Below are 230686 nucleotides of genomic sequence, written 5' to 3' on the forward strand. Positions count from 1 at the left end.
ACCCGGTTGGTGCCTTTGGTGGCGATCAGGGCGGTGCGGTATTTATACGGGGCATGGGCGTCAGTCGTCCTGGTAGTGAAATCAAGACCTACATAGACGGCATTCCCTTTTATATGGGTGTGTGGAATCATCCTTTGCTGGACTTGCTACCTGTGAACGGCATGCAATCCATCAGCGTTTACAAGAGCCCTCAACCACAAGTCAACGGCAACAACTTTGCATCAGTCAACTTGCAAACCAAACGCGCCACCGACAATGGTATTCATGGCAATGCACGTTTGTCGGTCGGTTCATTTGGCACTGTCATAGAACAGGCAGATTTGACCGGGCGTCAGGGTAGTCTTGAATATAGCCTGGCACAAGGCTACGCCAAATCGAATGGTCACAGGAACAATGCCGATGGAGAGCTCAAGAACTTGATGGGGTGGGTTAATGTTCAAATTGACCAGAACTGGACAGCCAATGCCAGTTTCATTTTAGTGGACAACAAAGCCCGTGATCCGGGCGACAACCGCAGTGCACTTCCAGTCAAGGCACCAGAATACAATACCAAAGCCAGTATGATCACAGCAGGCGTGACGCATCAGCACGGTGACTGGCGCGGTGAGTTCCGTGTATATCGTGATAGTGGCGAAGGTAACTGGTTATCGCAGGCGGGTTTGGACGGTGACACGCTGACCAATTTTTTCATGAGTGGCTTGCGTTGGAAAGAACAGTTTTCGGCATGGACTGGCGGCACGGTAATAGCAGGGATTGATCACGACCGTATCGGCGGTGATTTGCAATTTAATCGCCTTGCTCCCGCTCCCAAGGCCAGCTATGTTGCACCCACATTTAAAATTACTTCGCCTTACATAGCCTTTAATCAGGAATTCAAGCTTAGCAACGAATGGAGTTTGCTGCCATCGGCTGGTGTGCGCTATTACCAGCATAGTGAATTTGCTTCCAAATCGTCCCCCCATGCTGGCTTGTCATTGATATCTGACAAAGTCACTTTCTTTGCAAATTTATCACGAGGCATTAATTATCCAGGTCTGGAAACGACGGTTCTCTCATCCTTGATTGCGCCGCTGGGTTTTAGTTGGAAAAAATTGTCAGCAGAAGAATTGGATCATGTTGAGGTCGGTATGAAATTTTCACCTGGCAAAGATACGCAAATCGACATCAGCCTGTTTAGCGACAAAGTCAAAAACCGCTACATCTTTGGCTTCCCGCCGGATGTGCCACCGCCACCGCAATTTATCAATCTAGGTTCCTACACCAATAAGGGAGCGGAAGTCGCCGTGCGTCAAGCGATGTCTTCACAATGGAGCATCTTTGCTGGGCTAAGCTTCATCGATTCCAGCATCGACAATCTGCCTTACACACCAAAACAGGCATTGACTCTTGGCTTGAATGGTCAGCTTGATGCTTTCCGCATCGCTCTTGATGCCCAATATCAATCTGAAGTGTGGGCATTGAACCGGGCGCGTACGGCTGGCGCATTGAATACAGAGAAAGTTAGCGGTTTTAGCGTTGTGAATGCCCGCGTAGCCTACCCACTGCCATTTCTTGGGAAAAAAGGAGAGGTATTTGTTGCGGTCGAAAATCTGTTGAATCGTAGCTATGCCTACCGTCCAGGCTACCCCATGCCTGGAAGAAATGGCCAACTCGGCATTTCCGCCAGTTTTTAGATGAGATACGCGTATTTTGTAGTGCTTACACGAACAAGACAGTTAGTTTACTTTATCAGAAACAGAATGACATCAAAATCTCAATTTTCACTCGTGCTTAAACCGATTGCCACGCTGCTTGCCAGCATGTTTTCAGTAGCAGCTTTCGCGCAAGGGGTCGCCACAGAACAGCATTTGCAAACGGTGTCTATCGATGGCGTGCGTCAACCACTGGCAGCGAATTTACCATCTACTACTGCGAGTCTGACAGCGGCAGAGTTACGTCAGCAGCAAAATATCTTTAACCCTGAAGATGTATTACGCAATATGCCCAATACCACGATACGTAAACGGTATAGCGGTGATCGCAATGCACTCATCGGTGGTCGCAGTTTTGGTACCACCCAGGCACCACGTGGACTGGTGCTGATGGATGGCTACCTGATTTCCAATTTCCTGGGGCGATTTGATGCGCCACGCTGGAATATGATTGCGCCGGAAGAAATTGAACGGGTAGATCTTTTATACGGCCCTTACTCAGCCATTTTTCCCGGCAATTCCATAGGCACGACGGTTATTGTCAGCACCAGAAAGCCAAAACAGTTTGAGGGGGCTGCGCGCCTGGCGGTGCAGTCTGAAAAATTTGATGCCTACGGCTTGAGTGAAACCTATACCAATACCCAGGCATCTGCACAAATTGCGGACAAACTAACGAATGGCCTCTGGTATCGGCTTATGCTCAATCGCCAGGATTCTACCGGTCACCCCATGCAGTATTACACGGTGAATGCGAATAATGCCGGCGTATTCTCGGCACCAACTGGAAGCAAACCTATAATTAATGTGACGGGTGTTGAATATGATGTCGCCCCCACCGGACAAAGGCGAGCGGTATTTGGTGCCAACGCTGGTGCTATCGATCACACCGTGCAAACGACGGGCAAGCTTGCTTTCGGCTATGATTTTTCTCCAAACCTGAGCGCGGAAGGCATGCTGGCCTGGTGGAAGAATGATAGTGACAACCGTAACAATAGCTTCTTGCGCGATGCCAATGGGCAAACCATTTGGTCAGGTCGCGTCAGCAATAACGGCAATGTGTTTGATATACCTGCATCTGCCTTTGCTCCTTTTCATCGCCAGGAAAGCCATGTGCAGGCAGGCTTGACTGTCAAGACACGTAATCGCTCAGGCTGGAATATGTCTATGGTGGCGAGCCAATATCGCATCATTGAAGACCTGCAGCGCACTGCAAATAATCCCGAACCAGTTGCCGCAAATGGTGGTGCGGGATCATCTACCTTGCGTGACGGTACCGGATTCAGAACGCTGGAATTGCAATCTACTTATAGTCCGACACAAGGTGACTGGACAGGTGGTGCGCATTACCTGACTTTTGGCCTGCATGCCAATGACTATCACCTCGCACAAAGCACGCAAACGCTAAGCGCAGACTGGCGCCGTGGTAGTGGCGATGAAAGCCAGTTCGTTGGTGGTGACACACGACTGTTTGCTGTCTATGCTCAAGACGCCTGGCGTTTCGCTCAGGACTGGAAAGCCACAATAGGCACTCGATGGGAATCGTGGAAAGCTTACAATGGTAGTCAGCGATTTATTCCCGGTGCTTCAAAAGCATATCCTGAACGCAGCGTCACTGCCATGTCACCCAAACTGGCAATAACTTGGGAAGCGGCAGATGATATCACTGCACGACTTTCTGCTGGCAGAGGCACACGCTTTGCTACGGTTGCTGAGTTGTTTCAGGGCGCGCAATCCGGTAGCAGTATCGTCTTGAATGATCCGAATTTGCGACCAGAAAAATCCGACGCCATTGAGCTGATGCTGGAAAAGCGCTACCGCAATGCCAGCCTGCGTGTCTCCTTGTTTCAGGACAGCATACGCGATACCATCTGGAGTCAGACCAATACGGCAGTTTTCCCCAGCATCACCAATGTGCAGAATGTAGGGCTGGTGCGGACGCGTGGCATTGAACTGGCTGGCGACATTGATAATCTGCTCGTCGACGGCCTGAACCTGGATGGCAGCCTGGCCTTGAATGATTCCAAGATCATTGAGAACAACAATTTTATTGCTTCGGTAGGTAAGACCTGGGTACGCATACCCCGCATCCGTGGGTCAGTCACACTGAGTTACGCACCAGGCAATAGTTGGAGTGTGGCTGGTAGTTATCGTTACGCTGGCCGTCAGTATAATGACATGCTGAACCTGGATATCAAGCCGGATACCTATGGTGGATTGTCGCGCGTCAGGCAGCTTGATTTGCGAGTCTTGTTCAAACCTGTTAAAGGGCTGGAGCTGGCGGCAGGGATAGATAATGTCATGGATTACCGAGCTTTTCAGTCTCACCCATTGCCAGGGCGAAACTTGTTTGCTGAAGTGCGCTATCAATACTAAATACCATTGCCAATATCTACCAATGGTGGGACATCTGATCCTGCCATTATCTTAAAAAACTGGAGTGAGAAGATGAGTGATAGTGACATTCAGCACAGCAATTCAAGTGCCTTGTTGCACAGGGTCTTTTGGCGTTTGCATTTCTGGTCTGGCTTGCTGACAGCACCTATCCTGCTTTTTGCCGCACTGACAGGCATACTGTATATTTTTACACCGCAGATCGAAGCCTGGAAACATGCAGAGCTCGACAAGGTGGCGCAAATTTTGCCAGCATTGTCGCTTGATCAGCAAGTCGAGGCGGCAGCAAACTCTTTCCCTGAAAAGCGGATCAAGTCCATCGTGCCAGCTTATGCCGAAGGTGATACGACGCAGGTGATTTTTGGTGGAAAAAAACCAGTCAGCACTGATGCTGGCAAGACTACTGGACATGAAGAGCATCAGGGGCATCCAATGCCTCAAGCTGTCAAAGTACAAAGCAATGATCATGACGCCAGCGCTGAAAACCTGATTGTCTATGTGGATCCAGGTACGGCGAAAGTGCAGGGCAGCATTGCTGAATCTGGGCGTTTTCGCAACTGGGCACGCAAACTGCATTCCAATATGCTGCAAAATGATGGTTGGCGCTGGATTATCGAACTGGGTGCCAGCTGGATGTTGATGATGATGATCACTGGAATCTATTTATGGTGGCCACGTGGCAAGGCTAGCTGGCGTAGTGTCTTGCGCTATACCGGCAGCAATAGCCGCGCCAACTGGCGTTACCTGCACAGTATTTTGAGTATCGTTCTGGGTGTGTTCACGCTGACTATTTTGCTGACAGGTTTGACCTGGTCAAAATATGCAGGCGAGAATTTCCGGGCTGTGCAAAGTGCCACTGCACAGAATACGCCAAGAGCACCGAAAGACTTGAAGTCGAATAATTCAGTTGATGGCAAAGCTGCCTTGAGCATGGAGTCGGTATATCAGCAAGCAAGAAAACAAGCGCCTGACATACAAATGCAAATGACACCACCCGCATCTGACAGTGGGGTATGGCGTATCGATAATCATGACCGCAGCCAGCCTGATAAACGCTTTCAACTGGTAATGGATATCTATAGTGGTAAAACCCTGTTCCAGTCTGGCTGGCAGCAAATGCCGGTATTGTCACGCGCTACTGCGATAGGTATTCCGTTTCATCGCGGCGAATTTGGCTGGTGGAACCAGACGCTGCTCGTCCTGGTAGGATTGAGTGTTATTTTTTCTGTGGTGTCAGGCTATGTCATGTGGCTGCAACGACGCAAAACCGGATCATTGTCAGCGCCAAAACTGGAGCGCAAACATGTCCGTGAAATTCCCTGGTGGATGGGTTTGCTCATGCTGGCGTTGGGCATAGCCCTGCCAGTGTTGGGGTTTAGCCTATTGCTCTTGTTGCTGTTAGAAGCCACTTTTTGGTATGGGAAAAGAACACCTGTCTAAGACAGGGATGGCTACAGCTTGTTGCTCTGGCCTTAAATGCAGCAGGGCTGCGGGCGATAGTTACGACTTTGCTTGCAATACATGCACTTTTGCATGTCCCAGATTGTGATAGATCTTGCGCTTGCGTACGATGGGCCACCAGTCGTACAGGAATATTTGCATGGGCCGCCACATTGCTACCCAACCGCCGATGAGCAGACTTTCCTTGAGCATTCTGAGAAAGGTATTGCTCGCATATGCAGCGAGAAGATCCGCACCAAACAAGCACAAGGCCAGAAAGCCGATTCCTATCAGCAGGCTGGTGCGCCCCTCAAGCAATAGCAGCCGTAAACTGCGTTTTGCCAGCATGGATTTATAGTGGAAGTAATTGCGAATGGCCTCCGAGACCAAAGGGGAAGGATCGACCGGGGGAAGTTTGTCGATATGAACAATGATGGAAAAGTGACTTTCCTGTGAGAATTCGAGTGCCCAGTTTTCCAGGAAATCAACAGCATCCCTGTCAAGATCGCGATGATGGAATGGCGTTGGATCCATAGAGTTGAACAACGCAGACAGTTCGCTGATTCTTAACTCGATTTGATGGACAGTGGGAGCTGCTTTCTTCATTCATATCCTGTTATTGTGCAAGAGTTGTGCGGCAAATAATCTCTTGACGGCTTTCGCTATTTGCCTTTTCTGCGTATCAACAAGCAGTGCCGTCACCTTTGTCAGGGGGGATATGGCACCGCCAAATTTTTAGTAACTGTAGTGCATTTTCAGGCATTCTGTGAAACTACCGGAAAACCAGCACTGGCACTGTGCTGTGTGTAATCACCTTCTGTGTTTCGCTTCCCATCAAAAAACCTTTCAATCCTCGCCTACCATGCGAGGCCATGGCAATCAAGTCACAATTTTTTTCTTTTGCTTGCTTAACAATGACGTCGAAAGGATGATCGCCTGTCAGATAGGATGTTTCGCAACTAACATTGTATTCTTTTGCGATATCCTTAATTTCGTTCAGGTAATGTTGCGCGTGCAATAAGCAGTCCCTTTCGAATTGCGCCTTGGTGTCTTCCAGCATCTCAGTATGATAAGTGACGATATGAAACTCTGGAATTACATGTATGCCAGTGAGTGATGCCCCTGTTTCTTTGGCAAACAAAACGCATTTGCGTATGGCATCCCGTGATGCTTCCGATCCGTCGGTCGGAAAAAGTATATGCTTAAACATGAAAACCTCCTCAATTGAAATACGTTGAGAAACAAGTGTCATCAAAATAGGGCAATTGACTCTCTTGGTGAGCAAGGCATTCCTGGTGTCTGCATGTCAGTCTGATGACCTGGACCTGGGATGAACAAAGTCCTTCTTTCAATATATGCCGGGATTGTTTTTTTGCAATACTCAGGGTTTGATCCAAGTCAATCCCGATATGCTTTTACTCCTTTTGCCTTTTTCGCACATGCGTTCTAGCATCAGTGGTGCGATGAAATGGGTGGCAGATCAAGTTGGCGAGCCTGTTAAGCAAGCGCATGACCTTCAGTAGCGATGGACAGTATCCGCCGCCTGTTCCAAATTTTTCCTGTTTGAACTCCCCAATTTCGCATTCTGTCGCATAGTGATTGTGATAAGTGTTGCTGCTTGGCAGAATCTCTAAAAAGTAACAAGGGAACCAGCTTATCAATAAGGTACATTAACAGTTTCATTGGTATTAATGCATTTCTTGAATATTGTTTTATTGATAAAAACCATGAGGAAATGAAAGTAGCAAGAGTGTTTATCTTGACGCTGATCTGGGGGCGGACTATATTACTGACTCAAAAGTAAGTTAATTGAGTTGTTATTATTATGTTATGCCATTTTAAGCCAAAGTGGGAGCGCCGCAAGGATGCCCGTCCGCAAGAATTGCTTGCTGCTGCCCTCGATTTATTTGTGGAGCGCGGTTTCGCTGCGACCCGTCTGGATGACGTCGCGAGAGCGGCTGGCGTCTCCAAGGGAACCTTGTACCTGTATTTTTGCAGTAAGGAAGAGTTATTCAAGGCAGTGGTGAGGGAAAGTATAGTCCCCCTGATAGGCGAAGCCGAAGGTGTGATTGATCAGTTTGAAGGTAATAGTGAAGAACTGTTCCGCCTGATCATGACAACCTGGTGGGGCAGTATCGGTAATACCAAGCTATCAGGCTTGCCCAAGCTGATGATGGCGGAAGCGGGAAATTTCCCTGAGCTGGCCAAGTTTTATCAGGAAGAGGTCATCAACCGGGGTGAAAACCTGGTCATGACCATGTTGAAGCGGGGCATGGCACGCGGTGAGATACGCAGTGTGGATGTGGAGATCGACTCCAGGATACTGATTGCCCCCATGATCATGATGATGATCTGGAAGCATTCTCAAGGCGTTTGCAATATTGAACCTGAGAAGCTTGATACTTATCTTGAACACTATATCGAGCTGGCTTTACATAGCTTGTTGTTGAAAAAATAGTTTGTGCTTGTTTATAGCATGCGCTGCTTGACCCTTACCTTGTGTCAGGCTTTAAAGTCAGGGTTTCTTACGACCTGGATAGTTTATTTACCATCTTTACCCAGGCCCATGAAACCATTACTTTTTGGAAAACAAGCATGTTAAAGCGCAAGACTTTCTGGATCATTGCCGTTCTGCTGCTATTGGCGGCAGTAGTGGTGCTGATGAAGCGTATATCTGAGGCAAGTCTCAATAAGATGCCTGTCGCTACAGGCGTGCAATCCGCGCCTGCAGTGTTGGAGTTCTTACCTGCCGATATCGTAGAGGTTAGCAACACTGAAGTGAGAAAACTCCTGGCTTTGTCAGGCGCTTTGCGCGCGATCAATCAAGCTGCTGTCAAAGCCCGGGTAGCGGGTGACGTTACTGAAGTATTGGTGCGGGAAGGCGAAGCCGTGCAGGCTGGCCAAGTCTTGCTGAAAATGGATAGCAGTGATTACCTGGCCAGGCAGGAACAAGCCAAAGGTGCCTTGGCGGCAGCGCGAGGACAGCTTGATATCGCCCGCCTTGCACGCGATAACAACATAGCATTACTGGAAAAAAATTTTATTTCCAAAAATGCCTATGACAATACTAACAGCCAATATGCCATCGCCCTGGCCAATGTTGATAGTGTCAAAGGCGCGTTGAATGTTGCGCAAAAAGCGCTGGCAGACACCGTCATACGCGCCCCCATCTCAGGCATGATCAGCAACCGCATGGTGCAGCCCGGCGAAAAGATTTCCCCAGATAACCGTTTGCTGGATGTCGTTGATTTGCGTATGCTGGAAATGGAAGCGCCAGTACCAACACAGGATATTGCCAGCATCAAAATTGGCCAGGCTGTGCAACTAAAAATAGAAGGCGTGCCAGCGGCAGTCGATGGCAAGGTAGTGCGTATCAACCCGGCAACAACAGCGGGTTCACGCTCCATCATGACCTATGTGCAGGTCGCCAATCCTGATACCGTTTTACGTGCAGGCATGTTTGGTGAAGCGCAACTGGTCGTCGATAAAAAAGCTGAAGTGTTGACCGTGCCGGAGACGGCCATACAGTATGAAGGCGAACAGGCTTTCGTGTATGCGATAGAAAATAATGTCTTGCAACAAAAGCCGGTCAAGCTGGGCCTGCGTGGTGAAAGCCAGGGCAAGCCTGTGGTGGAGGTGCTGTCTGGTTTGGCACCGCAAGCAAGGATAGTCAAGGCCAATCTGGGTCGCCTGCGTGCAGGTGTGTCTGTGAAGCTGATTACAACGACAGGCAAGGTGTAATCATGTGGTTCACACGTATCAGCATAGGCAATCCGGTGCTGGCGACCATGATGATGGTGGCCTTTGTGGTGCTGGGTTTGTTCTCATACAAGCGTTTGCGGGTTGACCAGTTCCCCGATATTACATTCCCGGTGGTGGTGATCCAGACTGATTATCCTGGTGCGGCACCTGAGACCATAGAGTCAGACATCACCCGCAAGGTTGAAGAAACCGTCAATACCATCAACGGTATCAGCGCTTTGACTTCACGTTCTTATGAAGGTACTTCTGTCGTTATCCTTGAATTTGACCTGACCGTTGATCCGGCTCAGGCAGCGCAAGATGTACGTGAAAAAGTGGCACTGATCAAGGCTGGCTTTCGCAAGGAAGTCAAAGAGCCACGGGTGACGCGATATGATCCATCCGACAAGCCCATCTTCTCGGTTTCAGTGACGAATGACGACAAGATCAAGAAACGTGATTTCCGTGAGTTGACCACCATAGGTGATCAACTGGTGAAGAAGCGTCTGGAAAATGTACGTGGTGTTGGTTCGGTTACTCTGGTTGGTGGTGTCAAGCGTGAGATCAAAATTTACCTGAAACCGGGTGAAATGGAATCACTGGGTCTGGGTGTCGATCAGGTCATCAATGCCCTGCGCAATGAAAACCAGGAGCTGCCTACCGGTGCCATCCGCGCACTCGATAATGAAAAAGTCGTACAAATACAGGGACGCATCAAGAACCCGCAAGACTTTGCCCGCATCATCGTGGCCCGCCGTGGTGGTCAGCCGGTATTGCTGTCACAAGTTGCCAGCGTGGTAGATGGTCAGGAAGAGCAAGAGAGCCTGGCACTGTATAACGGCCAGCGCACAGTGGCACTGGATATTTTGAAGGCGCAGGGGCAGAACACGATTGAAGTTGCGAATGGCCTGACCGATGCACTGAAGGCGCTGGAACCTCAATTGCTGGTGCAATTCCCTGGCGTTAAAGTACAAGTCATCAAGGATGGTTCTCGCCAGATACGCGTTGGTGTTGAGAATGTGCGCCGCACTCTGATAGAGGGTGCAGCACTGACTATCCTGATTGTTTTTCTGTTCCTGAACTCGTGGCGCTCTACCGTCATTACTGGCCTGACTTTACCTGTTGCATTGATAGGCACTTTCCTTTTCATGGATATGTTTGGCTTCACCATCAACATGATCACCCTGATGGCTTTGTCGCTGTGCGTGGGCTTGCTGATTGATGATGCGATTGTGGTGCGTGAAAATATCGTACGTCATGCTGGCATGAAGGTGAATGGCAAGTTCAAGGATCACCAAACAGCAGCAATGGAAGGTACGGCAGAAATAGGCCTGGCGGTACTGGCGACGACCTTCTCCATCGTGGCGGTGTTCTTGCCTGTCGGTTTCATGGGCGGCATTATCGGCCGCTTCTTCCATCAGTTTGGTATTACCGTCACCGCCGCCGTATTGATTTCCATGTTTGTGTCTTTCACGCTCGACCCGATGTTGTCATCGATCTGGCCTGATCCGGATGCCCATGGACATTCTACTGTAGATGAAAACGGCAAATCCATTCGCAAAGGCTGGTATGCAAATAGCATAGGCCGCGTGCTGGAACAGTTTGAACGTGGCGTGCAATGGTTTTCGCGTGGCTACCAGGTGATGTTGCGCTGGTCACTCAAACACCGCATTAAGACTTTGCTGATTGCTGCATTGACTTTTTTTCTGGGTCTGGCAATTCCGGGCACAGGCTTGATAGGTTCAGAATTTGTACCGCAGGCTGATTATTCCGAAACTGGCGTCAACTATTACACGCCAGTGGGTTCTTCATTGGAATTGACAGAGACCAAGGTGCATCAGGTCGAAGCCGTGGTCAAGGAGTTCCCGGAAGTGCTGGATACCTATAGCACGGTGAATACTGGCTCGGCACAGGGCAAGAATTATGTGACGACCTTTATCCGTCTGGTACCGCGCAAGGACAGGGCGAGAACCACCAGCCAGATGTCAGTACCGCTGCGTACTCGTTTGAGCCAGATTGCCGGCATCACAGTCACGCACATCGGTGCACTGGATGGCGTAGGTGGTGACAACAAGAATCTGCGCTTCAGTCTGCAAGGCAGTGATCTGGGTGAACTGGCGAAATTGTCGGAACACGTGCAAGAACAATTGCGCGCTATTCCTGGCCTGGTGGATCTGGATTCCAGTCTGAAGGCGCAAAAACCGACGATCTCGGTGCAACCGCGCCGTGATATCGCTGCTGACCTGGGTGTAGGCGTCGCCCAGATAGGCGGTGCCTTGCGGCCTTTGCTGGCTGGTGAAATTGCCACGACCTGGCGTGCACCGGATGATGAAAATTATGATGTCACAGTGCGCCTGTCACCGAATGACAGGAATAATGCTGATGATTTGTCGCGTCTGATGCTGAGCAGCACGCAAACCAATGCAGACGGCTCACCAAAAATGGTACCTTTGCGCCAGGTGGCAGACATCAAGCCGTCGACAGGTGCCAACCAGATCAACCGCCGTGATCTGAACCGCGAAGTGGAATTGTCTGCCAATGTGGTGGGACGTTCTGCCGGTGAAGTCAGTGCTGAAGTCAAAAAAGTGCTGGATGGCATGCAATGGCAACCTGGCTATCGCTATAAGATGGGCGGCGCTACCAAGAACATGACGGAGTCCTTTGGTTATGCATTGTCTGCACTGGCTTTGGCAGTGATTTTCATTTATATGATTTTGGCGTCGCAGTTTGCCAGCTTCCTGCAACCGATAGCCATCATGTCAGCCTTGCCCATGACTTTGATCGGTGTTTTCCTGGCATTGTTGTTCTTCCGATCCACGTTGAACATGTTTTCCATCATTGGTTTCATCATGTTGATGGGTTTAGTTACCAAAAATGCGATTTTGCTGGTAGATTTTGCTAATCAGGCAAGAAAAGAAGGCATGAACCGCATGGAAGCCTTGCTGGAAGCGGCCCATGTACGCTTGCGCCCCATCCTGATGACCACGCTGGCGATGGTATTTGGCATGGTGCCACTGGCATTTGCCCTCTCTGAGGGTTCTGAGCAGCGCGCACCCATGGGGCAGGCCGTGATAGGCGGGATTATCACTTCTTCATTGCTGACTTTGGTCGTTGTTCCTGTGATTTATACCTATCTGGATGATTTGGGGCTGTGGATTACGCAAAAATGGCGCGGTAATCGTCAAACAGCCCAAGCGCTTTGATAAAATGCCGTTTCCACCAATTTTGCAATCGAGTATAGAAATGAATATCGAAAAAGCACGCTTCAACATGATAGAGCAACAAATCCGCCCCTGGAATGTGTTGAACCAGGAAGTGCTGGATATGCTGATTGTGGTCAAACGCGAAGATTACTTCCCGGCAGAACAAAAAAGCCTGGCATTTTTTGATACTGAATTGCCTTTGCCGGACGGTAGCAAAGCCATGACACCCAAGCTGGAAGCCCGCATTTTGCAGGAACTGGCTGTGAAGAAGCAGGAGAGTGTTCTGCTGGTTGGTGCAGGCACAGGTTACCTGGCTGCCATGCTTGCTTATCGTGCACGTCACGTGACCGTACTTGAATCGTCCAAAGTCTTGCATGAACTGGCGACCAATAATCTGCACCGCAATCATGTCAGCAATGTTGATGTGGTTCTGGCCGATGCCTTCAGCGATAAAAATACGGGTAGCTATGATGCCATCGTCATCGCTGGTGGTCTGGAGCAATTGCCAGAACACTTTCAGCAGCAATTAAACGTCGGCGGTCGTTTGCTGGCTTTCGTAGGACAACAGCCGGCATTGACCGCGCAATTATTCACGCGTACTTCTGCAACTGCAGTAAGCAAGCAAAATTTGTTTGAAACTGTGGTGGAGGCCGCAGCAGGTGCCAAGCCAGTTTCGCATTTCAGCCTGTAATCCTGAAAAGAAAACAGAGGACATGGCATGGAAAATATTACTGCAACAGAATTGGCGCAATGGTTAAACGATAGTAGTAAAAAAGCCCCGGTTTTACTCGATGTACGGGAACCTTGGGAGTATGAAACTTGTCATATCCCCGGTGTGCAATTGATGCCCTTGCAGACAGTGCCAGTTCGCTTTCACGAACTGGAACCGGACGACGTGATTGTCTGTATTTGCCATCACGGCGGGCGCAGTATGCAGGTAGCAAATTTTTTAGAGCGTCAGGGCTATACCCAAACAATTAATCTGACTGGTGGTGTGCATGCATGGGCACAACAAGTCGATACGGGTATGCCCACTTATTAATTTACTTTTTTTCGGAGCCTTACATGCGTAATCCTATTCTTGCCACACTGCTGGCCTCGGCTTTCTTGACGATGAATGCAAATGCAACTGATTTGCTGCAAATATACAAGGATGCTTTGGCAAATGATGCGCAGTATGCAAGTGCCCGCGCCAGCCTGACCGCAGGTCAGGAAAAACCTGTGCAAGGCCGCGCAGCATTATTGCCAGGTATCGCTCTGAGAGGCAGTGGCACAAAATCAAATACAGAAGTGGAAAGTGATCAGATTGCTGGCTCCCGCACTCTCAAAGGCGTCGGCAATACCTGGACGCTGGCCTTGTCCCAACCCTTGTTCAACTGGGGAAACTGGCAGCAATATGAACAGAGTAAATTATCTTTGCTGGTCAGTGATGCGCAGTTTGCACAAGCCAGACAGGATTTGATCGTTCGTGTTGCCCAAGCCTATTTTGACGTATTGGCAGCACAAGATACGCTGGAAACTTTGCGTGCGCAAAAGAGTGCTATTTCTGAGCAACTAGCCTCTGCCAAACGCAATTTCGAAGTGGGCACATCCACCATCACCGACACGCACGAAGCGCAGGCACGTTATGACCTGGTGACAGCACAAGAATTTGCTGGTCAAAGTGATTTACAAGTCAAGCGAGCAGCCTTGCAGCAAATCATCGCCAAAGAAGCTGGTGAACTGGCACCGTTACGTGCAGGCGTGAAATTGAATGCACCCCAACCAGCCCTGATTGATGACTGGGTATCGTCGGCAGAAAAACAAAATTTTGGTGTGGTTGCTTCTCAAGTAGCAGTAGAAATTGCCAAACGCGAGATACAAAAAAGCCGTGCCGGGCATTTTCCAACTGTTGATCTGGTTGCCAGCACTGGCCGGTCCTCTAATGCGGGTGCAGGCAATCCGGCTGGCACAGGTGTTTCCAGGCCAACAACCATAGGCTTGCAATGGAATGTCCCGATTTTTTCCGGCTTTTCTGTTGATAGCCGCGTCAGAGAATCGATAGCACTCGAAGACAAGGCACGCAGTGATTATGAAAATGCCCGTCGTACTGCTGCACAGGGTGCGCGTCAGGCATTCGTAGGCGTGAATTCTGGCCTTGCGCAAGTGAAAGCTTATGAAGCCGCCGAAATTTCCAGCCAGTCGGCATTGGAATCAAACAAGCTTGGTTACCAGGTTGGTGTGCGTATCAACATCGATGTCCTTAATGCACAGCAACAGTTGTATACCACTCGCCAGACCCTGGCGAAGGCACGTTATGACACTATCCTGAATGGCCTGCGTCTGAAGTCAGCGTCTGGTAATTTGAAAGAAGAAGACCTGGCCGAGGTGAATTCTTTATTGCAACACTAAGAATTTGCAACTTGCAACTTGCAAATAAAAAGCTCGCATAATGCGAGCTTTTTATTTTGTGTGCGGCTTGCTTTCAGCAGGATGAAACGCCGATATTCCTAAAGCAGATAAAGACCTATACTCAACGCCATCAGCATGGCGATTAACACTACAGCACCAATCTTGTGTTGCAGGTGATCTGTTTTTTCAAAGGCAGACCATAGCCCATTCACTGCCAATCGATGACGTTTGAACACCAGATAGACACAGTAAGCATTTGCCAGTATCGCCAGTAAGCCAAAGCCGACTTTGATGTGCAAGAGCATGCCTGGCTGTGCCTGATGCCACAGCATGCCACCAGTCATCAAGACCAGCATGAATGCCGGGATTTCAATGTAGAGATCAACCCGTTTGTGCAAGTTGCTGAGTAAGAGTTCCTGGGTGCGTCCCTGTCCCAGCAAGGCGCGTTCAAACAAGGCTTCTGTCAAGACGCAACCCAGCCACAGACCTACAAACACCAGATGCAAAGCTAATAAGATAGATTTCATTTTATGATCAGGAAATGGACATGACGCCAGATCTAAAGTGATGGAGGTTGAAACGCATAGCGAAACAAATATATTTTACTCTCATGCTTCAGCAGGTTTTCCTATTTCCCTGTAGCTGGCAACTTGCTCTGTCAGCCATTGCCTGGTCAGATGCAGATTGTCACGCTCCCAGGGTTGGAAGCCGGGTTTGAAATAAGCCAGGTAATGTGGCAGCGAAAACCACAGCAAGCCTCGTGGACGCAGGCAGTATTTGAGCGCCTGCCACCAGGTCCTGGGTTTGAATAATTGACCATCGCGATACAGGCAATGTGAGGTTTGTACGAAAGTATCAAAGCTGAACAACATGCTCACATACAAGAACCAGGCTATACGCCGCAGATAGCCGCCACCTATTGCATGATAGGCGTCAAAGGCAACAGACTTGTGTTCGGTCTCTTCTATGGAATGCCAGGTCCACAGGGTTTTCAGCGGTTCTTCTGCATCACCTATCCAGCATGGTTCACTCAAAGCGCCATCGGCAAAAATAGCTGTGAAATGTTCATAGGCGATTGTGACAGCGAGATTGCTTTTAACGCTCAGCCTGGCAGCACTGCGTATGCGCCATTTGACGAAAGGCTCAATGAAATAGCTCAAGCCTTGCGTATTCAGATGCTGGTTGTATTTTGCGTGGATATGGCGATGGCTTGCTTCCTGGCCTATAAAACCCCTGATTTCTTCTTTCAATTGCTCGTCTTTGAGCAAGGGCACGGCTGCCTTGACGCTATCGATGAAATATTGTTCACCCAGCGGGAAGCTGAATGACTGTGCGTTGAACAAGTGTGTGCGGAAAGCATCTCCACCCAGCCAATGACGTGAAAAACCCTGGGACAGGTCGATTAATAATTGCCGTATTTGCAAGGGCTGGCGTGTATGGTTTTTCTCTTCATTGGTATTCATCATGTTTCTCATCGCTGTGATGAAAAACAGTCTAAACAATTAGCCTGGTTTTTACTTGTACCTAAGCGACAAATTTGTACCGACCCGTCAATCTATCATTAAAAAAAGCTTGTTGAAGTCTTCTTCTGACATCAGATAAATCCAGTAAGCAGGATCACGGCTACTGATTTTTTGCCTGAGTTGTGCTGGTGGTATGCCTGCCAGTTCTACATATTCCCTGTGCATGTGGGCCTGATCATAGTAACCGGTATCCTGGGCGATCTTGGTCAGATCTCCCCAGACGACATCTGGCTTGATGATGTGGGGAAGGGAAAAACCGAACCTGACTATGCGTCTCACATCGCGCAGGGTGACCCCAAAATTTTCACGTACCCGGCGTTCCAGTTGCCTTTGCCCTATGCCAAAATATTCAGATAATTCTAGCAAGGGAAAGAAGATTTTTTTGTGGGCTGCCAGAAATGCAGCACCCATACTGCTCCTGGGCCTGTGATCCAGTACATCCAGCAAAAATTCTTGAAACAGCGCTACGATGGCACTGACGTCCTGTAATTCATCCAGTGCTTGCAAAAAGGCCTCAACACGTTCGGCAGCCACCAGCTCATGGAAGGGCAGGATATTACCTGCAATGCTGGCAACATTGATGCCCATAGCTTGTTGCAACATGCCAGGACGAAAACATACTGACAATGCCAGAGACTTGGTCTCATAGCGAACGTGAGTAGGCTCCATCACCGGGCCGCGTAGAAAGAAGCGGTCGGCGACTATCTCAGTTTGATCTGCTTGTATCACTACGCCGCCGCCATGTGCGAACAGCATGATGGCAGGGCTCAGAGCGGCAGGCAAAAATGCTTCGCAAGCATCCAGTTCCACCACCAAGACATGCATGATCAATGGTGATAACTTTGGATGGGAGGAGAAAATCTGATATTGGATAGGTGTGTGCAAGGTATGGCTGAGGCGGATAGGATAGCAGGGGGCCGGGCGTTACTTTACTCAAAGCTGGCTGCAAACTGGTGTCAGTATCAAGCCAGACAGCAGTATTACATTTTATAAACTAACTGCAAATAGAAACTGCGTTTCGCCAGTGGTATGTCGTTCGGAATACTGCCTGGTGCCAGACTGGGTTCACGCGCATCGGCATTCATGAGATTGCGTATGCTGCCGGAAACCTCCCATGCACCCGCATTGGTGCGCAGACTGAGATCGATAGTCTTGTAGTCTGCCACAGGTGGGCGCAGATCGCCAACAGTGCGTTTGCGTCCTGCTACCCAGTTGAATTGAGGGCTTAACATCCAGTCTTGTACAAACAGCCAGTCAGCACGGGCAAACAGATGGTGGTGTGGGGCATAACCTGCATCCTGGTTGGTGGTTTGGTCAATATTGCGCTGGTAGCTGTAATTGCCGTTCAAGCGCAGTTGGCGACTGGCTTGCCAGTTTAGCTCGATTTCCATACCCTGACCTTCCTGACTATTGGTATTCGCATACGAGCTACCTGTACCTCTGATGACATTGGGGACGGTACGTATCAGGTTTTTCATTCTGAACTGGAAAATATTGAATTTCGCGAGCAAGTCGTTGCGCACTTGCCAGACCAGGGCTGCTTCCAGGGTCTTGATACTTTCAGGCTGTATCGAAGGATTGCCGCGCTGGGCCGGGTTATTGATGCTATACAGCTCGGCAAACGATGGCGCACGGAAAGCCTGGCCATACATGAGTTTGGCTGTCAGGTTATAGGCGGCATCCCACACTAGTGCCAGGCGGGGATTGGTGGTACTGCCTACATCAGAATAGCGGTCATGCCTGAGCCCTGCAGTCAGGTTCCAGTCTGGAGCGAACTGCCATTCATCCTGAATATACACATAGTCAATCTTGCGGCTGTGGGGTTCCAGAAATGCCAGTGCGCCGGTATAGGTTTGCACGGCCCCTGCAGGCTGCGGCAGGCCTGCAGGCGTGACCTGGAAGTTCTTGAACTCAAAGGTGTCGTACATGTACAAGTCATCATGCCCAAGGCCGATACGCAATTGATGTCCAGGCCAGCCAGAATACACTGCAAAGGCAGAAGCGCGGATTTGCCTTTCCGATGTATTGGGCGAGCCTATGATTCCCTGGGGGAAATTGCCAGTCGGAAAAGTAACACCAGGCGGATACAACACCAGTGGCGCAGGAAGGCGTTGCAAGTATTTTGCATAACTGAGATTGAACCCCAGGCCCCAGTCGCGCAAAAAATGGCTGTCACTCCATGATAAATCCGATGTCAGACGCTGGCTCTGCAGTTTGCCTACCAGGTCCAGTGCAGAGGAGACCCCGGTCCCCGTACCCACGTTATCGCGCAGTAGGTAACTGCTGCGCCACCGCCATTTTTCGTAGCTCAGATCAAGATGGGCATCCACAGCTTCATGACCGTTATTCATGGGGCCGGGCGCCAGGCTGGCGCGGGTGCCAAATACACGATCCAGGCCAGTTTGGGCATCTGCACTGATGATATCGGCATTTCCTGAGGTTTTGCCCGCACGTAAATAAGCGGCAACATCCACGCCGGCTATTTTACCGCCATGCTGCATCCAGACATCGCACGTAGAAAATGAGCCAGCATTGACACCGAGTTCTGTGCCCATTATTTCAGTTGAGTTTTTGGTGATGATATTGATCACGCCACTATAGGCGTCGGCACCATACAGGGCAGAGCCAGGCCCGCGTATCACTTCTATCCGTGAGATGTGCTGCAAGGGATAGCTGCCCCACAGTCGCGATCTGTTACCAGTCAGTAGTACCGTCATCGGTACACCATTTTGCAGTACCAGAATTTGTGAGTTCAATTCATTGATGATGCCACGCATCACATAGGCTGAAAAATGGTTAGCACCGATTTTCTCTACATGCATGCCAGCCACGCTTTCCAGGACCTGGTCAAGATCAGTTGCTCCCATGGCGCGAATGTCGGCAGCCGTGATGACGCTGGTGACGGCTGGCGCCAGTCGCAAGGGTTTCTGGCTGCCGGTGGCAATACTGACAGTCAGTTTGTCGCCATAAACGGCTTTCAGATCATCTTCTTCATCGAAATCTGCCCTGGCCTGCGTTGCCAGTGAAAACGACAAGAGCATTGCTGTCAGTAGGGCCTTGTGTTGCGGAAAATGCATCTCTCTTTCCTCTATCAGGGACTTGCCGATCTGCCTGTCAGGTAGTAAGTCAACTCGCTCAATTGGATATTGCCAGCTTTCCACGTTCTGGTACAGGCAATGTGGCGAGAGTGTTGCAATTGAGCTTTGCTGATCGTGCCCGCCTAGTTCTTTCGACCTAGTTGCGCTAGTGCCTATGCATGAGCTTTTGTATCGGACCGAAGAATGGGCGGAAGCAGGGGGAGTGCGTAAGCTGAGAGCATATTCAAAAAGAGTTTGCCGGGCATGTTCTGCCCACATGATATGGAGAAGCACAATGAGTCATTTTCTGGATAGATTGAAATTCATGTCCAAGGTGAAATCCACCTACTCCGACGGGCATTGCGCGGTTGTTGATGAAGACCGCAAATGGGAGGACGGTTACCGCAGTCGCTGGCAACATGACAAGATCGTACGCTCCACCCATGGTGTGAATTGCACTGGTTCGTGTTCCTGGAAGGTGTATGTCAAGAACGGCCTGATTACCTGGGAAACCCAGCAAACTGATTATCCCCGTACCCGCCCTGATTTGCCTAACCATGAACCTCGTGGCTGCCCGCGCGGGGCATCGTATAGCTGGTATGTGTATTCTGCCCAGCGTGTCAAATATCCCATGATACGTGGCCGTCTGATGGAAATGTGGCAAGAAGCGCGCAAGACCATGGGGCCTATAGCGGCATGGGAATCCATCAGCCAGAATCCGGAAAAAGCTCGGCGCTATAAATCAGTACGTGGTCTTGGTGGCTTTGTCCGCGCTGACTGGGATACCGCACAAGAAATCATTGCGGCAGCAAATGCCTTTACTGTCAAAAAATTTGGCCCTGACCGTGTCGTCGGTTTCTCGCCCATCCCTGCCATGTCCATGGTGTCATATGCGGCAGGTTCACGCTACCTGAGCCTGATCGGTGGTGTTTGCCTGTCATTCTATGACTGGTATTGTGATTTGCCACCAGCCAGCCCGCAAATCTGGGGTGAGCAGACTGACGTACCTGAATCCGCCGACTGGTATAACTCGACTTATCTGATGGTATGGGGTTCAAACGTGCCACAAACCCGTACGCCAGATGCCCATTTTTATACTGAGGTGCGGTACAAGGGAACAAAAACCGTTGCCGTTTCCAGTGACTTTGGCGAGATGGTCAAGTTCGGCGATATCTGGATGGCGCCCAAGCAGGGCACGGATGCTGCACTGGCCATGGCCATGGGCCACGTGATCCTGAAAGAATTCCACCTTGGTAACAAGTCCGCTTATTTCCGCAACTACGTCAAGCAATACACCGACTTGCCCATGCTGGTGCGCCTGGTAGAACGCAATGGCGGCATCGTGCCTGATCACATGCTGCGCGCTTCTGAATTGCCAGACAATTTGCATGAAGCCAATAATCCGGAATGGAAGACCTTGGCGATTGATGAAAGTACCGGCGAGATCGTCGCTCCGAATGGTTCCATTGGTTATCGCTGGGGCGAAGGCAAGTTTGATGAAGGTGCCAAAGTCGGCCGCTGGAATCTGGAAGCCAAGGATGGCAATACGGGCCGCGCAATAGATCCTTTGTTGAGTCTGGTAGGCCAGCAAGATGAAGTGGTCAGTGTCGCGTTCAATTATTTCGGTGGCGTTGATGCCAACGACATGATTTCCCGTAACGTCCCTGCCAAAAGAGTGCAACTGGCCGATGGCAGCACAGTGCTGGTAGCGACCGTCTATGACCTGACTATGGCCAACTATGGTGTCGATCAAGGGCTGGGCGGTGCCGTTGCCCATTCTTATGACGACGATATTCCTTATACCCCGGCATGGCAGGAAAAACATACCAGCGTCAAACGTGATCTGGTGATACAGGTAGCCCGCGAATTCGCACAGAATGCCCACGATACCGAAGGCAAGAGCATGGTGATCGTCGGTGCCGCGCTGAACCACTGGTATCACAACGATATGATCTATCGCGGCATCATCAATATGCTCATGATGTGTGGTTGCGTAGGCAAATCGGGTGGTGGCTGGGCCCATTACGTCGGCCAGGAAAAACTGCGTCCGCAATTTGGCTGGGCTCCGCTAGCCTTTGCCAGTGACTGGACCCGTCCGCCACGCCAAATGAATGGCACCAGTTTCTTCTATGCGCACACCAGTCAGTGGCGTCATGAAAAACTGCATGTCGATGAAATCTTGTCGCCAACAGCAGACAAGTCCAAGGTCAGCCACATGAGCATGATAGACATGAATGCCAAGTCTGAACGCATGGGCTGGTTGCCGTCTGCGCCACAGTTGGAAACCAATCCGCTGGATGTTTGTGACGCCGCTGCTGCTGCCGGACTGGAACCGCAAGAATATTTGAAGAACAGCCTGAAGTCAGGTGCCATCAATATGAGTTGTGATGATCCGGACAATCCCAAGAACTTCCCGCGCAATATGTTTGTCTGGCGCTCGAATATCCTGGGTAGTTCAGGCAAGGGCCATGAATACTTCCTCAAGTATTTGCTGGGTACACAAAACGCCTTGTTCGATGATCCTGATGAAGCGGTGAAACCCAGTGAAGTCAAATTCCGTGAAAAAGCGGCAGAGGGCAAGCTTGATTTACTGACCGTGCTGGATTTTCGCATGAGCACGACCTGCCTGTATGGCGACATCGTGTTGCCAACTGCAACCTGGTATGAAAAAGATGACTTGAATACTTCTGACATGCATCCATTCATTCATCCCTTGAGTGAAGCCGTACAACCTTTGTGGGAAAGCCGCACCGACTGGGAAATCTATAAAGGTATCGCCAAGAAATTCACCGAAATTGGTGGTGATTATCTGGGTACTCGCAAGGACATTGTATTGCAACCGCTGATGCATGATACGCCAGGAGAACTGGGCCAGGCCTTTGAACCCAAGGACTGGAAAAAAGGTGAGTGCGATCTTATCCCGGGAAAGACTGCGCCAAATTTCGTCGTGGTTGAACGCAACTACAAAGACATCTACAAAAAGTTTACTTCTATCGGCCCCTTGCTGGACAAGCTGGGGAATGGCGGCAAGGGCATCAACTGGAATACCGAGCATGAAGTGCATGAAATCGGCGGTATAACCAAAGTGGTGACTGAAGAAGGTGTCAGCAAAGGCAGGCCACGTCTGGAAACTGCCATTGATGCCTGCGAAATGATACTGACCTTTGCCCCGGAAACCAATGGCCATGTCTCGGTCAAGGCCTGGGAAGCACTGGGCAAGATCACAGGCCGTGATCATACCCACCTGGCAGTCGGGCGTGAACATGACAAGATACGTTTCCGCGATGTACAGGCACAGCCACGCAAGATTATTTCTGCGCCCACCTGGTCCGGCCTGGAATCGGAAGAAGTCAGCTACAACGCCGGTTACACCAATGTGCATGAACTGATCCCATGGCGCACACTGACCGGTCGCCAGCAGTTTTATCAGGACCACCGCTGGATGCTGGATTTTGGTGAAAGCATGTGCGTGTACAAGCCAGCAATCGACACCAAGACGGTAGCGCCGATGCTGAACAAGTCACCCAATGGTGAGAAAGAGATCGTCCTCAATTTCATCACACCGCATCAGAAGTGGGGCATACATTCGACTTACTCAGACAATCTGCGCATGCTGACTTTGAGCCGTGGTGGCCCGCATGTCTGGGTATCGGAAATTGAAGCGAAAGAGGCTGGACTGGTCGATAACGACTGGGTAGAAGTTTTCAATAGCAATGGCACTTTGACTGCCCGTGTCGTCGTCAGCCAGCGTGTGCCCAAGGGCATGTGCCTGATGTATCACGCACAGGAAAAAATTGTGAATACCCCAGGTGCAGAATTAAGTGGCAAGCGCGGTGGCATCCATAACTCAGTGACGAGAGCGGTATTGAAACCTACCCACATGATAGGTGGCTATGCACAACTGGCGTATGGCTTTAATTATTACGGTACGGTAGGTAGTAACCGGGATGAATTTGTGGTGCTCAGAAAAATGAAAAAAGTCGATTGGCTGGAAGGCAAGCTGGAAGAAGGAGCCGCATCATGAGAATACGCGCACAAGTAGGCATGGTGCTCAACCTTGATAAATGCATAGGTTGCCATACCTGTTCAGTGACTTGCAAAAACGTCTGGACCAGTCGCGACGGGGTGGAATATGCCTGGTTCAATAATGTGGAAACCAAGCCGGGCATAGGTTATCCCAAGGAATGGGAAAACCAGAAGAAATGGCAAGGTGGCTGGAACCGGACGCAGGGTGGCAAGCTGGAGCCAAAACAGGGTGGCAAGTTGCGTATCCTGGCGAATATTTTCGCCAATCCCAATCTGCCATCGATTGATGATTATTACGAGCCTTTCACCTTCGACTATGAGCGCCTGCAAAATGCGCCATTGTCCGAGACGCCACCAACTGCCCGTCCAATTTCTGTCATCACTGGCAAGAAAATGGAGAAGATAGTCTGGGGGCCGAATTGGGAAGATGATCTGGGTGGCGAATTCAGTTCGCGTAGCCGTGATGCCTTGTTTGAAGGTGTGCAAAAGGAGATGTACAGCACATTTGAAAGCACCTTCATGATGTATTTGCCACGCTTGTGCGAACATTGCCTGAACCCGGCCTGTGTTGCATCGTGCCCATCCGGTTCCATCTACAAGCGTGAAGATGATGGCATCGTCCTGGTTGACCAGGACAAATGCCGGGGCTGGCGCATGTGTATCTCTGGTTGCCCTTACAAAAAGATTTACTATAACTGGAGTTCGGGCAAGGCTGAAAAATGCACTTTCTGCTACCCTCGCATAGAAGCCGGGCAACCCACGGTTTGTTCAGAAACTTGTGTAGGCCGTATCCGTTACCTCGGCGTCTTGCTGTATGACGCAGACAAGATAGAAGCGGCTGCATCCGTGCCAGATGAAAAGGATTTATACGAAGCCCAACTGGGTTGCTTCCTCGACCCGCATGATCCTGCAATCATTGCTGAAGCGCGCAAGCACGGCATACCTGAAAGCTGGATCACGGCTGCGCAAAAATCGCCAGTCTACAAAATGGCGATGGAGTGGAAGATTGCATTCCCTCTGCATCCTGAATACCGCACTTTGCCCATGGTCTGGTATGTACCACCACTGTCGCCTATACAAAAAGCAGCAGAAGCTGGCCACATGGGCATGAACGGCATTATTCCTGATGTGAAGTCACTGCGCATACCTGTCCGTTACCTGGCCAATTTACTGACTGCCGGCAAGGAAGAACCGGTGCTCAAGGCACTCGACCGCATGCTAGCCATGCGTGCCTACAAGCGTTCTGAAGTCGTGCATGGACAACTCGATCATGCAGTCTTGCAGCAAGTTGGCTTGACGGCAGAACAGGTGGAAGACATGTATCAAACCATGGCGATTGCCAATTATGAAGATCGCTTCGTGATTCCTTCTTCACACAAGGAAATGGTGGAAGACAGTTTCAATGACAAAGGTAGTTGCGGCTTCACCTTCGGCAATGGTTGCTCAGGTGGTACATCGGATACTTCCCTGTTTGGCAAGAAGCCACAAGGCAGTGTGATCTTTGTCGACATGCCAAAATCGCGCAAAAAAATGTCGACGACAGAATAAGCCAGACCGATGACACAGAAAGGAAATCGTATGCAAATCTATCGCATCTTGTCTGCCTTGCTCAGTTATCCGCAAGCCGAACTGATCGCTGCTATACCCGAAATCAAACTGATACTGGCAGACATGCCCGAGTTTGACGAGCCACTGCAAGCACTCCTGGATGAATTGCAAGGCAAGCCGCTCATCAGGCTGCAAGAAAATTATGTCGCCAGCTTTGACCGCACGCCTTCCCAGGCCCTGCATCTGTTTGAACATATTCACGGCGAAAGCCGTGACCGTGGTCAGGCCATGGTCGATCTGATTGAAGAATACCGCCGCTATGGTTTTGAACCAGAAGCCAGTGAATTGCCAGACTATGTACCGCTGTTCCTGGAATTCCTGAGTCTGACCGATGAAGAAACCGCTGGCAAATTATTGGGTGATGCCATTCATGTCATCGCCGCCATAGGCATGCGCCTGCAGCGCAATGACAGTCCTTATGCCAATGCCTTTCTCTTGTTGACATTGCTGACCGACGTTGTGCCGCAAGAGCAGGGTGAACCACCGGTACGCGATATGGACGATGCCATGGAAACCTTTGGGCCAGGTGCAGATGGCGTGGAACCCCTGTTACGACCGCAGATGGGTAGCAGCCAGGTCGTCAATTTTTATCCGCGCCAGGGTAATTCCGGCGCAGCCAATGCCACTCCCAGACAATCATCAGTGAGCTGATCATGACTTATCTACATCAATTTATTTATGGGATCTATCCCTACATAGCGCTGGCCATTTTCCTGCTTGGCAGCCTGGTGCGTTTTGAGCGCGAGCAATATACCTGGAAGAGCGATTCTTCACAGATGCTGCATGCAGGCAATCTGCGTCTGGGGAATATCCTGTTCCATATCGGTGTACTGGGTTTGTTCTTTGGTCATCTGGTCGGTTTGCTGACACCGGTTTTTGTCTGGGACAGCCTGGGTATCAGTCATGGTTTCAAACAAATGATCGCCATGGTCGCTGGCGGCGTGTTTGGTAGTCTGTGCCTGGTCGGTTTGCTGATTTTGATGCACCGCCGTCTGAGTGATCCACGCATTGCGGCGGTGACACGTACTGGTGACAAGGTTTTGCTGGTCTGGATTTTTATTACCCTGGTCCTGGGTTTGTCCACCATTGTTGAGTCTGCCAGTCACAGGGATGGTCACATGATGGTCTTGTTGATGACCTGGGCACAGCATATCGTGACTTTCCGTGGTGATGCTGCTGAATTCATCGTGACCGCACCCTGGTTGTTCAAGGCCCATTTATTCATGGGTTTGAGCCTGTTCGTACTGTTTCCATTTACCCGCCTTGTACATGTCTGGAGTGGCTTTGCTGCCGTGGGATATCTGGGCAGGGCCTGGCAATTGGTGCGTTCTCGTTAAGCGCGCAGTGAATATCAACATCTTGAAGAATGAGTGGGGAGAAAATCATGCCTGTCATCGTCAATGGCTATGAATTAAATGATACTGAGATGGAAAGCGAATTACCTGGGCACCAGGATGCGCCAGATCCTGTAAAAAGTGCCATGACGGCATTGGTCTTGCGCCGTGTTTTGCTGGATGAGGCCAAAGCCCAGGGTTTGCAGGGAGAAGATGAATTCATTATCGACCATTTGCTGGAAAAAGAAGTACTGGTTCCTTTTCCCGAGCGTGCAGAATGTTTGCGCCAGTATCAAACTCATCCTGATCGCTTTACCGTTGGTGAACTGGTGGAAGCCAGCCATATCCTGTTTCAAGTCACCAATGCCGTCGACCTGGACGCCCTGCGTTTGCATGCTCAAAGCGTGCTGGATGAATTGCTGGAACGTCCAGAACGTTTTGCCGAGCTGGCTCGCGCCAATTCGAATTGTCCTTCGGCAGAAGTGGGTGGCAATCTGGGGCAACTGAGCCGCAGGACGACCGTGGCCGAATTTGAGAAAGCCATCTTTGCTGCCAGCCCGGGCTGCATCATTCCTCGTCTGATAGAAACACGTTTTGGCTTGCACATCATTCAATTGGGCCGCAAGGCTGAGGGTAAACTGTTGGCATTTGATGAGGTGCAAACCCGAATTGCGACTGCCATGCATGCTGCCAGTCATCAGCATGCGCTGCGCCAGTATCTGCAATTGCTGGTTGGACGCGCCAGTATTTCCGGTATAGAACTGCAGGGGGCAGATAGTCCCCTGCTGCAATGAGATCGCATTAAAAGGAAAGATGATGTCTCAGGCAATGAAGAAAATGGTCGCTCAACACAAGCACTTGAGCCAGCTTGGCAAACGGGGTGACAATGGCGCGCAGGTGTGTTGCCACTGACATCCAGTATTCTTGCGGTTGTGCTGTTTTTCAAGGCAAGCTAAAGCCAGGCGCAACTACATTTTATAAATCAGTTGCAGATAGATGGACCTGGGGGCCATCGGCAAGTCATTCGGTATGGCCAAACCAGGTGCAATGCTGGGTTCGCGTATGTCGGCGTTAAAGAGATTCCTGACGGTGGCTGTCCATTCCCATTTGCCGCGTTCACGCTGTGAGCGCAGGCTCACATCAACACTGGTGTAATCTGCAATCGCCGGACGGGAATCACCAGCGGCGCGGCGACGGTCTGCCACCCAGTTCACTTGTGGGCTGAGGGACCAGCCTGGAATGATTTGCCAGTCTGCCCTGGTATACAAATGATGGTGTGGTGCATAGCCTGCATCAGCGCGTGTACTTTCATCGACCGAGTGTTGATAAGAATAATTGGCCAGGATCTTCAAATCCTTTTTTACATCCCATTGTAATTCGGCTTCCAGCCCGCGACCATTTTGATTGCCGGTATTGAAGTAAGTGGAACCTGTGCCAGGCGTGGGATTGGCGACCGCCCGGATAATATCCTGCATGTCATAGCGGAAGATATTCAGGTTCAGCAAGACATCCTTATTGGCTTGCCAGGACAGGGCTAGCTCAGTCGTGGCAATGCGCTCAGGCTTCAGATTGGGATTGCCGTTGGCAACAGGGTTGAGGCCGTAAGACTCATTGAAAGCTGGTGCACGGAAGGCGCGACCATATAAAAATTTCGCTGTCAGGTCATACCTAGCATCCCACACCAATGCCAGGCGCGGATTGGTAGTGCCACCAAAGTCCGAATAATGATCGTGGCGCAGGCCTGCCGTCATGGTCCAGTCCTTGGCCAGGTTCCACTCGTCTTGCAGATACAGGTAATTATTCTTTCTGCGGGTAGGCAGGATATGAGGTTGTATCTGGCTATAGTCCATGACAGGCCCGCTGGGGATCGGGATGCCAGCCGGGCTAAGCAAGAAATTCTTGATGGTCTGGGTGCGGTAGAGATTGACATCATCATGCCCAAGTCCCACACGCCACTGATGATCAGCCCATCCTGAGTAGCTGGCAAAGGCCGACAGGCGGAATTGTCTTTCCCAGCGCGAAGGGCCGCCTATCATGCCGTTGGGGAAAGTCCCGGTTGGTAATCTTGTCCCTGGTGGCAAGAGTTGCAGGCTGCTTTTTTCCGTATAGTATAAGAAGCTCAGAGTACTCCCAAGTGTCCAGTCTTTTGCGAAAGCCGCATCTATCCAGGACAGGTCACTGGTCAATCTTTCTGTCGTGGCACCACCACCAAAGTCGAGTGCCGACGATACTCCGGCCCCGGTTTGCAATTCTGTTCGGCTTAGCAGACTGGAACGCCAGTGCCAGTTGCCTGTGCTGAGGTCCAGATTGGCATCAACTGGATTAAAGCCTGTATGCACACTGCCAGGAGCCAGGCTGGCATTAGTAGAAAACAGCTTGTCATTTCTGGACTGTGCATCAGCAGTCAACACTTCTTTTTGACCATCGGTGGCACCAGCACGAAGATAAGCGGCAATCTTGAAGGGACCCCACTTCCCGCCATGCAATACCCAGGCATCACGGGTGCGGAAAGAGCCCACACCTGCACTCAAAAAAATGCCAGGAATTTCATCTGCCGTTTTGGTGATGATATTGATGACACCGGAAAAGGCATCTGCACCATACAATGCGGAGCCAGGGCCACGTATGACTTCAATTCTAGAAATATTTTCTACCGAAATACCATGCCACAGCATTTGGCCCTTGTCGCCAGTATATGAAGTGGTCATGGGGATGCCATTCTGCAATACCAGCATATGTGGATTGGTCACCCCGCCGCCGCCTATGCCGCGCATGATATACGCAGGGAAATAGACAATTGCGGCACGGCTTACATGCATGCCAGCGATGGTTTCAAGTACCTGATCAATGTCGGTAAAACCCTGGGCTCGTATATCTTCAGCAGTGATCACAGATGCTACCGCCGGAGCCCGTCGCAGGCTTTGTGCCTTGCCGGTGGCAATACTGATCATGGATTTATCGCCATATACCAGCGCCAGGTCTTCTTCTTCATTGACATCTGCTGCAATGGCTGAGCTACTTAGCAAAGTTAATACAGAACTCATGGCCAGCAAGAGACGGAATGGGGATGGGAATGGCATGGTTTCTTGTGTTTTTGGCTCCAACTAAAGGAGTGTATATATTCTGATTGAGGTTAGCTTAATCCAGTCGTGGCAGACTATCAAGGTAAGTGCTACCGATTTGAGGAAATGAAACTGATTTACAACGACTGTAAAATATAGCGGAAAAGCAAATAGCCAGTGCTATCATATATTTCCATATTTGCCCTTTTTTCATGGTTTAAGAAATGATGCTTATCACCATCGTTGTCGCAGCTAGCTTGTTGATGCTGGCGGGGGTTTACAGTTTGTTCAATAGCTTGTTTTTGTCTCGAACCGGCCATTGTCCAAAAAACTGGAACAGACTCTGTTTGGGTAGCTTGTTGGCAGGACTGGTGCTGGGCCTGGCTTCCTGGCTGGGCACATTCTGGATGCTCTTACCCTTTCCTAATATCGCTGGTGAGGGTTGGTTCGCCGGGTTTCCCTATATGGCAGTGTATATCGATGCCACTGGCTATCACTACCAATTCAGTTTTACACGAGCCAGTGTGATCGCCAATGCCGTGTTCTGGTTTTTGTTGCCCATGGCTGGCCTGCATGTGTATGGCCGGCACTGGCGTCGTCAACAGCAAAAGGCCGCTTGAGATTTCACTTTATCTTGGATGGTTCTTGCCTATACTGATGACACCAGTCAAACAGGGAGTCACAAGTGAAAAAACAAATTTTCCCGTTTTCCATGGTGGATGTTTTTGCCAGACAAACGCTGGCCGGCAACGGCCTGAGTATTTTTGTGCTTGAGCAAACCCTGTCCACCTATATGATGCAGGCGATGACCCGAGAAATGCGCCAGTTTGAGAGCATCTTTTTACAAAAACTGGAAACTCAGGGTAAGTGGCGTGCCCATATCTTCACGATGGAAGAAGAATTGGGTTTCGCCGGCCACCCCATTATTGGTGCCGCCGCCAGTTTGCATCAGGGTTTTCATCCTGAAGCTGAAACTGCAGAGTTCGAGTTTGTTTTGAATGAACGTAGTGTTTTTGCCCGCAGCAGACAAGAACATGGCAATTTTTTTGCCGAGATGAATCAGGGCAAAGCCAGTTTCAATGAACCCTTGTCGAGTACCAGTACAGAAACATTTTTGAAAGCGCTAAACCTGCATGCGCATGATCAGGTAACGGACTTGCCTTTGCAAGTAGTGTCGACGGGCCTGCCTTATCTGATCGTGCCAATACAGCAACACCTGGACAAGGCTCGTATCTGCCATGAAAAATTTGAAACCTTGCTGGCGGGCGTGGGGGCAAAATTTGTCTACGTGCTTGATGTTAACCGCCGTGAAGGGCGCACCTGGGACAATGACGGCAGAGTTGAGGACATCGCCACCGGTAGTGCCGTCGGGCCGGCTGCGGCCTATCTGGTCAGGCACCGGCGCGCGCAGGCTGGTGATGCACAGATTTTTGCCCAGGGAGCATATGTACACCGCCCCAGCGAATTGCATGTGTGCGTGAATGCAGATGATGAAACTATTTTAGTGCATGGGCAGGTTTGCCTGGTGGCCAAGGGCGAGCTTTACGTTTGACTGCAGGTCTGATTTTTCGTCCGCCATGGGAGTTGTCTTTTTGCCAGTGCAGGCATATCCCCCAAAAGAACTAGTCGTTCATGGCTTTGCGGCGAATTGTGTTGTGCCCTGTCTGCCACCACAATGCAGATATGGAAAATCCTGTCTACCTCAGCCATCCCGGTGCTCTGGCAAGCACAAGCAGCTCGGCGGTACCGCCACTGGTGGATCGTTTTGGTCGGCGCGTGAGCTATTTGCGCCTGTCAGTAACAGATAAATGCGACTTGCGTTGCACTTATTGCATGCCCAAAGGTTTTTCAGGTTTTGCAGAACCAGAAAGCTGGTTGCGCTTCGATGAAATACAAAGGGTGGTGGCAGCTTTTGCCCGCATGGGCACGGCGCGCTTGCGCCTGACTGGCGGTGAACCCTTGTTGCGCAAGAATTTGCCCGAGCTGGTGCGGCAACTGGCACCGCTGCCTGGCTTGCAGGATATTTCCCTTTCCACCAATGCGACACAATTGCATAAACATGCCAGGCAATTGTATGCAGCGGGTGTCCGGCGTATCAATGTCAGCCTGGACAGCCTGGACAAAGCCTGTATGGAAAAAATAACCGGACGTGATAGTCTGGCCCATATCATGGCAGGACTGCAGGCTGGTAAGCAGGCAGGTTTTCATCCCATCAAATTGAACATGGTACTCATGCGTGGCGTGAACGACCATGAAGTCATGCGCATGGCCGAGTTTTGCTTTAAAGAAGGCTTCATCCTGCGTTTAATCGAAGCCATGCCCATGGGGGAAACCGGGCGCAATTCCCAATATATGGAAGTACAGGCACTGCGTGAACAATTGGTGGACAAGTTTGGCCTGGTGCCGCTGGCTGAAGAACTGGGGGGCGGCCCGGCACGTTACTGGGGCTTGCCAGATGGCAGCGGCAGCATAGGTTTTATTTCGCCGATCAGCCAGCATTTTTGCGCAAGCTGTAATCGTGTGCGCCTGTCAGTCGATGGCACTCTGTATATGTGCCTGGGACAAGATGAAAAACTGGCATTGCGGCCGCATTTGCGTGCCGGTATCGATGACGCCGGGCTGGATGCCTTGATACGTCAGGCAATAGAACTCAAGCCTGAACGCCATGAGTTTGCAACCCAGCCACATAAGATAATCCGTTTCATGTCGCAAACGGGGGGCTGAGAGTGGTGGTAATAACAGGAATGGGCTAGTCATATGGAAGTTAGAAACATCCACCAATTCATAGAAGGTTTTCAGCGTTTTCAGAGCAAGTATTTTGCTGGTACTGAACCCTTGTATGAAAGACTGAACCACGGGCAAGACCCCAGCACCTTGTTGATAGGCTGTTGTGATTCCCGGGTAGATCCAGCCTTGCTGCTTGACTGCGACCCTGGTGACATTTTCGTGATCAGAAATGTCGCCAACCTGGTGCCACCCTGCAATGAACTGGGGCACCAGCAAGGCGTCAGCGCGGCCATACAATTTGCCGTGGAAGCCTTGAATATCAAGCGCATCATTGTCATGGGCCATGAAAAATGTGGTGGCATACGCGCCCTGATGCAGGGGTATACACCCAGTCGCAAAATTGATTTCATAGGCCGCTGGATGAAAATAGTAGAACCGGTCAAGCAACAGGTGCTCAGTCAACTTGCCCATTGCAGTGCTGCCGAGCAAAATCGTGCCTGTGAAATGGGAGCGATACTGATGTCACTCAATAATCTGCGCAGTTTTCCCTGGATTTCAGAACGGGAGGCAAGGGGGGAGATAGCCTTGCATGGCTGGTATTTTGATATGAGTCAGGGCGCCTTGCTGGCTTATTCTGAACGCTCGGATGGCTTTCTTCCCATGGTATGTCCCCTGGGTATTGCGCATGCTGAGATGACGCATACAGACAAATAAGGCTTACACTATGGTTTTCGCTTCACTGTTCAGGCATCCATGAACACCTCATTTCCTTTGCCACTCAGAAAACGGATGACTTTTCGCATCCTGCTGACCACCATCATAGGCCTGAGTCTGACTCTGATGGCAATTGCCTATACCTTGTTGCTGTCCTGGCAACTGGAAGGCGGGGCGGCTGCCATCAATGAGGCTGGCAGCTTGCGCATGCGTTCTTACCGCCTGGCGCTGGTGCTGGAGCATGCGACACAAAATAGTGAAATACAAAATGAATTGAAGCAGTTTGACGCAACTTTATCGGACCTGCAGAACGGTGATGCGAAACGCCCCCTGTTCTTGCCTGCAACACCGGAAATTGCAACGCAGATGGCAAAGGTCCAGCGTAGCTGGCTGACACTGATACAGCAGGATGCAAAGGCTGCCTTGCTGACCAGTGACCCTGCCATGCGCCAGGCTGCAGTCACGCAATATCGACTTGACTTGCCCCCTTTTGTGAATGATATCAATCTCCTTGTATCCATGGTGGAAGTGGAGTTGGCGGGCAAGACTACCTGGTTACGTCTGTGCCAAACCGTGCTGATCTTCATGTCGCTGGCAGCCAGCGTTGCCATGCTCTATCTTTTGTACCTCTGGATCATTGGTCCGGTGACCCGCATGCAGGCAGGCATTGCCAGGATGAGTGAAGACGATCTCGGTGTGCGGCTGCCGATAGAAAACGCAGATGAATTTGGTGCGCTGGCAGCAGCTTTTAACACCATGGCAGATCATGTGCAAAGCGCCCACAAAATGCTGGAGCAGCGCGTGCAGGATAAAACCCATAAATTGCAGGCACAAAATCACGAGGTCAGTACCTTGTATGAAGTTGCTGCCTTTTTGGCCGGGCCGCATGCCATAGAAGAATTGTGTCGGGGGTTTTTACACAGGATCATGCAGCGCATACGAGCTGAAGGTGGCACAGTCAGGATACTCGACAAGAGTAATGGCAATGTGCATATTACTGTGCATGAAGGCATCTCAGAAAAGATGATTGAAGAAGAGCATTGCATCAAAAAAGATGATTGCCTGTGCGGTGCTGCCATTACGCAGGGGGTAGTCCTGGTCAGGGATTTCCGTCAATTGAATCAATTCAAACATTATCGTTGCCAGGATGAAGGATTCTTTTCCATTGCAGTGTTCCAGATCGTCGCACTTCAGCAAGTCATAGGCAGTTTTTCACTGCATTTTGATAAAGAGCGTTGTATCACTGGTGAAGAAAGACGTTTGCTGGAAACACTTGGGCAAAACCTGGGTGTCGCCATTGAAAACCAGAGGTTGATCGCCCATGAAAAAGAGTTTGCCGTTTCGCAGGAGAGAAATTTACTTGCGCAAGGTTTGCATGACAGTATCGCCCAGGGTTTGAATTTTCTTAATTTGCAAGTGCAGATGCTGGAGGATTCCATCCGGCGCAATGATAGCCAGGAAATTGCCGACATCGTTCCCTTGCTTCGTGCTGGCATAGAAGAAAGTTATGAAGACGTGCGCGAGCTTTTGCTGAATTTTCGTAGTCGCATGCAGGTTAATAATCTTGAATCAGAAGTCCGCAATGTCCTGGCAAAATTTGAGCGCCAGAGTGGCGTCTCTGGTACGGTAGAGGTCTTGGGTAGCGGAGCACCACTGGCACCTGAACAGCAACTGCAGGTCTTGTTCATCCTGCAGGAGGCCTTGTCCAATATACGCAAGCATGCCCATGCCAGCGCGGTGCATGTAAAGATAGATAATCAACGCGACTTTGAACTGGTCGTGGCGGATAATGGCAGAGGTTTTTCCGTAGCCGATGCCAGTCAGAGATCGGAAGATCATATAGGCTTGCGGATCATGCAGGAAAGAGCGCAACGCCTGTCCGCCCAATTTTCCATACAAAGCACACCCGGAAAGGGCACCACATTATCCCTGAGTTTGCACCATCAGGAAAGACTGGTAGCATGAATCACAGAGACGAATAGATGACTATAAAAATATTGCTGGTTGATGACCACACCTTGTTCCGCAGTGGGATTAAGTTACTGCTGCAGCGCAATCCCGAATTTGAAATCGTTGGTGAAGCTGCCGATGGGCTGGAAGGCATTAAACGCGCCAAGCAACTGCTGCCGGATGTGGTCTTGATGGATTTGAATATGCCAGGCTTGTCTGGCCTCGAAGCCATGCAATTGATCGTCGAAGACCTGCCGCAAATAGCCGTCCTCATGCTGACTGTTTCTGAAGAAGCTGAAGACCTGAGTACGGCACTGAAGAGTGGTGCACGTGGCTATTTGTTGAAAAACATAGAAGCAGACTATCTGACCCAGGCCATCAAACGTGCCGCAGCAGGAGAGCCAGTGATTGCCGAAGCCATGACAGCCAAGCTGGTCATGCAGTTTCGAGCTGGGAATCATGCTGTAAGTACCCCGGAAAAAGAAAAGCTCACGCCTCGTGAAAGGGAAACCATGGTCTGCCTGGCACGCGGTGAAAGCAATAAGGAGATCGCCCGCAATCTCGACGTGGCTGAAAGCACAGTAAAAATTCATGTGCAGAATATCTTGAAGAAATTGAACCTGAGCAGCCGTGTGCAAATCGCCGTGTATGCAGTTGAGCATGGTCTGGATAAATAAATCCCTTCTCCGTTTGCCTGCCTGAATTAGTCCTGTTGACGTATGGCTTAGGCGGGCTTCTGCTTCTACACTTGATCTCTGTCAGTCTGGCGGAGAACTAAGATGAGCAAGATCAATTTGGGCAATTTACTGGCGAATCAAAGCTTGTTTCGCCATATTTCAACATTCGAACTGGAATCACTGCAAAGAGAAGTTTGCAAACTTGAGCTAGGCAAAGGCCTCAGCCTGTTTCGCAAAGGTGATCATGCTGATGCCAGTTTTATCCTGGTATATGGCCTGGTCAAGCTGGGCATACCCTCCTCACACGGTAGCGACAAGGTGCTGGAACTGATACGTCCCGGACAAAGCCTGGGCGAAGCCATGCTGTTTCTGGATGAGCCATATCCCTTCTATGCCGAAGCACTGGAAAACAGTCTCTTGCTGAAAATACCCAAGATGGCACTGTTACGCCTGCTGGATAGTTCACCCGTGATTGCCCGGCAAATGATGGCAGGCCTGTCTTACCGCTTGCTGGGTTTCATTCGCAATGTAGAACGTTATTCCCTGCAGAACGCCACGCAACGCGTGATTGATTATTTGTTGCAGACTTCGGCAATGCAAAGCACGAATGATGTCAGGCTGGAGTTGAAAAAGAATCTGGTTGCCTCGCTATTGAATCTGACCCCCGAAACTTTATCGCGGGTCTTGCATCAATTGATGGATGAGAAAATGATCAGGGTATGCGGCTCTACCATACATATTATCGCCCCGACAGATACCCTTAAATCTTATCAGGGTAATGCAGCGCTTTCCTGAATAATTGACGCAGGACAAAGACGCTGGTGATGAATCTCGCTAGCATCGGTTTTTCTGCATACGAAGTAATTGGCCCTGGCCTTATGAAAACTTGTGAACTGGTCGCTCCTGCCGGTAGTCTGCTTGCCTTGAAGGCAGCGGTGGACAAAGGAGCCAATGCCATCTATCTGGGCTTGCGCAATGCCACCAATGCGCGCAATTTTGGTGGCCTGAATTTTTCTGACTATGATATACGCCAGGGTGTCGCCTACGCCCATGCGCGTGGTAGGCAAGTCTTGTTTGCCATTAATACCTTTCCACAAGCCAGGGTTGCGGCTGAGTGGCGGGCAGCCATCGATACCGCAGTACAAATGCAGGCAGATGCCGTGATCCTGGCTGACCCTGGCCTGATGGCGTATGCACGGGACAGGCACCCAGATTTGCGCCTGCATTTGTCAGTACAGGGCTCGGCCACCACCGTGGATGCAATAGAGCTGATGCGTGAGCAATTCAACATCAAACGTGCAGTCTTGCCACGCGTGCTGACCTTGCTGGAGATAGAAAAGATCATTCAGCAAACCTCGGTGGAGATCGAAGTGTTTGGTTTTGGCAGTCTGTGTGTGATGGCAGAAGGGCGTTGTTTGCTGTCGAGTTATGTCACTGCAGATTCGCCGAATAACAAGGGCGTCTGTTCACCTGCCCATGCAGTCAAATGGGAAGAGCGTGATCAGGTCTTGTATGCCAGATTGAATGGTAGCCTGATAGACCGTTACGCAGCAGACGAAGCCGCAGCTTATCCGACACTGTGCAAGGGGCGTTTCCAGGTGGAGGGAAAAACCGACTATGCGCTGGAAGAACCAACCAGCTTGAATACGCTGGCATTATTGCCCAAACTCCTGAAGATGAGGGTGGCGGCAATCAAGATAGAAGGGCGCCAGCGTAGCCCCAGTTATGTGTCGCAAGTGGTGGCGACCTTGAGGGCGGCACTTGATGCTGCCAGCATCAATCCCGAACGGTATTCGCCAAGGCCAGACTGGCAAACTACGCTGGCCAAACATGCTGAAGGCGCCCAGGTGACACAAGGGGCCTTTGAAAGGCCTTGGAAGTAATCATGCAGACATTACAAATTTCTTTGGCACCGCTGGCCTATTACTGGTCTAAAGAAGCGACTTTGCGTTTCTATGTCGATGCCATGCAGTGGCCGGTCGATATTGTCTATCTGGGAGAAGTCATTTGCTCACGCCGTCATCAAATGAAGCTGGAAGACTGGCTGGCACTGGCAGCCGAATTGCGCGCGGCAGGCAAGGAGGTGGTCTTGTCCAGCCTGACTTTGATCGACAATGATGCCGACAGGCGCAATTTGCATAAACTGGTCGAGCGCGCTATGGCCGCAGGTTTCATGATCGAAGCCAATGACTTTAGTGCTGTACGTGCCGTGCAGATGGCGGCGGCCGGGCAGGATCATGGTTTTGTCGCCGGACCACATTTGAATATCTATCATGAAGGCACTCTGGCCTGGCTGGCAACGCTGGGTGCGCGCCGCTTTGTGCCGCCGATAGAAATGTCTGGTACTGATCTGGCTGCCTTGCAGCAGCAAAGGCCTGCACATGTAGCAACCGAAGTACAAGTCTGGGGCAGGCTGGCGCTGGCATATTCGGCGCGCTGTTTTACCGCGCGTCATCACCATCTACGCAAGGATACCTGCGAATTCCGTTGTGAAATGTACCCAGATGGACTGGCATTGTCCACCCGGGAAGACCAGGAATTTTTGACCATTAATGGCATACAGACACAAAGTGCCACTTGCCTGGATCTGGGCGCGCAATTGCCTGAACTGGCGGCCATGCAGGTGGATGTACTGCGTCTGCAGCCGCAATCGCAGGGTATGGAAGCGGTAGTGCAGGCTTTTCACCTGGCACGACAGGTCAGGGGTATAGCCAAAGTCGATGCTGCCTGTTTGCCTGCACATGCGCAACGCAGCAACGGTTACTGGCTGGCCCGGCCTGGCATGCAATGGCAAGAAGCTTGAAATGAATGGAACTCCACATGCAAATAACTAATTTCCGCTTCCCATCAACATGCGCAAAAATTGGCGGCCTGTTACCAGGGCCGCTAGCCAGCGCCCCTTTAATGCTGATGCTGGAATTTGCGCGCAGGCGCGAGTACCTGGTCGCGCCAGAATCCCTGTATGGAAAATCTTTCACCATGTTGATAGAAGACCTGGGCTTGAAACTATGCTTTAGCTGCCAGCAAGGCAGGTTCAGGGCTGCCAGCAATGGCAGTGTCAGTGATGTGACGCTATCAGCATCCGCACTGGACTTTATTCAACTGGCCTCTGGCATGGAAGATGCGGACACTCTGTTTTTTCGCCGCCGCCTGAAAATGGAAGGCGACACTGAACTTGGTATCGCCGTCAAATACTGGATAGACGCCAGCGAAAAACCAGCCTGGCTGGCGGGATTTGCACGACACATCAATACAGGCTGATTAATGTGGTCTGATGCATCTGGCAACAGATGGATTGCAACACGTTCTAAAAAAACAGGAGTTGAGTATGAAACGTCTTGCCCTCGCGCCCCACCGATTGTATTTTTTTCTTGGCGCGCTTGCCGTGGCTTTGCTATTTTCTTGGTGGTGGTGGCAAGTGCAGGCACAGCAAATGCAAACCATCGCTTTGCACGCACTGGTGATGCCCCTGGGTGTATTCCCCTTATTCATACTGGGTTTTACATTTACTGCCGGGCCACGCTGGCTGGGGCTGGATGTGCCAGACCACTATTTCCTTTTGCATGGTGTGACTTACTTCATGGGCGTGGCACTGGTGCTGCTGGCCTCGGCTCTGGGTTGGCACCCCTTGCGTTCATCCGGCTTTGCTTTCATGTTGAGTGCCTGGCTGGCGGTCACCTGGCGCTGGGCTGCACTGGTGCGCATGAGCAAGGTGGACGACAAGATACATCCCATCGCCTTGCTATTTGCCATGACGGGTGGCGCGCTGGCCCTGGTTGCCAGTTTGCTGTGGAGCCTGGGTATGCAAGAGACCTGGCAGGTCGGGCGTGAACTGGCATTTTTTGGATTTTTATTGCCAGTATTTTTAACGGTATGCCATCGCATGCTGCCTTTCTTTACCAGCAATGTCTTGCAAGACTATGTGGTCTGGCGCCCATATCGGCTGCTGTACGTGTGGTTGGGTGGTTCAGCTTTGCTGGCCCTGACTGCATGCCTGAATCTGTTACTCGTACAAGCCGTCGTGGCTGGTCTGATGAGCCTGAGTTTTGCCTATACATCCTGGCGTTGGGGTTTGTTGCGCAGTTTGCAAAATCGCTTGCTGGCCATGCTGCACTTGTCTTTCGCCTGGTTGACGGTGGTGTTTGCCTTGCAGGCAGCGACGGCACTGGGCGCGCCCATAGGTTCGGCGGCGGTTCATGCTTTGGGCCTGGGGTTTATGGGCACCATGCTGGTGGGCTTTGTCAGTCGCGTCACCTTTGGCCATAGTGGCCGCGCTTTACAGGCGAATAATCTGTTGTGGGGGCTCTACCTGGGTTTGCATATTGCCGCTTTGCTCAGGGTGATGGCCAGCCTGTTTGTCATTCCACAGATACTCCAGCTGTCTTCCAGTATCTGGCTGGCATTGTTGCTTATCTGGACTGCGCAAATGTTACCGGCCTATCTGCGGGCCAGGGCAGACGGTAAGGCTGGATGAGGGAAAACCCCGGATGCAATTTGCATGTTCGATACTTTATTGGATTTTTTGAAAGCGATTCTTTAAGCCATCACTCTGCTGACAGCCCCTGCACTTGACGGACTGTTTCAGCCCTGTCCCTGCTGCAATACCCACATGCTCGCTCTTGCGAGCATTTTTTTCGTCTCAATCTCTTATTGTTTTGTAAGTAGTTCAATTACATAAAGTAGTCTAACTACATTAAGTTTTTGTTCTCTTGTGGGGCGTTCGCAACACATTCTGGTGCATTCCAGGCGGTTCGCTATAGTGGTCTTATATGGTGCGTGCATTTTCTTTGTAGTTTTTTGTAGTCTTCGTTTGACATGGAATCTAGTTTTAGTACAAAATTCATTTCGGAACGTTGGGTTCTGATTGTCAGGCTAGTGTTGGGGTGTGCGGTCTGACAGCTCGAAGAGTGCAGGTCAAATAATAGTGTGAGGGGACATTACATGAAACAAGCTACGCAAAAGCGTCGGCAGGGCGACGCTCTGCACCGTTTTTCTTTTAAGTTAAGCCCGGTTGCGGCTGGATGTGCGGTGTTGATATTTGGTATGACTGACATCGCCATGGCACAACAGGCAGCAGAGAATACCGTGGTCGTGACAGGCATACGCAAGGGTATAGAAGAAGCCATCTCGATCAAGAAAAATTCCAATTCCATCGTCGAGGCAATCTCTGCTGAAGACATCGGCAAATTGCCCGATGCTAGCGTGGCAGAATCAATCGCAAGGTTGCCAGGTGTCACGGCACAGCGCAGTCGCTCATCCGGCAAGGCCGCAGATGTCAGCGTGCGTGGCTTGTCCCCCAGTTTCAATGGCTCCTTACTGAATGGTCGTGAACAGGCTTCTACGGGTAATGCCCGCAGCCCTGAGTTCGACCTTTTTCCGGCTGAGCTGATGGGTTCTGTGTTGATCTACAAGACACCAGATGCAGCGCTGGTTGGTCAGGGGCTGGCAGCAACGATCGATCTGAATACGCTCAAGCCTCTTGATTTTGGTAAACGTGTACTTGCAGCCAGTTATCGCAAGCAACGCACTGGCGTAAAATCAGGCTCCGAAGAGGGCTCAGGCGACCGTGCATCTTTCTCTTATGTAGACCAGTTTGCCAACCGTACTATCGGTATTTCCCTTGGTTTGACCAAGTTCAAGGAAGATGGCGGCGGCCAGCAAAAATTTGATTCCTGGGGCGGCTGGACACCAGATGTAGATTACAACGGTGCTATGGTCAAGGCGCCGGGTGGCTTCAAGGCAGATACTGAAACCAGTAAAAGCAATCGCGATGGTGCATCGCTGACTTTGCAATACAAACCAAATAAAAACTTCAAGTCAGCAGTCGATGTCTTCTATTCTGCTGGTACCAACAGTCTCAAGAAAACGGGCCTGGAAGGTGCCGTTGCCGGTTCCGCCGGTGGTTACGACCCCAATGGCGTGTTGACTAACGCAACCATCGTCAATGGCGTCGCTACTTCGGGCACCTTCAGCAACTACAAGGGTGTCGTGCGCAATCACAAGGAAAGCGCCGATGACAAGCTGACATCCCTGGGCTGGAATAATGAATTGAAGCTCGATGAGTGGACTGCGATAGCTGATCTGTCTTATTCGAAAGCCATCAAACATAGCAAGCGCTATGAAACCACGGCGGGTCAGCCTGGTGATGCAGCTTCATTGGGTTCTATCTCATACACTGGGTTTAACGGCGGCAATTTCTCTGATGTCAAATATACGACCAGCCTGAATTATGCTGATCGTGCAGTTGCCAAACTGACTGACGTTGATGGCTGGGGCGGTGGTCCTAACTCTCCTCAGGCGGGTTATGTTGCGCTTCCTGATATCAATGACAAGGTCAGTAGCATACGTTTGATTGCCAAGCGCGATGTGAATTTTGGTCCTGTCGTGGCAGCACAATTCGGCTTTAATTACACAGACCGTGAAAAATCTCGTACTGGTCAGGAAGGTCGCCTGGTCGTCAAGGGTGGCGGTGGTTATGCTGCAGCAACCATGCCTGGTAGTGCCACCTCGATAGCTGGCACAGTTGGTTTGCCAGTCGCCTCATTTGATCCCGATGGTTCTTTGGGTCCGATTTATGAACTGGCACGCTGGGTAGATGCGTCTGTGCTGGCCAAGGACTGGGCTGTGAATGAAAAAGTCACAACAGCTTATGCCATGGGTGATCTGGATGGACAATTGCTGGGGCTGAATTATCGCGGTAATTTTGGCGGTCAATTCATTCATACCAATCAGCGCTCTACTGGTAATCAGGTTGACCTGGCCAAGTGCACAGGTATTACGGTAGAAAGCTGTCCATTTACCACAGTCTCTGGTGGTAAGACTTATTCTGATTTTTTGCCTAGCCTGAATGTTTCTTTTAGCCTGGGTAAAGAGCAGTTCTTGCGGGTTGGCATGGCAAAAGTCTTGTCGCGTGCAAACATGGATGATCTGCGCGCCAGCCAGGAATTCGGCGTAAAAACCAGCGGTCCTTTCCCTATTCTTGGTGGTAGTGGCGGCAATCCAGAACTGAAACCTTTCAGTGCCAAGGCTTTCGATCTGTCATACGAGAAATATTTCGGCAAGAAGGGCTATTTCAGTGTTGCCGGTTTCTATAAGCAACTTGATACCTATATCTACCGTGCGCCGCGTACTTTTGACTTTAAACCTTTCGTCAGTGCGACGACACCTTTGCCAGCGAGTGGTCCGTACAAGGGTTCTACAATAGGTTTGCTGACCACGCCACAAAACGGTAATGGTGGCAATATCCACGGCTTTGAAGTTGCCCTGAATATTCCTTTCTCACTGATCACGCCTGTGCTGGATGGTTTTGGTGTCATGGTGAATCACTCGGATACATCGAGCCAGATTACCTTGCCCGCATTTGGCTTCGGTACATCCAATGTCAGTGCGGAAACCATACCTTTGCCAGGCTTGTCCAAGCGCGTCAGCAACTTGCGTTTGTACTATGAAAAGAATGGCTTCCAGGTGGCAATTGCCGGACGCAAGCGTTCGGACTTCCTGGGTCAGATCAGCGACTTCCAGGATAATCAACAACTGACTTTCATCAAGGGTGAAACCATCGTTGACCTGCAATTGTCGTATGAATTCCAGACGGGTTACCTGAAAGGTTTGTCGATACTGGCACAAGCGAATAACTGGAATAATGCACCATTCCAGCAATACAACACTGATCCTAGCGTCGTTACTGATAAGATCGTTTATGGCAGGACTTATCTGTTCGGCGTGAACTACAAGTTCTAAGCAAGCACATAAAAAACCCCTGTCGGTCTTTGACCCACAGGGGTTTTTTTTTTATGGAGGGGACACAATGCAAAATACAACTATAAAAAACATCGTTATCGTCGGTGGTGGTACGGCAGGCTGGATGACCGCAACAGCACTGGCTACCGTATTGGAAGGGCAGTATGAGATACGTGTGGTGGAGTCGGATGAAATTGGTATTGTTGGTGTAGGTGAGGCCACCATACCGATGATACAAAGATTCAATCAGGTTGTCGGTATCGATGAAAATGAATTCCTGCGCGAGACCCAGGGTACGTTCAAGCTGGCTATAGAATTCGTCAACTGGGGTAAGCAGGGTGATCGTTACATGCATGGCTTTGGCACGATAGGCCAGGATTTTGGCAGCCTGCGCTTTGACCAGTACTGGCAGCACATGCGCAAGCTCGGCAAGGCTGATAATCTGGCTGCCTATTCAATTACCCGCATGATGGGCAAAGCCAATAAATTCATGCCAGCGCGGCAGGATATGCCCAACTCACCCTTGCACCAGATTGCCCACGCCTATCATTTCGATGCCAGTCTGTATGCGCGTTACCTGCGCAAGATAGCAGAGTCGCGCGGTGCTATGCGTACAGAGGGCAAAATCGTTTCAGTCAGCCAGCGCGAGGCGGACGGCTTTGTCGATGCCATCATTCTGGAAAATGGTGACCGCATAGAGGGTGATTTATTCATCGATTGCTCAGGCTTTCGTGGTTTGCTGATAGAGCAGACCTTGCACACTGGTTATGAAGACTGGTCGCACTGGCTGCCTTGTGACAGGGCGCAAGCCGTGCCTTGTGAATCTGCACCAGAACTGCTGCCATATACCCGTGCCACTGCCCACCGTGCAGGCTGGCAGTGGCGTATTCCCCTGCAACATCGCATAGGCAATGGTCATGTGTATTGCAGCCAGTATGTCAGTGATGATGAGGCGGCGTCGGTATTATTATCAAATCTCGATGGCAAGCCGCTGGCTGATCCACGCGTCATCAAGTTCAAGACCGGCATGCGCAATAAAACCTGGAACAAGAATGTGGTGGCGATAGGTTTGTCCAGCGGTTTTCTCGAGCCACTGGAATCAACCAGTATCCACCTCATACAATCGGCCATTGCACGGCTGATCGACTTCTTCCCTGACCAGAGTTTCAATGCTGTCGATATCGCAGAATACAATCGCCAGTCGCGCTTTGAATATGAGCGCATCCGCGACTTTGTGATACTGCATTACAAGCTCAATCAGCGCGATGATTCTGATTTCTGGAAAGCCTGTGCAGCCATGCCAGTGCCAGACAGCCTGCAACATAAAATCGATTTATTCCGCGCCAGTGGCCGCTTGCTGCGCGTCGACAATGAATTGTTTACCGAGGTGGCCTGGTTGCAGGTTTTTGAGGGACAAAATTTAATTCCTGAACGCCTTCATCCTCTGGTAAATTTGCAGACCGGAGCGGACACCATGGAATATCTCGATGGTGTGCGTGAGGTAGTGCAGAAATGCGTGGCCATCATGCCAGGACATGCTGCCTATATTGCCCAGCATTGCAAGGCCAGAAGCTGAGTCAATAATGAGTGGGGGGAGGTGCCACTGTCAGGTTCCAGCAGCAGTGGCGCATAAAAAATAAACTCAAAAGAATATAAATTATGCATACTGGTATGAGCACTACCGAGATTTTCCTGATCGCGATGTTTGTGATTTTTACGCTGCCTTACCTGATCTGGCGGGTAGGTAAAACTGACTATTATGCACCACTGGTAGTAGTGCAAATTATCACTGGTATTTTGCTGGGGCCTGGTGTCCTGGGTGCGATTTATCCTGACTACTACAAATTTGTCTTTAATCCCCAGGTGATACAGTCATTGAATGGCATCGCGTGGTGGGCCGTCATGATTTTTGTCATGATTGCCGGAATAGAACTGGACTTGAAGAAGGCCTGGGAATATCGCCGCGAAAGCACCATTACCGCTGGCCTGGCTTTAGGTATGCCTTTGCTGTTTGGTTGCGTAGCTGGTATGGGTCTGCTGAGTATGGATGGCTGGATGGGAGCCAAGGCCCTGAGCTGGCAATTTGTGCTTGGCGTGGGGATGGCTTGCGCCGTCACTGCCTTGCCCATCCTGATCCTGTTGATGGAAAAACTCGATATCCTGCGCCAACCCATAGGCCAGCGCATATTGCGTTACGCCAGTCTTGACGACATTGCCATCTGGGGTGTGCTGGCCGTGATCTTGCTGGACTGGACCAGAATGGGGCGCCAAGTCGGCTTTTTAGTGGTGTTTGCGGTTGCCACGGTCTTGTTCCGTAAACTCATGGTCTGGCTGGAAGAGCGTGACCGCTGGTATGTGGGCCTGATCTGGCTGGCAGCCTGTGCCTTCGCGGCTGACTGGGCTGGCCTGCATTATATGGTGGGCGCTTTCCTGGCAGGTGCTGTCATGGATGCCCACTGGTTCAACCAGGAAAAAATGGATCTCATGCGCCACCATGTTCTGCTGGCCATCATGCCAGTGTTTTTCCTGAGCACGGGTTTGCGTACCAACTGGGCCGTGGGCGGCGCTGCGGTATTCATTGTTGCTGCCGTACTGCTGGTCGCGTCTGTCTCAGGCAAGCTGATAGGCATACAGGTGGCTGGCAAGATACTCAAATGGGAAAAAGGCGAGGCATCCATCATAGGCTGGCTATTGCAAACCAAGGCGCTGATCATGATTATCTTCGTCAATATCCTGCTGGATAAAAGCATCATCACCAGTGAAACCTTTACCGCGATGTTGCTGATGGCTGTTGCCAGCACCATGCTGACTGTGCCTGTGGTGTATCCGAAATTACAAAAAATGAAGGAGTTGATCTTCAGGAGTAAATAAGATTTCGTGTGTTTGCGTCTAAAGATTGGAATGCCCTCTACTTTATGGAAAGTGGTGGGCATTTTGTTTTTGGTTTGTATGCGTGCAAAGGTCTGGATAATTGCTAAAATTTATATGAAATAAAGGGTAGTATTGCTACAGTTATTTATTGTTCAAGTAGATTTCCTCTGTTAAATTTCATTTAAAAATCTGATTGTAAATTTCTGTAGTCGCCACAAAAAATTATGTAGTTTGATTACATTTTGCTGTGGTAGTATTTCAAAATTCGGGCATTCTTAGTATGGTGACTTCGTTGGGAAGTTGTTTTCTGCCGATAAGTAGTACCGCAACAAGTAGTTCATAATAAATTTGGGGACAAAACACCATGCAAGTATCTGCATACAAACCACGTCTGTCGTTCTGGCAGTTGTGGAATATGAGTTTCGGTTTCTTTGGCATACAGTTTGGCTTTGCGCTGCAAAACACCAATACCAGCCGCATCTTTTCTACCCTGGGTGCTAACCCGGATGAGCTGGCCCTGTTCTGGCTGGCGGCACCCATCACTGGATTGCTGGTGCAACCCGTCATTGGCTACCTGAGTGACAATACCTGGCACCCTTTCTGGGGGCGTCGTCGTCCTTTCTTTTTCATCGGTGCGGTACTGGCATCGATTGCCATGTTCCTCATGCCAAATTCCAGCGTCTTGTGGATGGCGATAGCGGTGTTGTGGATGATGGACAGCGCCATCAATATTTCCATGGAACCTTTCCGCGCCTTTGTCGGCGACAAGCTTGATGTCTCGCAACAAACTGCTGGCTTTGCCATGCAGACCTTCTTTATTGGTTGTGGTGGCGTGATTGCCTCATTGTTACCGACGATATTTACCGATTACCTGGGTGTCAGCAATGTGCCTGTGAATGGCGCTATTCCCGACACTGTGCGTTATTCCTTTTATTTTGGCGGCGCCATATTTGCCTTGTCTGTCATGTGGACAGTCTTCACCAGCAAGGAAATACCTCCGGAGGACCTGGAAAAATTCAAACTGGAACGTAAAAATAACCAGGGCATAGGCAAGGCCGTATCAGAGATTCTTGGCGGCTTCACCAAAATGCCTAAAACCATGGTGCAACTGGCGCTGGTGCAATTCTTTACCTGGGTCGCCTTGTTTGCCATGTGGGTCTATACCACGCCTTCGATTGCACAAACGGTCTTTCATAGCAGCGATGCACAGTCCGCAGCTTTTCAGGAAGGTGGTAACTGGGTAGGCATCATGTTCGCGGTGTATGGTGGCGTCTCTGCATTGGCTGCTTTCTTGTTGCCCGTGCTGGCGAAGGTGACTAGCCGTAAATTTGTGCACATGCTCTGCCTGGTCATAGGTGGTGTCAGCCTCATGAGTATCTTCCTGATTTCATCGAAGCAAATGCTGCTCTTGCCCATGGTGGGCGTGGGCATAGCATGGGCCAGTGTACTGACCATGCCTTACGCAATTCTGGCAGGGGCTTTGCCAGCGAACCGCATGGGTTATTACATGGGCCTGTTCAATTTCTTTGTGGTGATACCGCAGATCATTGCCGGTGTCGTGCTCGGTGCGATATTGAAGCATTTCTTTGATAATCAGTCCGTCAAGGTGTTGATGCTGGGTGGGGCTTGCATGATACTGGCTGGCTTGTTGACTTTGCTGGTCAAGGATGAAGCTGTCGAAGTTGCATCTGGCATGGACAAGACAGCAGCTAATGCTGCCGCAGTTTAATCCTCGATTTCGACGGAGTTTTCTCATGCAAGCAAAAGCAATCAGACTGGGGCTGGCAGCATTGCTGGCTACGTCCTGCGTTTCCATGTCGCTGGCTGCACCCAAGCTAAAAACAACCCAGCCATTTTTATGGGAAAACGCCACTGTCTATTTTTTACTGACAGACCGCTTTCATAACGCCAACCATAAAAACGATCTTGCCTATGGCCGCAAAAATGATGCCGCAGCTTTGCGCGGCTATGCTGGCGGTGACCTGGCTGGCATTACGGCGAAGATCAAGTCTGGTTATTTCAAAGACCTTGGTGTCGATGTCATCTGGTTGACGCCGCCGGTCGAGCAAATCCATGCGGGTACGGACGAAGGCACGGGCAAGTCCTATGGCTTTCATGGATACTGGGCCAAGGACTTTACACGTATCGATGCCAATCTGGGCACAGAAGCTGACATGCGGGAGTTTGTCGATACCGCGCATGCACATGGCATGCGTGTCTTGCTGGACGTGGTCATGAACCATTTGGGGCCAGTGACGGAACAAGACCTGGTCTGGCCAGATGAATGGGTCAGAACATCGCCCACCTGTACTTATAAGGATACTGAAACCACCGTCAGTTGCACCCTGGTCAAAAACCTGCCGGACATACGTACAGACAGCAAAGCCGCAGTCAGCTTGCCGCCACTGCTGGTAGAAAAGTGGAAGGCAGAAGGGCGTTACGACAAGGAAATCAAAGAGCTGGATGATTTTTTTCAGCGCACAGGCTTGCCACGTGCTCCACGCTACTACCTCATGAAATGGCATGTGGACTGGGTGAAAAAATACGGTGTCGATGGCTTCCGCGCCGATACCGCCAAACATACAGAGCCAGAAATCTGGAAAGAGTTGCATGGCCTTGCCAGTACCGCTTATGAATACTGGAAGCAGGCCAACCCCAAAAAGAAACTGGGCAAGCAGGCTTTCTTCATGACTGGTGAAGTGTATAACTATGCACTCGCTCACGGTCAGGGCTTTGACATGGGGGGCGACCAGACGGTCAATTTTTACCAGAACGGTTTTGACAGTCTCATTAATTTTGGTTTCAAGTCAGATGCCAACAAGACTTATGAAGCCTTGTTCAGTGATTATGCTACGCGTTTGCATGGGCCTTTGGCTGGATATTCCGTGCTCAATTACATCAGCTCGCACGATGACGGCGGGCCATTTGATCTCTTGCGCCAAAAACCATTTGAATCTGCCAATAAACTTTTGCTGAGTCCCGGTGCGGCGCAAATTTATTATGGCGATGAAACTGCACGTTTACTGAATGTAGCAGGTGCACAAGGCGATGCGACCTTGCGTTCTTTCATGAACTGGGACGAACTCGCAAAAAATATCAGCCGTGATGGCTACCGCATTGCTGATGTCCGCCAGCACTGGAGTCGCCTGGGTTTGTTCCGGCATGACCATCCTGCCATAGGCGCAGGCCTGCATGAAAAACTGGCGGACCAACCTTATACTTTCAAGCGTACGTATGACAAGAACGGTATCAGCGATAAAGTAGTGATTGCACTGGATATCCCGGCGAATAGCGATCCTGCCATCAGCGTCGCAGGTGTTTTTGCCGACGGACAAAAATTGCGTGACTATTACTCTGGAAAGATAGCCACAGTCGTCAATGGCAAGGTGCAATTCAATAGCGGCTTGAGCACGATACTGATTGCGCCTTAGCACGCTCTGACAAAAAATTAATTAGAGACACATGAAAAAAACATCCATAGTCAAACTGAATATCTTTGCTGCTGCAATCCTGTCATTGACGACTATGTCAATGCCGACTACCGCGCATGCACAAAATTCTGCGCGCACTATTGTGTCAGTAGCCCAGCAGGCCGATTATCTGGAAATCAAGACCAATGATGGTCGCTATATCCTGAAGCCGTACAGCGACAAGATCTTGGAAACCAGTTTTATTCCTGTTGCTGAAAAATTCAACCAAGCTTCGCATGCTGTCGTCCTGTCACCTGCGCGCGTCAAGACGAGTTTCAAAGAGACGGCTAGCAGCATGCTATACCTTGCCGGTGACATCACTGTCAGCATCAGCAAATCACCGTTTCAAATTGCCTATGCCTACAAGGGCAAGCCTTTGCTGTCAGAAAAAAATGGTTATAGCAAGACCAGGGATGCAGACGTGCTGGATTTTAATCTGGATGCAGATGAAGCTTTGTATGGTGGCGGTGCCCGTGCACTGGGTATGAACCGTCGTGGCAATCGCCTGCCTTTGTATAACAAGGCACACTATGGCTATGAAGAGCGTTCAGAGCAAATGAACTTTGCCATGCCGCTGGTATTTTCATCGAAGATGTATGGCCTGCATTTTGATAATGCGGCAATAGGCCAGCTTGATCTCGACAGCAAGAGAAACAATGTGCTGGCTTATGAAACCATCAGCGGGCGCAAAACTTACCAGGTCATCGCAGGTGACAGCTGGGCCGACATCGTCAGCAATTACACCAGCCTGACCGGACGCCAGCCTTTGCCACCGCGCTGGACTTTTGGTAATTTCGCCAGTCGATTTGGTTATCACAATGAAGCAGAAGCGCGCAGCATACTCGATAAATTTCGCGCTGAAAAAATTCCTGTCGATGCCATCATCTTTGACCTCTATTGGTTTGGCAAGGATATCAAGGGCACCATGGGTAATCTGGAGTTTGATAAAGACAGCTTCCCCAATCCCAAGGGCATGATTGCTGACTTTGCACAGCAAGGTATCAAGACTATCCTGATCACAGAGCCTTTTATTTTGACGACTTCAAAAAAATGGCAAGAGGCAGTCGATAAGAATATTCTGGCGACCGACAAACAGGGAAAACCGTTTACCTATGATTTTTATTTTGGGAACACTAGCCTCATCGATATCTTCAATCCACCAGCGCAAGACTGGTTCTGGAGTATTTATAAAGACTTGAAAAACATGGGCGTTGCCGGCTGGTGGGGTGATCTGGGGGAGCCGGAAGTCCATCCACCTGCCTTGCAACACAAGACCGGTAGTGCCAATGAATTGCATAATATCTATGGTCATCAATGGGCCAGGCTGATTGCTGATGGCTACAAGAAGGATTATCCCAATCAGCGACCTTTCATCCTCATGCGCTCTGGTTATTCAGGTTCACAAAGGCTGGGCATGATACCGTGGTCGGGTGATGTCAATCGCACCTGGGGGGGATTGCGCTCGCAACCTGAGATAGCCTTGCAGATGGGCATGCAGGGCATGGCCTATATGCATTCTGACCTGGGCGGTTTTGCCGGTGCCAATCTGGATGATGAGTTGTATGCACGCTGGTTGCAGTATGGCGTGTTCCAGCCTGTCTTCCGCCCGCATGCGCAAGAGGAAGTGGCTTCTGAACCGGTCTTGCGTGAAGCCAAGACCAGGGCCCTGGCCAAGGCAGCGATAGAGCTGCGTTACCGCATGCTGCCGTATAACTATACCCTGGCATTTGAGAATAACCAGCGTGGCCTGCCTTTCATGCGCCCGCTGTTTTATGCAGAACCACAAAATCAGAAATTGCAAACTGTGGCTGACACTTATTTGTGGGGTGATAGTTTTCTCGTTCATCCTGTCATGAAAGCAGGAGAAAAAGAAGCCAGTGTGTATTTCCCGGCAGGTAGTACCTGGTTTGATTTTTACACTGGTCAGCAACATCAGGGTGGTACGACTGACACAGTAAGTGTGGAGCAAGACCATATCCCGGTGTTTGTGCGTGCTGGCGCTTTTGTCCCTATGAGCCCACTGGTCCAGAATACCCGCGACTATTCAACAAAAAAAATGGAACTGCATTACTACCATGATGCTGCTATCAAGAAATCAGCGGGCAAGCTGTATGACGATGATGGCGAGACTGCGAATGCCTATGAGAAGGGGGCTTATACCCTCATGCATTTCAGCAGCCAGGCAAATGCCACGGCATTGAAAATCAGTCTGCGAACAGAAACTGGCAAGAGTGCTGAGGCGGTGGACAGGGATATCGCATTGCATATTCATCATATTCCCAGCAAGCCAGTATCAGTAAGCCTGCAGGGGAAAGCAATCGCTTTTAACTGGGATGAGTCCAAAAAGCAGCTGCATATTGATGTGCACTGGCTGAAAAACAGCAAGGCAGAGCTATCAATAAAGTTAGGTAAATGATATTGTCATGCCCGTTTAGAGCTTGATGCAGACTGCTTGCTACGGCAACCACTGATTTTGGACATGATTTTCAGGGTGTTTGTGGTAAATTGCGGGATTGTATTCTCTGTAAGACAATAGGCAGCAAACCGTATATATGAAGACAGCATGACGACAGAACACGCACTGGTAGAACATGGTAACGCGGCAGGCTTTTCCAGCGGCCCGCGCTTGTTGGCGGATATAGGCGCAACCCATGCGCGCTTTACACTTGAGTCTTCACCGGGTGTGTTTGAATCCGTCAAGGTCTTGAAGTGTGATGAATACACCGACATCATCGCCCTGCTGCGCGCTTATCTGTCTACTGTGCCTGCCAGCAAAGTCCATCATGCGGCGTTTGCACTCGCCAATCCTATCGACGGTGACCAGGTCAGGATGACCAATCGCGACTGGGCATTTTCCATCGAAGATGTACGTCGTGAATTTGGTCTCTACACGCTGCTCATCGTCAATGACTTTACTGCTCTGGCCATGTCCTTGCCGGGTTTGCAGGCCAAAGACCTGATGCAGGTGGGTGGTGGTACACCAGTGCCCAAATCCGTTATCGGTGTATTGGGGCCTGGTACGGGTCTGGGTGTGTCTGGCCTGATCCCTACCTCTGATGGCTTTGTCACTCTTGGCAGTGAAGGCGGTCATGTCAATTTTGCGCCTGTGGATGAGCGTGAATATGCCATCCTGCAATTCGCCTGGAAAGAATGGCCGCATGTCTCTACCGAGCGTCTGATTTCTGGCCCCGGTATGGAGTTGATTTACCGCGCCCTGGCCGATAGAAATAACAAGAAAGTCAAAGCCCTGCCAGCGCAAGACATCATGCGTGGCGCACTGAAAACTGAAGCTGAGGCTGACGCACTATGCCTGGAAACCCTGGAATGCTTTTGCGGCATGCTGGGCAGTTTCAGTGCCAACCTGGCTGTGACTCTGGGTGCTTTTGGTGGTATCTATATAGGCGGTGGCATTGTTCCGTTGATGGGCGATTATTTCGCCACTTCAGCCTTCCGCACACGCTTTGAAGCCAAGGGGCGTTTCACCAGTTATCTGGCACAGATTCCCACCTTTGTGATTACGACACCCAACCCGGCGTTTTATGGTGTGTCGGCAATTTTGTCTGAACACTTGCGAGGCCGTAGTGGCGACAGCTCACTGATGGACCGCATACAGCAAATCCAGGCAGAGCTGACACCGGCAGAGCGCCGTGTCGCTACCCTGGTGCTGGAAAACCCGCGCACGGTATTGAATGAAGCCATTGCAGAAATTGCCCGCCTGGCTGATGTCAGCCAGCCTACTGTCATCCGTTTTTGCCGTTCTCTGGGCTTTCTCGGTTTGGCTGACTTCAAACTCAAGTTTGCCAGCAGCCTGACCGGCACCATTCCTGTACGCCACAGCCAGGTACGCATGAGCGACAGCACGCATGACCTGAGTGCCAAGGTCATCGATAATACTGTGTCAGCTATCCTGAATTTCCGTGACCAGCTGGATGTGCGCTCGCTCGACCAGGCTATTGCGCTGTTACGCAAGGCGAACAAGGTTGAGTTTTATGCCATGGGCAATTCACGTGCCGTGGCACTGGATGGCCAGCATAAATTCTTCCGCTTCCGCATTCCTACAGCGTCCTATGGTGATGCGCATTTGTTTTCCATGGCAGCAGAATTGCTGAATCCGGGTGATGTTGTTATCGTCGTATCCAACTCCGGCAAATTGCCAGAATTGCTGAAAGCGGTTGATGCTGCCCGCCTGGCCGGGGCAGATGTGATCGCGATTACGCCTAACCAGTCACCATTGGCCAAAAAGGCGACGGTTTGTCTGGCAGTGAATCATACAGAAGACAATGCTACCTTCCTTTCCATGATTTCACGCATCCTGCAATTATTGCTGATCGATATTATCGCAGTAGGTTTGTCAGTCGATGCGCCTGACACCGACGGGGCTGGTACTGACATCAAGCGCAAGGAATTATCGCGTTTCAGTAATTTGCTGATTTCGCATCTGGATAGTTGATTGTGTTTTGTAGCCTGTTTAGAATTAGTAGCGAGAGTGCGTTAGTTGCCTTATGGTAATATTCGAGGTAACTTAAGCGCAGTGCAAAAAGCGGAAGGTAATTTATACACGAGCCTTTTGAGCGGTACATGAGCCCCGATCACGGAATCGCAGTAAGATTTTGACAGGTACTTTGCGGCAACAGCTATGGCAGCCTCGCTGCATGTTAACGCATTCTGGATCTTTGTTGCGAATAGCTTCCAGCTCAGGACATTCTGCATGTAATTGCTCCAGCTAGGCTTTGGCTATGCCAAGCGCAGGATAACTGGGTTTGACATACAGAACATGGAAACGAACCTGGTCAGTTAGAATGCTGCAATCCAGCGTACGTACATGCTGTTGATCTAGAAATGCTGGTAGCAGGACTTGCTTGCATATGTGCTGTACCGCTTCAAGGTTTCGCAGTTAGTAAGCTCTGTGATGATGTAACAGCCCCCACACACAAATAATGGAGACGCAAGCCCAGTAAGACTATGAAAAAGCAGCGCGTAAACTGATCAATGCCATCAAGGCGTAAATGTTTGCAATGAATGCAATTGCCTTGATCCCTCAGCCTTCTTGTTACAATGCAGGTCTGTTTTCATATTCACGTTCAGCTTCCATGCCCGTCACCACATCCATAGCTAATGCCTTCAAGAACTTTAGGGATAAATTTAGCGCCAGTCCTGTAGCAGAGTCAGCGCGCCCCGTATTTGCGAATTTGAATATCGATGCGGAATTAACCCTGGCCCTGTTTGAAGTATTGACGGCAGAAGAAATCAAGCTGAGATGGCATGACAATTACCTTGCCCTGGAAGATGGCTTGTTGCTGGCAGTGGAAAGGGTGGAAACGGTCACGCTCGCTGAAGATAAATTCCGCACTTGCACACGCATCTATGCCTGCCATGCTGGCTACTTCCCGCAAGGATTAAGTGAGTACCAGCATGCCATGGGGGCGACTGAATCAGAAGCCATACTTGAGGGTTTGCGTACCTGGGCAAAGATGGATTTATTGGTGCTGCTGGATGCTACCCGCGAGCAGCCGCTGAATTGCACAGTCATAGAAATGAACACCAGCGCAGAGACGGAAGAGGGCAAGAGTTTTCGCCAGGTGATACTTGGTCCGGTCGCCCATCTGGCCAGCCTGCCAGCACCCAAGAAAAAAGAAGAGCATCCATTTTGCCCCTGCTGCTTGTTCACAGAAAGCATGCCTGCATTTCATGATCTGTTGCAGACCAGCGATTTCATCGGCATACGACTGTTTGCATCGCGCGACAATGAGGGCAAGCTGGCTGCTGATTGTCGCGTCAATGGCGAAGATTTCTTGCCTGCAGTTGAACACCTGAAGCAGTATGCAGAAAAATGGCCACAGCGTGGGCTGGAATTCCGCAAGCAATATGTGGTCATCAGGACTGGCAAGCATAGTGTCAATCAGGCGCAGCCTTGATCTGGTTTCGTTTGCTGAAATGTTGAATGTGATACATTTGAAATTACCATTCGCGATACGTCGCCAATTTATTATCAATGAGTGAGGAATATTATGTACCGTAGCTACTTCAAGGGACAATGGAGTGAAGGCAATACGCCACTGTTTGGTGCCATGGATAATGCTGTCTGGCTGGGTTCCTCAGTGTTTGATGGTGCGCGCTCCATTCGCGGCCTGACACCGGATCTGCGTTTGCATCTGGCCCGCGTCATACAGTCGGCTCAGCGTCTGGGTTTGCAATGCCCTTACAATGTCGATGAGCTGGAAGCGCTGTGCCGCGAAGGCATAGCACTGTTCCCAGCAGATGCTGAACTGTATATACGCCCGCTGGTGTTTGGCACTGATGGTTTGCTGATCCCTGAGCCATCAACTACTGGTTTTGCGTTGACTTTATTTGATGCGCCCATGCCAGCATTTACCGGCTTCTCTGCCTGCCTGTCCAGCCTGCGTCGTCCCGATCCTTCCATGGCACCTACCGATGCCAAGGCGTCGTGCTTGTATCCAAATTCCACCAGGGCTCTGCGCGAAGCCAAAGAACGTGGTTTCGACAATGGTGTGGTTTGTGATATGCACGGCAATGTGGCTGAATTTGCCACGGCCAATCTCTTCTTTGTGACGGCAGATGATGAAATCGTCACGCCTATGGCAAACGGCAGTTTCTTGTCGGGCATCACCAGGGCGCGCGTGATCGGTTTGCTCAAGGATGATGGTAAACAAGTTTCCGAGCGCACTGTAAAACCGGAAGAATTATTGGCGGCCAAAGAGATTTTCAATACAGGCAATTTTGCCAAGGTAACGCCTTGCACCAGATACGAAAGCCGCGAATTGCCTATAGGTGTGGTAGCGACACGCGCCCGTGATTTGTATTTGCAATTCATGCAAAATACCTGATTCAGACTGACAATAAATTGATGCTGAAGCGCATACATCATGCTGCAATTATTTGCTCTGATTATCGGACATCGAAGGATTTCTATACCCGGATTCTGGGCTTGAGCGTTATTGCAGAAACCTATAGAGCAGAAAGAGTTTCCTACAAGCTCGATCTGGCCTTGCCAGATGGTTCGCAAATAGAATTATTTTCATTTCCTGATGCGCCGCCAAGGGTATCTCGACCTGAAGCCCAAGGTTTGCGTCATCTGGCATTTGAAGTTGATGATGTGTCCGCTTGCAAAACCATACTGGAAGCCCAGGGGCTAGAGGTGGAGGATATCAGGATGGATGAATTGACTGGGCAACACTTTGTCTTTTTTGCTGACCCTGATGGCTTGCCATTGGAATTGTATGAGGCAATGCGCTAATAAATTCGGATAATTTGAATCAATAAAAAGGCCAGGGAAAGATACGTCCCTGGCCTTTTTATTCATGATGAAATGATCTTGCTTATTTCAAGAACTGTTCATTGCCAACCATACCAATCTTGGTGACATTGAGGCGCTGTGCTGCCGCCATCACTGCTGCTACAGATTTGTAAGGTACGACAGCCACAGGGCGCAGATGTATTTCTGGCTGATCAGGCTGTGCTGCAGCTGCTGCCAGTTTAACATCCAGCTCAGCTGGGTTAACTGCCACACCATTCCAAGAAACAGTGCCATCGAAGTCCACATCGATATTCACTACCACTGGTTCATTTTTTGGCGGATTCGACGGCCCCTGTGGCATATTCAGATTCACTGCATGATTCTGAATAGGAATCGTGATAATCAACATGATGATCAACACCAGCATGACGTCAATCAAAGGCGTCATGTTCATTTCTATCATTACTTCTGGATCAGCAGACGCGCTGCCGGAACCTATTTGCATACCCATAATGATTCCTTTACTTAGTTCCGCGCTGGCGGTTCAATAACGAAGCCGACCTTGGCGATACCTGCACGCTGGGCTGTCAAAATGCTCTTGCCGACAAACTCATAACGGGCATTCTGGTCTCCACGGATATGCAACTCCGGTTGCGGGACCTTGACTGCTTCTACCTTGAGTCGTTCAAACAGGGCATCTGTGCTGCCGAGCGGCTTGGTACTGCCGTTCCAGTACAGATCACCATCCTTGTTGATCGACAAGGTGATGTTTTCCGGTTTGGTTTTGTAAATCTGGTTGTGCTCTGCCGGCAGCTTGAGCTTGATCGTGTCTGTAATCACCGGGGTGGTGATCAGGAAGATGATCAGCAAAACCAGCATGACGTCTACCAGCGGGGTGGTGTTGATGGTGCTGTTGACTTCGTCTTCGCCATCACCATCATTGCCAATTGCCATTGCCATAATGTGTTCTCTTTCAGATTTCACGAAGACCCTTTAGACCACTCAACACAGAGGCAAAGAGACACAGAGGAAGGCGGAAAGGACCTTGTTCGCCATCGCTTGCAAGTCACCTCCCGGATTTTCTCTGTGGTTTTTCTCTGTGTCTCTGTGCCTCTGTGGTTAAGGGTCTTCGGGTTTTAATCAGTTATTGCCAATTACTTCTTGGCAGCTGTCTTGCCCATGTTGCCGGACAGAACTACAGAATGCAGGTCAGCGGAAAAAGCACGGACTTCTTCCATGGCGCTCTTGTTGCGGCGTACCAGGAAGTTGTAACCCAGAACGGCAGGAACAGCCACAGCCAGACCAATCGCGGTCATGATCAGCGCTTCACCAACAGGGCCCGCTACTTTGTCGATCGATGCCTGACCGGACATACCGATGGCTGTCAGCGCATGGTAGATACCCCATACTGTACCGAACAGACCTACGAACGGTGCTGTGGAACCAACTGTTGCCAGGAATGCCAGGCCGTCTTGCAGGCGGCTTTGGACTTTTTCCACAGCGCGCTGGATGGACATGGATACCCAGGTGTTCAAATCGATTTGTTCCAGCAAAGCACCTTCATGGTGTTCTGTGGCTTTGATGCCAGAGTCAGCGATGAAGCGGAATGGGCTGCCTTCTTTCAGGGAAGCGGCACCGGCTTGTACGGAGGCTGCTTTCCAGAACTTGGTACGGGCATCTGTTGCCTGGCCGGACAGTTTGACCTGGTCGATGATTTTGGTGATGAGGATGTACCAGCTACCCATGGACATGATGACCATGATGATGAGTGTGCCTTTGGCAACGAAGTCACCTGTTTTCCAGAGGGCGTCGAGGCCGTATGGATTTTCTATCACTTCTTTGGCTGCTGCTGGGGCAACTGCGGGAGCGCCAGCATCGGCGGGGGCAGCTGGAGCGGCGGCAGCTTCAGCAGCAGGAGCGGCTGGAGCAGGGGCGGCAGCAGAAGCTGGACCTTGAGCGGAGGCAGGAGCGACGGCAACGGCGGCTGTCAAAGCCAGGAGTGTTGCAGCCAGGAATGCGGAGAAACGGGTTTTCATTGAGGTGCTTCCTTTTAACAAAATAAGGTTGGTATTGCTTACTGCTGTTTTATTTACTGCTGTTTTAAGATTTAATTTTTTCATTAAACTTGTTTTGTGCCGCCAAGTAGCCTGCGCAGGTTTCGACTACTCTAACTTCCAAACATACTGGACTTTAGTCCATGTCTGTTGTGGTTTGCCATCCACGGTACCTGGTTTGTTTTTGCAGGAACCTGACATCAATTGGGACTTCACCGCATTGTCGAGACCTCGGAAGCCACTGGATTTGTCGATCTTGACATCGGCTACCGAGCCATCTGCACCGATCAGTACTGATAATTGCACGGTACCAGTTTCTTCGTTACGCAGTGACGCACGCGGATATTCCGGTTTGCAACCACCCACATTGAAGTCGATCACGCCTGGTACAGTCACTGGACCTGTAGGCTTGGCTTCTGCTACAGGAGCAGGAGGTGCCTGGGTCTTGGCGAATGTCGGATTCTCTGGCTTGACATTCGATACGGCGGCGATCGTCGGCTGCTGTTGTACCGGCTGTTGTACCTGGACTTCCGGTGGCGGAATGAACGGTGGCGGTGGGGCCAGCAGCTTTGGTGGCGGCGGTGGCGGTGTATCTGGCGGCGGTGGTGGTGGCTTCACCTCTTCCACCAGCTTGACTTCTGCTGGCTTGATCACCACTTCCATGGCCTTGCGAGCCAATCCTGATACCAGTGCATATACCACCAGTAAGTGAAATGCGATTACCAGCCCTATACCTATAAACTTCTTCCCCGGCTCTTGCTGGCGATTTGAAAAATCCATTCCGGCTGTCTCCTCGATCTTAGAATATGAAGGCGATAATAATAACCGCTGTTGATGAAAAATTTACGATTCTGAGCTGAAAACTTTTCATATTTTTTGTAGCAAACATATGTGTTCCTTCTCAAAATAAATTGAAGTGCCTAGTTTGTAGGCAGGTATTGCCCATAAGGACATATTTTTTTTCGATTTGATGACTCAAAATTCTTCCATGGCAGTCAATGTAGTAATCGAAACAATAAGCAAAAATTGAACCATGTTTTATGTATCTGCCTGGCCTTTAACTCACCTACAGATTTGCCCTAAAACAGGTCATCATTGCCCGGTTTTTACTCATGCCCAACAAAAACCACAGCACTCAGGGCTGGAATGGTGAATCTGCCGCTATTGCTGTCATATTTCGCCTCTTTGGCGACGCGCTGATCCGCTGCTCCAGAGGCTCTGTGCACGGGATGGAGTACATACGGCGTCTGGCCTGGTTTGATGCGATCCAGAATTTGGGTTTGCTGACTGGCATTGATGAAATACATGATGGATGAAAAGTTTGCACCGGGCATTTGCTTGCCATCCAAATGCGCCACAATCAGCAAGGGATTTTGTGTTGAACCTGTATTGTAAAAGTGCAGGCGCTGCGCGATTTCGTCCAAAGTGGACATTCTGAACAAGCTGGAGCTGGACCTGATTTTCAATAAATCACGGAACTGGTCACGACTGAACTTAATATCCTGCTTTGTGGGTTTGATGTTTGGATTGTTTAGTGCGGTTTTGATATAAGGATAGAACTGTGCATTATCTTTTTCTGGTGGCAAGCCAGTGCCAAAGTAATTGTCGCTATAGCTCCAGTCAAGGCGGTTGAACCAGTCTCCAGAATTGAAACTATTGCCATCCATGGATTTGGAGCGGAGGATGTCAACGCCTGCATGGTAATAGGCTACTCCCTGGCTGAACGCAGTTGTTGCCAGTGCCAATGCCTGAATTCGGGCGCGATCAGCACTGCTGGTTTCAGCAGGAAGGCGATAGGCATTGATATCGAATAGAGTTTGGTTGTCGTGATTCTCTACATAATTGACGACTTCACCAGGCTGGCTGACATAGCCTGCGGCTTGGCCGGCATAATCGATTTCTTGCAGTTGCTTGCTTTGGTCGTCAAAGCCTTGCATGCGGAATTGTCGCAATGAACCTGCCAGGCCTACTCTAAGCATGTCTGCCGCACGTAACAGATCTTGTTTGGGGCGGGCTTTATCTGCTAATGCATTTGGCATGTGGATGAGGCCATTGAGATAACCCTGGTTTTTGACTATGCCAGCACCTGCATCGCCATGGCCGCCACCACGTATAGCATCACGGGCGCGGTCGCTAAAACTTCCTATACCGCTGCCATTGAGTGATAATTGTGAAGCCTGGACAAAGCGCTTACCATCGGCGATCTCTCCAAAATTCCAGCCTTCACCCAGGAACTGAATCTGGCGACCGGTTTCTTGCAAAAGTCTGGCTTGCATTTCTTCCATTATCTGTCTGGGCTGATGCCCCATCAGGTCAAAGCGGAAAGAATCAATTTTGTATTGCTTTGTCCACAAGAGTACCGAGTCACTCATCAGCTTGGCCATCATGCTGTTTTCTGTGGCCGTGTTGTCACAACAGGTGGAGCGTTCTATCTGCCCCAACTGGTTCAGTCGCTGATAATAGCCAGGGACAATACGGTCCAGCACCGAGTACTGAGTTTGCCCTGCCCCAGCGGTGTGGTTGTAAACCACATCCATGCCCACGCGCAGGCCTGCATTCTGCAAAGCCATGACCATTTTTCTGAATTCGATGATGCGTTTGGCACCATCGCTGGCATCGGTGGCATAACTACCCTCGGGCGCGTTGTAGTGATAGGGCTCATAGCCCCAGTTATAGCAATCCTTGTCGGCATACTGCGTCGCCAGTTTTTGTTGTTCTGCACTATCTGCTTTGCCTTTGATGGCGGGAGTCTCGCACTTGGCTTCAGATACGGTAGCAAAGTCAAAGACGGGCAGCAAATGAATGTCCGTCATGCCAGCCGCGCTCAGTGCTTGCAAATGCTTCATGCCCTTAGTGCCCGCTTCGGTAAAAGCAAGGTATTTGCCACGCCAGGCCGGCTTTACCGTGGTGTCATTAATGGAAAAGTCACGCACATGCAATTCATAGACTTGCATGTCAGTCTGATTTTTCACTTTAGGATTCAGTTTTTGCGCATCCCATCCGCTAGGTTTTAACTTGCTTGACGACAGATCTGCAATATAACTGCGCATTGAGTCAGTGGTCAGACTGATGGAGTAAGGATCTGTGACGCGATTGCGCACCAGGCCCTGGCCAGGAATATATACATCGACGAGGTAAGTGTAATACTTGTTCGACAAATCAGACTTATCGCTGGTGTGCCATGTCCCTGTGCTCTCATCAAATTGCATAGCCAGGATTGCATTGGACTTGGCCTTGCCATCCGGATACAGGCAAACTGAGATTCGCTGTGCCGTGGGTGCCCACACCCTGAATTGCGTCTGAGCTGTTTTGGTAGCCGCTGCTTTGCCGAGATTCGCGCCATAATCATTCAGGCTGCTGGCTGCCTTATACAAATCGTCCAGCGCACCAGCTACTTGCAGGCTGGTGTAATCAATAATCTGACCGTCTTCGTCTTCTGTGGCGATCATGACTTGTGCTTGCTGCAATGACCGTAATTGTTTCAAGCCGCTATTTGCAAGTTCATATGCTTTGTCAGATCCAGTGTAGGCAAAGCGTTTTGCAATACTGCTGTCCGCAGGTATGTTTGACTCGGTCAGCATAATGGCTTCGTCAAAGCCCAGTGGTTTGCTACCTTTACTGAGTTTGAGCTGCCCGGTTCTGGATGTATAGAGTTTGACCTTGCTTCCAGTTGCCATGCCTGGCCAGCGTATCAACTTACTTGATAGCCAATAAGCGCGAGCTTCTTTCGTCACCATCGCTGATGCAGTCAATGTTGTCTCGAATTGCCCCGCATTGCATGCTGCAATGGTGGTGGCCGACTCATCGCTGGCATTTGCCTGCATGGCATAAGTCATCAGGGCGCACACAAGCAAAAAGCCGCCACTGCTACTTGCATGTGTAATAGCTTGTTTGAAAAGCAAAACAGTCTCCTGAGTAAAACAAGTAGTCAAGCTTTGATTTTAAGTAATTTACACTCAAAAAAGTAGTGTGACTACATAAAAACAAACATGCTTTCAGCCAGTTTTACCGGTTTAATTGTGGCTTAAGCCAACATTTTTTTTAATTTTAACCCAATAATCGCAAATTTGTTAGACATGAACCATTGATATATGTAGTATTGCTACATAAATTCTGATTGCGACTTGTTTCTTGTGTCAGTCAGATTCAGGCGCAAAAAATATGAATGGTGAGATGTTGAGCAATAATCCAAGAAAATCATGCAATGCAGGCCCGCGTTTGCTGGCAGATATAGGCGGCACCAATGCGCGTTTCGCATTGGAAACGCATAGCCACGAATTTACTGCCATTGCCGTGTTGCCATGTAATGCTTATCCCGACCTGCAATCTGCCATTACAGCCTACTTATCCAGCCCTGAAGTGTTAGTGGTTTGTCAGTCGCCGGTCAAAAATGCCGCAATTGCCATAGCCAATCCGGTGGATGGCGATGTGGTACGTATGACCAATCATCATTGGACTTTTTCCATAGAAGCCTTGCGTCTGGCAGCGGGCTTTGACAATCTGGTGGTCGTCAATGATTTCACCGCATTGGCGATGGCTTTACCGCATCTGGCTGCACACGAGCGCGTGCAAATTGGTAGTGGCCAGCCGCAAGCCAATCGTGCCATAGGTTTGATTGGTCCCGGTACTGGTCTGGGTGTATCCGGCATCATCCCCGCAGGCGCTCATTGGGTGCCTTTATCCAGTGAAGGCGGGCATGTCAGTTTTTCTCCCAGCAATGAAATTGAAATTGAAATCCTGCGTCAAGTCTGGAAAGAATACCCCCACGTGTCTGCTGAACGGCTGATCTCAGGCATGGGTCTGGAACTGATGTATCGTATCCTGGCGCAAATGGACAAGCATGCAGATACGACAGAAATGAATGCTGCCGATATTACACGCCGTGCGCTGGATGGAAGTTGCAACGTCTGCACCCGTACTGTGGATTATTTTTGCGCCATGCTGGGCACGATTGCCGGTAATTTGGCTGTGACCCTTGGTGCGACAGGTGGTGTATATATAGGTGGCGGTATCGTGCCTCGCCTGGGTGAGTTTTTTGCGCAATCAAATTTTCGCCAGCGCTTTGAAGCGAAGGGGCGCTTTGCTGATTATCTGGCACAAATACCGACTTACCTGATTACGGCGGAGTATCCTGCGTTTTTGGGCGTCTCTGCGATATTGAATGAACGCCTGTCCTTATCGGACATTGTGGCATGAACTTTGAAAAGACCTTTCACCACAGAGGCACAGAGACACAGAGGTCGCACTGAGAAGGAATTTTATTTAGTCAGCACAAATAAATACTTCTTCTTTACGTTTTACATGAGTGCTCTCTTTGATCTTCTCTGTGTCTCTGTGCCTCTGTGCCTCTGTGTTGAGAGGTCTTGAGTTACTGGTTAAAAAGAAATTACATATACATGAATAAATCTTTGGAAGTGCAAGCAAACGACTGGTGGCGTGATGCCGTGATCTACCAGGTTTATCCGCGCAGTTTTTCCGACAGCAATGGCGACGGCATAGGTGATTTGCCTGGCATTACTGCCAAACTGGATTACATCGCCAGCCTGGGAGTGGACGTTGTCTGGATTTCGCCTTTCTTCACATCGCCGATGAAAGACTTTGGCTATGATGTGGCCGACTATTGTGATGTCGATCCCATTTTTGGCACACTGGCTGACTTTGATGACTTGCTCAAGCGCGCGCATGACCTGGGTTTGAAGATCATGATAGACCAGGTCTTGTCGCATTGCGCTGAAGTGCATCCCTGGTTTGTTGAAAGCCGCAAGAGCCGAGACAATCCCAAGGCAGACTGGTATGTTTGGGCCAATCCCAAGGCTGATGGTTCACCACCCAATAACTGGTTATCTGTATTTGGTGGCTCTGCCTGGCAATGGGATGCGCGCCGCCGTCAATACTATATGCATAATTTCCTGGTCAGCCAGCCGGACCTGAATTTTCATCATCCTGAAGTACAGCAGGCGCATCTCGACAATATGCGATTCTGGCTGCAGCGTGGTGTGGATGGCTTCCGTCTCGATGCCTGTAATTTCCATTTTCATGACCAGGCTTTGACTGATAATCCACCCAGCCAGGTGCGAGACAATAAAACCGTACAGGACAATAATCCTTACGGCATGCAGGCACATATCCATGACAAGACCCAGCCAGAGAATCTGGCCTTTCTGGAAAAAATCCGCAGTCTCTTGAACGAATTTGGAGCGATTGCCATAGGTGAAGTGGGTGCCGATGATTCCTTGGCTGTCATGGCAGACTACACGGCGGATGGCAATAAACTGCAAATGGCTTACAGCTTCAATTTGCTGACGGCGACTTATTCTGCCGCCTACATACGCCAGCAAGTGGAAGAATACGAGGCCCGCGTCAAAGGCGGCTGGGTATCCTGGTCAGTCGGCAATCATGATTCGGTACGTGTCATGACACGCTGGGGCGGGACGGCGGCGACGCCAGAATTTGCCAAGATGTTGCTGGCCATGCAAATGGCCTTGAAAGGTACACCTTGCCTGTACCAGGGGGACGAGCTGGCCCTGACAGAAGCTGACATTGCCTACGAAGATATACAAGACCCCTATGGCATTACCTTCTGGCCAGAATTCAAGGGCCGTGACGGTTGTCGCACACCCATGCCCTGGCAAGCAGATCAGCCAAATGCTGGTTTCAGTACTGGTAAACCCTGGCTGCCAGTTCCTGTAGAACACGCAGAAAATGCTGTGTCGATACAAGATCACGAACCGAATTCTGTGTTGAATTTCGCCCGCCATATCCTGGCGTGGCGTAAGAAATACCCGCAACTTAGCAGAGGCGAAATTAGTTTCTTTGATGCTCCTGAACCAGTATTGGCAATACGCCGCGACCTGGCTGGCAGCACGAGCTTGCTTGCGGCATTCAATCTGGGGAACCAGCCAGTCAGTTTCAACTGGCCTGAGACACAGGGGGCAAAAGAATTGCCAGTGGCAGGATTAGCTGGGCAAAGCCATGGCGAAACTGTGGAACTGCCAGCCTATGGTGGCTGGTTTGCGGAAGTCACACAGTAATAAAAAAAATGTAATTACTACATAGAATTGCGCTTGACAGGGCTGTGCGAATTTCGTACAGCCCTTTTTTTGTGCGGATGACTTTGTTTCAATCCAGAGGTAGCCAGTCTGCGATCTGCTGGAAAATCTCCAGGACTTGATTATCTGGTGAATAATGGCTCAGTGGCTGTTGAAACGCGAAGGCCAGGCTGACTTCATCATCACGCGGTATGCCAAAAGGAATCATGCGTTCGCCATACGAGTTTGCCAGGGCTGCGGCGATATCCCTATTGAGTTTGTTGTCAGGTTCTAGCTGGTTCAAGACCAGGACACAATTATCCAGTGTCGTATGCGTTTCCATATTGCTTAGCCAGGATTCCATGGCAGGGATGGTGGCATAGGAGCTGGCGTCAGCGAGTGCAACCATGATGACCAGATCAGCGCACGCCAGGGCCTGGCGCAAATAGAGAGAAGGGCCAGGTGGCGTATCGATGAGCAAGATGCCTTCTTCCGGTAGACCCAGTTGCAGTATGCGTTTTTCTATCCAGTCAGGATGGGCGCTCAGGCATGCTTCAAAAGCCTTGCGCTGTTTTTCACTGACTTCACCATACGGCAGATTGATGACATTGTAGGGAGTGGGGAAAGCCAGTTCACCCCAGTCGCCCTCTACGTCCGTCTGGCATGCGACACCTTCTTCCAATGCAATGCCCAGGCCAAAATGCATGTGCAGGCTATTTTGCGGGTCGAGGTTCAGTACGGCGATGCTATCTGGTTCAGCATCCTGGGCAAGAACAGCGGCCAGATTCGCGGTCACGCTGGTTTTACCCACGCCACCTTTCATTGAAACAACTGCGATAATTTTCATCTTTTGAGTGCTTGCACCGTCAATCGGCTGTCGCCGGGCTGGGCTGGGGGCTTTTGCTCACCTTTTGCCAGGCGTTGAAAAACGGCATGGAGAGAGTCGCTAGCGGCTACTTGAGCGCTGCTGTGTGCTGCATTCATATGCTGTGTCGATGTGGCCAGATGACGTAGCTGGCTGGCAATCTGATGTGCTTTTTCAGTAGCCATGCTGGGAGCGGCTGACCATTTTTGCAAGCTGCTTTGTGGCTGGAAATGCCAGCGTGCTTCTTTTTCTGCGGCGGACAGAGGGGCAGGACGCCCGGCCTGTTGAGGGGCGATCGATTGCAAAATAGGCCAGTATTCTTGCGATGCGCTGGCGTCGTCCTGATGTTTCATTATTACTTCCTAACTCCTTTAATAAGCTGGGTACTGGCGTCAACATAGCGTCAATTTTGGAATGCCAATTTATTTTATCAATCATTCAGGACGCAAGATAGGAATAATTTAAAGCTCGTGGCCTGGAATTCATTTGATCACACTGGCTGGCAGGCGGCAAAGCCTCACATCGCTGATGGTAAATCCCGTAGTTTCACCTGGCCATATCTTCAGGCCTGTATAAGCTTTACTACCTGCCGGCAGGGCTATTTTCAAGGTGTGCGGATTGCCGTCAGGATTGATGGTCAGGCTCCATTTGCGGGCGCTGAGTTCGCCTTTCATGGCTTCCAGGTTCAGGGTTTGACCAGCCTTGCTACTGATATTGGCTTGCAAATAATCCTGCGCTTCTGTGGCCTGGTTGAATTCCAGAGCGACAGTATCCGCGACTGATGTCCTGGAAAATTGTGCACGCTGGGTTTCGCGGGCACTTGGGCTAAGGAATTTGACACTGGCCGCACCAGAGCGGCATTGTGTTTGTGCCATGACAGAGACACGCTGCAACCATTCCTGGTTGTCGCTGCGGTAGCGCGCTTCACGATACAGGAAGGCGGGCGGGGCGCGCATATCCCTTTCCGGCATTTCCCAAATCAGGAATTTGGGTGGTGTATTTTGAAAAGCATCATCCCGCAGATAGCTTTCCATACCTACCCAGGCGCCCTGGTCGGCACCAACAGCAATCGCTAGGACATCTTTTTGCAAAGTATATTTCAAGAACTCGGGGAAGCGTGTCCACGGTTTTGAATAGCTGCTGCCTACCAGGCTGATCATGGGCAGGGCTGCATCTCCCAGCAAGTTGCTGCCCGTGGCAGTTTTGGTGATCTCGGCATCCAGCACATATTCTGGCGCATAGGTGGGTGCACCTTTGGGAAGTTGCATGACCAAGTCACGCGAGACAGTGGCGATGGCTTGTTCAGACCAGCGCATGGTGTATTTTTCTACTGGTATCTGGCGTAGCTGGGCTTTCATGCTGGCATCCGCTTCCATACTGCTGGCTACGGTTTCCGCCGCAAGCAGTGCTCCTGTCGGCGTCCAGTGGCTATCGAGGCGAAAGTAAAGATGTTTATCAGGGTGATTCTTTGCACCCTGCAAAAAACTGCTATTCAAGTCGACGACTTTCACCCCGGCAGAACTCAGGGCCTGTGCCATGCGCTGATAATTTCCTGCCATATAGGGATTGAGCTTGTATTGTTCAGTCACATGGGCCTGATAGATGCGTGCCTTCAGCGGCACCATCGCCACTACCAATGTTATGCCATTGTCCTGCAATGCTTTACTGAAGGATTTAATTAACTCCACAGAGGTATTGGTGGCTGCCAGGTCGGCACTATTTGCCCATTCATGGCGATAAAACAGCCAGTCGTTTTTTCCCGCGATGGCGGCGGCTTCTTCGGCATGGGCAGGTATGATGCCCAGGAAAATTGCTGAAGTTGCCAGGGATGCCAATTTTGCCAGAGCGCGGCCAGGCAGACGTAAAGTTGTATGGAATATGATGTTGCTCCTTGGTCGTGCAGGCTGAATGTCAAATAATCAACTGCATTGGTTGTATTGGGTGTCGCTGCTCATTTGGCGGCGCGCGATTCCAGAGTATTTTTTGTAAGTCGTGCTTGCAGTGCAGAATTGGCATCCATAGTTAACAGCAAACTGTAATTGTCGCCACGCTCCAGCACAAGTGCGGCGCGTGCCTGCTGCAAAGCTGGGCTGCTACATTCACCCATGCCAGCAGGCTGGTTGGCTGATGGGCATGTCAGTAATTCCACTTTGATGGGATTGACGGCCAGGCTATGGCTGCTGGATGGCGCAAGCGCACGAAATACATTGGTCTTGCCGTCGGCCGTACTGATATTGACTGGCCCCAGTTTATCGGCCAGGTGATAAACCGTGAGCCTGGCTTTCATCCGGTTCAAGTCAGCCTTGTCGTCAAATACAATGGGATTAACTTGCTTTTGCATGTCGACAAATGCAAGCGTCACTACTTGAGCTGCACCTACTTCAAGACGGCTAGCCGTGATTTTTTTTGAGGCCTGATGTGCATGCAATTGAATTTCATGCGGACCGGAGCGCAAGATCAGATAATCGCCAAACTGCCCTTGCTTCAAGCCGGATTGACGCATTTTCCCATCCACCAGCACATCGATCTTTTCATTGGGGTTGAGATGGACGATGCGGACGTAGGCGGCGTCAGCAGGTGGTTCTGGCTCGTATAGAACCCCGGTCGACTGCGCCGCCGAGGTACCAGGCATTACCAAACTCAGAAAAAAAACAAACATGGCAAGCAGCGGCAATCTGGCCGCAGACAAGCGGGCAATTCGACATCTGGCCTGCAGACCTGTATAAGTGGGCAAATGCACTATGAACTTTTCCTGGGTATTGAAATCACATCGACGCCTTGCCAGGCGGCACGGGGAACTCACATGAACTTCGCTTGCATAAAAATTAATTAACAAAAATTCATTTATTTCAAGCCTTAGTTGAAAATGTCACATGTTAAAATCATTGGGTAGTGACAATCCCACTCATATTGACTAATTGCTTGAGCAAAATGTTTTGCTATTTAAACAAAGGCGTCCGCTATTATGCATGAGACCCCCGTCCTTGCCAACGCCAGACTATGTATCCCTGGCCTCCCCAGCCTGACAGATCAGATGCTGAGCGGTGGCTTGTATGCGCTAATTGCAGAAATGCCTCCGGCCCGCGTTCCTGTGCTTGCCAGCAGCTTGCAATATGCATCGAGCAAGCAGCAAAATTGTACCGTCATATTACCTTCGCATCCTGAGGCATTTCTTGAGCGTATTGATGCACTGGGTGTCTACGATACCAGCAAGGCATTGGAGAGTGGCAAGCTGCAGATCTTTTTGCGCCAGGATAATTTTGCAAAAAACATGTTCCGTTTCGGCGCTGAACGCTTCGCCAAAGAACTCGATTATTTTGGTATCCCGGATGACAGCTACCTGATCTTTGATCAGGCAGATGAATTATTCAGCCTGCACGATTTATCCCTGGCGATGGAGCAGGTCGAAGCCCTGCGTCTTTGGTTCGGCAAGCACAGAGTGACAGCTTTGCTGGTTTTTTCACGCTTGAGTGGCAATAGTGCCGAGACTTTGCAAGCCATGATGGACCAACTCTCAGGCATAGTTCGGATCAGTAGTGGCCGCCCGGGGCTGGAACTGACTTTCGATTACTGGCAGTCGCCAGAAGGTACCATCGCCGCACGTCAGTATCCCTTGCTGACGCTTGACAATGGCATGTACAAAATTGGCGCACGTGCGGCTGAAGAAATGGCCGAACAGTTGGCTGAAATGCAGCAGCATGGTCCGGAAAAATTCTTTTACATGGATGAAGACCTTGCCAGCCTTGCCAATGAATTGCCAGGCAACTGGCAACTGGTGAGCAGCTTGATAGGCATGATGCATGCCACCCGTGGTTTGCAGGCGGCAACTGTGGTGCTCAGCTTCCAGCGCGACACGGGCTTGCGTGAACTTGCCGAGACCGTCCATACACTGCGCATGAGCCTGGGAAAAAAAGCCCATATCGTGATACGTGAAAAGCAGGCTTCGCTACGCTATCAGAATGAAGCACTATTGCTACGTCTGGGCGTCAACCTTGTGATACATCGCGACATTCCGGAAAATCGCTTGCCCTTGTTGCTGGAGTCACTCAAAGGGCAAAGCTTCGACCGCAATGTGGATATCGATTTTGAAGTTGCCCTGGCCAGTGTCATCCCTTCTGGCTTGCGTGGCTATTTGTTGCCACCGTGTTTTGCCAGGGAAGCAGGCATTATCATGGAGCGCGGCACCGCCCTGAACATCCCTTGTGTGCTGGTGATTGGTGAACTGGTCGAGGGCACCAGCTTCCCTGATATCCTGGCCCGCATCAGCATCTCCCGCCCTGGCGATCTTTTATCCAGCGATGGCAAGGCATGTTATTTGTTTTTTAATGCCTGCCCTGAATCTGCCTTGCAATTGACACTTGAACGCATACTTGGTGCAGCAGCAGGCACTGCCTTTCATCAAGTAAGTTACTTGATAGACCGACAGGATATAGCCCTGGCTCTAGCCAATCTGGTGCATGTAGCCAGGAATGCAGAACTACCTGATTATTTAAACCGGAACCTTGAGCCGGCTGCAATCGAAGCACTGGCAGAGCCCGCTACAGAGAATGAAAATTTTCCATATCAGTCCCAATTCCACCATCCAGCAGAGCAAGTTGCTACGCCAGTTGTTGTGCATGTAAAAAAGCAATTCGAGGATGAACTGCATGAGCACAATGCAGATGTAGTCTCTTTCGTGATAGAAGAAGAGCAAGATTATTCCAGCGATGACGAAGATGAATTCAAATTCAATCCGGTAGCTGACGACAGTGCCACTCGGGCGGCCAAGCAGGTATTTGGCAAGCAACCAGCACCCAGGGCTACCCGAGCCACTTATAAGCAACAAGCAGGCTGATGCACGCATCGGCTGATATTCAATAAAAGAGTTTATGCGTATTTACCCATTGTGCAAGAAAGCATTGCAGCCCCTCTCTTTAGCATTGATCATTTCAGTGTCGAACTATGGCTCATCAGCCCAGGCGGCTGATGCACCGGTAATAGTGCTGAGTCCAGCCCAGCAACACGTCCTGGATTTGAGCGTCGCCCAGGATTATCAGGCAGCTGGCACTAAGGGACTGGAGTTGCTGGAAAGAGAAAAAGCCGATCCTGGTCTGCGTTTGGTCATCGCCAATAGCCTGGCCTGGTCGGGTCGCATGCGCAAGGCAGAATCGCAATACAAGGTTCTTTCCAATAGCAAGGTCCGCAAAGATGCACGTACAGGTCTGGCAAATCTGTATCGCTGGAAAGGGCGTGATGATGAAGCCTTGCCACTCTATCAAACGGTATTGGCAGAAGATCCGCAGCACGCCGGTGCCAATGAGGGCCTGATGTATGCCCAACGTGAATTGAATCCGCGTACTTTTGTCAGCGCTGGGGCAGCGCAAGATTCTGGTGATGCCAAACGCCGTGAACTGAGCATCAGCCAGCGTTGGCGCGATGATACTGGCCGCCATATTTTTGAAGTCAGCAGCAGTGGCACCCGCGATGAATTACCTGTCACCACAGCAAAGCAGGGTGAAGTGGGTTTTGCCTATCAAAACCTGAACCTGCCGCTGGAGCCACGTCTGGCACTGGAGGCGCAGGCAAAACCTAAAGGCGATTTATTCGGTAGCCTCAAATTGAAAATCGATGAGGGGCGCTTCCTGATTGATATAGGTCGCACCAACTGGGGCAAGTCTGCCTTCAATGCACGCGCTCTGGAAGATGGCTTGAACGCAGCGCACATAGGGCTGGATGCCAATCTGCATTTTGACAGCGGCCAATTTACTGAGCACATCGATATTTTTCGCGTCTCTGACAGTAACGTTATACTGACCAGTCGCAGTAATTTCATCCCCTCATGGCGACCTTTTGGCCATCGCATCAAACCCTTTGTCGGCATAGAAACCCGTGATGTGCGCTTTTATTCGAATAAATACTGGTCGCCTGAGGATGGTTTTGGTACGGCCTATGTCGGTTTGCAAGGGGAATGGGCGAATGAAAACTGGAGCCTGTACGGCAGCGGGCAGGTCGGTACGCGCCTTTATGGCGAAGCAGGCAGTAACTGGAGTCTGGGCATGGGCGGCAAGCTCTGGCTGGATAAAAACCTGGCGGTAGGTGTCAATCTCTGGTCCATGGCCAGCCGCCGTGACAATGCCCGCTATCGCGCAAAATCGTTTTCCGTAAATCTGGAGAAGCTTTGGGATTGAGGCAAATCTATAGCTACCTGCTTGCTGCGACCTCGATTGCAGGAGTGGTCTATCTTTTCGTCATCAGCTTTGGTGGTATCCGGGAATTTGATCTGGGCAAGTTCAGCATCCTGTTTGAAAACCTGTTTCTCAGCGTAGTCTCGGCCTATCTGTTGTTTTTCCTGGCGCTACTGGTACTCAGGTATGCCATGCTCATCTTGTATTCATTCATGGAGCATCTGGAAAACATGATGAAGCGCCGCCAGGAGCCGGAAAGCAATTTTCATGATGATGCTTCGCTGCCCATGATCACCTTGGTGGTGCCCGCCTATAATGAAGGACCAGTGATACAGCAAGCCTTGCGTTCCCTGCTGTTGCTGGATTATCCCAATTACGAAATCCTGGTCATCGATGATGGTTCCAGTGATGACACCTATGAAAAAGCCCTGGCAGTGGCGCGCGAAGATCATCAGGTCACGGTGCGTGTCATTACCAAGAAGAATGGTGGCAAGGCCGATGCTCTGAATACCGGCATGAGCGCCGCACGCGGTGAATTCATTCTGAATATGGATGGTGATACCAAGCTCTCACGCAATACCTTGCGGGCATGCATACGCCATTTTGATGATCCGAGAGTTGGCGCGGTTGCCGGCAACGTCAAGGTACTCAATCGCGAGAATCTCCTGACCAGGGTGCAGGCGCTGGAATATGTCGAGGGACTGGCGATGGCACGCAAGGCGCAAAGCTTCATGCGCGCAGTCAATATCATACCGGGGCCGCTGGGCATGTTCAGGAAGAGCGTCCTGCAGCAGGCAGGTGGCTATGACCATGACACCTTTGCCGAAGACTGCGACCTGACCCTGAAGCTGCTCATGCGCGGCTGGCATATCGCCTATGAACCCACAGCCATCGCCTGGGTGGAAACCCCCAGCCGTCTGCTGGACTTGCTGAAGCAGCGCTATCGCTGGACACGTGGCATCTTGCAGGCTACCCGCAAGCACAGCTCGGCCCTGTGGAACCCGCGTCGTGCTGGCATCAATTTTTTCATTTTATGGTACATGCTGTTTGAAGGCATCATGTGGCCGTTCTCCACGGTATTGGGCAATCTGTTTTTTGTCTATGTTGGCCTGCAATATGGGGTGGTGATATTTCTGTTTTACTGGTGGTTGCAACTGACGATACTCGATATCGTTGCCGCCACCTATTGTGTCATCGTGGAAGAAGAAGACCCTTCCCTGATTTTTTATGCCGTCGTGTTCAGGCTGTTCTACATTACGATTATTGATATTTCCAAGGTATTTGCCACCATAGAAGAATGGCGTGGCACGGCAATGACCTGGGGCAAGCTGCAAAGAGAAGGCAAGCTTTGATATGGACCTGATTTCTATACTGGCAACCGTGATACTGATCACCACCATAGGCACGTTGGTGGTCGGTGTTGCCGCTTATATTGCCTTCAAATTGCGCGATAAGCGCAAGCCAAAACGTAAAGACCCCACAGCAGAAGAGCATGGCGAAATGCAGCCAATTTTCCTGAGGCGCTATGTGCCTGGCAAGCAGGCAAATGCTTCATCAGCAGATAAACCGTCTTAGCTATTTGTGCAGTTATTGTAGATATTGTAGTTTCCACCCGTTTCACTGGTTCAAATTTTCATGCAAACAGAAGACCCTGGCGGTTTTGAAAACCGGCCTGCTTACCGCCGCATAGGTATTTATCTATTGGCTTTGATCGTGCTGGGCATGGCGGTATCCGTGTTTGCCTACCTGTCATCCATGCAGGTGCTGGGCTGGCAAATGCCGGAATTCAATCTGCAAACTCCTTTCAAGTCTGCTGGCGGGGTTAATTCCACGCCCGCATCCAAGGGTTTGTACTTGTATGCCTCACCGAATACCCGCAGTTATTTTGCCTCCATAGGCGGCAACTATGATCGCTTGTTAACTCCCTGGCGTGCCTATGCCAAGCAGCGCCAGCTCAGCTTCAAAGAAATTTCTGACCCGCAAGAGCTAAGCAATATCAAGGATGGCGTGCTGGTACTGGCATCAGCAGTAGCACTCAGTGAGCAAGAGCGCACCAGCTTGCAGGAATATCGCGCCCAGGGTGGTGCCATCCTGGCGACCTGGGCCAGTGGCACCCGCAATGAAAAAGGTGAGTGGTCTGGCTGGCAATTTCTGGAAACCATGGGGGCAGCCTCCAAAGGCGAAATCGCGCTGGAATCCAAAGCCAGGTTCCTCATCCTGAATGGCGAGACTCCATTGACACATAGCCAGCCTGCCGGTCAGCGCATCTGGTTGGGTAATGCCTCGGAAAGCCTGTTGCGTTTTAGCGGGGAAGGCGCAGCCAGCATTATGGACTGGGCCAGGGTGCAAGAGCCGGAAAGGAAAAATGAATCTGCCGTGCTATACGCAGAACCCAGCGCCGATAGCGGCCGCAGCGCCGTGTTTGCCTTTGCCGAATCAGCCTGGGAATCACAGCCTTATCCCATCTACAGCCTGGTCGATGACACCCTGAGCTGGTTGCAGAGAAGACCGGCACTGTTGCGCGCTGCCTGGCCAGAAGGAAAATATGCGGCGCAAATTATTGAGATGGATACTGAGCAAGGCTTTGCCAATGCCTTGCGTTTTGCATCCCTGATACGCAGCATCAATTACCGCGGCAGTTTTTATGTGCTGACTTCTGTGGCAAAACAATTCCCTGCGGAGATGAAACAGTTGGCGCGTGAGTATGATATCGGTTATCACGGCGATACCCATATCAGCTTCAAAGAGCAGGGCCTGAATGAGCAGGAAAAACGCATCAATGCCATGCGAGAAGATTTGAAATCCATCTTGCCTGATCTGCCTGCCATCACTGGTTTTCGTGCACCGCTGGAAGGCTATGACCAAACTACACAGTCGCTCTTGCAAAAAAATGGTTTCCTGCACCATGTGACCGATCCCAATAGCAGCGAAGGCCGCTTGCCAGTTTTTGTCAAAATCGATGGTGTCAGCCAGGACAAGGCCATGGTCTTGTTACCCCGCACTCAGCGCGACGATCTCAATTTGAGCAAGGAGCAACTTGACCTTGAGCAAACCAGGCAGGCACTGATCAGCGATGCAGAAACCAGCAAGCAAATGGGCGCGCTGGGCTTGCTCAGTGTGCATAGCCAGAGTTTTGAAGAAAACAGTTTGCTGACGCAGGCCTTCCCGGCGTATCTGGCGTATCTGAAGGCAAATAGAAATACTGTCTGGCTGGCATCATCTTCACAAGTTGCTGACTGGTGGCATGAGCGTGATAGATTGAAATTATCTTCCAGCATTGCAGGAAAACGTATTGAATTCGATATGACTGTCACGGGCAAAAAGCCGCTGGCAAATGCCAGCCTGATTTTGATGTTGCCACAAAAATCCCAATTGCCAAATGTGCTGGGATTGAAGATAGGCATGCCGAAAGCCACAGTAAAACGCATCGATGATTTTCGCGCTGCTATCGTCTTTGAAACGCTGGAGCCTGGTAATTATGCTTACCAGGCGGTTTTCAACTAGATTTTAGTTCCGGCTTGCCAGCCAGTCTGCCAGATGCTGGATATCGCGGCTGGCTTGCGCATCAGGGTCGTATTGCAAGACTGATCTTTCATAAGCCAGGGCTTCAGGCACCAATGCATCTCTGTGGATGACCATAGGGGCCATCTTGCTGCCATAGCTATCCATCATGGCAGCCCTGACTTGTTGTGCCAGTTCGCTGTCTTCCTGCATCTGGTTCAGTAATATGTGAGTAGTTGCCATTCTGTTTGCAGGATCTTTTTTGTATTCTGCCAGCAATTTTAAAATCTTCCTGAGGCTGGAGTACGAGGCCGCGTCTGTCAGTACCACGATAAGTGCCCTGGCTGCAGCGTTCAAGGCTTGCGGCAAATATACCGTGGCACCAGGCGGCGTATCGAGCAGGATGTAGTCATAGCCAATACTTTGCAGGCCCTGCAGTGCCGTTGCCACCCATGTTGGCCGTGCTTCCAGTCCGGCTTCAAATTCCAGCAATTCTTCTGCAGTGACACGTCCGAAAGGGATGAAGTCGACGCCGAAGGGGCTTTCAAAAATCACTTCAGGGAAGATGCCTTCGCGGACCAGGCCAGCATCATCATTGGGATCCATGCCCAGATGATGGCGCACTGCATTTTGCGGATCAAGATCAATGACCAGTACCCGCTTGTTGCGCTGGCTGAGTGCGATGGCGAGGTTGCTGGTCAGCGTGGTTTTACCGACGCCGCCCTTGCCGGAAATGAGGGAGATTACTTGCATGATTCTTTTTATCTGACAGGCGGGTACTGTTTTTTGTAGGAGCAGGGACGTGATGGCTTTAGTTGGCTATGTAGCCCCACAAGCGCGACAGGCAGTTTACCTGCATTTGCCTGCTTTAGTAAGCCCAAAGCTTGTTGATAGCGTGATCAGATATGAATGGCGCTGGCGTCAGAAAATTGCTTGCGATAATTGCCCGGACTATTTGCCACGATGCGACGAAAATGGCGGCGCAGTGATTCTTCTGAACCAAAGCCCGCCAACTCGGCAACTTGTGGCAGGCTGGTGCCGGGGGATTCCAGTAATTCCTTGGCGATGGCAACCCGTTCGCGTATCAGCCATTCACCGGGGGCCAAGCCTGTACTGTCCTTGAAGTGACGTTGCAGGGTACGGGTACTCATCGCCGCTTTTTCTGCCATCGATGCCAGATTATGCGGCAGGGCAGGGTGGGCCCTGATCCAGTCCATCAGTTTGGCCAGGCGTGCATGTTCATCGCTGGGCATGGGACGGGGTACAAATTGTGCTTGGCCGCCTTCACGATGTGGTGGCACGACCAGGCGTTGTGCTACCAGGTTGGCCACTTTGGCACCATGATCCTTGCGTACCAGATGCAGCAACATGTCGAGACCCGCAGCAGAACCAGCAGAAGTCATGATCTGGCCCTGGTCCACATACAAGGAATTGGTCTGCACTTGAATATGTGGATAACGCTTGAGCAATTTTTCTGCATAACGCCAGTGTGTGGTGACGGTTTTGCCATCCAGTACGCCTGCCGCTGCCAAAATGAATACACCAGAGCAGATGCTGCAAATGCGGGTGCCGCGCGCATGGGCATTACGGATTTTTTCGAGTAAGGCGGTTGGTGGCATTTCATCGGCATCGCGCCAGCCGGGAATGATGATGGTATCTGCCTTATCCAGCATCTCCAGGCCATGCGGTACTTCTACCGTGATGCCACCTGCGGCCCGTAATTTGCCAGTTTCCGCAGCGCAAACAGCGAAGTCATACCAGTCCACGCCCAGCTCAGGGCGCTGCAGGGCGAACAACTCTACCGTGCAGCCAAATTCAAAGGTGCATAGCTGATCATAGGCAAGGGCGACAACGAGATGGGATTGCATGGCGAGATATTACCGTAAACACGCATTGCGACATACAGTGTTTATTCGCGCATCCAGTCACGCAATTCATAATACCAATAGGCGCATTGCGCAGCCATCAAGCCCAGGCTGCCAAAGCTGGGTGGCAAGCCATACTGCTCCAGTCCATCTGGCAAGGGCTGTTGGTTGGCAATCGCTTGAGCCACTACCTCGCCTGCCAGGGTAGTTGGTGCCACACCGTGACCACCAAAGCCCATGGCATACCATACCCCATTTGGCAGGCAACCGATTTGCGGCATCTTGTGTTGGGCATAACTCATCAGGCCGCTCCAGGCATACTCCACTTTGCTGCCAGCCAGTTGCGGGTAGACTTTCAGCATGTCTTTGTATAACAAGGCAGCAACTTCTGCTGGCTGTCTTTCGCGTATGGAAATGCGGCCACCCCATAGCAGGCGGCTGTCAGACAGTGGCCGGTAATAATCAAAGGCAAAGCGGGTGTCATACACGGCGGCTGCGGTTTGCATGGCATTGGCTAATTTGTCCCCCAGTTTTTCTGTTGCCATGACATAGGTGGCGATAGGTAACACCGAGCGCGCCAGTTGGGGATACAGGCTTTCTATATAGCCACCGCAACAGACGACGACATGCCTGGCCTTTACTATTCCATTGCTGGTGCGCACCAGTTTTTCGGCAGTGCCGGTTTCTATGGCGCTGACACGGCTTTGTTCAAATACACGTACAGCTTGTGAACTAAGTACCCTGGCCAGAGCTTGCGCATACTTAAGGGGGTGAAAATGAAAGGCATTTTTTTCATGCAAGGCACCAAAATATCTTTCACTGTGTAAGGCTGCACGGGTTTGCTCGTGCGACCAGGGCGTCCAGTCGACCTCAAATTCACGCAACATGAATTCTCTTTGATCCTGCAATTTTCCGGCATCATCAAACCAGTTAGCCAGCACTACGCCGCTTTCGTTGATGTCGCAATCCATGTCATATTGTTTAATACGCTGGCGTATCAAGGCGACCGCATCCAGCGTCAACTGATATAAGCGGCGGGCAGATTCGCGGCCCACTTGTTTGATCAGGTCAGCATTGTCGAGGCTGAAGCCGCCAAACACAAAACCACCATTGCGGCCTGATGCGCCATGTCCAATTTGTTCTGCTTCCAGCAAGACAATATTGCTGACACCACGTTCCACCAAGCCCAGCGCTGTCGCAAGCCCGGCAAAGCCGCCACCGATGATGCAGACTTCACATTCCAGATCTTCTTGCAAATGGGGGTAATCAGCAGACCGGGCTGTCGCCTGATAAAAAGTATGCGTCAGATTTTCTTGGGGAATCATGGCCTGGATAAAGCGACTAAAAGCCGCCAAGTTACACGTAACAACATATGACTGGCAAGTCTGTTCTTCGGTATAGGGGGACTAGTTTACATTTGCTTTGGTGCCAATTACACTGTGCCATCACAATTCCCAAATTCTAGACATCAACTTACTAAAGCTACTACAGCCTCCAACTGCGTGTGCAGGCCTGCTTACGGGATTTTGATGAAACTGAAAAATAAGCCCGGATTACCCCATGCGCAAATTGCCCGCACGCTATGCCGGATTGGTCATGCCTTTCCTCTTGTCGATATTGATGACCTTTATCGTGTCACTGATCAGCACCTTGCGCAGTGTAGGCCTGGTTGATCATTTCCTGCCGATCTGGATGGGCTCCTGGGCTTTGTCCTGGATGGTGGCATTTCCTACTTTGCTGCTGGTTTTGCCTCTGGTCAGGCGCATGACCAGCTTGCTGGTCGAGGCACCACGCTAAATCTTCATCGGACAGTTTGATACATCAGGCATTTCTCACTGAGCGTTCGGATGCAAGTGCCTGTCGAGTCAGTTAGATCGGTAACATCTGCTTACAAGTCATTACCATTTGTCACGAATGTGGCATTGTGAACTTCATACTATTGCTTCTTGTAAACAGTTTCATCGCTAGTGCAGAGCTGCAAAGGCTCTCACCAGCTTAATTCGCAATAATGAACACCGCATTTCTCCAGGTAGTAAAGGATCGCCAACTGGCTCATGAACTGAGACAGATTGCCGATGACTTTGAAACTATCGATTTTTTCCAACAATACGGTAGCTGCTGTTTTGCCATGTCAGCCATGCTGACACAGTTGCTGACAGAAAAAGGTTATCGCGCCAGAGTGCAAGGCTGCTATGCCGAAATCAAGCAAGACAATAATATTTTCTATGTAGGCTACAAAGGCTATGTTCAGGACAAGCAAAAGGAAGGCCATGCAGTCTGCATTGTGGAAGAGCAATATCTGATTGATTTTGGTTTAGGGGCTTTAAGAAAATTCCATGATAAAGATTTTAGCCATGCACTGGCTTGTGAAATCTCAGGCTTCAATACTGTCCTGGGTGATCTTGATCTTGACAGTGGCGCCAACATTAGCTGGCGCATAGACTGGATTTCACCCATGGTGGAACTGGAATTGCAGGCTCAGGTAGTGGCAGTAGAGCGAATACTAAATGATTATTACGATTTCCAGAAAAATCGCATGGCTTACTTGATCAAGAAATTATTTGTAAGCAAAAATGACGCTCCGCCCGATGCCACGCTGGCTATATTCAAAGCCATGAGGGAAAATAAAATGTGCGATATAGAACTGCTGGAGCTGGTTGAATAGTTTGGCACTATTTAATTTCCAGTTTTTTCTGCGCAGCCAAAGCCTTGCTTTCTTTTTTCAGGGCTTTGGATACCGGGCATACTGCCTGCATAAACGAGGCCAGGGTATTGGCCAGGTTATCTCCCTGCAAGCGATAAAAAACAAATTGCCCTCGCTTGTCGCTGACGATTAGTCCTGCCGACTCCAGTATCCGCAAATGCTTGGACAATGAAGGCTTGGTCATCTCGAAGCGCGCAGCAATGTCACCGGCAGACAATTCAGTCTCCGATAAATAAGCCAGAATTTTCCGGCGTGGCGTGGATGCCAGGGCTTCAAAAACTTTTTCCATATTCAGTAAATTAAAACAGATATTCCATCATAGCACTTAGCATGAAATCGGTGAAGTTAATTAGATAATTAGGCATTTAGCTAAATATAGTTTATGCTTGTTTCATGAGTTTTACATTGATGAGTTAGACATCATGGATGCCGAGAAAAACATAACAGCGACTACCACGGTTTACTACAATAGTGCTTGCCCAGTCTGCGATGCTGGCATACGCGACCAGCGTCAGCGCATGCAGACATGTCAGATTAACTGGGTCGATGTTCATACCCAACCAGAGGCAATCAACGAAATCAATATTGAACTGGAGGTCGTGCGTGAGCGCCTGCATGTGCGAAATGCCAATGGCGAGATATTGTTGGGTGAGCAGGCATTGGCCGCAATCTGGACGCAGACCAAAGGCAGACGCTGGCTGGCCTGGCTGACATTGCGACTCAGCTTCTTTACCCGGCCCATGTACAACTTTGTCGCCAGACAGCTCTACCGCTGGAATCGCAGGCGCGGCCACTGGTAGATAACAAAATTCATTTCCCCGTGGAGAACACGATGAACACAATCGACATCATGGAAAACAACGCAGATCCCGCCGAATTGGCGCGCTTCAATAAGCTGGCAAGTCGCTGGTGGGACGAAAATTCAGAGTTCAAACCCCTGCACAGGATAAATCCGCACCGGCTTGAATGGATAAACAGTCTTGCACAGCTTTCTGGGAAACAGGTGCTGGATGTAGGTTGTGGCGGTGGCATACTGGCAGAATCCATGGCACGTAAGGGTGCGCAAGTCACTGGCATAGACCTGGCGGACAAGCCGCTGCAGATAGCACAATGGCATGCGCAAGGCCAGGACGTGGATGTGTGCTACGCCAAAAGCAGTGCAGAAACCTGGGCGCAACAGCATGCGGGGCAATATGATCTCATCACCTGCATGGAAATGCTGGAACATGTACCATCTCCGGCAGCCGTCATTCAGGCTTGTGCCGATATGGTGAAACCTGGTGGTTGGGTATTTTTTTCCACGATTAACCGCAATCCGCTCAGTTATGTGCTGGCAATAGTAGCAGTTGAATATATCTTGCGCATACTGCCACGCGGCACGCATCAACATGCGCGCTTTATCAAACCTGCGGAGTTACTGGACATGGCAAATACGTCTGGCCTGGTCCTGCACGAGCAGCGTGGCCTGGGCTACAACCCATTGACGCAAACCTTCCGTCTGCATGGATTTATGGGCGTCGGTTATTTGCTGGCTATGCAGAAGCCATTGCAGGTTTCAGGTCCAACAAGCCAGAGTAGCTGAACAGCTCACCGAGACCAGGCATGACAAAGCCCACATAAAAGGCATAGCGCCCGTCTTCTATGCATTTGTAGGCTTTCGATTGCGGGAACAGTCGCACCGGTATTGGTACACCATGCAAGCTGGCCCCGAGTATGCGCCAATTCCAGCCCCCGCCTTTGAGGATATCGACTGTCAGCCGGAAATGCATGAGCCCGGTACTCTCCTGCCAATAGCCGTGTGGATAATGACCGTACGGCACAAATTCAGACACCAGGTCTTGCGAAGCACCGTCAGGCCCGATGAATTGCCTGGCCCAGACCAGTTTGCCTGCTTGATGGCTGATGCTGACTTTATAACCAGTTTGCACATTCCGGGTCGGCACCCCTAGTTTTTTTGCCAGCCTACGGCCCAGGAAGCCAGCCAGGCCCTTGCCCAGTGTGACATCGATCTCGCCTTCCAGTGTGCCACCCTGGATATGCAATTGCTGTAAAAGGGGATGCAAGTCTTGAAAAGCGTCGCCAAACAAGGCTTGTGTCGAGTTTATTTTGGGATTAGGGGTAAGGTTTTCTGTCAGCATGCGGCTATTGTAAATCTGAAATCAAAAAACCGTATTTCTTCATCAGGATGCCTACATTTGCTTTTTCTTGCACCGTAAATTGTGGCCTGATCTGGCAAAACCGATGTTCTGCTTCTTTTTTGCCCTCTCTGGCATTAAAATCCCGCACCAAACACATATTTTGCAGATGCCTTTAGCGCCATACATGCAGGCGCTGCTACAAGAAAGTACAAGACATGGTTTTTAGTACGGTTACCTTTCTATTTTATTTCTTACCGATATTCATCGTCTTGTACTTTGCGCTGCCATTTCGCCAAATGCGCAATATGATCTTGCTGGTCGCCAGCCTGATCTTTTATGCCTGGGGCGAACCAAAAAATTTACCATTACTGCTGATTTCCATTTTGCTCAATTATGTGTGTGGGCTAGGCGTGGGCAAGGCCCAGGAAAAAGGAGGTACAGGCAAAGCCATCTTCATCGCAGGCATCGCTTTTAATCTGGTATTGCTGGCCTACTTCAAATACTTTAATTTTGCCTTGAACAGTCTTGTCGCCGTGCTGGGTAAACTGGGCTTCACCATGCCAGAGGTAGATGCAGTTACCCTGCCTTTGGGAATATCCTTCTTTTCTTTTCATGCAATTTCCTATCTGGTGGACGTCTATCGCAAAAAGACCAGGCATGAAAAAGACCTGTTTGCACTATCCATGTATATCACCATGTTCCCGCAATTGATTGCCGGGCCCATCATACGTTTTTCCACTATCGCCAGGCAATTGCACCAGCGCCACCATACTTTGCGCCGGGTGGAGCTGGGTATCAAGATATTCGTCCTTGGCCTGGCGCAAAAAGTCTTGATTGCCAATAGCGTCGCCTTGCCAGCAGACCAGATATTTTCATTGGCACCAGAAGCCCTGGGTATGGCCAGTGCCTGGCTGGGCATCACTTGCTATACCTTGCAAATCTATTTTGACTTCTTTGGGTATTCAAATATGGCGATAGGCCTGGGCCTGGTCACTGGCTTTACTTTTCCGCGTAATTTCAATTACCCCTATATCGCCCAATCGATCACTGAATTCTGGCAGCGCTGGCATCTCAGCCTGTCGCGCTGGTTCCGTGATTATCTGTATATACCACTGGGCGGTAACCGCGGCTCCAGCATGGCTACTTACCGTAATTTGTTTATCGTGTTTTTCCTGTGTGGATTATGGCATGGTGCGAGCTGGACTTTTGTTGTCTGGGGCTTATATCACGGCAGCTTCCTGGTGCTGGAACGTATAGGCTTGCAAAAAGCCATGGCGGGTTTGCCAACGCCGTTCAGACACGTCTATACCGTCCTGGTCGTGATGGTGGGCTGGGTATTCTTCCGCTGTGACAGTTTTACACAAGCCCTGCACTACCTGGCGGCCATGCTTGGTGGCATGCCTGCAGACAATGCGCTCGCACCCGTCATGAGCTTCATGAATGGCACCGTTATTACAGGCCTGGTCGCAGGGGTACTGGTATCGACACCCCTCTTGCAAGCATTGAACAAGCCACAAGCCCCTGCCAAGGTGTTTGCACCCGTGATCAGCCTGATGTTGTTCCTGTTGTCAGCAACCAGCCTGGCGACGGGAGCATACAATCCTTTCATCTACTTCCGTTTCTGAGGCTGGCCTACTACCATGCATTATTTCAGCCCATCCAGCCCATCCAGCTCTTCTAGTTTTCAGGCCGCAACAAAAAAACGTCTTTACGGGCGCATCATTTATTTGCTGGCTATCTTTGGCATCTTGCTGACGCCAGCCCTGGTCCATATGAGTGGTAAACTGCAAGGCCCGGGTATAGAAAACCGTGCACTCGCCACCAAGCCGGCATTACCCAGGACATGGTCGGAAACCTTGAAATTCCCGGCGGCAGTCGATAGCTATCTCAATGATAATTTCGGCCTCAGAAATAATCTGGTGGCATGGAATAACCAACTGCGCTATCACGTGCTTGGCGATATCAATGCGGTGCAACTGACTGCCGGTAAAGATGGCTACATCTTCTTCAATTCGCACGCTGCCAATACTCCCTTGGGCATGATACATTTTTTGTGCGGGAAAAACGTCGGAGAGAAAGACCGGGCAGAGATAGTCAGGACCGCAACTGACTTCATGCAAATGGCTGTACAGGTCAAAGCAGAGAGTTATCTGTTACTGGTGCCGACCAAGCCAGTAGTCTATGCAGATAAATTACCAGACTGGCTGCAACAGCAATGTGCGCAATACACGCCCAGCTTGCCGGGCATCATAGCCGCACTCAAGTCCTTGCCGGAACTGAAAGATAAAATCATTTATCCGCTGGCAGAAATGCAGGCGTTCAAGAAAAGCATGGCTGTATTTCCAAAGAATACCTTTCACTGGACAGGCAGTGGCCCGCAACCTGTAGCACAACTGGTCGCAGAAAATTACCTGCACCACAAAAGGCTGGTGACACTGACGAGCAATCTGCATGATGTCCCATCCGATATACAGCAATTTTTGCCTGGGGTAGCGCTGACTGTACCTACCCATGATCCTGATTATGTCAAAGCGGGCATCGTTGCTTGCCTTGGTGTTGCCTGCTTCCCTGAGTTTATCGAGACGGCCAGCAAGATAGGAGATGTCTCACGCTATCGCCATCGCGATAGTCGAGGCCCTAAACTGCTCCTGATTTCAGATTCATTCGGTCAGGGCGTCGCAGGCTTCTTTTCAGAATATTATGGCGAAGTCTGGCATGTGTCTTTAAATAGCATCAATCAACTCAGTGATAAAGAGCAAGCCAGCTTCAAACAGATTTTGCTCAAAGAATACGCCCCTGACCAGATACTGTATGTCTTCCACGATGCAGCAGTCTCTTATTTCGATAGAAATGGCAGCATCCTGTTAAAGGCAGGTCAATAATTTCTATTATTGTGGCAGCCCGTCCAGACAGCCACTGTATGTTCGCACAACATAGCAGAACTCATTTCATAAATAGAGGTGAGATGCGTTTGCCTCATAAAGTGGGCTGGCCAATGGTAAAACTATGGACGAGGCAGTCAATATCGGATCTATTGACAACGAATCCAACGCAGTCCAGCCTGCGTTATTAGGCAAGCCCTCCGGGAACTGGCGATTCGGGCGCATTGCTACCTTGCGCCGCTTGCTAAGGCACCAGCCTTAGCTGCGCGTCACGCCTTGCACTGCATCCCGAATCGCCTTGCTCGCTCCAGGCCTTTGCCCTGCCCATTTCTTCCAGTCCTACAAAACGGCGGTCCCGTGTCCTATATCTGGGTACCTGGCGCGCTGTTACGATACATTCCATGCCTCTGCATTAGTGATTTGAAAAATTAATCAGGCTAATCAGTTCTTTTTTTTAATAAAGGAAACATCATGAAAAAAATCATTTCTATCCTAATGATCTCTGCTGCAGGTTTTATTGCAAGTTCCAGTTTTGCTGCTACCGACGTGGCAAAAGCAAACTTCAAAGCGACGGAAGAACGTGCCGAAGCTGATTTCAAGGTGGCCAAAGCCAAATGTGATGCCTTGAAAGACAATGCAAAAGATATATGCGTGGAAGAAGCCAAAGTTGTGCGTACCCGCAGCAAGGCAGTCGCGCTGGTGACGTACGACAATACAGCCAAGAATCATACCAAGGCAGCTATTGATGTCGCGGATGCTGAATACGCGCTCGCTGAAGAAAAATGCGATGACAAATCTGGTAATGATAAAGATGTCTGCAAAAAAGAAGCCAAGGCCGCACAGAAAATAGCCATTGCGGATGCCAAGGCAGGCAAGAAAATTTTTGATGCCAAAGTGGATGCTGCCACTACAGCCAATGATGCTAATTACAAAGTGGCGATAGAAAAATGTGATGCCATGTCTGGCCCATCCAAAGATGCCTGTGTCTCGACAGCTAAGAATCAGTACAAGTAATACGGTTCGCTGGACTTCAATCTACAGGCTGGCTTCATGTCACACTCGTCAGCTTGTTGTGCACCTTAGTTAGCACGTTTTTAAAGCAATTCCCAAAACAGCATTTCCTGCATCTCAAATCTACCAGGTTGAAAACCTGCTCAAGGAGAAAAAAATGAATAACTTCGTCAATAAAATCATGGGCATTTTTCTGGCAAGTATCATGCTCAGCATCGTCGGTTGTGCGTCAACTTCCAAACAGGAAAGTGCAGGCGAGTACATCGATGACACAGTCATTACCACCAAAGTGAAAGCTGCCATAGTCAATGAACCGACCTTGAAAGCAAGTGAAATCAATGTTGAAACTTTCAAGGGTATCGTTCAACTGAGTGGTTTCGTGGCTGACCCTGGTTCTGCCAGCAAGGCTGTCAGTGTATCAAGTGGAGTCAAAGGCGTGAAGTCAGTAAAAAATGATATTCGCGTGAAATAGCATTATTTAAGACGCGAGCACGCTATTACATATGGTGCTCGCGTCGCTCGAACGCATGTTGCGTACATGCGCAAGAATATTCTGGGTGTGTTCGCTAGCGCACCGAAAAAATATCCTTACCAATTTAATCTAGTGCTACTTTTATCAGGCGAAGTAAGAAACTCTGTATTCTGAGTTGATGGAAGTACATAGGTTTTATGCAAATTTATACTTTTAAACAGGAGTTTCAAGATGAATTCAGACCAGGTCAAAGGCGCAGCAAAAAAAGTAGCAGGTAAAGTCCAGCAAGAAGCAGGCAAGCTGGTCGGCAATAAGGAGCAGCAAGTCAAAGGAGTTGCCAAGCAGATAGAAGGCAGCATGCAAAAAAGCATGGGTAATGTCAAAGAAGCACTCAAAGACAAAAATTAATTCCAGTGGTCTTCCAGGCTTTTGCGTTGTGAATGATGACGCAAAAGTCTAGTTTGGCCATTGTCTTCATATCTCCATCCATAAAGACAGGTGAAGCATTCCGACAGGTGTTCAAAATTACTGTCTGATCAAGCTTATTGAACAAAATACAACCAGTGGACAAAGCGATGGATCTGCCTATACCAACAACGCCTCCGGCAAATGAGGGTGATCTCGATCAAGCAGATGTCGGCACTGTCACCCCTGATTCCAAGCCAGTTGCCGCATCTGAAACGCAAGCTCAATTATTTCCCGGTGTTCATGTCAATGTCCGTGGCGTGGCTTTGACCATACTTGCAACCGTCGCTTTTGTTTTTGCCCTGCGCGCTGCGCAACGGTTTTTCATTCCACTGACCTTTGGTATTTTCATTGCCTATACCCTGGCCCCTCTGGTCAACGCCTTGCAACGCCTGCGGCTGCCGCGTGTCGTCGCTACTACGGTGGTGATGATCAGTGTATTGACGATCTTCGCGACGCAAATCAATTCCCTGCATACAGAATTCAATGCCATTCTTGACCAGTTGCCAGTGGCTACGCGTAAATTTTCCAGCGAAATGAGCAAGCTGCAATATGGCCAGGCCGGTTTTATGCAAAGAATGCAAACGGCTGCCACAGAAATAGAAAAAGCAACCAGCCAGGCAACCACTGGGGTACAGCCAACTGTGAAGAAAACAGTGGTCAGTGAAACGCCGGTACTCAAACTTCGCGAATTACTGCTGGCAGGATCATTAGGCATCATGGATTTGTTAAGTCAGACAGTCATGATGTTGTTTCTGATTTTCTTTCTGCTGCTTTCTGGTGACAAATTCAAACGCAAGCTGGTCAAGATTACGGGTCCTTCCTTGACGCAGAAGCGCATTACTGTGCAAATACTGGGCAAGATCAACACTTCAGTGCAGCAATACATGTTCATGCTGTTAATCACCAATGGATTGCTGGCCTTGCTGACCTGGATTGCGTTTCATCTCATCGGACTGGAAAACGCAGGTGCCTGGGCGTTGACCAGCGGTCTACTGCACGTCATCCCTTATTTTGGTTCCATACTGATGGCTCTGGCCGCTTGTTTGATTGCCTATGTGCAGTTTGGCACCATCTCCATGGCCTTGTTGGTTGCGGGCGTTTCAATTGCCATTGCCACCCTGGTTGGTACAGTGGTCACTACCTGGATGACTGGGCGCATCACCCGCATGAATGCTGCAGCCGTCTTTATTTCACTCTTGTTTTGGGGGTGGTTGTGGGGCGCATGGGGTTTATTGCTGGGTGTGCCTATTATCGTGATAGTGAAGGTCGTTGCTGAGCATGTAGATGGCATGCAAACTGTGGCAGAATTATTGAGCGAATAAAAGTAGATTTCAATCCGGCATAAAAAATCATTCCAGCAGGGAATGATTTTTTTTACCAGTGTCGTGTGCTAAATCTTAGTTTCGATACACGTAATTGTCCTTCACGTACACACGATTACCGACACGCAGATCGACGATATTATCCTGCACGATGGATTGATATGCACCATTGTCCAGGCGCACGCTGATTTGATATGCCTCGCGGACCTGTTGGTTGCGATTATTCTTTTCGAGATTGTTGCCGACAATTGCACCGCCAACCACGCCAACAGCCGTTGCTGCTGCATTACCCAGGCCACCACCTACCTGGTTGCCCAAAATTCCGCCAACGATACCGCCGACTACAGCGCCGGCACCAGGCCCCCGGTTTTCACTTGATACCTGTACTACCTGTATGGATTCAATGACGCCATAGCTGCTGTAGGACGCTTGTGAGGCTGGATAAGCCGTAGTCATCGATGGCGAGTTGGTACCGCAACCTGTGAGCAGGGCAGAGGCAGCAATACTGACAGCGATGGCAGATTTCTTATAGATGTTCATGATGATACTCCACTGTTGGTGATGTGGTAAATCGTATGCATAGTGAAGATCTTTGTCGGTGCGATAGCGTACTTTATCTGCAATGTGATCGAAGATATTTGTAACAGAACAGGATGGCTGTAGGAACTATCCCACATATCCCAGCGTGTTCAGCGTACAAGCGGCTGCCAGACTCTCTGATGCCAGTTTCAAGAGTAAAAAACTACAGTGTAATCAGTTTGACGGACATCAAGAAACGCACCAATAAATACGCGATGTCGACATAAAGAATCATCTGATGGTTAACACAAACACGGCACGACATTCAATAATTTTGATAAGAGGGGAAAAAATGAATAGTACGCAGCCCCACATTTCTATGACTGCATATCCTTCGCTGACCACCGCAGGGACATTGCATCGCAGATATTCAGTCAGCTACACGCCGACTGTATCACTCCCCATGGATTTTGGCTTGCTTGACGAGCCGATGCAAAACGATATTCTGGCGGCCTTGCCTGATGATGAGCTGGCCTTTCTGTTGCCACATCTGGAACTGGTCCATTTGCCCTTTGGTAAAGAACTCTATGAATATGGTGCCAAGCTGTCGCATGTCTATTTTCCAACTACCGCCATCGTTGCTTTGCTGTATGTGCTGGCAGATGGTGATGTTACCGAAATAGGAGTCACTGGCTATGAAGGCTTGCTCGGCATTTCTGCCCTGATGAGCGAACGTGCCATGGGTACAGCCATGGTGCAATCTGCCGGTGATGCTTACAAACTCAAGGCCTCGGTGTTGAAAGAAGCCAACGCCAGGGGAGGGAAGTTGCCGCAATTGTTGATGTGCTATACCCAGGCACTGTTTGCCCAGATGGCCCAAAACTCTGTGTCTGGGCGCCACTACTCTGTCGATCAGCAGCTGTCGCGCTGGTTGCTCGACCGAATGGACAGACTGCACGGTAATGAACTAAAGGTGACCCAAGAAATGATTGCCAACATGCTGGGTGTACGCCGTGAGACAGTGACAGAAGCAGCTGGCAAATTACAGCAGGAAGGCCTGATACAGTACAAGCGCGGCAACATCACCATGCTCGATCGCGAGGGCCTGGAAATGCATGCCGGAGAGTGCTATCGCGTTTCAAGGCAAGAGTTTGAACGTATGCTGACTGCTTGCTGATGTCTCAATCGGGCAATAATTACGCAAACAGTTCTTATGTCGGAAAGGGAATGAAAGCCTCTATGGCTGTTCCCTGATTTTTTTCACCAGGCTTGACAGAAAAGCTGCCGCCCAGCAGCAGGGCGCGTTCACGCATGCCCAGTATGCCATGTGCTTTCGGCTTGGTAATGGCATCCTTTTGTATGCCTATGCCATTGTCAAGAATTTGCAACCACAAGCCCTTGTCAGTACGTTTCAAACTGATCTTGACCTCGGTGGCTTGTGCATACTTGATGACATTGTTGACTGATTCCTGGGTAATACGAAACAAGGCAATCGACCAGGAAGGGTCCAGGGTGTCGAAATCTTCTGTAATATCGGTCACATAAGACAATCCGGCGATTGCAGTCGCTTCTTCGCAATAGTGTTGTATGGAGGCAGACAAGCCCAGATTGTCCAGCATGCTGGGTCGCAAATCCTCGATGATGCGACGCTTCAAATCGACGGTATCCAGCAGGGCGCGTTTGGTTCTTTGCAATTGTTTGGCCAGTTCAGGCTCCTTGTCCTTGAGCTTTTCAGTGACGACAGAGATATCCATGCTGATGGCTGTCAGATTGGAGCCCATTTCATCGTGGAGTTCGCGCGCAAGTTTAGCTTTCTCGTTTTCCGAGACATTCAACAGGTGATGCGACAAGACGGATAATTGTTCGGTCCGCTTTAATACCGTGCTTTCCAGATTATCGTTGGCGATCTTCAATGCATTCTCTATTCCGCGCTGCTTGTGGAAGCTGCGATAGATCAGGCGGTAGAACAAGATCAGGACCAGCAAGGCAATCGAATTGGTGGCAGTGCCAAAGAACAGCGCGTCCTTGTATTCATTGTAAAAATTGGTACGTCTGGCTACCAGTGCTTCGTTTTCTTCTTTTTCCATGATGATATCAAGCAGCCTGATTTCATCCATGACTTCCCGGCCTTCACCCACTTTAGATAATTCTATGATGCCTGTAAGTCCAAATTCTCTATAACTCGAGATGCCATGTTCAAAAACTCTGGCTTTGCTGTCATACAGTTTGCGCAACTCCGACAGGTTTTTGATCTGCGAAGGATTGTTGCGCAATAGTTTTTCAAGCTCCTTGAAATCATCTTCCAGCTTGCTCTTGGCGATATCCCAGGGGCGCAGGTAAATCTCATTGCCCGACATGAAATAGCCGCGCAAGCTGCTTTCTGAATCCATGATAAGCAGATTGATATCCTTGAGTTTATCTTTGACGCTCCAGGTGTGTTCTACCCAATCATTATTGGTCTTGAGTTTTTCCAGGTTCTGGTAAGCGTTATAGGCATTGCCTGTCAAGATCACGAGGCAGGTAACAAACAAAAACGTGATGTACAGCGGTATGGAAGTCGATGTGTTTTTTTTCATGAAAATTCCCTCGAAGAGTGTCTGAAATGATCATGTGCTTGTTGAAAAAAATCAAAGTCAGTCATACAGGTTTCCAGTCATTTTTTTTCAGGTCGACAAATTTTTATTTTTCGTCTGTGAAAAACAATACCTGAATTGATAAATTATGTGTCTTAAATTCTGGGGAAATTTTTTTTGCCCCTGAAATATGAAGCAGTAGGTTTTTTCCTACAAATGATTCCGCCTGTGCTTATTGCCAATCAAGCTCAGTCTCCTTAGAATAAAACATAGTTAACGCGCATAAAAATTTGGTAAGACTTAGACCATCGGTGTAATTCCGACAAATTTCAGTTCGTCTGAGTATGGAAAAAAATGGACGTCAAGAAAAAATTAAAAGTATTCTTAATCGAAGATGCGCAAAGAATACGTTCAGTGCTGATAGAGGTTTTGCAGCAGACGGACAATGTAGAGGTCATCGGTTTCGCAGAAAGTGAAAAAGAGGCTTTGAATCAATTGCGCTCTATCGAATGGGATGTCGCCATCGTGGACATCGGTTTGCGGGAAGGTAGCGGGCTGGCCGTCCTTTCCGGCTTGAAAAGTGATGGCCGTCATTATGGCTCCCGCCTGGTATTTACCAGCAACCCCAGCAATGCTTTAAAAACCCGCACCATGTCTTTGGGAGCAGAAGGCTTTTTTGATAAATCCCGTGAAATGGACAGCCTGGTTGATCACATACAGGCGCTGGCTCATTAAAGTACCATCAAATTTCATTGATTCCGGCCTGCAATGGTCATAGCTGGATAATGCTTATTCCAGCAAATTATTCTTCATGGCGTAATAAGTCAGGTCACAATTGGATTGCAAATTCATTTTCTCCATGACCCTGGTACGATAGGTGCTGACGGTTTTTACGCTCAGTGACAGTGTGACGGCAATATCAGATACCGATTCACCCTTTGCCAATCTTAAAAATACCTGAAATTCACGGTCAGACAGCTCAGTATGCAAGGCAGTTTCTGCATTATGGTCAAAGCCCTGGGCCAGGATTTCACCCACGTCTGCACTGACATAGCGACGCCCGGTGGATACAGTACGGATGGCCTTGATCAACTCTTCGGCATCGCACTCTTTGTTAAGATAGCCGTTAGCCCCCATTTTCAAGAGATTTACGGCATATTGCTGCGCTGGGTATCCACTTAAAATCAGGATAGGCAAGTTTGGCTGGCCCTGCTTGATTGTACGCAAGGTGTCGATACCGCTCTGATCGGGCATGCTGATATCGAGCAACATGACATCACATGCATCTCTTCTGGCGATGTCCAGCGCTTCGCGCCCGGTCGTGGCCTCTGCCACTACTTCGAAATCGCTCACTTCAGAAAATATTTGCCTGAAGCCGGCCCGTACAATTTGATGGTCGTCACAGACTGCGATACGTATCATTTTCTTCCTTCAAATTTTGGAATACACAAAACTACGTCAACGTGTTTCAACACGGCTTCACCGCTGGCAACAATGCATTTCACTGTATCAGGTTTTGAATGCGATGGAGATTTCCATGCGAGAGGATATTGTTGCGATAAGTCCTCAGCATCTGCCTATAGCATAGCACCTGGACCAAATATGGGGTGGCTTTGTCGCACCATGCGTGATAAACCTACGGGCTTACTCCTTGCAGCGCGGGTTTTCACACAAAATGTGGAAAAAAGTTTGGCGCAGACAATACACGCACGTAATACATATTCTGCCGGGATAAGAAACAGCAAGATAATTAGCTCTTACTGTTTCCCGGAAACGATGAGGCCACAATTCTGAACAGGCGTTTGCTAGCGTGGCTGGCGATGGAACAAGACTCCCAAGGCCACTACAGTGGCAATTGCCACTCCCAGTATGGTCATGGGCTGTTTTCTGACTTGCACGCGGCAGGTATCCAGCAATTTCGCCTGCGATACATAGAGTTTTTCGCTATGCTCACATAGCTTCGCCACTGCCTGACTGGCACTGGCGTTTAATTTGCTGGCTGCCTGCTCTGTTAGTACAGTCAGTTTTTCAGCCACCGGCTTAACTGTTTCTGCAGTTTTTTCCTTGATCTGCTCAACTACTTGCTCAGCTACCGGCGCAGGCACTTGTTTAGCCAATGGCGGAGGGTTATCTCCGGTAGGGAAGGGGATGGCAGGATGGTTGATATTGTCGGCCACCGTTGCATTGACACGTGTGGCAGAATTATTTGCATTATTTGGCATGATGACTCCTTTTGCATAGTGGCTGACTGATGCCTGGCAGTGTCAGGGCATCAGCATACTGTTCAAGAACTATTGGGGGGCTGCAGTATTATCCGTGGCTGGCCGGCTTACTTTCGGTGGCAGGTTACCACCTTCGCCTTCCCAGGTACTCATCTCGGTCTTTTGCAATTTTTTGGTGGCATTTTTTTCTTGATACAGTTTCTTGCCGAAAGCAGTCATCAAGGCCCAACTGGCAAGACCGGCAACAAGGAAGAGGTGTTTGGTAGCTATCATGTATTTCTCCAGAAAGAATTGATATTGATTGAGGTCATCCAGGATCAGGATCGGGGAATAGAGCTTTGAGAACTTTGCGAAGTGAGCGCAGTGAGTTTGCTTTGCTGGCGCTTGATGCATAGGCGGATGATCTTTTGCGCATCGCCAATAGCGAACTGGCATCTGGCATTGGTCATCATTTGGTAGCCACTGGCGCGTAATTGAGAGCTGACAAGCAAATGGCCCAAGCCAACACGCAGCAAGCCATAGATGAAAAGTGCGCCACTCTTGAGCAAACATGTATTCATTTCGATTTCTCCAGAAGATGGGTGAATCCTGAGATGAGCGGTAAGTCTGGCTACTGCAGCTAGCTGAATTTGCTATCGACTTGCAATGCATACTAGCATCGGCCCATTTCTCTCCATATAGGACACCGGCCCCCACCTTTGTAGGAATAGATGAAGTAAATCAGGTTCAGCAAACATTGCCCTGCATATTCAAATCGCACTCCAGGCACTGACGACAGCGGTAACACCCTCCCCAGTTCCTACATGCTGGCAAGCCCACGTCCGATACTTCCAAATAGGCAATAACTTTAGTATGCACCCATGTCGAAGAGGCATGCCTCTTCGACAAAAAGCCTGTCTTGACGTAAACGTGGTGACAGGAAAAGATGTCCGCACCTTGCACCTCTTCTAGAGATAGCAGGCAATCAAGATCTGTATCCATGCCGGACAGATTCACTATCATTAAAGGAAACATCATGAACAACGACGAAATTATTTCCACGCTGAACGATCTGATTGAAACCAGTAAAGATGGGGAAGAAGGATTCAAAGTCTGCTCGGAAGATGCGAGTGGACGTCACCCTCAATTGAAAGCCATGCTTGCAGAACGGGGGCGCGAATGCGCCGCTGCTGCCAGTGAATTGCAAGAATTGGTGCGCAACCAGGGCGGTGATCCAGAAACCAGCAGCAGCGTCTCAGGTGCATTGCATCGCGCATGGACCAATATCCGCATGTCCATCGTAGGCAAAGATGATGAAACCGTGCTCAACGAATGCGAACGCGGTGAAGATGTCGCTGTAAAGGACTATCGCAAAGCCCTGGAAAAAGACTTGCCCGCCCACGTGCGCGTGGTAGTTGATCGCCAGTATCAAGGTGTGTTACGCAATCACGACACCATCAAGACCTTGCGCAACCATGTCAGGACGCATGCCTGAAGGAGCGCCTAAGTAACGCGTGAATGATGGTCGAGTAAAATCTCTCATGGCAAACTCTACGTGCAAACACAGAGCTTGCCATGCATTAGCCATCGGCATGAATAAAACAGCTATAATCCCTGATATGAAAAAGCTGTTGCGACTATTCTTATTATGTGTGCTGATGCTGGCTATCCCCATGCAGGCAGCCATAGCTGCGTCCAGAATATGTTGTGCCACCGGGCATTCGCAACATGCTGCCAGTCAGCAACATGAAGATCAGCATCATCCAGATGAATCCCACGATGCCACCAGCGCAGAATGCTGTATCGCTGCGGCGATCCTGAACACCGTCTTGCCCCCGGTTTTGCCGCTCCTCACCTCAGAAAAAATTGATTTGATTTTTTCATCTTACGCTGGTCACATCAGCGATTGCCCTGATAAACCTCCCAGGTTGCACGCCCCTCAATAGTTATCTTCACCCTGATATTTTCAGGGTTTGATCGTCATTGCTACAGGCTGCGCCAGCCTGGGCAGCGACATGACATTTCCATTTTGGGACAAGGACAAGAATCATGAAATCACTACATATCGCCACGCTGCTCAGCCTGGCGCTGATAAGCCTGACTGACGCCATTGCTTCAGGCTCGCACACAGGTGACCACGGTCACGACACGATGATAGGCAAGCCCGGCAAGGCTGCGCAAGTGAGCCGTACCATCAAGATAGACATGAATGACAATATGCGTTTTACGCCTGCCAATCTGCAAGCCAAACAAGGTGAAACCATACGTTTTCTCATCAGCAATTCCGGCAAACTCAAGCATGAGTTTGTTCTTGGCACAGAACAAGAACTTGGCCAGCACTATGAACTGATGAAAAAACATCCAGAAATGGAACACAGCGACCCCAATATGATCAGCCTGGCAGCCGGGCAGAGTGGTGAAGTGCTATGGCAATTCAGCAAGGCGGGCCAGATAGATTTTGCCTGCCTGCAAGCAGGGCACTACGAGGCAGGAATGAAAGGCAAAGTGCAGGTCCACACATCCAAAGCACCCAGCACAAGCAAAGCGCAGCCACATCAACATTAACGCTACCAGGACTAAATATGAAACTTATCAAGACATTGGCAATGACAATCTTCCTGGGCATGGGCTTGCAAATGGCCCATGCACAAGAAACCAGCCCGGCCAGCCCAGAGAGCAAGGTACCTGCCAGCGCCAGCCATGACGCTTCTGAAGCTGAAGTCATCAAAATAGACCAGAGCGCCAACAAGATCACACTCAAGCATGGCCCTATTAAAAACCTCGACATGCCGGCCATGAGCATGGTGTTCAGAGTCAAGGATACAGCCATGTTAGCTAAACTTGCCGTTGGCGATAAAGTCAGGTTCAGGGCAGAAAAAGTCAATGGAGCAATCTATGTGACCGACATTCAAGCCGTCCAATAATAAGCAGAATCCCGGCTGCTCAGACCATGCCTATCTGGTTTGAGCATCCGGACTTACCATAGACTGGCCAATACCTTGTCTGACTTTGACACTGATCGATCTGGATGGGAGGATTTGCCCCAGACTGTTCGCTAACGAGCAGAGGTTTTCTTGCAGGCATGACATGATGTTATAGAACTAAAAATCAGTTATGATGAACATCGGCAAATAACAAATGTTCAAAGTATTGATCAACGCAGGATGACAAACGGAGAATACAAATGCGCAAAGTATGGCTATTATTGTCGATGAGTTTGGTATTGTTGCTTTCTGGTTGTGGCTACAATGGCTTCCAGAGTGGTGACGAGCAAATCAAGTCCAGCTGGTCTGAAGTATTAAACCAGTACCAGCGCCGTGCTGATCTTGTGCCTAACCTGGTGAATACCGTGAAAGGCTTTGCCGCACAGGAAAAAGATGTATTGCTGGGCGTCACCAATGCCCGTGCCAAAGTTGGCAGCATGCAGGCCACGCCTGAGCTGCTGGCCAATCCAGAGGCCTTTGCAAAATTCCAGTCCGCCCAGGGCGAATTATCCGGTGCCTTGTCCAGGTTACTGGTCGTTACTGAAAATTACCCGCAGCTCAAATCTGACGCCAATTTCCGTGATCTGCAAGCCCAGCTTGAAGGCACAGAAAACCGCATCGCCGTCGCACGCAATCGCTATATCAAGGCTGTGCAAGAATACAATGTGCTGGTACGCTCCTTCCCGTCCAACCTCACAGCCATGATGTTTGGTTACCAGGTCAAGCCCAATTTTGCGGTAGAAAACGAAAAAGAAATCGCCAAGCCGCCCAAAGTGGATTTTGCCGCACCAGCGCTTAATAAGCCTGATAGTGCTGGCAGCGCAAAATGAACATCCTGCACAAAACAGCGGCAGCATTCTTCATATGCATGCTGCTGTTGACTTTTGGCGCTCACGCACAGCTTGCCGTGCCACCCCTGCAAACGCGCGTCACTGACCAGACTGCCACCCTCAGCAGCGAGCAAAAAGCCATGCTGGAACAAAGCCTGCAAAGCTTTGAAAATACCAAAGGCAGCCAGGTCGCCGTGTTGATTGTGCCAAGCACAGCACCAGAAAGCATAGAACAGTACGCCCTGCGCGTGGCAGAACAATGGAAACTGGGGCGCAAGAAGGTGGATGACGGTGTCATCCTGCTGGTTGCCAAAAATGACCGCGCCATGCGCATAGAAGTTGGCTATGGCCTCGAAGGTGCACTCAATGACGCAACCGCCAAACGCATCATTGCCGAGACCATGACGCCCTACTTCAAGCAGGGTGACTACTATGCAGGCATCAAAGCAGGCACAGACCAGATCATGCGCGTCATTGATGGCGAACCCTTGCCAGCAAAAAAATCCGGCAGCGCCACAGGCGTTGGCGGCTTTGAGCAATATCTACCCTTCCTGTTGATCGCGGCGCTGGTAGTCGGTGGCGTCTTGCGCGCCATATTCGGCAGATTTCTGGGGGCTGTCATCACAGGTGGTGTGGTTGGCGTAATTGCCTGGTTTGTGGCCGGTGCTATTTCCTTGGCAGTGCTGGCTGCTCTGGCTGCCATGATATTCAGCCTGTTTAGTGGTGTGATGGGCAGGCGCGGAATCGGCGGATATTATGGCGGTTCAGGTCGCGGTAGCAGCGGCGGCGGTTTTAGTGGTGGCGGCGGTGGTTTTGGCGGTGGCGGTGCATCGGGACGGTGGTAAATATGAAAAAACTCAATTTCCAGCGTATCGCAAAACATCTGTTGACTGGCACATCCAGCCTAAGAAAAGCCTTTCCGCCCTTGAGCTTGCATGCCATAGAATCCGCCATCAAAGAAAGCGAAGCGGCGCACCAGGGACAAATTCGCTTCGTCATCGAATGTGCACTCGATAGTGCCGCCTTGTTTGCAGGCCAGACCGCCAGGGCGCGCGCAATAGAAGTCTTTGCGCAACTAGGGGTGTGGGACACCGAGCACAATAACGGCGTGTTGATCTACGTGCTGCTGGCAGACCGTGATGTAGAAATTGTTGCCGACCGTGGCATAGACCGCCAAACCCCCACAGACACCTGGCGCCAGATCTGCCACGTCATGGAAGCCGCCTTCAAACAAGCCCACTACGAAGACGGAGCCGTCAAAGGCATACAGGCCGTTGGCCAGCATTTGAGTACGCATTATCCAGCAAACGGCGAAAATAAAAATGAATTGCCGGATAAACCAGTGATACTTTAAAAATCCAGGGAGCCGCCAGATGCGAGACAAGTAGCACCCTGGCTCAAGCAGAACGACTGCCCGCAAAATATCCCAGCGTACCTGCACAAGCAGACAGCGCCGCACCCCAGCAAATATCGATAGCCGCCAGCATCGGCGGCCAGGCTTTCAGTGTCGCCAGATTGCTGAGGTCATATGTCCCATATGCCACCAGACCCAGCAAGCCACACAAGCACGCTGCCTGACGCCAGCTTTGCGCACGCAGGGCAGGCAGGATACCCAATACCAGCAATCCAGATGAATACAACAGATAAAAAAGTGCTGCCGGTATTAACCTGGGTTGCGGCAGCATCAAGTCACCCAGATAAGCCTGGTAAGTCGACCCCATCAACAGCCCCAGCCATATAGCATCCAGCCCAAGCATGGCGACTAGCGCAGCACCATAAGCAATCAGCAATTGCTTGCCTGTTGGCGATGTCACTGTGGATAGCATATACATGGCAAAAATCCATTTCAAGTAGTGAGGGAATACCCATTTGCAGATTGACGAATGGAAAGACTCTCCATTGCAAGACAGTGCGCAAGATCAGAGTAGCAGATATCTCAAATAATCCGTATGATCATTGACATGCGTGGCCCCAGTTTAATTGCTCAGTCTTCTACCTGGCGAGAAAATTAATGAAAACAAATGAGGGAATTGCAGCGACTGCGATTGATGTGCAGAAAGGTGAGCGTGATTATGCACTGCTTGAGATACCTGCTTACATGCCCTGGTCTGAGAGAAAATTGCTTGAAGGAGAGTCTGAAGCATTAATCGCCCATCTCGATGCGACCAGCATGTGGCTGTCGCCTGAACAGTTGCAAACAGTAACAGAATCAGACTTCGAAGAATTATTGTCTGAACTCAAAGAAACGCTTGGAAATGCCAGTTAACATGAATCTTGAAAAACGCTCCAGTTCCATCTGAGAAGCGTTTTTCTGTTTATGCTGACTTCACTCCAGCGACTTGGCCTTTACTGCCGGTAAGCGCCTTTCCTATCCCCGTGAAACACATTACATTGAGCGGGAACTCCAAAAGCACATGCAAAAGACTCAGGAAGAATAAAACCTGCAATCCCAGATTATAGTCATATGCATACAGCGCTATCGACAACAGCCAAATCGTAATCGTCAAAACCAAAGTCTTCCTCGGAACCTTATGCCATTTGATGACCGATGTGTTTGAAAACCAGTTCAGGTAATGATAGGTGTAAGCAAAAGCAATAAACCGCATGATCACAAAACCTGCATCGCTGGTAAAAATCTCGCTAGTCCTTTGCAGCGTATCGAGATGAAAAATATTGATCAAGTTAAAATTCAATGAGGCAAATTGAAAATAACTTTTGTGAACATCATTACTGACTACATACTGCAAGCCCTCTGGCTTGATAAGAAAAAAACTTGCCGCACAGATGATCAAAACCGCGATGGACAAATACCCCGAGAGCGACTTTTTCTTTCAAGGCACCAAACAACATAAACGCCAGGGTAAAAATAAAGACGTGAATAATGGTGGGAAGAAAAAGACCTATCCAGATTAAATAATCCGGAGATTTATTGTCCAAGCCCACAGCCAGCAAGGCCAGCACCACCAGCGCAATCCGATAAAGACTGTCTTCCACCAGCACAAAAATAATCGACAAAAAAACAGCAAGCGCAACTAGGTTTGCGGCAAAAGTGCTGTCTTTAGATAGATGTAAAAAGGCCGGGACGAAAAGCAAAAAAAAGCACAAGCCAATCAAGAAAATAAAATCGTATTTACCCTTGGTGAAATAATTTTTTTTATGCAGCCATCCTATTTCAGTCAGGTAATGCAACGGCCCCAGCACAGCGTAAGAGAATAAAAATAGTTCGAATGGAATGACAAACGCAACGAAGCAAGAAAAAATAATCAGGGCAGTGTTTATATAATTAATGCGGTTGGTGGTCATGATTTATTGCGTTGAAGCAAAGTAAAAAAATTGACATATTATTGCGCACCGATGATATGAAGGCTTGCTTTTGTGTAGATATTTTTCGTTTAAACCAGCAAGCACCGATTCCTAAAAACCACATCGGAAAACGCTTGAGCATTTTTTTACTCAACGGCATCGCCTCATTTTCTCAATACCTATTTTTTCAATGTTGTGACGCCATATAGAATAGTTTTTGACAGGATAATTGGTCGATAACGAAAGAGATTTTTGATGACCCTACTCAGAACTGTATTTGTTATTGTATTTTCCCACACTCAATTTGAACTTAACAATGGATTACTATATCTTTGTTGAGATGAGAATTAATTGCTAAAAAGTAATTTTAAGGGGATTTAGATTACCTAAATTGAATTTCAATTGTATTACGTCACATTTCGGATGGGGATATCAATGGTCAAAGCAAATGCAAAATTCAATGAACTGGCCGCAACTGCTCTTGAGACTCAAATTGTAACAATCCTGAAGTCAGCTCAAGTAATTGATGGATTAGTAGATTTATTCGGGGACAGTTTTTCTGGATATAAGGCGTCTGTAAAGAAATATTTTAGCCAGTGGCTTGATGACTATGATGCTAATGGCATTATTATCCAGTCAATTATTGTTAAAATGCCGCAAGTTTTTCTAACTAAGACAAATGCAAAACTAAGTTCGGTTGTGTCAGAAGAACAAATATTGGAAGTTGCTTCTGACGTCGTTAAATATCTCTCAACTCTACCGAGAAATTATGAAATACTATTCCCTCTGCCAAACATAGAAATAAGCAGTGATATTTTTATTTTTGAAAATATCTCTCTTATTTTAGCCTCCAGAGATCAAAGAGAATTAGCTACTAGTCTTCTTGGCAAAGTGCCACTTGAAACTTACTTAAAAGTTCAAGTTTCCGGTTTTGCATCCCACTCTAGAATTCAATCAGCCATGAGAAGCGCAATCTCAATTTTAAAAAGAATAATTCAAATTGGGGTTACGAAGAAAATTTTTGGACGCAAGATGAAATATCCAACGGGGGAAGTCCAATTTGATTTTTTCAAGCCAACACAAGATGTTCTTGAGGCTTTAATTTATGACGTTGATGATACAGTTAATCCTACGTTACGAATTAAGTTAGGCTTGGGTATGTCGAGTTACTTAAGTGACCTAACTCTATTAACAAAACAGGATCTTAATTCAAGTGCTAACGCAAATATTGCAGCATCAGCAAGCGTAGAAAATGAGATACAGGCAATTTTAAGTTTGCCGACTGAGCTTTTAATAAGCACTGATTCGACCATATCTGATAATTCAGCCTCTCTTCGAAGTGCTTTTGAGTGGGCGTTCGATGCATCGGCGGATGACGATAATGCCGTTGGTTATATTAAAACCTGTATTGCACTTGAAGCTTCGCTTGGAGAGGAGTCGGAAGAAGGTGGAATCACTGAGCGTCTTGCAGATCGTTGTGCTTTCCTGCTTTGCAAAACACCCGTCGATAGAAAAATAACAAGAGATAGAATGAAGCAAGTATATCGCCTTCGTTCCAAACTTGTGCATGGTGTAAAAACTAGTATTTCTAGAGACGATCAGGAAATAGAATTTTGGGGGAGAACATATTTAGAAATGGTACTTTATATGGAGCTGAAAGCGCTTGAGGTTTGGTGGCGCAAAAAAAAATCAGCGATGCTTTGAGTTGTCAAAAACTTGCAGGGGTAATTTGGCAGCTAGCGGCGTTATGCGCATATTTTCTAGATCAAAATGTTTGATTTCCCGCTTTGCTTGATAATTTTTGTAGATTGTGAACCATTTTTTTCAGACAGGCCCAGCGGAGTAAGAAAACGAAGTATGTTTAAGATATTTGATTGCAGTCTGGGCACATCTATAGAAAATTTTCTCTAAATATTCGCCTTCTTTGATTTAACCTGGAACAGATGTTTGCTTGCAAATCCGCGCACTCAGGCTTGAATGACGTGAGTCAGCGCGGTAATATCGGGTGGAAATACTTGCTTGTAACAACACACTGAATGATAGAGGGAAATGACTCAAAAATCGATGTTCGAGATTCATTATTGGCCGCCCGACTGCCTTGATGAATTGATGAGGGAAGTAAGCATGCATTACCTTCAACTGAGTAACGGCGGGCTGAAGGGGGTACTGCTAAGTACCCGTGCAACTGGGAGAGAATACCGCAAGTTTTTGCCAATGTATCCTGAAGTGATGTGTGAGCCGCTAGAGCGTTTCTATCTCCTGAGAAGGGCAATCGGTAAACTAAATATCGACATGCTTGACGATTTGCTCTTTTGCGCGGGATGGAGAGAATCCAATTGGGGGTCTTGGTTAGCGGCATTGGCACCCCAAGCAGAATATATTAAATTGTTGGAAAAGCGAAGACCAACTCTTCCACATGGAACAAAGGTAATTGATTTGGCTTTGGCATCGTGTGGCTCTGAATTGCGAGTCGATCTAATAGAACATTTTGATTTACTTCAAGATGTTCGTGAAATGTTGAATACGCTTCCGCCAATAAAGCTGCCGATGCGATTCTCTCTTGCATCCGAAGAGATGTTCAATCAGGAAGTGGATGCGGTAAGAGCGACATTGCGTGCGTTTGGTTTGGATGCTGCTAATGACTTGGGGAAAATGGGGATTTTGGGATATTACGGGCAAAGCTATAAAGTGTGGTTTGAAAGAGGAGCGCCTTCGTTGGCTGATTGGCTTGATAAATACCCGCAAAATCCTTCGCCCAACATAATCTAGAACCTTAGACAGCTTCGCGTTGGAAGAGATAGTGACTCTAAGTCTCTCAAAGCAATGGCTTTAGCGACCGCTTGCTTATGCATATCCCCTCATTTGATAAATGTATAGAATATCTTCGCGGGTCAGTAGACCCGAAATTGGTAAATGAATAAACAAAAAACCCGCTAAAGCACAAGGCTGAAAGCGGGTTCTTTGCATCTGGCAGATCGCTCTGCAAGAAAATTCTGGTGGTGATAGGTGGACTTGAACCACCGACCCCAGCATTATGAGTGCTGTGCTCTAACCAACTGAGCTATATCACCAAGAAGCCTGCGATTATGTCAGTTTGGCTTTTGGCTGTCAATATGCAAAACCAAATTTTGATAGAAACAGCGGCTGCTTTTGCCTAAAAAGCAAAGCATTTCGGGTTTTGGACCAGAATTATGCTGTTTATTGTTCACACTGAGCTTAGCTGTGAGCCTGGCACTGCGGTTCATTCTGATGTTGCCAATGCCTGCCTGACACTGTCCATGATTTGCGCCTGGGCATCTGCTGCCAGGCAGTCGATGATGATGCGGTTTTGCATGGATCTTAGCCAAGTGACCTGGCGTTTGGCGAGTTGGCGGGTGGCGATGATGCCTAGTTCGCGCATTTCGGCCAGGGTGGTGATTCCATCCAGGTAATCCCAGGCCTGGCGGTAGCCTACGCAGCGTATTGATGGCAGGTTGGCGTGCAGGTCTGGTCTTTGTTTTAGCGCTTTGACTTCCTCTATGAAGCCTTGCTGGAGCATGGTGTCAAAGCGCAGGGCGATGCGCTGGTGCAGCACGCTGCGGTCTGATGGTTCCAGCGAGATGGCGTGCATGTCAAAGGGTGGGGCGGCGCGTTCCTGTTTGGCCAGCAGGGCGGACATGGGCTGGCCGGTGATGGCGATGATTTCCAGGGCGCGTTGTATGCGCTGGCTGTCTTGTGGTTTGAGCCTTGCTGCGGTCTCTGGGTCCAGGGTTGCCAGTCTGGCGTGCAGGCCGGGCACGCCTATGCGGGCGGCTTCTGCATCAAGTTCTGCGCGTATGGCGGGGTCTGCGCCGGGCAGGTCGTCAAGGCCATCCATCAGGGCTTTGAAATACATCATGGTGCCGCCTACCAGCAGGGGTAGCTTGCCCCTGGCTTGTATTTCGCTGACCAGTCTTTGCGCGTCTTTGCGAAATTGCGCTACTGAGTAGGACTCTGCCGGGTCGATGATGTCGATCAGGTGGTGGGGTACTGCCGCCAGTTCTTCTGCATTGGGTTTGGCCGTGCCTATGTTCATGTCGCGGTAGACAAGGGCAGAATCGACGGAGATAATTTCTGCCGGGTGGTGGCGTGCAATTTCCAGCGCGGCGGCGGTTTTGCCTGAGGCGGTAGGCCCCATGATGGCGATGACTTTGTTTACTGACATATTCATACAGGTTGTTCTGCCGGAGGTTCGGCTTCAAGCAATGCTGGTAACACGCGAGCGGCGATAAAGATCAGGCTGCCCATGCAGCAGGCGATGATGGCGAGTGGATAGACCGTGCCATTATGCGTGGCGCCAACGATGCTGCCGACGATAAAGGCGACCAGCATATACAGCGCCCCCATGAGGCCAGCGGCAGTGCCTGCCTGTTGTGGGAACGGGGAGACAGAATTGGATTGCGAAATAGGGAAGTTGATGCCATGCGCACCCATGGTCATGAACATGATGGGCGGTATCATGGCCCAGTGGTGCATGCCTGCCATGGTCAGTGTCAAGAAGCTGGCACCCGCTGCCAGTGACAGGCTGCTGCCTATGCGCAGGGTGATCCTGGTGCCATAGCGTGCATGCAAGCGGCGGCATACCACGGTGCCACTCAGGTAGCCGGATACGCCAAAGGCAAAACAATACCCAAACCAGGCTGTCGGCAAAGCCAGCACCTTGATCAGCACTACCGATGCGCCAGAGATGAAGACAAAGATGGAGCCATACGACAAGGCACCCGGCAAGGCATACACCCAAAACACGGGCGCACCCAGCACGATGCGATAATTGCGGAGCAAGCCGCTGATGTTGGTGGCCTTGGCGTCTTTATAGAGATTGGTTTCTGGCAGACGCAAGATAACCATGATGAGCAAGGCGGCTGCCAGCAGGGCATGCACAAAAAACGCCGCCCGCCAGCCCAGATTGACTTGCAAAAATGAACCCAGGATAGGTCCCAGCAAAGGTGCGGCAGATACCCAGCTACTGGCCTTGGAAATGACCTTGACACTGTCTTGCGGGTCATAGGCATCGCGCACGATGGCACGGGCAATGATGACAGCAGAACAGCAACCCAGTGCCTGCAAGAAGCGTGCAATGATGAGCATGCCCATGCTTTGCGATGCGCCACACAAGAGGCTGGCCAGCAGGTACAGGCTTAACCCTGTTATTACCACGGGGCGACGGCCAAAGCGGTCAGACAAGGGGCCTATCACCAGTTGTGCGCCACCAAAGCCAGCCACGAAGATGGTCAGCGTCAATTGTACCGTAGCGGCAGGCACATCAAACACGGTGGCCAGGCTGGGCAGGGATGCCAGGTAGAGGTCAGTAGACAGCGGTTGCAGCATCAAAAATGCGGCAATCAAAAAGAACAGCGGCGCTGTCGAGAACTGGGTGATGGCCTGGGCTGACTGGTTCATGGGGGGTTGCATGCTATTGACCGCGCAAGAACATCTTGTCGAGGTCATTCAAACCCAGTTGCACCCAGGTTGGGCGGCCATGGTTGCACTGGTCTGAGCGTTCTGTATGTTCCATCTGGCGCAGCAGGGCATTCATTTCTGGCACGGTCAGGCTGCGGTTGGCGCGCACGGCAGTGTGGCAAGCCAGCGTACCGAGCAATTCATTGCGCCTGTCTATCAGCACGCGTGAGCCTCCAAATTCACGCACTTCACGCAAGACATCGCGTGCAAGTGACTGGGCATCGGCATTCTTCAAGAGAGCGGGCACGGCGCGCACGGCCAGCGTCGTCGGCGAGATGGCGGCCATATCAAAGCCCAGCGCCTTGAGCGTGTCCTGATGTTCTTCTACCGTGCCGACTTCAACTGCATCGGCAAAGAAGGTGATGGGAATCAGCATGGGTTGCACTGGCATGCTGTTTTCATCAAGGGCGTTTTTTAACTGTTCGTAGAGTATGCGCTCATGGGCGGCATGCATGTCCACCAGTACCAGGCCCTTGCTGTTTTGTGCGAGCACATAGACGCCATGCAATTGGGCGAGGGCGAAGCCTAATGGGTAGTCGTCATCAGGCAGGCTGTTGGCAACCGGGTTGGCGGGGGCATAGCTGGCACCAGCCTCATTGACGCCACCATTGACATTGGGGCGGAAGAAAGCGCCATAGCTTTCCATGCTTTGGGTGACACCGCCATTGGGCTGTGGGCGGTAAGGGTTTTGATAGGCATTGCCGTAGCCGCTGCCACCAGTACTTCCGCCGCCAGCATAGGGGGATGGATTGGCAAACTGCGCCGCAAAAGTGGTTTGCTCACCGGAAATCCAAGGCATGCTTCCACTCGCAGGTGCTGCCACGCCAGAGCCAGCAGACATGGGGCCAGGTACTGTGCCAAATGCAGTGGCGGATGTTTGCGCCAAGGCGCGGCTGACCGCATGAAAGACAAACTGATGCACGGAGCGGCTATCGCGAAAGCGTACTTCTATCTTGGAAGGGTGCACATTGACGTCGACCAGTGCCGGGTCCAGGTCCAGCCCCAGTACATAGGATGGATAACGGTCACCGTGCAAAACGTCCTGATACGCAGCGCGCACGGCATGGGTCAGCAGCTTGTCGCGCACAAAGCGGCCATTGACGTAAAAGAATTGCGCATCAGCGCGGGCCTTGGATGCTGTGGGCAAGCCGACAAAGCCGTGTATCCGCAAGGGGCCAGCACTTTCATCAAGTGACAGGCGGGCATTCGAGAAAGCTTCACCCAGAATCTGCGCACTGCGCTTGTCGATGGCGCTGACATTCCAGTGATCAACTGCCTTGCCATTGTGGCTTAATGAGAACGAAACATCGGGCCTCGCCAGGGCAATACGACGCACGATCTCGGCGCAATGACCAAATTCTGTCTGCTCGGACTTTAAAAACTTGCGCCTGGCTGGGGTGTTGTAATACAGGTCTTGCACATCCACGGTGGTACCTTGTGCGCCGGATGCGGGCGAGACCTTGCCGTTTTCTATTTGCCAGGCATGCGGTGCATCGGCAGTGCGGGTGGTCAGCGTCAGCAGCGATACCGAGGCGATCGAGGCCAGGGCCTCGCCACGAAAGCCCAGGGTAGCGACATGCTCCAGTTCATCCAGGCTGGCAATCTTGGAGGTGGCATGGCGGGCCACGGCCAGCGTTAACTGGTCGGGCGGGATACCACGGCCATTGTCGGTAATGGCAATGCGCTTGACGCCGCCTTCTTCGAGACGGATGACGACATTGCTGGCCCCGGCATCCAGGGCGTTTTCCAAAACTTCCTTGACGACGGCAGAGGGTCTTTCGACGACTTCGCCTGCGGCGATCTGCGAAATCAGGTTGTCGGGCAGGGCCAGGATGGGGCGATGGGTAGCAGGGTTCGAATTCATGCCATGATTATACCTGTCAGGCGTCGCAGACATTGCTGACTGGTGTATGATTGCGGCGGCTTTATCTACAGACCATCTAGACCCTGGGACAATAATGGATTTTATGCAACTCTTCGGCATGATTTTGCATGTCGATAAAATGCTGGGCACCTTCGTTACGCAGTATGGCACGCTGGTTTATGTCATTTTGTTCGCCATTGTATTTTGTGAAACGGCTTTCGTGATTTTCCCTTTCTTGCCTGGGGATTCTTTGCTATTCATTGCCGGCGCTCTTTGTGCCGCTCCTGATTCGCCAATCAATGTCTGGCTGCTGATTGCCTTATTGATCGTCGCTTCAATCACTGGCAATTCTATTAATTACTGGATAGGCAGTATGATAGGGCATAAGGTGATGGCGAAAGACTATCAGTGGATAGACCGCAGATCCCTGATGAAAACCCATGAATTCTATGAAAAACATGGTGGCAAGACGGTGGTGCTGGCGCGCTTTATCCCGCTGGTGCGTACTTTTGCTCCCTTCGTTGCCGGGTTTTCTGAAATGACACACAGAACCTTCCAGTTGTATAACGTCCTGGGTGCCTTATTGTGGGTATTCAGTGTGGTCCTCGGCGGTTATTATTTTGGTAATATCCCTGTCGTCCGCGATCATTTGAATACCATCGTTCTGATCGGTGTTGGTGCTGCGGTAGTGCCTGTGGTACTGGGCGGATTATGGAAATTGTTCAAGAGGCCCAACAAGGCATCCTGATTCAAACACGCGGGTATTGTGAAAGCAAAGTCCACTTCATCCCATATCATCTGGCTGCATGCCAGTGCCCCAGGCAAGCCTGCGTTGGGGCAGGCGTGTAATGGTTGTGGAGTTTGCTGTGCTGCCGAACCCTGCCCGGTGGCAAGGGTGTTTTTGTGGCAGTTCAAGGGGAGTTGCCGGGCGCTGGAGTGGCATGCCGACGTGCAGCAATATCGCTGTGGCATGTTGCTGCAGGCTGCCAGTTATGTACGCTGGTTGCCACGTGGCTGGCAAAGCTGGTTTGCAAAAAGGGTAAGGCGCTGGATTGCAGCGGGCACGGCTTGTGATTCTGATGCCAGTGCCGCTGCTGCTATTTCTACTACGAATAGCGGTGAGTGACAGCTTTCAAGGCAAGAGCAGTGCACTGATCACGCTCAGAGCTATATTCCCACCCACCAGTATGGCCGGGGTTTGCAGATCCGGCTTCAAATCATCAACATCAAATTCGTTGTGAATGGCTGTCGAAATGCCATCGACGGCTTCTTCGCGGCTGCCTTTTGCGACTGTTGCATTGGTTTCAATCACACGCGCTGCGACGCTAACAAAGTCAAACTTGCTCATCAAGCTGCTGAAGATGGCTTTATTGATCCTGGATTGTTCGCTGAGGCTGGCAATCAGGGTGTTCAGCTTTTCCTGGATGATGGCACTTTTGGCTTGCGCGCTGTCCAGGATATTGGGGTAGGCATCCAGCAGTTTGCCTATGACAAAACGGGACAAGTCTTCACCATGTTTTTCAACGATGAAATGCACGGCAGCAGCGGCCCCCTGTTTTTGGCCTATGAAAAAATAAGCGATGGGCGCGAGCAGGCTGACCAGTATCAAGACTGTGCCACCATGTTGACGGGATGCCATGCTGGCACAAACAAAAAACAGGATAATGTTAAAAACGATACCAAAAGCGGTGTAAGCGATAATCCGGCTGCTTAGTTTGACGCCTGCCAGCGCTGTTACATTTAAAATGCTTTTAATTGCCATATATGCTGTCCTGCCCTTGTTTAGAGTGAGAAGTGAGAACTGAGAGTCGACCAACAAATCATAGCATAAGAGAAATTTAAGACAACAAAAGTAAGTTTTAACGTGTCATCAATAAGAGACGCAGGGCCAGCAAGGACAACACGGCTGCCAGTAAGCGTGCCTGCAATCTGGCCACTTTGGCATGGCGCATCAGGGCCTGTCGAATGACATGGCCAAAGCTGCCCAACAAGGCATGGAAGACAGTGCTGATGATGGTCAACACCACGCCCAGCAACAGCAATTGTTGCGTCACCATGCCCGCATGCGCATCGACAAATTGCGGCAAGAACACCATGAAGAATAATAGGGCCTTGGGATTGAGCAGGCTGTTCAGGCAAGAGCGGGCAAAAACGCTGCGCAGGGACGTAGTCTGGTTGGCAGCTTGCGTCACAGGCGCAGACTTGTGCAGAGCCTTGTATGCCATCCAGAGCAAATATAGTGCACCGGCATAGCGTATCAAATCGAATGAAGGTGGCCAGGCGATGATGATGGCGGTGATTCCACAAGCGGTCAGTATCGTCAGCAGGGTATCGGCAAGCCCGATGCCCAATGCAGCGGCGACACCGCCACGCACACCATGCTGCATGCCGCAAGTCATGACGAAAGCCATGTTCGGGCCGGGTGAACACAGCAACAGCAAGACGGCGATGCTGAAGGTGGCGAGGGTACTTAAACTGATCATGTTAGCTATCCTGGTGATTGCTGAAAAGATGCAGGCAGTGTAGTCTTTTGATCTGATACAGTAAAAAAATTGTTCTAGATACTATCTTGTTACTATTTTATGGCCCTGGCTCGTTACAAATCCATCGTTGATGATTATGCTGCCCGCATACGTAGCGGCAAATTGCGACCTGGCACGCAATTGCCAACCTTGCGCAAGCTCATGCGGGAGCAGGGCATTGCCCTGGCAACGGCGTCCCGCGTCTATACCGAGTTGGAGACGCATGGCCTGGTCGCCTGCGAGATGGGGCGCGGCACTTTTGTGCGCGATACCAGCCTGCCACGTGGCTTGGGGCTGGAGCAGCAGACCTTGCAATCGGGTGCGGTAGATTTGATTTTTAATTATCCTTGCCTGCCAGGGCAAGACGAAATGCTGCGCGAAGGTTTGCGTTGCATCGCCAGTTCAGGTGATCTGGATGCCTTGTTGCATGCCGCACCCCAAGGTGGCCGACCGCATGAGCGGCAGATCATTGCCCGCCATTTACGTAACCGTGGTTTGCGCCTGCCTGCGGAACAGGTACTCATCGTCAACGGTGCGCAACAGGCGCTGGCGGTGACTGTACAGGCCTTACTGGCACCGGGGGACATCCTGGTCATGGATGCACTGACTTTCCCTGGCATGAAAACCCTGGCGCAATCAGCACGGCTGGATGTGGAAGCCTTGCCGCTGGCAGCAGGCAAATTGAACTTGCCAGCCCTGGCTGCGCTGTGCAAGCGGCGGCCAGTGCGTGCCGTGTATGTGATGCCGACCATGCATAATCCCATGGGGTCAGTAATGACTGATGGCGAACGGAAACAACTCGCGCAACTAGCTCAAAAACATCATTTTTTGATCATCGAAGACGGGGCCTATGCCTTTCTGGCAGAGCCTGCGCCAAAGCCAGTGTTTACTTATGCGTCTGAGCAAACTGTGTATGTTTCCGGTTTATCCAAGAGCGTGGCATCGGGTTTGCGCATAGGCATGCTGGCTTCACCGCTAGCATTGATACCTGCACTGGAAACAGCAATTCGCGTCACATCCGGCAATACACCTTCCTTGATGATAGCCCTGGCTTGCCTGTGGATAGAAGCGGGTGTCGTCGACGAACTGGAAGTAAGGAAGCGCAAAGACGCCAGGCAAAGACAGAAGCTGGCACAAGCGGTCCTGCATGGCTGTATGCTGACAGCGCATCCCTCTTCTTATTATTTGTGGTTGAGTTTGCCGGAAACTTCACGGGCGGAACAAGTTGCTGCTGCTTTGGCAGAGCAGGGCATTATGGTGGCAACTGCCGATGCGTTTTCCGCTGGGGCATCTGTGCCGCATGCCTTGCGGCTGGCGATAGGTTCGGTGTCGCTGGATATACTCGAACAAGCCCTGAAAAAGATAAAAGAGGCGTGCTGGTCTTAGAGAGTTTTAAGCGCGTTCGTTATGCGTGATTCAACGCGTCGGAAATTTTTTCATCTCGCTAATTTTTACCTGCATGCCATGTGCTGTTGGTAATTCAGTGAGACATTGCGCGATCGTGACATGTTTTTGACTGGCTTTGATCTCACCACAGGACAGTCCTTTGGTGATTTCAAAAACCTGCGTCTTGCCAAGATAGTAGGTATTGCAGAAATCGACACTATTTCCGGGTGACATGAATTGGCGCACAACTGTCTTGTTCAGGTTTTTTATGCGTCCTTTGTAAGTGTCCATACTATGATCATAGTAGGATCGTATGTATTCCACTTCTTGTAAGGGCTGGGCAGTGAACAGACTGAAATACTTGGCTGAGATACGGGTTTCTTCCAGTTCTTTTGCGGAATAACCCTCGCCTTTTATCTTTTGCTCTATCAAGGGCAGGGCGGAGGAGCAACTAAGAACCTTCATTTCCACATAAGATGGGATGCTTGTGATATCTTCAGCATGGCCAGGCACAGCAAGTGTCAAAGCCAGCATGGTCAAAATCAAGGTTTTCAATTGTTGCCGTCCATAGGTATTCTCAAGTCATGCGGTTTTTAGCAAGCGGTGGGTTCTTGGAAAAATATTTCCTGATACCCTTCATGACGGCTTCTGCCAGTTGGTCCTGGTAGGCATTGTCGGTTAGCTTGGCTTCTTCTTCCGGGTTGGAGATGAAGGCGGTTTCTATCAATATGCTGGGGATATCAGGTGCTTTCAATACGGCAAAGCCAGCTTGCTCAACTGAACCTTTGTGCAGCCTGTTGATGCCACTGATTTCACTGAGTACTACCTTGCCCAGCTTCAGACTGTCATTGATTTGGGCTGTGGTCGATAAATCCAGCAAGACGCTGGCAAGCTGCTTGTCATGGGTCTTGATATTGACGCCACCAATCAGATCGGCAGCATTTTCTTTATCCGCAAGCCAGCGGGCGGCAGTCGAACTGGCCCCTTTTTCTGACAAAACGAACACGGATGAACCGCGTGCACTGGAGTTGATAAAAGCATCGGCATGCACGGACATGAACAAATCCGCTTGCACTGCGCGGGCTTTTTGTACCCTGACATTCAGCGGGACAAAGTAATCTGAATCGCGGGTCAGCATGGCGCGCATGTTTGGATGTTGCTCGATCTTGGCCTTGAGGCGCTTGGCAATCGCCAATACCACGTCTTTTTCACGGCTGCCACCGCGACCAATAGCGCCGGGGTCTTCACCACCGTGCCCAGGGTCGATGGCAATGGTGATCATGCGTGTCAGTTGTACCGGTTTTTCAGCAGGCTTGTCAGCTGGCTTTTCTTGTTTTTCTACTGCGGCAGTTGTGTTTGGTTTGATCTCAGGCTTGTCATCCTGCCTGATTTCTGGCTTCAAATCCACTTTGCCATCGCTCTTGCCTGCCAGGATGTCGGCAGGGTTGACGGTGCTGGCCGGGGCTTGCGCAATCTTGCTGGTATCCTTATCCCATTCCCCTTTTTCTATCATCGCAGTCAGGGGATCAACCGGGTTGGCCGGATACAGATCGAAAACCAGCCTGTGTTTGTAATTCCCTACAGGTTGCAGGGTAAATACCTGCGGGCTGACTTCTTCTTTCAAATCGAACACCAGGCGCACGACGTTGGGGCGATTTTGCCCCACACGCACTTGTTTGATGTAGGGGTCATTCGACTTGATCTTGGCGACCAGCTCCTTGAGCTTGGCATTCAGCTCCAGCCCCTCGATATCGACAAACAGGCGGTAGGGGTCTTTCAGTACGAAATGATTGGTTTTCAGCTCACTGTCATTTTCCAGCGTGACACGGGTATAGTCTTCTGCTGGCCAGACACGGACCGCCAGTATCTGTGCCGCATTGGCAGCCGGGGCGATGACGGAGAGCAGCAGGGTGCCGCCTGCTTTGAGCAGGACACGGCGTTTTTTGGAAAGCGCAGTAGTATTTTCAGCGCTTACAGATTCGGGGCAAACTTGAGTAATGCGAGACATGCGATACCTTTGGCAGACAACGCGTGCAATTCTACCTCACGACCGTCACCGGCGACGCGCAAAAATACATTCAAGTCCGGTTCTGGCAGCACGCCATCGGCTTTTTCCGGCCATTCAACGACGCAGATATTGCTGTCATTAAACTCTTCCCGGAAGCCTGCTTCAGCAAATTCATCTGCACTAATCATGCGATACAGGTCAAAATGCATGATGGTGACAGTCTGGCCCTTGAGTGTGACCTGGTAAGGCTCAGCCAGGGTATAGGTCGGGCTTTTGACGTTGCCATGATGGCCAGCCGCGTGGATCATGGCGCGTGTCAGGGCGGTCTTGCCTGCACCCAGGTCGCCATGCAAAAAGATGCTCATGCCCGGTGTCAGCGCATGCGCCAGGCATTTACCCAGGGCCTGGGTAGCTGCTTCATCGGCGAGTGTGGTCTTATAATGTGACATTTCCTGCAAAGTTCCTATTCATGAATCTGCCTAACATAGCACAACACCCTCATTCTGTGTACACCAGAGGGCCGAGCGCGTGAGTCTGGACAGCACAGCCCTGGCCGATCTGGCGGGGCAAATACGCCTGTGGGGCAAAGAACTGGGCTTTGCCGAACTACGCATAGCTGATGTCGATCTGTCGCATATAGAAGGCAGCTTCCAGGCCTGGCTGGATGCCGGTTACCACGGCGAAATGGCTTATATGGCCAGCCATGGTACTAAGCGCACGCGCCCAGCAGAGCTGGTGCCGGGCACGGTCAGAGTGATTTCTGCGCGCATGAACTATCTACCAAAGACTGAAAGCTGGCGTGCTGAAGAACAGGGGCAGGCGGCAGACAAGGCCGTGATTTCACTGTATGCACGTGGCCGCGACTACCACAAAGTCTTGCGCACCCGCCTGCAGCAACTGGCTGAGCGCATAGAAAAAGCCATAGGCCCCTTCGGCTACCGGGTATTTACCGATTCTGCACCCGTCATGGAAGTAGCGCTGGCAGCCAAGGCTGGCCTGGGCTGGCGTGGAAAACATAGTCTGTTACTCAGCCGCGAGGCTGGCTCGATGTTTTTTCTTGGTGAAATCCTGATTGACATTCCCTTGCCAGTCGATGAACCAGTCGGCCAGCACTGCGGCCAGTGCAGCGCCTGCATGGATGTCTGCCCCACCAAGGCGATAGTCGCACCTTATACCGTCGATGCGCGTTTGTGCGTGTCTTACCTGACCATAGAATTGCACGGCAGCATACCGGTAGAGTTGCGACCCCTTATCGGCAACCGCGTCTACGGTTGCGATGATTGCCAGCTGGTGTGCCCCTGGAATAAATTTGCCCAGGCTGCAGCCGTGGATGATTTTTCTGTCCGCAACGGTCTCGACAATGCCCGCATGGTGCATTTGTTTGCCTGGACTGAAGAACAATTCCTGCGCATGCTGGAGGGCAGCCCGATACGGCGCATCGGACATGAACGCTGGTTACGGAATATCGCAGTTGGCTTGGGAAATGCGGCGGCCAGCATGCGGGGTGATGCAGAGATTGTGGCGGCCTTGCAGGCGCGATTGACGCATCCGTCGGAGATGGTGAGGGAGCATGTTGAATGGGCGTTGGTGCAGCATGGGGTTGTAGTGTGAAGAAATTGAAATTAAAATTAATTCCGATTCTTTGCTTGGTGTTACTGGCAACTGCCTGTGGCTATTCTGAACCAGCTTTTAACAAAGCTGGATATACACCAGTCAATGCAAAGGTAGCTATTCCAACTGAGGTGATGAAGGCCCTTGTCGATCTTTGTCATCAGTGCTCTTTCGCCGATATTGGCGAAAAGTACGAACAAACCGATTTTAGAAGAGATGCAGCGCTGCCCTGGCGTGGGATTAACTGGGCGGGATATTCTGGTTCAAAATGGGCGATACGGTATGGTCATGGAGGTCGTGGATTTCATTATCATTTGCTTGTTTTTGAGATGCGGCCTTCTGTTCGTCTTGTGGCGATTGAGGATGAAGGGTGTGATTTCCCTGACATGAAAAATTGCGAGTTTTAACCTTTCGGTTCAAATGTACTTTGATTAAAACGATTGCCCTTCATGGACGCAAACCGCATTTCGGTGAATTAACGGCAATCATTTTGTCGCCGCTCCAGTGGCGGTTGTTTTATGCTGTGTTTTGACTAAAAGATTGCCCTTCGTGGATACAAGCCGGGTCTCGGCCCGGCGGCCGAGATACTTTCTTTTGCTTCGCCAAAAGCAAGTATCCAAAGAAAAGGCGACCGCAGACTCGCCCTTCGGGTGCTTACGCTGCGCTTCAGCATAATTTGTGCATCCCAAAAAATGGGAAAACTTCGAAACTCGCCTTCGGCTCAAACACGAAGCTTTCTGATCCATTTTCTGTGACGCACAAATTACATCGTCCCAAGCGGATTAAAGTCAAAAACAGAATCAACAGCAACGTCAATGCAACCAATATTTGTGTATTGTCGATTGCCGTCGATCAACGGCTGTTTTGGGGTTGCTGTTGTTTTTGACGTTGGGGTTGTTTTTGACTTTAACCCGCTTGGGACGAAGCCATTTGTGTAGTGCAGAAAATGGATCAGAAATGACCGATGTTTGAGCCGCAGGCGAGTTGCGGGCATTTCCCATTTTTTGCACTGCATAAATGGGCACTCCCGAAGGGAGCGAGTCTGCGGTCGCCTTTCTTTGAATACGTTCTTTGGCGAAGCAAAGAAAGTATTTCGGCCGCCGGGCCGAGACCCGGCTTGTATCCATGATGGGCAATCGTTTTAATCAGCGTACGGCAGACAAGCAACGCCGCTGGAGCGCCAGCCCGGTGGCCTCCTGCCTACGCAGGAGCGACGTTAATACAATTGCCGCTTATTCTCTATTTCAACTGTTCGCGAATGATTGATATAGCTGCAGTTAAGTTGGTTCAAGATAATCGCTTGAGATAGGCGTCCCCTCACCGCACCAAACTCAACCACACCGGCAAAGTCAACACAGACAACACTGTACTTGCCGAAATCAAAAACGCTACAAACGGCCCGTTGCCGCCCATGCGTGCTGCCAGTACATAGGCACTGGATGCGGTAGGCAGGGCGCAGAAGACGACGGCGATTTGCAGTTGCAGTGGCGGCAATTCCAGCCAGCGACCCAGGAACAAGGCGATCAATGGCAGGGCCAGCAGCTTCACTGATAAAAAATAGGCAGCGATGCCCTTGGCTTCACGCAGGCCAGACAGGCGCATGCCAGCGCCGACGGCCAGCAAACCCAGCGCAATCGAGGCATTGCCCAGGCGTGACAGAGTGGCGGTAATACCTTCAGGTATGGGAATCTCAAGCACACTGAACAAGACGCCGCTGGCGGTGCCGATGACCAGCGGGTTGCTGGCGATTTCTTTCATGAGCCTGCCGCTATTGTGCGCGAGGGCATACACGGCACCCATATTGCACATGGGGACCAGAAAACCTATCAGCAAGGCCATCAGCGCGGTGCCCTGTTCGCCAGCCATGCGCGAGGCGATGGCCAGGGCGATATAGGAGTTGAAGCGAAATGCAGTTTGTACGCCTGATTCAAATATCCTGGGAGCAGTCTTGAACATGAATTTTGCCATCCAGCCCAGCAACATGCCACAAGCGGTTGTGATGACAGCGACCTGCAGTAAATGCCCCGTCGAGTGAAAGTCAAAACGGGTGCGCGATGTGGTGTAAAACAGCAGGGCGGGGAACATGATGAAGTAAACGATCTTTTCCACCCCAGCCCAGAAATGCCCACCCCAGTGAGCATGACGTGCCAGCAGAAAACCGATGAGTATCAGGCTAAAGTCGGGGAATAGCAGGGTGAAAATCGACATCGTTCTTTACTTCAGCAATCCCGCCAGTTCTACTGCAGTCTTGACCTGCATTTTGTCAAAGATATGGGCGCGGTGCACTTCGACGGTACGCATGCTGATGCCCAGTTGATCGGCGATGACCTTGTTCATTTTGCCTAGCAAGATCAGGTCCAGCACTTCTTTTTCCCTGGCAGACAGGCTGGCAAGGCGGTCGTGTACCAGTGCCGCAGAACTTGCCTGGCGGGACATTGCCAGGGCTTCCTGCACTCTGTCCATGAGCTTGTTGTCATTGAAGGGTTTTTCAAAAAAATCAAAAGCACCGCGTTTTAAGGTATCTACCGCCATCGGCACATCCCCATGGCCAGTCAGGAAGATCACGGGCAGGCGTTTGGTCAATTGTCTGGCCGCCAGCATTTCAAACAGATTGATGCCGGTCAGGCCGGGCATGCGAACGTCCAGCAAGATGCAATCACCCTGGCTATCAAAGATCAGGGGCTTGTCGAGCGCATGCAGGAATTTTTCTGCGCTTTCATAGCTGTGTGCAGCAATTTGCCTGGACCTGGCCAGCCAGGATAAAGAGTCGCGTATGACCTCTTCATCGTCAATGATATGTAGCATGTTGTCTCCTGTATATTATCTGGCGCGCTGCTTTTGTTGCGCTAGTCTTGTATTGGTAAGGCAAATTGGAAAATAGTACCACCGGCTGGATTTTCATGATGTGAGAGCCTGCCGCCATGGAATTCGATCGCAGTGCGGCAGATATTTAAACCCATGCCCATGCCCGCAGACTTGGTGGTGAAAAACGGTGAAAACAGCTTTTCTGCCACTTCAGCCGGTATGCCATGGCCTCGGTCGGTCACGCTGACGATGATTTGCTGGCTGGCCTCATCCAGCACCGCTTCCACTCGCAGTATGCGTTTTTCTGGTGCTGTGGTTTGCATGGCCTCGATGCCATTTCTGGTCAGGTTCAGCAGCACTTGCTCAAGCAGCACGCGGTCTGCCAGTACCAAGGGTAACTGGGGCTTGATTTTCCATTGCAGGGCGACATGGCTGGCCTGCGCCTGTAGCTCTACCAGTGGCATGGCGCTTTGTATCAAGTCGGCAATTTGCAGAGGCTCGCGGGCGGCTTCGCGTTTTTTCACGAATTCATGCACGCTACGTATGATCTGGCCAGCGCGCTGTGCCTGGGCATTGACTTTTTCCAGCGCACTCTGGAAGAGACTGCGGTCCATCACACCAGCCTGCAAGAGGTTGACTGCACCAGTGGTATAACTGGAAATGGCCGCCAGTGGCTGATTCAGTTCATGCGCCAGCATGGAAGCAATTTCGCCCATGGTGGCAAGCTTGGCGCTGGTATGCAGTTTTTCTTCTTGCTGGCGGCTCAATTCCTGCGCCCGCCTGAGTTCAGAAATATCGAGAATGGAACTCATCCAACCCGTTTGCTTGCCATGCTCATCAATCAGAGCCGATTCATAAATCAGCACAGGAATGCGTTCACCACTGGCATGCTGGTAGATAGTTTCAAAACCTTCTGAAGGAACAGTGCCTGCCAACAACTGGGTAAAGCGTTGCTGGTATTCTTCTATGGCCTCCGGTGCCCAATAAGGCATGGGGGGGATGCGTCCTATGATTTCTTCCGCCGGGAAACCCACCATGCGGCAAAACGCCGGGTTGACATAGGTCAGGCGGCCAGTCATGTCGCGTGCGCGCAAGCCTGTGACCAGTGAATTTTCCATCGCGGTGCGAAAAGTGACTTGCTGGCGCAAGGCACCTTCTGCGGCCAGTCGCCGGTTGATATCCCGCCACAGCGCCAGTAAGCTCCAGATCAGGCCTATCGATAACAGAATGACTGACAGCACCAGCAAGTTGGACAGTAACTTTGGTTCAGTCTTGATGCTATTGGTCCGCAATACCAGGGTCAGGCTGGGTAACTCAAGGGCACGGCTGTGGGTATAGACGTTTTTGCCGCTGCCACCGGCACTGCGTTCGGCAAGGATGCGGTCATCGATATCGGTGATGGTTATTTGATTATCCTGGGCAAACCACCAGGGTACCAGCTCTTCCAGTAAGGCATTCATGCGGTAGCTGATCATCATGCTGCCTATCCGGCGCTCATCCCTGACCAGCGGGATCTGGCAATGCATGAGGTAGGCATTCCTGGCATTGATCTCAAGCACGGGTTTCAGACATGCCGTTTCTTCACTGATATCCAGCGAGCCAAATTCAAAATGGGGCAAGGGCAGGCGTTCGGCGCTGGCTTGCAGGGATTCCCTGGTATCAACCAGGACCTTGTTGCTGACGTCATACCAGGCGATGCGCTGGATTTCACGATTGTTCTTGAGTATGGTGTTGAAACGCTCAAGCACAGCTTCTTTTTGGAGTTTTGCTGCCTTGATGTCGCTGCCTATCTGGCGCAAGACTTCATCATTGCGGGTGAGCTGGAACTGTATGGCTTGCTCTACCCACAGCGAATCAGCAATCAATTGTTCCTGACGCTCATTGGCTTCCATGCGTTGCGCCTGCCACGGTAACCAGATCAGCGTGGACAAAAACAACAACAACAGCAAGATGGGGATAATCCAGCGCCATTTTTGGTTGGGCCAGGATTGGGAACGGTGCGAACTTTTCATCTTGATAGTTTACTTCAGCGTGGGGTTTATCAACAGATGCACAGAAAAACAATTAAGCCTTGTGGTTTTCCACAGTTGCAAGATAATGCTTTGGTTGAAATAATCAGTGTAATAACCCTTATAAAGATCGGAGACAAAGATGAAACTGAAATCCCTGTTGTTTTCTCTGGTGGCTGCCTCTGTGGTGAGTGGTGCTGCGTTTGCACAGGCACCCATCGTCATCAAATTCAGTCATGTAGTGGCAAACGATACGCCAAAAGGCAAGGCTGCCGAACGTTTCAAGGAGTTGGCAGAAAAAGCCACCAAGGGACGCGTCAAGGTTGAACTGTATCCTAACAGCACTTTGTACAAAGACAAGGAAGAACTGGAAGCCCTGCAATTAGGTGCCGTGCAGATGCTGGCCCCTTCGCTGGCCAAGTTTGGCCCCTTGGGCGTCAAGGAATTTGAAGTCTTCGATCTGCCTTACATTTTCCCTTCCAAAGATGTGCTGTATGCAGTGACTGAAGGCCCTATTGGCAAGGATTTGATGAAAAAACTCGAATCCAAGGGAATCACTGGCCTGGCATTTTGGGACAATGGCTTCAAGGTCATGTCTTCCAACAAGCCCATGCATTTGCCAGCAGACATGAAGGGCCAAAAGCTGCGCATACAATCATCCAAAGTGCTGGATGCGCAAATGCGTGCCTTGAGCGCCAATCCTCAGGTGCTGGCATTCTCCGAGGTGTATCAGGCATTGCAAACCGGTGTGGTTGATGGCACAGAGAATCCGCCATCCAACCTCTACACCCAGAAAATGCATGAGGTGCAAAAGCATGTGACCGTCACCAACCACGGTTATTTGGGATATGCGGTGATCGTCAATAAAAAATTCTGGGATGGATTGCCAGCCGATGTGCGCGTACAGCTGGATGAGGCGATGAAGTCGTCAACCAAGTATGCCAACGCCATCGCCCAGCAAGAGAATGATAATTCTCTGGAAGCGGTCAAGAAATCTGGCAAAACGACGGTTTACGCTTTGACCGACAAGGAAAAAGCCGAATGGCGCAAGACCTTGTTGCCAGTACAGAAAGACATGGAAGGTCGCATAGGCAAAGATTTGATTGCCAATGTGAATAAAGAAGCCGTCAAACTCGGCTATAAATAATATCCTGCCTGCCACCATGGCCTGTTCATGGTGGCATTCTCTACAGTCTGCGCATTCGCGCATGGTTCCGGGTCGGCGTTCTGCTTCCCAGTTCAGGAGCTTTTATGAAATTTCTCGATCACCTTGAAGAATGGCTGATCGCTACCCTTATGGGGGCGGCCACACTAGTCATTTTTGTTGCAGTAGTACATCGCTATCTCTCGGGTTTTGCCATACCTGGTTTGCAAGATGCGTTGCTGAAGCTTAATACCAGTTGGGCGCAGGAACTGACTATCTACATGTTTGTGTGGATGGCCAAGTTTGGCGCAGCTTATGGTGTGCGTACCGGCATCCACGTAGGTGTTGACGTACTGATCAATAAAATGAATCCGCAATGGCACAACAAGTTTGTTGTTCTGGGTTTGCTGTCTGGTGCCTTGTTCACTGGTATCGTTGGTACCCTGGGTGCCAGTTTTGTCTGGGAAATGTCGCATACTGAACAGACTTCAGCCGATATGGAAATCCCGATGTGGTGGGTCTATCTGGCGATACCGCTGGGTTCTTACCTGATGTGTTTCCGTTTCTTGCAAGTTGCCTGGACTTTCATCAAGACTGGTGAATTACCCAAGCATGATCATGCCCACGTTGAAGGCCTGGAAGATGAGGTGAAAGCATGAACGCCGCGATTATATTTATCTTGCTGTTAGTGTTGATGCTGACAGGCATGCCGATTTCGATATCGCTGGGTCTGACGGTATTGACCTTCCTGTTCGCCATGACCGACGTGCCAATCGCATCGGTGGCCTTGAAGTTGTTCACGGGTATAGAGAAGTTTGAGATCATGGCGATCCCCTTCTTTATCCTGGCAGGCAATTTCCTGACCCATGGCGGGGTGGCGCGGCGCATGATCAATTTTGCCGCTTCCATGGTCGGCCACTGGCACGGTGGGTTAGCGCTGGCTGGCGTTATGGCTTGCGCACTGTTTGCAGCGGTATCCGGTTCGTCACCAGCAACGGTGGTAGCGATTGGCTCCATCATTTTGCCAGCGATGGTGAAACAGGGCTATCCAAAAGGCTTCGGTGCAGGTGTGATCACTACCTCTGGTGCGCTGGGCATTTTGATACCGCCTTCTATTGTCATGGTGATGTATTCGGTCTCTACCAATACCTCAGTTGGCCAATTGTTCATGGCGGGTGTGATACCTGGCTTGATGCTGGCCTTCCTCCTGGGTTTGACGACCTGGTTCTTGGCGAAAAAGCATAATTACCCACGCATGCCCAAGGCAAGCTGGGCAGAACGCTGGGCCGCTTTCCGTAAGAGTGCCTGGGGCTTGCTGCTGATCGTGATCGTCATGGGCGGTATTTATTCCGGCATGTTCACCCCGACTGAAGCCGCTGCAGTGTCTGCCGTGTATGCCTTTGTTGTTGCCGTGTTTGTGTACAAGGACATGACTATCAAGAAAGTACCCAAGGTCTTGCTGGACTCTGCGGCCATGTCGGCGATGCTGTTGTACATCATCACGAATGCGGTATTGTTCTCTTTCCTGATGACCAGTGAAAATATCCCGCAAGCCATGGCTGGCTGGATCATGGATAAGGGCTTTGGTGTGATCAGCTTCCTGCTGGTGGTGAACATACTGTTGCTGCTGGCTGGCAATGTCATGGAGCCATCTTCCATCGTCCTGATCATGGCGCCTATCCTGTTCCCGGTCGCCATGAAGCTGGGTATCGATCCTGTACATTTTGGCATCATCATGGTGGTGAACATGGAAGTAGGCATGTGTCATCCACCTGTAGGGCTGAATTTGTATGTCGCTTCAGGAATCACCAAAATGGGGATTACCGAGCTGACCATCGCTGTGTTGCCATGGTTGATGACAATGGTAGGCTTCCTGCTGCTCATTACTTACGTACCGCAAATCACGATGTGGTTGCCAAATTTGATTTACAAATGAGTTAAACAACGTAAACTAGCAAAAGTTTAAAAGAAATTGCCGTGTTTCCCGCAAGGAAATACGGCAATTTTTATTTTGGCAGAATTAAAATTGGTCTTGCCTAGCACATTTTTTAGGATTATGATCAATTTTCACATATCTGCAACAGTGCACCGTTTTGTGTCATTTTTATTTTGAAAGCCAAAACTTGTCATGCTATATTCACGGCAGTTCAGATTTCTGCAAGACAAAAACAATAGTAAAAAGCACACAGGTTTAAAAGGCGGTAGTGCAAAATAACGGTAACAATACCGTACACACTGAGGAGACGCGCGTTTTTACTACAAGCTGAGTGAATGTGAAGATGTTAAAAATCGCATACACTAAACAGCCGAAAACGCGAAAGACGTTTTAAAGGCGCATCGAATGATGCGCCTTTTTTTCTTTGTCAAAAAGGAAACCCATGCTGGATAAAGAATCCAAAGAATCAGGCTTTTTCTCTGCTATCGTTGAAGCACCTTTCGGTGCCGTAGGCATACGCTGTGAAGGCCAGCACGTCAGTGAACTGGTGTATCTGCCGCCACGCTTCCAGGAAAAAGCGCCTGCTGACAAGGTGGCTGAAAAAGCTGCAAAACAAGTGGCAAGTTATTTACAAGATCCCGACTTTCAATTCACGCTGCCCTTGAAATTGGCTGGTACAGCCTTTCAAACCAGAGTCTGGCAAGCGATTTCTTCCATACCGCGTGGTCAGGTGCTGACTTATGGGCAGATTGCCAAACACATACGCTCGGCACCACGTGCAGTAGGTCAAGCTTGTGGTGCCAACTGGTATCCCTTAGTGATACCCTGTCATCGGGTCACTGCCGCTGGCGGTCTGGGTGGTTTTGCCCATCATGATGATGAGACAGGATTTCACCTTGGTGTGAAGCGCTGGTTGCTGACGCATGAAGGTGTCGCAGGGTTCACCCAGGAAGCATTGTGGAAATAAAGCCTTTACCTGTCATTCTGCCTGAACAATTGACAGGGCAAATCGACCAGTTTTGTGATGCCTTATGGCTGGAAGATGGACTTGCAAAAAACACCATAGAAGCCTATCGCCGCGATATGCGCCTGTTTGCCGAATATCTGCATGTAGAGCAGGGCAAGCATTTGTATGAAGTCAGCCACGCTGATATCAATACCTATATTGCGACAAAACACGAGACTTCCAAGGCCAGCTCGGCCAACCGGCGCATGAGTGTGCTCAAGCGTTTTTACTTGCTCGCCTTCCGCCAGAATCTGGTCAGCCAGAACCCCTGTAGTAAATTGCGATCCGCCAAGCAGGCACACCGTTTGCCCAAGACCCTCAGCGAAGCGCAGGTTGTCGCCTTGTTGCAAGCCCCGGATGACAGCAATCCGCATGGCTTGCGTGACAAAACCATGCTGGAATTACTATATGCCTGCGGCTTGCGCGTCAGCGAACTGGTTAGTTTGCGTTCGATAGAAGTCGGGCTCAATGAAGGCGTCTTGCGCATTACCGGCAAGGGTGACAAAACCAGGCTGGTGCCATTTGGTGAAGTGGCAAGGGCCTGGATGGAGCGTTATCTGCGCGAGGGCAGGCCCGCCATCCTGAACGGCCAGATTGATGACGCCTTGTTCGTGACAGCACGCGGTGGGGCGATGACCAGGCAGATGTTTTGGATACTCATCAAAAAATATGCCTTGCAGGCAAATATCACTACGCATTTATCACCACACACCCTGCGCCATGCGTTTGCTACCCACCTCTTGAATCATGGCGCTGATTTGCGAGTAGTGCAACTATTACTCGGCCACGCAGATATTTCAACGACACAAATTTATACGCACGTGGCGCGCGAACGCTTGAAGAAACTGCATGCAGAACATCATCCGCGAGGTTGAATGCTTTTGCCCTACGTAAAAAAAATCCACGCTGATGAGCGTGGATTTTTAATTGCATCATTTCAGCTTATTTGACCGCTGTATTCTCATCCAGGAATTTTTCTACCTTAGTCCAGAAGTCAACGTTGTTTCTCAGCAGACGCCAGCCATGGCCTTCTTCCTTATATGTGATCCATTCAATTTTGGCATTTGCAGGCGCTGCCTTTTTGAATTTCTCACCATGTATCAGAGGTACACGCCTGTCAGCAATACCGTAGGCAAGTATCAAGGGCTTGGTCAGCCTGTGAGCTTGCTCTGCAGGGGAAGTGGCTTTCAATTGTGCCGCATCCTTCTGTTGGTCACCAATCAGGATAGGCATACCAAAACGCTGCCATGCGCTGCCATCCTGATCACTCCAGGTGACGTCGTACAGCAAATTGATATCAGATACGCCGACCCAGCTGATACCGCAACGATACAGGTCCGGGTCTTTGATCAATCCCATCAGTACTGCATAACCACCGTAACTGGCACCGGCGATGCAAACGCGGTTGGCATCGGCATAGCCTTTTTCTATCGCCCATTTGGTGGCATCGGTGATGTCATCCTGCATGGCCAGTCCCCATTGCTTCCAGCCAGACTTGAACAGATTATTGCCATAGCCTGTACTGCCACGGAAGTCTGGTTCCAGGACCGCATAGCCGCGCGAGGCCAGGAATTGGGTCTGTGGATTCCAGCCCCAGCGACCACCACGCACATACGGACCGCCATGCACCATGACCACCATGGGCAGGTTTTTACCTGTGCTGTTACGCGGCAAGGTCAGGTAAACCGGGATTTCCATGCCATCACGTGCCTTGATGCGGAAGAAATCCTGGTAAGACATTTTTTTGGAATCGACTTCAGGCAAGCTGTCACCAATCGCGGTGAATTGCTCTGTCTTGGTGTCGAACAAGAACGTCGATCCAGGGTGAATGTCTGAAAATGAGCTGACCAGAACGACGCTACTTTCATCGCCTTCGGCGATGGTCAGCATGTTGACAGTGTTAGGCAATTTTTCGTCGATTTTCTTTTGTATCGCCTTGTATTTTTCATCAAGCCACGTCACGCCTGGTGCATCCGTTTCATAGCGCACGCCCAAAAGCTTGTTCTGTTTTTTGTTAAAAATAAAACCGCCTGAAAAATCAAAGCCTTTGGCGGAGATAATGGGGTTGGCATCAATCTTATTTTTTTCGAGATCGTAGCGATACACAGATTTGGTATCCTGCCCCTGATTCGCAGTCACGTAGAGCTGGCCATCAGGTGCGATAAATGCTGGAGAGAAACCATCTTCTGTTCTGCCGTTATATTCTATGAGCTTGCGCCATTGCTTGGTGTTCGGATCTTTGTACTGGACACCACTTATTTCATCCAGATTTGTCATGGCAATACGCACTTCGCCTGACATATCTGCTAGAACTCCGGTGGAGTTGGGCGGCGTCTGTATGATTTCGTTATAGCCAGTCAGCGTATTTAATTTCAAGATGCTGGCCGTCGGATTTTGCCTGGTTCCACTACCATGAGCGACGAATACATCGTCTGAATTTTCCACACCTGTCGAACTGACAAAGTAATGACGCGCAGTCAGTACGCGAAATTTGCCAGAACTCCCCATTGTTTCTATCAGTTGACGAAATTCTGAGCCATCCTTATTGACAGCGAATAGACCGCTACCTTTATAGACTTCACCATCCCCCAGCTTTCTATCGCCAATACCGAATACCAATCGATTATTGTTCACCCAGGAAAAGAAAGTGACGTCACTTTTTTCATACTGTGCCAGGATCTTGGGAGTGCGGCTAGTGAGATCCATGACAGCAAGATTTAATCTCTCATTGGCACCAGCGGAAATCATTGCTAAATATTTTCCATCCGGCGAAAAGCGGATCCCATTGATTTGTGGGCTCTTGAAAAACTTTTCTACCGGGATGCGCTCTGACGTGCCATCAGCATATGCTGGCAAAGTCAGGCTGCTTACGATAATTGCCCCGACTGAAATGCATCGGAACACGGATGTGAGCATGTGATTCATTTGTTTTCCCATAAAATTTAAAATGAAAATGAAGTGGCACTAAAAATAAACGCCCCGGAGTTCGAGGCGTTTATTCATTACACTACGTCACCCAATCAACGGAAAACGTATCTTGCTGACAATGTGAAATAACGACCGAAGTTGTTATGCAAAGTTGTGTTATAACCTTGCTGTACTGTTGTACTGGTGTTGGAACCAGGAGCATACGGTGCTTTTGAATCTGTAATGTTCCTGATATTCAGGCCCAGTGTCAGATTCTTGATACCAGTGTAGCTATAACCTAAATCCAAAGTAGTCCAGCTCGCCATTTGGCAGTCTGGGAAGTACTTGTTATAGTTTGGCTGGAGCTGGATCGAAGTTGCACTTGCTGGCTGACCAGAGCCGTAGTGGCAGTACGGCACAGGATAGGTCGTTTCATTATCGTAACGACGATATTGTGCAATGCTGTCTGTGAAACGCAATGTACCATAAACAGTATGTGGGCCTTTTTCCCAGACGCTGGTCAGGGAGGCGCGCAAACGTGGAATGGATCCAACAGAAGTCGCCCAGTCATTCAGGCCACCATTGGTGCCAACAGCATTTCTTTCCGTATCACCAGGTGCTTCTGCGCGACGATATGAAATCAGGTAAGTGGATTTCAAAGAAGTCGTCAACTTGCCATTTTCACCGAGGTTGTTGCGCAATTTCAGCTCAACGTCTACGCCACTCACTTCAGTACTACCTTGATTTACCCAAGGAGTTTTGACAGCCAGCAATGGGCCAGTACCCGGAATAGGGTTACCGTTGGCATCTTTCAACTGATTCAGTGGATTAGTATCACGTACTATATAGTCCGCTGGGAAATCGGCAGGATGTTCCAACAGGAAAGTTGAGCTACTCAGAGCAACTTCACCTTCTTGACGCAGTTTATAGGCATCAATAACCACGTCAAAATTGGATGAGGGAGAGTAAATCATGCCTAAAGCATAGCTCTTGGACTTTTCTGGCTTCAGTTCTGGATTGGCACCGCCTACACCGGAAACGCTCTTGGAGCAATCAGCCTGTTCTGCACCTGCAACTGGATTTGCACCATTTGGGCAACGGATAGGGTCAACTGTACCGTTCAGGAAGAACTGGGCACCACCGGCAGCAACTTGTGACAACGCTGGAGCGCGGAAACCTTCGGCATAAGTACCACGGAAAGCCAAACCATCTGTGACTGTCCATTTTGCGCCAACCTTAGGTACGAAATTACCTTTGAAACTTGGGTATTTATCGTAGCGGCCTGCAAAATCCATTTCAAAGTTTTTCAGGAATGGTGTGCGGAACTCAAGGAAAGCAGATGACACATTGCGTTGTGCGTTGATTGCTGTCGTCGACAAGCCAAGTATGTCACCACGCGCATTGATAGGATCTGGATCGATCTTCAGTTTTTCCTGGCGTAACTCGAAACCAGCCGCGAAGCCAATTGCACCGCCGCCGAGAGAGCCAAACTCAGTTGTTGCCTTGCCATCCCATTGGGTAATCTCAGCAGTGCCAATATTGGTTAAATCAGGACTGATGGTTGGATCCGCAGCCAATGAAGCCAAAGAGCGGTTGTCTGTAATTAACTTGCGCAGTGTAGGCAGGTAAAGGAAGCCATGAGCTACTTCGTTGCGTTTGGAGCGATTCCACAGTACGGCGCTTTCCCAGTCCCAAGTAGAGATACTGCCCTTCAAGCCAGCGACCAGGCGTGCACTTTCATTTTGCAAATCAGTACCAGTTTTTAAGTTCTCGAAGCGATAAGCAACTGCTGAACGGGCGTCCTTGTTCGGATTGTCAGGGTGGCCCACCGGTAAAATTGCCTGGAAAGGTGTTGCCAGACCACCAACCAGGAAGTTCGTGGTAGGTGAGGTGCCGCTAATGCTACGTGCCGGAGAACGATAGACGCGTTTGGAGTCTGTGTAAGCAAATTCACCAAAAGCCGACAGCTTGTCATTGATCTTCAGGTTACCCACGGTCATGAAGTTGACGTCATCACCTTTGCTTTGTACGTCGGTGAAGGCTTCCAGATCGTAGTTGCAGAAAGTGCGGCCACGAAGTACGCTAGTGGCAGCAATGTTATGCTCAGGGCCGCCTACCAGCTTACGTGATGCATCGCAATTAGTTTGGTTGATGACAGTCGCGCCAGTGGTAAAGAACGACAGGGCACCAGGTGTGCGTTCTTTATAAAAGAATGCCTGATTGGAGATGCTGCTACTGTAAGGATTCAGACGGAAGTTGATGTCAGAATACAGTTTCGCTTCGATATCATTGGAGCCATTTTGGACTGTTGTCGCATTCTGTTTTCTGTAATCAACCGCAAACAGAACATTGTAACCCTGGCTGGAATAATCACCGAAACCTATCGTGCCATTGACGTTTTGACGACCAAACTCACGGTCGTCATTGGCGCTGATATTGGCTGAAACTTCGCCGCCCTGATAATCGCGTTTGGTAATGAAGTTGATAACGCCAGCAACCGCATCAGAACCGTAAATTGCAGAGGCACCATCCTTGAATATTTCTACTTTTTCGATTGCTGAAATCGGGATGCTGTTCAGATCATACAGTGTGGACTGACCATTGTTTGGGTTCGCATACGCAGATGGCGTCATACGACGGCCATTCAACAGGATCAGTGTCGAGGTAGAACCCAGGCCACGCAGGGATGCTGTAGCAACGCCGCGGGAGAAACCATTTTGATCTGGCGTATCGTTATAACCGCCTGTACCCATGGATGGGACATTTTTCAACAACTCCAGCACCGTCGTTGCACCACTTTGCTTGATTTCTTTAGCAGTGATGGTTTGTATAGGTGAAGTACCTTCTTTATCAGCACGTTTGATGTTCGAGCCGGTAATCTCAATACGTTGTGGTGCTTCAGTCTGAGCGTGGGCGTAGCCCCCGATCAGCATGGAGCCAGCAAATACGCTGAGCGCCAGGCGCACTGACTGCACGCCTATTTTTTCTTTAAATATCATTATTGTTCCCTCTTTGTTGATAGACCAGATGCAATCGGGTGCCGGATCCGTTTAAGCAGCCAGGTCAAAGTTACAAAAATTTTGTGAATTTCCAAACTTTTCTGTACTGCTGTCTGATGAGTTTTCACCAAATCTTTCTTCTCTATATTTGCGCGGAGGAAATGAAAGGCAATGAATCAAACAGAACTTTATTATGTAAATAAAATACCTTCGGGGGAAAGCATTTGTTACCAATTTCTGACTAGCTGTTGTTTGACGGCGACAAGAAATGAAAATTTAATTTCTAATTTTTCATGAAATTGAAATTATGTGATCGTTTTACAAATGCATGCATTTCCATATAATTTTCATGAATAAGCTTATAAAATGAAGAGAAAATGAACTATTTGAAAGAAAATGCCACCAATTCATGGGAATTTTCTGATTCGCATGGATTTTCAAAAATGCGAAAAAATTTTCAAATTTAAAGATTTCTGCAAAAATCGCAGCTGCTGATAAGTTCCTGCAACTTGTAACAGCTTGTAACGTAAAAGCAGGCCTATGAGCTTAGTCGTGCATGTGCTTCTGATAAATACATGTACTACTGTCTAAACAAATAACCAGGAAAAAATATGAAATTGCCAAAAGAAGTACATTTCAAGAAAAAGACCCTACTCCTTTTGTTGTGTGCCATGAGTGAGCTTGCATTTGCTCAGACACCTCCTGCAACAAGCCCTGCAACGAATGGCAACGCCGCTGCAACACCTGCAATTGCGCCAGTTGCTGCACCTGCACCAGCGCCGGGTTTGCGCCCGTTCAAAGATATCATTAAGGATGCAAAAGAGCTCAAGGGCTTTTTTAATCTGTATCAGAAAGACGACAAGGTATGGATGGAAATCCGTCCTGAGCAATTTGATAAGCCCTTCCTGTTTACTTACAATATTCCCAATAGCATAGGTGAACGTGGTTTGTATGGTAGCCAGATGGGCCGTGGTTATCAGGCGGTATTCAAAAGAATCGGCAATCAGGTGCAATTGCTGGCCAGGAATACAGAATTTTATGCCACCCCAGGCACTCCTCAGGCTCTGGCCGTCGCCCAGGCTTTTTCAGATAGTTTGTTGGCCAGTGCTCCGGTCTTGAGTTCTCCGAATAGTGATTCTAAAGGCATCTTGGTAGATGCCAGTACCTTGCTGTTCAACGATATTCCTGCTTACTCAACAAGGTTGGAATTTGCCTACCGTACTATGTATGTACTGGACAAGCCGAATACCAGTTTCGGTAAATTGACTGCAGATGAGTCTTTGGCTGGTTTCTTCGTCAATGCGCACTTTGCCACGCCACGCATTGCTGCTGCGCCGCTGGTGCCGCCACCAGTTCCTATGCCTACGCCACCACAAACGACGCCTGATCCACGTAGTTTCTTTGTAGGCTTTTATTTTAATTTCGCAGCCTTGCCAGCAGAAGTGATGCGCTCACGTCTTGCAGATGACCGCTTAGGGCACTTTGTCACGACCAGCTACGATTTCACCGAAGATATCAAGCCCAAGACTTCACGCCATTTCGTCAATCGCTGGCGTCTGGAAAAGCAAGACCCGGCAGCGGCCTTATCTGAACCCAAACAGCCTATTGTTTACTGGCTGGATAAAAACGTACCAGAAAAATATCGCAAGTCCATTACCGAAGGTGTACTGGAGTGGAACAAGGCATTTGAAAAGATAGGTTTCAAAAACGCTGTTGTGGCGAAACAGCAAACCGAAAAAGACAATTTCGACACCATGGATGCGCGTCATGCCTCGATACGCTGGTTTGTCGGTGCGGATGTCGGTTTCGCCATTGGCCCTTCGCGTGTCGATGAGCGCAGTGGTGAAATCCTGGATGCAGATATTGGCATGTCAGATGTGTTCGCCCGTGGCGCACGCCGTATGATAGGTGAGGATGCGCAGGCACATGCCATGTCAGGCCACGCCCACGGTGAATGCAATTTTGCTCATGAGGCATCGATGGAAATGGGTTTCGCCATGGATTTGCTGGACGCCCGTGGTGAAGTCGACATGGATAGCCCCAAGGCTGAAGCGCTGGCACAAGCCTATGTAAAAGATGTGATCATGCATGAAGTCGGTCACACTTTGGGTTTGCGCCACAACTTCCGCTCTTCCACGATTTATACCTTGAAGCAATTGCAAGATCCGGCCTTTACCAAAGTCAATGGCATGGCTGGCTCCATCATGGATTATGTCCCTTTCAACCTGGCGACCAAGGGCGAGCCTCAGGGGGAGTATGTGATGTCGTCCCTGGGACCTTATGATTATTGGGCGATTGAGTATGCTTACAAGCCTGTCGACGCGGATAAAGAAAAAGAAGAACTGGCCCGTATCGCATCGCGCTCTACGGAACCTTTGCTGGCCTATGGCACAGACGAGGATTCCATGGGAACGCTGGTATCCGACCCCGATGTCAACGTCTTTGATCTGGGTTCAGATCCGCTGGCTTATATCCAAAAGCGCCTGACAATTTCGCGTGAATTATGGGACAGGCTGCAAACTCGACAGCTCAAGACTGGCGATAGCTATGAAACCCTGCGCCGCAGTTTTGAGTATGGTTTCGGTCAATTTGCCCGTACCATGCCAGTAGCGACCAAATTCGTTGGCGGCACTACCTTCTTGCGTGATCATGCTGGTACAGGTCGTGCAACGTACACACCGATCGCCGCAGAGCGCCAGCGTCAGGCCTTGAAGCTAGTTTCTGACAGTTTGTTCACCGCGAAGAGCTTTGTCTTCTCACCTGAATTATTGAGTCGTATGGGGGTCGATCATTTTCAGCGCGCCAACCGTAACGACATTTCCATTTCTGCTCGTTTGCTGGGTTTGCAGACAGCAGCTTTGGATCAGTTGATGTCGGATGTCGTTGCCCAACGCATGCTCAACGCAGCAGAAAAACTGCGCGATCCCAAGAAAATGCTTTCCCTGCATGAACTGTACGGCACTTTGCAAACCAGTATCTGGAGTGAATTGTCCAGTGGTGCCGACATCGTTTCTGCACGTCGTAATCTGCAACGCGAGCATCTGAAGCGTTTATCAAATGCCTTGTTGAAACCAGCAGCAACTACTCCTGCAGACGCCCGCAGCCTGCAAAGAGAACAGGCGAATCAGTTGCTGGTGGCTATCCGTGCTGCGGTCGGCAAGCCTATGAGTGCAGAAGCGCGTGCTCACTTGTCGGAGAGCCTGGCAACCTTGAATGAAGTGCTGAAGGCTTCACTGGTCAGGACTGGCGTTTAATGATGTAAATAATATCTGCTATTTATATAATTTATTGAGTAAATTATTTAAACGTTAAAAGCCCGTGCATTGCACGGGCTTTTTTATGGGCGCAGGTGTAACGAATTGGCCTTAAATAGTTTGCACTATTTTTTTTCCTCAGCGAAAAGTTCCCGCTTAAGTACGAAAAAACAACAGTGCTAAATATATTTTAATGCTTGCTCAATATGCAATTTTTAAAAACATAATTCTGGTTACGCAGAAAATTCCATAAAAAACACATATTTTTAGGGCTAATCAAAAACAATATTCCCAATTGTTAAAAATGTCGAGGATGAAAACTGGGACTCATTAAGAAAAACTAAACATGTTACATAATGTCACAGTTCATAATCACTGTTCTTCCAAAGAACCTTATGTTTTTGCAAGCAGATATATCCGGTGAAGTAAGGGAGATTGTCATTTTCAAGGGATGAAAATGACAACTATGCCGAATAAAATTTGAGCAAAAATGAAGCGCAATCGTTCCTGGAAGTTCGCGCTTGCATTGAAAAATTAAAATAGAAAGGTAATTCATGAAGCTGAGTCGTCTCGCATTTGCATTGTCCAGCATAGGTCTGTTCTCTATCGCCACAGGCGTATTGGCACAGGTGACCACCACTAAAGAGGATGAAAAGAAATCAGAAAAAATCCAGAAAGTGGAAGTGACTGGTTCAAAAATTAAACGTATCAACTACGAAACAGCATCTCCGGTACAAGTTATTACCCGTGATGAGCTGGTACGTGGTGGCGCTACTTCCCTGACTGAAGTATTGAAAACCATTTCTGCCAACCAGGGTGGTATTGACGAAAACCGTACCAATGGTTTTACCGCCGGCGCATCCGGTCTGAATTTGCGTGGTATCGGTAGCCAGGCAACATTGGTACTTATCAATGGCCGCCGTCTGGCCGCCTACGCACAACCAGAATATCAAACCACTTTCGTCGATTTGAATTCCGTGCCGGTTGGTGCGGTTGAGCGTATCGAAGTTTTGAAAGATGGCGCATCGGCGATTTACGGTTCAGAAGCGATGGCAGGTGTGGTGAACATCATCTTGCGTGACAGTTTCGTGGGCGCAGAAATAAGCGGCTCTATTTCTCAATCACAAAAAAATGACGGTGAACAAGTCCGTACCAGCCTGAGCTATGGTTTCGGTAGCTTGGTGGAAGATCACTACAATGTTTATGCCACCCTGGATATTCGTCAGCGCAAGCCTATGTTTATCAGCAAGCGCGATGATTACCTGAGCACACTGGACTTGCGTCCTTATGGCTATAAAGATAACCGCTCGCTGTACACATTCCCGGGCAATATCTACTGGACAGACAAAGCTACAGGTAAATTTGTTTCACAAACCCTGGACAAGAATTGTGCTCCCAATAACCTGGTTCCTGCTGATATCTTCTTTGGTGCTGGCACAGTAGGTAATGCTTGTGTATTTGATGACTTGAAAGATGCATCGGTTAACTCTGGCGGCAAAACTGACCGTGTCGGTTTGACCAGCCGTGGTACATGGCAAATCAATGCCGACACCAGTGCATTTGCAGAAATCATGTACAACCAGAATAAGGCGACCGTAACAGGTTTGCCACACTGGTTTGCAGGTCAGAATGGTCAGCCTACAGGAGCATTGCCTATTACCCACCCGCAGTACCCTAAAGAGTTGATCGATCCAGTGACTGGCAAGACACTGGCGGGCGGTAATGGCTCTGTGCGTGTACGCGCTTCCCTGAAAGATTTTCCTGGCCAAGGTTTGGAAAATACCACGGATTTTGGCCGTTACCTGGCTGGTTTGAAAGGCACGTATGCGAACTGGGATTGGGAAACTGCGCTGATGTTCAACACCAGCAAGGTTGAATCCAAAGCCACGGCCGGTATCTTGTCCAAGCCATTTATCGAAGCCTACAATAACGGTACTTTCCTGTTTGGCAGCTCAGCACAAAATGCTGATTTGTACAAAAAAATCGTGACAGGTTCTTCTAATAACTTCAAGTCCGGCATGTATATGTGGGATGGAAAAGTATCTGGTGAAGTGATGCAATTGCCAGCCGGCCCTATGTCCATCGCTGTCGGTGTTGAGGCACGTCGCGAAACCCTGGAAGTCAACCCTTCCCAATTGTCTATCGATGGCGAGTTGTATCATACCGCGCAATCAGAACCAGGCTATAAGCGTGGCCGCAATATCGCGTCTACCTATGCTGAATTGTCCATACCTATCTTCAAGACTCTGGAAGGTCAGATTGCAGCACGTTATGACCGTTACTCTGATTATGGTAGTTCAACCACACCAAAAGTCGGTTTGAAATGGAATGCTGATCCAACTTTGCTGGTACGTGGTACATATGCAACCGGTTTCCGCGCACCGACTCTGGTAGAAAACTCAACCCAGATTTTGAAGGCTTTCCTGTCTTATCGCGATCCTGAGCGTTGCAATGACAAATTCAAAAACGGTTGCCAATGGAGCAGTGCTTATGAAAGTGGTTCCAACCCCAACCTGAAACCTGAAACTGCAGACAGCTTTACCCTGGGTCTGGTATGGGAGCCAACATCATGGTTGAATGCCAGCCTGGATTTCTGGCAAATCAAACGCAAGGATGAAATTTCCACATTTGATTTGACGACGGTCCTGGCAAATCCTGGCCGTTATGCAGGCAACCCTGCAGCTGTCATTACACGTGATCCCTTGACCGCCGCTGACAGGGCCGCTGGTGCGACTGCTGGTGAAATTAGCAACCTCAGATTGTTGCTGACTAACGTGGCGACGACACAGGTACGTGGTTTGGATCTGGACATCAACACCAAATTCAACCTGGGTGAATATGGCCGTATCACGCCGAATATGAAAGTGACTTACAACCACTCTTATAAATCTGCACCATCCCCTGAAACAGCTGCAATCGAGTATGCAGGTACACGTAATCAACCCCGTGTTCAGGCTACTGCTGGCATAGGCTGGGAAAAAGCAGCATGGAAAGCCTCTGTCGATGCAGTGCATATCGGTCACATGTCTTCTAATGGTGACTTTACACAGCCATGTGTATTCGAAACCCAGGGTTATGCCAACCTGTGCAAGGATATCCCATCCTTCACGACCTTCAACGTCGGTGGTAGCTATACTGGCCTGATGAAAGACTTGAAGCTGAGCTTCGCGATCAGGAACGTACTGGACCGCATGCCGCCGTTTGCGCCAAGTGCTACATCATCGCAGGCGATTGCAGCTGTCACTGGCTTGCATGACGTCATTGGTCGTTACTTCCAGATCACTGTGGATTACAAATTCAAGTAATCTTGTGAGCTGATAAGTGCCGGAATCCTGGATTCCGGCACTTATTTTTTTATCTGCCTGCCGTACTAAGCACGGCGGAATAAAGATAGCGCGATAAAAACAGATACTAATGAGGGACAAAATCGTGAAAAAACAAATTTTCAAGGCTGTTCTCGCCAGCATGCTATGTGCGGCGGGTGCAGTGAGTTTGCCTGCTTATGCAGATAAATCCATATCCATAACGGATTTTTTTAAGAAGGCGCAATTCAGCGGTCGCCCTGTGTTGTCACCTGACGGCCAAAGTATGGCAGTCCTTGTACCTCGCAATGGGCGTTTTGCATTGGCGGTAATTCCTCTGAGCTCCCGTCAACCGAAAGTGGTGGCAGCCGATGTGGATTGGGACATAGTCAACCCCCGTTGGGTTAATAATCAACGTCTGGTGTTCAGCCTGAGCCGTGGTAGCGATGTGGTCATGGAAGACAATGACGGCGGTGGTTTGTTTGCCGTCAATTCAGATGGGTCTTCATTTAGAAAACTTGTACCTACCATGAAAGAGGCAAGAGGCGGGAATATCGCTTACAAGCCTTATTCAGTATTGAGTCGTGTCGATGAGAACAGTAACGACCTGATTGTGGTTAATAATCAGCGTGGCCGTGATGCCACATTGGGAGCCTCGGATGTGTTGCGCCTGGATACGACAACCGGGAAAACCAAGCTCCTGACTTTTGATAACCCAGGCAAGGTGGGCGGTTGGTTACTTGATCATAATAATGTCATCCGAGTTGCGGTCTCGAATAATGTTGATCCAGACAATAAGCGCATCAGGCAGACTGTATATTACCGTGACGGTGACACTAGCCCTTGGAAAACGATACATCAAGCTTATCTGGATGAAGGCAAGGAAATGAATCCTTTGGGATTTGATTTCGATAACAAGACCATGCTGGTAGCGGGACGTTTCAATGGTCGTGACAAATCTGCTGTTTTCATTTGGGATTTTGCCAAACAGACGGTGGGTGAAATGGTCGCAGATCACCCGGATGCAGATGTTGCTGATCTTGCGCTGGATTTGCAACGCAAGAAGCTGGTCGGTGTCAACGTTGAAGCAATGATGCCAGAAAGCATCTATTTTGATGAAGACTACGCCAAGCTGGATGCCAGCTTGCGTGCAAGCTTTCCAGGTCAAAAGGTGGTTTTTGACTGGAGAGGCAAAAACGTCATAGTTTATGTTCGTGGCGACAATAATGTGGGTTCTGCCTATTTCTATGACACTGAAAAGAAAGCGCTTGAACTGGTCTATGTTGCCAAGCCTGAGCTTGAAGGCAAGAAATTGTCTGCCCAGAAAGTCATTAACTATGCAGCCAGGGATGGTCTGAACATACCAGCTTACCTGACTCTGCCTGAGGGCATGCCAGCTAAGAACTTGCCATTGGTTGCTTATATCCATGGTGGCCCGCATGCGCGTGATGGGTATGGTTATGACCCTATGACTCAGATGCTGGCTTCTCGTGGATATGCAGTGTTTCAACCTCAGTTCCGTATGTCTACCGGTTTTGGCTGGAAGCATCATACGGCTGGCTGGAAGCAATGGGGCCTCGCCATGCAGGATGATATTACTGATGGTATTGAAAACCTCGTCAAGCAAGGCATCGTAGATAAGAATCGTGTTTGTATCATCGGTGCCAGTTACGGTGGATACGCGACTATGTATGGTCTGGTAAAAGACCCGGATCTGTATAAATGCGGTATCAATTGGGTGGGTGTGACGGACGTCAAGATGTTGTTTACCGTGAACTGGTCGGATATGTCTGGTCCCGTCATGGATAATCTCGGGGCGAAAATGCATGGCGATCCTAAAACAGACGATGCCTATTTCCAGAAAGTGTCAGCGATAGAAAATGCCAGCAAGATCAAGGCACCTGTCCTGATGGCTTATGGTAGTGAAGACATACGTGTACCTTTGATCCACGGTGAAAAAATGCGTGACAAATTGAAAGCGCAAGGCAATACCGTGGAATGGATGGTCTTTGCTGGTGAAGGTCATGGCTGGGCAAAAGAAAGCAATCGTATCAAATGGGGTGAATCTGTCCTGAATTTCATCGACAAATATATTGGCGATAATTCTCCGGCAGCCAAAAAATAATGGCCACAGACTAAAGTAAATTTGCAGCAAATCTTTAACCGACAAGTTCGCTTGTCGGTTTTTTTTCGGGCCTTGATGCGCCAATTATGCAAGTTCGTCATCGAAGGCTATAATTTGCAGCGGCATTACAGTCGTATTTTTTCGCAAATCCTGTTTTTGAGAGTGTAATTTGGCTAAAAAAGAACATGTATCGGTCACGCAGGCTACCCAATTGCTACGCAAGCACAAGGCAGAGTTTACTGAACATCCCTACGCCTATGAAGAACATGGCGGCACCTCAGTGTCGGCGCGTGAGTTGGGTGTGGAAGAGCATCATGTGGTCAAGACCCTGGTGATGCAGGACGAAGCCGCCAAGCCCATGATCGTGCTCATGCATGGCGACAAAAAAGTATCCACCAAGAACCTGGCCAGACAGATTGGCTGCAAGTCAGTAGAACCCTGCAAGCCAGAAGTCGCGCAAAAGCATTCGGGTTATCTGATTGGTGGTACTTCACCATTTGGCACGAAGAAGACCATGCCCGTGTATGTGGAAAGCAGCATCCTGGCGCTGCCAAAAATTTATATCAATGGTGGTCAGCGTGGTTACCTGATTGGCATTGCGCCAGGTTTGCTGGAAAGTCTGCTACGGGCGCGTGCTGTGGAATGCGCGCTGGATGAATAGCATATCGCTTGGCCTCGGTTCCAAGAATTTTGTCCGGCTAGTCATTTCTGGTACTCGCCTGGCGTATACTTGCCGGGCATTTATGAATGAAGGAATAAGATGAATACAATTCTGGCTGCAGTCGCAGCTTATCTGATCGGTTCTTTGTCATTTGCTGTCGTCGTCAGCAAATTGTTTGGATTGGCTGATCCGCGTACGTATGGCTCAAAAAATCCCGGTGCTACCAATGTGCTGCGCAGCGGGAACAAGGCCGCAGCCGTGTTGACCTTGCTGGGTGATGCATTCAAAGGCTGGCTGGCGGTATGGCTGGCGATGATGTTTGAGGACCAGTTTCAACTCGGCGACAGTGGTGTCGCCATTGTTGCACTGGCCGTATTTATCGGCCATTTGTGGCCCGTGTTTTTCAAATTTGTCGGTGGCAAAGGGGTTGCGACTGCTGCGGGTGTCCTGATCGGTATCGATATCTGGCTGGGCGTGGCGACTCTGGCGACCTGGATGATCGTTGCATTTGCTTTTCGCTATTCTTCACTTGCCGCTTTGATCGCATCGATTTTTGCGCCTTTTTACTATGGTTTGCTGTTTGGTCCGGATGTAAAAATGCTGGCTGTAGCTATCATGAGTGGCTTATTGGTGTACCGACATAGCCAAAACATAGCCAACCTCATCGCAGGCAAGGAAAGCCGTTTGGGCAGCAAAAAGGCTGCAGCAAAAGACGAAAAGAAAAAATAAATCTAGATTATTTTGCAACTCTAAATTATGATGAAAAATAACATTTGTTTATCATAATTGGGAGGGCTTATCTTGAAGCGATTTGTCAAACTGTGGATAGCCAGTTTTTTGTTACTGGCTTCCTTAAGCCTTTCAAGCTGGGCTGCAGATCATGGTAGTGCCAATGAAGCCAAAGCCATGGTGCAAAAAGCCCTTGATGCCATGAAAAAAAACGGTATTGACGCGACCATCACTGAAATCAATAAGCGCGATGGTCAATATATGGACCGCGACTTGTATGTCGTCGTGTATGACATGAATGGCAAAAATCTCGCCCACCTGAATCCCAAAATGGTAGGCAAGGAGATGATAGATCTGACTGATGTCGATGGCAAATTCTTTATACGCGAGCGTATAGAATTAGTGAAAGCCAAGGGCAAGGCCTGGCAGGATTATAAATTCGTTAACCCTGTCAGCAAACAGATCGAGCCTAAATCCATGTATGTGGAAAAATTCGAGAATGTGATTGTTGGCTGCGGTATCTATAAATAGACGGGCAGCCTGAGTCCTGATCAGGCGGCGACCAACTCCTGAAGCGGCCAGCGCGGCCTGACATTGAAACCATAATCCCGCGTTGCGAGATCGGGATTGTTTTTTAAACGCATGGCACCCGCAAAGGCAATCATCGCGCCATTGTCGGTACAAAATTCCAGCTCAGGGTAGTACACCAGGAAACGCTTCTTCGCTGCCGCTGCATTCAAAGACACACGCAATTGCAGGTTCGCGCCGACTCCGCCAGCAATGACCAGACGCTTCAGGCCACTTTCCTTCATTGCAGTCGTGCACTTGGCCGTCAGCACGGCGACGATGGCATCGACAAAGCCACGCGCAATATTGGCTTTATCCTGCTCACAGATATTCGCGGGGTGATTTTTGACGACCGTCAGTACCGCTGTCTTCAAGCCAGAGAAGCTGAAGTTCAAGTCTTTTGAATGCAGCATGGGGCGCGGGAATTGGTAGGCTGCCGGATCACCAAATTCTGCCATGCGTGAAATCGCCGGGCCGCCAGGGTAAGACAGGCCCAGCAATTTGGCTGATTTGTCAAAAGCTTCACCGGCAGCATCGTCCAGGGTTTCGCCCAGCAGTTGATAGCGACCAACGCCATCAACACGCATCAATTGGGTATGTCCGCCGGATACCAGCAGGGCGATGAAAGGGAATTCAGGTGGCTGGCTGGCCAATAAGGGGGACAGCAGATGACCTTCCAGATGGTGGACGCCCAGCACGGGTTTATCCAGCGCCATTCCCAGACCACATGCCACTGAAGCACCGACCAGGAGTGCACCCGCCAGGCCTGGCCCCTGAGTATAGGCAATCGCATCAATGGCTTGCTTATTGAGGTTTGCCTTGCTCAGGACTTCGGTGAGCAAGGGCAGAGCGCGGCGTATGTGATCGCGTGAGGCCAGTTCTGGCACGACGCCGCCATATTCCTGATGCATGGCGATTTGTGAGTGAAGGGCATGGGCAAGCAGGCCACGCTCTGTGTCGTACAGGGCAAGACCGGTTTCGTCACAGGAGGATTCAACGCCGAGAACTATCATGTTTGTTTCTAAATAGAGGGGTAAGTCATTGCACCTGCGGGCAAGAACGCAATACGTGGTTTCTTTACATGCCAGGACCGAAGATTGGAGCGATTCTTGCTAAGACTCGTATAACGTAATTATATCTGGCATGGGCCATCAATGCGCAGCAAAGCAAATAATGACAACGCGACAACATCAACTTCGCCCAGTCTGCGGATCGTGGTAGTGAATACTGTTATCCAGAGCGAGGATGAATTGCATGAGGACGCTCAGGCGCAATTGGCGCGTTCGCGCGCCTTGCGTATAGGCTTGTTGCAAGCGGGTTATAACATCATCGCCGTCATTCCCGGTGACATGTATATGAGTGAGCGCATCGCCCAGTTGCAGCCCGACATGATCATCATCGATGCAGAGTCAGATTCGCGGGATGTACTCGAACACATGGTCATGCTGACCCGCGATGCCCCACGCCCCATCGTCTTGTTTACTGAAGACGGTAGCCAAACCAATATGGCGGCCGCCATGGAAGCCGGGGTTTCTGCCTATGTGGTTGCTGGCTTGCAGTCGGAACGTATCAAGCCTGTGCTGGATGTTGCGATGGCACGCTTCAATGCCGATCAAAAGCTGCGCAGCGAATTATCTGATACCAAGGCCAAGCTGCAAGAGCGCAAGACGATAGAGCGCGCCAAGGGTTTGTTGATGGAGCGTCATCATTTGTCGGAGAACGAGGCATATCAAAAAATGCGCAAGCAAGCCATGGAAAAAAACCTCAAGCTGGTTGATCTGGCGCAGCGCATGCTTGATGTGGCTGATTTGCTGGGCGGCTGAGCCAGACTTGTGCGTGTTAATGGTGCATTGCGTCATTTGGGTGCGAGATTTCGAGGAACTTTGTTCCTCGGGGCTGGCCAAGGGATACAAATCTAGTTGATTTAGTTGGCACGGCAATTGCTAAACCAAAAGCAGTGCCAAAGCTGGTGCTAACGAACAAAGTGAGTCTGACTAACGGCGGTCACCTCATCAGACAAAGGTGTCTTTCCATACGGTTTTACCGTTGTGGGACGATACCTTTTTTCATTATGGATACCACTTACGCTGGAGTGCAGACATGTCGAATCAGGAAACTTCTATCAATCTCAGCAAGACGCAGGAAGAAAATGAACCGAATTTCAAACGTCGCAGTTTCTTGCAAACTGCTGCACTGGCAAGTGGGGCAGGCATCATGGGCTTGAGTACTGGTGGAGTATGGGCAGCAGGTTCAGATAAACCAGAAAAAGAAGAAGTACATATCGGCTTTATTCCGCTTACTGATTGCGCATCCGTGGTGATGGCATCGGTACTCGGCTTTGATAAAAAATACGGTATCAAGATTATCCCCAGCAAAGAATCTTCATGGGCCAGTGTGCGTGACAAGCTGGTCAATGGTGAACTGGATGCCGCCCATGTGCTGTATGGCCTGATCTATGGTGTGCAACTGGGTGTAGGCGGGAATAAAAAAGACATGGCTGTGTTAATGACGCTGAATAATAACGGCCAGGCCATTACCCTGTCTAAAAAACTGGCCGACAAAGGTGCGGTTGATGGCGCAGGCTTGGCCAAGCTCATGCAAACCGATAAACGTGAATATACTTTTGCGCAGACTTTCCCCACAGGCACTCATGCCATGTGGCTTTATTATTGGCTGGCTGCACATGGCATTAATCCCATGAAAGACGCCAAGGTTATTACTGTGCCGCCACCACAAATGGTGGCGAATATGCGGGTCGGGAATATGGATGGCTATTGCGTGGGTGAACCCTGGAATCACAGGGCGATCGCTGATGGCATAGGCATTACTGCAGCGACGACACAAGATATCTGGAAAGACCATCCTGAAAAAGTATTGGGTACCACTTCGGAATTCGTGCAGAAGTATCCAAATACTGCACGCGCAGTTGTGGCAGCGATACTCGATGCCAGCCGCTGGATAGATGCGTCCTTGTCCAACAAGAGCAAGATGGCAGAAACCATTGCGGATAAATCCTATGTGAATACCTCTGTCGATGTCATCAATCAGCGTATTTTGGGACGCTATCAAAATGGCCTGGGCAAGACCTGGGACGATCCGAACTACATGAAGTTCTTTAACGATGGTGCTGTGAATTTCCCTTATCTGTCGGACGGCATGTGGTTCCTGACCCAGCACAGACGCTGGGGTCTGCTGAAGGCCGATCCGGATTATCTTGCGGTGGCAAAAGCAGTCAACCGTATCGACGTTTACAAGGATGCAGCGACCATGGCCAAAGTATCGGTACCAAAAGATCCCATGCGCAGCAGCAAGTTCATGGACGGTACGGTCTGGGATGGCAAGAATCCGGCTGCCTATGCAGCTTCTTTCAAAATCAAGGCATAAGGAGTCGTGATGAATACCTTGGTACATGGAGCAATATCTGCAAAAGACGATACCGCCAGTGCAACAGCAACAGGGACGGAAGTAAAAGTGATAAAGGCAATCAAACCCAAAGCCGAAAAAAAACCACGCTCTTTCCGGCCTTTTTTTCTGAGTGTGTTGCCGCCTTTGTTTGGCATAGGTATGCTGATACTGATATGGGAAATCATTGCGCTAAAGAATGCGACTTTCCCTTCACCATGGGTGACTTTACAGGAAGCCATCAAGGTATTTTCTGATCCCTTTTACCAAAAGGGACCAAATGACCAGGGCATAGGCTGGAATATTTATGCCTCTCTGAAGCGCGTGGCAGTCGGCTTTGGCCTGGCTGCGGCAGTGGGTATACCGCTGGGCTTTTTGATAGGCCGTTTCAAGTTTTTATCTGGCATGTTTAATCCCATCATCAGTCTCCTAAAACCAGTTTCACCGCTGGCATGGCTGCCTATCGGTTTGCTGGTATTCAAGTCTGCCCACCCTGCGGCGATCTGGTCTATTTTTATATGCTCAATCTGGCCCATGATCATCAATACAGCGATCGGTGTACAGCGGGTGCCGCAAGATTATATGAATGTCGCCCGTGTGTTGAATTTGTCTGAATGGAAAATCATTACCCGCATCTTACTACCTTCAGTGTTGCCGTATATGTTGACGGGTGTCCGGCTGGCGATAGGTACGGCATGGTTGGTCATTGTCGCTGCTGAAATGCTGACGGGTGGTGTGGGTATAGGTTTCTGGGTGTGGGATGAATGGAATAATCTGAACGTTCCGCACATCATTATTGCCATTGTCGTCATTGGCCTGGTGGGGCTGATACTGGAACAAATACTGGTGGCAATAGCACGCGCCTTTACTTACGAAGATGTGGGGACATGATCATGAATGAAAGCGACAACAAGTACCTGCAGATCAATCAGGTTGAAATGATCTTCAATACCAAGAAGGGTAGTTTTCATGCGCTGCGCGATATCAATTTGAATGTCAAAAAGGGCGAGTTCATTACCTTGATAGGTCATTCTGGTTGCGGTAAATCGACGCTGTTGAATTTGCTTGCTGGCTTGACGACGGCCAGTTCTGGAACCTTGTTGTGTGCCAACAGGGAAATTTCTGGTCCATCACCAGAACGTGGCGTGGTGTTCCAGAACCATTCTTTATTGCCCTGGCTGACCTGTTATGAAAATGTCTTCCTGGCAGTGGAACGCGTGTTTGGCGCGACGGAGAATGGCACGAAACTGCAAAAGCGTACCATGCAAGCATTGTCACTAGTAGGTTTGACGCATGCAGAAAAAAAACGTCCGAATGAAATTTCTGGAGGCATGAAGCAACGTGTGGGCATCGCCCGCGCACTGGCGATAGAGCCAAAAGTTTTATTGATGGATGAACCATTCGGCGCTCTCGATGCGCTGACGCGTGCGCACTTGCAAGATGAATTGCTGAAGATTGTCGCAAAGACTCAATCAACCGTGGTCATGGTCACGCATGATGTGGATGAGGCAGTCTTGCTTTCTGACCGAATCGTCATGTTGACCAATGGTCCTGCGGCAACCATAGGTGAAATTTTGGACGTGGATCTGGAAAGGCCGCGCGACCGGGTGGCACTGGCGCAAAATCCAAAATATGCAGCCTACCGTACTGAAGTATTGGAATTTTTATATCACCGTCAATCCCATCCTGCGCATGATGCGGCTTGAGTCTTAGGCAAGAACAAAAGCTTACTCTTTCTCAAGAGTAAGCTTTTGTTTTCTCATTTACACGGCATTGGTAAGCAATGTTTCTGCAGGTAAATGCGCACAGGTTTGTCATACCCAAAATTTCAGCAATATGAAATATAAATATCTAATCAATTTGCCTAAAGAAAATTAGTTTTCATTTTTTATGCGGCTAATTGTGACAATATGTGCAGAATTAAACTAAATCTATGAGAGAATGCATAATCCTTTTGGAAACATTTTTTTACAGGTTCACGGTAATCTGTTGATGTAAAATTGGCAAGAAATACCTGATAGTGAATTCATTGCTTCTGCTTAATATAGTTGCATAATTGTTCATGTATTCGACCGTTTTTTGGCAACAGCTTCTGGTTTCTTTTTTTGATTACATGACATGTTTCGCTGGCTTTTTTTTAATGAAAGTGCATTAACGCCTGCTGAGCACGCTGCATGGAAATTAAGTGCACTACGTATCATTTTGATGTCTGGCTTTGTGCTGGAGGCGGCAGTAGCGATTCACAGTTCTCTGGACGCAATCGCAGTTGGTGCTTATCAGGTGCTGTGGGTGGTCGGCTTTTTCTATGTTGTGCTGGCATTGGGTTTGTACTATTCATCCCGTCATTTACGTGCTGGCGCCGCCATACTCATCGGTACGGTGTACGCGTCTGCATTTGCCATCGTTTGCCTGATCAATCACTACGAGATTGCCAAGTTTGGCTATATCTTTATCTATACCACGCCAATTATTGCCCGCTTGTTCTTTGGCACCCGGTTGGCCCTGGGGCTGATGGCTTTCAATGTCCTGCCTTTTCTCTTGCTTTTGCTGAACCGGCCGTTGCTGAACATACCCGGATTTGATATCACTCTGCCAGCCAGCAATACTTATATACAATCCCTGCTATTCCTGTTCTTCAATGCCTGTGTGCCCCTGGCTGTTTTTCGGGTCTTGCATGAGCTGGACGTTTCAGCACTACGTTACCGCCAGGCCAGTGCAGCACTGGAAGTCAGCCATGCGCAGTACGAAGAGGTTTTCCAGAACGCGGGAACAGCCTTGTTGTTGACCGACGCCAGCGGGCAGATTTTGCAGGCGAATCAGTTAGCCAATAGCTTGCTGGGGCGCGAGGCGGATGACGACGACGACCGTGCCTTGTTTGGCTGGTTGTCGCTGGATAATAGTGTGCGCATGAAAAGTCCGAACGCTGAGGAATCGGAAAACATGCGCATGTCGGCTTATCGAACGCGTGATGGCAAACTGGTTGCACTGGAAAATATTTCACAGACCTCTACTGATCACTACATTGTCGCCTTGCGCGATGTTTCTGGCCTGCATTCCATACATCATGCCTTGCAACTGAGCTTGCAGCGTGAAGATTATCTGAGCCGCCATGATGCACTGACCAATTTACCCAACCGCGACATGTTGCGCAGTCATTTGCAAGCGGTACTTGCCAATAGTGACGAGACTAAAGTCACTGCTTTGGTGTCTTTCCGACTCAATAGCATACGTCATGCGAATCAACAATTTGGTGCGCATACCGGCGATATTTTGTTGCGCCGTTTTGCCGAAGAATTGTCGCACGCTTTGCCCAAGAATTGTTTCTGTGCCCGCTTGCGCAGCATCGTCTTTTCTTTTGTTGTCGAGAATTCCCGCACGCCAGGTGAAATTATCAAGCTGGTGGAAAAAGTCAGGAACAATTTACCCAAGGAATTGGAAATCAATGGTGAAAATCTGTTGATACAGTTCTCTGCCGGCATTGCGCTGGTCAGGCCAGAAGATCAGGAAGCAGATGATCTGATACGCCGTAGCGAAGTGGCGCTGGATACAGCACGCCGCTCCAGCGATCAAAGCGTGACCTTATTTGATGAAGAAGATGCCTTGCAAATACGCCGCAGCGTAGAAATTGAAGTTGGCATCGTCAATGGTCTCAAGCAAAATGAGTTCCGTCTGGTGTATCAGCCCAAGGTTGACAGGGAGGGCAAGATTGCTGGCCTGGAAGCCTTGTTGCGCTGGGAGTCACCGAGCCTGGGCAGTGTTGCGCCGGCAGAATTTATTCCGATTGCAGAACGTGCTGGTTTGATACGCCTGATCAGTAACTACGTCATGACGCAGGTGTGCTTTCAGGTCCGTGACTGGTTGAACCGTTTTGCCGATTGTCCTGTCATTGCCTTGAATTTGTCAGCTACAGATATCGCCCGTAATGACTTGTTGCAACTCATAGAAAATTGCTGCAATCGTTATGATGTTGCGGCATCGTATATAGAATTTGAAATTACAGAGACTGGCTTGATCGCCAATGAGGCCCTGACCATACATCATCTGGATGAACTCAAGGCGCGTGGCTTCAATATTGCGATTGACGATTTTGGTACTGGATATTCATCCCTGTCCAAGCTCAGCCACTTTCCGGCGCAGAGCGTCAAAATCGATCGCTCTTTTGTGGCACAGATAGGTTACAACAAAAAGAGCGAAATGATCATCAAGGCCATTATCTCACTGGCTAACATCTTGTCTTGTCACACTGTTGCCGAAGGTGTTGAAAACGAGGCGCAAGAAAGCTTCCTCAAAGAGATAGGCTGCGATTATTTTCAGGGATATTATTATTACAGGCCGCTGGAAGTTTCAGCACTGGAATTATTACTCACTGAAATGCCTGCCAAAGAAGCTCAAGCTTCCTACCAGTTCAAGCTTGCCTGAGTATTTTCCCCCACATTTCCTGCCCATGCATAGATGCTATGTGCAGGAAAAATTGTGCACTTGCGGGAATTCGCATCACAGTAATTAACAATCCCTGTCAACGTCTTCCACGCGATCGCGTTGGATAGTGTAGATTGTTTATTTATGTGGCGTTGGGCCTGGCTTGATTCTTCTCACTTAATTTGTTTTCCTGATTTTGTTTTTGCTTATTTCCAACATTTTGCACAGAGTAACAATTTCGTCTGCACGTTTTGATAATTTCAACTACACTAAAGTTGTAGTGTGCTGGCTGGCAATTAATTTGAGTTGATTTGAATTGGTTTTTAATTGTCGTCAGACCGGTTCGGTATTTGCATGTTTTCTGCTTATCCATGGAGGTCGGGATGAATATCTTTGACAACTACACCGCACGGTATGAACGGACTCGCGAAGAAGAGTATTCCATGCAGGAATACCTTGATCTTTGTAAAAGAGACCGTCTCGTCTATGCCAGTGCATCTGAACGCATGCTGGCAGCCATCGGTGAGCCAGAGCTGGTTGATACCCGGCATGACTCGCGGCTATCACGTATTTTTTCAAATAAGGTCATCAAGATCTATCCCGCTTTCCGTGAGTTTTATGGCATGGAAGAAGTGATAGAGCAGGTCGTTTCCTACTTCCGCCATGCAGCGCAAGGTCTGGAAGAACGCAAACAAATCCTGTATTTGCTAGGCCCTGTCGGTGGTGGTAAATCTTCCATCGCCGAAAGGTTAAAATTTTTGATGGAAAAAATCCCTTTTTATTGCATCAAGGGTTCACCAATCAATGAATCGCCTCTGGGTTTGTTCAACGAAGATGAGGACGGCGTTTTACTGGAAGAAGATTTCGGTATCCCGCGTCGTTATCTTAAAAACATACCCAGCCCCTGGGCCGTCAAGCGCCTGCATGAATTTAATGGTGACATCAACCAGTTCCGCGTCGTGCGGCGTTATCCCTCAGTCTTAAAACAGGTTGCGGTTTCAAAAACTGAACCAGGTGACGAGAATAATCAGGATATTTCCTCACTGGTGGGTAAGGTTGATATCCGCAAGCTCGAAGAATATGCGCAGGATGATCCTGACGCCTACAGCTACTCAGGTGGCTTGTGCCTGGCAAATCAGGGGCTGATGGAATTCGTCGAAATGTTCAAGGCCCCCATCAAGGTCTTGCACCCCTTATTGACAGCCACACAGGAAGGTAATTTCAAGGGTACTGAAGGTTTTGGTGCGATACCTTTTGAAGGCATCATCCTGGCTCACTCTAATGAGTCTGAATGGAAAACCTTTAAAAACAATAAAAACAACGAAGCCTTCCTTGACCGTATTTATATCGTCAAAGTACCGTATTGCCTGCGCGTCAACGATGAAATAAAAATCTACGAAAAACTGGTGCGTACTTCTTCACTGGCAGCTGCACCATGTGCCCCTGGCACCTTGAAAATGATGGCGCAATTTGCTGTGCTGTCGCGCCTGAAAGAACCAGAAAATTCCAGCATCTTCAGCAAGATGCAGGTGTATGACGGCGAAAACCTCAAGGATACCGATCCCAAGGCAAAATCTCGCCAGGAATATGCTGACTATGCTGGTGTCGACGAGGGCATGAATGGCCTGTCTACCCGCTTTGCCTTCAAGATTTTGTCCAAGGTATTTAACTTCGATAATACTGAAGTGGCTGCCAATCCCGTGCATTTGTTGTACGTGCTGGAGCAGCAGATAGAGCGTGAGCAATTTGCTCCAGAAATTGAGCAAAAATATGTTTCCTTCATTAAGGAATACATGGCGCAACGCTATGCCGAATTCATAGGCAAGGAAATTCAGACGGCCTATCTGGAGAGTTATTCAGAATATGGTCAGAATATCTTCGATCGCTATGTGACTTTTGCCGATTTTTGGATACAGGATCAGGAATTCCGTGACCCGGACACAGGTGAAAGTTTTGATCGCGATGCCCTGAATAATGAGCTGGAGAAAATAGAAAAACCAGCAGGTATTTCCAACCCTAAAGACTTCCGTAACGAGATCGTCAATTTCGTACTGAGGGCAAGGGCGCAGAATGCAGGCAAGAATCCAGCCTGGACAAGTTATGAAAAACTGCGTACGGTCATCGAGAAAAAAATGTTCTCGAATACGGAAGAGTTATTGCCTGTCATTTCCTTCAATGCCAAGGCCAGTGCAGACGACTCTAACAAGCATCAGGAATTTGTTGAACGCATGGTTGCCAAAGGATACACGGCCAAACAGGTACGCCTGCTATGTGAATGGTATCTGCGTGTCAGGAAATCTTCATAACTGATGCGTGGGTAGCAGAGTGGTGCAGGTATTTTCAGGGCAAACGGGAGAGCATTTTGGTTCATCTGATTGACCGGCGTGTCCAGGGTAAAAATAAATCTGCCCCGAATCGCGAACGCTTTTTGCGTCGCTATAAGGGGCAGATCAAAGAAGCTGTTGCCAGAGCGGTAAAGGGGCGTTCGATTACCGATATAGAAAGCGGCGAGCGCATATCCATACCTGTCAAGGATGTCAGCGAACCGACTTTTGGTCATGCCCATGGCGGAGTCTGGGAAGGTGTGCAGCCAGGTAATGAACAATACCAGCGCGGTGATCAGGTTGCGCGACCCAAGGGCGGTGGTGGTGGCTCGGGTAAAGGGCAGGGCGGCAATAGCGAAGACCCCAGTGAAGACGATTTCGTATTCCAGTTGTCGCGTGAAGAATTCATGAATTACTTCTTCGAAGACCTGGAATTGCCGAATATGGTCAAGACGCAATTGACCTCGACGACAGATTTCAAGAGCCAGCGTGCCGGGTACAAAACCTCGGGTACTGCATCGAGCCTGCATGTACTGCGTTCTCTGCGGGGGGCCATGGGCAGGCGGATAGCGGTCGGCGGTAAGTCTGCGCGTAGATTGAAAGATGCAGAATCAGAAATGACAGTCTTGCTGGAAGTCGGCGTGGATCCCAAAGACCCGCACTTCGTCGCACTGAAGCAGGAAATACATCATCTGCGTACCCGTTTGCTGGCGATTCCTTTTCTTGACCCTTTTGATCTGCGTTATAGCAATCGTGTCAAAGTCCCCAAGCCTGCCAGTCAGTGCGTGATGTTCTGTCTGCTCGATGTGTCCGGTTCTATGGATGAACAAAAGAAAGATACTGCGAAACGTTTCTTTATCTTGTTATACCTGTTTTTGACGCGGGCCTATGAAAAGATAGAAGTCGTCTTCATCCGCCATCATACGACGGCACTGGAAGTTGATGAAGAGGCTTTTTTCCATTCGCGTGAATCGGGCGGCACCATCGTTTCCTCTGCCCTGAATCTGCTTGCACAGATTGTTCGTGAGCGCTACGCAGCATCCGATTGGAATGTGTATGTGGCGCAGGCATCGGATGGCGATAACTGGGACAATGATTCTACCACTTGCAAGCAATTGCTCATCAACAGCATCATGCCGCTGGTGCAATATTATGCCTATGTAGAAATAACTGATGGTCAGCCGCAAAACCTGTGGCTGGAATATGAAAAAGTCGCCGAGCACCAAGCCCACTTTGCGATGCAAAAAATAGAAACACCGGCAGATATTTATCCGGTTTTTCGGGAACTGTTCAAGAAGCAGCCAAAATGAGGTCCTCCATGGAAAACGACCATGTCAGCACCAGAAAAAAACATGCACGCGCCTTGCCCGAACAATCAGAATGGACTTTTGAACTCATCGAGCAAGCGCATGAAGAAATACGACGGGTGGCCGAACAATTCGGTCTCGACACTTATCCAAATCAGTTGGAGATCATTACTGCTGAACAAATGATGGATGCCTATGCTTCAGTCGGCATGCCAGTGTCTTATAACCACTGGTCTTTCGGCAAGCATTTCCTGTCCACAGAAAAAAGTTACAAGCGTGGGCAAATGGGGCTGGCCTATGAGATAGTCATTAATTCCAACCCCTGTATTTCTTATCTCATGGAAGAAAACAGCCTGACCATGCAGGCGCTGGTGATCGCGCATGCAGCCTACGGACATAATTCCTTTTTCAAGGGCAATTACCTGTTCCGTACCTGGACTGATGCCGACGCCATCATTGATTACATGTTGTTTGCCAAAAATTATGTTGCCGATTGCGAACAGCGTTATGGCATGGAGGCAGTAGAGTTGATCATCGATTCTTGCCATGCCCTGCAAAATTATGGCGTGGACAGATATAAACGTCCCGCCCGCATTTCCCTGGCAGAAGAAAGGGAGCGGCAGGAAGACAGGGAAAAATATATACAGTCGCAAGTCAATGACTTGTGGCGCACCATACCGCGCCGTAATGAAGCGCCTGAGAGTCTGGCCAAGCAACGCTTTCCTTCCGAACCACAAGAAAACCTCCTGTACTTCATAGAAAAATATTCACCGTTGCTGGAACCTTGGCAACGTGAGATCGTCCGCATCATACGCAAGGTATCTCAGTATTTTTATCCGCAACGCCAGACCCAGGTCATGAATGAAGGCTGGGCCACTTTCTGGCATTACACCATACTGCAACAGCTATATGAAGAAGGTGTGGTTGGCGATGGTTTTATGATGGAATTTTTGCAAAGCCATACCAATGTGGTGTATCAGCCACCTGTGGGTAGCCGTTATTTCAATGGTATCAATCCCTATGCCCTGGGCTTTGCCATGATGCGGGATATCCGCCGCATTTGTGAAGACCCGACGCCAGAAGACCGCGAATGGTTCCCTGACTTTGCTGGTGCTGACTGGCAAAAAACCTTGCAATTTGCCATGCGCAATTTCAAGGATGAGAGCTTTATTGCGCAGTATTTATCACCGAAACTGATGCGTGACTTTCATTTCTTTTCCATACTGGATGATGACAGCAAAGACAAGTTGCTAATTTCGGCCATCCATGATGAGCATGGCTATCGTTACTTGCGTGAACAATTGGCAGGGCAATACAATCTCGGCAACCGGGAACCGAATATACAGGTGTGGTCGGTAGATATGCAGGGGGACAGGGCGTTGACTTTGCGCCATACCCAGTATTTGCGCCGCCCCCTGAATCCACAAACAGGTGAAATGCTCAAGCATGTAGCCAGATTATGGGGCTTTGATGTTTATCTGGAAACGGTCGATCCTGAGTCCAAGGTGCTGGCCAGGCAAGAATGTAAATGGGAAAAACGCAACAGACCCTGAGTTTTTCAGGCTAGCAGGGCAATGCCCCCAAATCCCGATAGCGACAGCGTGGTCTATCGGTTAGAATGAAAAACACCCATCAGAAGACGGAGATGCACCATGTATCTGGACCACCCAAAAATTTCTGCCACCAATAGCGAGACCGAGCCAGACCGCATAGAGCGTCTGAGCCGTGTTTATGGATATGCAATGGGGTTGGCCGATATTGATGGTAATACTGCATGCATCACCAAGTTGGCCAAGATTCACGACCACAAAGGCACATTGATGGTGATTTGGTATGAAGCTCCGACCCAGACAGAAAAGGCTTATTTCGTGCGTGCCTGGAATAGCCGCATCGGTGACGAGACTGAAATCGTCGAGCATGCGCTGATGCTGAATGAACCCATCTCCAATGCAGAGTAAATGAGCTGCCGGGAATGATTTTCATCATTCCCGCATTTTGCCCAAAATCGTCTTCAGGCTATTTTTTTGCTATTCAGCAAGCGCAAGCCATTCAATACCACGAGTACACTGGTGCCGGCATCAGCAAATACAGCCATCCACAGGCTGGCATGCCCTGTCAGTGCCAATCCAAAAAACACAAACTTGACTAGCAAGGCAAAGCTGATATTTTGCGTCAGAATGCTTGCGGTTCGTTGTGAGATACGGATCATTTCTGGCAGTTTGCGCAAATCGTCCTGCATGAAGGCGACATCTGCCGTTTCCAGCGCCGTATCGCTACCTGCAGCCATGGCAAAGCCTATGTCGGCACGCGCCAGGGCAGGGGCATCATTGATGCCATCGCCACACATGGCAGTCAAACCATTTTCGCCATATTTGTGTATGGCGGCCAGTTTTTCCGTGGGCAGCATCTGGCTCTGGAACTCGCTGATGCCAGCCTGGGTGGCAATGGCGGCTGCTGTTTTTGCATTGTCCCCTGTCAACATGACAGTTTTTATGCCCATGGCTTGCAACTCTGCCAGCGCGGCACGGCTATGTTCGCGTATTTGATCTGCCAGCGCCAGCAAGCCCAGCAATTGATTTCCCTGACAAAGAAACAGCACGGTATTTGCTGATGCTTCCAGTCTGCTTAGTTCTTGCTCCAAGGCAGCAGATGGTGTGTTGATTGCCTCTTTAGTTTGCAAGGCTTGCCACATGGCCTGGTTGCCCAGATGATAGGTGCTTCCATTGATCTGTCCGCTGACACCACGACCACGCCCCTCTTCGAACAGTTTGATATCCGAAGCTGCCAGCATTGGGCTCTTGCAGGCTTTCAACATGGCAGTTGCCAGCGGATGGCTGGAATGGGCGTCCAGGCTGGCGGCCAGGGTCAGTATGTCTTCAGCAGTTTGCGCGCTCAGGCTGATCGTTTCGGTAAGTTGCGGCTTGCCAGCAGTCAGGGTGCCGGTTTTATCAAAAGCGATGGTTTTTAAATGCCTTGCCTGCTCCAGGTACACACCACCTTTGATGACAATGCCACGTCTGGCAGCCAGTGCCAGGCCACTGACCACGGTGACCGGGGTAGAAATCACCAGAGCGCAGGGACAGGCAATGACTAGTAAAACCAGGGCGCGGTACAAGCTGTCATGCCAGCCATGTTGCAGCAGCAATGGCGGCACTACCGCGACCAGCAAGGCAATGACAAATACCACTGGCGTATAAATTGCTGCAAAGCGGTCGACAAAGCGCTGGGTGGGGGCGCGTTGGCCCTGCGCCTCTTGCACCGATTGTGCAATCCTGGCCAGCATGGTGGATGCCTGGACGGCTGTGACCTTGATTTGCAGCAAGCCGCTCTGATTCAGGCTGCCTGCATATACCAGATCACCCAGTTTTTTTTCAACTGGCATGCTTTCGCCTGTGATGGCAGCTTCATCGATACTGGACTGTCCAGTTTCTATGGTGCCATCGAGAGGCACTCTGTCACCAGGGCGTATTTGTATGCTTTGCCCCAGCGCGACGGTATCAGTTGCCACACTGAGCCAGCTACCATCTTGCTGTTGCAGCAAACTGGTTTCTGGCGCTTGCGAATGCAAGCCCTGGATAATATTGCGGGCGCGGCTCAGGCTGGCGGCTTCTATCAGTTCGGCGATGGCGAATAACCAGATCACCATGGCAGCTTCTGGCCATTGTCCTATGGCGGTTGCACCCAGGACCGCTGCCGTCATTAATAAATGGATATTCAGGCTAAAGTGACGCAAGGCTATCCAGCCTTTTTTCAGGGTGGGGATGCCGCAACTGAAGATGGTGCACAAGGCCAGCAAGGCAATGATGAGGGAGTTTTCGTCGCCGCTATACCAGCCCAGCATTTCTGCTGCGATGGCCGCTACACCGCCCAGGGCAACTGGCCAGTAATCCAGCCAGGTATGTGCGGGTGAGCCTGCACCTTGTATTATTGCGGGTTGTTCGCCATTGAGAACGATGCCTTGCATGCCTGTACCTGCCAGGCGCTGCTGGATGGCGACAAGCTCAGCTGCTTCATGGTGTACAGTCAATACCCGGTTGATCAAGTCAAATTCCAGCTCCAGCACACCAGGCAGAGAAGTCAGGGCCTTGCGTATCAGGGCTTCTTCTGTGGGGCAATCCATTTGCTCGATTTTCAGCCTTAGTTTGCTGGTATTTGCCGGCAACACTGGTGCCATAGCACTTGCTTTGACGGGAGTTTTTTCATGATCTTGATGGCTGCAACAGGTATTTTTTTCAGACATTTGCATCTCTCAGCGATAGTTTACAATGAGTGTAAACTGTGGAGTCACTACAGGGTCAAGAATAATTTCAGCTGCAATTCAGCAGCAGCTAATTTGCAAATAAGTAGCAAGTAAGTTGTAGCAAGTAAGCTGGATGAAACCAGTATCATCGCCCATTTTAAACGGAGTAAGCATGCGCATCAGTGAACTGGCTAACGCAACTGGCGTTGAGATAGAAACGATACGGTTTTATGAAAAACAGGGCTTGCTGCCGGAGCCGGCACGTCAGGAGAACGGCTATCGCTGCTATACCCCGGCCCATTTGGAGCGACTGTCTTTCATACGCCATTGCCGCGCTTTGGATATTCCTTTGGCCGATATCAAACGGCTGGTCACCTTTATTTCCAGCCCATTGGAAGACTGCGGTGATATTAACCACTTGATTGACCAGCAAATCAGCCGTGTCAAGGCCAGGCTGAAAAGCATGCGCGCTTTGGAGAAACAATTAACACAACTGCGTGCCCGTTGTGATGAGCAGCATCAAGGGCAGGAATGCGGCATTTTGCATGAGCTGGTGGCCGCAGCACATGGCGAAGCTTGTGCCTGCCATGCGCCGGGTAAATGAGTGGTTTTAGCGGAGTTTCAAATCTCCCAGCAAATCGGAAACACCAGCCCAGCCAATTTCTATACCTATGCATAACAAAATAAAGGCGGACAGGCGCAGCAGCACGATGGCGCCGACATCGCCCAGCATTCTTTCCATATTGCGGGCAAAGCGATAGCAGAGATAAATCACCAGGCTGGTCAACAAGACGCCTAACAAAGAAGCAACTCCGGTAATGATCCAGTCTACGGGTTTGTGTGGCATCTGCGTGCCCAGGGTGACCGAGGCAGCAATGGTGCCTGGCCCCACAGTCAGCGGGAAACTGAATGGGTAAAAGCTGCGCTTGCGCAGTTCTTCCCTGCTCCAGGTGCCACCGTGCGAGGCTGCAACAGAATTGCGCAAATTGTCCTGCCCCTGGTCATTCAATAATTTCCAGCCCGCCATGGCGACCACGACACCGCCAGCAACCCTGACAATGGGCAGGGAAATGCCAAAAAAATCCAGCACGTACGAACCGACGAAAATGGCACCGATAAGCAGGAAAAAGCAATTCAAGGCGATACGTTTTGCCAGGCGGTTGGCCAGAGGTGGTTCTAGCGGCCCGGTCATGGATAAAAAGATAGGGGCGATGGCAATGGGGTTCAGAATGGGTAGCAAGGTGATCGGGACTACGATCAGGGCCTTGAAAAAAATGATCATTGTGATGCTCATGCTTGCTCCTTGAATATAGGCTAATGATTATGCATCAGAAATTCAGCAGCGGCGACTACCTGACATGAGTTCCACATACAAATCGATACTTTTCGTGGGTATTCAATTTTATATAGACGGTGTACACTTGATTAGCTTTTTAGGAAACATATTAATTAAAATACAGGAGAAAGTATGAAGTCTTTGTTCAGAGTCGCTGCACTTTCCACACTTGGTGTGACTTTACTTGGTGCTTGCCAAATGGCGCCTTTATCTTACCTGAATGGCAATCCTGATCGGCCTTTACCCAACCATGAATATCCAGTGCACATAGTCTCTGTGGATCAGACATCGTATCTGACAGGACCAGTTCAAGTTGCGCCAGGTAAACATGTCATCACTGTCCAGCTTAGCTCTTCCCAGTCCCGTGCACCATCACAGAAAACTCTGGTCCTGGATGTGATGCCATGCACTCGCTACTACATTACAGCAAAAAAAGACTCCATCATGGAGAGTAAATGGGAGCCTAAAGTATTCGACTCTGAAAATGTCGGTGGTTGCAATGTGGAAGATGAACTTAAGAAAGCACGTAGTTCCAGTGTGGTGGTTGCCTCCAGATCATAATACCTGCACTTCTATCCTGAGTCGTACACGTTTTTGGGCCAGCTTGCCCAGAAACGGCGGTGTGGCTCAGGTTTCTCTTTTTGCTTTCCCGCGCATAAAAAGCCGTGCCATGCATTTGTCCCAGTATTTGCTTAGAATGTGACAACAGCCATCACATGTTTTTAATGCGCAATGAGTTTACGTTTTTCTCCCTTACTTCCCCAGCATCAGGATTTGCTCTGGAATTTCTTGCATATCGCCTTGTGGGATCCACCACCCGCAGGTTTGCGCCCGCTGGAAACTTTGCAACTGCCACCGATCCGCATCTATGCTGAAAACTGGGGCCGTGCCAGTGATCTTGGTGTCATTGCACACATTGAGCGAGAAGAAAATCCCATAGGCGCTTGCTGGATGCGTCTGTTGCCGGATGGCATGGGCCTGGCCTATATTGATGAGCACACACCGCAATTGGGTATCGCGCTCTTGCCTGCTTATCAGCACATGGGTTTTGGTAAAGTCATGATGCTGGCGGCGCTGGATGCGGCGCGTCAACGGGGCGTTAAGCAAGTTTCATTAACCGTGCATCCACAAAATCCGGCAGCAGGAATGTATTCCTCTTGCGGTTTTGTGCAAACCGGAATCAGAAATTCTTATCTGCTCATGCAGGTCAAGTTATAAACATAGTTGAAAAAGAAAGAAAAAACATGCCTCATCTGACCGTGGAATATTCGAGTAATCTCCCCCTGCAAGCCAAGGAATTACTCTTGCAAATCAATACGTCCTTAGTAGAAACGCGTCATTTTCAGGAGGTCGATATCAAGAGCAGGGCGATCCGCTTTGATGATGTAGTCGTCGGTACTGCGCCTGCTGAGCGCGCTTTTTTGCATGCCAAACTGGCGATATTGAAAGGACGCAGCACTGAGGTGAAACGCGAATTGTCAGAGCGCGTACTGGCCGTCATTCAAGCTGCACATGTCTGGCCGCAGGGGCTGGATGTGCAGCTTTGTGTCGAGATACTTGAGATCGATAAGGAAACTTATGCGAAGGCGCATTTAGGCAATTAGACGCCGATTGCCGAAACGCACCTTCAATTTCTTGCGAGTTTAAAAATCAAACTTTAATTCACCGACTACTGTGCGTTGCGTGTAGGGGTGGAAGGCCCAGTATTTTTTGTTGTTCAGATTGTCTATCCCTATAGAGGCTGCCCATTGCCTGGCCAGTTGATAGCGCAAACGTACATCGGCCACCACAAAGCTGGAAAAACCCTGGTAAGTAAAGGCATTGCTGTCACTATTGTCGAGTGAGCCGTATTGCTTGCCGCTATAGCGCAGACCCAGGGTGGTGCTCAGCTTTTCATCTGCTCGGTAGCTAATGACAAAATTGGCGCGCCAGGCGGGTACGCGTGGTTGCCATTTACCTACACTGATGGGGAACTTGTCATTCCGGGTAATTTCGGAGTTGGCATAGGTCAGGCTGGCCGCCAGATCCAGGCCTCGGGAGTAGACATCGCTGGCCTGATAGGCAAGTTCCAGCCCTGTTGTATGGATTTCATCCACATTCTGGATGTTGGTCACATTCGGCGTGACCATGGTATTTACTTGTGAATACAGGGCGTCTCTGGTCCTCTCGTGGAACAGGGTAGTACGTAAAAAGCCCTTGCCTTCATTCAATACCCTTTCAGCCGTCCATTCCATGGTCCAGGATTTTTCTGGCTTCAGGTTGGGATCATTGTTGACGATGGCCGTAGTGGAAATGCTGCCTTGATACAGTTCTGACACTGTAGGCATACGCACCGCACGCCCGGCCGATGCTTTCAACGTCCAGTCTTCATTGGCCTTGTAGGCAATTGCTGCTTTTGGCGAGAAATAGTTTTCCTCGCGTGTGGCAAAGGGCAGGGTGGAGGTGGCGTTTGAAATCGCCCCCTGATCTGCTTGCCATTGTTCAAAACGGCCGCCGATGATGGCTTTCCATGCAGGGCTGATACGCCAGGCATCCTGCGCATACAGGCTTTGCAATTGGGTATTACCCTGGAAAGCTGAGAAGCGCTTGAGTGCTCCGCCATTCATCCAGTCATTGGTATCGGATACCTGGGTGCGCATTTGATAGGCTTCGCGCTGATAACCAAATTCTGCCGTGTGCTCAGTATTTGGACGCCAGATGCCTTTCAAAGCCAGAGTGTTCCAGCCCGTGCCTGCACCGTCAGTAATGCGGCCAGCGCCACCGGTATCTGCCTGCGGAATCGCAACCGTAGGGGAGCGGGCGATATCCTTGCTGTAGTCATACAGACTGGCCGCCACTTCCCAGTCAAATACGCCCTTGGTATTGCTTTTCAGGTTAAGGCCGTGGGTGATATGTTCGAGCTGGTTTTTGCTGTTAGCCATATCGGTCGGGGCCAGGGTATATTTTTTGCCTGCGATATTGATATCGCCGCTATAGACCGCATTGCCCGCTGCATCGCGCAGATAGCTTTCGACTCCACTATTCATGTTGTTGCGCCAATAACCCAAGGTGTAACTGGCGCGCAAGGTCGGGCTGATGTCATAGGCCAGCTTGATTTTCGCGTGATCTTGCGTGGTACGGTATTGGCCAGTGGCACCCAGTATCCACCAGTCCAGACCTTGTGGATTTTTGTCGGCAATCGCACCCGTCACAGCTTTGCCCGCATTGCTACTGACACCTGCTGAGGCCAGTTTGTTGGCAAAGGCAATAGGGTGGCCATCGCTATCGAGCTGGTTCACATTCAACCACCATGAGAACGCACCTTGTTTGTTGCCCAGGCTAGCGCTGAGTTGCTTGCCGCTATAGCTTTTGTCTGTGCCATATTGCTGGAAGTTTTCGCCAAAGCCTACCAGCTTGGCATGTGCTTCAAACTGCCTGGGCATGCGTGTCACATAATCGACCACAGCACCGACGGAATTGCCCGCATAGGCAGCTGAAAAAGGGCCATACAATACATCCACCCTGTCGATTTCTTCTGGTGTCACCAGGCCCCAACGCGGCGTGAAGCTAGCTCCATTACCCAACAGGTTAGACAGCAAGATGCCATCGGCATACACCATGGAGCGTGCGCTGTTGCCTGTGCCAGATGCGCGCGTCGCCAGCACTGCATGGTTGTAGTCGCCGACATAGCGCTTGCGAACCAGCAGGCTAGGCAGGTATTTCAGGGCATCTTCTGCATCAATGGCATTGATGGTCTGCTCCATGGTCCTGGCGTTGATGCCCTCGATAGTGGTCGGTATTTCCTTGGGCAGGGAGGACGGTCGGTTGCCATTGATGATGACATGCTCGGCAGTGCTGGTGTTTTCTATGGTTTCGCTGGCCTGCACGTAAGCAGGTAGAAATGGGAAGGCGGCTGCCATGGCAGCCACCAGTGCGCGCAAACGCACTGAGCGTAAAGAATTCGACATAAAGATAATCTAAAAAATTGGAGCGCATGCAAATGCGCGATGCATGCCTGATAGCACTGGACACAGATATGTCACAGGCATGGCAAGCTTAAATAAAATCGGTTTTTTAGATGGAAGGAGGCCCGCGTGCGGGGAGTGGGGCAGCTACAATAGACGCCAGGCGTGCCGCTGGGATGGAACGCGTAGCGTAGGACAGGGCGTGTGGTGCTGCAAAAACAGTAGTTTGCGGGAAGTCGGCAGGTAAACTGGCAGCCAGGCACATGGGGCAATCCAGCAAATGCATCATGCTCTTGCCAGTCTCTTTGACACCATCTCCGTCAGCTTTGATGACCTTATAGCCGGTGCTGGTACAAATCAAATTCATGCCCTGTTCACCGGATTTTACCGCGGAAGATGCCTTGGCGACACCCAGCGTCAGTACATACATGAGCAGTACTGCGCGCACCAGGTGGCGAAAACACGACAGGGAAATGCGGTGGGCGGACATGGGGCGGCATTGTATCACCCTTCTGTTCTGCTACAAATTCGCTGTTGGAAGTCAGGAAAAATAAGCGAACTGACATCTAATTCGGCATATTTGGGGCTATCATGGCGATTTTCGGGGCGAGCCTGAGCTGGGCCACAGAATGGCAGACAGCAAAATCCAGACTTCAGAGTCAGGATGATTTCTGGCATCAGCCCCCTTAGTTAACAGCTATTAACAGCTAGTAGGTCAACACGCCCTAGACGGCCATAAGCAGAAGGATAGATCTTGAGACAAGTTAGCCTGGGTCAACAAATGACCCGTACCAAGCCCATAGACCATAGTGAACAGGTGACAGATGATCAGGGCCATAGCCTGCATCGATCGCTGGGATTGTTTTCCCTGACCATGATAGGCGTCGGTTCTACCATCGGTACCGGTATTTTTTTCACCATGGTAGAAGCTGTGCCCAAGGCTGGCCCTTCGGTTATTTTGTCTTTCATCATAGCTGCAATTACAGCTGGTTTGACTGCCTTGTGTTATTCCGAGTTGTCTTCCCGTATCCCGGCATCCGGTTCTTCTTATTCCTATGCCTATGCAACAGTCGGTGAATTTGGCGCCTTCATCGTTGCTGCTTGTCTGTTGCTTGAATATGGTCTTGCAGCAAGTGCTACGGCGATAGGCTGGTCGGCATATCTGAATAATTTCCTGACCAATGCCTTGGGCTGGCAAATACCGGAGATGTTACGTTCGCCCATGATAGTCGCAGGTGTCAATGGGGTCGAATTCCATGCTGGACAATTCAATTTGCCACCCATGATCCTGGTTGCCATATGCTGCATACTGCTGTTGCGTGGCGCCAAGGAGTCGGCCGCAGTGAATGCAGTCATGGTGATCATCAAGCTGCTTATCTTGACTTTCTTTGCCATCGTCGCGTTTTCCGGTTTTAATGCCGAGCATTTCACTCCCTTCTTTAATACTGACAACAGCAAGGGGCTGGCTGGTATGGCGGGTGTAACTGCGGCTGCCGGTACGGTATTCTTTTCCTTTATCGGTCTTGATACCGTGGCAACGGCGGGTGCAGAAGTCAAAGACCCCAAGCGTAATGTGCCGCTGGGTATCATGGCGGCACTGATCGTTGTGACCGTGTTTTATTTGCTGGTAGCGGTTGCGGCTGTTGGTGCTCAGCCAGCCAAGATGTTTCAAGGTCAGGAAGCTGGCCTGGCAGTGATCTTGCAAAATGTCACAGGCAAAGCCTGGCCCGCATTGATCTTGTCTGCAGGTGCAGTGATCTCGGTATTCAGCGTGACCCTGGTAACCATCTACGGCCAAAGCCGGATTTTGTTTGCCATCAGCAAAGATGGTTTGATCCCCAGTTCTTTCCAGCGTGTGCATGCCCGCACCCGTACACCTGTCAGCAATACCATCATGGTTTGCGTGCTGGTGGGCATAGTCGCTGGCCTGGTTGACTCGACCTTCCTGTGGGATATGGTCAGCATGGGCACCCTGGTTGCGTTCATGGTGGTATCGGTTGCCGTGCCTGTCATCCGCAGGCAAAAACTGGGCGAGGGTGCAGGTGGTTTCCGTGTACCTTTTGGTCCTTACCTGATACCGGGCTTGAGCATATTGGCTTGCTTGTATATCCTGAAGGACTTGTCGGCCACTACTTACCATGTATTCTTTATCTGGATGGCAGTTGCAATTGCAATATATTTCCTGTACAGCAAAGCCCATTCACACTTGAATAAACAACAATAAGCCTGATCTTCCTGAGGCGCCCGGCTTGGGCGCCTCCAGTAAAAGAGCGAGATTATGAAACTGTTACCACTGAAATTTGCCGCCGTCGCTGTCTTCAGCGCATTTTCTGCATGCAGCCTCACGGCACAAGCAGAAAATATAGGTAGTGTAGATACTGCATTTAAACTCATAGGCCCCGACCATAAGGTCGTGATAGAAGCCTATGATGATCCCAAAGTGAATGGTGTAACCTGTTACATATCACGAGCAAAAACGGGCGGCATCTCAGGTGGCCTGGGTCTGGCAGAAGACAAGTCTGACGCCTCAATCGCCTGCCGCCAGGTTGGCCCTATTAGTTTCACCGGGCCTCTGAAACAGCAGGACGAAGTATTCAACCAGAGCCTGTCCATCCTGTTCAAAAAACTGCGCATCGTCCGTATGGTGGATCAAAAACGCAACGCTTTAGTGTATTTAACATATTCTGACAAATTGATAGAAGGGTCACCTAAGAATAGCGTGACCGCTGTTCCTGTTGATCGCAGTACCCCCATACCCATCAAATAACTGGCGATGCTGGGACGGGAATTATGCGCAGGTTTTTCTATACAGCAATCAATTACGCTTACAATGTGATTTATAAGCGTAATTTCCCCTAGCGTACCATTATGACAAGCACCGCCGCAGCTCCCAAGCTGACCACTGAACAATCCGTAGATGCACTTATCAAGACGATACGCATCCCGCCACGCCCCAGCTTGTTGGCTGACGTACAGGCGGAGTTGGCGGCAGATGACCCAGATCCCCGCAGGCTGACCAATATCATTGCTAATGATGTGGCCATGTCAGCTTCCTTATTGAAACTTGCCAATTCATCTTTCTTTGGTCTGCGGCTGAAGGCCAAATCGGTTGAGCACGCAGTGAATTTATTGGGGATTACCCAGTGCGGTAATCTGATGACAGGCATAATTGCCAGGCAAAGCATACAGATTGAGAAAATCTCCCTGGTCAAATTCTGGGACTTTTCTACCAAGCGCGCCCAGGCCATGACGCAGTTGGCGAGACGCTTGCGCGTATGTCCGCCTGATCAAGCGCATACTTTTGGCCTGTTTTGCGATATAGGAATACCTTTGTTGCTGGAACGTTTTCCCGATTATGCAGAGACGCTGGAGTTGGCCAACCAGGAAGCGCAGGATACTTTTACAGCAGTAGAAGACCATCGTCACGCCACTTCGCATACCGCCATAGGTTCACTGATGGCGCGCACCTGGGGGTTACCTGAGAGTGTGTCGCTGGCCATACTCTTGCATCACGACTACAGTGTGCTCAATGACCCAAATACCGACGAATCAGTCAAAAGCCTGATTGCCCTGGCATTAATAGCTGAATATGGAATACAAAAATACCATGGGCAAGAGTTTTCTTGCGAATGGGAAAAGGGTGGCGGAGCCGCCTGCGAGTTTTTGGGTTTGTCTGCCGATGAAGTGGACGACAGATTTGAAGAGTTGCATGAGTTATTCAATCACGCGCATTGACCAGATTTTGCGTTTGGCCGCTAACTTCTAAAAAGCCGTCCAGATTCATGGACGGCTTTTTAACAAATTGGCAGGCAACATCAAGATGGCCCGCAAAAATTCAAACACACCACTCACCGCTATTCCCAGCAGGCGGAAGGGCAGGAGCAATAGCCATACCAGTGGATACAGCACCAGTGCCAGTATGGCTACAGGCCAGCAGAGCACAAACAAGATAATCCAGATCAGAAAGCCTAGCATGGGTTGTCCTTAAGCGATGATGACGCGCACCAGGCTGCTCAGGATGACCAGTGCGATGGTAGCGAGGACAACACCGTCCATGTTTGCTGTGATGTTCATGATATTTCCTTTCAATTCGGGTGGGAGTGATTCCACTGTAGATTGCAACCATGCAGGCCGCCAGCCGCAAGCGACGAAGTGCAATTTTCTAGTATCGGAATGCGTTTGCAGCGGATGAAATGAGGGCGATATTTATTGCAGCGGACTATGCTTCGCAGGGGCTGCATTGCTTCATTTTTTAAAAAACAAGCATTTGCCAAGATTTCAAAAAACGCTTGACTTAGCTCTTGCACGCCCGCAAACTTCAATTATTAGTCAACTGAATAATAACTGTTAGAGATAGAAAAAATGGCACGACCATCCCAACAGCTCGATGAAGTTTTATTGCAAAGTGGCCGCGCCTTGTTTGCCCAGCATGGCTGCGGTGGCTTGTCCCTGCGCATGCTGGCTGAACATGCGGGGGTGAATGTAGGCATGTTTCATTACCACTTCAAAAACAAAGACAATTTCCTGACCCAGTTGCTGCAGACCATGTATGAGGAAGTGTTCGCGCAACTACAGGCGGAAGTTAATCACGAAGGCTCGCCTGTACAGCGTCTGCGCGAAGCTCTTTGTTTGTTGGGGCGTTTATTGCGTGAGCATGGTAGCTGGATAGGGCGGGTCTGGGCAGATGCTGCCCAGGGTGAAAAAGTCGCCAGGCAGTTTCTCGAAAAGAATGGCGCACGCCACGTAATACTGATCACCGGCTTGCTGATGCAAGCCATGCAGGCCGGTGAGATAGCCGTGGCACAGCCTACCCATGCTTTGGCGTTTTTGATGGGGAGTATCGCCGCCCCCATGGTCATCGTTCCGCGAGCACTGGACATGGGCTTTGTCCCGGCCATATTGCAAGAACCCTTGAGCCAGGTGTTAAGCGATGCCGCCATTGCCGACCGCGTCAGCCGTGCCCTGTATGCCCTGGCTGCAACGAATGAGGAGTTACACCGTGCATAGAAAATTCAAATTGGCTACCACAATGAGTTTGGCTCTCGCTACGTTTGCCATACTGGCTGGCTGCAACGAAAAACCATCCGCCAACTGGTCAGGCTACGCCGAAGGGGAATACATCTATATTTCGGCTCCGCTGGGCGGCAAGCTGGACAGCATCAAAGTGCAGGCAGGGCAACAAGTAGCCAAGGACAGCTTGCTGTTTGCACTTGATGCGGAAGCTGAAAATGCTGCCCATGACGAAGCCAGCGCCCGTCTCATGAGTGCCAGGGCACAAGCCAGCAATACCGAAAAAGGCAGGCGCAATGAAGAGATCGCAGTCACCCTGGCGCAACTGAGCAGTGCCCAGGCACAGGCGGCGCTGGTAAGGCAGGAACTGGCACGCCAACAGCAATTGGTGGGGCAGGGCTTCGTCTCCAAATCCCGTGTGGACGATGCACAAACCAATGTCAAACTCAGTGAAGCACGCGTGGCAGAATTGAATGCCACGCTGAGTGTCGCTAAACTGCCAGCCCGCGCAGATGAACGTGCCGCCGCCCAGTCCAGTGCAGATGCGGCAAAAGAAGCATTGCGCCAGACCGCCTGGCGCTCAGGACAGAAATCACAAAATTCACCCGCGAATGCCCTGGTAGTCGAAGTATTTTTTCGTCAGGGTGAATATGTGCAACCGGGCCAGCCAGTGCTGTCTTTGCTGCCGCCAGAAAACCGCAAAGCCAGGTTCTTTGTACCGGAAGGTGAACTGGGCAAGATCGTTGTTGGCCAGGCAGTCAGTCTGCATTGCGATGGCTGCGGGGCAGCTATCCCTGCCCACATTTCCCGCATCGCCAGCCAGGCTGAATACACGCCGCCAGTGATTTATTCAAATGCACAGAGAGCCAAACTGGTATTCATGGTCGAGGCCAAACCTGACCAGCCTGACAAACTCTTGCTGCACCCCGGGCAGCCTTTGGACGTATCACTGCTGGCTGCTGTAACAAGCTCAGGAAAAGCACGGTGAATACCAGCGTCGATAGGGGTAATCTTGCCATAGACGTGCATGGTCTGAGCAAATCCTATGGTGGCCGCGCCGTGGTCGACAAAGTCGAACTGCAAGTCGCCAAAGGCCGTATTTGTGGTTTTTTGGGACCGAATGGCAGCGGCAAAACCACCACCATACGCATGCTGTGTGGTTTGCTTACACCCGATGCTGGCACTGGTTCATGTTTGGGTCTGGATATCATCAAACAGGCAGAACAGATCAAGCGCCAGGTAGGTTATATGACGCAAAAATTCGGGCTGTACGACGATTTGTCGATACGCCAGAACCTGGATTTCGTGGCACGCCTGTTTGAACTGCCATCCAGAAAAAATGCGGTTGATCAATCGCTGGAAAGACTGGGCCTGACCGCACGCCAGCATCAACTGGCTGGCTCTCTGTCGGGCGGCTGGAAGCAGAGGCTGGCACTGGCTGCCTGCCTCATCCATGAACCACGCCTGCTCTTGCTGGATGAACCCACTGCTGGGGTAGATCCCAAAGCCCGTCGTGATTTTTGGGACCAGATTCATTTGCTGGCTGGCCAGGGCATTACCGTGCTGGTGTCCACCCACTATATGGATGAAGCAGAGCGCTGCCATGAACTCTGCTATATCGCCTACGGAAAAATACTGGCGCGTGGTACCGAGGCCGAAATCATACGTGACTCCAAACTCAAGGTCTGGACACTGCAAGGTGAACAACTAGGTGCCTTGCTGGAACCATTGAAATCAGCACCGGGTGTGCTAAGTGTCGCTGCTTTCGGCAATGCTGTTCATGTGGCCGGACTGGACGAAGCACTGATCTTGCAGGCTCTGGACACTGTCAGGCATCAGGCTAATATCCAAATCACGCCCAGTGCCGCCAATCTGGAAGATGTCTTCATCAGCCTGATCGCCAGTGCGCCGGATAATTTTTCCAAGGATGATGCACAGAAAATACAGAAAATACGGCAAAAGGTGACAGCATGAAGCGTTTTTCTCTGGCCCGGATGTTTGCCATCTTCATCAAAGAATTCCAGCAAATGATGCGTGATCGCCTGACCTTTGCCATGGCGGTAGGTATCCCCATTTTGCAGCTCATCCTGTTTGGCTATGCCATCAATACGGACCCAAAAGGTTTGCCAACTGCCGTGGTCAGCACAGACAATAGCCCCATGGCGCGCAGCTTTGTGGTTGCCATGCAACACACGGGTTACTTCCGTATCGACTCGGTAGGCCAGAGTGAGCGAGAGGCCGAAGCCTTGCTGGAAAACGGCAAAGTACAATTCATGCTGGTGATACCTCCACACTTCACTCAGCAACTGGTACGCGGTGACAAGCCGGCTTTACTGATATCCGTCGATGCGACCGATCCATCGGCATCGGGCAATGCGATTGCTGCATTGAATGCCATTGCCACTCAGGCCCTGCATCATGACTTGAAAGGCCCTTTGCAATATCTGCAAACCGACTCACCAGCTTATGAAGTGCGTGTGCACCGCCGTTACAATCCCGAGGGCCTGTCACGCTATAACATCGTCCCCGGCCTGATAGGCACCATACTCACCATGACCATGGTCATGCTGACTTCACTGGCCATGACACGCGAACGCGAGCGCGGCACCATGGAAAACTTGCTGGCAACGCCAGTGCGCCCGGCAGAAGTCATGGTCGGTAAAATCCTGCCCTATGTACTGATGGGCTATATACAACTGGGCGTCATCATCAGTGCTGCCTTCCTGTTATTTGACGTACCTATGATGGGCAGCTTCAGCCTGCTGATGAGCATGATAGGTGTCTTCATTCTGGCCAACCTGGCAGTCGGTTTCACCTTTTCGACGATAGCAAAAAACCAGTTACAAGCCATGCAGATGACCTTCTTTTTCTTCCTGCCATCCATGCTCTTGTCCGGCTTCATGTTCCCCTTCCGCGCCATGCCAGAGTGGGCGCAAGTCATAGGAGAAGCCTTGCCCTTGACACACTTCCTGCGCATCGTGCGGGGCATTTTATTGAAGGGAAACACTGCAGGCCAACTCGTACCAGAGCTTTGGCCCATGCTGGTGTTTTTGCTGTTGGCGGGGTTTGTGGCTTTGAAGAGGTATAGGCAGACACTGGATTAATTTCATTCAGGCTGAAAACACCAATGCCAGGGCTCATATTGAAATCCGCTGCTATTTCCATGCGGGTAAGACATGTAAAAACCGAAGCGCTTCGCATTGTTTTGCAGCCAGGCAAAGGCTGTTGTGGTGTCGAAAGAAATTTCCAGTTCCGGGTCTTCTGGCGTGGCTATGTCGATGGCGCGGCCAGTGTGATGCTCGCTATAGCCGGGTGGGGCACAGACCAGCAAGATATCCTCCAGGGTTTTACCTTCTGCCAGTTTGTTGCTGATGATCTCGGTTTGTCTGGCGATGCTGCGAAAGGCCGAGATCATCAGCAGTGCGATGCCATCCTGGTTGGCGGCTTGCTTCATTGCCTGCCAGGCTAGATTGGCCTCTGGTGTCAGCAGATATTGCCAGCCATCTTCGCCTGTTTCTGCCAATACCAGTTCGCTGGCTTCTTGCTGGATCAGCAAATTGCGCTGTTCCAGCAATTGCGGCGGGATGATGAGGATTGGCGGCGTAGCCCCTGCCATGCTCATTTCGCTTTCAGATTAGCAACCAGTGTGTCGAGCATGGCGGCGGTTTCTGCATCTGGCATGCCGTCAAATTTTGCTGGCCTGTACTTGGTCTGGAAGGCCACCAGCACACTGCGGGTTGCCTCATCAAGCAAGCCGGTTTGCGGAATACCATATCCAAATTGAGCGAGTTTTTGCTGGAACCATTTGATCTCTGGTAATTGCAATTCATAGGCTGTCATGCGCTGTGCGACTTCTTCTGCCTTGGGCCAGGGGATAAGACCGGCATCGGCCAGTTGCTTCCATGGGAAGAGTGGTCCTGGGTCGGATTTGCGCATGGGGGCAATGTCGGAATGGCCGAGTATGTATTCCGGACGTATCTGATAACGCAAGGAGATATCCTTGACCAGGGCAATCACGCGGTCTATCTGGGCTTGCGGGTAGGGGAAGTAAATCCTGCCTTCCGGCGTATCCTTGAAGCCGAGATTGACGATTTCTATGCCGATGGAGCTGGCATTCATACGGCTATAGCCTTTCCATTCGCTGAGTCCGGCGTGATAGGCCATGCGGTTCTCCGGCACCAACTGCCAGACCTTGACGGGGTCTTCATCGCCCACCAGATAATTTGCGCTGACTGCCTGCTGGCTGAGCACCCGCAATGAAGTGGGTTGATCAAGTGCCGTGTAGTGCAGGATGATGAATTGCACGCGTTCTTCCTGGCTCTTGGCAGAGATAGTGGTATCGAGCTTGCCCATCGGGCCGACCGTGGCACAGCCACTGATGAAGATGCTGATTGCGGCTAATAAGCTATATAGGCTGACTTTATTCATGATTGTTTTTTGAGTTGTCGGGCAGCGAGTCGTGCTGCGGAAAAATGGGCTTCGCAAGTGCTCTGGCGCAGGCTGATTTCTGGCGGCAGATGCAGACGCAGGGATTCTACGATGGCAGGGTGCAGTTCTTGTACCCTGCCGGCGAGTGCGATGGGTTTGTTGCCAAAGCGGGTGCACATGGCCGTGCCCAGGCGCGCCAGTTCCTTGCCAGCGTTCTTGAGTATGGCCATGGCTAACGGGTCACTATTGGCGGATGCTGCCACGGCCAGCGCCAGCTTACCGATGTCGCCGCGGCTGCGGTGATAGATAAAATCGCGAGATATATTCCAGTCATTGCCGCCTATGAGTTTGAACAGGCGCTTGGCCATTTCGGATTCTTTCCAGTGATCGGGATGTTCATCTTCTGCACGCCAGAGCTGGCGCATGGCTTCGCGGGCTATCCAGAAACCGCCACCGGCATCATCCAGCAAATAACCACGGCCACCGGCACGGTGAAATTCACTATTGCCATCGATATAGGCAGCAATCGAGCCGGTGCCTGCATAGATCAGGTAACCGGTTCCCGGTTTGAAAATGTCCAGATAGGCAATTTCTATGTCATTGCTGACAGAGACATGAGCTTGATGCAGGCCAAAGCAATCCGCCAACATATCTGGCAAAGTGCGCGCATCACCGCCAAAACCGGTAATACCTGCACGTATGCTGCCAACCTGGCCATGGCTGCTGGTCGCGGCGGCCAGCCCGGCAAACACTTGCTCCAGGGCTTGTATGCCTTCGTGCGTGTCGGTTTGCAGCGCGGTCAGCCCCGCGGCAGTTCCACTGGCGAGTATTTGCTCGTCCTTGCTTGCCAGCGCCCAGCGGGTTTGCGTGCCACCCGCATCTATCCCTAGCGCAATGGCTGTGCTTTGCTGAGCGGATATTTGCTGGTCAGATGGCATGGACGGGTTTGTTGTGCAGGCTTTGTGCAAGTTTCTGGAAAAATTGATACGGCATCGTGGCGCTGAATTGCAATAACTGGCAGTTGTTCGTTTATCATAGGGCGCTTCTGTTACTGGCAGCGAATGAAAAGATGCGTTCGGCTTATAACTTTTTGCTATGAAGCAGCGGCAAAATTTCAATCGCAATCCCGGTATTTTACTGGGAAGATGCTCTACTACTTAAGAAAAAGATCAAGATGACAAGCGAGACAGCTGCTGCAGTCAAAAAATCTGAAGTGTCACCCAGCGCTCCTAGTGGTGTATGGCGCTGGATACCTTCATTGTATTTCAGTCAGGGGATTCCTTACGTCGTGGTAATGACACTTTCCGTCATTATGTACAAAAACCTGGATATTTCCAATTCGGACATTGCCTTATATACAAGCTGGTTATACCTGCCCTTTGTGATCAAGCCCTTCTGGTCACCTTTTGTGGACATGTTCAAGACCAAGCGTTTCTGGATCATTACGCTGGAACTGGTGATCGGTGCGCTGTTTGGCCTGGTGGCCCTGACCATACCCATGCCTGGGTTTTTCCAGGCGACGCTGCTGGTTTTCTGGCTATTGGCATTCAGTGCCGCTACCCATGACATCAGTTCTGACGGTTTTTACATGCTGGGACTGGAACAGCATCAGCAGGCCGCTTTTGTTGGTGTGCGCAGTATGTTTTTTCGCATGGCAATGCTGTACGGGCAGGGGGCTCTGGTCTATCTGGCAGGTTCGCTGCGTGATTTGACGGGGGATGTCAAGTTTGCCTGGATCGTGGTTTTTGGCGTGCTGGCTATGAAGTTTATCAGTCTGGCTGTTTATCATAAATGGGCCCTGCCACGGCCCGCCAGCGATACGGCGCATGGTGACCCAAATCAGGTAGTGGCGACTTTCTTCACGATTTTTGGCAAGTTCATCAAAAAGAAAAACATTCTGCTGACCATTGCCTTCCTCTTGCTGTATCGCTTTGGCGAAGCGCAACTGGTCAAAATGGCTCCTCCATTCTTGCTTGATAGTGTGGATAAAGGCGGCCTGGGCCTGTCCACGCAGGCAGTCGGTATTGTATATGGCACTATGGGCATGATTGCCTTGACCATAGGTGGTCTGGCTGGTGGCGCATTGATCTCGCGTTTTGGTTTGAAACGCATGCTTTGGCCCATGGCGCTGGCTATCAATGTGCCGCATCTGGTGTATGTCTATCTGGCTTTTGTGCAGCCACAAAATATTTATCTGATCGGTGCCGCCGTCGCCATAGAGCAAATGGGGTATGGCTTTGGCTTTACCGCCTATGTGCTGTACATGATCATGATCGCCGATGGCGAGCACAAGACTGCGCATTATGCAATTTGCACCGGCTTCATGGCGCTAAGCATGATGTTGCCCGGCATGATCAGTGGCCGTTTGCAAGAGTACCTGGGTTACGCTCATTTCTTTGTGTGGATATGCATCGCCGCCGTGCCTACTTTCGTCGTCACTGCCTTGATTAAAGTAGACCCGGCCTTTGGTAAAAAAGCTGAATAAAGCATGAATACAAATATCTATTCCTTTCATTTTCAAAGCTCCTGCTATAGCTCGCCACAGCCTGGCACCAGTGTCATTGTCACGGGTGCTGTGCATGGCAATGAAACTTGCGGAACCGTAGCCATACGCCGCGTCATTGCTGAACTGGAGGCGGGCAGTTTGCAATTGCTGGCCGGACGGCTGACACTGGTACCGGTATGTAATCCGCTGGCCTACCAGCTTGGACAAAGGGAGGGCGAACGTAACCTGAATCGCCGCCTGATACCAACGAAAGATGTGCAAGAATTTGAAGACCATGTGGCAAACTGGCTTTGCCCCTTGCTGGCGCAGCATGATGTCTTGCTGGACCTGCATTCTTTCCGTGGTGAGGGGGAACCCTTTGTCTTGATCGGGCCTGAGAATAACCGTGGCGCCATAGAATCATTCAGTCATGAAAAACATGAACTGGCAATGGCCATGCGCCTTGGTGTACACAGGCTGGTGGACGGCTGGCTGAGTACCTATGCGCGTGGCGTACAGCGCCGCCAGCAGCGCTTGGCCCATGATGCTGATGCCAAGACGATTGCCAATGCCAATACCCAGTTTGGCGTCGGCACGACAGAATACATGCGCTCAGTTGGTGGCTATGCCATGACACTGGAATGCGGCCAGCATCAGGACCCGCAAGCGCCGCAAGTGGCTTATGCCGCCATCATCAACAGTCTGCGTCACCTGGGTTTGATTGCCGGTGCAGCACCAGAGCCAGTCACGGAAATGGAAGCCTTGCGTATTTATGACGTCATCGATAAATTGCATGATGACGATAGTTTTGTGCGCGAATGGCGCAGCTTTGATCAATTGACACAGGGTGAGCTGATAGGCATACGTGCCGATGGCTGTGAAGTCAGGGCAGACCAGGCTGGACGCATCATTTTTCCTGATGTGAGTGCCAAAGCCGGTGAAGAATGGTTTTACCTGACCAAGGCTAATCCGCGTCTGGCTGAAACCGCTGGAGTGAAAGCATGAGTTTGCGAGTTTTGTTTGCGGTATCGCTGGGTTTGTGTAGTTTGATACAGCTTTTGCCTGCGCAGGCGGCAGCCAGTACAGAAAAAGTCTTGCGGGTATTGGTGAGTACACCCGAAAGTAGTCTGGACCCGGCTGTGGCATCGGACGTGCCATCTGTCAGTATCAATGAAAATATTTTCGAGCCCATGCTGCGCTACGACTATCTGGCGCGTCCGGTCAAGCTCAAGCCGAATACTCTGAAAGCCATGCCAGAAATTCTGGATCAGGGCAAGACCTATGTCTTGCGCCTGCAACCAGGCATCATGTTCACGCCCGACCCGGCATTCAAAGGCAAGCCCAGGGAGTTGACGGCAGAAGATTATATCTACAGCATCAAGCGTATTTATGATCCGGCAGTCAAATCACCCTGGCTATTCATGTTTGAAGGCAAGTTGCTTGGCGATGAAAAACTCCGGCCCAGTACCGCGAAAGATGGCAAAAAGCAGGAGTTTGATCTGCAAACCAATATTCCTGGTTTGCAAGCCGTTGATAAATACACGCTGCGCATACGTTTGAATGCACCAGATAGCAATTTCCTGTTCATTCTGGCGACCACTGCAACGGGGGCGATGGCAAAAGAGGTGGTCGATGCCTATGGGAATCAGGTAGGTAATCATCCCATAGGCACTGGTCCCTTTATTTTGGGGACTTGGCAACGCAGTTTTCGTATAGAGCTGCTCGCTAACCCACAGTACCGCAAGACGCTGTTCAATGACCAGGGCACGGATGACGCTACAAAGAAAATCGCCGCCAGCCTGGCCGGGCAAACTTTACCGCGTGTCAGTAAGGTCGAGATCAAAATCATGGAAGAACAGCAGTCACGTGTGCTGGGCTTCCTTAATAATGAATTCGATTATCTGGAACAGGTGCCGCCGCCACTGTCGAATATGGTTCTCGATGATGGTAAATTAAAACCTGCCTTGCAGCAGCGGGGCATACGTCTGTCCCTGTTTACCCCCCTGCAAACCTATTACATGTGGATGAATATGGAGGACCCGGTGATAGGTGGTTATACCCCTGAGAAAATCGCGCTGCGTCGTGCCATTGCTCTCAGCTATGACAGCAAGGAAGACATCGCCCTGATGGAAAAAGGTCTGGCGATACAGGCGCAATCACCTTTGCCACCGAATGTACTGGGCTACGATCCCAACTACAAAACACCAGTGCAATATGACTTGAAACTGGCAAATGCCCTGCTGGATAAATTTGGCTACAAGCGTGGGGCGGATCACTATCGTAACTTGCCGGATGGTCAGCCGCTGCATTTGCAAATGCATAGCCTGGCCAGTACCACAGGTCGTTTGCGTGATGAAGTCTGGCGCAAGAATCTTGATGCCCTGGGCATACATGTCAGCTTCAAGACCGACAAGCACTCTGAAGTCTTGCGTGCAGCCCGTCTGGGCAAGGTACAGATGACAGAAGCCAACTGGATAGCCGACTTCCCTGATGCCGAGAATTTTTACCAGCTCTTGTATGGACCAAACGCTGGTCGTGCCAATTACTCCCGCTTTAACCTGCCTGCCTTTAATACATTGTATGAACAGGCGATGCGCCTCGGTGACAGCCCAGAAAGAACGGCGATATACCGGCAAATGGCCCAACTCATGCACGGTTACACACCTTGGGTGCCGCGTATACACCCTGTGACGGCAGATTTATTACAGCCTTGGCTGCAAAATTATTACCGCCACCCTGTAGACTTTACCAGTTGGCGTTATCTGGATGTTGATGTAGCGGCGCGCAATAAAGTACTAAAATAAACACTGCCGGATTGCGAGAGCAGTGCCGATTTTGAGCATTCCTTGCGGTTATATGTGATCGGCAAGTATTCATTGGCAGGCACTGGTGACTGCCCCTATGCTGCCTGTATGAAAAACTCTGTTGCGTGGAGACTTTGTGCGTTGTGAATTGATTGCAGATCATCCTGATTTTTGCCGGCTGGATACCGTCAGCGGCATTGTTATCGATTTACGTTATGTCGGTGCTGACAATTTTGTCGGCCGTGAATTATATGGTGAGCTGGACTGTAGCTGGTTGCACAGAGAAGCTGTTGACGCGCTGCAAGCTGCCGTCAACTGGTTGCATGAGCATCACCCCGGTTTACGCATTCTGGTACTGGATGCGCTGCGCCCGCACAGGGTTCAGGAAATGCTGTGGCAGCATCTGGATGGCACACCCTTGCGCATGTATGTCGCTGATCCAGCACGCGGTTCCATCCACTCCTTTGGCATGGCGGTGGATGTCACATTGATTGACGCTGATGGTAAAGAACTGGATATGGGCAGTGGCTTTGATGCCCTGGAAGAAAAATCCCATCCTGCGCTGGAACAAAGAATGCTGTCCGAAGGCCAATTGACCCAGCACCAGCTTGATCAGCGTGGAATTTTGCGGGCAGCAATGGCACATGGCGGTTTTCGTGGCATCAATAGCGAATGGTGGCATTTCAATTGTGGCGACCCGGTCGTCGTGCGGGAAACCTATTTGCGCATTGACTAGGGATGAAGTACTTTCCTGCCAGTTACCTGCTCATGCTTATGTCCCTAATGGCAAACCTGGTTATGGCGCAAGGCAAGGCAGCAAATGAACGGCAGGTGACTCAGCAACTGGCTGCTATTGCTGCACGGCCTGATAAAACACTCGCCAGCCTGTCTGTGCTGGCAATCAAGTCTGGCAAAGTCGTTTACCAGCAGCAGTTTGGTCAACGCTATTTCGACCAGAAAAACCCGGCCAATAATTTGCCTGCTGATACGCAAACCCTGTATCGCGTTGCCTCAGTTTCCAAGATGGTGGCTGCCATCGCTGCGATGTGTCTGGTAGAGCAAGGTAAGCTTGATCTGGAGGCCGATATCAGTAGCTACCTGGGCTTCCAAATCAGGAACCCGCATTATCCGGATAGAGTTATTACTACCCGCATGTTGCTTAGCCATATCTCATCCCTGCGTGATGACGGTGGCTATAACTTCCCGGCTGATGTTAGCATGCAGAGTTTTTTGCAGACTGGTGGCAAGAATTATTCGCAAGGTCTGCAATGGGCTGATCCGGCAAAGGCCAAACCAGGAGAAAACTTTGCTCCCGGTGCTTATTTCCATTATGTGAATCTCAATTGGGGAGTGCTTGGCACTGTCATGGAAGCCGTCAGCGGCCAGCGTTTTGATCTACTGATGCAAGAACTGGTGTTGCAACCCTTGCAGATAGAAGGAGCATATCACCCAGAACTCTTGTCGACAGATGCCTTGTCGCGCCTGTCTGTTTTGTATCGCAAACAGGCCAATGAAGTCTGGAATGCCCAAGGCCCATGGGTGGCACAGACAGATGATTTTCGCAATAAGCCTTTGATCAGGCGGGAACTGCAAAACTATCGGCCTGGTACGAACGCGACTTTGTTCAGCCCGCAAGGTGGCTTGCGCATCAGCATGCAAGGCTTGAGCCGCATCATGCTGATGCTGATGAACGAAGGTGAGCTTGATGGCGTTCGCCTGCTAAAGCCAGCCAGTGTCAGAGCTTTGATTGCCGAGCAATGGCGCTACGACGCGAGTACTCACAATGGCGACGATTACCGAGGCCTGTTTTTATCCTGGGGACTGGGTTTCCAGCGTTTCACGGACACGAGTGCCGCGCATTATGGCGACAGGTTGGTACAGTCTCAGCCTTCCTTCAAGCCTGTCGGTCACCTGGGTTTTGCCTATGGTCTGCAATCGGCCTTCCTGTTTGATCCGACCACGCGCAATGGCATTATCTATGTCATAGGCGGTGTGGCCGCTGACCCCGATAAAAATCCAGGCGCTTATTCCAGCATGAGTATCTGGGAAGAGCAGATACTCACTGCGATTTACAAATTGTTTTAGCTGGTACGGGCAATAAACTCTGCACCTGCCTCCTTGATGCATTCTACAAAAGCGCGCGCAGAGCGTGACAGGGGCGTTGATTTCACCGTCAGTAAATACAAATCAACAGGCACATTCGGCGATAAGGGGCGGCATTGCACTTTGTCATGGTCGGAGGTGGCGGCAGTGAAGGGGTCGATGACTGCCGCGCCTGCGCCCAGTTCCACAAGCGTCCTCGCCAGCAAGTAGGTTTGCACCACGGTGTAAGAAGTAAAGCTCAAGCCCTGTTCTTCGCAGGCATCCATGACGCGGCTGACGAGATGGTCATCCAGGTCCAGCGCGATCAAATTTTTGGGAAGGTCGGCAACCGGCAAGGCAGTATTGTCCAGCGCTTTAGACCAGCTGCCTAGTGGGGCGATGGCAGTCATGCTGCCGCGTATCAGGGGCTCGGAGGCTATATTTGGGTGGCAGGGATCATACAGGGACAGGGCAAAATCCACGTCACCCAATAGCAGGGCATTGACAATCTCGCTAGTGTGGTGCGTCGCCAGCGTGCAGTGTACGTGAGGGAATTTCTTGCGCCAGGCGGCCAGCGCGGTAGGAACTACCGTAATCGATAAGGTCGGCGTCGATGCCAGCCGGACTGCTTCATCTGGATGGTTCTTCAAGTTGCTGGCCAGCCTGCGGACTGATTGCAAGTCACGGTTGAGCTTGTCAACTTCGGCAAATAATTTGTGCGCTTCTGGCGTGGGATGCAGCTTGCCCTTGATGCGTTCAAACAGTTTCAGGCCCAGTTGTATTTCACAATGCTGCAAGACCTTGGTGGCAGCCGGTTGAGAAATATTCAGCAATTGCGCTGCCCCACTGATCGTGCCCGCCTGCATGATGGCATGAAAAACTTCTATATGACGCAAACGCATGGTGTAAATACCTTCAGCAAATAACGAGCTTGATTGTAACGCCTGTAAGGCTTCGTCGCTTTGAAAGCTAGGAGTTGGTCTTCAAGGCCAGCCTCAAGTCATCTCCACAAGCCAGCAGTTTCTCGCTTGCCGTACTGACACTGATGTTATTCAGGATGGCGAGTATAGCGATCTTGACATGGAAATTGCATTCTTCCAGAATGCGGCGGCAGTGCACTTCATCGCGACCAGTTGCATGCATGGTCAGGCTGACGGTGCGCCTGAGCAATTTGACGTTGGTTGGTTTGACATCCACCATGAGGTTGCCATAAACCTTATGCAAGCGCACCATGAGGGCGCTGGAAAAACTGTTCAGTGCGACTTTTTGTGAAGTACCTGCCTTCAGGCGGGTGCTTCCTGAGATGACTTCACTACCGGTATCAAGAGTGATGCCAATCTCAGCCTGCAAAGTCACAGGCGCGCCGGGGTTGTTGGCAAAGCCTATGGTCAAGGCTCCTGCTGCGCGTGCCGCCTGCAAGGCCCCAAGTACATAGGGTGTTGCACCGGATGCTGCAATCAGCAACACCACGTCATTGGATGTCAGGGCAAGTTGCACGATTTCTCTGGCACCTTGCTCCGCATCATCTTCAGCACCTTCGACGGCAACAAACATGGCTTGTTTGCCACCTGCCAGCAAGGACAGGGCGCGTTCATTTGGCCATGAAAATGTTGGCAGCAATTCCACCCCATCCAGCACACCCAGGCGGCCAGAAGTGCCCGCGCCTACATACACCAGACGCCCCCCGGCCAGTATGCGGGGCGTTGCCGCATCTACAGCAGCGGCGATTTGTGCTGCAGCCAGGCTGACTGCGCGTACGGCATTCAACTGGTCATCAATGAGCACGTCAACCAGTTGCGTGGTCGGGTACAAATCGAGCTCGGTGTGGCTGATGCTTGGTGCTTCGGTATTCAACATGGCGCTATCCTTTTATTGCATAACTTAAGCTCTGTGCAGGCAGAGCACAAATGAAAGCTGATACCCGGCCCATAACTTCAGGTAATGCATGCGACTGCAGGAATTATTTGCAGATACCTGTTGATCAGCTTATGCTGGCTTATTGTTAAAGCACAGATAAACAATGCAAATTCTTCGCCCTCATTTGAAAATGAAGCTGCTGCTGATACTGGCCGCCTGCCTGCTGGTGTCCGCTTGCCAGTGGGGTTGGCTGCAAGGGGGCGACAGCCGTCATCGACTGCTCATCTCTGTGCCGGACCAAAAAATGCTGCTATTGGAAGATGGCAAACCTGTTGCGACCTATGCGATTTCCACGGCCAAACGTGGCATAGGGGATATGCCAGACAGTTACATGACACCCGGCGGCCGCATGCAGATTGCCGAGAAAATCGGTGCGGGTGCACCATTGGGGGCGGTCTTCAAAGACAGGCTGGCAACCGGTGAAATCGTGGCGGCGGATGCGCCAGGGCGTGACCCGGTGGTGACACGCATACTCTGGCTTCGCGGGACAGAACTTCGCAATCGCAATGCCTATCCGCGTTTTATCTATATCCATGGTACGCCGCAAGAAAGCTTGCTGGGCACGCCTGCCAGCTATGGCTGCATACGCATGCGTTCCGTTGATATTGCCGAGTTGTTTGAACGAGTAGGGGTTGGCGCTGTAGTCGATGTGGTCGACCAGGCAGTGGAGACGCTGAAGCCTGCCACCTGATATCTTTTAGGATTTACAATTTAATGACAATTTGAGTACATTTTTGAGCTGATTTGGCAGTTTGTCTGGCGTATGATCGCCATGCCTCCTATTTTGAAAGCTCAAAAATGCGTCCTACGATACTATGCTCATGTTTGCTGCTCGCCCTGGTTTCTGCCTGCGGTGGGGCGGGCAATACAGCCACTACCACGACATCAGATACTGGCAAAGCCCAGGCTATCGGCACTGCCAAATCTTCGCTGGCGCGCAATCCATCACCCCAGGCCAGTGATGCCGACCTGGCGGCGGTAGTGGCAGGGAATACCGAATTTGCCTTGAAAGTCTTGCCATTGCTGGATGCACAAGGCGACAATAATCTGGTGTATTCACCATTCAGCCTGACGCTGGCGCTGGAGATGACAGCCGCTGGTGCCAAGGGAGATACGCTGAGTGGCATGGAAAAAGCCCTGTCTTTCCAGTTGCCGCAAAGCCGTTTGCAGGCGGCGCTGAATCGTCTGGATCTGGTATTGGCGGGTAAGACTTCGACTACGGCCAAGCCAAATGCCCAGTTACCCAATTTGAATATCTCCAATGCGCTGTGGGCACAACAGGGTTACAACTTGCAGGGTACTTATCTGGATGCGCTAAGTGTCAATTTTGGCGCGGCGGTGAATTTACTGGATTTTGTCAAGGCAACGGAGCCTTCACGTCTGAGCATCAATAACTGGGTCGAAGAGCAGACCCAAAAGAAGATCAAGGATCTGCTGCCTCCAGACTCGGTTTCTTCATCGACCCGGGTGGTGTTGACGAATGCCATCTGGTTCAAGTCAGATTGGGCGCAACAATTTACCAAGGAAAGCACGCGAAACCAGGATTTCACCAACCGCAAGGGTAGTGTGAGCAGCCTTCCATTCATGAATCAGACAGCAACTTTCCCCTATCTGCAAGGCAAGGGCTATCAGGCGGTGGAGTTGCCATACATGGATAACAAACTGGCGATGCTGGTGGTGATGCCAGATGCTGGCAAATTTGACAGTTTTGTGCAAGGTTTGAATAGCGCGGCCGTCAGTGATATTGCTGCAGGCTTGAAAGATCAATACCTGGCATTGAGCATGCCCAAGTTTAACTTCAGTGCCAACCCGGCGATGAATTCCAGCCTCAGCAGTCTGGGTATGAGTGCCGCTTTTGATGCTGGCAAGGCAGATTTCTCTGGCATGACAGGCAACCGTGATCTGTCGATTTCTGGTGTCGTGCACAAGGCATATATCAATGTCGATGAAAAAGGGACAGAGGCAGCAGCAGCGACAGGCGTGGTGGTTGGCGTCACCAGTATCAATGTCAATCAACCGCTGAAACTGGCGCTGGATCGCCCCTTTTTGTTCATGATCAGGGACAGGCAGACTGGCTTGATTATCTTCATGGGCAAGTTGATGAATCCTGCAGCAAGTTAATAGCGTTGTTCAGTAAGCTTTAGCTTTAAAAAAATCCCCCGGTTTTTAAATCGGGGGATTTTTTATTTGCTTTACACTTTACTCATTTACTTGAATTTGTAATTCGCCAGCAAAGTGAACGAACGTCCACGCGGATCAGCTACTCTAGGTTCCCAGGAGCTGCCTGCACCGGTATTGCTGTCATAAGTGACGGCAAACGGCGGGTCAGTGTTGAAGACATTTTTGATGCCAGCAGTCAGTGTCAGGTTTTTGATACCGCTATATGTCGCGCTGAGATTGTAAATTGTATAGGCCTTGACATTGGGGTTGTAGTTGGATGGCATGACCAGGCCGCTTTGCACGCCAGGCAAGACCTGATCTTTATAGCCAGCGCGATAAATCTGGGTGAAGGTGCCTGTCCAGTCACCCTGAGTATAGTTGATAAAGGCAACATGCTTCCACTTCAAACCCAGGTCGCCGGTGTAGCTGAATTTACCGACTTCACTGTCACTATAAGGTGCATTCGCCATGGGGCGTGATTTTTTCTCCAGCAGATAAGAGCCATCCAGGCCAGCTGCCCACTTCCCATTCAAGATTTCGCCATTCGCTTTGGCACCAAGCTCCACACCACGAGTGATGCTGGAACCGGCATTGACCCAGCGCTGGTCAATGAAAACCAGATTGCCAGCACTGTCACGCAAGAATTGCTCCCTGAATAATCCATAATTTTGCAGCATGGTGGCCAGGGATACCGAGGTGATAGAGTTTTCCTTGCGGATTTCCCAGATGTCGGCATTGGCACTGAAGTGCGTGCTTGGTGCCCATACGACACCAACGGTCCCCTGTTTTGCAGTTTCTGGCCCCAGCGTGGTTTTGCCACCAGTGAAAATGTTTGGTGTGATGGACGCGCAACCCGCTTTGCTGCTATCGACTTTCAAGGTCGGGCAACTGGCTGGATCGACCAGATCTTTGCCGAGATAGGGTGATTCGGTGATGCCATTGAATAGCTGGTTAAACGATGGTGCACGGAAGCCCGTGTTATAGGAACCACGGAACAACAGGGCATCGGTCGGTGTATAACGGAAACTCACTTTTGGATTAAAGGTGTTGCCAAAGCCTGAGTAATGGTCCTGGCGGCCAGCGACAGTGACTTCCAGGGATTTGAATACGGGCACCAATACTTCTGCATACACAGCGCGTATATCCCTGCTGACTTTAGGCAGCGCATTGCTATCATCGAATGGTGCGTTGAGGATGGCAGGGCGTACACTGGAGGCCCTGGAATCGCCATTGAATGCATATTCTTCCTTGCGCACGTCAATGCCTACCGCAGCCATGACAGCGCCGGCTGGCAATTTCCAGACTTCGCCAGACAGGGCTGCATCAACTTGTGTCAAGGTAGTTTTACCACCATACAGCGTTACGCCAGAGGCCGAGGTGCTGTTGATCAGATCCAGTGCTGCCTGCGTTTGCTTTTCACCTGGTTTCAGGAAAGGGTTGATGATACCCGTGCCCAGCGCATTCGCCAGTGCGACGGTATAGTTATAGCCACTGCCCAGCCTGGATTCGGATTCACTATAGGCGCGAGACAGACCTACACGGTAATCCCAATTGCCGATCTGGCCATCAGCACCCAGTTGCAAGCGTCCTGCTTCAGACTTGGTAGTGATTTCGCGATTGCCGCAATCCATGCAGCGCCAGCGGTAAGCGATAGGCGCACCACGGTTTGCCTCTATGCTGGGGAATACCGCAACAATCGCATTGAACACATCGTTATATGCTGAGCCTGTACTTGGATAAAAAGAGGAGGCCGGAAAGGCTGTGCCAGGAGATACCTGATTTGGCGAAAAACGCTTGGATACTTCAACCTGAGAGCCTACTAATTCGGCAAACAATTGATGCGTGCCAATTTTAAAAGTGGCCCGTGAAACAAAGTTATCGTTCTTCACAGGCTGTTGCAATACCGCCGCACGGCCGGTATCCCATGCGCAAGCATATTTGGAAGAAGCCACATCCCACAGTTTGGCATCATAAGCAGACATGCCATCGACCGCATTGCAGCCTGCGCCGCCCGGCAGGTTCAATACATTGATGGCATTCATGACCTGGCTGGTGCCAGGAAAGACCGGGCCATTATTGCTCTTGTTGCTGAGTATGGTATTGGCCAGCGAAGTGGCAAATACCGTGGCATGCGGGGTGCCGCGCGTGTCGACTGACAAACCGCGATTGGGCTGGAAAGTATTCACGAAATCACGCTGATCACCGCGCAATGCATCGTTTTCGCTATGCGTGGCAGTGATGAGGACATTGTAATTGTCCTGTTCCAGATCACCAAAACCACCCACCACGGAAACCCGCTTGATATTGCCGCCACCCTGCTGGGTAATGTCGGTAAAAGCCTGGGCTTCGACACCATTGTAATTCTTGCGCAAGATGAAGTTGATGACGCCACCAATTGCATCTGTACCATAGATGGCAGATGCGCCATCTTTCAAGACTTCTATCCTTTCCACAGCTGCCATGGGGATAGAATTCAAGTCAACTGCCGAGCCCTTCATGCCATGGGTGGCGACGCGGCGGCCATTCAGCAGCACCAGTGTATTGTCGGCACCCTGACCGCGCAGGTTGGCTGAGGATGCGCCATTATTGCCACGCTGCGCACCTGAGGTGACATCGGCATTGCTGGCCAGATTGTCAGAGCCATTACCATTGATATTCAGGTTGGCAATGAATTGCTCAGCCGTGACGATGCCAGAGGCTTCCAATTGCTTGCGGGTAATGACCTCGATGGGCAAGGCGCCCTCGCTGGCGATGCGCTTGATGCTGCTGCCGGTAATTTCTACCCTTTGCGGTGCCGGAGCGGGTTTGTCCTGCGCCAGTACCCATCCGCTACTGCCGGCAGAAATGCCTATCAGGGCGATGCACCTGGCTATGGTCTTTAACTTCACTGGTCTCTCCTTGTGTCGTACAACATTGATGTAGGCGGTTTTTCGTGTTCAATCGCATTCAATCCCGTCGCTGATCAGAATTGATATAAATTTTATGTGTGTTCCAGACTAGGGTTACACGCCGAAGAGTGACAAATGAAAATATCATGGCGGGCGATAACCAAAAGATATGGGGTTTGCCAGGACTGTCCTGATAGCCAGTGAGGACGCGGATTGCAGAGGCAAAGCTGGCGATAGCGCATGGAAAATACATATGGATGGGCCGCTCCATACGTATCTAAAAACCACACTTGTTATCCTTTATTTGCCTCTGCTTGTCCGGTGTGCCGACTGGTATTATCAGGGTAAGCTGTAATTTGCCCGCGCGCTTTCCTGGCCAGTGCGGCTGATGGCGGATACAGTAAGCTGGCGGATAGCCCCGTATTGGGCATCATCAGCCAAGTCTATGCTCATGTTCTGTGCAGGTACGACGGAAAATAGCCATTGCTGGTCGGTACGCTTCCAGATCGCCAGCAGTCGGGTGTTGACCGTGCCTGCCAATTGGACACGCACTGATTTCTTGTCTGCCGCAGCTTCCAGTACAGGGCTGGCTGGCAGGCTGATGTCCAGCCAGGGGCTGGCCGGGATCACCGCTTGTGAGGTGTATTTTTCAGTCGCCAGACGCTGACGTATGCCTTTGCGGTTCTGGTTCAGCGCGGCCATGCTGAAATGCAGATGACCATTTCCGCCTCTTTCACGCATGGCATCTACCTGATTCAGGATTTCATCGGCAGGCCAGGACTTATCACTATTGTCTATGCGGCTGGTATACAGGCCGGGCCAGATATGCTTTCCTGTGGTGTTTTGCGCCAGCCAGTAATCATGCAAGACCTTGAAGGCTTGTGGCCCCTGATTGATGGGCCAGTACAATTGCGGGGCCAGATAATCCATCCAGCCCTTGCTCAGCCACAGTTCCACATCCGCATATAGCTTGTCATACTGACTGAAACCGGCAATACCGGGTGGTAATCTGTCTGGCCTGCCTATTCCAAAGGGGCTGATGCCAAATTTCATCCATGGCTTTTCCAGATGCACACGCTGGTTGATGGCTTCCACCAGGCGGTTCACATTGTCCCTGCGCCAGTCGAAGCGGGCCAGTTTGCCACCGGATTGCAAATAGGCTATCCAGGCTGGATCATCAGGGAAATCCAATTCGTTGCCATTGCCAGCCTTGATGGGGTAGGGATAAAAATAATCATCCATGTGTATGCCATCGACATCATAGCGGCGCGCCACATCGCCGATGACATTCAGAGTCTGCTGCATGGCGATGGGTTCACCTGGATCCATCCATTGCAGGTCGCCATAAGTCTTGACCACTTGTGGTGCCAGCTTGCTGATATGGTTTGCAGCCACGGTAGTTTTGGATTGCGCAGTGCGGGCACGGAAAGGATTGAACCAGGCATGCAACTCCAGGCCACGCGCATGCGCCTGATCTATCCAGAATTGTAGCGGATCATAATAAGGTGAAGGCGGACGGCCTTGCTCTCCTGTCAGGAATTCTGACCAGGGTTCGATCGCAGAAGGGTAAATCGCATCAGCAGCAGGGCGTACTTGCAAGACGATGGCATTCAGTTTTAGCTGCACTGCATTGTCGAGGATGGCGATGATTTCATTCTTTTGCTTTTCCGTACTCAAATCACGCCGCGAGGGCCAGTCTATATTGGCTACGGTGGAAACCCACGCGGCCCGGAACTCACGCGGCAAGGGTGGTGCTTCGCGTACCTGCGGTGGATAATTGGCGGGTGCATTTTGCGGGGCGATAGTCAGATTGGTTTTGCCTGGTTTGCTGGTAGCGCTGGACTTCTCTGGCGGCGTAGTACAGGCTAGCAGCATGGCACAAGTGGCGGCGGCCAGCGCAGGCAACTTATACTGCTGCAGATAAGTTTTCCAAGTAAAAACGAGTCGCGACGATGATAGAAACGATGACATGCGTAAGCTAAAACTGTTAAAAAGCGAAAGACCTGAGATGCTACTGCATTACACTTTGACTAACCAGCGTTTCTTCCACTTTTGCCAGGTAATCAGTAACAACGAGGCGTCAGACTCTGTGTTGGGGGGGGGCTGCCTAAATGTTGGGGTAGCATGAAATTAATGGCATGAGTAAAAAAAAGGGCGCTTGCGCGCCCTTGAAAATCTCTATCGTCTTGGGGGAGTCCTGAGAGTAATCCATCAAATGTTGAAGGATTACTTATATGATAGGCAGTAATACCAGTTTACTGCGATTGACTTTTTATTCATCAGATATAAGTCTGGGTTATTCTCTCTGATCTAAAGATTTGTCTTCTTTCTGCAAATCAATATTTCCAAAAAAAATTGCTAGGTAGGTCTTATCTCTGAAGACAGAAAATCCAAATGAGGGACTAAGTTGCATATAATCCACGGCGCCTTCATACAAGATTTGCATTCAGCTATTTGCAACTGTATTTGCAACTGTATTTGCGCCAAAGTTTCCTAAGAGTATTTTTAAAAAAGCGGATTGATGAATACCACTGATACAAACAAGCAGCGTGACCAGAAGCGCCAGGCAGCTTTGATGCTTCTGGAAAAGACAGGTATTATGCGCAGCAACTATGCTCCACCCTACTTACGCTTGATATGGCGTATGGGTTTTGATGTGGCGCCACCACATTTTGCCCAGTTTTGGCAAAACGCCTTGTTCTCTGGCAGCTTTTACACGGTAGGCTGGGGCTTGCTGATGTATTTCTTTGTCTGGTCAAAAGTGAGCATCGCCCCAATTCTTATGCTGAATTCATCCATCATTGCCGGCTTCTTGTTTGGGCTGACGCTGGCTTGCTACTATGCCTATGGAAAACGCAAGCACGGGCTGCCGTCGTGGCAAGACTTTAAGCCGGATACCTTAAGTTAATTAGGCAACTGGCATGAAATTTTTATTGAGTTTGTTGCTGTATGGTTTGATTTTGACGACCTGCAAGACTGCTGATGCAGCATCTTCACGCTCCGCTACACCAGCGCAACAGGCTGCGATAAAGGCTGAACTGGCCAGGTTGATCACGCAGTTTGGTGATGGCATTGCTGAGACTTTTAGCGGCAATCCCTCCGTCATCAAGTACGGGCAATTATTTGAAGACAATAAAAATGATGCCGTAGTCTTGTTCAATCTGGAAGGTTTCGGTGGTAGCAATCACCATGCCGAATTTATTGCCTTCTTTGAGGAACAGAAGCCAGTTGAAATTGCCGGGAAACACAGCCGGCGTTATCGCCTGGTAGCAGCAAGCAAACTCGGCGAACGTGGCTGGCGCACTTTTGACTTCGCCAGTGCGAGCATCAAACAGCATGCAGTTACGCTAAAAGGTGTGGAAATGGGGGCGGGAGATGCCTTGTGTTGCCCTTCAATAGAGATTATCCGTACATTTCGGATTGATGAGTTTGATCACATTCTTGAAACAAAGGGCGGAGTTAATAAACGTCGTACTGGCAAGCGATGAATGTTGAGCACTGTTGTTAAAATGAAAATACTGGCTGTCATGTTTGAATTAACAACATAGTGCTTGTGGTCGGAATTGGATTGCAGGATACTTCTACTACGCACCTCAGTCGCAATTTTCTTTTGCGCATATCTTCAGAAAAGAATTCGATACAAAAAAGTAAGTCGATAGGCATTATCGATACGATCAGCGGAGGCTGGCAAGGCTCTGCACATAGAAGAACTTGGTATAGCACGCCTCAGGAACTGGGAAATCTTAGTATGAGACCGTTGAAGAACAAGCAAGCCCAATCTCGTTTTAGCCTTAGCCTGGCCTTTGCCCTGGCAATTGGGTTCACCCAGCCATTGGCGGCTCAGGATACTGAAAGTGTCATCGGGCGCTTTGACATCAGTCGTTATGAGGTCAAGGGAAATGATTTACTGACAGCTGCAGCCCTTGAAAGCCTGTTGTCTCCTTATACAGGAAAGAGCCGCAGTTTTGCCGATGTGCAAAAAGCACTTGAATCTCTGGAAAAAGCCTATCACCATAAAGGCTATAGTCTGGTGCAGGTCGTCTTGCCTGAGCAGGAATTGAATCAGGGGATCGTTAAATTCGTCGTCGTGCAAGCCCGTATTGCCAGTGTCAGCGTCAAGGGTAATCGCCATTTTGACAGTGACAATGTCAGGCGCAGCCTGCCACAATTACGCGAGGGCGATACACCGAATATCAAAAAGCTGTCCGAGAGCCTGAAGACAGCCAACGAAAACCCCGCCAAGAAAACCAATTTGCAGTTTGAGACCACGACCAAAGAGGGGGAAGTCAATGCCATACTAAATGTCAATGACAACAAGCCCTGGACCGTTGGCGCCAATCTCGACAATGCTGGAGACAGCAATACCGGAAAATCTCATCTGGGTTTGTTGTTCCAGCATGCCAATATCAGTGGACGTGATGATGTCCTTAGCCTGCAATATACGACCACGTTGCAGAAGCCTAGTAAGTACGCGGTGTTTGGTGTTGGCTATCATTTGCCCTTGTATCAGTTTGGCGATAGCGTGGATTTGTATGCCAGCTATTCAAATGTCGATTCTGGTTCAATTGCAGCAGGCATCTTTGACCTGAATGTAAGTGGCCGCGGCTCTGTCATTGGTGGCCGCTACAATTACAATCTGGGACGCACAGAGGATTTTGATTCACGCCTGATCCTGGGCTGGGATTACAAGGCTTTCAAGAATAATGTCGCCCTGCAAGGCATACAACTGGGCAATGATGTCACGGTGCATCCGTTGAGCCTCAGTTATGCCGCTACCATGAGTTCCGCCTCAGGTGAAGCAAATGCCTATCTGACGGCTGTGCATAATTTGCCCGGTGGTGAAAAGGGCAAGACCGAGGACTTTCTGAAAGTGCGCAGTGGTGCTACTGCGGGATATAGCATACTGCGCTATGGCCTTGGTTATAGCCGTGTTTTACCTGCGGCATGGCAATTGAAACTCATGCTCAGCGGTCAGTACACCAGAGATAGCCTGGTTCCCGGTGAGCAATTTGGTGCAGGCGGTGCCAGTAGCGTGCGCGGCTTTACCGAAAGGGCACTGGCAAATGATTACGGTGCACTGGTTAGCGCAGAGATCTATACCCCCAACTTATGCACAGGCTTCACCGCCAGTTTTACCCAATGTCAGTTACTGGGTTTTTATGACGCTGCCCATGTGTCACGCAACAAGGCATTGCCGGGCGAGCAAAGCTCTGGCTCGATTGCCAGTGTCGGTATCGGTATCAGGCTGGCTATTTCACGCATGATGTCCTTGCAGATGGATTATGGCAAGACACTACGTGCCCCGGATGAATTGAGCAAGGATGACAAGCGCTTGCATGTCAGACTGGGCGTCAACTATTAATGATGGATGAGGAAGAGCATGAGAAAAGAAATTGTTATGTTCACTCAATCTGAATCTGCATTGAGCTCGAACCTGAAGCTGGGCTTGTCAAGTAAGTTGCTACCCAAGCTTGTGCCAGTGTTGCTGGCAGCCTGCTTTGGGTCAGGACTTGTTTCCAGTGTGGCTCACGCCAATCCTGTCGGGCCGCAGATCGTCAATGGCAAGGTCATCTTCAATCAGGATGGCAAGATCTTCACAATCACCAATACGCCGGGTGCAATCATTAACTGGCAGGATTTTTTCATCAATGCCGGTGAAACCACCCGCTTTATACAAGAGAGTGCCAGCAGCACGGTATTGAACCGCGTCATAGGTCAAAACCCTAGCCAGATTCTGGGAACTTTGCAGTCAAATGGACGGGTGTTTTTGATCAACCCGAACGGCGTACTGTTTGGCAAGGGCGCACAAGTCGATGTCAATGGCTTGACAGTCTCCAGCCTGGGCATGACGGACGCTGATTTCAAGGCTGGCAAATTCAATTTTAATGCTGGCACGCAGGCTGGCAAGGTCAGCAATCAAGGGGCGATCACAACACCAACAGGCGGCCATGTCTATCTGATTGCGCCTGATGTAGAAAACAGCGGCATCATTACATCACCTCAGGGTGAAATTTTGCTGGCGGCAGGGCGCTCAGTCAAGCTGGTGGATTCAGCCAATCCTGACGTGCACGTCGTCGTCAGCGCGGACAATAATCAGGCACTGAATCTTGGTCAAGTCGTTGCCCAGGGCGGAAAGGTCGGTATCTATGGCGGTTTGATCACCCAGCGTGGCCTGGTCAGTGCCAATAGTGCAGTGGTAGGTGAAAACGGCAAAATCTATTTTAAGGCCAGTCAGGATACGATACTTGATACTGGCAGCACTACCTCGGCCACTGGCAAAGGCAAGGGCGGTGATATACAAATACTGGGACAGCGTGTGGCGCTGGCTGGCAATGCCCAGGTTGATGCCAGTGGTGACGCAGGTGGTGGCCAGGTATTGCTTGGCGGTGATTACCACGGCGATAATCCCGCCATAATGAATGCCAAACGCGCCTTCGTTGGCAGCGATACCAAAATTAGTGCTGATGCGCTGAAGACTGGTGATGGCGGCAAGGTGATCGTCTGGTCAGATGAAGTTACCCGAGTGAATGGCAGCATTTCTGCCCGCGGCGGCGCGCAAAGCGGGAATGGCGGTTTTGTAGAAACTTCGGGTAAGCAAAACCTGGACTTTCATGCCAAAGTTGATGTAAGTTCGCCAAAAGGCAAGAACGGTATCTTATTGCTTGATCCAGCTTCCATCACCATTGCAGGTGGGAATGGTGACGGCGGTTCTGACGGTACTGCTACATTTCAAGGTTCTGCGATAGGCACGATCAATTTCGCCGATGGTAGCCCAACAACGGTCTATCAGTCGGAACTGCAAGGGCTGACACCAGGCACAAATATCGTGCTGGAGGCGACAAATTATATTAATACCAGCGGTACTTTCTTCGGTAGCCTGATATCTTTGCCGAGCAATTCCAGCCTGACCTTGCGAACCCGCAACGCATCTACTGATATCAGTGGCACACGGGGCATTAATCTGACAGGGTCAGATCCCAATCTTGAAATCAAGACTTTTGGTACTGGCAGCATCACATTGCAAACCGGTACTGGTACATCGCCGCAAACTGCCAATATCGTCGTCGCCAAATTGACGACCGATGGCGGGCAAATTAACCTGAGCGGCAGCGGTAGCACAACTTTTAAGACCTTGCGGACTACGCCTGGCACAGTAGGTGCAGGTGGCAATGTCATCATCAATAGCAGCGGCCTGGTGAATATAGGTTCTGGCGGCATAGATGCACTCGGTAATTCTTCTACAGATGGAAATGTCACCATCACTTCCGCTGCCAATATCGCCCAGCAAAATGGTACGGTAATCTATGCCAATGATTTAAAACTATCGGCTGCCAGCGGCCTGCATGGGACGACTTCCTCTGACAGTATGAGTGTGCAAGCCAGCAAACTGAATGCCATCAATACCGCAAGTGGCGATATACGCATCGCCAGTTCAGGTACAAACCTGGTCATTGGCGATATCGGCGCAACTGGTTATGGGGTCAAGCAACAAGCCTCAGGTGCGGCGATTCATCTAAGCTCGCCGACCACGCATAGCATATCAATGAACGCGCCACTCATTGCCACTAATGGCCTGATATCGGTTAGCGGCCTAGGTGGCATCAGCTTGCTCTCAGGTAGCAATATCAATAGCGGTGGCGGCAACATCAGTTTGCTGGCCAGTGACTTGAATATCATGACCAGTACCGCGTCTGGCACACAGATCAATAGCAGCGGTGGCACGATCTCGCTCAAATCCGACAAAATGAACTTGCTCGGCAATATCAATGCCGGTAGCAATTCGGTGAGCCTGGACAGGAATGCTGTCGCCACCATACACCTTGCTACTGGCACCACCGATGTCATTGGAAACACACTGGAATTGTCAACCGATGAATTGAACCGGATAACAGCTGCACGTTTAAAAATAGGTAATACCTCTGGTGCCAGCATAGATATCAAAGGCCCCATGAATTCAGGTGCTGGCGGTGCACTGCAAAATGTCAATACATCCCTGACTTTACATTCCGGCAACACGATTTCCCAGCAAACTGGTGCCATTATTGACGGTGCCAGTTCCTTGCAGGTGCGTGGTTATGGAGTCAGTCTGCCAGAAGCAAATACCATAGGCGTGATATCCGGTTCAGGAGACCTGGGTGGTTTTACTTATCGCTCCATCAATCACCTCAATATCACCACAGTCGATGGCTATAGCGGTATAAATGTGAATGCAGCAGCCAAACTGACGACGGATTCCACTTCTGGCATCAGTCAGGCAGCAGGTAATGCAATTACCGCCACCTCCCTTGGCTTGCAAAGCAAGGGACCAGTGAATCTGATGAATACCTCAAATAATTTTGCAACACTGGGGGCAGACCTGAATGTCAGTGGCTTGGGCGTTGGTGGCATCGACTTGTTTAACTCTGGCAATCTGAGCATAGGCACTGCATCCAGCATTGTTGGCGTCACCACCAATAACAAGCCCATACAGTTAAGCACAGGGAGTGGTTCGTCGATCACAGTTTCCGATAATGTCAATGCCGGTACGGGCAAGGTGGGTTTAGTAGCTGATTTGCTGACACTGGGTGGCCCTGGTGGTGTGACTGCGGGTGATTTTGGCATTCGCCCTTACACAGCGGGGCGCGCCATTACGGTTGGCTCTGGCACATGCACCGTGGCCCCATGCCTGAGTGTGACCAATCTGTTCAAGGTCTCGGCTGCCAGTATCGCGATAGGCAGTGGCGATGCTGGCAATGCCTCCGGCCCTATTTCTGTGGTTGGCATTACCGATACCAATACCAGCGCCATTACGGATATCAAAAATCTGACGACGACACGCGTAGGCTTGTTGAGCGGTGGTGATATTTCGCAGACCAACTCGATTACCGTGCAGGATCTGGGTCTGGTTGCCGGCAATAGCATTGCACTGAATAGTTCAAATACGATCACCAACCTGGCGGCAAAAAGCAATGCCAGCCTGAGCCTGGTGAATACCCAGGGCATCAATGTCACAACCTTAAGTGGGGGGAGTGGTTCCAGTGCATACAGCCTTGGTGGCATCAATACGTTTGGCAATTTATATCTGACCGCCAACTCCGGCAATATCGCACTGGGTGCAAACGTCAATACCGGCACGGCTACTGCCACACTGGCCGCAGCCAACGGTGCAATTACCCAGGCTGCTGGCTATCTACTCAGTGGCGGAGCGCTTGATGCAACTGCCAATGGCGGTATAGGACACAGCACAGGGTTGAAAACCAGCGTACCTATCCTGCTGGCAAATAATACGGGTGCAAATACCGATATCAACATCAAAAATACCGGTGCCCTGAATATCCGCAATGTACAGCAAAGCACGGCTGGCAGTACTGGCAGTGTCTTCATCGACAATATAGGCGCGATCACCCTGGATAGTGCAGATGCAGTGCGCACCAAGGCGGGTAATATCAGCCTGGTAGCACACAGTCCCTTGACAGTGAATGGCACGGTCGCCAGTTCAAATGGTGGCAACATTACTCTGGAAGCCGGGTCCAGTGGCAGCACTGCTGACAAGTTGACCGTAGGTAGTACCGGCTCCGTCACTACCATTGGCAATATCTTGCTCAAGGCGGGTGATGCCATCTTGATTTCAGGGACGGTCACGGGCGGTACGGTTACAAAGCAAGCCTTCCAGAATGCGCCTTTGCCTACGCTGGAACAATGTATTGCCAGCCCGACTACACCCGGTTGCAGCTCGGTCTTGCCTACTCTCAGCGACTGTATCAGCAACCCCAGTCTGGCCGGTTGCAGCGCAGTCTTGCCCAGTGTAGCCGCCTGTCAGGCCAACCCCACACTGGCTGGTTGCAGTGTCGTGCTGCCTAGCCTGAGCTCCTGCATCGCCAACCCTTCGTTGTTTGGTTGCTCGAATGTTTTACCTAGTCTCAGTAGTTGCCTGGCTAATCCGAACATTGCCGGTTGCAGCGCGGTCCTGCCCAGCTTGTCTGCTTGCCTGGCGAATCCTTCCATCAGTGGTTGCAGTTCGATTTTACCTAGCCTGAATTCTTGCATCAGTAACCCGAGCCAGACTGGCTGTAGTGCTGTTCTGCCATCTTTGGCAACCTGCACTTCCAGCCCAAACACGCCGGGTTGTAGCGTAGTCTTGCCAGCTTTGGCGGCTTGCCTGGTGTCGCCAAATATTGCTGGTTGCTCAGCCGTCCTACCATCAGTCGCAGCCTGTACGGCCAGCCCCAGCTTGCCAGGATGTAGCTCTGTGCTGCCAACTTTGAGCGCCTGTATCAGTAATAGCAGTCTGGCAGGTTGCAGCGCCGTCCTGCCTACTTTGGCGGCTTGCCTGGTCAGCCCCAGTGTGCCGGGTTGTAGTGCTGTGTTACCTAGCTTGAGTGCTTGCGTCAGCAATAGCAGCTTGCCAGGTTGCAGTGCAGTCTTGCCCACGCTGGCTACCTGTACAGCCAGCCCCAGTGTGCCAGGTTGCAGTGCAGTGCTACCTAGCCTGAGTGCCTGTATCAGTAACAACAGCTTGCCTGGCTGCGCTGCTGTTTTACCTACCCTGGCTGCGTGTACTGCCAGCCCCAGCTTGCCCGGTTGCAGCGCCGTCTTGCCTAGTTTGACTGCCTGTATCGCAACACCGACGCTGTCTGGTTGTAATAATGTCTTGCCGACCTTGACGGCTTGTTTGGCTAATCCCTCGCAAGTTGGTTGCAGTGTAGTCTTGCCTACTCTCGCTGCCTGTACAGCCAATCCGGCATTGTCTGGCTGCTCGTCCGTCTTGCCTACGCTGGCTGCCTGCACTATCAGTCCAAGCCTGGCAGGTTGCTCAGCAGTGTTGCCAGCATTGAGCGCCTGTGTCGCCAATCCTGCCTTGTCTGGTTGCTCGGCTGTTCTGCCTACACTGGCAGCTTGCAGTGCCAACCCTGCTTTGCCTGGTTGTAGCGCCGTTCTGCCTACGCTGACAGCTTGTATAGCAGCGCCTACGCTGGCGGGTTGTTCCAGTGTCTTGCCTGGTCTGGCTAGCTGTACAGCTAATCCGGCATTGCCAGGATGCAGTGCGGTGTTGCCTAGTTTGGCAAGTTGCGTCGCCAACCCTGGTCTGGCAGGTTGTAATGTCGTATTACCTGGCCTGGCTACTTGTACTGCTGCGCCAACTACAGCAGGCTGCTCTGCGGTTTTGCCTAGCCTGGCTGCCTGTACCGCCAATCCCGCCCTGGCTGGTTGCAGCGCGGTTTTACCTAGCCTCGCGACTTGCACGGCCAATCCGTCCATTACTGGTTGCAGCGCAGTGTTGCCTAGTTTGGCCAGTTGCGTCGCCAATCCTGGTCTGCCAGGTTGTAACCTGATCTTGCCTACCCTGGCAACGTGCATCGCCACGCCGTTTGCATCTGGATGCAGCGTGGTCTTGCCTAGTCTGGCGACTTGCGTTGCCAATCCATCCACTACCGGTTGCAGTGCAGTCTTGCCAGCCCTGGCGAGTTGTGCGGCCAATCCGGCTTTGAATGGTTGCTCTGTTGTCTTGCCTAGTCAGGCACAGTGTGCGGCCAATCCTGGCTTGCTGGGTTGCACGCTGGTCTTGCCTATAGGCGATCTCAGGACAGGCAATATCCTCAACAACACGATTAATTTTGCCTTGAACAGTTTCATCAGTTCCACTTTGGCGATGTCGAATGCGATTTCCAATTCTTCCAATTTCTTTGACAGTGGTAGTAGTGATTCTGGCCGTGAAACCAGATTCGAGCAAAGAAGCAGTTTTGCCGGTACCAGGGACAACGGAGTATTAAAAAATGCTACAGATAAAAAACTCTACTGCAATTAAGTTTTTCTTTCTTGCAGCACTGTGCCTGAGCTGCGCGCTGAGTTTTGCCGCGCAGGTCGCTGGTACGGTGACGCATTTGAGCGGGCCCCTGATCGCCAAGAAAGCCGACGGCGCGGTCAAGGTCTTGTCCCTGCAATCTGCCATTGAGCAGGGCGATACACTAATTGCCGAAAAAGATACTTATGCGCGCATCAAGTTTGCCGACAATAGTGAAATCGTCTTGCGCCCGAATACCCAGATCAAGATAGATCAGTTTTCCTTTGAAGAAGACAAACCCAATAATGATGGTTTTACCATGACTCTGGTCAAAGGTGGCTTGCGTGCAGTTACAGGTTTATTGGGCAAACGAAATAAGGAAAGATTTGGCCTGAACACACCTACCGCATCGATAGGTATACGCGGCACTACTTTCATTGTTGAATACGTTGCGCCTGATAGCAGCGTCGCTGCCTACAACATGGCGACAACCGCAGCATTGCAGACAACAGGATCAGATGGCAGGACTAGCCGCAGTGATGCTGATGCACCTGTGACCGCCATCTTGCCCTTACAACTTGCTGCCAATGAAGTGCCCGGTTCAGGTTCAGGGCGTGTACCTGGGCTGTATGTGCAAGTTCTGGATGGCACTATCTTCTTGCGTAACAGTACTGGTAGTCTGGATGTCACGACAGGGCAATTTGGTTTTGCAGTCAGCTTCAATAAGCCACCTGTTATTTTGCCAAACAACCCTGGCATGCAATTCACGCCACCAGGTAGTTTCCCGGTCAATCTGACCCAGGATAATGCCAGTAATGAAAGCAAATCAGGCAGCCTGATTTGTGAAGTAAGGTGAGGTGATGTAACTGAAATGGCAACATGGATTTGCCAGGCTGGCAAATCCAGTGTTGATCTTGCTTCAGAATATTGGCAAATTGGCACCTGCATGCTGACGCAAGTTTTGGCGCGCAATTTCAAAATCAGGGAAAACCGATTGCACCGTCGCCCAAAAACGCGGGCTGTGGTTCATTTCACGTAAATGCGCAAGTTCATGCGCAATTACATAATCAATAATCATGGGCGAGAAGTGGATCAGTCGCCAGTTCAGGCGTATCTTTCCTTGTGAGGTGCAGGAACCCCAGCGCGTTGCCGCTGCCGACAAAGCCATGCTTTGATAGCGGACATTGAGTTTCTCAGCAAATACCGGCAGGCGCTCATTGAAAACCCGTTTCGCTTCTTGCTGCAGCCACGCTTGTACCCGGTCTTTCAATTGCTGCTCACCAGCATCCGCTGGCAGGTTGATAATCAGCTCAGCCTGCTCGCTCTGGAAGTGCGTGCCAATGACAGACGCAGGAGCAATCCGCAAGGTAATTTCGCCACCCAGATAAGGTAATTTCGCCCCATCCTGCCAGGTCATGCTGGGTTCCAGTTTGCGCTGGGTGCGTTCACGCCGCTCAGTCAGTTTGCGCAATATCCAGGCTTGTTTCTCTTGTATCGCTGTTTCAATATCGGCAATCGTCACCCAGCGTGGTGCGGTAATACGCAAGCCATCTTCATTGATCAAAAAGCCTATGCTGCGTCGTTTCGAGCGTTGCAAATCATATTCAAGCAAATAATCCTGTATCAGGATGCGGCGTTTATTGCTGCTGTTGACAAAGGTAGTCGGTGGCGGTGCTACCGGGCGTAGCTCATGTCCTTGACCTGCATCTTTAAGCGGGTTTGGCGCTGGTGCTTTTACAGGCGCAGGACGCAATTTGTCCGGCACTAGAAAATCACTGAATAAATCCAGTTGCAAAGCCATTTGTATGGCCTTGCCAATCGAAGGAATGCGGGGCTTCATTTAAGCTTAATGGATCCTGATTCAATAGCAAAAGGGATTTGTGCTCAGCTGATAGAACGCATTCCGGGCATGGATGGGGGCGTTTTAATAGCTGTAATTGCGGTAGTTTGACCTATTTTTTGCAGTTCGTGTTTTCGCCTCCAAAATTTGTTTTTTTCGATATCACCATTTCCTTTATTCATCCTAGCTCACTTGAATTTTCTGCAACTAGCCCAATTTGACTGAGCAACTGATAACGTATATCGCCACCTTATCTCGCCACCTACCTCACAGGCTCTGATGAACAAGATAGCTTCGCTGCATAATCACTGGAGCAGGATAATTTGCAAGGTCCGTTTTTTCTTGAATATCCCTGATGTCGCGCCTAAACAAGCACTTGATTTTCCTTTTGCTCGTAGCGATATCGCCATGTTTTATCGCGTTACCAGAGATGAGGTTGTAAAGCTCATTGATGAACATACAGCCAGCGATATGCTGCTTGATGTCTATGCAGATCAAGTGACAGCAGGAAGCAGTATTTTCGCCCAGCAAATCATGCATAAACGGCTGCGCGAGGGTGTTCAGGATGAGCGAGGCAAGCAGCGCTTGCAGAGATTGATGGCTGATACTGCATTGCTTGATACATTGCGGCAGTGCTGCTTACCGTTGCGGGAAGTTGAAACAGAAGTCAGTGAACAGCTTTTCACAAACGCAATCCCGGTTCCTGCAGCCTGGTATAAATTCATGTGGCTGCTGCCTGTCAGCATTAGTCTGTTATTCATCGTTGCCATGACCACATTGGCCTCTGCCTGGATAGCAGTCCTGGCGATATGGCTGATCTTGCTGGGGGTACAGACACGTTTTCATGATGCGGTTACGCAATGGGCAAAGAAAGTGCAAGCACTGCAAGCCTTGCTCAGCAGCTTCGTGCTGCTCGCTGAGCATCATCCAATGGATGCTAATTCATCTCCTGAAGATCTCCTCATTGCGAAGAAAATGCTTGCCGAATTGAGCAGACATAAATTGGTGGTCCTGCCTGGTATGCGGGAATATGCTGACTGGTTCTTGCTGGATAATGTCAGGCATTTTTTCAAGACCTGCATTCTTGTCCGTAAAAATCAGGATTTTTTGCGCAGGGCATACTCGCACGTGGCAAATCTGGAGGCTGATCTGGCACTGGTCAGGCACTGTCAATCGCTTCCTCAATATTGCTGGTCCTCTCTAGCAGACAAGAAGCAACTGTGTTTGCAACAAGTCGTGCATCCCTTGTTGCCGCAGGCTACTGGCCTGGATATAACACTGGAAGGCAAGGGAGCTTTTATTTCAGGGCAAAATGGTATAGGCAAGAGTACTTTGTTGCGCACCCTTGGTTTGAATCTTATCGTCGCCCGCGCCTTTGGTTTTTGTTATGCAGCTACTGCCAGCGTCCCCGTGGGCGCGGTGTTTTCCAGCATGCAGAGTGAAGACTCTTTAATTGCAAATGAAAGCCTGTATCAGGCAGAACTCAGGCGAGCCAAAGAATTATTGGATATCGCAGAAAGCGATACGCAGGCTGTATTCGTCATTGATGAGATTTTTCGCGGCACGAATCATCAGGAATCCATCTCGGCTGCTGCCGCAGTTTTACAAAGCCTTGCCGCTTCAAACATGGTGGTCGTCTCATCACATAACCTGGTACTGGCCCCCATCTTGGCAGCATATCTGGCACCGTTATGCGTTACTGCAGAACTAGGTGATAAATCCAGATTGCAATTGACTGCGGGTGTTTTGGCTGACCCTAACGGCATACGCTTGCTGGGTTCATACGGTTTTGGTGATGACATAAAAAACAAAGCCAGTCGGGTTTTCGACTGGCTTAGTGACTATCTTAAGCATCCAGACAAGTGCGAACAAATACTGGAAAATCGCTCCATGTCTTAATTCCAGCTTACTTGGATTCAGACTGATAAACCTGCGGCGAAATCACACGCATTTCTGCTTCTATCCATTTTTCCACTTCCTGCATCAGTTCAACCGCATTCATGCCGTTGGGCGGTATCGGTTTGCCAACCGACACGGTGACTGTGCCTGGCAATTTGGTGAAAGAATTTTTGGGCCAGCATTCACCAGAATTGACGGCGATAGGTACTACAGGCGTATTGGTCTCCACCGCCAGGCGGGCTCCGCCGCCTTTGTACTGGCCTTTTTTGCCAACAGCGATACGGGTGCCTTCAGGGAACATGATGATCCATTGTCCATCAGCCAGGCGTTTGCGGCCTTGGGTCACGACGTGGGCGAACGCATCCTTGCCCTTGCTGCGGTCGATAGGGATCATGCGCAGCATGGAGATGGCCCAGCCAAAGAACGGGATATAGGTGATTTCTTTTTTGAAGACGAAAACCAGTGGGCGCGGTGTTGCCATCAGCAGGAAGATGGTTTCCCATGCGGACTGATGTTTGCACAGCAGTATGGCCGGGCCATCTGGAAAGTTTTCAAATCCCCTGGTCTGGTAACGTATGCCGCAAATGACTTTTGCTGCCCAGATGATCGTGACATTCCAGCGGGCAGTAATGTAATAGCGCTGGTTATACGGCAAGAAGGCAAACAGCATGCTGATGGGGGCCCAGACGATGGTGACTACCGCCATCACCAGCAAGAAAATCAGCGAACGAATAAAACGGGTAAAGCTAAGCATGTAGTCTCCATTGTAGCGATGCTGAATTCGTTCAGATCGCGATATTAAATTCGGATGGCGAGTTTTCCACCAGTTTGTCGACCATGGCGGCCAGGTCAGCGAAGACTTGCGTGCCTGGCGGCAAGCCACCTTTTTCCTGGGTCTTGCTACCTTTGCCTGTTAGCACCAGATGCGGTTTGCAACCCAGCACGAAGCCAGCTTGCAAGTCGCGCAGGGAATCCCCCACGCAATGCACACCCTTGAGATTGGTGTCATAGCGACTGGCGATCTCTTGCAGCATGCCTGGCTTGGGTTTGCGGCAATCGCAATTATCATCCGCCATATGCGGACAAAAGAAAATCGCATCAATAGTGGCACCGACCTGCTGGGCGCTGGTATGCATTTTTTGATGAATGGCATTCAGCGTCGCCATATCAAATAGCCTGCGACCTATGCCAGACTGATTGGTGGCAACCACTACCGTGTAGCCCGCCTGGTTAAGGCGGGCTATGGCTTGCAGTGAACCCGGTATCGGCTTCCATTCTTCGGGTGACTTAATAAAGTCGTCCGAGTCCTGATTGATGACGCCATCGCGGTCAAGGATGATGAGTTTCATCTGCAATCCTGGTTAGTGTTGCTCACATGTTCCATTGTGTTTCTGGTGTTTCAATGCCACCTCAGGCCGCCAGCTTGGAAATGTCGGCAACCTGGTTCATCATGCCATGCAGGCTTGCCAGCAAAGCCAGGCGGTTGTTACGCAGCGCCAGGTCTTCTGCATTCACCATGACATCATTGAAGAAGCTGTCCACCGCTGCACGCAGGGCTGCCAGGGTTTTCAAGGCGCTGGCGAAATCACCTTTGGCGAATGCGGCATCGACTTCCGGCTTGACATCGGCCATGGCCTTGGCCAATGCCTGCTCGGCAGCTTCCTGCAGCAAGGCTGGCTGGACTGCACCAGGCGTACTTTCGGCTTTTTTGAGGATATTGGTAATACGCTTGTTGGCAGCAGCCAGTGCTTCTGATTCTGGCAGGGCAGCAAAGGCTTGTACAGCTTGCAGACGTTCAACGATGTTATCCAGCGTGTCAGGTTGTTGAGCAACCACAGCTTCGACTTCATTTTGAGAAAAGCCCTTGTCGCGCAACTGGCCACGCAGACGGTCGAACACGAAGTTCAGCACATCGGCTGTTGGGTCTTTGAAATTGGGATTGCCAGCGAACAGTGCTACCGCATGTGCTAGCAGGGTATTCAGCGACAGCGGCAAGCGTTTTTCTACCAGCATGCGCAAGATACCCAGAGCATGGCGGCGCAGCGCAAACGGATCACGGTCACCGGTAGGCTGCAAGCCTATGCCCCAGATACCAACCAAGGTTTCCAGTTTGTCTGCCAGTGCGACGGCAGTGCCTGTCAGTGTCGCTGGCAGTGCATCGCCAGCGAAACGTGGTTGATAATGTTCAGACGCAGCAGCGGCAACATCCGGGTGCTCACCATCATGCTGTGCATAGTAAGTACCCATGATGCCTTGCAGCTCAGGGAATTCACCCACCATGTCGGTCAGCAAATCTGTCTTGGCCAGCAAGGCAGCGCGCTCAGTCAGGGTAACATCGCCATTCAGGCTGGCAGCAATCTGGCCTGCCAGGGTTTTAACGCGCTGAGTGCGTTCAGCCTGGCTTCCCAGTTTATTGTGATAGACCACGTTCGCCAACAAAGGCAGGCGAGATTCCAAGGTCTTTTTCTTGTCTTGTTCAAAGAAGAATTTGGCGTCTGACAAACGCGGGCGCACGACGCGCTCATTACCCTGGATGATGTATTGCGGGTCGCTAGTTTCAAGATTCGAGACGATCAAAAAGCGTGAACGCAATTTGCCTGTGGCATCCGTCAGGGCAAAATATTTCTGATTGGTCTGCATGGTCAGGATCAGGCATTCTTGCGGTACAGCCAAAAACTCTTGCTCGAAATTGCATTCATAGACCACTGGCCATTCCACCAGGGCGGTGACTTCATCAAGCAGGGATTCAGGCATCAGCACCTGGTCTGCACCTGCTTTGCCCAGCAAGGCGGCACGTATCTGTTCTTTACGTTCATTGAAGCTGGCGATGACTTTGCCTTCGGTTTTCAGGCTGGCGGCATAGTCTTCTGCCTTGGCAATGCTGACTTCACCAGCGGACAGGAAGCGGTGGCCCTTGGTAATGCGGTCGCTATTCAAACCCAACAGGGACAGTGGCACAATATCAGCGCCGTGCAGGGCGATGATTTTGTGCACAGGGCGCACAAAATGCACGGTCTCGCCGTCAGGACGCTGGTAACTCATGACTTTAGGGATAGGCAGTTTACCTATGGTTTCTTCCAGTGCAGTTTGCACTGCTGGCGCCAGGGCAGTACCCGCTGCTGTATAGCTGTAAAAGAAGCTTTCAGCCTTGCCATCGACAGCACGTTCCAGGTCACTGACCTGCAAGTTAGGGAAACCCAGTGCCGCCAGTTTCTTGCCCAGTGGGGCGGTAGCATTGCCAGCTGCATCCAGTGCGACGGATACCGGCAAGACTTTTTCGCGCATCAGTTTGTCCGGGGACGTTGCGCGTACACCAGTGACGCTGACAGCCAGGCGGCGTGGAGATGCATAGCTGGTCGCTACAGACTCAGCTTCCAGAAAATCGCGTGACTTCAAACCAGCGACGATGCCGGCGCTAAATGCTTCACCCAGTTTGGCCAGTGCCTTGGGTGGCAGCTCTTCGGTAAATAATTCTACTAACAGTGTTTGGCTCATATTTCTTATCCTACGTTCTGGCGCGTTGCCAGAATCTATTTAATGATGTTCTTGTGGGCTAGGCGTAAAGCTTATGCAGCAGTAACAGCAGCAGGGGCAGGCTTATGCTTGTCGTCCGCAGCGCACATAGGGAAACCCAGTGCCTCACGCGATGCATAGTAAGCCGCAGCCACTGCACGCGACAGATTGCGTATGCGGCCTATGTAGGCAGCACGCTCAGTCACCGAAATCGCACCACGTGCATCCAGCAAGTTGAAAGTATGCGCAGCCTTCAAGATCATTTCATAAGCAGGCAATGCCAGAGACTTTTCCGTCACTTCCAGCAGGCGCTTGGCTTCTGCTTCGTAGTTGGTGAACAGGGAGAACAGGAAATCGGTATTCGAATATTCAAAGCTGAAAGTCGATTGCTCAACTTCATTTTGATGGAATACGTCGCCATAAGACAGGCGCACGGTCTTGCCGTTTTCTTCACGCTCGGTCCAGACTAGGTCATAGATATTATCTACGCCTTGAAGATACATGGCCAGACGCTCCAGGCCATAGGTAATTTCACCCAGGATAGGCTTGCAATCAATACCACCTACTTGCTGGAAATAAGTGAATTGCGTGACTTCCATACCATTCAGCCAGACTTCCCAGCCCAGGCCCCAGGCACCTAGGGTAGGGTTTTCCCAGTCATCTTCAACAAAGCGTATGTCGTTTTGCTGCAAATCCAGGCCCAGGGCTTTCAGGGAACCCAGGTATAGGTCGAGGATATTTTCTGGTGCTGGCTTCAACACGACCTGATATTGGTAGTAGTGTTGCAGACGGTTAGGGTTTTCACCATAACGGCCATCCTTGGGGCGGCGTGATGGTTGTACATACGCCGCACGCCAAGGTTCAGGCCCGATGGCACGCAAGAAAGTGCCGGTATGCGAAGTACCCGCGCCCACTTCCATATCGTAGGGTTGCAACAGGGCGCAGCCTTGCTTGTCCCAGTAATCTTGTAATGTCAGGATAATTTGTTGAAATGTGAGCATCGTGCTATCTGCCTTTGTCACTTCTTGAAGAAGCGATGAATAAAGTTTGCCAAACCTTAGATTTTAACGGCTTTTGCGCTGGATAGGCGAATTTGCTTGATGTTGTTTTGTTAATTTTGAGGGCATAAATGAGGAAAATCTTAAGACCTTTAACCACAGAGACAATGACATACAGAGAAATTACAGAGAAAATCAGAAGGGAATCAATAGATTATTTATTGTTTTGCAAATATTTGTTTTGTATTGTGTAACGCAATTGCAGCATAAATAGGCAGCTTGCCTCCGGTGGTTTTTGTTGCAATTCGCTTGGCTACGCGGTATAAAAATCCACTTGCCAATAAAAACAGCGTGCTGAATGGGAGACCTCAACGACATGGCTATAGCTGACCAGCCCCTTACTTTGGATGCCGAGTCACATCGGCTGGAAGAGTGGTATCTCTTGTTGGGGGAGCTTTCCCATTGTTTGTGGTACACGACAGAATTGTCAGAGATGTTGCGGGGCTTCTGTCGCATATTGGTGCAGCGTGCTGCTTATCTTTTTGCTGAGCTGGAGCTGGACTTAGGGGATAAGTCGGAAGTTTATCGTTTTCGTGCCGATAGAGAGGCTGGAAAAGAGACAAAATACCTGGTTTTGCCCCTCCAGCGTTATGGTGATGTACTGGCGCAATTGCGGGTTGGTGCTGACTTTGATCTTAGTGAAAGTAGCGATGCATACAATATCCTTAGCCGTTTCGCCAATGAATTGGCTCAAGCTATCCATTCCCTAAGCAGCACCCACGAACACCATGATCTGCAAGACAATATGGAAATGCTGGCGCTCTCAGTGCAGCAAAGCCCGTTTGCGGTTGTCATTACCAATGCAGATGGTGAACTCGAATATGGCAATGACAGTTATTGTCGTATTTCTGGCTATGCGTTGAGCGAAGTGCTGGGCACGCACGTGTTCTGGAATTCTGGTGACCCTGCTGATGAAAAAGTCATGCGCAACATCAAGGCGCTCAAGGTCGGTGAGCATTGGCAAGGCGATGTACTCAGTCACCGCAAGGATGGTACTACTTATTGGGAGCGGCAGATTATCAGCCCCTTATGCAATATGAAAGGGCATATTACCCATCTGGTCGCGGTCAAACAAGATATTACCGATAGCAAATTCCAGTTGAAGGAAGTCGAGCAAGCCTTGCTCTTGCGTGAGCAAGCCCTGGTATCGAGCAGTAATGGCATCATGATTACCCGCAGTGATGACAGCGACCACTCCATCGTCTATGTGAATCCTGCTTTTGAGCGTATCACTGGCTATACAGCGCAGGAAGTCATAGGCAGGGAAGGGCGCTTCCTGGTCAGGGAGGACCTGGCGCAACCAGATTTGCAAGAGATACGCTCAGCTCTACGCGAGAAAAGATCAGGCTGCGCCTTGCTTCGCAATTACCGCAAGGACGGAACCCAGTTCTGGAATGAATTGCATATCTCTCCCGTCAAGGATGCGACGGGCGCCGCTACTACGCATTTTGTCAGTGTCATCAATGACGTTAGTGAGCGTGTCAATTACCAGAAAGAGCTGGAATACCAGGCCACCCATGATAGCCTGACTGGCCTGGCAAACCGTAATTTACTCAACGATCGTATCACTCAGGCCATCGCCTGGGCCAAGCGCCAGGATTTATCGGTGGGTTTGATGTTGCTTGATCTTGATCATTTCAAACTCATCAATGATGCCTCCGGCCACGGTGCCGGGGATGAAATGTTGAAGCAGGTAGCCAACCGGCTCAGCCATTGCGTGCGCGAAACTGATACGGTGGCCCGTCTGGGCGGTGATGAATTCGTCATCATTCTCACCGATTTGCCAGAGACTGGTGATGTTGATATCGTCGCTGAAAAAATCCTGGCGGCCCTGGCGCGCCCTTTCGAAATCAACGGGCATGATGTGTTTGTCACCGCCAGCATAGGTATTTCGCTTTACCCCAGAGATGGTGATCATGGCGAGATATTATTGCGTTATGCCGACATTGCCATGTACCGCGTCAAGGAACATGGTCGTAATAGCGTGCGCCAGTTTATTCCCGAGATGGGTGTCACCGCCATCAGTCGCCTGAATATGGAGGGCGCATTGCGTCGTGCCCTGGAACGGCATGAACTCACTCTGCACTACCAGCCCAAGATAGAACTTGCTACAGGTACTATAGTCGGCGCAGAAGCACTGGTACGCTGGCATCACCCACAGATAGGTTTGATACACCCCATAGAATTCATCCCGCTGGCAGAAGAAACTGGGCTCATCCTGCCTCTGGGCGAATGGGTGCTGGCAGAGGCATGCCGCCAGCAAGTCAGCTGGAAAAAATCCGGCATGGCTGATTTGAAGATTGCCATCAATATGTCACCGCGCCAGTTCCGGCAAGAGGACTTATCCGATCGAGTTGCTGCCATTTTTGCCGAAACCGGTGCCGACCCATCCCATGTCACGCTGGAGCTGACCGAGAGCATGGTCATGCAGGATGTCAACAGTACTTTGGTGGCGCTGCGCGCATTGAAAAAATTGGGGGTGTCGATATCCCTGGATGATTTTGGCACCGGTTATTCCAGTCTCTCGTATTTACGGCGTTTCCCCATCGATGAACTAAAAATAGATAAGTCCTTCATTAATGACATCCACGAAAATCCTGACGATGCGGCGATTGCCAGCGCCATCATTGCCATGGCCTTAAGCCTGAGTTTGAGTGTCGTGGCCGAAGGTGTAGAAAAGAAAGAGCAAGCCGAACTCTTGCGCAAAATGGGTTGCAGCCAGGTGCAGGGATATTATTTTGGCCGCCCCATGGATGCAGCAGGTTTTGCCGCTCGCTATCGTGAGCATATCAATGAGTAAACTCATGAATAAGCTGATCTGGCGCAATGGTAAAGTAAGCGAAATCCCGGAATTGCTGATGGCAGCAACGCTGGAAAAATCAGCCGCTGTCGGCGCGGCGACTGTGTATCATTTCAAGCATGATGGGCAGGAAAAACTGGCGATTTCCCTGCCCGATGGTCAAGCCTTGATCATAGAGCCTCTACCCAGCGGCAGGCCACGCAGGCGGCGTGTCGATCCTCCTAAAACTGCGCAACTTGATCAGCTTTCAGATGCTGCTGATAAAAGCTGAATTGTTTCACGGATGTTCACTATCGAGCAAAGCCATGGCATGATCGTTGTAGCGATTACCTGCTACTGCATCTGTTGGAACTGCGGCAGAGATTGCCTGCAAATCTGCTGCATCCAGTTCGACATCAAGCGCACCCAGTGCCTCTGTCAAACGGTCGCGACGACGTGCACCTACGAGAGGAATGATGTCTTCGCCTTGTGCCAGTACCCAGGCGATTGCCGCTTGCGCCACGCTGATGCCCTTGCTGTTGGCGATGCCGCGCAATGCTTCGACCAGAGCCAGGTTACGCTCCAGATTGCCATCCTGGAAACGTGGGCTGATGCTGCGAAAATCCCTGGTGCCAGCATGGCGTTCCGGGCTCCAGTGACCACTGAGCAAACCACGCGACAATACGCCGTAGGCCGTGATGCCTATGCCCAATTCGCGGCAGACTGGCAAAATCTCAGCTTCTATGCCGCGTGAAAACAGCGAGTACTCTATCTGCAAATCACTGATGGCGTGGACAGCCGCCGCACGGCGCAGGCTGGCAGCACCGGCTTCCGACATACCGATGTGGCGCACATAACCAGCTTTTACCATATCGGCGATGGCACCTATGGTGTCTTCCACCGGCACCTGCGGGTCTATGCGTGCCAGGCGATAGACATCTATGTGATCAGTACCCAGGCGTTTCAGGCTATACGCCAGGGCGTTCTTGACGGCTGCCGGCCTACCATCCATACCTATCCAGTTGCCTGCCGGGTCTCGCAATGCGCCAAACTTTACGCTGATCTTCACCTTTTCACGCGGCAGGCTTTGCAGTGCTTCTTGTATCAGTAATTCATTATGGCCCATGCCATAAAAATCACCCGTGTCGAGCACGTCTATCCCTGCATCCAGCGCCGCATGGATAGTGGCGATGCTTTCGCCGCGATCAGCCGGGCCATATAAATCCGACATGCCCATGCAACCCAGGCCCAGTGCTGAAACTGCCGGGCCTTGTTTGCCCAATTGGCGTGTTGTCATTTTGTTCTGTGTCATGCTGAAACTCCTTTGTCATTGCCTCAGCGGGTTTGCTGAAGATGTAGTCATTGTAGTTAGTCAGAATTTATAGATAAATACGTTAAAATTGCCATTACTGTGCAAAAAATCTAAACAATGTGTGAATGATGGACAAATTTCAGGCTATGCAGGTCTTTATCGCCGTGGTCGAGCAAAGCAGCTTCACCCGCGCTGCCGAGCAATTGCAAATGCCCAGGGCTAGCGTCACCCTGAGCATCAAGCAACTGGAAACCCATTTGGGCACGCGCCTCTTGCAAAGAACCACACGCCAGGTGAATACCACTGCGGATGGTGACGCTTATTACCAGCGGTGCGTGCGTCTGCTGGCTGACCTGGAAGAGACAGAATCCGCATTCAGCCATAGCCTGCTTAACCCGCGTGGCAAGCTCAGGATTAATTTGCAAGGTTCGCTGGGCAAGTATTTCGTCGTCCCGGCCCTGCCTGGGTTTAGTGCCAAGTATCCTTTGATAGAACTCGAGGTCGGCATGAGTGACCGACTGGTTGACCTGGTACGGGAAGGCGTTGATTGCGTCTTGCGTGGCGGTGAGTTACGCGACTCCAGCTTGATCGCCAAACGGGTAGCACTGATGACGCAAATTACCTGTGCTAGCTGCGGTTACCTACAAAAGCATGGCGTACCGGAGACGCTGGATGATTTGCCTGCACATCTGGCAGTGAATTATTTCTCGTCACAGACGGGCCGGAATATGGATTTTGAATTTGTCATCGACGGTAAAGTACAGACCACGGCCTTGAAAGGACAACTGGCAGTCAATGATGTTGATGCCTATGTCGCAAGCGCAGAAGCGGGTTATGGCCTGATACAACTGCCGCGCTTCCATGTGGCTGCCCAACTGGTAGCAGGCAGCATGCAGGAAGTCTTGCCAGGGATGCGGCCACCGCCCATGCCTGTATCCATACTGTATCCCCATCACCGGCAGTTATCGCCCAGAGTCAGGGTGTTTGTCGAATGGCTGACGGAATTGATGGAAGCGCATGCAGACAAATTCAGGGCTTGAACAATATTAAAAATGTATTATTTATCTGGCTGGCTTATAGTTTGTGGCTTATTTCCACTATTTTTGTCCTCGCACAAGCCATAGTAGCAAGTCAACACCTGACATATCCACCTTGTTTCCCTTATCATGCTGTCATGACAGAAGATCAGGAAGTTCTCCTCCCCCCTTATCCTGGTGTCCAGGAAAAAGACATACTACTGGTACAAACGCCAGCAGACGCAGAGCAAGCCTATGCAGAGATGCAGGCAGCCGATATTTTGGGTTTTGATACCGAATCCAAGCCGGTATTCTTCAAGGGCCAGCAATCCGATGGTCCGCATCTGATACAACTCGCTACCGACAGCAAGGCTTACCTCTTTCCCACAGTCAAGGTGCAAAATACCGACGCCGTGAAAGCCTTGCTGGAATCCAAAGAGATACTTAAGGTTGGCTTTGGGCTCAGCGATGACATGAAACGCCTGAAAATCAAACTTGGTATCTCGCCACAGCATGTGCTTGACCTCGCACGTGCCATGCGTGAGAGCAAGCAGCGTGACATGGGGGCGAAAGCAGCAGTGGCCAAATATTTTGGCATGCAATTGCAAAAATCCAAGAAAACCTCGACCTCCAACTGGGCTACCCCAGCTCTGAATGACAGACAAATCATGTATGCCGCCAATGATGCGCAAGTGGCATTGCTGGTCTATAGAAAGTGGTTGGCACTTAAGCAGTGATGCAGCAGGGATGAACTTAAAGCTGCCTCCGGGGTCAGATGGCTCACGATAGCTGCGCTGATAGGAAATGTATGCTGACCAGAAAGAAGGTGCTGTTGCTGCTTGCTGGCGCTTGTTTTAGTTTGTTTAACCAGGCAGCACAGGCAGATGGCCTGGCAGATTTAAAGGCTGCACTGGCGCGTTTGCCAGGTCAAACTCCTTTAAAGGCCATAGTCGAAGCAAAAACCTGGAGCCGTCAGGGAGAAGGTAAATAGCTTGAAGAGCAAAACGGCCAAGTTAGCATCATGCTTGATGATAGCTCGCGTGGCTTGCAGCTGCTTTACAACAAAGACTTATTGACGCGTCTGGAAACAGAAGAGCGTGCCAGGGAGAAAGATCCCAAAGCCAAAACACCCACCATTGCTGCCATTAAGGAAGTAAATTCATCAGAGCTGCGTCCCATGATTTCTGCAGTTGGTAATCTGTCGCGGGCACTCGAGAAAGCCATATTTAAAACCGAAAAAACCGATGCCATCTATAACGGCAAAGCGGCTCGCTTGCTGAGCTTTGAGATACCTGTTGAAAAGCTCTCGGAAAAAGAACGCAAATACGTCAAAAAATTCGATGGCAATCTGGAAATCTGGATCGCCGCTGATGGTACGCCTATGGGCAGCCGCTTGCATCAGGCTATTTCCGGGCGTGCTTTCGTGGTCATCAGCTTTGACACCAAATACGAAGAAGAGCTGGTATATGGCGTGAGCGGCGACCGACTGATCATTATAAAAAAAGAAAGCAAGAACAGTGGCTCAGGCGCGGGTGAGAAAGGTGAGATGCGCGTCATCAAATCTTTGCAAGTGCAATCCTGATATGTTTAAGCATTGCTGCAACGCAATAACGATAATGCATAATTGTTTTGTCGATTTATTTTGGTTTGACATTACAATGTAGTGATGTAAAGCTAGTCTCCAAGAAAGGTATTTCCAGTGTTTAGCACGCATTCTTCCTCTCCTTCTTCAGTTTCTGCCCCTAGTAAACACAAACTGCGCAACTTAACCGCTATTGCTTTGCTGGTATGTCTGGCTTATGGGGTCTATGTTCCTGTTACCAATGCCGCCTCGGTGCTGGCAGAAGGCTCTGCAGCAGTTGCAGTGAATACAAAGAAAGTCATCAGCCATGACGTCTATGCAAATTGGCGCAGCATACAGGGCAATGTTCTGAGCCGTGACGGCAACTGGGCCGCCTATGCTCTGGTAGGGCAAGAGTCTGATGGCGAAGTCGTCGTCAGGAATTTGAAGGATGGTCGCGAATTACGTGCGCCGCGTGGCACTACACCGGCATTCAGTGCGGATGGACGTTATCTGGCTTTTGCGATTGCACCAACCAGGGTAGAGCTGGACAAGGCCAAGAAAGAAAAAAAGAAGGGGGATGACTTGCCCAAATCTGGCCTGGGTATCATGAATCTGGCGACTGGGAAAATCGAAAACCTGGACCGGGTAAAACGTTTTGCCTGGCCAGAAGAAGGGGGCAATTTCCTTGCAGTCTTGCTCGATGCACCCAAGGAAGCAAAAAAAGAAGCAAAAAAAGACGCTGAAACTGCCGCGAAGGATGAAGACGATCAACAAGCAGCTACCGCCAATGCTTCAGCAAAGAAAAAAGATACCGGCACAGAGTTTTTATTGATGGATGTGGCAAATGCCAAGCGCGATAGCTTCAAAGACGTCGCTGATTTTACCTGGTCTAAAAATGGTGAGCTACTGGCTTTGAATGTCATCACCAAAGACACGCAAAAAGAGGGCGCGCGGGAAGGTGTCTACCTGATCAGTCCGCAAGACTTGACGCCACGTGCAGTCATGGCTGGGGCTGGCAGTTACAAGCATATGAATTTTGATGAGGCAGGACGACAACTGGCTTTCGTCAGCAATCGTGATGATCTTACAAAGAAGCGTGCTGAAGCAGAAAAATCTGGCAAGAAAAGCGCTGATGCTGACAAGACTGACAAAGCCGAAAAAGAAATTACTGCTTTCAACCTGTATTACTGGCGAGCTGGCGATAGTGAAGCCAAAGCCATCGTCACTGCCGACACTGCAGGTCTGCCTACGGGTTGGCTGCCAAGTGAACATGCCAGTCTGAGTTTCAGCAAGGATGGTCAGCGCCTGTTCTTTGGTACGGCAGAACTGGCCAAGGCTGATCCCAAAGATGCACCAGAACCCTTCAAGGTTGATCTTTGGCACTGGAAGGATCTTGAGCTGCAATCCATGCAAAAGGTCAGGGCCGAGAAAGAGAAACAGCGCAGTTACAAGGCTGTATTTCATATTGCTGAGCAACGCTTCGTCCAGCTTGCCAACAAGAATATCCCGAATGTGTTGATCAATGATAATCCGCGTTTTGCCATGGGGGGCAGTGATGTGCCTTACAAGATGTTGCAGTCATGGGATGCGCTGTATCACGATGCATATGCAGTAGATTTGCAAACTGGCCAGGCTCGTTTGCTGGCGCAAAAACTGCGCTATGTGCCCAGCCTGTCGCCAGGTGGAAAATACGTCATGGCCTTTGATGCCAACAGCAGTATCTGGTATTGCTGGTCAACCGTCGATGGCAGCAAAATCAACCTGACTGGCAAAATTAAGGCACGTTTTGAAGATACCAAGCGCGATACGCCAGAGGTCAAGGACGCCTATGGCTTCGCAGGCTGGACCGAAGATGATGCAAGCGTAGTCTTGTATGATCAGTTTGATTTGTGGGAAGTAAATCTGCAGAATCAAAGCAGCCGTAACCTGACTGCAGGCTATGGCCGCAAGCACAATCTGGAATTGCGTTATGTTCCTTTGGATATGGAGAAAAAACCTCCTGCTGACGAACCTTCCGCAGTGGCCGAAGCCAAGGCTTTGCCGAAGGGGGCCTGGATATTGGCAGCTACCAATGAAGGTAATCGCTCCACTGGTTATTACCAGCAAAATCCAAAATCTGGTGAACCCGTAAAATTGATACATGGCGATAAAATGTTTGCTGGGCTGATCAAGGCCAAGAAGGCAGATACGGTCTTGTTCACTCAACAAAGCTTCACGGAATTTCCGGACTTGTGGAGCAGTAACCTGGCTTTGCAAAGCCCGCAAAAAATCAGTAACGCCAATCCCCAGCAAGCCCAATTCAACTGGGGCAAGCAGGAAATGATTGAATACACCAGCCTGGATGGCAAGAAACTCAAAGCCTTGCTGGCCAAGCCTGAGAATTTTGATCCGGCAAAAAAATATCCGATGATGGTGTACATCTATGAAAACATGTCAGACAATCTGCACCGCTATGTCGCACCTGCACCTGCCCAGAACATCAATGTCACCCGTTACCTGAGTAATGGCTATATCGTATTGCGCCCGGACATCGTCTATAAAACCGGGCATCCGGGTAAGAGCGCGTACAACGCTGTTGTGCCAGCAGTACAAAAAGTACTGGCGCAAGGCTATGTTGATCCCAAGCGCGTGGGCATACAAGGCCATAGCTGGGGCGCTTACCAGATCAATTACCTGATCACGCAAACCAATATGTTCCGTGCTGTCGAAGCAGGCGCATCCATGGCAAACATGATCAGTGGTTATGGCGGTATACGCTGGGGCACAGGCATGAGTCGCGCCTTCCAGTATGAAAAGCAGCAAAGCCGTATAGGTGGCGCACCCTGGAACAAGACGGCAGAATACATAGAAAATTCACCGATATTCCATGTCGATAAAGTTCAGACGCCTTACCTGACTATCCATAATGATGATGACGATGCCGTGCCATGGTATCAGGCCATAGAATTTTTCACGGCCTTGCGCCAGTTGGGCAAGGAGGCTTACTGGTTCAATTTCAACGGTGAAAAACATGGCTTGAAAGAGCGTGACAATATGAAGTATTTCACGGTACACATGGCGGAGTTCTTTGATCATTACCTGCTGGGCAGCCCACGCCCAGAATGGATGGACAAGCCTGTTCCTTATCTTGAGCGGGGCAAGCGCGATGTGATGGGGCAATTCAAGCCTGTGGGGGCGAAGGCTGATTAAGGCAACAGAGTCCATTCGTGGCTCTTTGCTGGTTGACAGATTGGCCCGTGCTGGAATGTTTTAGCTTCATCTCCAAGCCATTTGCAAGCACCGCAGCGGGAGAGGTAAGGGTGAGGATGGGGTTCATTCGATAAACCGTATTCAAATTATCGTCGCTCCAGCGAAGGCTGGAGGCTACCGGGCTGGCGCTCCAGTGGCGTTCGTCGTGCACTTGAGTCGTTATTAAAGCGATTGCCCTTCGTGGATACAAGCCGGGTCTCGGCCCGGCAGCCGAAATTCTTTCTTTGCGTCGCCAAAGAAAGAGTTCAAAGAAAGGCGACCCAGGCGTCGTCGCCCCCTGAAGGGGGTTCCCGTTTGTGCAGTACAAAAAATGGGAAGGCCCGAAACTCGCTTCGCTCAGACAACGGTCCTTCTTAATCCATTTTCTGTAATGCACAAACGGCGTCGACACATGGGAACTGCGGAAAGTCAAAAGCAACGGCAACGGCAACAGCAACAGCAACAGCAACAGCAACAGTACCCATTCGGCAGCAATCCAGATGATCTGAGCAAATTAGTAACAATGGCCAAACAAACCAAACACTGGCCCTCATAAAACTTCAAAAATGTCGTAAACGTCCAATACATACACCATGTAAGCAGGTAGCATCCACTACATGCACAGGACTGACATTACCCCCAAAGCGCAAACGCATATCTGCCCAGCCAGTGGTCAGGCGGCTGAGCATGTGTTGATGTATCTCGTGCGCGATACCCGTGGATGTCATCTGGATGGGCTGGACCAACTGAATCGTTACCCTGCTACGCCATTCTGTTGCATCACCTGGATGCTGGAAGGTGAGGTGAGTCTGCTGCAACAGGGAAAAACCAAGCGTGAGCAGCGCTTGCCGCAGATCTTTGTGGCTGGTTGCCAGAGCCAGTATGGGGTGTCCATGAACCTCGGTGACCGACATAGTTTCATGGCGGTGTTTTACTCGGATGCCTTTCATGCCTTGTTTGAGCTGGACCTGACGACAGTGCAGGACAGATTTGTCGATGCAATGGGTGTACTGAATCCCTCAGGACTTGGATTGTTGCAAGCTGTTGCCCAGGCTGACTCGCATGCAGACAGATGCTTGCTGATTGAAAGCTATGTTGCACAAAACAGCAGCGACCTGTTTAACAGTCCCTGGTCACGTTTGCGCAAGATGGGCCAGAACCTGAGCCTGCGGCTGAGTTGCAGTTTGCTTGGTGTAGGTGCCCGTCAGGTACAAAGGCGGGTCAGGAAGGAAGCTGGCCTGCCTTTGCTGGGCTTATCAAGATTATGGCGCGCCAAGCGCAGTCATAGCCAGGTGCTGCTTGATCTGGAGCAGGGACACATACCGAATTGGACTGAGCACGCCAGCGCAATGGGTTATGCAGATCAATCTCATCTGATCCGCGACTGCAAGGAAGTATCCGGGCGCAGTCCTCAGCAATTGCTCAACGATGCAAAAAAAAATGAAAGCGACTGGATTTACCGTCTGTAAGCAAGATACCAGCAAGATCTGTCCCACGCTAACTTTGAGCATGCACGATGAATACTGATCAACGCCTTCATTCTCTTGATAATCTCAGGGCCATCATGATGTGGCTGGGTATAGTTGTGCATGTTTCGGTCAACTACATGGTCAATCCTGCACCTACCCCCTGGCGCGATAGCCAGACCAGTATGCTGGCGGATTTACTGATTGTCTTCATCCATGCTTTTCGCATGCCAGTGTTTTTCATCCTGGCTGGATTTTTTGTTGCCCTGCTGGCCAACAGACGGGGAGTAAATGCCATGCTGCGTCAGCGCTTGCGCAAACTGGTCTGGCCTTTCATGGTGTTCTGGCCTTTGCTGCTGGTTTGCATGAGTCTGCTGGTGGCAGTGTATGCACATCTGAATGCTTTTGGGACGATAGGCCTGGAATTTGAGCGGATTCCAAAAGTACCGGGCAGGCCACAGATATCGTTGCTGCACCTGTGGTTCATCTATTACCTGTTTATGTATTGCCTCGTGTATGCGCTGTTGTTACGCTGGTCCGCATTTATTCCATCGATACTACAGGATGGTTTTGCCAGCACTTGGAGAATACTGTGCAATAGCTGGTGGGGGATATTCTTGTTGACCCTTCCTTTGGCTGTGGCCGGGAGTTTTTACCGCAATGGCATGGTGACACCCCTTGGTTCTTTTATGCCGTATCTGGCAGAATTCATCCATAGCGGCATGTTTTTTACCTGCGGAATTTTTCTATATCGCTTTCAGACAGATTTGTTGTCCCGTTTTGAATGCAAGTGCTGGTTATACCTTTGCGCTGGCTTGCCCGTCTTCATCGTGTTCCTGGCGCTGGTCAAAAGTGGGGGTAGTGCAGAGCCAGCCAGCTATGGCATGCAGGCAGTCATGGCGTATTTGTACAATAGTGTGAGCTGGCTATGGAGTTTTGCCCTCATAGGCTTGTTCCTGCGTTACCTGCCGGGCCAAAACTTTTTGCTGTCTTATCTTGCAGACAGCTCTTACTGGGTTTATCTGGTGCACATGCTTGGGACGATGGGATTTGGTATCTTGCTATATCACAGCCCTTTTGGCGCTGCAGGAAGAATGATGTGCAATATCCTGTTGACTAGCATGTTTTGCGTGCTGAGCTACCATTTGCTGGTGCGCCGCGGACTAATAGAGCGTTTCCTGAATGGTGGTGTGAGAAAAAAGCCAGCTGACTAAGGCTCGGTCAGGCAACAGATTTCTTACTAAATCGTGGGTGCACTTTGCCTTATGCGCAGAGCTCATTGCTGGAATGAATTTCTGTATTTGCAAATAGCTCGGTCTTTGGTGCATGATGGCAGGCATTAATCATCATGTCAGAAGCACAGGGAATCTGGATATGCAAACTTCAAATAACAAGGTGGCTGTATCAGCATTGCCCAGCGGGCATGGCGCACGCTGGTGGAAGTCTTTCGGGCCGCAGATAGTCATAGGTCTATTGGCCGGGGTAGTGGTGGGGCTGATAGCGCGTAACATGGGCACGCAAGGTAGCGAGGCCAACTGGTTGCAGGTTGCACTTGGTGCAATCGGCAATGCCTATGTGGGCTTGTTGAAACTCATGATACCGCCCCTGATATTGACAGCGGTGGTCAGCAGCATTGCCAACCTGCGTCGTTTGCAAAATGCAGCACAACTGGCGACACAGACCTTGATCTGGTTTGCGATTACGGCCTTTATCGCCGTTGCCATAGGCCTGACAATAGGTCTACTGGCCAATCCAAGTGCAGGTGCGGTCGTCGATGCAGCCAAGGCGAATGCACCATCGAGGACAGGTTCCTGGTGGGCTTTCCTGAATCAACTGTTGCCAGGTAATATCCTGGGCATGACAGCCAGCAGCTCAGTCAAGCTGGTGGGAGAGAAAGCTGTCGCCTCTACTCAGTTGGGTTTCAATGTTCTGCAATTGTTGGTTATTTCGATCGCTGTAGGTATTGCAGCACTCAAGGTTGGTGAGCGCGCGGAACCACTGCTGCGCTTTACCGATGCGGTCGGTGCAGTGGTACAAAAAATATTGTGGTGGATCATACGCCTGGCACCAATAGGTACACTGGCCCTGCTGGGTGATGCTGTTGCCAGTTATGGCTGGGATGCATTGGGTTCGCTCGCCAGTTTCAGTGCCTCAGTTTATGTGGGTTTGCTGCTGGTCTTGTTCGTGGTCTATCCCTTGCTGATCAAGTTGCACGGCCTGTCAGTGCGCCAGTATTTCACTGGTGTCTGGCCTGCTGTGCAACTGGGTTTCGTTTCGCGTTCGTCGATGGGTACGATGCCTTTGACAGAGCGTGTTACCGAGCGTTATCTGGGTGTGCCACGTGAATATGCTGCCTTTGCTGTGCCGCTGGGTGCGACTACCAAGATGGATGGCTGTGCTTCCATTTACCCGGCAATCGCCGCAATTTTTATTGCGCAGTTTTATGGATTGCATCTGGATGTAACCCAACTTGGTTTGATAGCCCTGGTTTCTGTGCTTGGCTCTACTGCAACCGCGGGTACTACCGGTGCTACGGTCATGCTGACGCTGACCTTGTCTACTGTGGGGTTGCCGCTGGAAGGCGTGGGTCTGTTGCTCGCTGTTGAACCCATCATCGACATGGGGCGTACTGCAGTCAATGTCGCAGGACAGGCACTGGTGCCCACCATCGTTGCCAAGCGGCTGGGCTTGCTGAATATGGAGCTGTACAACGCAAAACGTACAGCTAAGGCGCTGGAGGCAGAAGTGGTCGCAGATTGATGTTGTCGCATCAGGTGACACGGGACTGATGTTATTGGAGTCGAGATTAAAGCGAAATAACGTGCAGTTGCTGCTTATGATGGATTTGATATGTCAGAGCCATAAGATTGTTGACAGAAAATAACAAGCTGCATCTGCGCCGCAACAGTCCCCTAATTCTCGCTTGTAAGTCGTTGATTATTGTTGAATACTAAGATGGTGCTGCTTGTGTATTTCCAGTGACTTGCATTTGCTTTCACTGTTTATTTTCTGAATGAAGTGTCAATCCTGACGAGAAAGCTGTGTTTGTGCGCGCATGTCTTTTACTGCTTTTATTTTTCAGTTGCGCCAATGTGAATGCTCGTGATCAGGTCTTGCAACGGGAAGTGTTGCGTTTTACGTCCTCCCTCAGTGAGTCAAGTGAAGCTTTTGCCGACAGCAAGAATTTGCTCGACAAACTATGTCAAAGAAATGGCTTGATATGCAAGCTGACAGCTTACCCACCCGGACGTTCATTGAGGATGTTGCAGGACAATGAAAGTGCGGGTGAAATGCCGCGTTTTGAAGAATTTCAGCAAATGGCTCCGGCGGCGATACGTGTGCCCACGCCCCTGGGGCAGCTGAGTTTTAGTGTGCTGACCCATGACAAGAACCTCATCGTCAAATCCCTGAATGACTTGATCAAGCATAAAGTATTTTATGTACGTGGCAATGCCGCTATCGCTGCACACAAGGAAATGGAGCACCTGATACCGGTGGCTTCGGAACATGATTGTGCTTATATGGTCTTGAGAAAACATGGTGATGCCTGCATCATGACCAAATCCCTGGCGCTGAAGATCATGGAAAATAGCCAGCAAGCAGCGGATAGCTATCTTTTGCAAGACTTGTTTTTTAAGCCCGTCTACCTCTATCTGTCACCGAGGCACAAGTTTTTGCTCGAACTTTTCGATCAAAGCCTCAAGCAACTGCGGCCAGAAGAGAAAATCGCGCAGTAGAGCAAATTTCATAATAAAAGTGTTTATCTAAGCATACGCTTGCGCTATATTTGTTTGCGTGTTTGCCAATTCGTGGAGTGCGGTATTGGCATGTATTTTCAGTTGCTGGTAGCCGTCTGCAAATGGAGCTGGCATTCAAACCATCTTTGCTGTCGTTTACTTATGCTGGCAGAGTATAAAATCAAGGAGACCTGTGATGTCTGAAGTGGCAGCAGAAACAAGCAAACTCGATTTGGAGCTTGAACGTATCGTCGATATCCCACCCTCGCTGGTGTGGGCTGCATGGACGACGCCAGCGCATTTGCTGGAATGGTTCACGCCCGCCCCCTGGAAAACCGTTGATTGTGAAATTGACTTGCGTCCTGGAGGTATCTTTCGTACGGTCATGCGTTCACCAGAAGGTGTTGATCACGATAACGCAGGCTGTTATCTCGAAGTTATACCAGGCAAGAAACTGGTGTTTACCGATGCACTGGGACCAGGTTTCCGTCCTACAGGCAACTCCTTCATGACCGCCACCGTCACATTTGAAGCACATGAAGCGGGCACCAGATACAAGGCAGTGGTCATGCATAAAAATGCAGAAGACATGCAAAAACATATGGATATGGGATTCCACCAGGGGTGGGGTGCCGCTCTGGATCAGTTGGTAGCACATATGAAGAAACTCAATTGAATAGAAGGCTTTATGCAGCACGAACTCGCTTTTTTGCATACATCAGCAGTCCACATAGCCACTTTTGAGACCTTGATGCAAGAACTGGCTCCTGGCGTCAAGGTACATCACCATGTTGACGCATCCCTGCTCAGCGCAGCACAACAGCTGGGCGTAGCGGATGCGACAGTGATCAATAGCGTACACGCTGCCATGCAAGATGCTGCGGCAAGTGGTGCGCGCCTGGTGGTCTGCACCTGCTCCAGTATAGGGGGTGTGGCTGAACGCATGAGTGGAAAGGCAAGCTTGCAAACTGCCAGAATTGATCGTGCGATGGCTGATCGTGCTGTGGCCCTGGGGCCGCGTATCTTGCTGGCGGCTGCGCTGGAAAGCACGCTGATCCCGACGACAGAACTATTGCAGGAATCCGCCACTGCATTGAGTACACCAGTTTCAATCAGCAATTTACTGATTGATGGTGCTTGGGAATTTTTCCTGCAAGGAGACAGTGGTGCCTACCGGCTTGCGATAGCCAATGCGATCAGGCAAGCTTTGCAAAATGATGCTGCCATTGACGTCGTCGTGCTGGCGCAGGCATCCATGGCAACAGCAGTGCCGGAACTGAGGGATCTGGACAAGGAAGTGTTGTCCAGCCCCAGACCAGGCGTAGTGCATGCGCTTGATCATTTGCGAAAATTAGCGGCAGCGCCTGCGGCCTGAGCCTGAGTCCGGGCTTGAGTTTGTGTTTAATGCCTTCAGGCCTGCTGAAAAATGGCAAACACTGCGCCTTGTGGGTCAGCCATGACGGCGAAGCGGCCAGTATTGGGAATGTCGGTCGGTGGCACATAAGTGGCTGCTCCGAGGGACTGGGCTTTGGCCGCGCTTGCATTGCAATCTACAACACTGAAATATGCCAGCCAGTGTGAGGGAGCCATGGCACCATCAGGCAAGGCCATCATGCCACCGATGGCAGTGCCGTTTAGCTGCCATTCAGTATATGTCATGCCACCATCGCTACCTGTGTTGGCTTTCCAGCCAAACAAGGCAGTGTAATAGGCTTCAGCCTTGATCGTATCGCTGCTATTGAGTTGGCCCCAGCAAAAGGAACCCGGCTCATTTTGTACGCCTATACCGGTATTTTTCCCTGGTTGCCAGATGTTATGGAAAGCACCGGTAGGATCTTTTAATACCGCCATGCGCCCGAGGTCATAGACATCAAATGCCGGGAGGACAATTTCACCCCCCAGTTCTGCACAGCGTTTTGCTGTTGCTTCAGCATCATTGCTGCACACATAAATCGCCCAATGTGGTGGTATGCCCGCCTGCCGTTCTGCATGCAGGGTGTATGCCGCTGCAGCATCATTTCCATGGAGCTGGAATATGGTGTAGAAACTCCCAGGCCCCACTTCATTGTCATTGGCAGTCCAGTCAAACAGCTCAGCATAAAATGCTTTGGCTGCTGGTTGATCATTGGTGGCAAGTTCTACCCAGCAAAATGCGCCAGGTTCGTGCGAGCTAACGATACTCATGCTGATATCTCCTTCAATTTTATCCAGGTTTGAAAGTGGTGTGACAAATGCAGGTACGAGTGCAGAAACAAGGGCTTAGCAACAGAATTATAAGTCGCAGGGGATGAAATGAAATGAACACCTGTAATGTTAAATGCACTCCATGCGCCTGATAAAACTTAATGATATGCTACGGGCGATTGTTTTATTGCTTGTCGGTAATTTTTACTGACATCAAAAGAAAATCTTTCTGACACAGCTCATGCCATATAAAAAAGCACTGTTTTACCTTCTTGCCCTGATGATGCTCACAGCTTGTCAGCAAGACGATCAATCTATAGCCAGTGCGCGTGAGCAGGAAAAGGCGATTCCTGTATGGAATAAGGCAAATCTGAGTGACTTTGACAATTACAGCATGCTTAGCATGCAGGATGACTGGAAGATTGTCACTTGGTCCAGCAGAGCGTCAAGCCAGTCTGGAAATGCAAACAGAGCTGGAACTTCAAGCATAGTCAGCATACTGAAAAAAGAAAAACAGAATTGGCGAGTGGTTTCTCAAGAACAGTTTGCGCATGGCTATAATCCACGCTTGCAACTGCCTACAGAATTTACGTTGGCAGAAAAACCTGTCGTTATCCTGAAAATCCAGCAGCGCGTTGCTTATGAAGAGCTACTGGTATATGGCATGGTACAAAGTGAATACAAACTTCTACAAACACTGATGGCTCGAGCATTTGAATGGACATACGACAAGGCAGGGAATAAGAAATCTCTGTTAGCCATACCGGCAAGCCATGGGGAACAAGCCGAATTTTATCAGTGGAATGGTCAGCGGTTCATGCTCATTCAAGCGGCTGATGCTGCTGAGCCAGCTAAAGAATCTGCTGACTATGTGATTGATTAAACTTACTCAGAAAATGAAATTGAATTGAAACTTTTCCTTAATTTAACTGGCGTGACTCGCTCTTTCATCTTGATGGCATGCATGGCGCTTGCTGCAAATGCAGGTGCACAAACAGTCGCCATCACCATAGACGATGGCCCTAATCTGGAGCAGACGCCAAGGCTGAGCCCAGAGCAGCGCAATCAAACTATGTTAAATGCCCTGGCTAAACATGGTGTATCTGCCGCCTTGTTTGTCACCGCAGACTATGCGGCAAAACAACCCGCTGGTTATGTACTCGCCAAGGCTTGGGGTGATGCTGGTCATGCTGTCGGCAACCATACCATGAGCCACCCAAATTTGCACAGTGACAAAGTCAGCCTGGCGCAATACCAGCAAGAAATCCTGGATTGCGACCAGATCATCAGCACTTTGCCGGGTTATCAGAAATGGTATCGCTATACTTATCTGCGTGAAGGTAATACGCCAGAAAAACGCGATGGCATGCGCAATTTTTTGAAACAGCAAAACTATCGCAACGCCTATGTCAGCCTGGATACCAGCGACTGGCGTTTGAATGAAAAATTGATAGAGGTACTCAAGAAAAATCCAGAGGCAGATGTGACGCCCATCAAGCTGGCTTACCTGGCCCATGTACGCCAGCGTGCAGAAGCTTATCGAGCCTTGTCCTGGCAATTACAGGGTCGCGATATTCCGCAAGTCTTGCTCATGCATCACAATTTGATCAATGCCTTGTGGCTCGATGATGTGCTGGCCCAGTTCAAGGAGATGGGCTGGAAGTTCACGACGCCAGCGGCAGCTTTCAGCGATCCTGTTTATCAGTTGGTGCCTGAACGTACAGAGCCAGGTCAAAGTTTATTGCTGTCCATGGCCAGATCACTGGGGCTGGACAAATTTGCAGGATGGGAGCGTTTGGTTGATGATGGTGACTTTGAGATTGAGGCGCTGAAGAAGCAGGGACTGTGAAATTACTGATAAAAGAACATCATTATGGCGATCAACATCCATTATCAGGACGATACCGGCGACCATGAACGCGAATATGAGCAATGGAGAGGACTATTGCTCACTGTTAGCAATGCACCAAAGCCCGCTATGCGTTTGCGTACAGCTGCTGGCAAACGTATGCGTCTGGATGCTGGTGATTTACCTCTGCTGTGGGCAGAAATCGAAGAAGGCTATAACGGTGTGACCATCTACCGCAATTTGCCGCAGCGACTGGATTGCCTGCCCGCCATTAGCTCAACTGAGGTTCAGCATATTGCTGCGGCGTCCAGCGAGCAGCAAAAAAGATTATGGCTGAAACATTTTGCGCAGACACTGCGCAACGTAGACATCAGTTGTTTGTCTGACGGATTATGGGCGCTGGAGTACTGCGATGGCAGCCAGATCTATCACCCACACTGGCGTAGTAAGCGCCGCTTGCGTGACTGGCATCTCGGTGCTGGAGAGGAAGATTTTCAGCTATTGCAGGCACCTGCTGTCTATCTTGATTGGTGTATGTCTGGTAACGGGCAAGTCTTGAATCTGTTTGCGCCACAGCACAAGGATAGCGGGCGCGTCAAATGGTGGCGCAAGCTGGCTCGTGCTGGGCAATTGCCGCCATTACTGGTCTGGTATATACATAGCCTGAATGCGTATCTGATACTGGATGGACATGACAGATTGCAAGCCAGCTTACTGGAAGGCGTGCGACCAGGCTTTGCCGTACTTACCTCTTTTTATGAAGTGGCAGTGCAGGGCGATGCCAGACGTGAACAAGCGATACTGCATCAAGTGAATCTGGTTGCGGAGCGCATTGCCCAGGGAGTGCATATTAACCCTGACAGTTTTTCTGGTATGCAAAAACTGTTGGCTCAGGCTTTTGACCATAGGCCCATGCGCCGCTTCATTACACGCAGCACGGCAAGTTTGCAGCCACAATTGTGGCAAGATGAAGTTTCGGCATTCATGCGCAATAAAGGACAGCCTGAAGCCTTTTATCTGGAAGGTTTGTGATCAGTAATACATGCCGGCTTGTTGTAAAAAGCGCCAACATGAAAAAATCTCGCTCATCTTCATGCGTAGGCGCTTTAGTATATGATGATCTATCGCGAGAAATGAGTCCAGGCATGTGCAAGCAATTTCCCGGCAGGGATATCGAGCAGAGATGAGTTCGGATACTTTGCCTAAAAGTAATGATGAAGTTCAACATCTATTGAGCTTGTACAAGCTATGCATGAGTGCTATTGCTGAAAATTCGGCGCTCGATGAAAGCCTGCGGCAAATAGTTCGTAGTATGGATGCGCACTATCCCGCTTTATTGACGATTATCGCGGTGAACAATACCGTCGCAAGCGAGGACAGTTTGTTGATCGCTTCTGGCTTGCCTGCGGGTTTGCTTGAGTCTTGCATGAAAAGCATGCATGAATGTTTGCGACTCGCTGGAAGTGATACTGATTTGCATGCAGCCTGGCAGAAAGTCGTGCAAGGACATGGTTTGACCATTATAGAAAGTGCACCAGTCCTCAATGCCAGTCAGGTTCCTCTCGGTCGCATCTGCTGCTTAAACAAAGCTGAACTTCCATTTGATAAGCCCAGTGCGCACATGCTGCAAGAGCTTGCCAGCCTGGTTGCCAATCTGCTGCAACACAAGCAAGAGCAGTTGCAAATCCAGCAAGCACAAGCCCTTGCTCAGCAAAGTCAGGCCAGCATGCTGCGCATGGCACTGGCGATAGAGGGGAGTGCCACTGGCATTTGGGACAGAGATATACAGTCTGGCCAGATACACTACTCGCCCGGATGGAAAGCCATACTCGGTTATGCCGATGAAGAAATCTCGAATAGTATAGAAGACAGTTTTACCAGGCTTCATCCTGAAGACTTGCCTTATGTGCAAGCCACGATCAAAGCGCACTTCGAAGGCCAGACCGAACAATATGTCGTTGAGCACAGGGTGCGCTGCAAGGATGGTAGCTATAAATGGATATCCAGCCGTGGCAAGGTAGTCAGCCGCGCGGAAGATGGCAGCCCCTTGCGCATGATAGGTACTACCACCGACATTACAGCCATGCGCACCTTGTCGCAACGCCTGCAAGAAAGTGCCGACCTGGTGACCTGCCTGACCAATGAAGTACCAGGGCTGGCTTATCAATACTGCTTGCATGCCAATGGTGAAGAAGGCTTTACCTACCTTAGTGAAGGAATACGCGATATCTATGAGTTAAGCCCGGCACAAATCCAGGAAGCCGTGGATTTGGTGCATGCACGTATACATCACGATGATTTCCCCGCCTACCGCAATGCTGTGTTGAAGTCAGCCAGTAGGCTGGAGCACTTGCATCTTGAGTACCGAGTCAACCTGCCACAGCAGGGCATACGCTGGCGTCAAAAGGATGCCAGGCCGCGTCGTTTGCCGGATGGATCTACTCTGTGGCATGGCTTTATTACCGATGTCACGGAACATAAGCGTATAGAGCAAGAGTTGCAGGAACTGGCGACCATAGATTTTTTAACGCAAATCCCCAACCGGCGCAGCTTCATGGGTCGCATTGAAGAAGAGCTGGCGCGCATACAGCGTGGTGCCAGCAAAGCTGCTGCGGTACTCATGTGTGACCTGGATAATTTCAAGCTCATCAATGACACCTACGGGCATGCGGTAGGCGATCTGGTGCTCAGACATTTTGCTCATATCTTGCACGATGAATTGCGCAAGAGTGATTATGCCGGCCGGGTGGGTGGCGAAGAATTTGCCGTGGTATTGGCAGGCACCAGCATTACTGATGCCACCATTTTTGCGCAGCGGGTACAAAAGCAATTGCTGGATACACCAGTCAATGCGCACACCCATATCATCCCGGTGACGGTCAGCATAGGGATAGCCGTGATGCAGGCCAGTGATCTGAATGCCGATGTCTCACTATCATCCAGCGACATGGCCTTGTATCGTGCCAAGGAGGGTGGCCGCAACCGCATCGTCGTGGCGACCGAGTAAACGCTACGCTTGATTGGCTAGCCAGTCTGCCCGGCCCATGCTATAGACAGCGGTATCCATGTCATACCAGCGTTCTATGCCACGATATCGCATGCCCAGTTTTTTCATGACATGGGCTGACCCATGGTTATCCTGGTGACAGACGGCGCACAGGGATTCAGCCTTGAGATTTTCAAAGGCAAATGCAGCCATGGCTTGCGCGGCTTCTGAGGCATAACCCTTGTTCCAGCTCTCCTTGCGCAGACGCCAGCCTGTCTCGAGTGGATTGGCCGGGTCACGGCCCAGGTGCTGTATACAGCCGGCACCTATGACTTCGTTACTCTCGGTTTCTATGAAACTCCACCAGGAAAAACCATATTCTATCCAGCGCGACTTGACGCGCTCTATCATCGCCTGCGTGTCTTCTGGCGTGTCTGGCTTGCCGGTGATGTATTGCATGACTTCGACCTGGCTGTTCATGTGGAACAGACCATCAAAATGGCTGTCGTTCATTGGTTCCAGGCGCAGGCGTGCAGTAGTGAGTGTGGTCATGATCAGTCGGGTCGTTAATGAATGAACATGTGAGTGTAAGCCTGAAATCGAGTTGATTCAAGGCGCTGCGTAACTCATGCTCTCAACACATCCCTGACGTTGTAGTGGCAGTATTGCGGTCTTGAAAGTCATGCGACTGAGCCAGCAAATGGGCACGAAAAATATCGTCGATGACATACACATGATTCAGGGTGCACAGCATATTGCCAAAACGTGTCAGGCGGGGCGCAATAGCTCTTCTTCTGGCAATGCACTCAGCATGGAATACATCTTGTCGTCCGCCCACGATTTTTAGTGGGTCAGCATGGGAAAATTCGAAATCATTGTCATTCATATTCTCCGGTTGGATAAGAAGACCAGCCTTCAAATAGAATATGCTTGCCGAGATTGGGCCAGTAAATGCAGATGTTTGTGATGGCGGCAGATGCAAAAGTACGAAATAAAAAAAGCCACCAGAGTATCAATCTGGAGGCTTTTGAACTTGCATCAGCGAGAAATTTTACTTCTTGAACTTGGCTTCAGCAATGCGGTCAGCAATGACGCTGGTTGGCAAGCCTTCTGCATCGGCGCGGGCAAATACTTCTGCCAGGGTTTCACCGATACGACGCACATGGGCGACCATGCCGTCTTCTGGCGTGTTCAGGTATTCATAGCAAACCTTGATGATGCCACCGGCATTGATGACAAAGTCAGGTGCATACAGGATGCCTTTTTGACGGCAGATTTCGCCCATCTCTGGTGTCGCCAGCTGGTTGTTGGCACCACCGGCGACGATTTTGGCTTTCAGGCGTGACAAGGTGTCCGGGTTCAGTGTCGCACCAAGGGCGCAAGGTGCATAGATATCGGCTTGCACGTCATAGATGGCGTCGATGGCGACGACTTCTGCACCCAGTTCTTCTTGTGCACGCTTCAGTGCGGCCTGATCGATATCGGTGACGATGAGCTTGGCACCGGCTTCTTTCAACTGGCGGGCATAGTCATAACCTACGTGACCCAGACCTTGAAGTGCCACGGTCAGGCCGTCAAAGCTGTCGCGTTTGAAATGGTGCTTGACTGCTGCCTGGGCACCCACGAAGCAGCCCAGTGCGGTATACGGGGATGGGTCACC

At 50.3% G+C, this 230686-nt stretch carries 197 protein-coding genes and 1 tRNA gene (2 of these 198 running past the window's edge); 130 read left to right on the forward strand and 68 right to left on the reverse strand.

Annotated elements, in window-relative coordinates:
* From H8L47_RS05775 to H8L47_RS05785, 3 genes are all read left to right on the forward strand, one after another.
* On the forward strand, window positions 1-1673 hold the 3' portion of the coding sequence (locus tag H8L47_RS05775; protein ID WP_230413608.1) for a TonB-dependent receptor. The gene continues 247 nt to the left of window position 1, outside the view; 1673 of the gene's 1920 nt are visible here — the last part of the coding sequence; its start codon lies off the left edge, out of view; it ends in the stop codon at window positions 1671-1673.
* A 66-nt stretch (window positions 1674-1739) separates the two neighbouring features.
* Complete coding sequence (locus tag H8L47_RS05780) at window positions 1740-4064, forward strand: TonB-dependent receptor (RefSeq protein WP_186952268.1); 2325 nt, start codon at window positions 1740-1742, stop codon at window positions 4062-4064.
* 72 nt (window positions 4065-4136) lie between these two features.
* The gene (locus H8L47_RS05785) at window positions 4137-5522 is read left to right on the forward strand and encodes a PepSY-associated TM helix domain-containing protein (protein WP_186952269.1); all 1386 of its coding nucleotides are present in this window, start codon (window positions 4137-4139) and stop codon (window positions 5520-5522) included.
* A gap of 60 nt (window positions 5523-5582) precedes the next feature.
* On the opposite strand, the gene H8L47_RS05790 is transcribed toward H8L47_RS05785, so the two are convergent.
* Both H8L47_RS05790 and H8L47_RS05795 read right to left on the reverse strand, forming a co-directional pair.
* Window positions 5583-6128, reverse strand: coding sequence for a hypothetical protein (locus H8L47_RS05790; RefSeq protein WP_186952270.1), 546 nt, complete (start codon window positions 6126-6128; stop codon window positions 5583-5585).
* 166 nt (window positions 6129-6294) lie between these two features.
* Window positions 6295-6807, reverse strand: coding sequence for a universal stress protein (locus H8L47_RS05795; protein WP_329605433.1), 513 nt, complete (start codon window positions 6805-6807; stop codon window positions 6295-6297).
* 540 nt (window positions 6808-7347) lie between these two features.
* Here H8L47_RS05795 and H8L47_RS05800 point away from each other — a divergent pair.
* From H8L47_RS05800 to H8L47_RS05825, 6 genes are all read left to right on the forward strand, one after another.
* A complete protein-coding gene (locus H8L47_RS05800; protein ID WP_186952271.1) occupies window positions 7348-7980 on the forward strand; it encodes a TetR/AcrR family transcriptional regulator in 633 nt (210 codons plus the stop codon).
* 137 nt (window positions 7981-8117) lie between these two features.
* Window positions 8118-9263 (forward strand): efflux RND transporter periplasmic adaptor subunit, encoded by a 1146-nt coding sequence (locus tag H8L47_RS05805; RefSeq protein WP_186952272.1) that lies wholly within the window; start codon window positions 8118-8120, stop codon window positions 9261-9263.
* A 2-nt stretch (window positions 9264-9265) separates the two neighbouring features.
* Window positions 9266-12466, forward strand: a complete 3201-nt coding sequence (locus H8L47_RS05810) for an efflux RND transporter permease subunit (protein ID WP_186952273.1) — start codon at window positions 9266-9268, stop codon at window positions 12464-12466.
* A gap of 40 nt (window positions 12467-12506) precedes the next feature.
* Window positions 12507-13157, forward strand: coding sequence for a protein-L-isoaspartate O-methyltransferase family protein (locus H8L47_RS05815; RefSeq protein WP_186952274.1), 651 nt, complete (start codon window positions 12507-12509; stop codon window positions 13155-13157).
* Window positions 13158-13184: 27 nt separating this feature from the next.
* The gene (locus H8L47_RS05820) at window positions 13185-13508 is read left to right on the forward strand and encodes a rhodanese-like domain-containing protein (protein ID WP_186952275.1); all 324 of its coding nucleotides are present in this window, start codon (window positions 13185-13187) and stop codon (window positions 13506-13508) included.
* A gap of 23 nt (window positions 13509-13531) precedes the next feature.
* Complete coding sequence (locus H8L47_RS05825; protein WP_186952276.1) at window positions 13532-14857, forward strand: TolC family outer membrane protein; 1326 nt, start codon at window positions 13532-13534, stop codon at window positions 14855-14857.
* A 98-nt stretch (window positions 14858-14955) separates the two neighbouring features.
* Here the strand turns inward: H8L47_RS05825 and H8L47_RS05830 are convergent, their stop codons facing one another.
* The 4 genes from H8L47_RS05830 to H8L47_RS05845 all read right to left on the reverse strand — a co-directional run bounded on the left by H8L47_RS05830 (window position 14956) and on the right by H8L47_RS05845 (window position 19457).
* Window positions 14956-15384 carry a hypothetical protein gene (locus tag H8L47_RS05830; RefSeq protein ID WP_186952277.1) on the reverse strand — a complete coding sequence of 143 codons (429 nt, stop codon included), beginning with the start codon at window positions 15382-15384 and terminating at the stop codon, window positions 14956-14958.
* 81 nt (window positions 15385-15465) lie between these two features.
* Window positions 15466-16320 carry a metal-dependent hydrolase gene (locus H8L47_RS05835; RefSeq protein ID WP_186952278.1) on the reverse strand — a complete coding sequence of 285 codons (855 nt, stop codon included), beginning with the start codon at window positions 16318-16320 and terminating at the stop codon, window positions 15466-15468.
* 87 nt (window positions 16321-16407) lie between these two features.
* Entirely contained in the window at window positions 16408-17205 is a 798-nt protein-coding gene (locus H8L47_RS05840) for an AraC family transcriptional regulator (protein WP_222616425.1), read from the reverse strand.
* A 155-nt stretch (window positions 17206-17360) separates the two neighbouring features.
* A complete protein-coding gene (locus tag H8L47_RS05845) occupies window positions 17361-19457 on the reverse strand; it encodes a TonB-dependent receptor plug domain-containing protein (RefSeq protein ID WP_186952280.1) in 2097 nt (698 codons plus the stop codon).
* A gap of 295 nt (window positions 19458-19752) precedes the next feature.
* Here H8L47_RS05845 and H8L47_RS05850 point away from each other — a divergent pair, with 295 nt between their 5' ends.
* Genes H8L47_RS05850 through H8L47_RS05870 form a run of 5 tightly spaced genes read left to right on the forward strand, consistent with a single transcriptional unit; the run spans window position 19753 to window position 27219 of the window.
* Window positions 19753-23481, forward strand: coding sequence for a nitrate reductase subunit alpha (locus H8L47_RS05850; protein ID WP_186952281.1), 3729 nt, complete (start codon window positions 19753-19755; stop codon window positions 23479-23481).
* Window positions 23478-25031 (forward strand): nitrate reductase subunit beta, encoded by a 1554-nt coding sequence (gene narH, locus H8L47_RS05855; protein WP_186952282.1) that lies wholly within the window; start codon window positions 23478-23480, stop codon window positions 25029-25031. Before H8L47_RS05850 ends, narH begins: the two co-directional genes overlap by 4 nt.
* A gap of 30 nt (window positions 25032-25061) precedes the next feature.
* Window positions 25062-25742 carry a nitrate reductase molybdenum cofactor assembly chaperone gene (gene narJ / locus H8L47_RS05860; RefSeq protein WP_186952283.1) on the forward strand — a complete coding sequence of 227 codons (681 nt, stop codon included), beginning with the start codon at window positions 25062-25064 and terminating at the stop codon, window positions 25740-25742.
* A 2-nt stretch (window positions 25743-25744) separates the two neighbouring features.
* Entirely contained in the window at window positions 25745-26428 is a 684-nt protein-coding gene (gene narI, locus H8L47_RS05865) for a respiratory nitrate reductase subunit gamma (RefSeq protein ID WP_186952284.1), read from the forward strand.
* Window positions 26429-26475: 47 nt separating this feature from the next.
* Entirely contained in the window at window positions 26476-27219 is a 744-nt protein-coding gene (locus H8L47_RS05870; RefSeq protein ID WP_186952285.1) for a peptidylprolyl isomerase, read from the forward strand.
* Between the two features lie 174 nt (window positions 27220-27393).
* Here H8L47_RS05870 and H8L47_RS05875 read toward each other — a convergent pair whose 3' ends face one another.
* Window positions 27394-29505, reverse strand: a complete 2112-nt coding sequence (locus H8L47_RS05875) for a TonB-dependent receptor plug domain-containing protein (protein ID WP_230413609.1) — start codon at window positions 29503-29505, stop codon at window positions 27394-27396.
* A 206-nt stretch (window positions 29506-29711) separates the two neighbouring features.
* On the opposite strand from H8L47_RS05875, the gene H8L47_RS05880 reads away from it, so the two are divergent.
* The 21 genes from H8L47_RS05880 to gloA2 all read left to right on the forward strand — a co-directional run bounded on the left by H8L47_RS05880 (window position 29712) and on the right by gloA2 (window position 56891).
* Window positions 29712-30107 carry a hypothetical protein gene (locus H8L47_RS05880; protein ID WP_186952286.1) on the forward strand — a complete coding sequence of 132 codons (396 nt, stop codon included), beginning with the start codon at window positions 29712-29714 and terminating at the stop codon, window positions 30105-30107.
* 65 nt (window positions 30108-30172) lie between these two features.
* A complete protein-coding gene (locus tag H8L47_RS05885) occupies window positions 30173-31039 on the forward strand; it encodes a PhzF family phenazine biosynthesis protein (RefSeq protein ID WP_186952287.1) in 867 nt (288 codons plus the stop codon).
* A 131-nt stretch (window positions 31040-31170) separates the two neighbouring features.
* Entirely contained in the window at window positions 31171-32211 is a 1041-nt protein-coding gene (gene moaA / locus H8L47_RS05890) for a GTP 3',8-cyclase MoaA (RefSeq protein WP_186952288.1), read from the forward strand.
* A 33-nt stretch (window positions 32212-32244) separates the two neighbouring features.
* The gene (locus tag H8L47_RS05895; RefSeq protein WP_186952289.1) at window positions 32245-32928 is read left to right on the forward strand and encodes a carbonic anhydrase; all 684 of its coding nucleotides are present in this window, start codon (window positions 32245-32247) and stop codon (window positions 32926-32928) included.
* 39 nt (window positions 32929-32967) lie between these two features.
* Window positions 32968-34893 (forward strand): type IV pili methyl-accepting chemotaxis transducer N-terminal domain-containing protein, encoded by a 1926-nt coding sequence (locus tag H8L47_RS05900; protein WP_186952290.1) that lies wholly within the window; start codon window positions 32968-32970, stop codon window positions 34891-34893.
* 17 nt (window positions 34894-34910) lie between these two features.
* Entirely contained in the window at window positions 34911-35555 is a 645-nt protein-coding gene (locus H8L47_RS05905) for a response regulator (RefSeq protein ID WP_186952291.1), read from the forward strand.
* A 102-nt stretch (window positions 35556-35657) separates the two neighbouring features.
* Window positions 35658-36350: a Crp/Fnr family transcriptional regulator gene (locus tag H8L47_RS05910; protein ID WP_186952292.1), complete on the forward strand. Its 693-nt coding sequence runs from the start codon at window positions 35658-35660 to the stop codon at window positions 36348-36350.
* Between the two features lie 83 nt (window positions 36351-36433).
* Entirely contained in the window at window positions 36434-37438 is a 1005-nt protein-coding gene (ubiU, locus tag H8L47_RS05915) for a ubiquinone anaerobic biosynthesis protein UbiU (protein WP_186953085.1), read from the forward strand.
* Between the two features lie 2 nt (window positions 37439-37440).
* Entirely contained in the window at window positions 37441-38358 is a 918-nt protein-coding gene (locus H8L47_RS05920) for a U32 family peptidase (protein ID WP_186952293.1), read from the forward strand.
* Window positions 38359-38375: 17 nt separating this feature from the next.
* Window positions 38376-38816 carry a ubiquinone anaerobic biosynthesis accessory factor UbiT gene (gene ubiT, locus H8L47_RS30210; RefSeq protein ID WP_186952294.1) on the forward strand — a complete coding sequence of 147 codons (441 nt, stop codon included), beginning with the start codon at window positions 38376-38378 and terminating at the stop codon, window positions 38814-38816.
* 67 nt (window positions 38817-38883) lie between these two features.
* A complete protein-coding gene (locus tag H8L47_RS05930) occupies window positions 38884-40029 on the forward strand; it encodes an NnrS family protein (RefSeq protein WP_186952295.1) in 1146 nt (381 codons plus the stop codon).
* Window positions 40030-40496: 467 nt separating this feature from the next.
* Window positions 40497-43295, forward strand: coding sequence for a TonB-dependent receptor (locus H8L47_RS05935; protein ID WP_186952296.1), 2799 nt, complete (start codon window positions 40497-40499; stop codon window positions 43293-43295).
* A gap of 67 nt (window positions 43296-43362) precedes the next feature.
* Window positions 43363-44871 carry a tryptophan halogenase family protein gene (locus H8L47_RS05940; protein WP_186952297.1) on the forward strand — a complete coding sequence of 503 codons (1509 nt, stop codon included), beginning with the start codon at window positions 43363-43365 and terminating at the stop codon, window positions 44869-44871.
* 95 nt (window positions 44872-44966) lie between these two features.
* Window positions 44967-46166 (forward strand): cation:proton antiporter, encoded by a 1200-nt coding sequence (locus H8L47_RS05945; RefSeq protein ID WP_408057686.1) that lies wholly within the window; start codon window positions 44967-44969, stop codon window positions 46164-46166.
* Between the two features lie 364 nt (window positions 46167-46530).
* A complete protein-coding gene (locus H8L47_RS05950) occupies window positions 46531-47895 on the forward strand; it encodes an MFS transporter (RefSeq protein WP_186952299.1) in 1365 nt (454 codons plus the stop codon).
* A gap of 25 nt (window positions 47896-47920) precedes the next feature.
* The gene (locus H8L47_RS05955; RefSeq protein WP_186952300.1) at window positions 47921-49597 is read left to right on the forward strand and encodes an alpha-amylase family glycosyl hydrolase; all 1677 of its coding nucleotides are present in this window, start codon (window positions 47921-47923) and stop codon (window positions 49595-49597) included.
* Window positions 49598-49628: 31 nt separating this feature from the next.
* The gene (locus H8L47_RS05960; RefSeq protein ID WP_186952301.1) at window positions 49629-52052 is read left to right on the forward strand and encodes a glycoside hydrolase family 31 protein; all 2424 of its coding nucleotides are present in this window, start codon (window positions 49629-49631) and stop codon (window positions 52050-52052) included.
* Between the two features lie 147 nt (window positions 52053-52199).
* Window positions 52200-54086 carry a glucokinase gene (locus H8L47_RS05965; protein ID WP_186952302.1) on the forward strand — a complete coding sequence of 629 codons (1887 nt, stop codon included), beginning with the start codon at window positions 52200-52202 and terminating at the stop codon, window positions 54084-54086.
* 640 nt (window positions 54087-54726) lie between these two features.
* Entirely contained in the window at window positions 54727-55551 is an 825-nt protein-coding gene (locus tag H8L47_RS05970) for a DUF6348 family protein (RefSeq protein ID WP_222616426.1), read from the forward strand.
* 93 nt (window positions 55552-55644) lie between these two features.
* A complete protein-coding gene (locus H8L47_RS05975) occupies window positions 55645-56481 on the forward strand; it encodes a branched-chain amino acid aminotransferase (RefSeq protein ID WP_186952305.1) in 837 nt (278 codons plus the stop codon).
* Window positions 56482-56501: 20 nt separating this feature from the next.
* Window positions 56502-56891, forward strand: a complete 390-nt coding sequence (gloA2, locus tag H8L47_RS05980) for an SMU1112c/YaeR family gloxylase I-like metalloprotein (RefSeq protein ID WP_186952307.1) — start codon at window positions 56502-56504, stop codon at window positions 56889-56891.
* Window positions 56892-56973: 82 nt separating this feature from the next.
* Here the strand turns inward: gloA2 and H8L47_RS05985 are convergent, their stop codons facing one another.
* The 5 genes from H8L47_RS05985 to H8L47_RS06005 form a co-directional block, all read right to left on the reverse strand.
* Window positions 56974-57402, reverse strand: a complete 429-nt coding sequence (locus tag H8L47_RS05985) for an ExbD/TolR family protein (protein ID WP_186952309.1) — start codon at window positions 57400-57402, stop codon at window positions 56974-56976.
* A gap of 14 nt (window positions 57403-57416) precedes the next feature.
* Window positions 57417-57851: an ExbD/TolR family protein gene (locus tag H8L47_RS05990; protein ID WP_186952311.1), complete on the reverse strand. Its 435-nt coding sequence runs from the start codon at window positions 57849-57851 to the stop codon at window positions 57417-57419.
* Between the two features lie 194 nt (window positions 57852-58045).
* Complete coding sequence (locus tag H8L47_RS05995; RefSeq protein WP_186952313.1) at window positions 58046-58927, reverse strand: MotA/TolQ/ExbB proton channel family protein; 882 nt, start codon at window positions 58925-58927, stop codon at window positions 58046-58048.
* Between the two features lie 126 nt (window positions 58928-59053).
* A complete protein-coding gene (locus H8L47_RS06000) occupies window positions 59054-59725 on the reverse strand; it encodes an energy transducer TonB (RefSeq protein WP_186952314.1) in 672 nt (223 codons plus the stop codon).
* Between the two features lie 326 nt (window positions 59726-60051).
* Window positions 60052-62847, reverse strand: a complete 2796-nt coding sequence (locus H8L47_RS06005) for an alpha-1,6-glucosidase domain-containing protein (RefSeq protein WP_230413610.1) — start codon at window positions 62845-62847, stop codon at window positions 60052-60054.
* A gap of 271 nt (window positions 62848-63118) precedes the next feature.
* Between H8L47_RS06005 and H8L47_RS06010 the strand changes: the two genes are divergently transcribed.
* Window positions 63119-64141: a glucokinase gene (locus tag H8L47_RS06010; protein ID WP_230413611.1), complete on the forward strand. Its 1023-nt coding sequence runs from the start codon at window positions 63119-63121 to the stop codon at window positions 64139-64141.
* A gap of 200 nt (window positions 64142-64341) precedes the next feature.
* Complete coding sequence (locus H8L47_RS06015; protein ID WP_186952318.1) at window positions 64342-65976, forward strand: alpha-amylase family glycosyl hydrolase; 1635 nt, start codon at window positions 64342-64344, stop codon at window positions 65974-65976.
* 88 nt (window positions 65977-66064) lie between these two features.
* Here the strand turns inward: H8L47_RS06015 and bcsQ (H8L47_RS06020) are convergent, their stop codons facing one another.
* The 4 genes from bcsQ (H8L47_RS06020) to H8L47_RS06035 all read right to left on the reverse strand — a co-directional run bounded on the left by bcsQ (H8L47_RS06020) (window position 66065) and on the right by H8L47_RS06035 (window position 69470).
* Window positions 66065-66820, reverse strand: coding sequence for a cellulose biosynthesis protein BcsQ (gene bcsQ / locus H8L47_RS06020; protein ID WP_186952320.1), 756 nt, complete (start codon window positions 66818-66820; stop codon window positions 66065-66067).
* Window positions 66817-67191: a hypothetical protein gene (locus H8L47_RS06025; protein WP_186952322.1), complete on the reverse strand. Its 375-nt coding sequence runs from the start codon at window positions 67189-67191 to the stop codon at window positions 66817-66819. The genes bcsQ (H8L47_RS06020) and H8L47_RS06025 overlap by 4 nt, the downstream gene beginning before the upstream one ends.
* Before the next feature lie 129 nt (window positions 67192-67320).
* Entirely contained in the window at window positions 67321-68673 is a 1353-nt protein-coding gene (locus H8L47_RS06030) for an alginate O-acetyltransferase AlgX-related protein (RefSeq protein WP_186952324.1), read from the reverse strand.
* A 116-nt stretch (window positions 68674-68789) separates the two neighbouring features.
* Entirely contained in the window at window positions 68790-69470 is a 681-nt protein-coding gene (locus tag H8L47_RS06035; protein ID WP_186952326.1) for a DUF4397 domain-containing protein, read from the reverse strand.
* A 333-nt stretch (window positions 69471-69803) separates the two neighbouring features.
* On the opposite strand from H8L47_RS06035, the gene H8L47_RS06040 reads away from it, so the two are divergent.
* The 5 genes from H8L47_RS06040 to H8L47_RS06060 are packed head-to-tail and all read left to right on the forward strand — an operon-like array spanning window position 69804 to window position 76506.
* The gene (locus H8L47_RS06040; protein ID WP_186952329.1) at window positions 69804-71672 is read left to right on the forward strand and encodes a BcsE family c-di-GMP-binding protein; all 1869 of its coding nucleotides are present in this window, start codon (window positions 69804-69806) and stop codon (window positions 71670-71672) included.
* Between the two features lie 34 nt (window positions 71673-71706).
* Window positions 71707-73005: a tetratricopeptide repeat protein gene (locus H8L47_RS06045; RefSeq protein WP_186952331.1), complete on the forward strand. Its 1299-nt coding sequence runs from the start codon at window positions 71707-71709 to the stop codon at window positions 73003-73005.
* Window positions 72996-74354, forward strand: coding sequence for a glycosyltransferase family 2 protein (locus H8L47_RS06050; RefSeq protein ID WP_186952332.1), 1359 nt, complete (start codon window positions 72996-72998; stop codon window positions 74352-74354). Before H8L47_RS06045 ends, H8L47_RS06050 begins: the two co-directional genes overlap by 10 nt.
* A gap of 1 nt (window position 74355) precedes the next feature.
* Entirely contained in the window at window positions 74356-74577 is a 222-nt protein-coding gene (locus H8L47_RS06055) for a hypothetical protein (RefSeq protein WP_186952334.1), read from the forward strand.
* Between the two features lie 60 nt (window positions 74578-74637).
* The gene (locus tag H8L47_RS06060) at window positions 74638-76506 is read left to right on the forward strand and encodes a polysaccharide deacetylase family protein (RefSeq protein ID WP_186952336.1); all 1869 of its coding nucleotides are present in this window, start codon (window positions 74638-74640) and stop codon (window positions 76504-76506) included.
* Window positions 76507-76509: 3 nt separating this feature from the next.
* Here H8L47_RS06060 and bcsQ (H8L47_RS06065) read toward each other — a convergent pair whose 3' ends face one another.
* From bcsQ (H8L47_RS06065) to H8L47_RS06075, 3 genes are all read right to left on the reverse strand, one after another.
* Window positions 76510-77256, reverse strand: coding sequence for a cellulose biosynthesis protein BcsQ (bcsQ, locus tag H8L47_RS06065; RefSeq protein ID WP_186952338.1), 747 nt, complete (start codon window positions 77254-77256; stop codon window positions 76510-76512).
* A 146-nt stretch (window positions 77257-77402) separates the two neighbouring features.
* Complete coding sequence (ftrA, locus tag H8L47_RS06070) at window positions 77403-78371, reverse strand: transcriptional regulator FtrA (protein ID WP_186952340.1); 969 nt, start codon at window positions 78369-78371, stop codon at window positions 77403-77405.
* A gap of 41 nt (window positions 78372-78412) precedes the next feature.
* Window positions 78413-79693: an NAD(P)/FAD-dependent oxidoreductase gene (locus H8L47_RS06075; RefSeq protein ID WP_186952342.1), complete on the reverse strand. Its 1281-nt coding sequence runs from the start codon at window positions 79691-79693 to the stop codon at window positions 78413-78415.
* Window positions 79694-79928: 235 nt separating this feature from the next.
* Between H8L47_RS06075 and H8L47_RS06080 the strand changes: the two genes are divergently transcribed.
* A complete protein-coding gene (locus H8L47_RS06080; RefSeq protein ID WP_186952344.1) occupies window positions 79929-80165 on the forward strand; it encodes a DUF2798 domain-containing protein in 237 nt (78 codons plus the stop codon).
* A gap of 211 nt (window positions 80166-80376) precedes the next feature.
* On the forward strand, window positions 80377-81033 hold the full coding sequence (locus H8L47_RS06085; protein WP_186952345.1) for a hypothetical protein: 657 nt from the start codon (window positions 80377-80379) through the stop codon (window positions 81031-81033).
* Window positions 81034-81040: 7 nt separating this feature from the next.
* On the opposite strand, the gene H8L47_RS06090 is transcribed toward H8L47_RS06085, so the two are convergent.
* Window positions 81041-81361 carry a metalloregulator ArsR/SmtB family transcription factor gene (locus H8L47_RS06090; RefSeq protein WP_186952347.1) on the reverse strand — a complete coding sequence of 107 codons (321 nt, stop codon included), beginning with the start codon at window positions 81359-81361 and terminating at the stop codon, window positions 81041-81043.
* Window positions 81362-81494: 133 nt separating this feature from the next.
* Between H8L47_RS06090 and H8L47_RS06095 the strand changes: the two genes are divergently transcribed.
* Together H8L47_RS06095 and ubiG are read left to right on the forward strand one after the other, a co-directional pair.
* Window positions 81495-81872 (forward strand): thiol-disulfide oxidoreductase DCC family protein, encoded by a 378-nt coding sequence (locus H8L47_RS06095; protein ID WP_186952348.1) that lies wholly within the window; start codon window positions 81495-81497, stop codon window positions 81870-81872.
* Window positions 81873-81904: 32 nt separating this feature from the next.
* On the forward strand, window positions 81905-82654 hold the full coding sequence (gene ubiG / locus H8L47_RS06100) for a bifunctional 2-polyprenyl-6-hydroxyphenol methylase/3-demethylubiquinol 3-O-methyltransferase UbiG (protein ID WP_230413612.1): 750 nt from the start codon (window positions 81905-81907) through the stop codon (window positions 82652-82654).
* On the opposite strand, the gene H8L47_RS06105 is transcribed toward ubiG, so the two are convergent.
* On the reverse strand, window positions 82605-83210 hold the full coding sequence (locus H8L47_RS06105; protein WP_186952349.1) for a DUF4166 domain-containing protein: 606 nt from the start codon (window positions 83208-83210) through the stop codon (window positions 82605-82607). The two genes, ubiG and H8L47_RS06105, sit on opposite strands and share 50 nt — an antisense overlap.
* A gap of 296 nt (window positions 83211-83506) precedes the next feature.
* Here H8L47_RS06105 and H8L47_RS06110 point away from each other — a divergent pair, with 296 nt between their 5' ends.
* From H8L47_RS06110 to H8L47_RS06135, 6 genes are all read left to right on the forward strand, one after another.
* Window positions 83507-84835 carry an MBOAT family O-acyltransferase gene (locus H8L47_RS06110; protein ID WP_222616427.1) on the forward strand — a complete coding sequence of 443 codons (1329 nt, stop codon included), beginning with the start codon at window positions 83507-83509 and terminating at the stop codon, window positions 84833-84835.
* A gap of 15 nt (window positions 84836-84850) precedes the next feature.
* Window positions 84851-86092, forward strand: a complete 1242-nt coding sequence (locus tag H8L47_RS06115) for a hypothetical protein (protein WP_186952351.1) — start codon at window positions 84851-84853, stop codon at window positions 86090-86092.
* 471 nt (window positions 86093-86563) lie between these two features.
* Window positions 86564-87106, forward strand: coding sequence for a hypothetical protein (locus H8L47_RS06120; protein ID WP_186952352.1), 543 nt, complete (start codon window positions 86564-86566; stop codon window positions 87104-87106).
* A gap of 154 nt (window positions 87107-87260) precedes the next feature.
* A complete protein-coding gene (locus H8L47_RS06125) occupies window positions 87261-87575 on the forward strand; it encodes a BON domain-containing protein (RefSeq protein ID WP_186952353.1) in 315 nt (104 codons plus the stop codon).
* Between the two features lie 231 nt (window positions 87576-87806).
* Window positions 87807-87983, forward strand: coding sequence for a CsbD family protein (locus H8L47_RS06130; RefSeq protein ID WP_186952354.1), 177 nt, complete (start codon window positions 87807-87809; stop codon window positions 87981-87983).
* Between the two features lie 167 nt (window positions 87984-88150).
* Window positions 88151-89365, forward strand: a complete 1215-nt coding sequence (locus H8L47_RS06135; RefSeq protein WP_186952355.1) for an AI-2E family transporter — start codon at window positions 88151-88153, stop codon at window positions 89363-89365.
* A 75-nt stretch (window positions 89366-89440) separates the two neighbouring features.
* On the opposite strand, the gene H8L47_RS06140 is transcribed toward H8L47_RS06135, so the two are convergent.
* Complete coding sequence (locus tag H8L47_RS06140) at window positions 89441-89905, reverse strand: glycine zipper 2TM domain-containing protein (RefSeq protein ID WP_186952356.1); 465 nt, start codon at window positions 89903-89905, stop codon at window positions 89441-89443.
* 442 nt (window positions 89906-90347) lie between these two features.
* Between H8L47_RS06140 and H8L47_RS06145 the strand changes: the two genes are divergently transcribed.
* Entirely contained in the window at window positions 90348-91061 is a 714-nt protein-coding gene (locus H8L47_RS06145) for a Crp/Fnr family transcriptional regulator (RefSeq protein ID WP_230413653.1), read from the forward strand.
* A gap of 34 nt (window positions 91062-91095) precedes the next feature.
* On the opposite strand, the gene H8L47_RS06150 is transcribed toward H8L47_RS06145, so the two are convergent.
* Window positions 91096-92460: a sensor histidine kinase gene (locus H8L47_RS06150; RefSeq protein WP_186952360.1), complete on the reverse strand. Its 1365-nt coding sequence runs from the start codon at window positions 92458-92460 to the stop codon at window positions 91096-91098.
* 351 nt (window positions 92461-92811) lie between these two features.
* Here H8L47_RS06150 and H8L47_RS06155 point away from each other — a divergent pair, with 351 nt between their 5' ends.
* Entirely contained in the window at window positions 92812-93192 is a 381-nt protein-coding gene (locus H8L47_RS06155) for a response regulator (protein WP_186952362.1), read from the forward strand.
* Window positions 93193-93246: 54 nt separating this feature from the next.
* On the opposite strand, the gene H8L47_RS06160 is transcribed toward H8L47_RS06155, so the two are convergent.
* From H8L47_RS06160 to H8L47_RS06175, 4 genes are all read right to left on the reverse strand, one after another.
* Window positions 93247-93879: a response regulator gene (locus H8L47_RS06160; protein WP_186952364.1), complete on the reverse strand. Its 633-nt coding sequence runs from the start codon at window positions 93877-93879 to the stop codon at window positions 93247-93249.
* Between the two features lie 383 nt (window positions 93880-94262).
* On the reverse strand, window positions 94263-94679 hold the full coding sequence (locus tag H8L47_RS06165) for a hypothetical protein (RefSeq protein ID WP_186952366.1): 417 nt from the start codon (window positions 94677-94679) through the stop codon (window positions 94263-94265).
* Window positions 94680-94748: 69 nt separating this feature from the next.
* Window positions 94749-94952, reverse strand: a complete 204-nt coding sequence (locus tag H8L47_RS06170; protein WP_186952368.1) for a hypothetical protein — start codon at window positions 94950-94952, stop codon at window positions 94749-94751.
* A 44-nt stretch (window positions 94953-94996) separates the two neighbouring features.
* Window positions 94997-95239, reverse strand: a complete 243-nt coding sequence (locus H8L47_RS06175; RefSeq protein WP_186952370.1) for a hypothetical protein — start codon at window positions 95237-95239, stop codon at window positions 94997-94999.
* 455 nt (window positions 95240-95694) lie between these two features.
* On the opposite strand from H8L47_RS06175, the gene H8L47_RS06180 reads away from it, so the two are divergent.
* The 7 genes from H8L47_RS06180 to H8L47_RS06210 all read left to right on the forward strand — a co-directional run bounded on the left by H8L47_RS06180 (window position 95695) and on the right by H8L47_RS06210 (window position 99826).
* Complete coding sequence (locus H8L47_RS06180; RefSeq protein WP_186952372.1) at window positions 95695-96153, forward strand: PA2169 family four-helix-bundle protein; 459 nt, start codon at window positions 95695-95697, stop codon at window positions 96151-96153.
* A 124-nt stretch (window positions 96154-96277) separates the two neighbouring features.
* The gene (locus tag H8L47_RS06185; RefSeq protein WP_186952374.1) at window positions 96278-96604 is read left to right on the forward strand and encodes a hypothetical protein; all 327 of its coding nucleotides are present in this window, start codon (window positions 96278-96280) and stop codon (window positions 96602-96604) included.
* 103 nt (window positions 96605-96707) lie between these two features.
* Complete coding sequence (locus H8L47_RS06190) at window positions 96708-97223, forward strand: cupredoxin domain-containing protein (protein ID WP_186952376.1); 516 nt, start codon at window positions 96708-96710, stop codon at window positions 97221-97223.
* A 17-nt stretch (window positions 97224-97240) separates the two neighbouring features.
* The gene (locus H8L47_RS06195; protein ID WP_186952378.1) at window positions 97241-97582 is read left to right on the forward strand and encodes a copper-binding protein; all 342 of its coding nucleotides are present in this window, start codon (window positions 97241-97243) and stop codon (window positions 97580-97582) included.
* Between the two features lie 260 nt (window positions 97583-97842).
* The gene (locus tag H8L47_RS06200; protein WP_186952380.1) at window positions 97843-98472 is read left to right on the forward strand and encodes a LemA family protein; all 630 of its coding nucleotides are present in this window, start codon (window positions 97843-97845) and stop codon (window positions 98470-98472) included.
* Window positions 98469-99317, forward strand: coding sequence for a TPM domain-containing protein (locus H8L47_RS06205; RefSeq protein ID WP_186952382.1), 849 nt, complete (start codon window positions 98469-98471; stop codon window positions 99315-99317). Before H8L47_RS06200 ends, H8L47_RS06205 begins: the two co-directional genes overlap by 4 nt.
* Window positions 99318-99319: 2 nt before the next feature.
* Window positions 99320-99826 carry a TPM domain-containing protein gene (locus tag H8L47_RS06210; RefSeq protein WP_186952384.1) on the forward strand — a complete coding sequence of 169 codons (507 nt, stop codon included), beginning with the start codon at window positions 99320-99322 and terminating at the stop codon, window positions 99824-99826.
* Window positions 99827-99869: 43 nt separating this feature from the next.
* Here H8L47_RS06210 and H8L47_RS06215 read toward each other — a convergent pair whose 3' ends face one another.
* On the reverse strand, window positions 99870-100304 hold the full coding sequence (locus tag H8L47_RS06215) for a DUF2177 family protein (RefSeq protein ID WP_230413613.1): 435 nt from the start codon (window positions 100302-100304) through the stop codon (window positions 99870-99872).
* A 179-nt stretch (window positions 100305-100483) separates the two neighbouring features.
* Here H8L47_RS06215 and H8L47_RS06220 point away from each other — a divergent pair, with 179 nt between their 5' ends.
* Window positions 100484-100738 carry a hypothetical protein gene (locus tag H8L47_RS06220; protein WP_186952386.1) on the forward strand — a complete coding sequence of 85 codons (255 nt, stop codon included), beginning with the start codon at window positions 100484-100486 and terminating at the stop codon, window positions 100736-100738.
* Window positions 100739-100787: 49 nt separating this feature from the next.
* Here the strand turns inward: H8L47_RS06220 and H8L47_RS06225 are convergent, their stop codons facing one another.
* Both H8L47_RS06225 and H8L47_RS06230 read right to left on the reverse strand, forming a co-directional pair.
* Window positions 100788-101153, reverse strand: a complete 366-nt coding sequence (locus H8L47_RS06225; protein ID WP_186952388.1) for a hypothetical protein — start codon at window positions 101151-101153, stop codon at window positions 100788-100790.
* A 46-nt stretch (window positions 101154-101199) separates the two neighbouring features.
* Window positions 101200-101775, reverse strand: a complete 576-nt coding sequence (locus H8L47_RS06230; RefSeq protein WP_186952390.1) for a hypothetical protein — start codon at window positions 101773-101775, stop codon at window positions 101200-101202.
* Window positions 101776-102210: 435 nt separating this feature from the next.
* Between H8L47_RS06230 and H8L47_RS06235 the strand changes: the two genes are divergently transcribed.
* Together H8L47_RS06235 and H8L47_RS06240 are read left to right on the forward strand one after the other, a co-directional pair.
* Window positions 102211-103479 carry a HEPN domain-containing protein gene (locus H8L47_RS06235; RefSeq protein ID WP_186952392.1) on the forward strand — a complete coding sequence of 423 codons (1269 nt, stop codon included), beginning with the start codon at window positions 102211-102213 and terminating at the stop codon, window positions 103477-103479.
* A 345-nt stretch (window positions 103480-103824) separates the two neighbouring features.
* Window positions 103825-104544: a hypothetical protein gene (locus H8L47_RS06240; RefSeq protein WP_186952394.1), complete on the forward strand. Its 720-nt coding sequence runs from the start codon at window positions 103825-103827 to the stop codon at window positions 104542-104544.
* A gap of 225 nt (window positions 104545-104769) precedes the next feature.
* On the opposite strand, the gene H8L47_RS06245 is transcribed toward H8L47_RS06240, so the two are convergent.
* From H8L47_RS06245 to mutL, 4 genes are all read right to left on the reverse strand, one after another.
* Window positions 104770-104846, reverse strand: a tRNA-Met gene (locus H8L47_RS06245).
* Window positions 104847-105016: 170 nt separating this feature from the next.
* A complete protein-coding gene (miaA, locus tag H8L47_RS06250; RefSeq protein ID WP_408057687.1) occupies window positions 105017-105964 on the reverse strand; it encodes a tRNA (adenosine(37)-N6)-dimethylallyltransferase MiaA in 948 nt (315 codons plus the stop codon).
* A complete protein-coding gene (locus H8L47_RS06255) occupies window positions 105961-107193 on the reverse strand; it encodes a multidrug effflux MFS transporter (RefSeq protein ID WP_186952398.1) in 1233 nt (410 codons plus the stop codon). The genes miaA and H8L47_RS06255 overlap by 4 nt, the downstream gene beginning before the upstream one ends.
* A 13-nt stretch (window positions 107194-107206) precedes the next feature.
* Window positions 107207-109117 (reverse strand): DNA mismatch repair endonuclease MutL, encoded by a 1911-nt coding sequence (gene mutL / locus H8L47_RS06260; RefSeq protein WP_186952400.1) that lies wholly within the window; start codon window positions 109115-109117, stop codon window positions 107207-107209.
* A gap of 94 nt (window positions 109118-109211) precedes the next feature.
* Here mutL and H8L47_RS06265 point away from each other — a divergent pair, with 94 nt between their 5' ends.
* Entirely contained in the window at window positions 109212-109865 is a 654-nt protein-coding gene (locus H8L47_RS06265; RefSeq protein ID WP_186952401.1) for a VTT domain-containing protein, read from the forward strand.
* Between the two features lie 18 nt (window positions 109866-109883).
* Complete coding sequence (locus H8L47_RS06270; RefSeq protein ID WP_329605434.1) at window positions 109884-110243, forward strand: hypothetical protein; 360 nt, start codon at window positions 109884-109886, stop codon at window positions 110241-110243.
* 6 nt (window positions 110244-110249) lie between these two features.
* Here H8L47_RS06270 and H8L47_RS06275 read toward each other — a convergent pair whose 3' ends face one another.
* Both H8L47_RS06275 and H8L47_RS06280 read right to left on the reverse strand, forming a co-directional pair.
* Window positions 110250-110879: a hypothetical protein gene (locus H8L47_RS06275; protein WP_186952403.1), complete on the reverse strand. Its 630-nt coding sequence runs from the start codon at window positions 110877-110879 to the stop codon at window positions 110250-110252.
* Between the two features lie 97 nt (window positions 110880-110976).
* On the reverse strand, window positions 110977-111600 hold the full coding sequence (locus H8L47_RS06280) for a LysE family translocator (RefSeq protein WP_186952405.1): 624 nt from the start codon (window positions 111598-111600) through the stop codon (window positions 110977-110979).
* Window positions 111601-111699: 99 nt separating this feature from the next.
* Here H8L47_RS06280 and H8L47_RS06285 point away from each other — a divergent pair, with 99 nt between their 5' ends.
* Window positions 111700-113025 carry an aminotransferase-like domain-containing protein gene (locus H8L47_RS06285; RefSeq protein WP_186952407.1) on the forward strand — a complete coding sequence of 442 codons (1326 nt, stop codon included), beginning with the start codon at window positions 111700-111702 and terminating at the stop codon, window positions 113023-113025.
* Window positions 113026-113055: 30 nt separating this feature from the next.
* Here the strand turns inward: H8L47_RS06285 and H8L47_RS06290 are convergent, their stop codons facing one another.
* The 3 genes from H8L47_RS06290 to tsaE are packed head-to-tail and all read right to left on the reverse strand — an operon-like array spanning window position 113056 to window position 115482.
* Window positions 113056-113580 carry a hypothetical protein gene (locus tag H8L47_RS06290; RefSeq protein ID WP_186952409.1) on the reverse strand — a complete coding sequence of 175 codons (525 nt, stop codon included), beginning with the start codon at window positions 113578-113580 and terminating at the stop codon, window positions 113056-113058.
* A 22-nt stretch (window positions 113581-113602) separates the two neighbouring features.
* Window positions 113603-115033: an N-acetylmuramoyl-L-alanine amidase gene (locus H8L47_RS06295; protein WP_186952411.1), complete on the reverse strand. Its 1431-nt coding sequence runs from the start codon at window positions 115031-115033 to the stop codon at window positions 113603-113605.
* Window positions 114997-115482, reverse strand: coding sequence for a tRNA (adenosine(37)-N6)-threonylcarbamoyltransferase complex ATPase subunit type 1 TsaE (tsaE, locus tag H8L47_RS06300; RefSeq protein ID WP_186952413.1), 486 nt, complete (start codon window positions 115480-115482; stop codon window positions 114997-114999). The genes H8L47_RS06295 and tsaE overlap by 37 nt, the downstream gene beginning before the upstream one ends.
* 79 nt (window positions 115483-115561) lie before the next feature.
* Between tsaE and queG the strand changes: the two genes are divergently transcribed.
* Together queG and H8L47_RS06310 are read left to right on the forward strand one after the other, a co-directional pair.
* On the forward strand, window positions 115562-116644 hold the full coding sequence (gene queG / locus H8L47_RS06305; RefSeq protein WP_186952415.1) for a tRNA epoxyqueuosine(34) reductase QueG: 1083 nt from the start codon (window positions 115562-115564) through the stop codon (window positions 116642-116644).
* Entirely contained in the window at window positions 116641-117051 is a 411-nt protein-coding gene (locus tag H8L47_RS06310; protein ID WP_186952416.1) for a hypothetical protein, read from the forward strand. Before queG ends, H8L47_RS06310 begins: the two co-directional genes overlap by 4 nt.
* Before the next feature lie 405 nt (window positions 117052-117456).
* Here the strand turns inward: H8L47_RS06310 and H8L47_RS06315 are convergent, their stop codons facing one another.
* From H8L47_RS06315 to H8L47_RS06330, 4 genes are all read right to left on the reverse strand, one after another.
* Window positions 117457-117771, reverse strand: a complete 315-nt coding sequence (locus H8L47_RS06315; RefSeq protein ID WP_186952417.1) for a hypothetical protein — start codon at window positions 117769-117771, stop codon at window positions 117457-117459.
* A 190-nt stretch (window positions 117772-117961) separates the two neighbouring features.
* On the reverse strand, window positions 117962-118852 hold the full coding sequence (locus H8L47_RS06320; protein ID WP_186952419.1) for an AEC family transporter: 891 nt from the start codon (window positions 118850-118852) through the stop codon (window positions 117962-117964).
* Window positions 118853-118858: 6 nt separating this feature from the next.
* On the reverse strand, window positions 118859-119449 hold the full coding sequence (locus H8L47_RS06325; RefSeq protein ID WP_186952421.1) for a response regulator transcription factor: 591 nt from the start codon (window positions 119447-119449) through the stop codon (window positions 118859-118861).
* Window positions 119450-119490: 41 nt separating this feature from the next.
* Window positions 119491-121461, reverse strand: coding sequence for a sensor histidine kinase (locus H8L47_RS06330; protein ID WP_186952423.1), 1971 nt, complete (start codon window positions 121459-121461; stop codon window positions 119491-119493).
* A gap of 139 nt (window positions 121462-121600) precedes the next feature.
* On the opposite strand from H8L47_RS06330, the gene H8L47_RS06335 reads away from it, so the two are divergent.
* From H8L47_RS06335 to xerD, 5 genes are all read left to right on the forward strand, one after another.
* Window positions 121601-122605, forward strand: coding sequence for a TRAP transporter substrate-binding protein (locus H8L47_RS06335; protein ID WP_186952425.1), 1005 nt, complete (start codon window positions 121601-121603; stop codon window positions 122603-122605).
* A 104-nt stretch (window positions 122606-122709) separates the two neighbouring features.
* Window positions 122710-123261 (forward strand): TRAP transporter small permease, encoded by a 552-nt coding sequence (locus tag H8L47_RS06340; protein WP_186952427.1) that lies wholly within the window; start codon window positions 122710-122712, stop codon window positions 123259-123261.
* The gene (locus H8L47_RS06345; RefSeq protein ID WP_186952429.1) at window positions 123258-124538 is read left to right on the forward strand and encodes a TRAP transporter large permease; all 1281 of its coding nucleotides are present in this window, start codon (window positions 123258-123260) and stop codon (window positions 124536-124538) included. The genes H8L47_RS06340 and H8L47_RS06345 overlap by 4 nt, the downstream gene beginning before the upstream one ends.
* 442 nt (window positions 124539-124980) lie before the next feature.
* Window positions 124981-125505, forward strand: a complete 525-nt coding sequence (locus H8L47_RS06350) for a methylated-DNA--[protein]-cysteine S-methyltransferase (protein WP_186952431.1) — start codon at window positions 124981-124983, stop codon at window positions 125503-125505.
* Window positions 125496-126419 carry a site-specific tyrosine recombinase XerD gene (xerD, locus tag H8L47_RS06355; RefSeq protein WP_186952433.1) on the forward strand — a complete coding sequence of 308 codons (924 nt, stop codon included), beginning with the start codon at window positions 125496-125498 and terminating at the stop codon, window positions 126417-126419. Before H8L47_RS06350 ends, xerD begins: the two co-directional genes overlap by 10 nt.
* A gap of 67 nt (window positions 126420-126486) precedes the next feature.
* Here the strand turns inward: xerD and H8L47_RS06360 are convergent, their stop codons facing one another.
* Together H8L47_RS06360 and H8L47_RS06365 are read right to left on the reverse strand one after the other, a co-directional pair.
* Entirely contained in the window at window positions 126487-128469 is a 1983-nt protein-coding gene (locus tag H8L47_RS06360) for a S9 family peptidase (RefSeq protein WP_222616428.1), read from the reverse strand.
* Between the two features lie 95 nt (window positions 128470-128564).
* Window positions 128565-131450, reverse strand: coding sequence for a TonB-dependent receptor domain-containing protein (locus H8L47_RS06365; protein ID WP_186952436.1), 2886 nt, complete (start codon window positions 131448-131450; stop codon window positions 128565-128567).
* A 611-nt stretch (window positions 131451-132061) separates the two neighbouring features.
* Here H8L47_RS06365 and H8L47_RS06370 point away from each other — a divergent pair.
* The 6 genes from H8L47_RS06370 (at window position 132062) to H8L47_RS06395 (ending at window position 142052) form a co-directional block, all read left to right on the forward strand.
* Window positions 132062-134704: a zinc-dependent metalloprotease gene (locus H8L47_RS06370; RefSeq protein WP_186952438.1), complete on the forward strand. Its 2643-nt coding sequence runs from the start codon at window positions 132062-132064 to the stop codon at window positions 134702-134704.
* Between the two features lie 554 nt (window positions 134705-135258).
* Window positions 135259-138009, forward strand: a complete 2751-nt coding sequence (locus H8L47_RS06375; RefSeq protein WP_186952440.1) for a TonB-dependent receptor — start codon at window positions 135259-135261, stop codon at window positions 138007-138009.
* Between the two features lie 124 nt (window positions 138010-138133).
* On the forward strand, window positions 138134-140131 hold the full coding sequence (locus H8L47_RS30215; RefSeq protein WP_186952441.1) for a S9 family peptidase: 1998 nt from the start codon (window positions 138134-138136) through the stop codon (window positions 140129-140131).
* A gap of 169 nt (window positions 140132-140300) precedes the next feature.
* Complete coding sequence (ybaK, locus tag H8L47_RS06385) at window positions 140301-140792, forward strand: Cys-tRNA(Pro) deacylase (protein WP_186952443.1); 492 nt, start codon at window positions 140301-140303, stop codon at window positions 140790-140792.
* A gap of 99 nt (window positions 140793-140891) precedes the next feature.
* Window positions 140892-141521, forward strand: coding sequence for a glycerol-3-phosphate 1-O-acyltransferase PlsY (gene plsY, locus H8L47_RS06390; protein ID WP_186952445.1), 630 nt, complete (start codon window positions 140892-140894; stop codon window positions 141519-141521).
* A gap of 72 nt (window positions 141522-141593) precedes the next feature.
* The gene (locus H8L47_RS06395; RefSeq protein WP_186952447.1) at window positions 141594-142052 is read left to right on the forward strand and encodes a cache domain-containing protein; all 459 of its coding nucleotides are present in this window, start codon (window positions 141594-141596) and stop codon (window positions 142050-142052) included.
* Between the two features lie 20 nt (window positions 142053-142072).
* Here the strand turns inward: H8L47_RS06395 and tsaD are convergent, their stop codons facing one another.
* Window positions 142073-143101 (reverse strand): tRNA (adenosine(37)-N6)-threonylcarbamoyltransferase complex transferase subunit TsaD, encoded by a 1029-nt coding sequence (gene tsaD, locus H8L47_RS06400; protein ID WP_186952450.1) that lies wholly within the window; start codon window positions 143099-143101, stop codon window positions 142073-142075.
* Between the two features lie 141 nt (window positions 143102-143242).
* On the opposite strand from tsaD, the gene H8L47_RS06405 reads away from it, so the two are divergent.
* The 9 genes from H8L47_RS06405 to H8L47_RS06445 all read left to right on the forward strand — a co-directional run bounded on the left by H8L47_RS06405 (window position 143243) and on the right by H8L47_RS06445 (window position 155498).
* Window positions 143243-143911, forward strand: coding sequence for an ANTAR domain-containing response regulator (locus H8L47_RS06405; RefSeq protein ID WP_186952452.1), 669 nt, complete (start codon window positions 143243-143245; stop codon window positions 143909-143911).
* A gap of 391 nt (window positions 143912-144302) precedes the next feature.
* Window positions 144303-145472, forward strand: coding sequence for a CmpA/NrtA family ABC transporter substrate-binding protein (locus H8L47_RS06410; RefSeq protein WP_370868672.1), 1170 nt, complete (start codon window positions 144303-144305; stop codon window positions 145470-145472).
* 9 nt (window positions 145473-145481) lie between these two features.
* On the forward strand, window positions 145482-146381 hold the full coding sequence (ntrB, locus tag H8L47_RS06415; RefSeq protein ID WP_186952456.1) for a nitrate ABC transporter permease: 900 nt from the start codon (window positions 145482-145484) through the stop codon (window positions 146379-146381).
* Window positions 146382-146383: 2 nt separating this feature from the next.
* Window positions 146384-147196, forward strand: coding sequence for an ABC transporter ATP-binding protein (locus H8L47_RS06420; protein WP_186952458.1), 813 nt, complete (start codon window positions 146384-146386; stop codon window positions 147194-147196).
* 412 nt (window positions 147197-147608) lie between these two features.
* Window positions 147609-149909: a putative bifunctional diguanylate cyclase/phosphodiesterase gene (locus H8L47_RS06425; protein WP_186952460.1), complete on the forward strand. Its 2301-nt coding sequence runs from the start codon at window positions 147609-147611 to the stop codon at window positions 149907-149909.
* A gap of 383 nt (window positions 149910-150292) precedes the next feature.
* A complete protein-coding gene (locus H8L47_RS06430) occupies window positions 150293-152215 on the forward strand; it encodes a PrkA family serine protein kinase (RefSeq protein ID WP_186952462.1) in 1923 nt (640 codons plus the stop codon).
* Window positions 152216-152271: 56 nt separating this feature from the next.
* Window positions 152272-153543, forward strand: a complete 1272-nt coding sequence (locus tag H8L47_RS06435) for a YeaH/YhbH family protein (protein WP_186952464.1) — start codon at window positions 152272-152274, stop codon at window positions 153541-153543.
* Window positions 153540-155093, forward strand: coding sequence for a SpoVR family protein (locus H8L47_RS06440; protein ID WP_370868671.1), 1554 nt, complete (start codon window positions 153540-153542; stop codon window positions 155091-155093). Before H8L47_RS06435 ends, H8L47_RS06440 begins: the two co-directional genes overlap by 4 nt.
* Window positions 155094-155192: 99 nt before the next feature.
* The gene (locus tag H8L47_RS06445) at window positions 155193-155498 is read left to right on the forward strand and encodes a hypothetical protein (protein WP_186952466.1); all 306 of its coding nucleotides are present in this window, start codon (window positions 155193-155195) and stop codon (window positions 155496-155498) included.
* Window positions 155499-155551: 53 nt separating this feature from the next.
* On the opposite strand, the gene H8L47_RS06450 is transcribed toward H8L47_RS06445, so the two are convergent.
* Window positions 155552-157780: a heavy metal translocating P-type ATPase gene (locus H8L47_RS06450; RefSeq protein WP_186952468.1), complete on the reverse strand. Its 2229-nt coding sequence runs from the start codon at window positions 157778-157780 to the stop codon at window positions 155552-155554.
* Window positions 157781-157952: 172 nt separating this feature from the next.
* On the opposite strand from H8L47_RS06450, the gene cadR reads away from it, so the two are divergent.
* The gene (cadR, locus tag H8L47_RS06455) at window positions 157953-158384 is read left to right on the forward strand and encodes a Cd(II)/Pb(II)-responsive transcriptional regulator (protein ID WP_186952470.1); all 432 of its coding nucleotides are present in this window, start codon (window positions 157953-157955) and stop codon (window positions 158382-158384) included.
* Window positions 158385-158390: 6 nt separating this feature from the next.
* Here the strand turns inward: cadR and H8L47_RS06460 are convergent, their stop codons facing one another.
* Entirely contained in the window at window positions 158391-159074 is a 684-nt protein-coding gene (locus tag H8L47_RS06460; RefSeq protein WP_230413614.1) for a MarC family protein, read from the reverse strand.
* Between the two features lie 174 nt (window positions 159075-159248).
* Here H8L47_RS06460 and H8L47_RS06465 point away from each other — a divergent pair, with 174 nt between their 5' ends.
* The 3 genes from H8L47_RS06465 to H8L47_RS06475 all read left to right on the forward strand — a co-directional run bounded on the left by H8L47_RS06465 (window position 159249) and on the right by H8L47_RS06475 (window position 160720).
* Window positions 159249-159677: a hypothetical protein gene (locus H8L47_RS06465; protein ID WP_186952472.1), complete on the forward strand. Its 429-nt coding sequence runs from the start codon at window positions 159249-159251 to the stop codon at window positions 159675-159677.
* Window positions 159678-159848: 171 nt separating this feature from the next.
* On the forward strand, window positions 159849-160334 hold the full coding sequence (locus H8L47_RS06470) for a GNAT family N-acetyltransferase (RefSeq protein WP_186952474.1): 486 nt from the start codon (window positions 159849-159851) through the stop codon (window positions 160332-160334).
* Window positions 160335-160360: 26 nt separating this feature from the next.
* Window positions 160361-160720, forward strand: coding sequence for a 5-carboxymethyl-2-hydroxymuconate Delta-isomerase (locus H8L47_RS06475; RefSeq protein WP_186952476.1), 360 nt, complete (start codon window positions 160361-160363; stop codon window positions 160718-160720).
* A gap of 39 nt (window positions 160721-160759) precedes the next feature.
* Here H8L47_RS06475 and H8L47_RS06480 read toward each other — a convergent pair whose 3' ends face one another.
* Window positions 160760-163063 carry a TonB-dependent receptor gene (locus tag H8L47_RS06480; RefSeq protein ID WP_230413615.1) on the reverse strand — a complete coding sequence of 768 codons (2304 nt, stop codon included), beginning with the start codon at window positions 163061-163063 and terminating at the stop codon, window positions 160760-160762.
* Between the two features lie 106 nt (window positions 163064-163169).
* On the reverse strand, window positions 163170-163550 hold the full coding sequence (locus H8L47_RS06485) for a DUF2946 family protein (protein WP_186952478.1): 381 nt from the start codon (window positions 163548-163550) through the stop codon (window positions 163170-163172).
* 291 nt (window positions 163551-163841) lie between these two features.
* Here H8L47_RS06485 and H8L47_RS06490 point away from each other — a divergent pair, with 291 nt between their 5' ends.
* The 3 genes from H8L47_RS06490 (at window position 163842) to H8L47_RS06500 (ending at window position 166795) form a co-directional block, all read left to right on the forward strand.
* Window positions 163842-165284: an APC family permease gene (locus H8L47_RS06490; protein WP_186953092.1), complete on the forward strand. Its 1443-nt coding sequence runs from the start codon at window positions 163842-163844 to the stop codon at window positions 165282-165284.
* A 54-nt stretch (window positions 165285-165338) separates the two neighbouring features.
* Window positions 165339-165827: a CreA family protein gene (locus tag H8L47_RS06495; RefSeq protein ID WP_186952479.1), complete on the forward strand. Its 489-nt coding sequence runs from the start codon at window positions 165339-165341 to the stop codon at window positions 165825-165827.
* Between the two features lie 101 nt (window positions 165828-165928).
* Window positions 165929-166795 carry an HDOD domain-containing protein gene (locus H8L47_RS06500; protein ID WP_186952481.1) on the forward strand — a complete coding sequence of 289 codons (867 nt, stop codon included), beginning with the start codon at window positions 165929-165931 and terminating at the stop codon, window positions 166793-166795.
* A 45-nt stretch (window positions 166796-166840) separates the two neighbouring features.
* Here the strand turns inward: H8L47_RS06500 and H8L47_RS06505 are convergent, their stop codons facing one another.
* Window positions 166841-167035 (reverse strand): hypothetical protein, encoded by a 195-nt coding sequence (locus H8L47_RS06505; RefSeq protein ID WP_186952483.1) that lies wholly within the window; start codon window positions 167033-167035, stop codon window positions 166841-166843.
* Between the two features lie 387 nt (window positions 167036-167422).
* Here H8L47_RS06505 and H8L47_RS06510 point away from each other — a divergent pair, with 387 nt between their 5' ends.
* The 4 genes from H8L47_RS06510 to H8L47_RS06525 are packed head-to-tail and all read left to right on the forward strand — an operon-like array spanning window position 167423 to window position 171174.
* On the forward strand, window positions 167423-168067 hold the full coding sequence (locus H8L47_RS06510) for a TetR/AcrR family transcriptional regulator (protein WP_186952485.1): 645 nt from the start codon (window positions 167423-167425) through the stop codon (window positions 168065-168067).
* A gap of 22 nt (window positions 168068-168089) precedes the next feature.
* Window positions 168090-169058 carry an HlyD family secretion protein gene (locus tag H8L47_RS06515; RefSeq protein WP_186952487.1) on the forward strand — a complete coding sequence of 323 codons (969 nt, stop codon included), beginning with the start codon at window positions 168090-168092 and terminating at the stop codon, window positions 169056-169058.
* Window positions 169055-170044: an ABC transporter ATP-binding protein gene (locus tag H8L47_RS06520; protein WP_186952489.1), complete on the forward strand. Its 990-nt coding sequence runs from the start codon at window positions 169055-169057 to the stop codon at window positions 170042-170044. The genes H8L47_RS06515 and H8L47_RS06520 overlap by 4 nt, the downstream gene beginning before the upstream one ends.
* Window positions 170041-171174, forward strand: a complete 1134-nt coding sequence (locus tag H8L47_RS06525; RefSeq protein ID WP_186952491.1) for an ABC transporter permease — start codon at window positions 170041-170043, stop codon at window positions 171172-171174. The genes H8L47_RS06520 and H8L47_RS06525 overlap by 4 nt, the downstream gene beginning before the upstream one ends.
* Window positions 171175-171176: 2 nt before the next feature.
* On the opposite strand, the gene H8L47_RS06530 is transcribed toward H8L47_RS06525, so the two are convergent.
* From H8L47_RS06530 to H8L47_RS06540, 3 genes are read right to left on the reverse strand one after another with little or no spacing between them, the layout of a single operon-like run.
* On the reverse strand, window positions 171177-171692 hold the full coding sequence (locus H8L47_RS06530) for a M15 family metallopeptidase (protein ID WP_186952492.1): 516 nt from the start codon (window positions 171690-171692) through the stop codon (window positions 171177-171179).
* Complete coding sequence (locus H8L47_RS06535) at window positions 171689-172498, reverse strand: N-acetylmuramoyl-L-alanine amidase (RefSeq protein WP_186952493.1); 810 nt, start codon at window positions 172496-172498, stop codon at window positions 171689-171691. The genes H8L47_RS06530 and H8L47_RS06535 overlap by 4 nt, the downstream gene beginning before the upstream one ends.
* On the reverse strand, window positions 172495-173436 hold the full coding sequence (locus H8L47_RS06540) for an N-acetylglucosamine kinase (protein WP_186952495.1): 942 nt from the start codon (window positions 173434-173436) through the stop codon (window positions 172495-172497). Before H8L47_RS06540 ends, H8L47_RS06535 begins: the two co-directional genes overlap by 4 nt.
* A gap of 236 nt (window positions 173437-173672) precedes the next feature.
* Between H8L47_RS06540 and H8L47_RS06545 the strand changes: the two genes are divergently transcribed.
* The 5 genes from H8L47_RS06545 (at window position 173673) to H8L47_RS06565 (ending at window position 179872) form a co-directional block, all read left to right on the forward strand.
* Window positions 173673-174983, forward strand: a complete 1311-nt coding sequence (locus H8L47_RS06545; RefSeq protein ID WP_186952497.1) for an AmpG family muropeptide MFS transporter — start codon at window positions 173673-173675, stop codon at window positions 174981-174983.
* Between the two features lie 3 nt (window positions 174984-174986).
* A complete protein-coding gene (locus H8L47_RS06550; protein ID WP_186952499.1) occupies window positions 174987-175988 on the forward strand; it encodes a M14 family metallopeptidase in 1002 nt (333 codons plus the stop codon).
* Window positions 175985-177787 (forward strand): ABC transporter substrate-binding protein, encoded by a 1803-nt coding sequence (locus H8L47_RS06555; RefSeq protein WP_186952501.1) that lies wholly within the window; start codon window positions 175985-175987, stop codon window positions 177785-177787. Before H8L47_RS06550 ends, H8L47_RS06555 begins: the two co-directional genes overlap by 4 nt.
* A 136-nt stretch (window positions 177788-177923) precedes the next feature.
* A complete protein-coding gene (locus tag H8L47_RS06560; RefSeq protein WP_305263586.1) occupies window positions 177924-178523 on the forward strand; it encodes a M15 family metallopeptidase in 600 nt (199 codons plus the stop codon).
* Window positions 178524-178525: 2 nt separating this feature from the next.
* Window positions 178526-179872: a serine hydrolase domain-containing protein gene (locus H8L47_RS06565; protein ID WP_186952503.1), complete on the forward strand. Its 1347-nt coding sequence runs from the start codon at window positions 178526-178528 to the stop codon at window positions 179870-179872.
* On the opposite strand, the gene H8L47_RS06570 is transcribed toward H8L47_RS06565, so the two are convergent.
* Together H8L47_RS06570 and H8L47_RS06575 are read right to left on the reverse strand one after the other, a co-directional pair.
* Complete coding sequence (locus H8L47_RS06570) at window positions 179869-180771, reverse strand: LysR family transcriptional regulator (protein ID WP_186952505.1); 903 nt, start codon at window positions 180769-180771, stop codon at window positions 179869-179871. The genes H8L47_RS06565 and H8L47_RS06570 overlap by 4 nt on opposite strands.
* A 67-nt stretch (window positions 180772-180838) precedes the next feature.
* Entirely contained in the window at window positions 180839-181726 is an 888-nt protein-coding gene (locus tag H8L47_RS06575; RefSeq protein ID WP_186952507.1) for an N-acetylmuramic acid 6-phosphate etherase, read from the reverse strand.
* Window positions 181727-181916: 190 nt separating this feature from the next.
* Here H8L47_RS06575 and H8L47_RS06580 point away from each other — a divergent pair, with 190 nt between their 5' ends.
* Both H8L47_RS06580 and H8L47_RS06585 read left to right on the forward strand, forming a co-directional pair.
* Window positions 181917-182477 (forward strand): L,D-transpeptidase, encoded by a 561-nt coding sequence (locus H8L47_RS06580; RefSeq protein ID WP_186952509.1) that lies wholly within the window; start codon window positions 181917-181919, stop codon window positions 182475-182477.
* A gap of 107 nt (window positions 182478-182584) precedes the next feature.
* Window positions 182585-183907, forward strand: a complete 1323-nt coding sequence (locus tag H8L47_RS06585; RefSeq protein ID WP_186952510.1) for a serpin family protein — start codon at window positions 182585-182587, stop codon at window positions 183905-183907.
* A gap of 86 nt (window positions 183908-183993) precedes the next feature.
* Here H8L47_RS06585 and H8L47_RS06590 read toward each other — a convergent pair whose 3' ends face one another.
* On the reverse strand, window positions 183994-186834 hold the full coding sequence (locus H8L47_RS06590; protein ID WP_186952511.1) for a TonB-dependent receptor domain-containing protein: 2841 nt from the start codon (window positions 186832-186834) through the stop codon (window positions 183994-183996).
* 339 nt (window positions 186835-187173) lie between these two features.
* Entirely contained in the window at window positions 187174-188739 is a 1566-nt protein-coding gene (locus tag H8L47_RS06595; protein ID WP_230413616.1) for a glycoside hydrolase family 10 protein, read from the reverse strand.
* Window positions 188740-189355: 616 nt separating this feature from the next.
* Between H8L47_RS06595 and H8L47_RS06600 the strand changes: the two genes are divergently transcribed.
* The 5 genes from H8L47_RS06600 to H8L47_RS06620 all read left to right on the forward strand — a co-directional run bounded on the left by H8L47_RS06600 (window position 189356) and on the right by H8L47_RS06620 (window position 199451).
* The gene (locus tag H8L47_RS06600) at window positions 189356-189742 is read left to right on the forward strand and encodes a DUF6404 family protein (RefSeq protein WP_186952513.1); all 387 of its coding nucleotides are present in this window, start codon (window positions 189356-189358) and stop codon (window positions 189740-189742) included.
* A 13-nt stretch (window positions 189743-189755) separates the two neighbouring features.
* Complete coding sequence (locus tag H8L47_RS06605) at window positions 189756-190322, forward strand: hypothetical protein (RefSeq protein WP_186952515.1); 567 nt, start codon at window positions 189756-189758, stop codon at window positions 190320-190322.
* A gap of 260 nt (window positions 190323-190582) precedes the next feature.
* Window positions 190583-192196, forward strand: coding sequence for a ShlB/FhaC/HecB family hemolysin secretion/activation protein (locus H8L47_RS06610; protein ID WP_186952517.1), 1614 nt, complete (start codon window positions 190583-190585; stop codon window positions 192194-192196).
* A gap of 36 nt (window positions 192197-192232) precedes the next feature.
* Entirely contained in the window at window positions 192233-198619 is a 6387-nt protein-coding gene (locus H8L47_RS06615) for a beta strand repeat-containing protein (RefSeq protein ID WP_186952519.1), read from the forward strand.
* Entirely contained in the window at window positions 198588-199451 is an 864-nt protein-coding gene (locus tag H8L47_RS06620) for a FecR family protein (protein ID WP_186952521.1), read from the forward strand. The genes H8L47_RS06615 and H8L47_RS06620 overlap by 32 nt, the downstream gene beginning before the upstream one ends.
* 63 nt (window positions 199452-199514) lie before the next feature.
* On the opposite strand, the gene H8L47_RS06625 is transcribed toward H8L47_RS06620, so the two are convergent.
* Complete coding sequence (locus tag H8L47_RS06625) at window positions 199515-200435, reverse strand: M48 family metallopeptidase (RefSeq protein ID WP_230413617.1); 921 nt, start codon at window positions 200433-200435, stop codon at window positions 199515-199517.
* 279 nt (window positions 200436-200714) lie between these two features.
* Here H8L47_RS06625 and H8L47_RS06630 point away from each other — a divergent pair, with 279 nt between their 5' ends.
* On the forward strand, window positions 200715-202334 hold the full coding sequence (locus H8L47_RS06630; RefSeq protein ID WP_186952523.1) for a MutS-related protein: 1620 nt from the start codon (window positions 200715-200717) through the stop codon (window positions 202332-202334).
* Between the two features lie 7 nt (window positions 202335-202341).
* Here the strand turns inward: H8L47_RS06630 and H8L47_RS06635 are convergent, their stop codons facing one another.
* The 4 genes from H8L47_RS06635 to glyQ all read right to left on the reverse strand — a co-directional run bounded on the left by H8L47_RS06635 (window position 202342) and on the right by glyQ (window position 206848).
* Entirely contained in the window at window positions 202342-203088 is a 747-nt protein-coding gene (locus H8L47_RS06635) for a lysophospholipid acyltransferase family protein (RefSeq protein WP_186952525.1), read from the reverse strand.
* A 31-nt stretch (window positions 203089-203119) separates the two neighbouring features.
* Entirely contained in the window at window positions 203120-203683 is a 564-nt protein-coding gene (gene gmhB / locus H8L47_RS06640) for a D-glycero-beta-D-manno-heptose 1,7-bisphosphate 7-phosphatase (protein WP_186952526.1), read from the reverse strand.
* Between the two features lie 61 nt (window positions 203684-203744).
* A complete protein-coding gene (glyS, locus tag H8L47_RS06645) occupies window positions 203745-205829 on the reverse strand; it encodes a glycine--tRNA ligase subunit beta (protein WP_186952528.1) in 2085 nt (694 codons plus the stop codon).
* Window positions 205830-205900: 71 nt separating this feature from the next.
* Window positions 205901-206848, reverse strand: a complete 948-nt coding sequence (gene glyQ / locus H8L47_RS06650; protein ID WP_186952530.1) for a glycine--tRNA ligase subunit alpha — start codon at window positions 206846-206848, stop codon at window positions 205901-205903.
* Window positions 206849-207221: 373 nt separating this feature from the next.
* Here glyQ and H8L47_RS06655 point away from each other — a divergent pair, with 373 nt between their 5' ends.
* Both H8L47_RS06655 and H8L47_RS06660 read left to right on the forward strand, forming a co-directional pair.
* Window positions 207222-209705 (forward strand): GGDEF and EAL domain-containing protein, encoded by a 2484-nt coding sequence (locus tag H8L47_RS06655; protein WP_186952533.1) that lies wholly within the window; start codon window positions 207222-207224, stop codon window positions 209703-209705.
* 4 nt (window positions 209706-209709) lie between these two features.
* Complete coding sequence (locus H8L47_RS06660) at window positions 209710-209976, forward strand: hypothetical protein (protein WP_186952534.1); 267 nt, start codon at window positions 209710-209712, stop codon at window positions 209974-209976.
* A gap of 6 nt (window positions 209977-209982) precedes the next feature.
* On the opposite strand, the gene H8L47_RS06665 is transcribed toward H8L47_RS06660, so the two are convergent.
* The gene (locus tag H8L47_RS06665; protein WP_186953096.1) at window positions 209983-210981 is read right to left on the reverse strand and encodes an aldo/keto reductase; all 999 of its coding nucleotides are present in this window, start codon (window positions 210979-210981) and stop codon (window positions 209983-209985) included.
* 140 nt (window positions 210982-211121) lie between these two features.
* Between H8L47_RS06665 and H8L47_RS06670 the strand changes: the two genes are divergently transcribed.
* The 11 genes from H8L47_RS06670 to H8L47_RS06715 all read left to right on the forward strand — a co-directional run bounded on the left by H8L47_RS06670 (window position 211122) and on the right by H8L47_RS06715 (window position 223382).
* Entirely contained in the window at window positions 211122-212036 is a 915-nt protein-coding gene (locus H8L47_RS06670; RefSeq protein ID WP_329605435.1) for a LysR family transcriptional regulator, read from the forward strand.
* Between the two features lie 134 nt (window positions 212037-212170).
* Window positions 212171-212749: a 3'-5' exonuclease gene (locus H8L47_RS06675; protein WP_186952535.1), complete on the forward strand. Its 579-nt coding sequence runs from the start codon at window positions 212171-212173 to the stop codon at window positions 212747-212749.
* Window positions 212750-212820: 71 nt separating this feature from the next.
* Window positions 212821-213003 carry a hypothetical protein gene (locus H8L47_RS29680; protein ID WP_230413618.1) on the forward strand — a complete coding sequence of 61 codons (183 nt, stop codon included), beginning with the start codon at window positions 212821-212823 and terminating at the stop codon, window positions 213001-213003.
* Between the two features lie 30 nt (window positions 213004-213033).
* Entirely contained in the window at window positions 213034-213594 is a 561-nt protein-coding gene (locus tag H8L47_RS06680) for a hypothetical protein (RefSeq protein ID WP_230413619.1), read from the forward strand.
* 117 nt (window positions 213595-213711) lie between these two features.
* Window positions 213712-216765: an alpha/beta hydrolase family protein gene (locus H8L47_RS30220; RefSeq protein WP_186952537.1), complete on the forward strand. Its 3054-nt coding sequence runs from the start codon at window positions 213712-213714 to the stop codon at window positions 216763-216765.
* A gap of 656 nt (window positions 216766-217421) precedes the next feature.
* A complete protein-coding gene (locus H8L47_RS06690; RefSeq protein WP_186952539.1) occupies window positions 217422-218273 on the forward strand; it encodes a helix-turn-helix domain-containing protein in 852 nt (283 codons plus the stop codon).
* A gap of 47 nt (window positions 218274-218320) precedes the next feature.
* The gene (locus H8L47_RS06695) at window positions 218321-219484 is read left to right on the forward strand and encodes an acyltransferase family protein (RefSeq protein WP_186952541.1); all 1164 of its coding nucleotides are present in this window, start codon (window positions 218321-218323) and stop codon (window positions 219482-219484) included.
* 160 nt (window positions 219485-219644) lie between these two features.
* Window positions 219645-221030 carry a dicarboxylate/amino acid:cation symporter gene (locus H8L47_RS06700; RefSeq protein ID WP_186952543.1) on the forward strand — a complete coding sequence of 462 codons (1386 nt, stop codon included), beginning with the start codon at window positions 219645-219647 and terminating at the stop codon, window positions 221028-221030.
* A 332-nt stretch (window positions 221031-221362) separates the two neighbouring features.
* Window positions 221363-222007: a type 2 periplasmic-binding domain-containing protein gene (locus tag H8L47_RS06705; RefSeq protein ID WP_186952545.1), complete on the forward strand. Its 645-nt coding sequence runs from the start codon at window positions 221363-221365 to the stop codon at window positions 222005-222007.
* Window positions 222008-222203: 196 nt separating this feature from the next.
* Complete coding sequence (locus H8L47_RS06710) at window positions 222204-222683, forward strand: SRPBCC family protein (RefSeq protein WP_186952546.1); 480 nt, start codon at window positions 222204-222206, stop codon at window positions 222681-222683.
* A 75-nt stretch (window positions 222684-222758) separates the two neighbouring features.
* On the forward strand, window positions 222759-223382 hold the full coding sequence (locus H8L47_RS06715; RefSeq protein WP_230413620.1) for an aspartate/glutamate racemase family protein: 624 nt from the start codon (window positions 222759-222761) through the stop codon (window positions 223380-223382).
* A 35-nt stretch (window positions 223383-223417) separates the two neighbouring features.
* On the opposite strand, the gene H8L47_RS06720 is transcribed toward H8L47_RS06715, so the two are convergent.
* A complete protein-coding gene (locus tag H8L47_RS06720; protein ID WP_186952550.1) occupies window positions 223418-224191 on the reverse strand; it encodes a VOC family protein in 774 nt (257 codons plus the stop codon).
* A 241-nt stretch (window positions 224192-224432) separates the two neighbouring features.
* Between H8L47_RS06720 and H8L47_RS06725 the strand changes: the two genes are divergently transcribed.
* The 4 genes from H8L47_RS06725 (at window position 224433) to H8L47_RS06740 (ending at window position 229047) form a co-directional block, all read left to right on the forward strand.
* Window positions 224433-225074 carry a hypothetical protein gene (locus tag H8L47_RS06725; RefSeq protein WP_186952552.1) on the forward strand — a complete coding sequence of 214 codons (642 nt, stop codon included), beginning with the start codon at window positions 224433-224435 and terminating at the stop codon, window positions 225072-225074.
* A gap of 24 nt (window positions 225075-225098) precedes the next feature.
* Entirely contained in the window at window positions 225099-226040 is a 942-nt protein-coding gene (locus H8L47_RS06730; RefSeq protein ID WP_230413621.1) for a polysaccharide deacetylase family protein, read from the forward strand.
* 24 nt (window positions 226041-226064) lie between these two features.
* A complete protein-coding gene (locus tag H8L47_RS06735) occupies window positions 226065-227072 on the forward strand; it encodes a hypothetical protein (protein WP_186952554.1) in 1008 nt (335 codons plus the stop codon).
* A gap of 151 nt (window positions 227073-227223) precedes the next feature.
* The gene (locus H8L47_RS06740; protein WP_230413622.1) at window positions 227224-229047 is read left to right on the forward strand and encodes a sensor domain-containing diguanylate cyclase; all 1824 of its coding nucleotides are present in this window, start codon (window positions 227224-227226) and stop codon (window positions 229045-229047) included.
* A 3-nt stretch (window positions 229048-229050) separates the two neighbouring features.
* Here the strand turns inward: H8L47_RS06740 and H8L47_RS06745 are convergent, their stop codons facing one another.
* From H8L47_RS06745 to H8L47_RS06755, 3 genes are all read right to left on the reverse strand, one after another.
* Window positions 229051-229578, reverse strand: coding sequence for a GNAT family N-acetyltransferase (locus H8L47_RS06745; protein WP_186952556.1), 528 nt, complete (start codon window positions 229576-229578; stop codon window positions 229051-229053).
* A gap of 82 nt (window positions 229579-229660) precedes the next feature.
* Window positions 229661-229912 (reverse strand): hypothetical protein, encoded by a 252-nt coding sequence (locus H8L47_RS06750; RefSeq protein WP_186952566.1) that lies wholly within the window; start codon window positions 229910-229912, stop codon window positions 229661-229663.
* Between the two features lie 165 nt (window positions 229913-230077).
* A protein-coding gene (locus H8L47_RS06755; protein ID WP_110255884.1) for a Glu/Leu/Phe/Val family dehydrogenase crosses the window boundary here: on the reverse strand, window positions 230078-230686 show its 3' portion. 423 nt of this gene lie beyond the right edge of the window; the window shows 609 of its 1032 coding nt (coding positions 424-1032); the start codon falls outside the window, past its right edge; it ends in the stop codon at window positions 230078-230080.

This window comes from Undibacterium umbellatum, assembly GCF_014284125.1.
Lineage (GTDB): Bacteria > Pseudomonadota > Gammaproteobacteria > Burkholderiales > Burkholderiaceae_D > Undibacterium > Undibacterium umbellatum.

Excerpts from the sequence above, each read along its gene's own strand:
- H8L47_RS06195 (WP_186952378.1), top strand. The coding sequence starts at position 97,241 with ATGAAACTTATCAAGACATTGGCAATGACAATCTTCCTGGGCATGGGC.
- H8L47_RS06085 (WP_186952345.1), top strand. The coding sequence starts at position 80,377 with ATGAACACCGCATTTCTCCAGGTAGTAAAGGATCGCCAACTGGCTCAT.
- H8L47_RS06620 (WP_186952521.1), top strand. The coding sequence starts at position 198,588 with ATGCTACAGATAAAAAACTCTACTGCAATTAAGTTTTTCTTTCTTGCA.
- H8L47_RS05875 (WP_230413609.1), bottom strand. The coding sequence starts at position 29,505 with ATGCCATTCCCATCCCCATTCCGTCTCTTGCTGGCCATGAGTTCTGTA.
- H8L47_RS06515 (WP_186952487.1), top strand. The coding sequence starts at position 168,090 with ATGAGTTTGGCTCTCGCTACGTTTGCCATACTGGCTGGCTGCAACGAA.
- H8L47_RS06410 (WP_370868672.1), top strand. The coding sequence starts at position 144,303 with ATGGGCTTGAGTACTGGTGGAGTATGGGCAGCAGGTTCAGATAAACCA.
- H8L47_RS06680 (WP_230413619.1), top strand. The coding sequence starts at position 213,034 with ATGCTTGATGATAGCTCGCGTGGCTTGCAGCTGCTTTACAACAAAGAC.
- H8L47_RS05825 (WP_186952276.1), top strand. The coding sequence starts at position 13,532 with ATGCGTAATCCTATTCTTGCCACACTGCTGGCCTCGGCTTTCTTGACG.
- H8L47_RS06610 (WP_186952517.1), top strand. The coding sequence starts at position 190,583 with ATGAGACCGTTGAAGAACAAGCAAGCCCAATCTCGTTTTAGCCTTAGC.
- H8L47_RS06140 (WP_186952356.1), bottom strand. The coding sequence starts at position 89,905 with ATGAACATCTATAAGAAATCTGCCATCGCTGTCAGTATTGCTGCCTCT.
- H8L47_RS06695 (WP_186952541.1), top strand. The coding sequence starts at position 218,321 with ATGAATACTGATCAACGCCTTCATTCTCTTGATAATCTCAGGGCCATC.
- H8L47_RS06480 (WP_230413615.1), bottom strand. The coding sequence starts at position 163,063 with ATGTCGAATTCTTTACGCTCAGTGCGTTTGCGCGCACTGGTGGCTGCC.
- H8L47_RS06060 (WP_186952336.1), top strand. The coding sequence starts at position 74,638 with ATGCAAACAGAAGACCCTGGCGGTTTTGAAAACCGGCCTGCTTACCGC.
- H8L47_RS06055 (WP_186952334.1), top strand. The coding sequence starts at position 74,356 with ATGGACCTGATTTCTATACTGGCAACCGTGATACTGATCACCACCATA.
- H8L47_RS06660 (WP_186952534.1), top strand. The coding sequence starts at position 209,710 with ATGAATAAGCTGATCTGGCGCAATGGTAAAGTAAGCGAAATCCCGGAA.
- H8L47_RS05780 (WP_186952268.1), top strand. The coding sequence starts at position 1,740 with ATGACATCAAAATCTCAATTTTCACTCGTGCTTAAACCGATTGCCACG.
- H8L47_RS05985 (WP_186952309.1), bottom strand. The coding sequence starts at position 57,402 with ATGGGTATGCAAATAGGTTCCGGCAGCGCGTCTGCTGATCCAGAAGTA.
- H8L47_RS06675 (WP_186952535.1), top strand. The coding sequence starts at position 212,171 with ATGACAGAAGATCAGGAAGTTCTCCTCCCCCCTTATCCTGGTGTCCAG.
- plsY (WP_186952445.1), top strand. The coding sequence starts at position 140,892 with ATGAATACAATTCTGGCTGCAGTCGCAGCTTATCTGATCGGTTCTTTG.
- H8L47_RS06255 (WP_186952398.1), bottom strand. The coding sequence starts at position 107,193 with ATGAACCAGTCAGCCCAGGCCATCACCCAGTTCTCGACAGCGCCGCTG.
- H8L47_RS05790 (WP_186952270.1), bottom strand. The coding sequence starts at position 6,128 with ATGAAGAAAGCAGCTCCCACTGTCCATCAAATCGAGTTAAGAATCAGC.
- H8L47_RS06555 (WP_186952501.1), top strand. The coding sequence starts at position 175,985 with ATGAGTTTGCGAGTTTTGTTTGCGGTATCGCTGGGTTTGTGTAGTTTG.
- H8L47_RS06295 (WP_186952411.1), bottom strand. The coding sequence starts at position 115,033 with ATGTCTCGCATTACTCAAGTTTGCCCCGAATCTGTAAGCGCTGAAAAT.
- narH (WP_186952282.1), top strand. The coding sequence starts at position 23,478 with ATGAGAATACGCGCACAAGTAGGCATGGTGCTCAACCTTGATAAATGC.
- H8L47_RS06500 (WP_186952481.1), top strand. The coding sequence starts at position 165,929 with ATGACAAGCACCGCCGCAGCTCCCAAGCTGACCACTGAACAATCCGTA.
- H8L47_RS05800 (WP_186952271.1), top strand. The coding sequence starts at position 7,348 with ATGTTATGCCATTTTAAGCCAAAGTGGGAGCGCCGCAAGGATGCCCGT.
- H8L47_RS06740 (WP_230413622.1), top strand. The coding sequence starts at position 227,224 with ATGAGTTCGGATACTTTGCCTAAAAGTAATGATGAAGTTCAACATCTA.
- H8L47_RS06190 (WP_186952376.1), top strand. The coding sequence starts at position 96,708 with ATGAAATCACTACATATCGCCACGCTGCTCAGCCTGGCGCTGATAAGC.
- H8L47_RS06545 (WP_186952497.1), top strand. The coding sequence starts at position 173,673 with ATGACAAGCGAGACAGCTGCTGCAGTCAAAAAATCTGAAGTGTCACCC.
- H8L47_RS06110 (WP_222616427.1), top strand. The coding sequence starts at position 83,507 with ATGCGCAATATGATCTTGCTGGTCGCCAGCCTGATCTTTTATGCCTGG.
- H8L47_RS06320 (WP_186952419.1), bottom strand. The coding sequence starts at position 118,852 with ATGTCGATTTTCACCCTGCTATTCCCCGACTTTAGCCTGATACTCATC.
- H8L47_RS06185 (WP_186952374.1), top strand. The coding sequence starts at position 96,278 with ATGAAAAAGCTGTTGCGACTATTCTTATTATGTGTGCTGATGCTGGCT.
- H8L47_RS06570 (WP_186952505.1), bottom strand. The coding sequence starts at position 180,771 with ATGCGTTTGCGTCATATAGAAGTTTTTCATGCCATCATGCAGGCGGGC.
- H8L47_RS06475 (WP_186952476.1), top strand. The coding sequence starts at position 160,361 with ATGCCTCATCTGACCGTGGAATATTCGAGTAATCTCCCCCTGCAAGCC.
- H8L47_RS06655 (WP_186952533.1), top strand. The coding sequence starts at position 207,222 with ATGGCTATAGCTGACCAGCCCCTTACTTTGGATGCCGAGTCACATCGG.
- H8L47_RS06220 (WP_186952386.1), top strand. The coding sequence starts at position 100,484 with ATGAAAACAAATGAGGGAATTGCAGCGACTGCGATTGATGTGCAGAAA.
- H8L47_RS06720 (WP_186952550.1), bottom strand. The coding sequence starts at position 224,191 with ATGAGTATCGTTAGCTCGCACGAACCTGGCGCATTTTGCTGGGTAGAA.
- H8L47_RS05835 (WP_186952278.1), bottom strand. The coding sequence starts at position 16,320 with ATGAATACCAATGAAGAGAAAAACCATACACGCCAGCCCTTGCAAATA.
- H8L47_RS06600 (WP_186952513.1), top strand. The coding sequence starts at position 189,356 with ATGAATACCACTGATACAAACAAGCAGCGTGACCAGAAGCGCCAGGCA.
- H8L47_RS06285 (WP_186952407.1), top strand. The coding sequence starts at position 111,700 with ATGGCCCTGGCTCGTTACAAATCCATCGTTGATGATTATGCTGCCCGC.
- H8L47_RS06215 (WP_230413613.1), bottom strand. The coding sequence starts at position 100,304 with ATGTATATGCTATCCACAGTGACATCGCCAACAGGCAAGCAATTGCTG.
- H8L47_RS06080 (WP_186952344.1), top strand. The coding sequence starts at position 79,929 with ATGCGCAAATTGCCCGCACGCTATGCCGGATTGGTCATGCCTTTCCTC.
- H8L47_RS06360 (WP_222616428.1), bottom strand. The coding sequence starts at position 128,469 with ATGAATCACATGCTCACATCCGTGTTCCGATGCATTTCAGTCGGGGCA.
- H8L47_RS06115 (WP_186952351.1), top strand. The coding sequence starts at position 84,851 with ATGCATTATTTCAGCCCATCCAGCCCATCCAGCTCTTCTAGTTTTCAG.
- H8L47_RS06710 (WP_186952546.1), top strand. The coding sequence starts at position 222,204 with ATGTCTGAAGTGGCAGCAGAAACAAGCAAACTCGATTTGGAGCTTGAA.
- gloA2 (WP_186952307.1), top strand. The coding sequence starts at position 56,502 with ATGCTGAAGCGCATACATCATGCTGCAATTATTTGCTCTGATTATCGG.
- H8L47_RS06485 (WP_186952478.1), bottom strand. The coding sequence starts at position 163,550 with ATGTCCGCCCACCGCATTTCCCTGTCGTGTTTTCGCCACCTGGTGCGC.
- H8L47_RS06210 (WP_186952384.1), top strand. The coding sequence starts at position 99,320 with ATGAAAAAACTCAATTTCCAGCGTATCGCAAAACATCTGTTGACTGGC.
- H8L47_RS06205 (WP_186952382.1), top strand. The coding sequence starts at position 98,469 with ATGAACATCCTGCACAAAACAGCGGCAGCATTCTTCATATGCATGCTG.
- tsaD (WP_186952450.1), bottom strand. The coding sequence starts at position 143,101 with ATGATAGTTCTCGGCGTTGAATCCTCCTGTGACGAAACCGGTCTTGCC.
- H8L47_RS06120 (WP_186952352.1), top strand. The coding sequence starts at position 86,564 with ATGAAAAAAATCATTTCTATCCTAATGATCTCTGCTGCAGGTTTTATT.
- H8L47_RS05840 (WP_222616425.1), bottom strand. The coding sequence starts at position 17,205 with ATGCATGTCTTGGTGGTGGAACTGGATGCTTGCGAAGCATTTTTGCCT.
- ftrA (WP_186952340.1), bottom strand. The coding sequence starts at position 78,371 with ATGCAATCCCATCTCGTTGTCGCCCTTGCCTATGATCAGCTATGCACC.
- H8L47_RS06200 (WP_186952380.1), top strand. The coding sequence starts at position 97,843 with ATGCGCAAAGTATGGCTATTATTGTCGATGAGTTTGGTATTGTTGCTT.
- H8L47_RS05880 (WP_186952286.1), top strand. The coding sequence starts at position 29,712 with ATGATGCTTATCACCATCGTTGTCGCAGCTAGCTTGTTGATGCTGGCG.
- H8L47_RS06040 (WP_186952329.1), top strand. The coding sequence starts at position 69,804 with ATGCATGAGACCCCCGTCCTTGCCAACGCCAGACTATGTATCCCTGGC.
- H8L47_RS05955 (WP_186952300.1), top strand. The coding sequence starts at position 47,921 with ATGCAAGCAAAAGCAATCAGACTGGGGCTGGCAGCATTGCTGGCTACG.
- H8L47_RS06445 (WP_186952466.1), top strand. The coding sequence starts at position 155,193 with ATGTATCTGGACCACCCAAAAATTTCTGCCACCAATAGCGAGACCGAG.
- H8L47_RS06105 (WP_186952349.1), bottom strand. The coding sequence starts at position 83,210 with ATGCTGACAGAAAACCTTACCCCTAATCCCAAAATAAACTCGACACAA.
- H8L47_RS05910 (WP_186952292.1), top strand. The coding sequence starts at position 35,658 with ATGAGCAAGATCAATTTGGGCAATTTACTGGCGAATCAAAGCTTGTTT.
- H8L47_RS05930 (WP_186952295.1), top strand. The coding sequence starts at position 38,884 with ATGAAACGTCTTGCCCTCGCGCCCCACCGATTGTATTTTTTTCTTGGC.
- H8L47_RS06450 (WP_186952468.1), bottom strand. The coding sequence starts at position 157,780 with ATGTCTGAAAAAAATACCTGTTGCAGCCATCAAGATCATGAAAAAACT.
- H8L47_RS06170 (WP_186952368.1), bottom strand. The coding sequence starts at position 94,952 with ATGATAGCTACCAAACACCTCTTCCTTGTTGCCGGTCTTGCCAGTTGG.
- H8L47_RS05995 (WP_186952313.1), bottom strand. The coding sequence starts at position 58,927 with ATGAAAACCCGTTTCTCCGCATTCCTGGCTGCAACACTCCTGGCTTTG.
- narI (WP_186952284.1), top strand. The coding sequence starts at position 25,745 with ATGACTTATCTACATCAATTTATTTATGGGATCTATCCCTACATAGCG.
- H8L47_RS06150 (WP_186952360.1), bottom strand. The coding sequence starts at position 92,460 with ATGAAAAAAAACACATCGACTTCCATACCGCTGTACATCACGTTTTTG.
- H8L47_RS06345 (WP_186952429.1), top strand. The coding sequence starts at position 123,258 with ATGAACGCCGCGATTATATTTATCTTGCTGTTAGTGTTGATGCTGACA.
- H8L47_RS05940 (WP_186952297.1), top strand. The coding sequence starts at position 43,363 with ATGCAAAATACAACTATAAAAAACATCGTTATCGTCGGTGGTGGTACG.
- H8L47_RS06440 (WP_370868671.1), top strand. The coding sequence starts at position 153,540 with ATGAGGTCCTCCATGGAAAACGACCATGTCAGCACCAGAAAAAAACAT.
- H8L47_RS06565 (WP_186952503.1), top strand. The coding sequence starts at position 178,526 with ATGAAGTACTTTCCTGCCAGTTACCTGCTCATGCTTATGTCCCTAATG.
- H8L47_RS05970 (WP_222616426.1), top strand. The coding sequence starts at position 54,727 with ATGCCCGTCACCACATCCATAGCTAATGCCTTCAAGAACTTTAGGGAT.
- H8L47_RS06510 (WP_186952485.1), top strand. The coding sequence starts at position 167,423 with ATGGCACGACCATCCCAACAGCTCGATGAAGTTTTATTGCAAAGTGGC.
- H8L47_RS06335 (WP_186952425.1), top strand. The coding sequence starts at position 121,601 with ATGAAACTGAAATCCCTGTTGTTTTCTCTGGTGGCTGCCTCTGTGGTG.
- H8L47_RS05870 (WP_186952285.1), top strand. The coding sequence starts at position 26,476 with ATGCCTGTCATCGTCAATGGCTATGAATTAAATGATACTGAGATGGAA.
- H8L47_RS06505 (WP_186952483.1), bottom strand. The coding sequence starts at position 167,035 with ATGCTAGGCTTTCTGATCTGGATTATCTTGTTTGTGCTCTGCTGGCCT.
- H8L47_RS06495 (WP_186952479.1), top strand. The coding sequence starts at position 165,339 with ATGAAACTGTTACCACTGAAATTTGCCGCCGTCGCTGTCTTCAGCGCA.
- H8L47_RS06580 (WP_186952509.1), top strand. The coding sequence starts at position 181,917 with ATGAAGCTGCTGCTGATACTGGCCGCCTGCCTGCTGGTGTCCGCTTGC.
- bcsQ (WP_186952320.1), bottom strand. The coding sequence starts at position 66,820 with ATGAAAATTATCGCAGTTGTTTCAATGAAAGGTGGCGTGGGTAAAACC.
- ubiG (WP_230413612.1), top strand. The coding sequence starts at position 81,905 with ATGAACACAATCGACATCATGGAAAACAACGCAGATCCCGCCGAATTG.
- H8L47_RS06735 (WP_186952554.1), top strand. The coding sequence starts at position 226,065 with ATGGCGATCAACATCCATTATCAGGACGATACCGGCGACCATGAACGC.
- H8L47_RS06425 (WP_186952460.1), top strand. The coding sequence starts at position 147,609 with ATGTTTCGCTGGCTTTTTTTTAATGAAAGTGCATTAACGCCTGCTGAG.
- glyQ (WP_186952530.1), bottom strand. The coding sequence starts at position 206,848 with ATGCTCACATTTCAACAAATTATCCTGACATTACAAGATTACTGGGAC.
- H8L47_RS06235 (WP_186952392.1), top strand. The coding sequence starts at position 102,211 with ATGGTCAAAGCAAATGCAAAATTCAATGAACTGGCCGCAACTGCTCTT.
- H8L47_RS05895 (WP_186952289.1), top strand. The coding sequence starts at position 32,245 with ATGGAAGTTAGAAACATCCACCAATTCATAGAAGGTTTTCAGCGTTTT.
- H8L47_RS29680 (WP_230413618.1), top strand. The coding sequence starts at position 212,821 with ATGCTGACCAGAAAGAAGGTGCTGTTGCTGCTTGCTGGCGCTTGTTTT.
- H8L47_RS05820 (WP_186952275.1), top strand. The coding sequence starts at position 13,185 with ATGGAAAATATTACTGCAACAGAATTGGCGCAATGGTTAAACGATAGT.
- miaA (WP_408057687.1), bottom strand. The coding sequence starts at position 105,964 with ATGAATATGTCAGTAAACAAAGTCATCGCCATCATGGGGCCTACCGCC.
- H8L47_RS06615 (WP_186952519.1), top strand. The coding sequence starts at position 192,233 with ATGTTCACTCAATCTGAATCTGCATTGAGCTCGAACCTGAAGCTGGGC.
- ubiT (WP_186952294.1), top strand. The coding sequence starts at position 38,376 with ATGCAAATAACTAATTTCCGCTTCCCATCAACATGCGCAAAAATTGGC.
- H8L47_RS06015 (WP_186952318.1), top strand. The coding sequence starts at position 64,342 with ATGAATAAATCTTTGGAAGTGCAAGCAAACGACTGGTGGCGTGATGCC.
- H8L47_RS06430 (WP_186952462.1), top strand. The coding sequence starts at position 150,293 with ATGAATATCTTTGACAACTACACCGCACGGTATGAACGGACTCGCGAA.
- narJ (WP_186952283.1), top strand. The coding sequence starts at position 25,062 with ATGCAAATCTATCGCATCTTGTCTGCCTTGCTCAGTTATCCGCAAGCC.
- gmhB (WP_186952526.1), bottom strand. The coding sequence starts at position 203,683 with ATGAAACTCATCATCCTTGACCGCGATGGCGTCATCAATCAGGACTCG.
- H8L47_RS06035 (WP_186952326.1), bottom strand. The coding sequence starts at position 69,470 with ATGCCTGGTACCTCGGCGGCGCAGTCGACCGGGGTTCTATACGAGCCA.
- H8L47_RS06315 (WP_186952417.1), bottom strand. The coding sequence starts at position 117,771 with ATGGATACAAGCCGGGTCTCGGCCCGGCGGCCGAAATACTTTCTTTGC.
- H8L47_RS06045 (WP_186952331.1), top strand. The coding sequence starts at position 71,707 with ATGCGTATTTACCCATTGTGCAAGAAAGCATTGCAGCCCCTCTCTTTA.
- H8L47_RS06625 (WP_230413617.1), bottom strand. The coding sequence starts at position 200,435 with ATGAAGCCCCGCATTCCTTCGATTGGCAAGGCCATACAAATGGCTTTG.
- H8L47_RS06465 (WP_186952472.1), top strand. The coding sequence starts at position 159,249 with ATGAAGTCTTTGTTCAGAGTCGCTGCACTTTCCACACTTGGTGTGACT.
- glyS (WP_186952528.1), bottom strand. The coding sequence starts at position 205,829 with ATGAGCCAAACACTGTTAGTAGAATTATTTACCGAAGAGCTGCCACCC.
- ntrB (WP_186952456.1), top strand. The coding sequence starts at position 145,482 with ATGAATACCTTGGTACATGGAGCAATATCTGCAAAAGACGATACCGCC.
- H8L47_RS05960 (WP_186952301.1), top strand. The coding sequence starts at position 49,629 with ATGAAAAAAACATCCATAGTCAAACTGAATATCTTTGCTGCTGCAATC.
- H8L47_RS06420 (WP_186952458.1), top strand. The coding sequence starts at position 146,384 with ATGAATGAAAGCGACAACAAGTACCTGCAGATCAATCAGGTTGAAATG.
- moaA (WP_186952288.1), top strand. The coding sequence starts at position 31,171 with ATGGAAAATCCTGTCTACCTCAGCCATCCCGGTGCTCTGGCAAGCACA.
- H8L47_RS06750 (WP_186952566.1), bottom strand. The coding sequence starts at position 229,912 with ATGAATGACAATGATTTCGAATTTTCCCATGCTGACCCACTAAAAATC.
- H8L47_RS06330 (WP_186952423.1), bottom strand. The coding sequence starts at position 121,461 with ATGAAAAGTTCGCACCGTTCCCAATCCTGGCCCAACCAAAAATGGCGC.
- H8L47_RS05990 (WP_186952311.1), bottom strand. The coding sequence starts at position 57,851 with ATGGCAATGGCAATTGGCAATGATGGTGATGGCGAAGACGAAGTCAAC.
- H8L47_RS06010 (WP_230413611.1), top strand. The coding sequence starts at position 63,119 with ATGTTGAGCAATAATCCAAGAAAATCATGCAATGCAGGCCCGCGTTTG.
- H8L47_RS06690 (WP_186952539.1), top strand. The coding sequence starts at position 217,422 with ATGCACAGGACTGACATTACCCCCAAAGCGCAAACGCATATCTGCCCA.
- H8L47_RS06525 (WP_186952491.1), top strand. The coding sequence starts at position 170,041 with ATGAAGCGTTTTTCTCTGGCCCGGATGTTTGCCATCTTCATCAAAGAA.
- tsaE (WP_186952413.1), bottom strand. The coding sequence starts at position 115,482 with ATGTCACATTATAAGACCACACTCGCCGATGAAGCAGCTACCCAGGCC.
- H8L47_RS06265 (WP_186952401.1), top strand. The coding sequence starts at position 109,212 with ATGGATTTTATGCAACTCTTCGGCATGATTTTGCATGTCGATAAAATG.
- H8L47_RS05920 (WP_186952293.1), top strand. The coding sequence starts at position 37,441 with ATGCAGACATTACAAATTTCTTTGGCACCGCTGGCCTATTACTGGTCT.
- H8L47_RS06275 (WP_186952403.1), bottom strand. The coding sequence starts at position 110,879 with ATGGCAATTAAAAGCATTTTAAATGTAACAGCGCTGGCAGGCGTCAAA.
- H8L47_RS06125 (WP_186952353.1), top strand. The coding sequence starts at position 87,261 with ATGAATAACTTCGTCAATAAAATCATGGGCATTTTTCTGGCAAGTATC.
- H8L47_RS06550 (WP_186952499.1), top strand. The coding sequence starts at position 174,987 with ATGAATACAAATATCTATTCCTTTCATTTTCAAAGCTCCTGCTATAGC.
- H8L47_RS05900 (WP_186952290.1), top strand. The coding sequence starts at position 32,968 with ATGAACACCTCATTTCCTTTGCCACTCAGAAAACGGATGACTTTTCGC.
- H8L47_RS05965 (WP_186952302.1), top strand. The coding sequence starts at position 52,200 with ATGACGACAGAACACGCACTGGTAGAACATGGTAACGCGGCAGGCTTT.
- H8L47_RS05830 (WP_186952277.1), bottom strand. The coding sequence starts at position 15,384 with ATGAAATCTATCTTATTAGCTTTGCATCTGGTGTTTGTAGGTCTGTGG.
- H8L47_RS05845 (WP_186952280.1), bottom strand. The coding sequence starts at position 19,457 with ATGCATTTTCCGCAACACAAGGCCCTACTGACAGCAATGCTCTTGTCG.
- H8L47_RS06340 (WP_186952427.1), top strand. The coding sequence starts at position 122,710 with ATGAAATTTCTCGATCACCTTGAAGAATGGCTGATCGCTACCCTTATG.
- H8L47_RS06075 (WP_186952342.1), bottom strand. The coding sequence starts at position 79,693 with ATGATTCCCCAAGAAAATCTGACGCATACTTTTTATCAGGCGACAGCC.
- H8L47_RS06375 (WP_186952440.1), top strand. The coding sequence starts at position 135,259 with ATGAAGCTGAGTCGTCTCGCATTTGCATTGTCCAGCATAGGTCTGTTC.
- H8L47_RS06095 (WP_186952348.1), top strand. The coding sequence starts at position 81,495 with ATGGATGCCGAGAAAAACATAACAGCGACTACCACGGTTTACTACAAT.
- H8L47_RS06585 (WP_186952510.1), top strand. The coding sequence starts at position 182,585 with ATGCGTCCTACGATACTATGCTCATGTTTGCTGCTCGCCCTGGTTTCT.
- H8L47_RS06575 (WP_186952507.1), bottom strand. The coding sequence starts at position 181,726 with ATGTTGAATACCGAAGCACCAAGCATCAGCCACACCGAGCTCGATTTG.
- H8L47_RS06405 (WP_186952452.1), top strand. The coding sequence starts at position 143,243 with ATGCGCAGCAAAGCAAATAATGACAACGCGACAACATCAACTTCGCCC.
- H8L47_RS06635 (WP_186952525.1), bottom strand. The coding sequence starts at position 203,088 with ATGCTTAGCTTTACCCGTTTTATTCGTTCGCTGATTTTCTTGCTGGTG.
- H8L47_RS06135 (WP_186952355.1), top strand. The coding sequence starts at position 88,151 with ATGGATCTGCCTATACCAACAACGCCTCCGGCAAATGAGGGTGATCTC.
- H8L47_RS06630 (WP_186952523.1), top strand. The coding sequence starts at position 200,715 with ATGAACAAGATAGCTTCGCTGCATAATCACTGGAGCAGGATAATTTGC.
- H8L47_RS06000 (WP_186952314.1), bottom strand. The coding sequence starts at position 59,725 with ATGGATTTTTCAAATCGCCAGCAAGAGCCGGGGAAGAAGTTTATAGGT.
- H8L47_RS06130 (WP_186952354.1), top strand. The coding sequence starts at position 87,807 with ATGAATTCAGACCAGGTCAAAGGCGCAGCAAAAAAAGTAGCAGGTAAA.
- H8L47_RS06540 (WP_186952495.1), bottom strand. The coding sequence starts at position 173,436 with ATGCCATCTGACCAGCAAATATCCGCTCAGCAAAGCACAGCCATTGCG.
- H8L47_RS05850 (WP_186952281.1), top strand. The coding sequence starts at position 19,753 with ATGAGTCATTTTCTGGATAGATTGAAATTCATGTCCAAGGTGAAATCC.
- H8L47_RS06230 (WP_186952390.1), bottom strand. The coding sequence starts at position 101,775 with ATGACCACCAACCGCATTAATTATATAAACACTGCCCTGATTATTTTT.
- H8L47_RS05815 (WP_186952274.1), top strand. The coding sequence starts at position 12,507 with ATGAATATCGAAAAAGCACGCTTCAACATGATAGAGCAACAAATCCGC.
- H8L47_RS06175 (WP_186952370.1), bottom strand. The coding sequence starts at position 95,239 with ATGAATACATGTTTGCTCAAGAGTGGCGCACTTTTCATCTATGGCTTG.
- H8L47_RS05805 (WP_186952272.1), top strand. The coding sequence starts at position 8,118 with ATGTTAAAGCGCAAGACTTTCTGGATCATTGCCGTTCTGCTGCTATTG.
- H8L47_RS05785 (WP_186952269.1), top strand. The coding sequence starts at position 4,137 with ATGAGTGATAGTGACATTCAGCACAGCAATTCAAGTGCCTTGTTGCAC.
- ubiU (WP_186953085.1), top strand. The coding sequence starts at position 36,434 with ATGAAAACTTGTGAACTGGTCGCTCCTGCCGGTAGTCTGCTTGCCTTG.
- H8L47_RS06160 (WP_186952364.1), bottom strand. The coding sequence starts at position 93,879 with ATGATACGTATCGCAGTCTGTGACGACCATCAAATTGTACGGGCCGGC.
- H8L47_RS06090 (WP_186952347.1), bottom strand. The coding sequence starts at position 81,361 with ATGGAAAAAGTTTTTGAAGCCCTGGCATCCACGCCACGCCGGAAAATT.
- H8L47_RS06240 (WP_186952394.1), top strand. The coding sequence starts at position 103,825 with ATGACTCAAAAATCGATGTTCGAGATTCATTATTGGCCGCCCGACTGC.
- H8L47_RS06365 (WP_186952436.1), bottom strand. The coding sequence starts at position 131,450 with ATGATATTTAAAGAAAAAATAGGCGTGCAGTCAGTGCGCCTGGCGCTC.
- H8L47_RS06460 (WP_230413614.1), bottom strand. The coding sequence starts at position 159,074 with ATGAGCATCACAATGATCATTTTTTTCAAGGCCCTGATCGTAGTCCCG.
- H8L47_RS06665 (WP_186953096.1), bottom strand. The coding sequence starts at position 210,981 with ATGACAACACGCCAATTGGGCAAACAAGGCCCGGCAGTTTCAGCACTG.
- H8L47_RS06155 (WP_186952362.1), top strand. The coding sequence starts at position 92,812 with ATGGACGTCAAGAAAAAATTAAAAGTATTCTTAATCGAAGATGCGCAA.
- H8L47_RS06700 (WP_186952543.1), top strand. The coding sequence starts at position 219,645 with ATGCAAACTTCAAATAACAAGGTGGCTGTATCAGCATTGCCCAGCGGG.
- mutL (WP_186952400.1), bottom strand. The coding sequence starts at position 109,117 with ATGAATTCGAACCCTGCTACCCATCGCCCCATCCTGGCCCTGCCCGAC.
- H8L47_RS06280 (WP_186952405.1), bottom strand. The coding sequence starts at position 111,600 with ATGATCAGTTTAAGTACCCTCGCCACCTTCAGCATCGCCGTCTTGCTG.
- H8L47_RS05935 (WP_186952296.1), top strand. The coding sequence starts at position 40,497 with ATGAAACAAGCTACGCAAAAGCGTCGGCAGGGCGACGCTCTGCACCGT.
- cadR (WP_186952470.1), top strand. The coding sequence starts at position 157,953 with ATGCGCATCAGTGAACTGGCTAACGCAACTGGCGTTGAGATAGAAACG.
- H8L47_RS05905 (WP_186952291.1), top strand. The coding sequence starts at position 34,911 with ATGACTATAAAAATATTGCTGGTTGATGACCACACCTTGTTCCGCAGT.
- H8L47_RS06145 (WP_230413653.1), top strand. The coding sequence starts at position 90,348 with ATGGATTTTGGCTTGCTTGACGAGCCGATGCAAAACGATATTCTGGCG.
- H8L47_RS06490 (WP_186953092.1), top strand. The coding sequence starts at position 163,842 with ATGACCCGTACCAAGCCCATAGACCATAGTGAACAGGTGACAGATGAT.
- H8L47_RS05975 (WP_186952305.1), top strand. The coding sequence starts at position 55,645 with ATGTACCGTAGCTACTTCAAGGGACAATGGAGTGAAGGCAATACGCCA.
- H8L47_RS06725 (WP_186952552.1), top strand. The coding sequence starts at position 224,433 with ATGCCATATAAAAAAGCACTGTTTTACCTTCTTGCCCTGATGATGCTC.
- H8L47_RS06670 (WP_329605435.1), top strand. The coding sequence starts at position 211,122 with ATGATGGACAAATTTCAGGCTATGCAGGTCTTTATCGCCGTGGTCGAG.
- H8L47_RS06715 (WP_230413620.1), top strand. The coding sequence starts at position 222,759 with ATGCAAGAACTGGCTCCTGGCGTCAAGGTACATCACCATGTTGACGCA.
- H8L47_RS06470 (WP_186952474.1), top strand. The coding sequence starts at position 159,849 with ATGAGTTTACGTTTTTCTCCCTTACTTCCCCAGCATCAGGATTTGCTC.
- bcsQ (WP_186952338.1), bottom strand. The coding sequence starts at position 77,256 with ATGCAAGTAATCTCCCTCATTTCCGGCAAGGGCGGCGTCGGTAAAACC.
- H8L47_RS06180 (WP_186952372.1), top strand. The coding sequence starts at position 95,695 with ATGAACAACGACGAAATTATTTCCACGCTGAACGATCTGATTGAAACC.
- H8L47_RS06350 (WP_186952431.1), top strand. The coding sequence starts at position 124,981 with ATGCTGGATAAAGAATCCAAAGAATCAGGCTTTTTCTCTGCTATCGTT.
- H8L47_RS05945 (WP_408057686.1), top strand. The coding sequence starts at position 44,967 with ATGAGCACTACCGAGATTTTCCTGATCGCGATGTTTGTGATTTTTACG.
- H8L47_RS06165 (WP_186952366.1), bottom strand. The coding sequence starts at position 94,679 with ATGCCAAATAATGCAAATAATTCTGCCACACGTGTCAATGCAACGGTG.
- H8L47_RS06605 (WP_186952515.1), top strand. The coding sequence starts at position 189,756 with ATGAAATTTTTATTGAGTTTGTTGCTGTATGGTTTGATTTTGACGACC.
- H8L47_RS06535 (WP_186952493.1), bottom strand. The coding sequence starts at position 172,498 with ATGAATAAAGTCAGCCTATATAGCTTATTAGCCGCAATCAGCATCTTC.
- H8L47_RS05950 (WP_186952299.1), top strand. The coding sequence starts at position 46,531 with ATGCAAGTATCTGCATACAAACCACGTCTGTCGTTCTGGCAGTTGTGG.
- H8L47_RS06530 (WP_186952492.1), bottom strand. The coding sequence starts at position 171,692 with ATGAGCATGGCAGGGGCTACGCCGCCAATCCTCATCATCCCGCCGCAA.
- H8L47_RS06325 (WP_186952421.1), bottom strand. The coding sequence starts at position 119,449 with ATGCTACATATCATTGACGATGAAGAGGTCATACGCGACTCTTTATCC.
- H8L47_RS06370 (WP_186952438.1), top strand. The coding sequence starts at position 132,062 with ATGAAATTGCCAAAAGAAGTACATTTCAAGAAAAAGACCCTACTCCTT.
- H8L47_RS06025 (WP_186952322.1), bottom strand. The coding sequence starts at position 67,191 with ATGAAACATCAGGACGACGCCAGCGCATCGCAAGAATACTGGCCTATT.
- H8L47_RS06745 (WP_186952556.1), bottom strand. The coding sequence starts at position 229,578 with ATGACCACACTCACTACTGCACGCCTGCGCCTGGAACCAATGAACGAC.
- H8L47_RS05810 (WP_186952273.1), top strand. The coding sequence starts at position 9,266 with ATGTGGTTCACACGTATCAGCATAGGCAATCCGGTGCTGGCGACCATG.